The following is a 227,561-nucleotide window of genomic DNA, read 5'->3' on the forward strand; positions in this document are numbered from 1 at the left end:
CTGATGAGTCACGGGGTCAATAAATTGGCATTGACAATGTGCACGCTGTTGAGTTCTCAAGGACCAGACGCACTCCCCACTCGACCCCGAAAGAGGTTCCGCCAGAGAGGCTTTTGGCTTTCGTTGCCCGGGGAAGAACCGTGGTGGACAAGATCTCCGGGTCTGTGACCAGGTGACCGTCTCGGCCGTTCCGTTCTCCGCCTCAGCGGCAACGAGTGATTACTTTACGCAGAGGTGAACGGCAGCACCAACCCGGGCCACATCCCGGGCGTGTCGGCTCTGCGAGGCCCGGAAACACGCGGATCGCGCGGTGCGGGCAGTGCCGACCCGCGCCGAGAACGACGGAAGGCACGGTGCGAACCCGCACCGTGCCTCCCGAACGAACCGAACCGGCCCGAACCGGACCGAACCGGACCGACCTACTCGGCCGCAGCCAACTGTCCGCACGCACCGTCGATCTCCTTGCCGCGGGTGTCGCGGAGGGTCGTCGGGATGCCGGCGGCGTTGAGTCGGCGGACGAACTCGTCCTGCACGTGCACCTCGGACGAGGTCCAGACCGAGCCGGGCGTCGGGTTGAGCGGGATCGGGTTCACGTGCACCCACCCCTTGCCGCGCTTGTTCAGCTTCTCGGCGAGCAGGTCGGCACGCCACGCGTGGTCGTTCATGTCCTTGATGAGCGCGTACTCGATCGAGACACGTCGGCCCGTCTTGACGAAGTAGTTGTGGGCGGCGTCGATCGCCTCGTCCGCCTTCCACTTCGAGTTCACCGGGATGAGCTCGTCGCGGAGTTCGTCGTCGGGCGCGTGCAGGGAGAGCGCGAAGGTGACGGGGATGTCCTCGTCGGCGAGCTTGTTGATCGCGGGAACGAGCCCCACGGTCGACACGGTGATGCCGCGGGCGCTCATGCCGAGGCCGTTCGGTTGCGGCGCGACCATGATCCGGACGGCGTCCATCACGCGCTTGTAGTTCGCGAGCGGCTCCCCCATGCCCATGAACACGATGTTCGTCACGCGCTCGGCGTCGACGCGGTCCTTCCCGCCCTTGCGGGGATCACCGCCGAGCTCCCCCGCGGCGATGGCGGCGTTTGCACGGACGATCTGCTCGATGATCTCGGCCGTGGACATGTTCCGGGTCAGCCCGGCCTGCCCGGTCGCGCAGAACGGGCAGTTCATCCCGCACCCCGCCTGGGACGAGACGCAGAGCGTGATGCGCCCCGGGTACCGCATGAGCACCGACTCGACCAGCGCCCCGTCGTGGAGCTTCCAGAGGAACTTGATCGTGTCGCCCTTGTCGGTCGCCAGACGACGGGTCTCGGTGAGGAGGGGCGGGAGCATGCCCGCCACGAGTTCCTCACGCTGGGCGGCCGGCAGGTCGGTCATCTGCGCCGGGTCGGACGTGTAGTGCGTGAAGTAGTGGGTCGAGAGCTGCTTGGCGCGGAACTTCGGCAGCCCCAGCTCGACGACCTTCGCCTCGCGCTCGGCGACCGTCATGTCGGCGAGGTGCACGGGCGGCTTGCCACGCTTCGGGGACGCGAACTGCAGCAGCGGCCGGCCGTCGGTCCCGGTGGCCTGCGTCCAGCCCTCGGTGCGCGGACGCACCTGCGGACGAGCAGAGCGCTGCTCTTCGAAGGGGGTGCGGGTCTCGGAGGCCATCACTCCAGTTTACGGGACGACGACGCCCCGCGGGTGCCGGTCAGCTGCCGGCGGGGAGCACCCGGGCGAAGTGGTGCGCCGCCGAGTACATCGGCACGATGTCGACGACCGCGCCGGGGTGCGGCGCCTGGAGGACCAGTCCGTCGCCGAGGAAGATGCCGACGTGGTCCTCGTTGTCGTACACGACGAGGTCGCCGGGCTGCGCCTCGGACTCCGGGATCGTCGTCGCGGCGGCGTCCTGCGTCGGGACGTAGTGCACGAGCGGGATCCCGACGGCCGCGTACGCGACCATCGTCAAGCCGGAGCAGTCGATGCCCTCGTGGCTCGCGCCGCCCTCGACGTACGGGTCGCCCATGTACTGCAGGGCGGTGGAGACCACGGTCGCCCGGTCGCCACCGGCGGAGAGGATCTTCGAGATCGCGTCCTCCGCCTGCTGGGTGCTGACGCCGAACTTCGTCACGATCGTCGGGTAGGACACCACGGTCGTGGTCGTCGTCATGCCGTCGGTCGACACCACGGGGACCTCGACGTCCCGGGCGACGGTGTAGGTCTGCGTGTGCTGCGAGGTGGTCGTCCCGTGGTGCGCGTCGGTCGACGGGGTCGCGGCGTTCGCCGGGACCGCGAGCGTCAGGCTCGAGGTGATGGCCAGTGCGGGCGCGAGGAGCACCGCTGCGCGCTTCGCGTTGGCAGCCCGGCGGACGTGCCGCGGGTCGACCGCCCGTTCGGCGCGGAGCGCTGCGGACCGGGACAGCACGGCCGCTCCGGCGACGGCCGTCGAGGCGACCGGGCTGGTGTTCGACAGGGACACGCTGCGCGCCGGCTTCTCGTGCTCCACGAAGGTCGAGCGGGCCACGGCGGGGCCGAACGCGGAACGACGTCCGCGGGGACGGCGCAGTTCGACGGCTTCGGTGGTGGCCGCGCCGTCGGGGGCTGCGGGCAGTGCGTGGCGTCCCATGGTTCCTTCCGGGTCGGACGAGCCGGCCCGAGCAGATGACGAGGCGACTCGGGAAGATAACGTATTGGTCACGAACCTGGGCCCCGCTGGGCACTCGCCGCGGGTTCCTGCAGTTCGTCACAGGCTCGGGCGTTCCTCGCAGCCCGTTCAGAACCGGCCCGCACCGCTCCGGACGCGGCTCAGGCGGGGGTGGGCCGCACGACGGCGGCGATCTGCGCCTCCCGAGCCCGTGCCAGGTCGTCGAGGCGGGCCGCCAGGGCGCGCACCGACTCGTCGACCGGCGCGTCCCCCGAGATGTCCCCCGGGAGCGGCGCCCCGGCGGTGACCGCGAGCGGGAGGACGCCCGCCCAGACCGCGTGGTCCTCGGCGTCGTCGACAGCCTCGCCGACGCCGGCGGCGCGGATCTTCACGCTCGCGTGCTCGAGGGGCAGCTGGAGGACCTGGGTGGCACGGACCTCCTTGGCGGTCATCTCGCGGACCTCGTCGCGGCGTCCGGGCATGAGGTGGTCGGCGACCTGCCGGAGCGCCTCGGTCCGCAGGTCGTCCGGCACCACGGCGGCGTTGCCGACGACCACGGCGCTGCGGTAGTTCGCGGAGCTGTCGAAGGTCGAGCGTGCGAACACCAGGCCGTCGACGTGGGTCACCGTGGCGCTGACGGGGACTCCCGCGGCGCCCGCGTCGAGGAAGAGACCGCCGCCGGTCGAGCCGTGCAGGAGCAGGACGGGGCCGGCGCCGAGGTCGCCGACGCCGCAGAGGAACGGCAGGACGAGCGGGTGACCGTCGCGGACGAAGCCGACGTGCGCGACGATCGCCTCGGCGAGGATCGCGTCGAGGTCGGCGGGGTCGTGGGACTGGCGGTCGCGGAGGCGGCGGACGGCAAGCGACGGGACGGCGGGGTCGGCGGGGTCGGACGGGAGGCTCGTGGTGCGCATGCGGGCAACGCTAGGGTCAGGACCGGTCCGGTTCGTGGACCAGATCGGGTGTGCTCAGGTGGACCAGTTCGGGAAGACCGCCGGGGTCGTCGCGCGCGTCCGGGCGATGGTGCAGGACGGGACGCTGGTGGCCGGGGACGCAGTGCCGTCGACCCGCGTCCTCGCGGCCGAGCTGGGGGTGGCGCGGGGGACGGTGGTCGCGGCGTACGAGCAACTCGACGGCGAGGGGTGGATCCGGACGCGGCAGGGTGCGGTGGCGCGGGTGGCGGCGGGGGTCGGTGCGGGCCACTGGCCCACCGAGCACGCTGCGCGCGACGCGACGGGGCGCACGGACGGGCACGCGGACGGCGCGGCGGGTACCGGCGCGGACCTCCTCGACGCCCGCCCCGGGATCCCCGCGGTGATGGCGATCGCCGCCCGCGACTGGCGGGCCGCCTGGCGCGCCGCTGCGGACGCCCCACTCCGCAACGCACTGTCCGACCCGGCCGGCCTCCCGGAGCTCCGCGCGCAGATCGCTGCCCAGCTCGGCCTCGCTCGCGGGTTCGCCCCGGAGATCGGCCGGGTCGTGGTCACCGCCGGCACGGCCGAGGCGCTCTCGCTCGTCACCGAGGGACTCCGGAACCGCCTGGGTCGGGCGCCGGTCGTCGCCGTCGAGGATCCCGGCTACCGCTCCGGACGTCGGGCGATGACGAGCGCCGGAGCCACCCTCGTGGGTGTCCCGGTGGACGGCGACGGGATCGACGTGGACGTCCTCGGCCGCATCGGCCCGGTGGACGCGGTCGTCGTCACGCCGACGCACCAGTACCCGCTCGGCTCGGTGATGCCGGTGGCACGACGGCTCCGCCTGCTCGACTGGGCGACGCGCACCGGGGCGGTCGTGGTCGAGGACGACTACGACTCGGAGTTCCGGCACCGCGGATCCCCCGTCCCGGCGCTGGCGGCACTCGACGCGACGGGCGTCGTGGTGCACGTCGGCGGGTTCTCGAAGACCCTCGATCCACGGCTGCGCTGCAGCTACGTGGTCCTGCCACCGGGGCCGGTGCACGAGGCCGTCGCCGCCTCGCGGCTCGCTCGCGGACCCGTGGTGGCGGAGCCCGTGCAGGTCGCGCTCGCGCACCTCCTCCGCACGGGCGCCCTCCGCCGTCACCTCGGCCGCGTGCGCCGGGACTACACGCACCGGCGCGAGCGGGTCGCGACGCGCGTCGCAGCGGTCGCGGGCCTGGAGGCGCGTGCCCTGGACGGCGGGCTGCACGCGGTCCTGACGTGGTCGGGTCGGGCGGCGGGGCGCGACGTGGTCGCCCGGATGGCGCGGTCCGGTGTGCTGGTGAGCGCGGTGGAGGAGTACGAGGTGTCGCCGGGGAGCGCACCGGCGGGGATCGTCCTGGGTTACGGCGCGCTGACGCTGCCGCAGCTCGATCGCGCACTCGACGTCCTGCTCGAGGTCCTGCGGGTCAGGGGCGACTGAGCCGCAGGTGGCTCCGCACCCGGTCCTGCACGGCGCTGGCGTCCGGGTGGTCCCAGAGCGCGAAGTGGGTGCCGCCGGGCAGGACGAGGAGCTCCGCTCCCGGGACCTCGTCCGCCGCGCGGACGCTGTTGGACGGCGCGACGTCGACGTCCGCGTCACCGTGCAGCAGCAGTGTCGGGGCACGGACGGCTCCGAGGTCGAGGTCGGTGACCGCGCCGAGGTTCCGGACGTCCGCCTCCCACCCGGCACGGTGGGGGCCCGCGGTGTTGCCGGTGCGGGCGAGGTCGAGCAGGAACGAGCGACGCTCCGGGTCGCGCAGGATCCCGCGGACGTGGTCGCGGAGCCGTCGACCGCGCAGGGAGCTCACGCCCGAGACCGCGAGGCGCACGACGACGCCGGGCACCAGTCGCGCGGCGGCCCGGGCGAGCGCGGCGCCGAGGAGGGTGCCGCCGACCAGGCGCTCCGGTGCGGAGACCTCCGGGGGCGTCCAGGGACCGGTCAGTCCGGCCGCCACGACGAGGGAGTGCACCCGATCGGGATGGCGGACGGCGAACCGGTAGGCGGCAGGGGCTCCGCCCGACCACGCGAGCACCGCCACGCGGTCGATGCCGAGCGCGTCGAGGACCTCGGCGTACCGATCGGCCTCGTCGTCGAGCGAGTCGTGGCCCGGTCGGACCCGGGTGCCGAGGTACCCGGGTCGTGAGAGCGTGACGACACGGAAGTCGGCGGACGGCAGGAACCGCGCCATGATCTCGGCGACGTCGATCCCGCCGGGGGTGCCGTGCACGACGAGGACGGGAGCGCCCGCGCCGCGGACGGCGAACTCGGTGTCGTCGGTGACGACGGGACGCGTCTCTGGTGGCATCACCCGACGATATCCGCGGCGGCGATGAGTCGTCTCCGACCGCGGAGGGTGTCCCCCGGGTACTCGCCGTACATCGAGAAGTACGACCCCGAGAAGCGCCCCATGTGCCGGAAGCCGCAGGAGTGCGCGACGGTGGCCACGGAGGTCTCGCGGGGGTCCGCGAGCTGCAGGCCGAGGCGGGCCTTCTCGAGGCGCAGGTCGCGGAGGTACGCCATCGGGGTGCTGCCCTCGCGCCGTTGGAACCCCTCCTGCAGGGTCCGGACGCTGACCTCGGCCGCGGCGGCGATGTCGGTGGCGGCGATGGTCCGGTCGAAGTGCGCGTACATGAACGCCTTCGCACGTTCGACCGTCCCGGCGGGCGCAGCGGTCCCCCGGCGGTCGGCATCGGAGCGGAAGGCGCCGAGCACCGCCTCGGCGAGCCGCAGGTCGAGCGCGGCCCGGTCGGCGTCGACCACGGCGACGTCGAGCAGCGGACGGGCGACCTCGCGCAGCACGGCCTGCAGCGGCGCGAGGCGTTCGGCGGACACGGTCACGGGGAAGGCGAGGGGCACGGGGGCGGCGTCGGTGCCCACGACCGCGACGGCCTCGAGGAAGTCCGCGTCGAAGTGCACGAGGTGCTTCGTCCCTGCCGGTGCCGAGACGTGGAAGGGGCGTCCGGCCGGGTACATCACGGGCACGCCGGCGCGGAGGAGCACGTCGTCGTCCACCACGATGCCGCCCTCGACCGACCACGCCAGCAGGTACTGCCGTTCGGGTGCGAGGAAGCCGGACCGTGCGGCGGACACCGACGACGTCCGGAGGCTCAGGCGGCTGTCCCCGGTGGCGCGGTAGCGGAAGCCGAACGGCGACGAGGAGGGGGCGAAGGCCATGTCGTGACCGTCGTACACGCCGCGGTAGAACTCGAGTGCTTCATCGGGGTCGGTGCCGCTCTGGAGGACTTCCCGGACGGAGGTCTGACGGACCTCCGCGGTCGAGGACTCCGCCGGCGGCCGGTCCGCCGCGGGGATCACCGTCGCTCCGGACCACCAGGCGATCGCTCCCCGACGAGGTCGGCGAGCGACGGCTCGGACTCGACGGGGACCGCCCAACCGCGGCGTGTTGCCCGTCGGAGGTGTCGGTACGTGGTCACCCGCACCGGCTGGACGTCGGCGTTCGACTCGTAGCTGCTCAGTTCCTGGCTGCTCATGGCGTGCTCCCTGCTCGCGAGCCCGGCTCCGCCTCGGCCTCGTGGATGCCGACGTCCAGAACGGCCTCAGGGTCAAGGAGGTGCCATCGGAGCGTCGGGAGGACGCGGATCGATGCCGTCTTCTCCAGCGACGGTACGCGCGTGCCGGACAGCCCACGTGGACCGGACACCCAGCCCGCGCTATCCGGACGGACCACTGTCGGCACGGACTGGATTGTTCGCATACAATGCAAACATGTTGATCACCGTCGACCCCGGCGCGCGGGCATCGCTCGCGGACCAGGTGGCCGCCCAGATCCGGCACGCGATCGCCCGCGGCGAGTTCCGGAACGGCGAGCGGCTGCCGTCCGCGCGCGAACTCGCGGCCGCCGTCGACGTCAACATGCACACGGTGCTGCGGGCCTACGCCCAGCTGCAGGACGACGGGCTCATCGAGCTGCGCCGGGGCCGCGGTGCCACGGTGCTGCGGTCGGGCAACGCGTCGTTCGACCGGCTGCGGTCGCTGGTGGTGGAGCTCCGGGAGCAGGCGGAGACCCTCGGGGTCCCGCTCGACGACCTGTACGCGATGATCAAGGGGGCACGATGACGACTCGGACGATGGGGACCGGCGCACGACTGGCCGTGGTGGGACCGAGCGCGGCGGTGGCCGTCGCGCTGGTCGTCACGGCACTCGTGCTCGGACCCGCGCTGCCGGCACGGGTGGCGACGCACTTCGGCGCGGACGGTGTCGCCGACGCCTGGGGGTCGCCGTGGCCGTTCTTCTGGGGGTCGCTCGTGGTGGCCCTGATCGCCGCCGGACTCGCGGTGGTGGCGCTCGGACGCAGCGACCGCCGGACGTGGGCGACCCTGCTGCTGGTGGCGAACCTCCTGAGCGGGTCCGTCGCGACCGCGTGGATCGCCGAGGCGATCGTGAACCGCGTCGACGACCCGACGTTCCCGGTGTGGTGGGCCGTCCTCACGCTCGCGGTCGGTGTCGCCGTGGCGGTGCCGCCGACGATCGCGCTCGTCCGGACGGCAGCGCCGGTCCCAGCGCACGACGTCCCTCCGTTGGACGTCCCGACGGACGCCCGGGTCGCCTGGCGTGCACGGGTCGGCAGCCCCTGGTTCGCGGGGCTCGGCGTGGTCCTCGTCGTCGGCGGCGTCGTCGCGGCCTGGGCCACCGCGTCGGCGTCCGCGTCCGCCGGCATCGGCGCGGCCGCGGTGTCGGGCGGGCTGCTCGTCCTCGCCGGGATCGCGGTGGCGGTGCTCGCGCGGGTCGAGTGCACGGTCGATCGACGCGGCCTCCGGCTGACCTCGACGTGGACGCGGATCCCCCTCGTGCGGGTCCCGCTCGACCGCATCGAGTCGTGCGGGTGGGAGCAGGTGTCGCCCGGGCAGTGGGGCGGGTGGGGCTACCGGATCTCCGGCCGGGGTGTGGCGTACGTGGTCCGTTCGGGGCCGGGGCTCGTCGTCCGGCTCCGGGGCGGCGGAGCGCGGGTGGTCACGGTCGCCGATGCCGAGCGCGGTGCGGCGGCGCTCGGCGCGCTGCTCCGGGCACGCGGGCACGCCTGACCCCCGGGCGCGTGCGCTCTTCGTGAGCAGGAATGGTCGGGTCGGTCGAGCGGACCCGACCATTTCTGCTCACCATCGAGCGGACGGGGGCGCCCGGGGGCGCGGGCGCGGCGCAGCGCGGCGCGGCGCTACAGGCTCGTCATGCCGCCGTCGACGCGGAAGAGCGCGCCGGTGGCGTAGGACGACTCGTCGCTCGCGAGGTACACCATGATCCCGGTGACGTCGTCCGGGGTCCCGGCTCGGCCGAGCGGCGTCCGCGACACGATCGCCGCGCGGGACTCGGGGTCGCCCGAGATCGCCTGGACGAGCGCCGTCTCGGTGTAGCCCGGCACGACGGTGTTGGCGCGGATGCCGTCACGGGCGTAGGCCATCGCGGTCGCCCGGACGAGCGCGTGGACGCCGCCCTTCGTGGACGAGTAGGCGGCGAAGTCGGCACCCTCGCCGTTCAGGCCGGTCGGCGACCCCGTCACGATGACGGACCCGCCACCACCGGCCGCGAGCATCGCCCGGACGGCGTGCTTCACGGTGAGGAAGGTGCCCGTCAGGTTCACCGCGAGCGTACGGTTCCAGGTCTCGAGCGAGACGTCGGCGACCTTGGCGTCGTGGCCGAAGAGCTGCACGCCTGCGTTGGCGACGACGACGTCCGGCACGGCGCCGCGGGCGACCAGGGCCTCGAAGCCGGCCGCGACGCTCGACTCGTCCGCGATGTCCACGGTGAGCGCGATCGCCGAGTCGGCAGTGGCAGCCGTGGACGCAGATGCAGCAGCAGCAGTGGCAGCCGCGGCGTCCCGGTCCGCGTACACGACCCGCGCCCCCTCGGCCACGAACCGGTCCGCGATGGCCCGCCCGATCCCCGATCCGGCCCCGGTCACCAGGGCGGTCTTCCCGGTCAGTCGTCCGGCCATGCGTGTGCTCCGTCCTCGGGGCGGCAGTGCCCCCGTCCTCGGAGCGACGTCGCTCCTGGACACATCATTGCGCAACCGGTTGACCGACTGGTAGCAAAGGGACATGACCGACGACGGTGCGTGGGCGGACTCGACCGCCGAGGACGTGCTCGTTGTCGGACCGTGGCGTGTGACCCTCCGCGGCACCGAGCTCGCCGACGTCCGCCACGACGGGGTGGCGGTGCTGCGCGGCATCCGGTTCGTCACCCGCGACCAGGACTGGCGCACCGCGGACGACACCGTCACCCGCCGGACGACCGACGCCGCCGAGGCCGAAGCCGAGGCCGACGCCGACGCGACCGGCGAACACCGGCACGCGCGGGCCCGGGCCCGCGCCCGCATCGAGGTGACGAGCGCCTTCGACGGCGCCGAGGTCCTCCGCACCACCCTCGACCTCACGATCGACGACGACACTCTGCACGTCGATGCGACCGCCACCACGACGGCGCCGTTCCGCCGCAACCGCATCGGCCTGGTCGTCCTGCACCCGCCGACCCTCGCCGGCACCCCGTTCACGGTCCGCCACCCGGCAGCACCCGCCACGGCGCACACGTTCCCGCTGTGGATCGCCCCGCACCAACCCGCGACCGACGTCGCCGGGTACGCCTGGACGACCGGCGCCACGGACTGCACGCTCGACCTCACCGGCGACGTGTTCGAGATGGAGGACCAGCGCAACTGGACCGACGCCTCGTTCAAGACCTACTCGACGCCGCTGGCCGAGCCCTTCCCCGTCGCGCTCGACGCCGGTGCCGTCGTCCACCAGGCACTCACGCTGCGCGCGGTGCGACGACCGGGAGGAGCGCCCTCCCCCGCCCCGGACCTCGCCGCGCTCGACGGGCCGGCCCCGACCTCCGTGGTCACCCCGTCCCCGACCCTCCAGCTGCTGGCTGCCTCCGCCCCGGCCGCTGCGCGCCCGGACGACGCGGCGCTCCCCGGCGGCGTGCCGATCTTGGTCGAGCCCGTCCTCGGCGACCCCGACGTCACCGCGGTGCTCGCCTCCGCCAGGCGGGACGCCCGAGGCGCGCCGCTCGACGTGCGGTTCGTCACCGACGACCCGGCCCTGCTGCGCGCCGCGGTCGACGAAGTCCTGGCGTCCGGGCCGGTGGTGCGCATCGGCGCGTTCGACCCGTCGTCGCACGTGACGACCACGGCGCTGCAGCGGGCGCTCCGAGAGGCAGCGGCCGCGCACGGGGGACTCGACGTCGTGGCGGGGACACGCGCGCACTTCACCGAGCTGAACCGCACGATCGACCTGTTCGGCGACTGGGACGGTCCGCTCACGTTCAGCGTGACGCCGCAGATGCACGACCGCAGTCGTGCCCAGGTGACCGAGTCGATCCCGATGCAGCGCTGGGTGGCGATGAGCGCCTCCAGGCTGGCCGCCGGCAGGCCGCTCCACGTCGGGCCGGTGACGCTGCGTCCGCGGTTCAACGCCGTGGCGACGTCGCCGCGTCGGGCCGTGACCGACGCGTCGGTCGAGGCCGGCTACGGGCCGCAGTCCGTGCCGGACGCGACGGATCCGCAGCAGCACTCCGCCGCCGCCGCCGCGTGGTTCGCTGCGGCCGTGCAGGCGCTCACGGTGCCGGGTGTCGCCTCGATCACCCTCGCCGAGGCGTGGGGACCGAGGGGAACGCCCCGCCGGAAGGGGGTCGGCGGGGCGTTCCGGTCTCGGGGATCGATCAGCGCTTGACGGCGTCGATCTTGAGCATCTTGGCGATGACGCTGTCGAGCTCGCTGTCGTCGAAGACCTGCTTCCAGTCCTCCTTGATGAGCTTCTCGCGGCCGTAGCCCATCGCGATGTGGCAGGCGTCCGAGAACGGGTTCGAGCCGCGCAGGCCGTTGGTCAGGGCGATCCAGGTGTGGCCGTAGAGCATGGCGCGGGCGGCCTCGCGGGGCACGCCGACACCGGTGACGGTCTCCTCGAGGGCGTCGTTGAGGAAGTCGCCGATCATGCAGGCGATGGTCTCGACGAGCGTCGGCTCGAGGACGGCGAGCTGCTTCACCGTGACCCAGTGCACCTGGATGACGGGCGCGTACATGGTCGTGATGACCGCCTCGGCGACGGCCTTGGCGGCGTCACCCTCGTCGCCGAGCGACTCCGACGCGTCGAAGGCTGCGATGACCTCCTGCGGAGCGGCGATGCCACCGAAGGTGTCGTCCCACTCCTCCTTGGTGGTGCGCTCGAGGAACACCGACGGGTGGCACGGGTGCGCCACGGCGTAGTGGATGTCCTCGCGCTTGGCGAGCAGCCCGGCGTAGGCGGCGGCCGGGTCGAGGGTCAGGATGCTGGCACCCGACTTCATGACGGGGACGAGCTGCTCGGAGATGCTGCCGAGCAGGACGTCCGGCACGGCGAGGATCACGACGTCGGCGACCTTGGCGGCCTCGACGCTGTCGGTGAGCGACCGGCCGAGGGCCTCGATGCGCTCCTGCCCGGCGGGCGAGGCCTCGCTGTAGAGCGTCGTGTACTCGCTCTTGGCGAAGTTGTTCGAGACGCGGGTGCCCATCTTGCCGCCGGCACCGATCACGGCGACGGTGACGTCGGCCGTACCGGATCCGGCAGCGACGGTGTGGGGGGTGGTGACGGTGTCGGTCATGATTCCTTGCTCCTGATGTACTCGATGGTGTGTTCGGTCCACGCCGCTTCGATGCGGGTGGTGGTCTGTGCCGGGTCGCCCGTGCTGCCGAGGGTCTCGTCCTGCCAGGGCAGCCAGAACTCGATCACGCGGTTGATGCCCCGTGCGTCGGGGTCGATCGCGGCGCGGACGGCGTCGTAGTCGAGGAGACCGGTGCCGGTGCGGACGCCGGTGTACTGGAACCCGACCCAGCCCGGTGAGCGGGTGAACCCGGAGTCCTTGACGTGCCAGTTGCGGGTGTACGGGGCGGCCGCGGTGACCACGTCGGCAGGGTGCTCCAGCCGCGCGACGGTGTTCGCCGGGTCGAGGCAGATCCCGAGGTGGTCGGAGCCGACGGCCCGGACGACGGCGACGAGGTCCTCGGTGGCGACGACCTCGTAGGTCTCGAGCGCGAGCGTCACCCCGGCTGCCTCGTACGCGGGGAGCGCCCGGCGCAGTCGACGTTCGGTCTCGAGGGCGTCGGGCTGGTCGTCGCCGCTCGTCCACATGCTCCGCACGAGGGTCGCGCCGAGCGCCTGCGCGACGTGGAGGTACCGCGCGAGGTGCTCCGGGGCCGTGCCACGGGTGCCGACCTCGAGCGCGAGCCCGAGCTCGTCGGCCAGTGCCCGGATCGCGGCCAGTCGGTCGTCCGAGGCGGTGTCGAGCGGCAGGTGATCGCAGATCTGGAAGAGGTCGACACCGTCGTGCGCCGCTGCGTCCCGCATCGCGTCGTCGAGCGACATCGGGTCCGGCACGCGGTCGGACATCCGCCAGAAGTAGGCGTAGGTGGAGAGGCCGAGCAGGGAGGTCATGCGGTCGCCCCCAGCTGCGCGGCTTCGTCGAGGATGGTCCGGATGGCGGCGGGGTCGTGGGCGAACCGTCCGAGGAACAGGCCGCCGATGCGCCCCCGCCCACGAGTGAGCAGGCCCGGTCCGGCGCTGCCGCCGTAGATCGCGACGGAGCCGGCGAGCTCCGGCTTGGAGGCGAGGTACTCCTCGATCCCGGAGAGGACCGCGACGATGTGCTCGTCGGGCGCGGGCGCCGGGGCGCCGATCGCCCACACGGGCTCGTACGCCGCGATGACCGGCCCGGCGAGACCGTCCGCGGTCGCGGTCGCCAGGAACCGGTCGAGCTGCGCGGTCACGTCCGCCACGGCGGTCTGACTGGAGGCGCGGGTGGTCTCCCCCACGCAGATCAGGGGCCGCAGGTGGTTGCGGAAGGCGGCGTGCACCTTCCCGGCGATCTCCTCGTCCGTCTCGTGGAACAGGGAGCGCCGCTCCGCGTGCGCGATCTCGACGAGCGCGACGCCGATCTCGCGCAGCTCCGCACCGGACACCTCGCCGGTGAAGGCGCCGGTGTCCGCCCAGGCCAGGTCCTGCGCGCCGAGCGTCACGGGGGCGTCCCCGATCACCTCGCGCACCGGGACGAGCGCGGGGAACGTCGGGATGACGAAGAGCTCGACGGCGCCGGACCGCACCGCGGGGTGGGTCCGGGCGATGTCGGCCACGGCGGCTGCCCACTCGAGCGTCCGGGCGTGGGAGAAGTACATCTTCAGCGACACCCCGATCGTGAGCGGGGCGGCTGCCGTGGACGCGGGCATCAGGCGTCGGTCCCGACCGGGGCCGACCCGTCGTACTGGCAGATCGCCGCGACCTTCGACGCGCTCGCGGACGAGCGGTCGAACTCGTAGCCGAGCCACTCCTTCGCCATGCGCCGGGCGACCTCGACGCCGACGACGCGCTGGCCCATGCAGAGGACCTGGGCGTCGTTCGACAGGATCGAGCGCTCGACGCTGAACGAGTCGTGCGCGGTGACGGCCCGGATGCCGGGGACCTTGTTCGCGGCGATCGCGACGCCGAGTCCGGTGCCGCAGATCAGGATCGCCCGGTCCGCGTCACCGTTCGCGACCATGCGTGCTGCGTCGACGGCGACGTGCGGGTAGGCGGTGTGCCCGTCCGCGTCGACGCCCACGTCGGTGACGCTGACCACGCGCGGGTCCGTGGCGAGGTCGGCCTTGATGATCTCCTTGTAGTCGAACCCGGCGTCGTCGGAGCCGACGACGATGCGGAACTGCTGCTCGGTCATGGGGTCTTCCTTACTTCTCGGAGAGCGTCGCGAGGACCGCGGCGGTGATGAGGGCGAACGAGATCGCACCGGCGTCGGGGGTGCCGACCGCGTCCTCGCCGTGGGTCCGGGCGCGGCCCATCCGCGGCAGCAGGTCGGCGGTGGCGTCGGCCGCGGTCGTGGCGGCGGCGGACGCGGCGGACCAGGCGGTGACCAGGTCGTCGCCGGCCGCGGTGCGGGCGGTGAGGACCTCGTCGAACGGGACGAGCGCGTCGACCATGGTCTTGTCGCCCGGGACGGCCCCGAACGCGAGGACGGCCTCGGCGGCCGCGTGCACGGCGTCGGCGACGGTGGTGGCCGTCGGGCGCGAGGTGTCCCCGAGGACGCGACCCAGTGCCTCCAGGGCCGCGCCCCAGATCGCTCCTGATGTGCCGCCGGCCTTGTCGGACCAGGCGTCACCGGCGATCGCGAGGACCGATCCGGCACCGGCGCCGCGTGCTGCGGCGTCCTGCGCCGCCGCGTCCGCCGCGGTGGAGCCGCGCTGCATGCCGATCCCGTGGTCGCCGTCGCCGGCGACGGCGTCGATGCGGCCGAGTTCGTCGGCGTGGGCGTCGATCGTCGCGCGCACGGCCGTGATCGCCGTCGCGATGCGGGTGGCGGACACCCGGGACTCGTCGGTGCCGACGGTCACGGGGACGACCACGCCGGCCTCGAGGACGTCGGAGGACACGGGCTCCTGCGGGACGGCACCGCCCTTGCGGTAGGCGGGGCTGTCGGCCGGGGCGGCCCAGAGCTCCTCGAGCTCGTCGTCGAGCCAGAAGAGCGTCAGCGAGACGCCGGCCATGTCGAAGCTCGTGACGAGTTCGCCGACCTCGGGCTCGACGACGACTGCGCCGGCCGCGGTCAGTCGGCGCTGCACGGCGTCGAACACGACGAAGAGCTCCTCGTACTTGACGGAACCGAGGCCGTTGAGGATCGGGACGACGCGTGCTCCGTCGGCTGCGACACCGGACGGCAGCTCGGTGAGCAGCTTGTCGACGAGCAGGTCCGCCAGTCCGGACGCGGTGGGGACGTCGGCTTCGTCGATGCCGCGTTCGCCGTGGATGCCCATGCCGATCGCCATGCGACCCTCGGGCACGGTGAACAGGGGTTCGTCCGCGCCGGGCAGCGAGCAGCCGGAGAACGCGACGCCGAAGCTGCGGGTGCGGTCGTTCGCCCGCTCGGCGATCGTCGTGACGGTGTCGAGGTCGTCGCCACGCTCGGCGGCGGCTCCGGCGACCTTGAACACGCAGAGGTCGCCCGCGATCCCGCGGCGCTTGTGGGCCTCGGCACTCGGGGCACTCGCGACGTCGTCGGTCACGCGGACCGTGCGGACGTCGATGCCGGCCGCGGTGAGTGCCCGGGCAGCTGCGTCGAAGTTGAGGACGTCGCCGGCGTAGTTGCCGTAGCTCAGCAGCACCCCGCCGCCGTGCTCGGAGGCCGTCGCGACCGCCGTGACCTGCTGCGCGCTCGGGCTGGCGAACAGGTTGCCCATCGCCGCACCGGCTGCCAGGCCGTGCCCGACGAGTCCGCCGAACGCCGGGTAGTGCCCGGACCCGCCGCCGATCACGAGCGCGACCGTGCCGACCGGCGACGTGGTCGAGCGGGCGACCCCGCCGTGGACCTTCCGCACCCGGGAGCGGTTCGCGGCGACGAAGCCGTCCACCATCTCGTCCGCGAAGTCCGCGGGGTCGTTGAACAGGCGGGTCATGCGTGGGACTCCTGGGTCGTGGTCGTCGCGGCCTGCGCGGCAGCGTCGGCGTCTCGTCGCTCGTTCCGCTTCGTGGTCCGGCCGAGGACGAACATCAGGACGCTCGACAGCACCATGAAGAACCCGACGATGAACATCGGCACCTGGTACCCGCCGGTCCACTCGCTGACGGCGCCGGTGATGTACGGCGCGGCGAACCCGCCGAGGTTGCCGACGGTGTTGATGAGCGCGACGCCCGCGGCCGCTGCGGCACCGGTGAGGAACTGCGTCGGGACGGTCCAGAAGTTCGGCAGCGCGGCGAAGATCGAGCACGCGGTGATCGCGATGACGGCGACCGTGGCGGCCGGGCTGTTCATGTAGAGGGCCACCGGGATGCTCAGACCACCGACGAGGGCGGGGACCGCGATGTGCCACACCCGGACGCCGCGTCGGAACGCGTCACGCGACCAGAAGTAGAGGACGACGGCGGCGGGCACGTACGGGATCGCCGTGATGAGCCCCTTCTGGAACAGGTCGAACGTGGTGCCGAACTGCTCCTGGAAGCCGTCGATGATGGTCGGCAGGAAGAAGCTCAGGGCGTACAGGCCGTAGATGAAGCCGAAGTACACCGCGGCGAGCATCCAGACGCGACCGGAGCCGAACGCCGCTCGGAGGCCGCCCTTGCCGTGCGCGTTCCCCTCCTTCTGGCTGTTCTCCTTCGCGAGGGCGCCCTCGAGCCAGAGTTTCTCGTCCTCGTCGAGCCACTTCGCCTGCGACGGCTTGTCCTTCAGCACGAAGAGGCACAGGATGCCGACGATGATCGCGGGGATCGACACGCAGAGGAACATGAAGCGCCAGCCCGCGAGGCCGCCGAGCAGTCCCTCGTGGGTCATCAGCCAGCCGGCGAGGGGCGAACCGATCACGCTGGTGAGCGGCTGCGCCAGGTAGAAGAGCGCGAGCATCTTGCCGCGGTGCCGGGCGGGGACCCAGGTCGACAGGAACAGGATCGCGCCGGGGAAGAACCCGGCCTCGGCGATGCCGAGCAGGAAGCGCAGGCCGACGAGCTGCGGGTAGTTCTGCACCCACGTGAAGAGCAGCGAGACGATGCCCCACGTGATCATGATGCGGGCGAGCCAGACGCGGGCGCCGAACTTGTGCAGCGCCAGGTTGGACGGCACCTCGAGCACGAGGTAGCCGATGAAGAACACGCCCGAGGCGAACCCGAACTGCGCGGCGGTCAGGCCGAGGTCGGCCTCCATGCCGTTCGGGGCCGCGAAGGAGATCGCGGTGCGGTCGAGGAAGTTGATGAAGAACATCAGCGCCACGAAGGGCACGATGCGGATCGCGATCTTGCGGATGGCCGTCTTCTCGACGACCGAGGTGGGGATGCCTCGCGTGGCGGGGATGTCCACGATGACTCCTGCTCGGGTGGGGTGGTGCTCCGGTCGGCTGCTGCGCCGGGGACGGAGGTGACGCATCGGTGCGCACGGACCAGTGTGCGCGGTCACTCCAAACTTGTCAACCGGTTGACCATTCCATGCCGCCGCGGTTCGGCAGGGAGTCCCACCGCAACCGGTTGACCGACCGGTACGCTCACTGCATGCCCGCGTTCAGCCCGGACGACCCGCTCAACATCCGCCTCGAACTCGAGTCGGTGCCGACGGGCTCCCCCGCCTCCGAGGTCGCCCGACAGCTCGTCTCCCTGCTGACCGCCGGCGACCTGGCACCCGGCTCGCGGCTGCCCTCGGAGCGGGTGCTGGCCGAACGGCTCGGGGTCGGTCGGTCCGCCGTGCGAGAGGCCCTCGCGGCGCTCGAGATCCTCGGCATCGTGCAGATCCGCCCGGGTTCCGGCACGTACCTGCAGGGCGGGACCTCGGACCTGCTGCCGACGACCTTGTCGTGGGGACTCATGCTCGCGTCGAACCGGACCCGGGAGCTGCTCGAGGTCCGGTCGTCGCTCGAACGCACCGCGGCGATCCTCGCCGCCCAGCGTGCGACGCCGGCGCAGCTCGACGAGCTCCAGACCTACATCGACCGGCAGCACCAGGCGCTCGACGACCCGGACGCCTTCATCGACGCCGACGTCCGGTTCCACGTGCTGCTCGCCCGCTCCGCCGGGAACGACGTGCTCGCCGACCTGCTGCAGAGCCTCCGCTCGATGCTCAGCGTGTGGGTCGGCCGTCGTGTCCGGACCCGCCAGGCCACCGAGGCCGCGTACGAGGAACACCGTGCGATCCTCGAGGCGCTCCGGGCCGGGGACGTGCTCGCGGTGCAGCGGGCGATGGACGACCACATGGCCACGGCGAGCGCCCGCATCGAGCACGCCGGCCCCGCCGACTGACGGGCGGGGCGCGGGGCCCGGGCGCTTCGTGAGCAGAAATGGTCGGGTCGGGGACAGCGTCCCGACATCTTCTGCTCACGATCGGGCGGCCAGGAGGCGCGGTGCGGCCCCGCCACGCACGGTGCGACGTTGCCGGGGTGGCAACACCGCTTGGGGTCCGGCCGGTCCGTGCGGTGGAGTGTGCGCATGCACACGCACGACGACAGCACCGCCAGCGAGTCCGGTTCCGCACGCAGCTGGTGGGAGGCCCGCTACGCCGAGCACGACGGGATCTGGTCGGGGCGGGTGAACGCGGTGCTCGCCGACGTCGCGTCGTCGCTGCCCGCGGGACGCGCGCTCGACCTGGGCTGTGGCGAGGGCGGCGACGTCGTCTGGCTCGCCCGGCAGGGGTGGGCGACCACCGGCGTGGACCTGTCGGTGACGGCGGTCACCCGCGGTTCCCGGGCTGCCGTCACCGCCGGGGTCGAGGAGCGGACGGCGTTCGTCGCGGCGGACCTCGGCTCGTGGGACACCGCGGCGCGGTTCGACCTCGTCACGGCGTCGTTCCTGCAGTCGTGGCCGGTCGAGATCCCGCGTGGGGCGATCCTGCGGCGGGCGGCCGGGTTCGTGGCGTCCGGCGGGCACCTGCTCGTGACGGCGCACGCCGCGCCCCCGCACGGGGACCTGCCCGAGGAGATGCGGGCGTACCGCTTCCCGACGCCGGCGGAGGACCTCGCGGCGCTGGGGCTCGACGACGGGTGGGAGGTCGTCGCCGCCGAGCTCCGACCGCGCACCGCGGTGACGCCCGAGGGAGCGCCGCACGAGGTGCTCGACAGCGTGGTGCTGGTCCGCCGCCGCCCCCTCAGCGAGGCCGGGGCAGGGGCAGCGGCACCGAGGCCGTGAACGCCCGGACCACCCGGTCGACGACGTCCGTCGCCGGAGCGTCCCACACGGCCTGGTTGAAGATCTCCACCTCGACGTCCCCGGAGTACCCGGCGGCGCTCACGGCAGCGGTGACCGGCCCGAAGTCGATGTGCCCGTCCCCCATCACGCCCCGGGAGAGCAGCGGGTCGGCGGCGATCGGGGTGAGCCAGTCGCACACCTGGTAGCTCGCGATCCGCCCGGCGGCGCCCGCGCGGGCCACCGAGGCCGCGAGTGCCGGGTCCCACCACACGTGGAACGTGTCCACGACCACGCCGACGGCAGCGGCCGGGAAGGGCGCCGCGAGGTCGAGGGCCTGCGCGAGGGTCGACACGACGGCCCGGTCGGCGGCGTACATCGGGTGCAGGGGCTCGACGGCGAGCTGGACGCCGGCGTCGAGGGCGTGCGGAACGAGGTCGGCGAGGGCGTCGGCCACGCGGTCCCGGGCGTCGATCAGGTCGCGGGACCCCTCGGGCAGTCCTCCGGCGACGAGCACGAGCACCGGCGCGGACCCGGGCGCGCCGGCCTCGGCCAACGCCGCGGTCTCGTCGATCGCCCGGCGGTTGTCGTCGAGTGCCCGCAGCCGTTCGGTGCCGGCCGGGAGGGTGAAGAAGCCGCCGCGGCAGTGCGAGGACACCCGGAGGCCGGAGTCGGCGACCATCCGCACGGCCTCGGACAGCCCGACCTCGGCGACGGGCTCCCGCCACGTTCCGATCGCCTGGACGCCGGCGGCGCGGACGGTGTCGAGGGCGTCCCGGAGCGAGGCGTACTTGATCGTCGCCTGGTTGATCGAGAGCCGCGGATGCGGGGGTGCGGAGCCCGGGGCGGCCCCGGTCCGCGTGGCGCGGACGACGGGGGTGCTCACGCGACCGCCCCGGAGAGCGGGCGGTCGGCGGGGGTCGAGCCGCGCCTCCTGGCCGTCACGGGCACACCGGACACGGTGAGCAGGTCGTGCCACCGCGACGCCGCGAGCGACGGATCCTCGAGCGCGCCGCAGGCGTTCGCGAGCCGGACGGTCTCGGACAGGTGCGGCAGGGAGCGGCCGGCGTGCTGACCGCCGACCATGGCGAAGGCGCCCTGGTGGCCGTTCAGCCAGGCGAGGAAGGCGATGCCGGTCTTGTAGTGCCAGGTCGGGGCGCTGAAGACGTGGCGGGACAGGGCCTCGGTGGGGCCGAGCAGCGCGCGGAAGGCGGTCTCGTCGGGGAGGGCCCGGACGGCGGCGGAGGCGATCGGCGCCACGGCGGCGAACGCACCGAGCAGGGCGTCGGAGTGCGTCCGATCGGTCCCGGCGATGAGGTCGACGTAGTGGAAGTCGTCGCCGGTGAACATCCGGACGCCGGCGGGCAGCTGGGAGCGGAGGGCGACCTCGGCCCGGGCGTCGAGCAGGCTCATCTTGATGCCGGCGACCTTCGACCCGGCGTCGCCCATGATGTCGAGCACGGTGTCGGGGCCGTGCTGACCGCCGAAGTAGCCGGCGAGGGCGGGGTCGAACGCCTCCCCCAGCCAGTGCAGGACGACGGGGGCGCTCGCGCGCTCGATGACCCTGCGGTAGACGCGGCGGTAGACGGCGGCCGGTGCGTCACTGCGGTGCGCCAGGCGCGCCAGGTGCCGGCTCGCCATGAGCACGACCCCCGCGCCGGCGTCCTCGGCGTGGTGGAGCTGGGCGACGTAGGCGTCGACGACCTGCTGCTCGGTGGCGACCTGGTCCGGGAGGTCGTCGGTGTTCACACCGACGACGATGCGGCCGCCGACGGACTGCGCCTCGCGGGCGCTGCGGGTGATGAGCTCGCGCGTGGCGGCCGGGTCGAGCCCCATGTTCCGCTGCGCGGTGTCCATCGCGTCCGCGACGCCGAGGCCCCACGACCAGAGGTGGTGCCGGAAGGCGAGGGTGGCGTCCCAGTCGAGGTCCGCCGGTGCACCCGGCGTGTTGTCGGCGGCGGTGCGCGGGACGACGTGGGCGGCGGCGTACACGACGCGCTCGGTGAGCGGGGCGGTCGGCTTCGCGGTGGCCGCCACGGCCGGCTCGCGCAGGTCGACCCGGCTGGTCGTGCCGTCGGGCGCAAGGAGGGTCAGGGTGGTCATGCGCGTGCTCCGACGGGCGCGGCGTTGTCGGCGCGGTCGGCGCTGGCGCCCTGGAGGCGCGGCTCGGCCCCGGTGGGCAGGGTCAGCTCGGGCAGGTCGATGCGTCGTCCTTCGGCGCTCGAGCGCAGACCAGCCTCCGCGAGCGCCACGCCGCGGGCACCGGACAGCAGGTCGTAGGGATGCGGGCGGCCGGCGACCAGGTCCTGCAGGAAGTCCTCCCACTGGGCGCGGAACCCGTTGCCGAACACCTCGTTGTCGGGGACCTCGAGCCACTGCGCCCTGTAGTCGCGATCGTCCCGCAGGTCGGGGTTCCACACCGGCTTCGGCGTCGCCGTCCGGGGCTGGATCCGGCAGCCGAACAGTCCCGCGACGGCGCTGCCGTCGGTGCCGTCGACCTGGAACTCGACGAGCTCGTCACGGTCGACCCGGACCGCCCAACTCGAGTTGATCTGCGCCGTGATGCCGCCGGCGAGGTCGAACACGCCGTAGGCCGCGTCGTCCGCGGTCGCCGCGTATCCGGTCCCCTGCTCGTCGGTTCGCTCGTCGATGTGCGTGACCGCGCGGGCGTACACCGACTCCACGCGGCCGAACAGCTGCTCGAGGACGTAGTTCCAGTGCGGGAACATGTCGACGACGATGCCGCCGCCGTCCTCGCGGCGGTAGTTCCAGCTCGGCCGCTGCGCGGTCTGCCAGTCCCCCTCGAACACCCAGTAGCCGAACTCGCCGCGGACGGAGAGGATCCGGCCGAAGAACCCGGAGTCGATGAGCCGGCGGAGCTTCCGGAGGCCGGGCAGGTAGAGCTTGTCGTGGACGACGCCGTTCGGCACGCCGGCGTCGGCGGCGAGGCGGGCGAGCTCGAGCGCCTCGTCGGAGGTCTCCGCCGTGGGCTTCTCGGTGTAGACGGCCTTGCCGGCGGCGATCGCCTTCCGCAGGGCGTCGGCGCGGGCGCTCGTCACGGCGAAGTCGGCGAAGACGTCCCAGCGGGGATCGGCGAGGGCGGCGTCGAGGTCGGTCGTCCAGTGCTCGAGGCCGTGCCGGGTGGCGATCTCCTCGAGCTTCGCGGCGTTCCGGCCGACGAGGATCGGTTCGACCTGCAGCCTCGTGCCGTCCGGGAGCGGGAGCCCGCCGTCGTCGCGGATGGCCAGGATCGACCGCACGAGGTGCTGGCGGTAGCCCATGCGTCCGGTGACGCCGTTCATGATGATGCCGATGGTGCGCGTGGTCAACGCGTGCTCCCTTGCTCGCTGTGGCCCGCTCGCCACCGTGGTGGAAAGCGCTTGCCGGAACCGTACACCACGGCCCGTGCCGACCGCACGCGCGTGTTCGGGTGTGTGCGTTCGGGGCGGGGCGTGCGGGGGCCCGGGGCGTGCGGGGCGTGCGGGGGCCCGGGGCGCGGGCCCGGGGCGTGCGCACCCCGCGCCACTTCGTGAGCAGGAATGGTCGGGTCGCGCCACGGCACCCGACCGTTTCTGCTCACGATCCGGGCGACGGGGACGGGCGCGCGCCCGGGGCGCCCGGGGCCGGCGCGCCCGGGCGCGGCGCGCCCGGGCCGGGCCCGCTAGCGCGCCGTGCTCGCGCGCAGCACGACCTCGCCGTCGATGGCGCCGTCCGCCTCGAGCCCGAGGGCCCGCCGCACCGCCCGCTCCCCGATCTCCTCGAGGGGCAAGCGCACCGTGCTCAGCGCCGGCACGACGTCGGCGAGCATCCGCACGTCGTCGAACCCCGCGACCCCGACGTCCACCCCCGGGACGAGCCCGCGCTCCCGGATCGCCGCGACCGCCCCCACCGCCATGAGGTCCGTGACCGCGAACACGCACCGCGGCAACGCCCCCGAGCCCGCCGCAGCCCGGTCGAGCAGCGACACCATCGCCCGGTACCCGCCATCCCGCGTGAACTCCGACGGCACCACGGCGTCGTCGGGCACCCGGATCCCGTGGGCGGCGAGGCCCGCGACGAAGCCCTCGTAGCGCGCGTGCGCGGTGGCGAGCGACGGATCCCCGGCGAGCACCGCGAACGAGTCGTGCCCCTGTTCCACCAGGGCGCCGGCGAGCGCCGCAGCACCGCTGAGGTTCCGGATCACGAGTGGTTGCACTCCCGACACGCCTGCCACGGCGCCGTCGAGGTCGGACACGAGCGCCGACACCCCCGCGCCGGCCGCGACGAGTCCGGAGACGGCCGACGCCAGCTCGGCGCCACCACCGAGGCGACGGCTCACCGCGAGCACCACGGCCCGCGGCCGGAGCCCCGCGACGACGCCGAGGACGGCCGCCTCGCGCGACGGGTCCCCTCCCGTCGACGTGATCGTGACGACGAGCCCGGCGTCGTCGGCGGCGCGGATGGCCCCGGCGGCGATGGCCGCGAAGTACGGATCGGCGATGTCGCCCACGACGAGCGCGAGCGTCGTGGTGGTCCCGCGGGCGACCGCCTGGGCCTGCACGTTGGCGGTGTACCGGAGCTCCTGGGCCGCAGCGTGGACGCGGTCGACCGACTCCTGCCGGACCTTCCGCACGCTGCCGTTGAGCGCGCGCGACGCGGTCGCGAGCGAGACGCCTGCCCGCGCAGCCACGTCGGCCAGGGTGACCGAGCTCCGTTCGGGCATGTCGCGCCTCCAGTCCGTCGGCTCCGCGCTGTGTGGCGAGGGCTGTCTGTGGCGAGGATAGCGATTTCCCGCCCGCCGGGGCGCAGCCGCGGCAACGGATCGAGCCGTCACGTCACAATGTCCAAACATTTTGCAGGAAAGCGCTTGCCAGAATCACTTGGCGTCGTGTAGACCTTGTCTCCTCGGCCGAGACACCCCGAACGCTCGCCCACGGCAGACGCCAGTGGTCCCGAACGAAAGCAGTGACGATGAAGTCATCCAAGAAGATGCTCGCGCTCGCCGGCGGCATCGCCGCACTGGCGCTCCTGAGCGGCTGCGCCTCCGGCAGCGGTTCCGGCGACGGCGGCAAGGTCGACCAGCTGACCTTCTGGCTCTCCACGTCGACGGCGCAGGAGAAGGGCTACCAGGACCTCGCGACCGACTACGAGAAGAAGACCGGCGTCACGGTCAAGATCGTGAACCTGCCGTACGACGGGCTGCAGACGAAGCTCCGCGAGTCGGCGCAGGCGAACTCGCTGCCCGACGTCGTGCGAGCCGCGGGCATCGACCCGATCTGGACCGGCAAGACCGTCGACCTGGCCTCGATCGTGGACGACGACGCGAACAAGATCGACAAGGACATCATCGCGAAGGACGACGACGGCAAGGTCACCTCGATCCCGTCCGACGTCACCGCGGCGGGCCTGTTCGTGAACAAGTCGCTGTTCGACAAGGCCGGCATCGCCTACCCGACGGACCCCGCGAAGGCCTGGACCTGGGACGAGTTCCTGCAGGCCGCCGACCAGGTGAAGGCGAAGACCGGCGCGAAGTACGACCTGGTGTTCGACTCCTCGCCGTCCCGCCTGCGCGCCTACATGTTCACCAAGGGCACCGACTTCATGCAGCAGGAGAAGGACGGCTCCTTCCCGACCGACTCGAAGACCGTCTCGGCGCTGCAGGACTTCGCCGACATGAACGACGACTCCACGATGCCGAAGTCGGTGTGGACGAGCGGGCAGGACCCGAACGCCCTGTTCAAGAGCGGCCAGGTCGTCGCCTACTTCTCGGGCGTCTGGCAGTCGTCGGACTTCGCGTCGAACATCACCGACTTCGACTGGGCCAGCGCCGCGACCCCGGCCGACCCGACGCACGCCACCGAGATCAACTACGGCGGCAACATCGTCGGCTTCGAGAACTCGGACGCCCGCGGGACCGCGGCGAAGAAGTTCATCGACTACATGTACGAGCCGACGAACTACGCCAAGCTCGTGACGACGAACGGCTTCCTGCCGGTGGAGTCCGGGCTGGACATCAGCTACCCGTTCGAGTCGCAGGCCGCCAAGGACTCCTTCGCGCTCTACCAGAAGGAGATCGACGCGGCGGACCCGATCTCGAGCTCCTACGCCAAGGAGAGCGCGAAGTGGGCGGTCGAGGGCAAGGAACTCGGCACCGACCCCACCACCGCCGAGGTCGGCAAGCTCATCAACGGGCAGCAGTCGGCCAAGAAGACCCTCGAGACGATCACGAAGTACTACGAAGAGCACGTCGGATGACGGATCGGGGTCGGGTGCACGCACCCGACCCCGGCGTCTTTCCCCCAGCAACACCGCGACGAACGAAGAGGATCATCGTGAGCATCCCCACCGCAGCCGGCGACGTGCAGACCGCCGTGCCCACCCCGGTGCCGCCCCGCCGGCCCGGAGCCGCGAAGACGACGAAGCGCCGCCGCTCCGGCGTCAGCAAGCCCGTCCTCGCCCCGATCCTCTTCGTCAGCGTCAACGCGGTGCTGTTCGTCGTGTTCTTCGTGTGGCCCGCGGTCATCGGCCTCGGCTACTCGTTCACCGACTACAACGGTGTCGTCGCCCCGAAGTTCATCGGGCTCGAGAACTACTTCGAGCTGTTCGCCGACGACACCTTCTACGCGGCACTCCTCCGGACGTTCCTCTACGCGATCGTGGCGGTGCCGCTCGGCTTCGTGCTCTCCCTGTCGATGGCGCTCATGCTCACGAGCCCTGCGGCGAAGGGCCGGAGCGTCGCCCGCATCGTCTTCTTCGTGCCGTGGCTCATCTCGCCGATCGTCACCGGCGTCATCTGGCGGTGGATGTTCGGCGAGAACTTCGGGCTCGCGAACTTCGTCATCGAGTCCTTCGGCGGCAAGGCCGTCCCGTGGCAGTCGAACGCGGACCTGTCGCTACTCGTCGTGGTGTTCGCCACCGCGTGGGCCGGAGCCGCCTTCAACATGCTGCTGTTCGTGGCCGCGATCCGGAACGTGCCGCAGTCCTACTACGAGGCGGCGTCCCTCGACGGCGCCGGCGCCTGGCACCAGTTCCGCTACATCACGCTGCCGAGCATCGCACCGACGTCGTTCATCGTGGTCCTGCTGTCGTCGCTCGGCGCCTTCAAGGAGTTCGCGACGATCCAGGCACTCAACGGCGGCGGTCCCGGCACCGACAACAACCTGCTCGTGCAGTACATCTACACGAACGGGTTCCAGAACGCCCACATCGGCTACGCGAGCGCGGCGTCGATGGTCCTCATGCTCATCCTCATGGCCATCGCGCTCATCCAGCTGGCCGTGAACCGTCGGACGGAGGCCCGCCGATGACCGCCACCCTGCCCAGCGCCTCCGGCGCACCCGCGACCGACGTCACGTCGGGGACCACCAGGAACAAGAACACGACCAGGACCAAGCGCCTCGACGGCCCGCCCCGCCCCAGGGCCATCGCCGCCACCGCCCTGCTCTGGGTCTTCATCATCGCGTTCGGCTTCCCCGTGCTCTGGTTCGTCCTCAGCGCGTTCAAGCCCGGCGGCGAGCTGTTCTCCTACCCGCTCACCCTGTTCCCGAAGACGTGGTCGATCAGCGGCTTCACGGAGGCCTGGGCGAGCTACGACTTCGCCCGCTACTTCGGCAACACCGTCATCGTCGCACTGGTCACCACCGTCCTCACCGTGCTGGCGAGCGCGGCGACGGGGTACGCGCTGGCGAAGTACGACAACAGGTGGCTCAAGGTCTTCTTCGTCTGCATCCTCGCGACGACGATGCTCCCGACCGAGGTCATCCTCGCGCCGACGTTCATCGTGATCCGCGACCTCGGCATGTACGACTCACTCGCCGGCATCATCGTGCCGTCGGTCATCACCGCGACCGGCATCTTCATGTTCCGGCAGTTCTTCCTCACCGTGCCGGACGACCTCGTCGAGGCCGCCCGCATCGACGGCGCGAGCGAGTTCGGCATCTTCTGGCGGATCATGCTGCCGATCTCCCGCCCGATCATGCTGACGCTCGCGATCTTCTCGTTCCAGTGGCGGTGGAACGACTACATCTGGCCGCTGCTCGTCCTCAACGACCCGCACCAGTTCACGATCCAGATCGCGCTGCAGAGCATCGTCGGCGCGGAGAACGTCAACTGGACGGTCCTGCTCGGCGCGTCGGTGATCTCGATCATCCCGCTCGTCCTCATCTACCTGGTCTTCCAGAAGTACGTGAACGGCGCGGACCTCAACGCGGGCCTCAAGGACTGATGGGCTTCCTCGACCTCGCCGGCACCGCGGCCGACGCCGACGCGGCCCGGCTCCGGCAGGCCACCGACGCCCCGGAGACGCTGCAGCACCGCGAACTCATGGCGCGCGCCCTCACCCTGGTCGGGGCGTGGGTCCGGAACGAGCGGACGGGAGGCGCGGCTCGCCCCACCGACGACGACCTCGCCACCGCGCACGGCTGGGTCCGGCACCTCGCCACCAGGCAGTCCCACGGCGGCACGTTCGTCGGCGGCGACAACGTGCTCTCCCCACCCGACTCCGCGTTCACGGTGAACGACGTGTGCGACGCCCTCGAGCTCCTCGCGCCGTACCGTGCGACCGTGCCGGCGGCCGCGGCGCTGGCCGACGACCTCGACGAGATCGTGCACCGCGCGACCCCGGCCTTGCTGACGGGTGGCGTGCACACCCCGAACCACCGGTGGGAGATCGCGGCCGCACTCGCCCGCGTCCACCGGCTCCACCCGGACCCGGCCCTCGTCGAGCGGATCGACGAGTGGCTCGCCGAGGGTCCGGACATCGACGCCGACGGCCTGTGGTCCGAGCGCAGCCCGAACTACGCCGCGGCGGTCTCGTGCCCGTCCTTCCTCGTGCTGGCGTCGGTGCTGGGGCGGCCCGAGCTGCTCGACCCGGTGCGCCGCTCGCTCGACGCGACGCTCGCGCTGCTCCTGCCCGACGACACCGTCGAGACCGTGCAGTCCCGACGGCAGGACCAGTCGCAGCCGTTCGGGATCGGACCGTTCGCGCCCCTGCTCTGGCACGTCGCGGTGCTCGACGGCCGAGCCGACCTCGCCGCCGTCGCCGCCCGGGCAGCGGTCGCCGACACCTGGCAGCCCGGCGCGGTGGCCGCACGGGCGATGACCGACCCGGTGCTCGAGCGGCCGCTGCCGGCGGGCGCACCGCTCCCCCGGGGCACCTCGACGTTCCGGGCGGCACGGCTCGTCCACGTCCGCGAGACCGACCGCGACGTCGTGCTCTTCGCCGGCTCGGACGTCCCGGCGGCAGGACACGTCCGCTCCGGGCTCGCGAACAGCCCGACGTTCCTGCGGGTCGTCGCCGGCGCCGTCGTCCTCACCGACGTCCGGCTCTCGCGGGAGTTCTTCGGCCTCGGCCCGTTCCGCCCGACGAGGCTCGAGGACCTCGGCGCCGGCCGGTTCCGGCTGACCGAACGCGTGTCGGCCGGCTACCACCAGCCGCTCGCACCCGAGTACCGGCTGGCCGACGGTGACTACGCACTCGCCGACGAGGGGCGGTTCTCGGCGTCGATGGCGTTCGGCAGCCGGACCGCCGACGAGGTGGCGCTCACGACGACGGTCGACGTCGCACTGACGGCCGACGCGGTCACGCTCGACATCGAGACCGCCGGGGCCGACGTCCCGTGGTCGCTCCAGCTGACGTTCCGCGACGGGGGTACGTTCTCCGGTGTGAGCACCGATGCCGCCACCGCCGAACGCGTCCTCGTCACCGGGACCGCTTCGTACCGCGTCGGCACCGACACCGTGACGTTCGGGCCGGGCAACGGCTCCGGCCCCGGGCAACCCGCGTTCTACGCGCCCGGCCAGGACTACGCGTTCCTCGGCGGGACGGACCGGCCGACGGGCTCGCACGTCCACGTCACCGGACGCGCGCCGGGCCGGACCCGTGTCGTGATCGGGACCCCGTCGGTGGGGTCGTGACCACGGAGCGACCGGCGGCCGGAGACCCGAGCCGCACCGCGCCTCCCGGCATCGTCCTCGTCGGCGCGCGCGGCTACGGCCTGCACCACCGGGCGACCATCGACCGGCTCGTCGGCCTCGGGGCCTGCACGCTGACGGCCGTGGTCGACCCGACCCTCGACGCCGACGAGGACGGCGGGGTGCCCGTCGTCCTCGACGTCGCCGCAGCCCGCGCGACCGGCCCGGTCGACGTCGTCGTGGTCGCGGCCCCGATCGCCGCGCACCTCCCCCTCGCCCTGGCCGCCCTCGAGAGCGGCGCCGACGTCCTCCTCGAGAAGCCCCCGGTCACGACCCGCGCGGACCTGGCGAGCCTGCTCGACGCCGAACGACGCAGCGGGCGCGTGGTCCAGGTGGGGTTCCAGAGCCTCGGGTCGCACGCGCTGCCCGCACTCCGTGACGGGTCGCTCGTCGGGACCGTCCGGTCCGCCGCGGCCGTCGGCACCTGGACGCGCGACCAGGCGTACTGGGACCGCTCCGCCTGGGCCGGCCGCCGCCGGGTGGACGGGGTCGACGTCCTCGACGGGGTCATCACGAACCCGCTCGCCCACGCCGTGGCGACCGCCCTCGCGCTCGTCGGCTGCCGTCGAGCCGACGAGGTGGCGCGCGTCGAGGTCGAGCTGTACCGGGCGAACGCGATCGAGGGCGACGACACCTCGGCCGTCCGGGTCACGACGACCGCCGGACGCGAGGCGACCGCGGCGCTCACCCTGTGCGGGCCGACCGAGGTCCTCCCGAGCGTGCGGGTCCGCGGCACGACCGGGAGCGCGGTCCTCGGGTACACGACCGACGAGGTCACGATCGACGGGGTGACCCACGGCCTCGGGCGCACCGACCTGCTCGAGAACCTGCTCGCCCACCGGTCCCGCGGCGACGCGCTGCTCGTGCCGCTCGTGTCGACCGGCGCGTTCGTCGAGGTGCTCGAAGCCGTGCGGGCGACCGAACCGGTGCAGATCGACCACCCGTGGGTGACGTGGGACGGCGAGGGGCCCGCGCGTCGGCCGCTCGTCACGGACGTCGAGGCGGTCGTCGACCGCGCGGCGGACCAGGGCGCACTGTTCTCCGAGGTCGGCGCACCCTGGGCGCACGCGGACCGCGACGAGGTGCTCGACGAGCTCGTCGTCGACGGCGTCGCGGTCGCATCGGTCCTCGACGGCGCGGGGACGATCCCGACGTCGTCGCCCCGCCCGTACCTGCACCCGGTGCGGACCCTCGGCGGCACGGTCGTGAGCGCCCACCACCCGCCGGACCACGACTGGCACTGCGGCGTCGGGTTCGCGATCCCCGACCTCGACGGCGTGAACTGCTGGGGCGGACGGACGTACGTCCACGGCGAGGGCTACGTCTGGCGCGACGACCACGGGAGCGCAACGGTCGTGCACGCCGAGCACCACGGCCCCTCCCTGCGGCAGGAGGTCGTCTGGCGCGGTCCCGACGGCCACGTCACCCTGCACGAGGACCGGGCCCTCGCCTGGCGGGCGGTCGACACCGGGTGGGAGCTCACGTGGTCGTCGTCGTTCCGCGTGCCAGGGGACGCGGTCGTCCGGCTCGGCGGCCCGGGCAGCAACGGTCGGGTCGGGGCCGGGTACGGCGGCTTCACCTGGCGCTTCCCGCCGTGCGCCGACATCGCGGTCCGGACGGCGACGGCCAGCGGCGAGGACGCGGTGCACGGGTCGGTCGCGCCGTGGGTCGAGTGGTCGGCCGTGTTCGAGGGCGTCGGCGCCACGATCCGGTTCGAGGCCCTCGACCACGACGACCCGTGGTTCGTCCGTGCCGCCGAGTACCCCGCGGTCGGCTCGGCGCTCGCCTGGCGCACCCCGACGCTCGTGCACCCGGGGGTGCCCCTCGTCCGGTCGTTCCGGGCGACGGTCTCGGACGGCCCGGTCGAGCACGGCGCGATCCGGCACGGCCCGGGCGAGCACGGCCTGGACCGGTCCGCCAATACGCTGGTGGGATGAGCACCGAGGACTGGGAAGCCCGCGTCGCCGAACTCTGGGCCGACGACACCATCGACGACCAGGAGCGCATCAACCGCATGCGGGTCCTCGCCGACGCCGCACCCCACCCGGCGCTGGGCGCGTTCGAGCTCGGCGGGGCGAACGACTCCGGCGGCCACGAAGCCGAGGCCGACGTCCACTACACGGCCGCGACGGCAGCCGGGCTCGACACCGTGGACCCGACGAGGGCGGCGCGGATGGTCGTCCAGCACGCCTCGACGCTCCGCAACCTCGGCCGGGTCGACGAGGCGATCACGATGCTCCGCGACGCCCCCGAGCACCCGGCGACCGGCGCAGCGCCGAAGGTGTTCCTCGCACTCGCGCTGCACAGTGCCGGTCGCCACGACGAGGCGCTCCGGGTCGCGATCGAGGCGGTGGAGCCGACGCTCCCCCGGTACCACCGGTCGGTCCGGGCCTACGCGGCAGCCCTCACCGACGCCTGACCGCGACCACCCGTCAGGGTGCCAGCGGCAGCGCGTCGCTCGTCGTGCGGAGCGACTCCTGACGGATCTCGAGCTGCGTGACGGCGAGCGCGGCGAGGTCGTGCAGGTTCGCGAGGTCCGCCCCGGTCGTCTGGCGCGGCTTCGTGTCGAGCACCGCGAGCGTGCCGATCGGGGTGCCGTCGTGCTTCACCAGCGGGACGCTGACGTAGAACCGGATGCCGAGCGGGCCGGTGACGAGCGGGCTGTGCTGCATCTCGGGGTGCGTCTGGCCGTCCGGGATCACGACGGGCACCGGCACCGGGGCGAACCCGTTGCGGAAGTTGATGTGGCGCGCCGCGTCGTCGACACCGGGAGCGATGTACGACTGCGACCAGGCACGGTCCTCGTCGAGGACCTCGACCAGCGCGATCGGGGCGTCGAACAGTCTCGCGGCCATCGCCGTCGTGCGCTGCAGCGCCTGTTCGGGCAGGCTGTCGAGCGTCGCCGGGCGGGCACGGTCGGCGTCGCCTGCCGGCTGGGCCGCGGACGTCGTCTCGACGACGTGGTCGGCGGCGGTGGTCTCCGCGATGACGACGTCGCGGAGCATGGTCACGAGATCGGCACCGGCCGGGCGCGCTGCCGGGTCCTGCGCGGTCATCGCCCGGAGCAGGACCTTCCAGTGCTCAGGCAGCGGCTCGGGCAGCACCGGGTCGCGGGACAACCGCGCGACGGCGGACTCGACGAGCGACCCCGGGAACTCCCGACGGCGGGTGAAGCACTGCAGCAGCACGAGTCCGAGCGAGTAGACGTCGCTCGGCGGACCGACCTCGCCGCCCCGCGCCTGCTCGGGGCTGAGGTAGGCGGCGGTCCCGGTGGTCACGCCGTCGGCCGTCAGCCGCTCGACACCGGCGGCGAGCGCGATGCCGAAGTCGGTCAGCCGGGCGCGTGCACGGTCGGAGTCGTTGCCGTAGTCGACGAGCAGGATGTTCGACGGCTTGATGTCGCGGTGCACGACGCCGTGGCTGTGGATGTAGTGCAGCGCCTCGGCCATGTCGTAGCCGATCTCGGCGATGTGGCGGGAGGCGAGCGGGCCGACGGAGAGCCGGTCCTCGAGGTCCTGCCCGGCGACCAGCGCCATCACGAGGTACCGCTGGCGGGTGCCGTCGTGGCCGGTGACGACGCCGGTGTCGAGCAGGCTCACGAGGTTGTGGTGCTCGAGGGACGCCAGGACGCCGAGCTCGGCCTCCTGCCGCGCGACGTCGACGGTGCCGGCGTGGAACACCTTCACGGCGACGGGCCGGTGGAGGCTCTCGTCGACCCCGCGGTACACGACGGACATGCCGCCCTGGCCGATGGCGTGTTCGAGCCGGTACCGCCCGTCGAGCAGTGGGGCCGTGGACGCGGTGTCCTCGGTCGGACTCATCTGACCCTCGTTCTCGGTTCCGGCAGGCAACGATGCATCTTCGCATCCCGGCGGGGATCGTGTTCCGTCGACGCGCTCAGCGGCCCGTCGCCACCGTGCTCACCCGCAGGTCGTCGAAGGTGCTCGTGAAGCCCGCACCGCCGAGCGAGATCAGCCCGATCCGCGGCTCCGCCCCGAGGTCCGCCGTCCACGTCCCGCCCCGCACGAAGTGCCGTCCGTCGACACTGGTGTACGCGGTGTAGCGGTGCTCCCCGGCCACGAACCGGTGCACGATCCGCAGCGTGGTGGTGTCCCCGACCGGCCCGACGACCATGTTCCCGTAGGTCGGGGCACCGGCCGGTTGCCCGGAGACCTGCTTGCCGAACTCCGTCTGCCGGGTGTCGAAGATCGAGTTCGAGGTCAGGCGCACGGAGTCGCTGTCGCTCCCGTACACGATGAGCCCGCCCTGCACGTAGTTCACGCCGTCGCCGGTCGCCGGGGTGTCGACCGCGACGGTGGTCTCGGCCACCCAGTCGCCCCGGGGAGCCGGTTCGGACAGGACCGAGGCGAGCGGTGTCTGCGGCGGGTGGATGTCGGCGTCCTGCGTCCGCCACCGGAAGGCGCCCCCGGCGACCGTCCACGTGGATGCATCGGGCTCACGGGTCCAGCGGAGCGCCGGCGGCAGGGTCGTCCCGTCGAAGTCGGTGGACAGCGCACGGATCGTCCGACCGGGCACGTCGACCGGTGCGGCGGTGGCGCGGTACGTCGCCCGTTGACCGGGCTGCGCCACCGGCCCCGGTTGCACGCCGTCCGAGGGGCCGGCTCCGCCGCGGACCACGGGCCAGCCGTGCACCCAGTCGAGCGGGTCGATGAGCACGGGCCGCTTCGTGTAGGTGCCCTGGCCCGCGTAGTACGGGTCGTCCCGGTCGACGGCGTGGTAGACGATCCAGTCCTGCCCGGCGAGGTCGGTGACGACCGTGTTGTGCCCGGTGCCGACCCAGCGGTTGCCGTTCTGGGCGAGCAGGGGCGTGCCGCCCACCCGGGTGCTCGTGATCCGCACGCCGTCCTGGTCGGTGAACGGGCCGAGCGGGCTGCGCGACCGGGCGACGAACACGCCGTACCCGGTCAGGGCGCCGTTGCAGCAGTTCGTGGCGGACCCCATGAAGTACCACCAGCCGTCGTGCCGCATCAGGTAGGTGCCCTCGTAGCGGTTGTCGATCGCGATCTGCCGCTCGGTCGAGGGGATCGACCGCAGGCCGTCGGTGCTCAGCCGGCGGACGTTCACCCCGCCGAAGTAGCTGCCGAAGTACAGGTACGTGCTGCCGCGGTCGGTGATGACCTCGGGGTCGAACTCCCACCGCTGCCCGGCGCCGTTCGGTGCCGCCTGCGGTGCCACCACGGGTCCGCCGGAGTCCGTCCACGGTCCGGTCGGGCCCGGGCTCGTCGCGACGCCGACGGCCGATCCGCCGCCGGTCGGTGCCGTGCCGCTCGGGGTGTCGGACGCCGCGTAGTAGAGGTACCAGGTGCCCGGGCGCCCGTGCGTCCCGGCTCGGTACACGACGTCCGGCGCCCAGATGCCGTTCGCGTCGCCCACCCAGGCCGGCTTCGTGGGGAAGGCGTCGTCGACGTACGTCCAGTGCGTCAGGTCGGTGGACCGGTACGTCGGGACCCCGTGCTGCACGAGTGACCCGTCCGGGTTCTGTTCCGTCGCCGTGAGGGCGTCGGTCGTGCAGTAGAGGTACCAGTTCCGGTCGCGTCCCACCCCGCGCACGACGGTCGGGTCGGCGCAGCTCGCCGCGGTCTGGCCGTCCGGCAGGGCGAGCGTCATCGGGTTCTGGTGGGTCGGCGCGGCACCGCCCCGTGCGGACGTGGTCTCCGCGGCGACGGCGGGCGCACCGCTGGCACCGACCTGGAGGAACGTGGTCGCGAGTCCCGCGACCGTCGCGATCGCGAGGACTGCTCTGAGTGACCGGCGCACGGTGGACCTGCTCTCGTCGTCGAGGAGCGTGCGGACGAGCGTGAGCGTACGCTCACGCCCACCGGCCCGTCCGACGAAGGAGTCGCGAGATGCCCGCACGGTTCGTGTACTGGATCAACGCCTCGCTCGACGGCTTCGTCGAGACCGAGGCCGGTGAGCACAGCGGCGTCGAGGGACCGGAGTGGATCCGGATCGACGAGGCCGTGCACCGCGAGTTCAACCGCCGCGCCCGGGCGATGACGCTGTCCGTCGAGGGCCGCATCGTCCACGACATGATGGACCCGTTCTGGCCCGACGCCCGCACCGACGAGTCTCTGCCCGCGTACATGCGCGAGTACGGCGAGATCTGGACCGAGCAGCCGAAGGTCCTCGTCTCCCGGTCGCGGACGGCGGCGGACCACAACACGCGGATCATCGGCCGCGACGAGGACGCGATCGACGAGCTCGCCCGCATCCGCGCCGAGTCCGAGGGCGACGTCGGTGTCGGCGGTCCGAGCATCGCGACGCAGCTGCTCGACGCCGGGCTCCTCGACGAGCTGATGGTCTTCACGCACCCCGCCGTCCTCGGGCGTGGGCGTCCGCTGTTCGACCCGCCGCCGTCGGGTGCGCGACCGCCGTTGGTCCTCGACCTGCTCGAGCAGCAGCGGTGGGACAACGGGGTGACGCTGCACCGGTACGACCTCCGGCGCTGATCAGCCGGCGGACGGTGCCGTCCCGACGATGACCAGCCGCCACGCGCTCGACCGGTCGCTGTCGAAGCCGTTGAACGCGACGGAGTCGACGTCCGTGCTCGCGAGCCGCGTCAGGCGGATCGGGTTCGGGCTGTCCCGGCAGGCCACGGGGTCGACGGTGAAGTCGCCGGATCCGCCCCGGGACTCGATGCGGACGATCCCCCGCATGTGCCCGTTGCCGAAGCACGAGAACTCGAGGTGGTCGATCGCCTTCGCGGCCGGGAAGCGCAGCGTGACGCCGGTCCCGACCTCGGACGGGTCCTCGTCGCCGGGTTGGATGTCCGCGGTCAGCACGCCGAGGACGTCCGGGTCGGTCTCCGTCGCCGCCTCCTGTGCGCTCCGCCAGTCGGCGAGCGCCTCCTCGTCGACCGTCGGCGTCGCCGTGCAGCCGGCCAGCAGGAGCAGGACGGCGAGCGGCGGGACGAGGAGGTGGGGACAGTGCACGGTGCGAGCCTACGGAACTGAAGGCGCGGCGCCAGCTGGCACCGCGCCTCCCGTCCGGGGGATGGTGGCGTCAGACGTCGCGTCGGCGTGCGACCACGAGTGCGAGTGCGCCCACCACGGCCACCTCGGCCGCGAGCACGCCGAAGCCGCCCCAGCCGTTCAGGACGATGCCCTCCTGCGGCGCGGCGTCGCCGGCCGAGTAGGTGAACAGCTGCATCCCGGCCTGGTCGGGCAGGAACTTCGTGACGTCGAGGAGCCACTGCGCCTGCAGCACGCTCGCGATGAGCGACAGCACGATCGGGACGACGAGCAGGAGCCCGAGGGTGATCGCGATCCCGCCGGCGCTCGACCGGACGAGGAGTCCGATGCCGTACGCGAGCAGGGCGAGGAGCGTGACGTACACCGAGGCGCCGAGCAGCGGCATGAACACCGACGGATCGGCGAGGTCGGCGTGCACGCCCTTGCCCGCCTGCAGGGCTGCCGAGGCGAACACCCCGATCCAGATCGACACCGCGCTGACGACGAAGGTGGTGACCGCGAGGACCGAGGCCTTCGCGAGGATCACACCCGTCCGACGGGGGTCGGCGGCGAAGGTCGAGCGGACCTGGCCGGTGCCGTACTCCCCCGTGATGATGAGCACGCCGAGCACCGCGACGACGAGTGCCGTCAGGGAGACGCTCGCGGTGTTGATCGTGACGAGGGTGCCGTTCGCGGAGTCCTGGGCGACGGGCGTGCCGACGTCGAGGGCGTTGCCGATGAGGACCGCCATGGCGATCGTGACCACGACGAGGATCGCCAGGCACCAGATCGTGGAGCGGATGCTGCGGAACTTGATCCACTCGCTGCGGACGAGCCGGCCGAAGCCGAGCCCGATCGTGGGCGGCAGATTCGTGGGCGGCAGGGTCGTGGCGGTCATCGGGTGCCCTCCGATCGGTACTCGACGTCGTCGCGGGTGAGCGCCATGTAGGCCTCTTCCAGGCTGGCGCCCACGGGTGTGAGCTCGTGCAGCGGGACGCCGACCTGTGCGGCGATGTTCCCGACCGTGGTGGCGTCCGGGCCGACCACCATGAAGGTGCCGTCCTCGCGCGGGGTCACGGACGCGTTCGGGCCGATCGCCTGGAACAGCTGGTCGGGAGCCGGCGTCCGGACGACGACGCGGCTGCCGCCGGTTCCGCCGCCCGCGGCGACGAACTCCTGGATGGGGGCGTCGGCGAGGACCCGGCCGCGGCCGAGGACGACGACGCGGTCGGCCGTCTGCGCCATCTCGCTCATGAGGTGGCTGGACAGGAACACGGTGCGACCGTCGGCGGCCATGCGGCGGGCGAGCTGCCGCACCCAGAGCACGCCGTCCGGGTCGAGGCCGTTGACCGGCTCGTCGAGGATGAGGGTCTTCGGGTCGCCGAGCAGTGCCGCGGCGATGCCGAGTCGCTGCCCCATACCGAGCGAGAACCCGCCGACGCGCTTCTTCGCGACGGAGTCGAGGCCGGTCATGTCGATGACCTCGTGCACGCGGGACTTCGGGATCCCGTGGGTCGCCGCGAGCGAGAGGAGGTGGTTGTAGGCGCTGCGGCCCTGGTGGACGGCCTTGGCCTCGAGGAGCGCCCCGACCTGCCGGAGCGGGTCGCGGAAGGACGTGTACGGCTGCCCGTTCACGGTCGCCCGCCCGGCCGTGGGGCGGTCGAGCCCCATGATCATGCGCATCGTGGTGGACTTCCCGGCGCCGTTCGGCCCGAGGAAGCCGGTCACGCTGCCCGGCCGCACGACGAACGAGACGTCGTCGACGGCGGTCTTCGGACCGTACTGTTTGGTGAGGTGCTCGACTTCGATCACGGCGGCCACGCTACGGGGACCTGGGAGTCGGCCGCGTCCACCCTGAGGGGGAGATGGGGTGGACCGCTCGGGGGACCCCCGACGAGTGCGGAGCGTGCCGCGCGTCGAGGCAGCCGCCGCCGGACCGGATTCGGGCCGACGTGGCACCGTGGAGGCATGCCGTCGCCGCAGTCGCTGACCGAGGCCGACCGGCGCATCGTTGCCGGGTGGGCGGCCGACTGCCCCGAGCGCGTCCTCCCGCTGTTCGAGCGTGAAGCCCCGACCGACGGCCGTGCCCGCGACGCGATCGAGCGGGCGCGGGCGTTCTCCCGCGGGGAGCTCGACGCCGCCGGGCAGATCCGTCGGCGCTTCGAGGCGGGCCGGGCCGCGAACGCCGTGACCCCGGCAGCTGCCGTCGCGGCGGCGCGTGCCGCAGCACAGGCGTCCGGCGTGGCGCACATGGGGGCACACGCACTGGGCGCTGCCGCGTACGCGGCGCGGGCTGCGGGACTGGCCGAGCCGTGCCTCCAGGACGCCGCGGCCCGCGAACGGGACCGACAGCTCGCGCTCGCGGGCGACGAGGTGCGCGACGCCCTCCGCCGCTTGCCGGCAATCGGGACGGACACCTCGGGGCCGCTCGGTCCAGGACTCCTCGCGCGGGGCGACCTCGGCGAGCACGTGCGGGCGCTGCAGCAGGCGATCGCCGGGGCTACCCTGACGCCGTGAGCGACGCACTGGACGACGGGCCGTTCTTCCACGGGACCAAGGCGGACCTGCACGTCGGCGACCTGCTGACCGCCGGGTTCCGCTCGAACTACCGGCCCGAGGTCGTGATGAACCACGTGTACTTCACCGCGCTCCGTGACGGCGCCGGGCTCGCGGCCGAGCTCGCGGCGGGCGACGGGATCCCCCGCGTGTACGAGGTCGAGCCGACCGGCGTCTTCGAGGACGACCCGAACGTGACGGACAAGAAGTTCCCGGGCAACCCGACGCGCTCCTACCGCAGCACGGCGCCGCTCCGGATCACCGGCGAGGTGACGGGCTGGCCGCGGTTGACGCCGGAGGCACTCCAGGCGTGGCGCGATCGGCTGGCGGCGCTGCGCGCGGACGAGCGGGGCGAGATCATCAACTGACTGCCGCGCCCGGCCGGCCGGCGCCCCGGACGGGATTTCGCGCTGCGCGACAGTTCACGGGAGCGCGACCGCGTGAAGTGTCGGTCAGCGCGAAAACCCGCGCCCGCCCGGCGGAGGCCGTCAGCGCGACCGCGCCCGGTACTCCCCCGGCGGCCCGCCGCACGCCCGGGCGAAGTGCGCGTAGAAGCTCGACTGCGACCCGAACCCCGCCGCGTGCGCGATCTCCGACGTCGTCATCGAGGTCGTCGCGAGCAACCGCTGTGCCTCGGCCACCCGGCACCGGGTGAGGTACTCGAGGATGGTCGTCCCGACGTCCTGCCGGAACACCGACATCGCGTAGTGCGGGTGCAGGTGCGCCGCCGCGGCCACGTCGGCCACCTCGATCGGCTCACGGAACCGGTCGACCACGAACCGCACCATGTCGATCACCCGGTGCATGGCGTCCGCGGTGCCGTGACCGCCGCCCGGGCGGAGGTCGACGGCGTCCCGGTGGTGCCGCAGCAGCCGTCGGACGAGCGCCTGGGCCTCGAGGTTCGCGATGGTCTCGGCGCCCTCGTCCGCGAAGTCCCGCTGCCACGAGCCGAGCATCGACTCGACGTCACGACCGGCGGCCTCGGTCGGCACGACGACCGGCCGGTTGAGGAGCATCGCGCCGAGGTCGTGGTCGGGCAGCCCCCACGCGAGCACCTCGCCGAGCGGGATGTGCACCCACCGGAACTCCCCCGTCCCCGTCCCGTCGCCGACGAGCTGGTGCGGGGTCCAGCCCCAGAAGAGCGCGATCTCGCCGGCGTGCACGCTGACCGGGGCGCCGCCGAAGCGGTAGTCGAGGTGCCCGTCGAGCACGAGGTTGATCTCGAGGTCGTCGTGCCGGTGGGACGACGGCATGAGCGGCGCCGGGCCACGGTGGCTCCAGTACGCCGCTTCCATCGTCTCCACGTCGAGCACACCGCGAGCCTACGACAGCGACCCGCGGGCCCGACAGCGACCCCCGGGACCGACAGCGACCGGAGCGCGCCCATCCGAGGATCCTGGAACCCCGCCGTCCGAAGCCGGAGGCCCGCACCCGCCCCCGCTTCCTACCGTCGTGGCATGACCAAGATCACCATCATCGGCGCAGGCGGCTTCGTCTTCCCGTTCCGCCTCATCGGCGACCTCGTCTCCTTCCCCGCACTGCAGGGCGCGACGCTGCACCTCATGGACCTCGACGCGGGCAGGGTCGCCCGCACCGCGAGCGCTGCCCGCGAGCTCGTCGCCCACCACGGCCTCGGCACCGAGGTCCTCGAGACCACCGACCGCCGCGAGGCCCTCGCCGGCGCAGACGTCGTCATCATCACGTTCCAGGTCGGCGGCGTGGAGTCGTACAAGTGGGACGTGGAGATCCCCCGGAAGTACGGCATCGACCAGGCCGTCGGCGACACCGTGGGACCCGGCGGCGTGTTCCGCTTCCTGCGCTCCGTGCGCGCCTACGAGGACATCGCCCGCGACGCGCTCGAGCTCTGCCCGGACGCCCAGTTCATCAACTACGCGAACCCGATGGCGATGGCCACGGCGTTCCTCAACGCGAAGGGCCTGCGCACGGTCGGCCTCTGCCACAGCGTGCAGGGCACCACGCGCATGCTCGCCCGGACCCTCGACGTGCCGTACGACGAGGTCGAGTACGTCAGCGCCGGCATCAACCACCAAGCCTGGATCCTCGAGTTCAAGCGGCGGAACGGCGAGGACCTGTACCCGCGCCTCCGCGAGGTGATGACCGCGAGGCACCGGCGCGGCGTCGCGGCGGCCGACCTGCACGACGACGACGGCGACCACAGCGAGGCGGCTGCGGCGGCGAGCAACTACGAGGGCGGCAACGAGCAGGTCCGCACGCAGCTGATGCGGTCGTTCGGCTACTTCGAGACCGAGTCGAGCCACCACGCGAGCGAGTACGTGCCGTACTTCCGCAAGGACCCGGAGACGGTGCTCGAGTACATCCCGGAGCGCTGGGACTACTACGAGATCTGCCTCGCCCACGACGAGCAGGGCGACGTCGACCAGCAGCTCGAGAAGCTCAAGGCCGACCTGTCCCCGTCGGTCGAGTACGGCGCGAGCATCGTCAACGCGATCGTCACCGGCGTCCCCGCGGTGGTCTACGGCAACGTCCCGAACCGCACCGGCGTGATCGCCAACCTGCCGTCGGACGCCTGCGTCGAGGTCGCCTGCCTGGCCGACGGCAACGGGGTCACCCCGATCTCGTTCGGCGAACTCCCCCCGCAGCTCGCGGCGATCAACCGGACGAACACGAACGTGCAGACGCTGGCCGTCCGCGCGGCGCTGACCGGCAGCGTCGAGCACGTCCACCACGCGGTCGCGCTCGACCCCCTCACCGCGGCGCACCTCACGCTCGACCGGATCGCCGAGATGACCGACGAGCTGCTGCACGCGCACGCCGCGCTGCTCCCGGAGTCGCTGCGTCCGGCGACCGCGGCACCGGCCGAGCAGGGTGCCGTCCAGGAGGCGCGACCCGCCCTCGTCTGACCGCCCCGTCCGCCGACGGGGCCGGGTCCACCGCGCGACCCGGCCCCGTCACGGACGCACCCGGACCCCGGGACGTGCACCGCGCCTCCTGGACCACCACGGCACCACGACCTCGAAGGAGAGGACCATGCCGACCCGACCACCCACCCAGCTGGCCCGACGCGGGTTCCTCGCGCTGGCCGGCATCTCGATGGCCGGCGCACTCGCAGCCTGCGCCGGCCAGGGCACCGCTGCCCACGGCGGCACGAAGCACATCCGCCTGTCGACCTGGAACATCCCGACGGACATCACGAGCTACCAGCAGATCGCCGACGAGTTCGTCGCGGCGCACCCCGGCACCAGCGTCGCCGTCGAGGTCACCACGGGCCAGTTCCACCAGTGGTTCATCACCCGGCTCGCCGCGGACCTCGCGCCGGACGTCATCCGGATCACCCCGCAGCAGATCGGCCGGTACGCCGCGAACGGCAGCCTCGTCGACATCTCCGGCTCGATTCCGAAGGACTACCAGCAGGACTACAGCACGCCGTTCTGGGCGATCGGTGCCCGGGACGACGGTGTGTACGGCGTCTTCCAGCACACCGACAACTTCATCACCTACTACAACCGCGAGGTCATGGACCGGATCGGGGTCACTCCGCCGGAGAGCCTCGCGGACGCGTGGACGTGGGACGAGTTCCTCGACGTCGCGAAGGAGGTCAAGCCGGTCACCGGCAAGTACGCGTTCGGGTACGGCTGGTCCGCGCCGGAGACCGCCTACCGGTGGCTGCCGTTCGTCTACCAGAACGGGGGTGCGTTCCTCGGCGAGGACGGTGCCACCCCCTCGATGGACACCCCCGAGGCGATCGACGCCCTGGCGTTCGGACGCAAGTGGTACGCCGACGGCCTCGCCACCACCGGCAACCTGTCGAAGAGCGGCGGCGGGGACGTCTCCCGCAACCTGTTCCTGACCGGGCAGATCGGCATGATGCTCAACAACCCGGAGTCGATCGTGCAGCTCGACACCGACATGCGGGACAACTGGGGCACGGCGCCGATGATCCGGAACGTGGGTGAGGCGAGTGACCTGGGCGGCAACGCCCTCGCCGTCACGAAGTCGAGCAAGCACCCCGAGCTCGCGGCCGAGCTCGTCGCGATGATCACCTCGCGGCCGAAGATGCAGCAGTTCTGCCACGACGGCAACTGGCTGCCGGCCCGCGAGTCCCTCGACGCGGCGGACATCGGGTACGCCGCGAACTCGGACACCATGCAGCGGTTCATCGACCAGGGGTCGACCATCCCGCTGTCGATGGTGAAGGCCGAGAGCGGGCAGTACTTCTCGTCGCTCAACGCGGTGTTCGCCGACTACCTCGACCTGTGCCTGCTCGGGCAGCTCAGCCCGAAGGAGACCTCGAGCCAGATGATGGAGGCGATGCGCAGTGTCACTGCGAACTGAGACCGCGCCGGTCCGGACCACGGCGTCGACCGCACCGCCCACCGGTGGGCTCCCCGCCGGTGGTGCCGCACGACGACGCCAGGGCCGGTTCGTCCCCTGGGTGTTCGTCGGCCCCGCCGCACTCCTGTTCCTCGGCTTCTCGCTCATCCCGATCGTGACCGCGATCGCCCTGAGCTTCCAGGACTCGAGCACCTCGCTCGGCGACGGCACCTGGGTCGGTGGGAAGAACTTCGTCGACATGGGCTCCGACCCGCTGATCGGGACGGCGCTGCGGAACACGCTCGTCTTCACGGTCGGGACCGTCCCGACCGCGATGGCGATCGGCCTCGCCCTGGCGGTGGCGCTGAACCGACCGCTGCCCGGGCGTTCGGTGTTCCGTGCGCTCTTCTTCGTGCCGATGGTCGCCGCCGGCGTCGTGGTCGGCGTCATCATGTCGTGGATCTTCAACGGCGACTACGGCGTCGTGAACAACCTGCTCGAGGCGCTCGGTCTCGGCCGCGTGCCCTGGCTGACCGCGCCCGGCTGGGCGATGGCGACCCTGGTGATCGTCGTCGTGTGGACCCGGATCGGGTTCTGCATGGTGATCTACCTCGGTGCGCTGCAGTCCGTGCCCGCCGAGCTCAAGGAGGCAGCCGCGATCGACGGCGCCTCGCGGTGGGTGCGGTTCCGGACGATCACGTGGCCGCTCCTGCGACCGACGACGTCGATCCTGCTCATCCTCAACGTGGTGTTCTCGCTGCAGGCGTTCGACGTCATCTACGTGATGACCGGCGGCGGCCCCGGCTTCTCCACCACGGTGCTCATCCAGTACGTGTTCCGGTCCGCGTTCATCGACGCGCGGATGGGGTACGCCGCGGCGCTCGGGCTGGTGCTCGTCGCGATCCTGCTCGTGTTCACGCTGCTCCGGCAGCGGGCCAACAAGAAGGCTGAGGAGGCCATCTGATGGCACTGTCCGTTGCGGGGTCGACCCACGCCTCCCGTCCGACCGCCGCGCGGCGGAAGCCGCGCCCGGGTCGCTGGGTGCTCGTCGCCGGACTCACCGCGCTGGCGATCCTGATGGTCTTCCCGCTGTACTGGATGGTCGTCTCCGCGCTCACCCCTGGCGGCCAGTCGCAGAGCGGCACGTTCTCGCTCTTCCCGACCCGGCCCACCTTCGAGAACTACACGCAGGTGTTCAGCACGCAGCCGGTCTGGCGGTGGCTCGGGAACTCCGCGCTCATCACCAGTGTCGGCACCGCGCTGAGCGTCGTCGTCTCGCTGATGGCCGGGTACGCCCTGGCGAAGTTCCGGTTCGTCGGGCGGGGGCTGCTCTACTCGGCGTTCCTCGTCACGATCATGATCCCGATCCAGGTCACCCTCGTGCCGAGCTTCCTCGTCGTCGCGAAGATCGGGCTCGTCGACTCCCCCTGGGCGGTCATCCTGCCGACGGTCTTCGACGTGGTCGGGATCTTCATCGCCCGGCAGTTCATGCTCGGGGTGCCGGACGCCCTGATGGAGGCCGCGCGGCTCGACGGCGCCGGCGAGTTCCAGACCTTCTTCCGGGTCGTGCTGCCGACCTGCGGCCCCCTCGTCGGGGTGCTCGTGATCCTCGGGTTCATGACGCGGTGGAACGACTTCCTCTGGCCGCTCGTCGTGCTGCAGGGCAACGAGAACCTCACCGTGCCGGTCGCGCTGTCGACGCTGACGAACAACCCGGCGTTCAGTTCGCCGTGGGGCGCCGTGATGGCGATCGCCACCGTGACGGTGCTGCCGCTGCTCGTGGTGTTCCTGGCGTTCCAGCGGCAGTTCGTGCAGGGCATCGCCTCGACCGGCATCAAGTAGGCCGCGGGCGCGCGAGCGTACCCGGTCGGGACGGCAGCACGGTCAGACCGCGGCGCGGAGCACGGCCCCCACCACGCGAGCGGGCTCGGGCAGCCGCTCGTTCGTGGCCGACGCCCGGAAGGAGTCGAGAGCGAGCGCGGCGAACCGCCGCGCGGCACCGAGTCGCTCGGCCGGGTCGTCCCCGCCCAGCCCCCGCGCCGCGAGCAGCACGAGGAGCAGGTCGTCGACGACGAAGTCCGGCCGCAACCGTCCCGCGGCCTTGGCTCGCAACGACAGGCCCGCCATCGCGTGCAGGAGCTCGGCGCGGTGCCGGGCGAGCCGGTCGGACACCTGGCCCGCGGCGACGAGCGCATCGACGAAGCCCTGGTTGCGGGCGTTCAACTCGACGGTCCGTTCGACGACGGAACGCAGGCCCCGCCAGGGGTCCGGGTGCGCGGCACCCTCGAGGACGATGTTCCGGCAGAGCTCGAGCTCGTCGTCGAACGCGGCGTCGACGAGGTGCTGCCGGGTCGGGAACCGCCGGTAGAGCGTCGCCGGCCCGACCCCCGCGTGCCGGGCCACGTCGCGCATCGTCACGTCGAGGCCCCGCGCGCCGAACAGCTCGCGCGCGGCCTGCAGAACGCGGTCGCGGTTCTCGCGTGCGTCGGATCGGAGGTGAGACGTCTCGTCGGTCATCGCTCCCACTTTAGCCAAGTGGACGCGGGCGTCCGTTAGCGTCGCGAGCATGCACGCAGTCGCCATCCAGTCCTTCGGCCCGCCGGACGGCCTCGTCCCCACCGAGCTCCCGGAACCCGTCGCCGCACCCGGCCAGGTCCTCGTCGACGTCGAGGCGATCGGTGTCGGCGGCGTGGACGCCGTCATCCGGCGCGGGACCATCGCGCGCCCCGGACTCGAGCCCGGGTACGTCCCGGGCAGCGAGGTCGCCGGGCGCGTCGTCGCCGTCGGGGACGATCGGGACGCCGGCTGGCTCGGCCGTCGGGTCTGGGCGTTCACGGGCGTCGGTGGCGCGTACGCCGAGCGTGTCGTCGCCGAGACCGGGGACCTCACACCGCTCGACGACGGGTTCGACGCCGTGGACGCCGTCGCCGTGGGGTCGGCCGCCCCGGTCGCCCGGTTCGCGCTGGCGCACGCGCACCTCGCCCCGGCCGAACGGGTGCTGGTACGCGGAGCCGCCGGCAGCATCGGGATCGCCGCCGTCGAGCTCGCCGCACAGGCCGGTGCCGCGGCGGTCGCGGTGACGACGGGTTCGGCCGAGCGAGGCGACCGTCTGCGCGGGTTCGGCGCCACCCACGTGCTCGACCGACAGGGCGCGGGCGACGGGCCGGAGTCCTACGACGTGGTCATCGACGTCGTCGGCGGCCCCGCGATGCCCGCGTTCATCGACCGCCTGGCACCGAACGGTCGGCTGGTCCTCGTCGGCGCCGTGGCCGGCATGCCCCCGGCGGACTTCGGCGCGCACCTGCTCCGCGGCTTCCAGCAGTCGCGGTCGGTCGCGACCTTCAGTCTCGACTCCGTGCCGCGCGACGCCCTGGCGTCGGCGCGGACGGAGCTCTTCCGCGCGGCCGCCGCGGGGACCCTGTCCCCGGTCATCGACGCGGTGCTGCCGCTCGCAGACGCTGCGGAAGCGCACCGCCGCATGGACGACGGCGAGGTCTTCGGACGGATCGTCCTGACGCCCTGATCCCGGTCATGGAAAGACGGGAGGCGCGGTGCCAGCTGGCACCGCGCCTCCCGTCCGTCACCTGGTGACGTCAGCCGCGGATCACGGAGATCTCGTCGGCCTGCGGACCCTTCTTGCCGGGGCCGACCACGTAGCGGACGTGGTCGGTGTCCTCGAGCGAACGCAGGCCCGTCGACGCGACGATGCTGGAGAAGTGGGCGAACAGGTCGTCGGACCCGTCGTCCGGGGTGATGAAGCCGAACCCCTTGTTGTTGTCGAACCACTTGACGGTTCCGGTGGGCATCAGAGCCACCCCTCTCAGTGGATGCGCAGTTGCGCGACCATCGGGCAGGCGAACGGGTCACGAGCGGCGAGCCCGACCCGGTTGAGGTACCGGACGACGATGCCGTACGAGCGCAGCAGGGTGGTCTCGGTGTAGGGCACGTCGAGCGTGTCGCAGTGGTCGCGGACGAGCAGACGGGCCTGCTTCAGCGCCGGACGCGGCATCGACGGGAACAGGTGGTGCTCCACCTGGTAGTTCAGGCCGCCCATGAGGAACGAGACCCACCAGCCACCGCGGATGTTGCGGGAGGTGCGGACCTGGCGCGAGAAGAAGTCGACCTTGGCGTCGTGCGCGATGGTCGGCATGCCCTTGTGGTTCGGGGCGAACGAGGCGCCCATCATCACACCGAAGACGGCGAGCTGGACCCCGAGGAACGCGCACGCCATGCCGAAGGGCAGGAACCAGAACACGATCGTCAGGTAGATGCCGAAGCGGGCGACGAGCAGGCCGGCCTCGAGCCAGCGGTGCTTCACGTCGGCCTTCGTGCCGTTGCCCGTGACGATGCTCATCACGGCGTAGCGGTGCAGGTTCAGGCCCTCGAGCGTGAGGAGGGGGAAGAACAGCCAGCCCTGGAAGCGCATGAACGTCGTCATGAGCGGGCCCTTCACGGACGCGGCGTCCTCCGGCAGGAAGCGGATGCCGTCCGGCGCGATGTCCGGGTCCTTGCCGACCGTGTTCGGGTTGCCGTGGTGGCGGGTGTGCTTGTTCATCCACCACGAGTAGCTGAGGCCGACCATGAACGTGCCGAGCCAGCGGCCGGCGTGGTCGTTCCACTTCTGCGAGGCGAAGACCTGGCGGTGCGCGGCCTCGTGCGAGAGGAACGCGAACTGCGTGAAGAGGACGCCGAGGGCTCCGGCGACGATGAGCTGGAACCACGAGTCGCCGAGGAACGCGAACGCGACCCAGGCGAGGGCGAGGGTGCCGATGAGGGTTCCGAACAGGGACCAGTAGAAACCGGTGCGGCGGCGCAGGAGGCCGTTGTCCTTCACCTGCGCCAGCAGCGCGGAGTAGGTCGAGGTGCCCTTGCGGGGACCTGTTGCGGGACGGGTGCGGGTGTAACCCGGTGCGAGCGGAGTGGTGGTCATGAGGACCGCCTTCCGGTACGGATCGGTCCTTCAACCAATGCGAGTGAGTTCACGCGTTTGCGCTTGGCGCGACACTAGGGGCGGAACATGCGTGTTCGCCTGGGAGTCCGGTTTGCGTCGGTCCGTCTGCCACGATCTTCCGTCGGTCCGTCTGCCACGATCGACGCATGCCTCTCGACGGACGTCCCCTCGAACGCCTCGGCTTCCTCACCATCGGGTCGTTCGACCCGGCACGGCCCCGACTCGGTCACGAGGAGACCCTCCGGGTCATCGAGCGCGCCGAGGCCCTGGGCTTCGACAGCGCGTGGTTGCGGCACCGGCACGTGCAGCACGGCATCTCCTCCCCCGTCGCACTGATGGCAGCCGCCTCACAGCGGACCTCCCGGATCGCGCTCGGGACCGCCGTCACACCGATCGGCGCCGAGAACCCGTTCCGGCTCGCCGAGGACCTGGCGACGGTCGACGTGCTCCTCGGCGGTCGTCTCCACCCCGGTTTCTCCTCCGGCACCCCGATGCACTACGACCTCTACCGGGACGCGCTGTACCCGGACACCGCCGAGCAGGAGGACTTCGGCGACGCGCGACTCCTGCGCTTCCGTGACCTCGTCCGGGGCGAGCCGGTCGTCGAGGTCGCCGAGCAGCGCGGCATCGAGGAGTTCGCCACGACCGTGCAGCCGCAGAGCCCCGGCCTCGCCGACCGGCTCTGGTACGGCACGGGCAGCACGCGGTCAGCGGTGTGGGCGGCGCAGAACGGCTTCCACCTGCTCACCTCGAGCGTGACGCGGAGCGAGATCGGCACGGACTTCGCGACGAACCAGCGCGCGCAGATCGAGGCGTACCTGGAGGCGCACCCGTCGCCGGCGACCGCCCGTGTCTCGCAGGGTCTCGTCGTGATCCCCACCGACACCGCGACACCGGAACAGGAGGCCCGGTACCGCGCCTACGTCGAGGGTCGGGCGGGTCGCGTCGGGGTGCCGATGGGGCCGGGGAAGCTGCTCTTCGCCGCCGACCTGGTCGGGACGTCGGCCGAGATCGCTGATCGGCTGCGTGCGGACGCCGGGTACCAGGTGGCCACGGAGGTCGCCTTCGCGCTGCCGTTCTCGTTCGAGACGGAGGACTACGCGCAGATCATCACGGACATGGCGGAGCGGGTCGGGCCGGCGCTGGGGTGGGCGCCGGTGGCTGGGGCGCCGCACGGTCGCTGACGCCGCCACTCGCTGGCCTGCGGTCACCCGTTGATGATCTCCGTCGCGATCCGCGCGGCGTCGTCGATCGGGATCGCGAAGCCGATGCCGATGTTCCCGGAGCGGTACCCGAGGGTCGCGATCGAGCTGTTCACGCCGATGACGCGGCCGTCGAGGTCGACGAGTGGCCCGCCGGAGTTGCCCGGGTTGATGGAGGCGTCGGTCTGCAGGAGCGGCTGCGTCGACCGTTGCGAGGTGCGGTCGAGTGCACTCACGATGCCGGACGTGACGGTGCCGTTGAGTCCGAGCGGCGATCCGACGGCGATGACCTGCTGGCCGATGCGGAGGTCGTCACTGACGCCGAGCTCGACCGCCGGGACGGCGAGGCCCTGGGCCTCGACGACGGCGATGTCGCTGTCCTCGTCGCCGCCGAGGACCCGGCCGGGGACCGCGCTGCCGTCGGGCAGCACGAGGGACACACGCTCGGCGCCGTCGACCACGTGGTGGTTCGTCATGACGTGACCGGCATCGTCGATCACGAACCCCGATCCCGACCCTGAGGTCGTCCGCACCTGGACCACGCTGCGGAGCATCCGCTGCGCAGCGGCCTCGGCATCGCCCTGCGTCGAGGTCGCGGACGGCGCCTGCTGCGTCTGTCGCAGCACGGTCGGCGCGCTGGTCGCGTCCGGGGCGACGAGGAGGGCGCCGGTGGTCCCGGCGGCTCCGCCGAGCGCGATCGCGGCGACGAGGATCCCGGCGGACCGCCACCGTCGCTGCGGGCGCAGCTCGCCGGATCCGGTCGCGTCGGTGGGGGCCGGCTGCGGCTCCGGGATGGCGGGAAAGGAGGACGGGAGGCGCGGTGCGGGGGTGCGGCGCGCCTCCCGTCCGTCCTGTGGCACGTCGGGTGACCCGGCGACCCAGGTCTGCGGCCCGCGGGGCCGTCCGATGCCGTCTGGCTGGTTGGTCATGGCCTGTCCTTGTCGGTCAGATGATGCGGGAGGACCAGCGGAGGGAGAACGCGCCGGCGACGACGGCGAGGAGCAGGCCGAGCAGCGCCAGGTACGGCGTGATGTCGACGGGTTCGACGTGCCAACCGATGGAGGATCCGATGTCCTGGTAGACGGTGCGGAGCTCGTCGGTGCTCTCGGCGCGGTAGAACCGACCGTCGGTGTCGTCGGCGAGTTGCCGGAGCGTGGTCTCGTCGACGGGCACCGACTGCTGTCCACCCCAGAGGTCGGCGACGCCGTCGGCGGTGCCGTAAGCGATGGTGGAGACGGGCAGTCCGGCCTCGCGGGCGGCCTGTGCTGCTGCGGAGGGGTCCCGGCCGGCGGTGTTCGCACCGTCGGAGAGCAGCACGAGTCGTGCGGGGACGCGCTCGGTCTCGTCGCCGGCGGACGGGGTCGGCGACGGTCCTGCAGCCGCTCCGTCGGCACTGATCCGGTCGACCTCGTCGACGGCCTCGAGCACGGCTTCGCCGATCGCGGTCCCACCGCCTCCGTCGTCCATCGCGGCGATCGCGTCGCGGACCGCTTCGTGGTCTTCGGTCGCCGGTGCGATCACCTCGGCACCGCCGGCGAAGCTGATCGCGCCGACGTTGAAGGTCTCGGGCATCTCGGCGACGAACTGCTCGGCGGCGGACTTCGCTGCCTCGAGGCGGTTCGGTCGTACGTCGTCGGCCTGCATCGACCCCGAGGTGTCGATCGCGACGATGACGGTCGCGCGTTCGTAGGGGACGCGGATGTCGACCTGGGGTTGCGCGGCGGCGACGCCGAGGCTCCCCAGCCCGAGCAGGACGAGCGCGGCGGGCAGGTGCCGACGCCAGCGAGGGCGCTTCGGCACGAGCCTGTCGAGCATCGGCAGGGTGGCGAACCGGACGGCGTAGCGCTGGCGGCGGCGTTGCACGAGGACGTACGCGATCGCGAGCGCGGCGACCGGGATCAGTGCGAGCAGCAACCACGGGGTGGTGAAGGTCATCGGGTCCTCCGGGCTGGTCGGGTGGGGGTGCGGTGCCGACGGTGGACGAAGCGGGTGAGGACCCGGGCGAGGTCGTCGTCGGTGCGGAGCACGAGGTGGTCGGCGCCGGCGCTGCGGACGGCCGCCGCGGTCGCCTCCCGGTGCGCGGCGGCGCCTGCGGCGTACGCGTCGCGGATGCGGCGATCGGAGGTGGAGACCTCGCGCTGGGCGCCGGATTCGGGATCCGTGAGCAGCACGTCACCGACGTCCGGGAGTTCGAGTTCCCTCGGGTCGACGGTCTCGACGACGATGACGTCGTGCCGGGCGGCGAGCTTCCGGAGCGGTCCTTCCCAGCCGAACGGCCCGGACGGCTCCCCCGTGGGGTCGAGGAGGTCGGAGACGATCACGCGGAGGCCACGTCGGGGCGCCTGTGCGGCGAGCCGGGTGAGCGCCGCGGCGAGGTCGGTGGCGGAGACGCCGTCGCGGTCGTGGTCCGGGGCGCGGAGCATCCGCCGCGCGGCGATCCGTCCGGGGCCGGGAGCCTGCCACCGGACCCCGTCCCGTCCGACGAGGCCGACGCCGACCCGGTCGCCGCCGCCCCGCGTGAGCAGTCCGACGGCCGCGGCGACCCAGGTGGCGACGTCGGCCTTCTCGCGGGTCGTGGTGCCGAAGGCCATGCTGGGGGTCCGGTCGACGAGGACCCAGGTCTCGAGCGCGTGCTCGGCTCGGGTGAGCCAGACGTAGGGCTCACCGGCGCGGGCGCTGGCGTTCCAGTCGATCCGGCGGACGTCGTGGCCCGGCTGGTACCGGACGAGTTCCTCGGCGTCGCTGCCGGTGCCGACCGTGAGGCCCGGGTGGTCGCCCTGGAACGCACCGTCGATGCGCCGTCGGACGGTGAGGTCGAGGCGCCGGAACGCGAGCTCCTCGGTCATCGGCGGCCGCCGTCGTCGGACCGCGCCGCCGCGCGGTCGGTGGCGGGAGCGGCCGCGGCGGGGGGCTGCGCAGCTGGGGGGTACTGCGTTCCGTCACCCGCCGCGACCGCGTTCGGGTCCCCGGCTGTCGCGACGCGGGGCTGCGGCACGACCTGCAGCACGGTGTCGACCGCGGTCCGGGGGTCGACACCGTCGGCGACGGCGTCGAAGGTGAGGACGAGACGGTGCGCGAGGACGTCCGAGGCGACGTCCGCGACGTCGCCGGGGAGGACGTAGTCGCGCCCGCGCAGGAGTGCGAGCGCCCGCGCGGCGGCGACGAGTCCGAGTGATCCACGAGCGCTGACGCCGTACTCGAGCACGCCGTCGAGCGTGTGGATCCCGTACCGGTGCGGGTGCCGCGTGGCCATCACCAGCTGCACCGCGTACAGCGCGACGGCGTGGTGCACGAAGACCTGCTCCGCCTCCACCTGCAGCCGGCGGACCTCGTCGATCGTCAGGATCTGCTGCGCGACGGGCCGCACGGCGCTCATCCGCTGCACGATGGTGAGTTCCTCGAGTTCGTCGGCGTGGTCCACGTCGACCTTGAGCAGGAACCGGTCGCGCTGCGCCTCCGGGAGCTGGTAGACGCCGTCGTTCTCGATCGGGTTCTGCGTCGCGAGCACCAGGAACGGATCGGGCAGCCGGTGCGTCTGCCCGCCGATCGAGACCTGCTGTTCCGCCATCGCCTCGAGGAGCGCCGACTGCACCTTCGCCGGGGCACGGTTGATCTCGTCGGCGAGGACCAGGTTCGCGAAGACGGGACCCCGTTCGACGTCGAACGTCTCGGTGGACGGTCGCCAGACCCGGGTGCCGACGATGTCCGACGGCATCAGGTCCGGGGTGAACTGCAGGCGGACGAAGTCCCCACCGACGACGGTCGCGAGGGTGCGGACGGCCAGGGTCTTCGCGACACCCGGCACGCCCTCGAGCAGGACGTGGCCGCGGGCGAGCAGGCCGATCATCATGCGCTCGACCATCGCGTCCTGTCCGACGATGACGTGCTTCACCTCGAAGAGCGCGCGTTCGAGGACGGCTGTCGCGGACGGGAACGGTGCTGCATGTGCTGCGTCGGTCATGGGGTGTCCTCCTGTCGTTCGGGTGTCCCCACTCCAGCTCGGAGGGGCGAAAACGACGGGAAGCCGGAGCGAAACCCGACCGAAAAGGGTGTTCCGGCAGTCCCTGTTGCCACGCAGCACGCGCGGTTAGGTTCTCTCCATGCGGGTGCTGCTGGTGGAGGACGAGGCCGGACTGGTCAGTGCACTCCGTGTCGCCCTCCAGCGGGAGGGCTACGCCGTCGACACCGCGCTGCGGCTGGCCGACGCTCGCGAGAAGCTCGCGGTGACCGAGTACGACATCGTCCTGCTCGACGTCAACCTGCCCGACGGCACCGGGTTCGACCTCGCCGACGACATCCGCTCCGGCCGGCTCGTCGCCGGTCCGTCCTCCCCGTCCGGTCACGAGCCCGGAGGCCCGACCGACGTCACCGACGTCGGCCCGCGCATCCTCATGCTCACCGCACGCGGACAGCTCCGGGACCGGGTGCGAGGCCTCGACCTCGGCGCCGACGACTACCTGGTCAAGCCCTTCGCGCTCGTCGAGCTGACGGCGCGGATGCGCGCGCTCACCCGCCGCGCCGGCGAGGCGGCGTCGTCGGTGCTCGTCGACGGCCCCGTCGTCCTCGACACCGCCCGGCAACTCGCCCGACGCGGCGACCGCGAACTCGCGCTCACGCTGAAGGAGTTCGGCGTCCTGCGCTACCTGCTGGGTCGGATCGGGTACGTCGTCCCCGCCGAGGAACTCCTCGAGCACGTCTGGGACGAGAACGCCGACCCGTTCACGCAGACCGTCCGGGTGACCGTCGGGACGCTCCGCCGGAAGCTCACCGTCGACGACGAAGACCCGGCGATCGAGACCGTCGTCGGCCGCGGCTACCGGCTGCGCGACCTCACGCCTCCGGTCGAGCACGAGGTCCTGGGGTCGCCGGCGGTCGGCTCAGCGTCGTGACCGCGCTCGATCGTGCGCGTCGCGAGTTCGGCGGCCGACGCTTCCTCCGACTCCCGACCTGGGCGCGCACCATCCGGATGCGGCTCACCCTGACCTACAGCGCGGTCCTCTTCGGCATCACGGCCGCAGCACTCGCCGCGGTCTACGTCGCGCTCTCGAGCACGGTCAGCGCCGCGCCCCTCAACCCGGTGACGATCAAGAAGTTCTACAAGACCGCCGACGGCACGATCGTCTACAAGCCCGGCGAGCAGTTCCAGGTCGCCGACCTCGAGACGGTGCAGCGGGCGGTCAACTACGCGTCGCTGCAGTCGCTGCAGACGTACTCGATCGTCGCCCTGGTCGTGATGTTCGCGCTGAGCCTCGTGATCGGGTGGTGGGTCGCGGGGCGAGCGCTCCGCCCGGTGGACGCCATCGCCAAGGCGACGCAGGAGATCACCGCGACGGACCTGTCCCGACGCATCGACGCATCGGGCCCTCCGGACGAACTGCACACGCTCGCGGACACCATCGACGGCATGCTCGATCGGCTCGACAGTGCGTTCCGCGCGGAACGGATGCTCGTCGAGGACGTCTCGCACGAGCTCCGCAACCCGGTGGCGGTCGTGCAGTCGAACGTCGAGGCCGTCCTCGCCGACGACGATGCGACGCCGGAGGAACGCCGCGCCGCTGCGACGGTGGTGCTGCAGTCGACGCACCGGATGACCCGACTGCTCGAGGACCTCCTCGCCACCGCGCGCGCACGCTCCGAGGCGTTCACCGACCGGGACGTCGACGTCGCCGAGCTCGCACGGGCCGTGGCCTCCGAGTACCGCGTACTGGCGGACCGACGTGACCTCGCCGTGCACGAGCGCATCAACGGTGGCCCCGTCGTCTTCGCCGACCCGGATGCGCTCGCCCGGGCACTCGGCAACCTGTTGTCGAACGCCGTCCGGCTCGCGCCGACCGGTTCGACCATCACCATCGGCGTCGGGAGCAACCGCGGCTGGGCCTGGATCGCGGTGCGTGACGAGGGACCCGGCATCGCCGAGGACGAACGTGCCCGCGTGTTCGACCGGTTCTTCCGGAGTGCCGACGAGACGCATCGTTCGACGGGGACCGGGCTCGGGCTGTCGATCGCACGACAGATCGTCGAGAGCCACGAGGGCCGTCTGCGGCTGACCAGTCGCGCCGGTACCGGGTCGACGTTCACGATCTGGCTACCGGAGCGGGCGCTGCCCGGTGCACCCGCACGGTCGGAGGAGCCACCGACCGGCGACCCGGTCTCGTGATCTCCGACGTGGTCAGGGACGGCTCCCCGCCCGACGACGCGCACGGAGGTCCGACGGCAGCACGAGCACGAGCGTCGCGACGAGTGCGATCGCGAGCATGACCGAGCCGCCGGTGTAGGCGTCCGACACCCGGCCGGAGAGACTCGCTGCACCGGCACCGACCGCGGTGAGGACCGCGACGCCGAGCGTGGAACCCAGCTGGTGTGCCGTGTTGACCAGGCCGGAGGCAGCGCCGGCGTCCTCGGCCGGTGCGCCCGCGATCCCGGCTGCGGTCAGCGGCCCGAAGCAGAGTCCCTGCCCGATGCCGAAGAGCACGAGCGGGCCGGCGAACCCGGCGAGGTAGCCGACGTCCGGAGTGATCCGACCGAGCCAGAGCACCGCGACGAGGACGACGGCGATCCCGACCGCGACCAGGACCGCGTTGCCGAACCTGCGGGTGAGGCGGGGGACGAACAGCGAGACGGCGAACTGCAGGAGCGTCATCGGGAGGAACGCGACGCCGGCCTGGAGCGCGGTCCAGCCGTACACACCCTGCAGGAACTGCGTCGTGAAGAAGAAGAACGCGATACCGGTCCCGGCGAACAGCAGTCGGGCGATCGCCGCACCGGATCGGCCGGCGTCGGCGAAGAGGCGGAGCGGCATGATCGGGTGGACCGCGCGCCACTCATCGAGCACGAACACCGCGAGGACGACCACGCCGACGACGATCGGCACGAGGGTCGCCGTCGCTCCCCACCCGCGGTCGCCGCCGTTCACGATGCCGTACACGAGTGCGCCCATGCCCAGGGTGGACGTGATCGCGCCGAGCAGGTCGAAGCGTCCGCGCGTCGGCGCGACCTGCGGGAGGTACCGGACGGCGAGGACGATCATCACCACGGCGATCGGGACGTTGATGAAGAACCCGGCACGCCACGAGACCAACCCGGCGAGCGCTCCCCCGACCACCATGCCCAGGCTCGCGCCCACTCCGGCGGTGGTGCCGTAGAGCGAGACGGCTCGGGTCCGCTCCGGTCCGGCCGGGAACGTCGAGGTGATGAGCGACAGCGACGACGGCGCGACGACCGCCGCGCCGATGCCCTGGAACGCCCGGGCGGCGATGATCCACGCCTCGTTCTGCGCCGTCCCGACGAGCAACGACGCGAGCCCGAACAGCGCGAGTCCGACGACGAACACCCGCTGGCGTCCGAGGAGGTCGCCGGCCCGGGCACCGAGCAGCAGCAGGCCGCCGAAGACGAGCGTGTACGCGTTCTGCACCCACGAGAGCGCCGTCGGCGACAGGTCCATCCCGCGTTGGATCTCGGGCAGCCCGGTGAAGATGATCGAGTTGTCGAGGACGATCATGAAGTAGCTGACGAGGACGATGGCGAGGACGACTGTCCGGTGCACCACGCGTGGGGACGCGGGTCGTGCTGTCGCGGTGGGTGCGGTGTCGGGGGCGGCGGTCATGGACGACAGTCCATCGCGCTGCGCCGTCGGGCGGCAGTGACGGGCTTTCCCTGTACCAGCGGTCCCTCCTTCCCACCGTCGCAGGCGCGTAGCGTGGTGGGATGGACCAGCACCACGGCCCCGCGAGTGACGGCTCCCGGCACAGCACCGAGATCAGCGACTTCCTGCAGAGTCGGCGTGCCCGGATCACCCCGGAGCGCGCAGGCATCATCGGTGGCGGCCGTCGACGTGTGCCCGGGCTCCGACGTGAAGAGCTGGCGATGCTCGCCGGGGTCAGCTCCGACTACTACGCGAAGATGGAGCGTGGCCACCTGGCCGGGGTCTCCGCCGAGGTCCTCGACGCCCTGGCCCGCGCACTGCAGCTCGACGAGGCCGAGACCGACCACCTGCTCGACCTCGCCCGTGGGGACTCCCCCGTCCCGGTGCGACGACGCACGCCGAAGTCGACCGACCACGTCGTCCGCCCGAGCCTGCAGCGCTTCCTCGACACGATCACCGGCACGCCGACCATCGTCCAGGATCGCCGCACCGACGTCGTCGCGACGAACGCACTCGGCCGCGCGCTGCTCTCCCCGCTCCTCGACGACCCCGCGAACCAGGGCAACAACGCCCGCTTCACGTTCCTGAACCCGGCGTCGCGGAACTTCTACGTCGACTGGGAGCAGGGCGCTTCGAGCCTCGTCGCCTCGATGCGCAGCCACGCCGGCAAGAACCCGCACGATCGTGACCTGACGGACCTCATCGGCGAGCTCGTCACGCGCAGCGACGACTTCCGCCGCCGCTGGGCCGCGCACGACGTCCACTTCCACCGATCCGGCACGAAGCGACTGCACCATCCCGAGGTCGGCGACGTCGAGGTGGCCTTCGAAGCGATGCAGCTGCCGGACAGCCCGGGATGGACGATGTATGGGTACACGACCGTGCCCGGATCACCCAGCGATGAGCGCGTCCGGCTGCTCGGGAGCATCGCCGCGAGCGAGAGCGCCGCTGCGGCCGGCGCGACGACGGACACGACCGGGACGGTGTGAACACCGCTCGCCGGTTCGTCCCCGACGGCATCGGGACCGTCACGCCTCCCCCTCCGGACGGCTGCGACCCGTCACCGGTCCGGACCTCGTCGTGACGCGTCACGAGCAGGTGCCACGCCGAGCGCGCCCCGCGACGTGCCGGCCCGGGGCTCGTGGGAGGATCGCACCGTGACGACGGAGACCGACGGCCCCGAGCGGCGCCCGCACGGAACGGGGCGCCTGCCGACGATGCGCGACGTGGCCGAGCACGTCGGGATGTCCCGGCAGCTCGTGTCGCTCGTGCTCCGGGGAGCGCCGGGGCCGAGTGCCGAGTCCCGCGAACGGATCCTCGCCGCGGCCGCCGAGCTCGGGTACCGGCCGCACACCTCCGCTCGCCTCCTCCGCGAGGGACGGACCCGGCTCATCGGCGCCGTGTTCAGCATGCGGAACCCCTTCCAGGTCCGGTTCGTGGAGCGGCTCTTCGCCCGCGCCGCCGAGCAGGGGTTCGGCGTCGCGCTCGGCCCCGCGGGTGCGGACCGCTCGACGGACGAGGTCGTGGCCGACCTGCTCGGCGAGCGTGTCGAGGCGCTCGTCGTGTTCAACCCGGACCCCGGCACGACCGCGCTCGAGGACGCGAGCCGCCTGGTGCCCGTCGTCCTGCTCGGCGAGTGGACGGACGCGCCGTACGCCGACAACGTGCACGTCGACGAGGCCGGCGGACTCCGCGCGGCCGTCGAGCACCTGGTCGGCCTCGGCCACCGCCGGATCGCCTACGTCGGCGGCGAGGACGGACTGGTCGGCCGTGACCGCGCCACCGCCTACCTCGGCGCGATGGCGGCCTGCGGCCTCGACGACGAGGTCGACGTCGTCCCGTCCGGCTTCAGCGAGGAGGGCGGTGCCGCGGCCGCCCGCTCGCTCGTCGCGCGCGAGTCGTTGCCGACCGCCGTCGTCTGCTGCGGCGACCAGTGCGCCACCGGGCTCCTCGCCGTGTTCGCCCAGCAGGGCGTCGAGGTCCCCGGCCGGGTGTCGGTGGTCGGGTTCGACGACAGCTACCTCGCGTCGCTCAGCTACCACCGGCTGACCTCGGTGCACCAGGACGTCGAAGCGACCGTGGACGCGGCGCTCTCGGCCGTCGTGGACCGGACCGACGGCGACGGCGGCGCGCGCCGCCGCGTCGCGACGCCCACCGGGTTCGTGGTGCGCGAGTCGACGGGTCCTGCCGCGAGCGCCTGACGGACGGGAGGCGCGGTGCGGGCCCGCACCGCGCCTCCCGTCCCTGACGAGGTCCCGCTGGACTCAGCGCACGCTGCGGATGGGCAGGACCACGGCCGCGCCGACGAGCGCGACGATCCCGGCGACCCACAGCAGCACCTCGTAGTTGTCGCCGGCGCCGACCCCGAGGAGCAGTGCCCCGAGGCCGGGTGCGATCGACTGCGGGAGCGAGTTCGCGATGTTCATCACACCGAGGTCCTTGCCGGGCTTGTCCGGTTCGGGCAGGACGTCGACGACCAGCGCGCTGTCGACGGCGACGTAGATGCCGTAGGCGAAGCCCATGACGACCTCGGCGGCGTAGAAGTGCGCGATGTCGTTCGCGAAGACGAGGACGACGAGGCCGACCCCGAACAGCACCGTGGAGCCCGCGACGAACACCTTCCGGCGCCGCAGCCGGTCCGACGCCCAGCCGGAGAACACCGTCCCCACGAGCAGCGCGATCGTGTAGAGCAGCACGCCGAGTGCGATAGCCGACGTCGCCCGCGCCGTGGTGAGTCCGATGTGGTCCTCCATGTAGAACAGGCGGAACGTCGTGAACAGGAACGTCGCGAGCGTGATGAGGAAGCGGGACCACCAGGCCATGCCGTAGTCGGGGTGCTTGATCGGATTCGTCCAGAACGTCCGCAGGATGGTCAGCCACGAGAACGGCTTCGGACGGGTCTCTGGGAGGCGGTCAGGCGTGACGAAGACGTACACGACGACGCAGAGCACCCCGAGGACACCGGGCAGGATGAACAGCAGCGGCAGGTTCTGCACGAGCAGCACCGCCGCGTACGTGCCCGCCAGGATCGCGACGTTCTGGGCGAAGCCGATGACGCTCGCGGCACGGCCGCGCTGCAGCTCGGGGACGTTGTCCGCCCAGCTCGCCATCATCGCCGAGAACGCGGCGTTCGACCCGAGCTGACAGATGAGCCACGCGACGGTCAGCGCGCCGACGTTCGGGGAGAACGCGACCATCGTGAGGCCGCCGAGCAGCACCAGGATGCCCGCGAGCAGCCACGGCCGGCGGCGACCCCAGCGCGTGCGCGTCCGGTCGCTGAGCGCGCCGAACAGCGGGTTGCCGATGATCGCGCCGAGGGAGCCGAGCGGGAGCGCGACGCCGATGACGGACGCCGGATCGGCGGGGTCGAGCGCCTGCGCCTTGAGCTGCATGCTCACGAAGACCGGCGACAGGATCGCCACGTAGATGCCGAACTGGGCGAGTCCGAGCGCGGTCAGGTACCAGGCGCTGACGTTCTGGGTCGGGGTGGCGGTGGTGAACGGGTGGGACGGCAGCCGTGTCGACATGCGACTCCTCCTTGGGTCGTGTCCACGTCGTCCGGTCGGAACCCGATCATCGGTGATCGGGTTTGGCTCGTGCTAACCTGACGACGACGGCGATGTTATCTCGTGCCAAACGAGATTGCCACCACTCGTCGGAGATCCACGGCAACGCGAGCACTGGAGCACGATGATCCCCACGGTCCTGCCAGAACCCGACCTCTTCACCACCGGCTCGGGCGAGCCCGTCCTGCGATGGGGCATCGTCGGCCCCGGGTGGATCGCGGGCGAGTTCGCCACCGCGATCCGGTCCCACACCGCGCAGCGCCTGGTCGCGGTGGCCTCGCGCTCGCTCGACCGCGCGACCGCGTTCGCCACCGAGCACGGGATCGAGACCGCCCTCGGCAGCGTCGACGAGCTGCTCGCACGCCCCGACGTCGACGTCGTGTACATCGCGACGCCGCAGAGCGACCACGCCTCGACGGCGCTCGCAGCGATCGCCGCCGGCAAGCACGTCCTCGTCGAGAAGCCGTTCACCGTCACGGCCGCCGAGGCTCGCCAGGTCGCCGACGCCGCCCGCGCCGCCGGGGTCCTCGCGATGGAGGGGATGTGGAGCCGGTACCTCCCCCAGGCGTCCGTCCTCCGCACCCTGCTCGCCGACGGTGCCCTGGGCGAGGTCCGCAGCGTCCTCGCCGACCACGGCCAGGCGATCCCCTTCGGCCCGGACCACCGGCTGTTCCGTCCCGAGCTCGGCGGCGGCGCCCTGCTCGACCTCGGCATCTACGCGGTGCAGTTCGCGTCCACGGTGCTCGGCGCTCCGACGCGGGTCACGGCGCGCGGGGCGATGACCGAGTCCGGCGTCGACGCCTCCGGCTCCCTCGTGCTGGAGTACGCGGACCAGGCGCAGGCGCTGCTCCACACGACCATCGCCGCCCGGACGCCCACGACCGCGTCGATCGCCGGAACCGCCGGCACCATCGACTTCGCCGGACCCTTCTACAACCCCACGACCTTGACCATCTCGGCCGCCGCACACGGCTCGCCCGTGCAGCACTGGGAGGACCCGACACCGCTCCGGGGCTTCGCCGCCCTGGCGTGGGAGGCCACCGCGCTGGCACGCTTCGTCGGCGAGGGTCGTACGGAGTCCCCGCTGCACGCCCTCGACGAGACGATCTCGATCCTCGAGACCATCGACACCGCCCGCGCGCAGATCGCCGCGGGCTGAGCAGGAGACGACGATGTCCGACCTCATCACCACCCTCGAACAGCAGGAGCGCGAGCTCGTGCTCGACACGTTCACCCACGACGACGCCTGGGAGCTCGGCCTGGTCCTCCGCGGGATCGCCGCCGACGCCGGACACGGCGTCGGCATCGACATCCGGCGCCCGGGACTCCGACTCTTCCGCGCGGCACTGCCCGGGATCACCCCCGACCAGGACGTCTGGATCGACCGGAAGGCCGCCGTGGTGCTCCGGATGGAGGCCTCGAGCGCGCTGGTCGACGCCCGACTGTCCGCTGCCGGGGTCGACCCCGCCGCGATCGGCTGGCTCGGCTCGGACTACGCCGTGACCGGTGGCTCGTTCCCGATCCGGGTCCGCGGCGTCGGGGTCGTCGCGGCCGCGACCGCCTCCGGCCTGTCCTCGATGGAGGACCACGAACTCGTCGTCGCCGGGATCCGGGCGTTCCTCGAGGGGCGCCGGTGACGGCACTGCGCGTCGCGGTGATCGGATCGGGCATGATCGCGGCCGCACACGTCCGGGCTGCTCGGGACGCCGGAGCGGTCGTCGTCGGCCTGCTCGGGTCGTCGGCAGCGCGGTCGCGGGCGGTCGCCGAGCAGTGGGGCGTGCCGACCGGGTACGCGTCGCTCGACGACCTGGTCGCCGACGGCCCCGACGTCGTGCACGTGTGCACGCCGAACGACACCCACGTCGACTACGCCGTCACGCTGACCGCTGCCGGGCTGCACACGGTCGTCGAGAAGCCCGTCGCGACCACCCTGCCCGAGGCGCGTCGACTCGCCGATGCCGTCCGCGTCGCCGGCACCGTGAGCACGGTCCCGTACGTGTACCGCTACCACCCGATGGTCCGCGAGCTCCGCGCCCGGATCGCCGCCGGGACGCTCGGCCGCGTGCTCACCGTGCACGGGTCGTACCTGCAGGACTGGATGGTCGCACCCACGGCGTCGACCTGGCGGGTCGACCCGGCCCGGGGCGGCGCTTCGCGGGCGTTCGCGGACATCGGAACGCACTGGACGGACCTGGCCGAGTTCGTCACCGGGACCCGGTTCGCGGAGCTCACGGCCCGCACCTCGATCGCCTACGCCGAACGTCCGGACCCGTCCACGGCCGGCGCGTCGTTCGGCGGACCGGACGGCACCGCCGCGGCCACCGTCCCCGTCCGCACCGAGGACACCGCCGTCGTCAGCTTCGCCGGCGCCGACGGCTCGCTCGCCAACGCCGTGGTGTCGCAGGTCGCCGCCGGCCGGAAGAACCGCCTGTGGATCGAGGTCGACGGCACGACCGGCTCCGGGGTGTTCGACCAGGAGCGGCCCGAGTCGGTGTGGTTCGGCGGCGAGGACGGCTCCACGACCGTGCACCGTGCCGAGGGGTCCGTCTCCGCCGACCAGGCACGCCTCAACCGGACACCGGCCGGGCACCCGCAGGGGTGGACGGACGCGTTCGCCGCGTTCTGCGCCGACACCTACGCGGCCGTCCGCGGCGAGACCCCCGAGGGACTGCCGACGGTCGAGGACGGCGTCCGCTCGCTCGAGGTCGTCGACGCCGTGCTGCGCAGCGCCACGACCGGCCGGTGGACCGGCATCAGCACCGGAACGGAGACACGATGACGACCACGACCAACCCGGTCACCCTGTTCACCGGACAGTGGGCCGACCTGCCCTTCGAGGAGGTCGCACGCCTCGCCGCCGAGTGGGGGTACGACGGCCTCGAGATCGCCGCCTCGGGTGACCACCTCGACCTCGCGCGCGCCGACGAGGACGACGCCTACCTGCGCTCGCGCCTGGAGGTCCTCGACCGGCACGGCTTGGGCGTCTGGGCGATCTCGAACCACCTCGCCGGGCAGGCCGTGTGCGACGACCCGATCGACTTCCGCCACCAGGCCATCGTCCGCCCGGCGATCTGGGGCGACGGCGACGGCGAGGGCGTCCGGCAGCGCGCGGCCGCCGACATGCAGCGCGCGGCCCGGGTCGCCCGGAAGATGGGCGTGGACACCGTCGTCGGGTTCACCGGGTCGAGCATCTGGCAGTACGTCGCGATGTTCCCGCCGGTCGGCCAGGACGTCATCGACGCCGGCTACCAGGACTTCGCAGACCGGTGGAACCCGATCCTCGACGTCTTCGACGGCGAGGGCGTCCGGTTCGCCCACGAGGTCCACCCGTCCGAGATCGCCTACGACCACTGGACGAGCGTCCGCGCCCTCGAGGCCATCGACCACCGCGACGCGTTCGGCTTCAACTGGGACCCGTCGCACATGGCGTGGCAGGGCATCGACACCGTCGGGTTCATCACCGACTTCGCGGACCGCATCCACCACGTCGACTGCAAGGACACCCGGATCCGTCCGGCGTCCGGCCGCCAGGGCATCCTCGGGTCGCACCTGCCCTGGGGCGACCCACGCCGCGGCTGGGACTTCGTCTCGACCGGACACGGCGACGTCCCGTGGGAGGACGCCTTCCGCGCCCTGCGGCACATCGGGTACACCGGGCCGATCTCGATCGAGTGGGAGGACGCCGGCATGGACCGCCTGCACGGCGCCGCCGAAGCGGTCGGGCACATCCGGTCGCTGCTCTGGCCGCAGCCGGAGGCCGCGTTCGACGCCGCCTTCAGCAACCAGTAGCGGTGGCCGTCACCGAGTGACGGACGGGAGGCGCGGTGCCAGCTGGCACCGCGCCTCCCGTCATGTGGTCACGCCGGGAGCGGGACGAAGTCGAACTCCTGGAACGACGCGACCTCGTCCGCCCAGCGGGTGGCGACGAACCCCTGGTGCGCCGGGTGGGCGTCGTACGCCGCGTAGGCGTCCTGGTCGGCGAACGCCATCGAGAACTGGAAGCGGAAGTCGCTCTGCTCCGACACCTGCCGCGACACCGTGAAGTCGCGCACGCCGGGGATCGCCGGCAGGGTGGCTCGCGCCGCGGCGAGGAACGCGACCTCGCCGGCGGATTCGGGCTCGTGGACGAGCGTGAAGCAGACGGTGTGGACGATCACGCGGCATCTCCGATGGGGTAGTCGACGAAGGCGAAGGCGGACCCGTCGGGAGCCCACCCGTTGACGTTGAGGGTGCCCTGTCCGCCGTCGAGCTCGACGACGGTCTCGGCTGCCTGCCAGACCTCGGGGACCCAGGTGCTGACGGGTCCGGCACCGGTGACGAGGCGCAGCCGGACCCGCTTGTCCGCCGGGTGTCCCTCGGTGCCGGGTGGGAAGGACAGGTAGACGGCGGCGTCGTCGGTCGGCGCCGGGTGCGGGAACCAGTTGACGTGCTCGTCGACGGTGAGCTGCTCGATGCCGGAGCCGTCCGGCCGGACCCGAGCGATCTGCGCGTGGCCGAAGGCTTCCGTGTTGAACAGGATCCACTTGCCGTCCGGCGTCCACTCCGGGCCGTCCGCGGCAGCGGGCTCGGTCGTCACCGCCCGGTCGGCGCTGCCGTCGGCGGCCATCACCCGGATCGTCCCCGACGACCAGACGGCGTCACCGGACGGATCGAGGTGGACGTACGCGAGTTCGGAACCGTCGGGACTGACGCCGTGCAGGAAGTGCAGCCCGCCGTCGTCCGCGGTGACCCGGGTCGCTGCGCCGCCGGTGAGCGGTGCGCTCCAGATGTGGAAGTCGTTCGCGCTGACGTGCACGGTGACACCGTCGGGATCGAGCATGTGGTCGTTGTTGAGCGGCGGGACGCCGGGGATGCCCACCGCGGTCGGGTCGGTGGAGCCGTCGGCCGGCATCGTCCACAGCACCCCGTCGGCGTTCAGGACGAGCCGGCCGTCGGCGGTCCAGTTCGGCGCCTCGTACAGGCGCTCGGCGGACTCGTGCACGGTGGTCACACTGCGGTCGGCCCGGTTCCAGATCCGGATCCGGCAGCGCTGGCCGGGGGCGAGGAGGCGGCCGGGTTGGGTGGCTTCGGCGTCGTTGCGCATGGTTCCCTGCTGTCGAAAGAGGATTGGCTCGTGCTAATCCTAGAGCATGCGCCCCTCGTACTCGTCGTCCGTGATGTGTTCGAGCCAGGTGGTGCTCGTCGCCGGGTCGTCGCCGCGCTCCACCATGGCGATGTGCTCCATGAAGACACCGGGTGCCGCTGCGTGCCAGTGCTCCTCGCCGGGCGGCGTGTACAGGGTCTGGCCCGGGTGGACCTCGACGATCCCGCCGGTGCGGGTACCGAACCGGCCGATCCCCTGCGTCACCCGCAGGTACTGACCCTTCTCGTGCGAGTGCCACGCGGTCCGGCCCCCCGGGGCGAAACGGACCATGGCGACCGTCATGTGCTGCCCGTCCTCGTGCGGGGTGGCGATCGGGTCAAGCCACACGTCGCCGGCGAAGCGCTCAGGCGGGTTCTTGCTGGTCGGGACCTCGGGTTCGATGTGCACGGTGCTCCTCCTGGTTGCTGTCGTCGGTGCGGGGTCAGGGGCGGTCGGGTCGACGGGTGCCGCGCTGACGAACGCGGTCGAGGTCGTCGACGACGCGCTGCGGCTCCTGGTCGAGCGGCAGGTTGACCGCGTCACCGGCACCGTCGACCGAGTCGCGGTCGTCCGCCGGCAGCGCGGCGAACACGGGGCCGAGGTCCTGCTGTTCCGGCCCTCGATCGGCCACGAGTTCGAACGTCCGGTGCTCGGCGTCCGGAGTGGTGAGGCTCTCGACGAGGACCCGAGCGATCTGCCGCCGGGCGATGACACCGTCGGCCGGGGTGCCGGTCTGGTGCGTGTCGCCCTGACGCGGGGCGATGCGGAGTTGATCGTCGTCGTTGTGGTCGAACCACCCCGGACGGACGATCGTGTACTCGTTCCCGCTGGCGCGCACGAGCCGTTCGCCGCGGCGCTTCCACTCGGAGCTGTCCCGGAGCGCCGTGACGCCGATCGTGGTCATCAGTGCGATCCGCACACGACGGCCCAGCAGGGCGTCGAGGACGTTCTTGACGGCCCCGTAGTTGACCGCTTCGGCGTTCCCGTTGTCGCCGTGCGTGAAGACGACGGCGTCGATGTCCCCGACGGCGTCCTGCAGGCTGGCCGGGTCGGTCAGGTCGCCGATGACGACCTCGGCGCCGCGGGCGAGTCCCTGGGCCTTGTACGAGGTCCGGGCGAGCGCGCGGGTCCGGTGTCCTGCGGCCACGGCGGTCGCGACGACGTGACGGCCGACGCTGCCGGTCGCGCCGACGACGAGGACGGTGAGGTGCTGGTCGGTCATGGTGGTGCCTTTCAGGAGAGGCCGGCGGCACTGAGCCACCGGTCGACGTCGGACCCGGTGCCGCCGTCGCGGACGTCTTCGCCGCGGACAGCCAGGCCGTCGCCGACACGGGCGCCCGTGCGGAGGTCACGGTAGAAGGAATCGGTGTTCCCGAGTCCACTCACCGCGTAGGAGACGAACGGACGGAGCGACTTGTCGGACAGGTCGACCGCCTCGGCGAACGTCGCCATGATCATCGGCGGCTGCACGTTCCAGATCGGGCTGCCGAGCAGGACCGTGTCGTACTCGGCGAGGTCCGGCAGGTCACCGGCGATCCGCGGGCGGGCGTCGCTGTTCTGCTCCTCGACGTTCCGACGCACGGTGTCGTCGTAGCGGTCCGAGTACGGTTCGGCCGCCTCGATGCGGAACACGTCGCAGTCGATGCGGTCGCGGATCAGGTCGGCCAGGACCTCGGTGTTCCCGGTGTCGAGGGTGCGTCGACCACCGTTCCAGTAGTTCTCGCCGGCGCGCGAGAAGTACGCCAGCAGGATGCGGCGGTCGCGGTCGGTCGGTGGCACGGAGCTCCTCGGAGTGGTCGACGGGGCGGGGTCGGGACTGCAGGCGGCGAGGCTCGCTGCTGCTGCGACGGCCACGGCCGCAGCGCCGGCGCCGCGGATCAGTGCGCGACGCGTGAAGACGGGACGGGTCACGGCAGTGGTCCTTCCGGTGTCCGGACGGGAGGCGCGGTGCGGGCTGGCCCCGTCCTCCCTCGCAGGCTCGGTCGGCGCGCCCCGCGCAACGCTTCGCGTCGCCGCTGAGCGGGGCGCGCCAGTCCGTCAGGGGGTTCAGCCCAGGCGACGGGCGCTGAGCCAGCGCACCATCTCCGGGTCTTGGTGGTCGAAGAACTGCGACTCGCCGGTGTGCAGCGCCGCGATCTGGGCCATCTGCGCCTCGGTGAGTTCGAAGTCGAACACGTCGATGTTCTGGGCCATGCGGTCCGGGTTGACGGACTTCGGGATCGCGACGACCCCGCGCTGTGTGAGCCAGCGGAGGACGACCTGCGCGACGGACTTGCCGTGGTCCTTGCCGATGCCCTCGAGGACCTCGTTCGTGAAGAGGCCGTTCTTGCCCTCGGCGAAGGGGCCCCACGACTCGATCTGCACGCCCTCGCCGCGCATGAGCTCCTGGTAGTCGGTGTTCTGCTTGAACGGGTGCGTCTCGATCTGGTTCACCGCGGGGACGACCTCGTTGTTGATGATGAGGTCGAGCAGCTGGTCGGGGGCGAAGTTCGAGACGCCGATCGCACGGGCCTTGCCGGCCTTGTTCGCCTGCTCCATCGCGCGCCACTGCCCGTAGTAGTCGCCGAACGGCTGGTGGATCAGGTACAGGTCGACGTGGTCGAGGCCGAGCTTCCGGAGCGAGTCGTCGAGGGCACGCGCCGTGTTCTCCTCGGCGGGAGCGTCCTGGATCCAGAGCTTCGTGGTGACGAAGAGCTCGTCCCGCGGGATGCCGCTCTTCGCGATCGCGGCGCCGACGGCCTCTTCGTTGCCGTACGCCGCTGCGGTGTCGAGGAGACGGTAGCCGGCGTCCAGGGCAGCGCTGACGGCCGCCTCGGTCGCGTCGTTGTCGACCTGGTACACGCCGAAGCCGAGGATCGGCATCTCGATGCCGTTGTTGAGGGTCACTGTCTGCATGCACCCATCACACGCCGCTTCGCCTGCGCGTGGGAGTGACGGGTTATCCGTGTACCAGCAGTCACTCCTCCGCTGTCCGGCCCGGTCGTACCGTGGCTGGCATGGACAACCAGGCAGAGGTCAGCGAGTTCCTCCGGACCCGCCGCGCCCGGATCACCCCGGAGCAGGCGGGGATCATCGGAGGTGGTCGTCGCCGCGTTCCGGGGCTGCGTCGTGACGAGGTCGCGATGCTCGCCGGGATGAGCGTCGACTACTTCGCGAAGATGGAGCGCGGCCACCTCGCCGGGGTCTCCGCGGAGGTACTGGACGCACTCGCCCGCGCGCTCCAGCTCGACGAAGCCGAGACGGAACACCTGCTCGACCTCGCCCGGGGAGCTGCCCCCGCACCGATCCGGCGCCGAACGCGCGCAACCGACAGCAACACGGTGCGTCCGAGCCTGCAACGCTTCCTCGACACCGTCACCGGGACGCCGACCTGGGTGCGGAACCGGCAGATGGACATCATCGCCACCAACCCGCTGGCGCGAGCCCTGTTCGCCCCGCTCTTCGACAGCCCGTCCGGCCGTGGCAACAACGCACGCTTCACGTTCTTCGATCCCGCGGCCCGCGCCTTCTACCCCGACTGGGAAGCGGGCGCCAGCAGCATCGTGGCGACGCTGCGTTCCGATGCCGGTCGGAGTCCGCACGACAAGGAGCTCACCGGCCTCATCGGTGAGCTCGTCACCCGATCCGACGACTTCCGCATCCGGTGGGCGACGCACGACGTCCGGTACCACCGAACCGGGACGAAGCGCATCCACCACCCGGAGGTCGGCGACCTCGAGTTCGCCTACGAGGCCTTCGACCTGCCCGACAGCCCCGGCTGGAGCATGTACGCGTGCACGGCCGCCGTCGGCTCCCCCACCGAGGAGCGCCTGTCGATCCTCGGCAGTCTCGCGGCGAGTTCCCCCGCCGCCACGTCCGCGCTTCCTCGCTCCGGCGACCAGGACTGACCCGAAAGGCACCCCATGTCGGAATCCGCCAACCGCGTCGCCGTCATCACCGGCGCTTCCTCCGGCATCGGCGAAGCGACCGCCCGAGCGCTGCACGCCGACGGCTACGAGGTCGCGCTCCTTGCTCGTCGTCAGGACCGGATCGACGCCCTCGCGTCCGAACTGGGCGAGGGCGCGATCGCGATCGTCGCCGACGTGACGGACCGCGACAGCCTCGTCGCTGCCGCAGCCCGCGTGCAGGACGAACTGGGTGGTGCGTCGGTGCTGGTGAACAACGCCGGGATCATGCTCCTCGGCCCGTTCTCCTCCGACCAGCGGGACGACTACCGTCGCATGATCGAGAGCAACCTGCTCGGAGCGATCACCGCGACCGAGGTCTTCCTCGACCAGATCACCAGCGGCGGCGGTGACATCGTCAACATCTCCTCCGTCGCCGGCCGCACGGCCCGAGCAGGCAACGGCGTGTACGCCGCCACCAAGTGGGGCATGAACGGGTGGTCCGAGTCCCTGCGCCAGGAGCTCCTGCCCGCCGTCCGGGTCACCCTGATCGAGCCGGGCGTCGTCGCGACCGAGCTCCCGACCCACATCACGCACGAGGCGACGAACGCGTCCGTCAACCAGATGTACGACCAGGCGACCGTCACCGCGGAGGACGTCGCCGAGGTCATCGCGTTCGCGCTGTCCCGCCCCCGGCACCTCGCGCTGAACGAGATCCTCCTCCGCCCCTCCACGCAGGTCTGACCCACACCGGCTCGATCGGGCGACGCCCGACGACGAAAGGAACCACATGCAGTACGCACGACTCGGCAACTCCGGCCTCCGCGTCAGCCGCATCGCACTCGGGTGCATGAGCTTCGGCGACCCCGCCAGCGGACACCTCCAGTGGTCGCTCCCCCAGGACGACGCGTTGCCGTACTTCCGGCAGGCACTCGACCACGGCATCACCTTCTGGGACACCGCGAACGTCTACTCGTACGGCGACTCCGAGCGGATCGTCGGCGAGGCCTTGCGCCGCTTCACCAAGCGCGACGAGATCGTGCTGGCGACCAAGGCCTACTTCTCCGACACCCCCGGCAGCGCGCCCGGCCTGAACGTCGCAGGGTTGTCCCGCAAGGCGATCATGCAGCAGATCGACGCCTCGCTCGCCCGCCTCGGGACCGACTACGTCGACCTCTACCAGATCCACCGGTTCGACCCGGAGACGCCCGTCGAGGAGACGATGGAAGCCCTGCACGACGTCGTCAAGGCCGGCAAGGTCCGGTACCTCGGCGCATCCGCGATGTGGGCGTGGCAGTTCGCGAAGATGCAGCACGCAGCCGACCTGCACGGGTGGACGCGGTTCGTGTCGATGCAGGACCAGTACTCCCTGCTCTACCGCGAGGAGGAGCGGGAGATGTTCGGCCTGCTCGCCGACCAGGGCGTCGGGAGCATCCCCTACAGCCCGCTCGCGAAGGGCCGGGTCGCACGCCCCGCCGGGGAAGGCACGAAGCGCTCGTCGGACGACCCCGTCGGGAACACCTTCTTCGCCGACACCGAACGGGACCGGCCGGTCATCGACGCGGTACAGCGCATCGCATCGGACCGCGGGGTCCCGATGGCGCAGATCGCGATGGCCTGGGTGCTGAAGAACCCCGTCGTCACCGCACCGATCATCGGCGCCACCAAGCCGCACCACCTCGACGACGCCGCCGCCGCGGTCGACATCGAGCTCACCGCCGACGAGATCAACGCGCTCGACGAGCACTACACCGTCCGCGACGCCGGCGGGTTCTGAACGAACGCGGTTCCGCACCACCACCAAGGAGAACGACATGGAGTACACACGCCTCGGCAACTCCGGACTGACGATCAGCCGCATCGCCCTCGGGTGCATGAGCTTCGGCGACGGATCGCGTGGGGTCGGCTGGGCGCTGGACGCCGACGCAGCGGAGCCGCTGTTCCGGCAGGCGCTCGACCTCGGGATCACCTTCTGGGACACCGCGAACGTGTACGGGCTCGGCAGCTCGGAGCGGATCGTCGGCGAGGCGATCCGGAAGTACACCCGCCGCGAATCGATCGTGCTCGCGACGAAGCTGTTCAACCGGATGGGCGACGGACCCGGTGAGTCGGGATCGTCCCGCCGTGCCGTGATGGAGCAGATCGACGCGTCCCTGACACGGCTCGGCACCGACTACGTCGACCTGTACCAGGTGCACCGCTTCGACCCGAACACGCCGATCGAGGAGACGATGGAGGCGCTCCACGACGTCGTCAAGGCGGGCAAGGTGCGCTACATCGGTGCGTCGAGCATGTGGGCGTGGCAGTTCGCCAAGATGCAGGCGGCCGCCCGAGCGAACGGGTGGACCCCGTTCGTGTCGATGCAGGACCAGTACTCGCTCATCATGCGCGAGGAGGAGCGGGAGATGTTCCCGCTCCTCGCCGACGAAGGGGTCTCGAGCATCCCGTGGAGTCCGCTCGCCGCTGGTGTCACCGCACGTCCGTGGGGTCGGAAGAGCACGACGCGTGGAAGCGCGAACCCGGACACCGACCCGAAGGGACGCCCGCTGTGGCTCCCGGAGGACCGGTCGGTCGTCGACGCGGTGGAGCGGATCGCCCAGGCGCGTGGTGTCTCGATGGCGCAGATCGCGCTCGCCTGGGTCCTGCGGAACCCGGTCGTCGCGGCACCGATCGTCGGTGCGACGAAGGAACACCACCTGGCCGACGCCGTGGCGGCGCTCGACGTGGTGCTCTCCGACGACGAGGCCGCCGCCCTCGAGGCAGGGTACGTACAGCGAGAGCCGACGTACTTCTCCTGACCGACGGTGCCGGGCCGAACACACCGCCCGCAACGAGAGAGAGGCTCACAGCCGACTGGCTGTGAGCCTCTCTCCATCCGGTCGGGCTGACAGGATTTGAACCTGCGACCCCTTGACCCCCAGTCAAGTGCGCTACCAAGCTGCGCCACAGCCCGCGAGCCCCGAGGGACCCACGTCGCCCGCGTCCGACCGGAGCGCGGAGCAACCCGACCAGCATAGCGGACGCCGGACCCCTCCCGCGCCACGCGGTGTCGTCCCGCGCGAGTCGTCCAGCGCGTCGCGGCTCCACACGACACCCGTCGGATTCCCAGGGTCCTCGCCGCCCGGCTCGTAGGGTGGCCCGATGCGTTCCGGTCCCACCTCCCGTGTCCTCCTCGCACTCGCGGCAGCCGGCCTGCTGCTCGGAGCCGCCGGGTGCACCGGGTCACAGACCGAGACACCCCGGCCGACCCTCGCGAAGGCGACGGCGGAGTCCGTGTCGGTCGCGGCCCAGTCCGACGCCGCCGAGCGGTCCGTCCGGACGAGCCGCGCGCTGTTCGCGTCCGCTCCCGGAGCCGTCGTCGCGCCCGCCGACGACGCCGACGCCGTGCGGTCCGCGGCGAGCGCCGCCGAGGCGGCCCACGTCCCGGTCCTCCTCGTCGGCAAGGACGAGTCGACGGCACGGCACGAGTCGCCGGGCAAGGACGGGTCGCCGGCGAAGGACGGGTCGCCGGCGGCGCACGAACTCGAGCGCCTCGGCGCCCGGTGGTACCAGGCCGACGGCGACGTCGCGATCGACACCGACGTCCCCGAGCAGGACGCGCCGGACGGCGGGGACGCGCCGGAGCCGAGCCGCGCCTCCAGGCAGGCCACCGTCGTCGTGGCGGACGCGACCGCCGACGCCGCAGCCGTGGCGACCGCGAAGGCGGCGGGTGCCCGCGTCGTGACGATGCCGGACGGTGTGACGGACCCCGCGGCCGCGCCGGACGTCGTGACCGCACTGCACGAGCGGAGCGACCACCCGACGGTGCTGGTGGGGGCGGCGTTCGCCGACCTGCCGGACCCGGAGTGGACCGTCCGCGCCGCCGAGAACGGGTGGCAGCTGCCCGACGGCGGTCAGCGGCCGTTCGACGGACACCGGTACGTGGCGCTCTACGGTGCGCCGGGAGCGCCCGCGCTCGGCGTCCTCGGCGAGCAGGACCCGACGGCGACGGTGCAGCGCGCGAAGTCCGTCGCGGCGTCCTACAAGGGGCTCGGCGACGTGCCGATCACGCCCGCGATGGAGGTCATCGCGACCGTCGCCGCCGGGGACGCCGGCGCGGACGGGGACTACTCGACCGAGCTGCCCGTGTCGACGCTCGAGCCCTACGTCGATGCTGCGCACGACGCCGGGATGCCCGTGATCCTCGACCTCCAACCGGGGCGCGCGGACTTCCTGTCGCAGGCGAAGCGGTACGAGTCCCTGCTGTCGAAGCCGGGCGTGTGGCTGGCGCTCGACCCCGAGTGGCGGCTCGGGCACGACCAGGTCCCGCTGAAACAGATCGGCAGTGTGAAGGCGTCCGAGGTGAACGAGGTGTCCTCGTGGCTCGCGGACCTCGTGAAGGCGAAGGGTCTGCCGCCGAAGGCGTTCGTGCTCCACCAGTTCCGGCTGTCGATGATCCAGGACCGCGCGTCGCTCGAGCAGCACCCGGAGCTCGACATGCTCGTGCACGTCGACGGGCAGGGGTCGCAGCCGGACAAGCAGGCGACGTGGAAGGCGCTGCACGTCGGGGCGCCCGAGGGCATCCACTGGGGATGGAAGAACTTCTACGACGAGGACCAGCCGATGCTGACGCCGCAGCAGACCATGGCGGACGTGGCGCCGACACCGTCGCTGATCACGTACCAGTAGCGGATCGCCTCGGCCAGTTCTCCACAGACTGGAGGCGCGACCCACGTTTCGTCGGTCGGTGCTGACAGCATGGGGTCATGTCTGTAGCCCCACCACCTGCTCCGCCGTCCGCCGCGATCGCTGCGGAGGCGCAGGAGGCGCTGCACGCCCTGACCGGGCGGCCCGACGCGGTGTTCCACCCCGGGCAGCTCGAGGCGATCTCGGCGCTGGTGGAGCACCGGCAGCGCGCCCTCGTGGTGCAGCGCACCGGGTGGGGGAAGTCCGCCGTGTACTTCCTCGCGACCCTGCTGCTCCGGCGACGCGGGGGCGGCCCGACCGTGCTCGTGTCGCCGCTGCTCGCACTCATGCGCGACCAGGTCGCCGCGGCTGCCCGGGCCGGGGTGCGTGCGGTGTCGATCAACTCGGCGAACGCGCACGAGTGGGGTGAGACGCAGGCGGCGCTCGCCCGCGACGAGGTGGACGTCCTGCTCGTCTCCCCCGAGCGGCTCAACAACCCGAGGTTCCGCGACGAACAGCTGCCGACGCTCATCGCCCGCATGGGCATGCTCGTCGTCGACGAGGCGCACTGCATCTCCGACTGGGGGCACGACTTCCGGCCGGACTACCGCCGGCTGGCCGAGCTCATCCGGTCGCTCCCCCACGGCGTGCCCGTCCTCGCCACCACCGCGACGGCGAACGAGCGCGTGGTCGAGGACGTCGCCGAGCAGCTGACCGCCGGCCCCGACGACCCCGTGTTCACGATCCGCGGGTCCCTCGCGCGGGCCTCGCTGCGGCTCGGCGTGCTGTCGCTCCCCGATGCCCGACAGCGGCTCGGCTGGTTGCTCGCGCACCTCGGCGACCTGCCGGGCAGCGGCATCATCTACACGCTCACCGTCTCGGCGGCCGAGGACATCGCCCGGCTCCTGCGCGACAACGGGTACGCGGTCCGCGCCTACACCGGGCGCACCGACACCGACGAGCGCGAGCAGCTCGAGCAGCAGCTCAAGGGCAACGAGCTGAAGGCCCTCGTCGCGACGAGTGCGCTCGGGATGGGGTTCGACAAGCCGGACCTGGGCTTCGTCGTCCACGTCGGGGCGCCGTCCTCCCCCGTGGCGTACTACCAGCAGATCGGTCGCGCCGGTCGCGCCACCGACAACGCCGACGTGCTCCTGCTGCCCGGGCGTGAAGACCAAGAGATCTGGCAGTACTTCGCGAGCGCCTCGATGCCGACCGAGTCCCGGGCGTCCGCGGTGCTGCACGCGCTGTCCCGTGACTCCGCGATGTCGACGGTCGCCCTCGAGGGACTGGTCGACATCAAGCGCTCCACCCTCGAACTCCTGCTCAAGGTGCTCGACGTCGACGGCGCCGTCCAGCGCGTCGCCGGCGGGTGGGTCGCCACCGGGCAGCCGTGGGAGTACGACGCACCCCGCTACGAGCGGGTCGCCGCAGCCCGCGCTGCCGAGGCCGCCTCGATGCTCGACTACGAGTCCACGTCGCAGTGCCGCATGCAGCTCCTGCAGCAGGACCTCGACGACCCGTCCGCCGAACCGTGCGGTCGCTGCGACAACTGCACCGACGCCTGGTACCCGACGTCGGTGTCGTCGTCGGACGCCTCGGGTGCCGCCGCGGCGCTCGACAAGGTCGGGGTCGAGATCGCCCCGCGCGCCCAGTGGCCGTCGGGCATGTCGTCGCTCGGCGTCCCCGTGCGCGGCAAGATCGGCGCCGACGAGCTCGTCCAGCCCGGACGCGCCGTTGCCCGGCTCACCGACCTCGGGTGGGGTGGGCCGCTCCGTGCCCTCTTCGCACCGGGGGTCCCTGATGCCCCGATCTCGCGGGAGCTCGTCGACGGGTGCGTCCGTGCACTCAAGGACTGGCCGTGGGAGACCCGTCCGACCGGGGTCGTCGCGATGTCGTCGCGGTCACGGCCCGAACTCGTCGGGTCGCTCGCGCAGGCACTGTCCTCGGTCGGGCGGTTGCAGTTCCTGGGCACCCTCGGTCGGAACGGTGGGACGCCGCGCGGCGACGGTGCGACGAACAGCGCCTACCGGTTGTCGGGGGTGTGGGACACGTTCGTGGTCGATCCGGCGCTCGGGGCCGCGCTGCAGTCGCACGAGGGGCCGGTGCTGCTCGTGGACGACCTCGTCGACAGCCGGTGGACGATGACCGTGGCGGGGCGCGAACTGCGGCGGGCGGGGGCGTCCTCCGTGTTGCCGTTCGCGTTGGCCACGGTCGCCTGAGCCGGTCGTCAGCCGTTCGGGTTGCTCAGCCCGTCGGCCACCCACTGCAGGAAGACCACGACGGCCGCGTCGACCAGGAGCGTCCCGCCGGCCACGAACGACCCGGCCGCTGCGACGACGACCACCGCCGGACGCGGCCCGGGCACCCGGAACAGGGCCACCACCGTGGCGAGGAGCGCGGCGAGCGAGACGACCCCCGTCACCACCCACCACGGTGGGAACCCCTCGGTGAACACGCGCGCCAGGCCGACCGCGTGTGCGACGCCGGCGATCAGTGCGACGGCCCCGGGCGCAGCCAGCCACCAGCTGCTCGCGCCGCCGATCGTGCGGTCGCCGGACGAACGTGCTGTCATGTCGGACCTCCCCCGGACGCCCCGATGGGCGCCGCCCCGGCGGTCATCGTCGCACACCGGAGGCGCGGTGCGGGCCGGCACCGCGCCTCCAGTCCGCCGGGGTGCGGTTCAGGCGCCGATCGCGTCCAGCTCGGCGAGCGCGTCGGACGGCAGGGCGAAGCCCGCCGACGCGACGTTGTCGCGCAGGTGCGCGACGGACGAGGTCCCCGGGATGAGGAGCATGTTCGGCGAGCGCTGGAGCAGCCACGACAGCGCCACGGTCAGCCGCGACACTCCGAGCCGCTCCGCGACGGCGTCGAGTGCACCGGACTGCAGCGGCGAGAAGCCGCCGAGCGGGAAGTACGGCACGTAGGCGATGCCCTGCGCGGCCGTGCTGTCGACCATCGCGTCGTCCTCGCGGCGGGCGACGTTGTAGAAGTTCTGCACGCAGACGACGGGGGCGATCGACTGCGCCTCGGCGAGCTGTTCGGCGTTCACGGTCGACAGGCCGAGGTGCTTGATGAGGCCCTGCTGCCGGAGTTCGGCGAGGGCTTCGAACTGCGGCGCGAGGCTGCCCGGCTCCGGGGCGTCGAACCCGCCGACGCGGAGGTTCACCACGTCGAGCTGCCCGAGCCCGAGGTTGCGCAGGTTGTCGTGCACCTGTTCGACGAGCTCGTGCGGCTCGCGGGCGTGCGGCCAACCGCCCTCCGCGTCACGCCGGGCACCGACCTTCGTCACGATGTGCAGGCCGTCGGCGTACGGGTGGAGGGCCTCGCGGATGACCTCGTTCGTGACGTGCGGGCCGTAGAAGTCGGCCGTGTCGATGTGGGTGATCCCGAGCTCGACGACGGTGCGGAGGACGCGGATCGCCTCGTCGCGGTCGGTGGGCGGCCCGAAGACGCCGGGGCCCGCGAGCTGCATGGCACCGTACCCGACGCGGGTGAGGTCGAGGTCGTCGGCGAGGCGGAAGGAACCGCCGGGGAGTGTGGTGTCGGTCATGTCCACCACGATGCTCCCGGTCCGCCGGGACGGACAGGTCCCCGTCGACCCTGGGACCACGGGGACCAGGATCGGACCGCGCCGGGTCCGTAGCATCGAGGGGTGAGCGACAACACCCTCGGCGAGTACCTCCGGGCGAGGCGTGCGCTCGTGCGCCCGGAGGACGCCGGGCTGCGCGTCACCGGCGTCCGACGCACGCCGGGGCTGCGCCGCGAGGAGGTGGCGACGCTCGCCGGGATCAGCGCGGACTACTACCTCCGTCTCGAACAGGGGCGTGACCGGAACCCGTCGGGGCAGGTGCTCGACGCGATCGCACGGGTGTTCGGCCTCGACGCCACGGCGACCGCGTACCTGCGGGGTCTGGCCAGCGCATCCGGGTCGGGTGCCGCTGCGCCCGACCGGGCCAGGGGATCCCGGGGAGGCCGGAGCGACCGGGTCCCGACCGGGACGCTGCAGTTGCTCGACGTCGTCGGGTTGCCCGCCTTCGTCGAGAACCGTGCGTTCGACGTGCTCGCCGCGAACCGGCTCGCGTCCGCGTTGGCGCCGGGGATGCGTGCCGGCGAGAACCGACTGCGCACGATGTTCCTCGGCCACACCGAGCAGGGGCGCTACCCGGACTGGGAGCAGCAGATGGGCGGCATGGTGGCCGCCTTCCGGTCCTCCATCGGGACCCGTGTGGACGATCCGGCGATCACCTCGCTCGTCGGCGAACTGTCGCTCGGCAGCGAGGACTTCCGTCGGCTGTGGGCACGGCACGACGTCCGGCCGCTCGCCGGGGGCACCGTGCGGATGTGGCACCCGGAGGTGGGCGAGCTCGAGCTCCGGCGGGAGAAGCTCGGCATCGGCGGGACGGACGGGCAGCTGCTCGTGCTGCACCACGCCGAACCGGGGTCGCCCTCGGCGGGGGCGTTGGCGCTGCTCGGGAGCCTGGCCGCGGGGGCTGCGGGCGGCGCAGGCGGCGCGAGCGGCGCGGGCGGAGCGGGCGGCGCGGCGGGCCGACTCGGAACGACATCGTCGACGTCGTACGACCTCGACTGAGTCGCTCCCCCGCGCGTGCAACGGTGCGCGTCCGCAACGAGCGACAAGACCGGTGTCGAACGACGTCGACGATGTCGCATCGGCTCGGCACCAGCCAGCGCCATCACCGTGCGCCGCCGCCCCCTCAGCCCGCCGCAGGCCCCGAGCGTCGCGCCGGCTTCGGGAACGCGGCCCGCATGTGGTCGGTCGTCAGCACGTCCCCCATGCCGATCATCAGCAGCGAGAACACGATCTGCTCGATGACCATCCAGAACGGGTAGAGCCCCGGGATCGCCGCGACCACGAGCGTCACGACCGGGAAGATCCGGCTGAACAACCGCAGCCGCTGGTACGCCCAGTAGTACCCGAGCTGCGCCCGCCACGCGAACACGTAGAGCGTCAGCGTGATGAGCAGGACGACGGTCGCACGGAACCACACCGCCCACGGGACCGTCTGCCCGGCGTTCGTCAGGAGGATCGCCACGACGATCGCAGTCAGGCCGACCACGGTCTCGGCGACGAGCAGCCACCGGATCCACCGGAAGGAGCGGACGGTCTCGGGGTGGTCGAGCATGTCCTCGCGGATGACGTAGTCCGCCTGGCGGCCGCCGGCCAGCCGGTCGAGGTGCAGACGGCACCACAGGCGGTCGGCGAGGGCACCGAGCCCGGCGTTCTGCTGCGTCACCCTCCCATGGTGCCGTATCCGGCGGCGCGAACCGGCGGCGCACCACCCTGCCGTGTCCCGCGGCACGAACCGGCACCGCACCACCCTGCCGTGTCCGGCGGCGCGAACCGGCACCGCGCCTCCAGACCGGCGACGCCTCAGTCGGTCGGCAGGAGCGCGGCTCCCCCGAGGACCGCACCGGAGTCGGGGTCCAGCAGGACGAGCGAGCGCACCGGGTCCGGGATGCCGCGGGGTGACTCGAGGTCGAAGGTGATCGTCCCCACGTCCGACGGGATCGTGCCGAGGTCGTCGTCGTCCTCGTGCCCCGTCCAGAGCCCGGGCCGCGCGCCGACGACCGTGCCCTCGGAGAGCACCACCCGGACGCCTGGCAGCTCCGTGTCCGAGGACGCCACCCGGAGGTCCGTGATCCTGACGAGCAGGTGCTCCCCGGCGCGCGCGATCCGGACGTGACCCGAGGCGGACCGGTCGTCTGCCGAGGCGATCCCGTCGATCGGGGCGATCGGGACGAGGTCGCCGGCCACCGGCGGGACGCGCCGCCACCACGGGTCGATGGGCGATCCGTCGGCATGGTCATCCGTGGCGGGCTCGGGGACCGGGGCGCCGAGCGTGTTCGACGGGGACACGAGCGTGCCGCCCTGCAGACCCTGTTCGGCGAGCGGGGTCGTCGTCGCGACCGGCTCCGCAGCGTCGATGCCCCGCTCGGTCTGGATGGCGCGCCAGGCGATCAGGACCGCGACGAGGGCGAGCAGAGCGACCGCTGCGAACAGCCATCGTCGACTCGCCCTCGTCATGTCGGATCTCCTGATCGACCTCAGCGCTTGCGGCGCTCGCGCACCCGCATGTTGACGTTGATCGGCGTGCCCGAGAAGCCCCAGACCTCGCGCAGTCGACGCGTGATGAAGCGTCGGTACTGCGGGTCGAGGAAGCCCGTCGTGAACAGCACGAACGTCGGCGGCTGGCTCGACGCCTGGGTCCCGAACAGGATGCGGGGCTGCTTGCCACCACGGACCGGGTGCGGGTGCTCCTGCACGAGCTCGGCGATGAAGGCGTTGACCTTGCCCGTCGGGATGCGGGTGTCCCACGAGTCGAGCGCGGTCTCGAGCGCCGGTACGAGCTTCTCGAGGTGGCGACCGGTGCGTGCGGAGATGTTGACGCGCGGGGCCCACGCCACGTGCGCGAGGTCCTGCTCGATCTCGCGCTCGAGGTAGCGGCGGCGGTCGTCGTCGAGCAGGTCCCACTTGTTGTAGGCCAGCACCAGCGCGCGACCGGACTCGAGGACGAGGTCGATGATGCGGAGGTCCTGCACGGAGATCGGCTCGGTGACGTCGAGGACGACCACGGCGACCTCGGCCTTCTCGAGCGCCGCGGTCGTGCGGAGCGAGGCGTAGAAGTCGGCCCCCTGCTGCAGGTGAACGCGCTTGCGGATGCCGGCGGTGTCGACGAAGCGCCAGACACGGCCGCCGAGCTCGATCTGCTCGTCCACCGGGTCGCGGGTCGTCCCCGACAGCTCGTTGACGACGACGCGCTCTTCGCCGGCGGCCTTGTTCAGGAGCGAGCTCTTGCCGACGTTCGGACGGCCGAGGATCGCGACGCGACGGGGTCCGCCGACCTCCTGCTTGGCGACGGCCGAGGTGTCGGGGAGCGTCTTGATGATGAGGTCGAGGAGGTCGGCGACGCCACGACCGTGCAGCGCCGACACCGGGTACGGCTGCCCCAGACCGAGGTTCCAGAGCTCGTAGGCGTCGAGGTCGCGCCGGTCGTCGTCCGACTTGTTCGCGACGACGATGACCGGACGGTCGGTGCCGCGGAGCATCTTCACGACGTGCTCGTCGGTGGCGGTGATGCCGACCGTGACGTCCACGACGAAGAGCACCGCGTCGGCGAGGTCGATCGCGACCTCGGCCTGGGCGGCGACGGAGGCGTTGATGCCCTTGGCGTCGGGCTCCCACCCGCCGGTGTCGACGAGGGTGAAGCGCTTGTCGTTCCACTCCGCCTTGTAGGCGACGCGGTCACGCGTGACACCGGGGGTGTCCTGCACGACGGCTTCGCGGCGACCGAGGATGCGGTTCACCAGCTGCGACTTGCCGACGTTCGGTCGCCCGACGATCGCGAGCACCGGGTAGGCCGGCAGGTACGTGATGCCGTCCTCGCCGAGCTGCCCGGCTTCGAGCAGGGCGACGTCCTCTTCGTCGAGCTCGTAGTCCTCGAGCCCGGCGCGGAGCGCGTTCGCCCGCTGCTCGGCCTCGGCTTCGTCGAGCCCGGCGATCCGCTCGCCGAGGGCGTCGTCGTACTCGGGGAAGTCGTCGTGTTCTGGGTTGTCCAGCTGCGCCATGTGGGTGTCCTTGCCGGCGACCCTTCGGCCGCGTGTTGTCAGTGCGTGGCCGCGCGTGGCCCTGGTGGTCAGTGCCCGGTCGCGCGGGCCAGGTCGACGACCGCTTGCACGGTCTGGTCGAAGTCGAGGTCGGTGGAGTCGAGCGTCGTGACGCCGTCGGCGGCGTTCATGAAGTCGACGACCTTCGCGTCCGCCGCGTCGCGACGAGCGAGTGCGGCGGAGGTCTCGGCGGCCGACTGGGTGGTGACCTCAGCCGAGCGCCGAGCCATTCTAACGGACTCGTCGGCCGTGAGGAGGATCCGGACTTCGGCGTCGGGCGCGACGACCGTGGTGATGTCACGCCCCTCGGTGATGATGCCCCGGCCCTCGGCCTTGCGCATCACGTTCCGGAAGAGCTGCACGAGCCGCTGCCGGACCTCGGGCAGCTTCGCGATGTGGGCGACCGCGGCGGTGACCTCGGGCGTGCGGATCGCGTCGGTGACGTCGGTGCCGTTCACCTGGACGAAGTAGGCGTCCGGGTCGGTGCCGATCTCGTAGTCGAAGGTGTCCCAGCTCGCCAGGACCGCGGCGGCGTCGTCGAGGTCGACCTGCTGCTGCAGGGCGTGCCAGGCGAGCGCACGGTAGGCGGCACCGGTGTCCTGGTAGCCGAAGCCGAGCGCGCGCGCCGCGGCACGGGACACGCTCGACTTGCCGCTGCCCGCGGGACCGTCGACCGCGATCACGAACTTCGCGACGAAGGCGCCGTCCGGCAGTCCGGCCGGCAGGGGGTCGCGCGTCGAACCGGGCTCGCCGCCGCCCTGCCCGTCGAGACCGCCACCCGCACCGCCGGCGCCGCCGATCGGGCCGGGCTGGTCGCCGGGCGTGGGCAGCCCCGTGTCGGGTCCGTCGGGTCCACCGGTCACGCCGGAGTCGTCGTTGTTCAGGCCCATGCTGCTGCGATCCTCCATCCGCGACCCTCGAGTTCGTCGACGAGTCGCTGTTCCTGCTCGGGCACGACCGACACCTCGACGATGCCGATCTGCGCGCCCGGTGAGTGCTCGAGGCGCATGTCCTCGAGGTTGATGCCGATCTCCCCGATGAACGTGAGGAGGGCGGCGATCTGGCCCGGGGTGTCGTCGACGAGGACGACCACCTGGGCGAAGCGCTTCGTGGTGCCGTGCTTGCCCGGCAGCCGTTCGACGCCGCGGTTGCCCGCGGCGATGGTCTCGGCGAGGGCGCGGGGCGAACCGGGGGCGGTCGGGTCGTCGAGTGCGGCGAGCACCCGGTCGAGGTCGTCGCGGAGGTCCGCGAGCACCGGCCGGATGCGCGACGCGTTCGCACCGATGATCTGCACCCACAACCCCGGGTCGCTCGCGGCGATGCGGGTCACGTCGCGGACGCCGCCGCCCGCGAGGCCGAGCGAGCCGTCGGGGGCGTCCCGCAGCCGGGAGGCCATCAGCGTGGACACCAGCTGCGGTGCGTGCGAGACGTACGCCACCGCGAGGTCGTGCGACTCCGGTTCCATCGGGACCACGGTCGCGCCGACGTCGAGCGCCAGGTCTTCCACCACGGCGGCACGCTGGTACGTGATGTCGTCGTGCCCGGCGATCACCCACGGCTGTCCGAGGAAGAGATCGGCGCGCGCGGCGGTCGGCCCGCTGCGTTCGCGGCCCGCCATGGGGTGCGAGCCGATGTAGCGCGAGATGTCGGCGCCGGCTGCCCGGAGCGAGGCGAGCGGCCCCGACTTCACGCTCGCCACGTCGGTCACCACGGCATCGGGGAACGCCGCGAGCTCACGCTCGACGACCGCCGCCACGACGTCCGGGGGAACCGCCACGACCACGAGTTCCGGACGGTCACCGGGAGCCGGTCGACGCCCGGCGCCGTAGTCGACGGCGAGCGCCAGGGCTGCGGGCGAGACGTCGTCGAGGACGACCTCGACACGCTTCTCACGCAGTGCCAGGCCGATGGACGCGCCGAGCAGGCCCGCACCGACGATCCGCACGGGTCCCCGGAGCCGCCGGTCGATGGCCGGTTCGGCGAGCGGGGTGGTGGCGTCGGTCACCCCGCAAGCCTACCGATCGTCAGTCCGAGGACTCTTCGCCGTCCGAGGCCTGGGGAGAACCCTTCGCCTCACGGGCGATGCGGAGGAGCGAACCGAGCTCGACCGTCGACAGCTCCCGGGTCTTGCCGATCGGCAGGGACCCGAGGTGCAGCGGCCCGAACGACCGCCGGACCAGTTCGAGGACGGGGTGGTCGACCTCGTCGAGCATGCGGCGCACGATCCGGTTGCGACCGGAGTGCAGCGTGATCTCGACGAGCGACTCCCCACGCGAGGACTCGAGCAGGCGGACCTTGTCGGCCGCGATCGGACCGTCCTCGAGCTCCACACCGTCGAGCAACCGCTGCACCGTCGCGGGGTTCACGTTGCCGCGCACCTTCGCGATGTACGTCTTCGTCACCCCGAACGACGGGTGCGCCAGGACGTGCGCGAGGTCCCCGTCGTTCGTCAGCACGAGCAGCCCGGACGTCTCGGTGTCGAGCCGCCCGACGTTGAACAGGCGCTCCTCGTACCGGTCGACGTACTCGGAGAGGTCACGACGTCCACGCTCGTCCTGCAGGCTCGAGACCATGCCGGTCGGCTTGTTGAGCAGCACGTAGCGGCGCGAGCTGTCGATCTGCACCGGGACGCCGTCCACCGCGATCTGGTCGGTCTCGGGATCGACACGCCGGCCGAGCGCGTCGACGACCTCGCCGTTGACCGTCACGCGGCCCTCGACGATCAGGTTCTCCGCGACGCGGCGAGATGCCACGCCCGCAGCGGCGATCACCTTCTGCAGGCGCTCCCCCTCTGCCTGGAGGCGCGGCGCGGCCCCGGCGGTCGCCGTCCCGTCCGCCGCGTCCCAGTCCGGGATGATCGGGCGCTCGGGCGTGCCCTCGAGCGGCTGGCCCTGCTGGTCGCGGGCGCCCTCGGGCTGCGGGGTGGTGCGGCGGTCGGTGCCGCGCGGGCCGGTGTTCCGGGGCCGGTCGCCGTTGCGCGCCGTGGTGGTGCCGCCGACGTAGCGTCGGCCGTTGTGCCACACCGTGCTGGGTCGGCCGTCGGGGGCACGGCGGTCCTCGCGGGCTGGGTCGCGGCGGCGGTCGTCGTCGCGTCGGGGAGCGTCACGACGGTCGTCACGCCGATCGTCACGGCCGCGGTACCCACCGGACGCCGGACGCTCGTCACGACCCCGGTACCCGCCGCGGTCGTCGTCACGGCGGTTGAACCCGCCGCGGTCGCTGCCGCGGCGGTCGTCCTCGCGGCCGACGAACCGACCCCGGTCTCCCCCGCGGTCGTCGCGACCCCGGTACCCGCCGCCGGACGCCGGACGCTCGTCACGCCCGCGGTGCCCGCCGCGGTCGTCGTCACGGCGCGGGGCATCACGGCGGTCGTCACGGCCCCGGTACCCACCACCGGACGCCGGACGCTCGTCACGGCCGCGGTACCCGCCGCGGTCATCGTCACGGCGCGGGGCATCACGGCGGTCGTCACGACCCCGGTACCCACCACCGGACGACGGACGCTCGTCACGCCCGCGGTACCCACCACCGGAGGCCGGACGCTCGTCGCGCCCGCGGTAGCCACCGCGGTCATCGTCACGGCGCGGAGCATCACGGCGGTCGTCACGACCCCGGTACCCACCACCGGACGACGGACGCTCGTCACGGCCGCGGTATCCACCACCGGACGACGGACGCTCGTCACGGCCGCGGTACCCGCCGCCAGTCGACGGACGGTCGTCACGCCCGCGGTAGCCACCGCGGTCGTCGTCACGCCGGCCGGACCCCGCACGGTCGTCACGACCCCGGTACCCGCCACCGGAGGACGGACGCTCGTCACGGCCCCGGTACCCACCGGAAGCAGGACGGTCTTCGCGCCCGCGGTACCCACCGCGCTCGTCGCGACCAGCGCCCTCAGACCGGCCACCCGCACGGCCGGAGCCGGCGGTGCGGTCTCGTGACGCGCCTCCAGGCCCACCCGCGCCGTCCCGACGACCCGCGCCGTCCCGGCGACCCGCGCCGCCTCGTGGGCCGCCTCGTCGTTCTTCCTCATACGCGGCCATCGGGGATCCCTTCGTTCTGCTCGAAGCCGCCGGCACCGTCGTCCAGGAGGGGCGAGATGAGCGGCAGCTCGTCGAGCGAGTTGATGCCGAGCTGCTGCAGGAGCAGGTCGGACGTGACGTAGTTGATGGCGCCGGTCTCGGCGTCGGTGAACGACTCCTCGATGAGGCCGCGCGCGACGAGCGTGCGGACGACGCCGTCGACGTTGACGGCGCGGATCGAGGCGATCTGCGACCGGGTGATCGGCTGCTTGTACGCGACGACCGCGAGGGTCTCGAGCGCGGCCTGCGACAGGCGGGAGGGGCGTTCGGCCTCGACGAACTGCTCGACGACGTCGTCGAGGTCCTGCCGGACGTAGAAGCGCCAGCCGCCGCCGACCTCGCGGAGTTCGAACCCGCGGCGGATCGTGCCGTCGACCCCGTCGAAGTCTGCCACGAGACGCTCGATTGCCTGCCTGACCACGGGGACGGGAGCCCCCACGGCCGCGCCGAGGGACACGAGCGACTGGGGTTCGTCGGCGATCATGAGGATCGCCTCGAGCTGTCGGTCGACGGGGATCTCCGGCCGGGCGGCACGCTCGTGCGCCTCGTGGATCTCGCGCTCGATCGCGCGGGCGTCGGCCATCTCGTCGGCGCCGCCGGGTTCGGCACTGGACGTGTCGTGCACGTCATCCGTCATAGTCGGCTCCCAGGTTGGCGAGGCTCTCGTCGGACCAGTCCTCGGCGGTCCAGCGCAGCGTCAGCTCCCCGAGCGGTTCGAACTGTTCGAACGAGATGGATGCGTTCCGGTACAGCTCCAGGATCGCGAGGAAGCGAGCCACCACGATACCCGTCTCCGAGACGCCGGCGATCAGTTCGCGGAACGAGACGTCCTCGTCGGCACGCGTGCGGAGGATCGAGACGACGATCGCGGCCTGCTCCCGGATGCTGACGAGCGGGGCGTGCAGGTGGTCGAGTCCGACCGTCGGGAGCTCCCGCGGGGCGAACGCCAGGGTCGCCAGCGCGGCGAAGTCCTGCACCGACAGGGTCCAGACGAGCTCGGGGGTCCGGGCGCGGAACCGCTCCTCGAGCCGGACGCTCCGCACGTGGCGTCGGGACTCGGTCAGCCAGCGGGAGCCGAACCAGTCGGCGGCCTGCTTGAACGCCCGGTACTGCAGCAGTCGGGCGAACAGGAGGTCGCGGGCCTCGAGCAGGGCGACGTCCTCGGCGTCGACGAGCTCGCCCTGCGGCAGGAGTCCGGCGATCTTGAGGTCGAGCAGCGTGGCGGCGACGACGAGGAACTCGCTGGCCTCGTCGAGTTCGTCCTGGGACTCGGCCTGGCGCACGTACTCGATGAACTCGCCCGTCACGGCGCCGAGCGAGACCTCGGTGATGTCGAGCTCGTGCTTCGTGATGAGCGAGAGGAGCAGGTCGAACGGGCCGTCGAAGTTGCGGAGCCGGACCCGGAAGCCGGCCGCGGTCTGCGTGCCGGCGGGTGCCGGCTGTCCGGCCGGTCCGGCGGGGGCCGGCTGCCCGGCCGGTCCGGGTGCCGGCTGTCCGGGTGCCGGCTGTCCGGCCGGTCCGGGGGCCGGCTGTCCGGCAGGTCCGGGGTCAGGCGACGGCGCCACGCTCGACGAGCTCCCTGGCGAGCTGCCGGTACGCGTGTGCGGCCGCGTGGTCCGGCGCGGTCTGCGTGATCGGCCGCGCCGAGACCGTGGCGTCCGGGAACTTCACGGTCCGGCCGATGACGGTGTCGAGCACGCGGTCGTCGAAGGTGTCCACGACGCGCTCCATGACCTCGCGCGAGTGCAGCGTGCGCGAGTCGTACATCGTCGCGAGGATCCCGTCGAGTTGCAGCGCCGGGTTGAGGCGGTCGCGCACCTTGTCGATCGTCTCGATGAGCAGCGCCACACCACGCAGGGCGAAGAACTCGCACTCGAGCGGGATGAGGACGCCGTGCGCGGCCGTCAGGGCGTTCACGGTCAGCAGCCCGAGCGACGGCTGGCAGTCGACGAGGATCACGTCGTAGTCGTTCGCGACCTTCCGGAGCACGCTCGCGAGGATCTGCTCGCGCGCGACCTCGTTCACGAGGTGCACCTCGGCCGCGGAGAGGTCGATGTTCGCGGGGATCACGTCGAGGTAGGGCGTGTTCGTCGGCTGGATGACCTGGTTCGGGTCCTTGATCGACCCCATCAGCAGGTCGTAGACGGTGGGGATGTCGTGGGTCCGCACGCCGAGGCCGGCCGACAGCGCGCCCTGCGGGTCGAAGTCCACCGCGAGGACCTTGCGCCCGTACTCCGCCAGCGCCGCGCCGAGGTTGATCGACGTCGTGGTCTTGCCGACGCCGCCCTTCTGGTTGCACAGCGCGATGATGCGAGCGGGACCGTGGCCGTCGAGCTCCTCGGGCACCGCGAACTGCCGGACGGGCCGTCCGGTCGGACCGTAGGTGGTCTCGCCGGTTCCGGGGGTGGTCGTCGGGTTCGTGCTCACCCCGTCATCGTACCGGCGACTGGCCGCCGGGCCGGGCCGCACCGCCGGGCCGGGCCGCACCGCCGCAGGTCGGGGCCAGGAGGCGCGACTCACGCTGGGCGCAGCGCCACCCGCATGCTGTCCACGCGTTCCGCGATGACGGCGTCCGCCGTCCAGCGCTGCTGCAGGCGCCCCACGAGCTCCTGTACCTGCGTCTGGTCGAGTCCGGGGTGGAGCGCCAGCCCCACCGTCAGTTCCGCACCGGCGAACCGTCCGAGCGGGTCCCCCGGGGCCAGCTCGACCCGCGCCACCGCACGTTCCCCCACGACGGAGTCGGCGAAGGCCCGGGCCACTTCCGGGTCCTCGAAGCAGGGCGTCCACGGCAGGTCCTGCCCGATCGCCCACACCGCGGGGCGACGGAGCACGAACTCGGTCGGCGCCGTCGGGTCGAGGACCACGAGCTGGGTCTCCTCGCTCGCCGCGGCCATGGCCACGCGGCGGGAGTCCGCGGGAACCGGTCGGGCGTCCGGATCCCAGGAGCGCATCGCCTCGACGGAGGTGAAGGCGGGCATGACGCTGCGACCGTCCGGCCCGGCGACCGTCACGATGGAGAGCTCCTGCGTCTTGTCGACGAGCTTGCCGGCGTCGGTGTGCCCGATGTCTCCGGCCTCGGCGATGAGCGGGATGAGCAGCCGTGCGGTGCGGAGCGCGTCGACGACCACCCGCTGCGACCCCCCGTCCGGCAGCGCCGTGATCGCAGCGACGACGGCCGGGTCGGCCAGACCGTCGTCGTCGTCGAACGTCGTGTCGTGCTGGTCGAACGTGCGACCGGCCCAGGCGAAGCCCGCGGAGTCCGCCGCCCCACCGGGGGTGTGCGCGTCGTCCGGGTGCCCGTCGCCCGCGGGCCCGTCGGGTCCGGTGCCGCGACCGTTCGAGATGCCCGCCACGCGCCTACTCCGAGGCGATGTCGAGCGCGGCCGGGAGCGTGAACGCCCCCGAGTAGAGCGCCTTGCCGATGATCGCGCCCTCGAGCCCGTGCGGCACGAGCGCCCGCAGTGCACGGAGGTCGTCGAGCGTCGAGATCCCGCCGGAGGCCACGACGGGCTGGTCGGTGCGGTCGCAGACCTCGCGGAGGAGGTCGACGTTCGGGCCCTGCAGGGTGCCGTCCTTCGTCACGTCGGTCACGACGTACCGGGCGCAGCCGGCTTCCTCGAGGCGGTCGAGGACCTCCCACAGGTCGCCGGCGTCCTCCGTCCAACCCCGACTGGCGAGCGTCGTGCCGCGCACGTCGAGCCCGACGGCGATCTGCTCGCCGTACGTCCGGATCACGCGGGCCGCCCACTCCGGGTCCTCGAGCGCGGCGGTGCCGAGGTTCACGCGTGCGGCACCGGTCGCGAGGGCTGCCTCGAGCGAGGCGTCGTCGCGGATGCCGCCGGAGAGCTCGACGGCGACGCCCTCGACCTCGCGGATGGCGTGCGCGATGACCTTGCGGTTGTCACCGCGGCCGAACGCCGCGTCGAGGTCGACGAGGTGGATCCACTCGGCACCCTGGTCACGCCACGTCCGGGCCGCCGTCACCGGGTCGCCGTAGGAGGTCTCGCTGCCGGCCTCGCCCTGGGTGAGGCGCACCGCCTGGCCGTCGACGACGTCCACGGCGGGCAGCAGGACGAGGGGCGGGGTGGTGGAGAGCTCGGTCATGGTCCTGTCTTCGTTGCGGGGGTCGTCGGGCGTCGTCATTCGCGACGTGTCGCCGCGGGTCTCAGAGCGACTGCACCCAGTTGCGGAGCAGTCGGATGCCCGGCTCGCCGGACTTCTCGGGGTGGAACTGGGTGGCGGTGAGCGGACCGTTCTCGACCGCGGCGACGAACCGCTGCCCGTGCTCGGCCCAGGTCAGGCGCGGTGCGCGGAACGGCCCGTACGCCTCGAGCGGGAAGTCGGTCACGCCGTACGAGTGCACGAAGTAGAAGCGCTCGTCGTGCAGGCCCTCGAACAACACCGAGTCCGCAGGAGCGTCGACCGTGTTCCACCCCATGTGGGGCAGGACGTCGGCCTGGATCTGCTCGACCGTGCCCGGCCACTGACCGAGCCCCTCGACGTCGGCACCGCGCTCGATGCCGCGCGAGAAGAGCACCTGCATGCCGACGCAGATCCCGAGGACCGGACGGCCGCCGGCGAGACGGTGGTCGACGATCTCGCCGCCCCGGACGCCCTCGAGCTGCTCGACCACGGCTCCGAACGCCCCGACGCCGGGGACCAGCAGCCCGTCGGCCCGGAGCGCCGCCTGCTTGTCCGACGTCAGGGTGACGTCGGCGCCGGCGCGTTCGAGGGCCTTGGCGGCGGAGTGGACGTTGCCCGACCCGTAGTCGAGGACGACGACGTTCGGCTTCGCCCCGGCGGTCACAGCGTGCCCTTGGTGGACGGGATGCCGTCCACGCGGGGGTCGAGTTCGACCGCCGTGCGCATCGCCCGGGCGAACGCCTTGAACTCGGCTTCGGCGATGTGGTGCGGGTCGCGGCCCTCGAGCACGCGGACGTGCACCGTGATGCCGGCGTTGAAGGTGATCGCCTCGAACACGTGGCGGACCATCGAGCCGGTGAAGTGGCCGCCGATCCGGTGGAACTCGAAGCCCGCGGGCTCGCCGGAGTGCACGAGGAACGGCCGGCCGGAGACGTCGACCACGGCCTGGGCGAGCGCTTCGTCGAGCGGAACGAGGGCGTCCCCGTACCGACCGATGCCGCCACGGTCGCCGAGGGCCTGCTTGAGCGCCTGGCCGAGCACGATGCCGGTGTCCTCAACGGTGTGGTGGACGTCGATGTGGGTGTCGCCGGTCGACCGCACGCGGAGGTCGATGAGCGAGTGCTTGCTGAACGCCGTCAGCATGTGGTCGAAGAACGGCACGCTCGTCGAGATGTCGGACGTGCCGGTGCCGTCGAGGTCGAGTTCGAGCTCGATGCTCGACTCGCTCGTGCTCCGGCTGATCGTGGCGGTGCGCGCGGTCATGCTGCAACCCTAACCGGCGGCTGATCGGCGGCGACGCGGCGCATGGCGTCGAGGAACACGGTGGTCTCCTCTTCCGTGCCGGCGCTCACCCGCAGGTGGTTCGGGATGCCGAGGTCGCGCACGATGACGTCCTGCTCGAGCAGCGCTTCGAACGCGGCGTGCGGGTCGGCGACGCCGCCGAACAGGACGAAGTTCGACCACGTCTCGTACGTGCGGTAGCCCATCGCCCGGAGTTCGGTCACCATGCGGTCGCGCTGCTGCGTGATGTCGTCGACCATCGCGAGCATCGCGGGGGCGTGCCGGAGCGCCGCCACCGCTGCCGCCTGGGTCAGGGCGGAGAGGTGGTACGGCAGCCGGACGAGTCGGATCGCGTCGATGACGGCCGGGTGGGCGGCCATGTAGCCCACGCGGGCACCGGCGAACGCGAACGCCTTGCTCATCGTGCGGGACACGATGAGACGCTCCCGCCCGGGCAGCAGGGTGACGGCGCTCGGGGCGTCGGCAGGCATGAACTCGGCGTAGGCCTCGTCGACCATCACGATGCCGTCGGTCGCGGCGTAGGCGGCCTCGATGGTCTCGATCGGGAGCGGCGTACCCGTGGGGTTGTTCGGCCCGCAGAGGAACACGATGTCCGGCTGGTGCTCACGGATGGCGGCCACTACCGTCTCGGGCGCGATGCGGAACTCGTCGTCGCGCTGCGCCGGGATCCAGGTCGTGCCGGTGCCCGACGCGAGGATCGAGTGCATCGAGTAGGTCGGGGGGAACCCGAGCACGGTGCGACCCGGCCCACCGAAGGCCTGGAGCAGCTGCTGCAGCACCTCGTTCGAGCCGTTGGCCGCCCAGATCTGCTCCGGACCGAGCGCCTGCCCCGGCGCGAGGTCGCGCTGGAGGTAGTCCGCGAGGGACTGCCGCAGCTCGGTGAACTCACGGTCGGGGTAGCGGTTCACGGTCGTCAGCGCCTGGCGGATCGACGACACGATGTCCTCGGCGACGTCGGCCGGCACCGGATGCGTGTTCTCGTTGACGTTGAGCTGCACGCGCACGTGCTTCTGCGGGGCGCCGTACGGGCTCTGCCCGCGCAGGTCGTCTCGGATCGGGAGGTCTTCGAGCGTGAATGCCACCGATCCATCGTAGGCCGCTCGAACGGCATGGTGACCGGCCGTCCGGACGGTGCTAGTGCGCGGCGGTGTACTGCGCCGGGATCGAGATCTCCTGCCCGGCCTGCAGCCCGGAGCCGTCGAGCGCGTTCAGGCTGACGACGTCCTGCACGAAGTCGCGCGGGTCGGCGTTCGGGGCGGTCTCTTCCGCCAGCTGCCAGAGCGTCTCGCCCGGCTGGATGGTCACGGTCTCGAAGTGGGCGTGCGACTCGGTGTTGCCGGCCGATGCCTGTCCGCCGTTCAGCACGGCGAGTGCCACACCGATCAGCAGCGGGATCGCGGCGAGCGTCGTCAGGACGACCCGGCCGCGACGCGTGAGGCGCAGGCGCGTACGCACGGCGGGCGCGGTGCGCTGGATGTCAGCGATGGCGATGGTGCTCATGTCGTTCTTGCCTTCCCGTTCGGGTGAACCGAAGTCCTGTACCGAACATAGTTTCGAATGACGAGCCGCACAAGTCCTGCGCGGAGATTTCTGGGGGGTTTTCTGCCGACACGCTCGAACAGGTGTTTGTCCGGCGATGACCGGTCGGATACTGTTTCGATCGACTGGGACAAGTCAAGCGGGCACCACCGACATTCCCGCGGGCACGGTCCCGGCACCGACGAAGGGCGAGACGACGTGGCGGACGAACTGCGGGGCCAGAAGCCGCTGACGGCGAAGCAGCAGGCGATCCTCGACGCGATCCGTGCGTCGATCGCCAGCCGGGGCTACCCGCCGAGCATGCGTGAGATCGGTGACGCCGCGGGCTTGTCCTCGCTGTCGAGCGTCTCGCACCAGCTCGGCCAGCTCGAGCTCGGCGGGTGGATCCGCCGCGACCCGAACCGCCCCCGCGCGCTCGAGGTCCTCGTCGACGAGCCGACCCCCGACGTCGAGGGCCCGGACGTCGACGCGACGACGCTCGTCCCGCTCGTCGGTCGGATCGCCGCCGGTGTGCCGATCACGGCCGAGCAGCACGTCGACGAGATCGTGCCGCTCCCCCGGCAGCTCGTCGGCACGGGTGACCTCTTCATGCTCAAGGTCGTGGGCGAGTCGATGATCGACGCCGCGATCTGCGACGGCGACTGGGTGGTCGTCCGGTCGCAGCAGACGGCCGAGAACGGTGACATCGTCGCCGCCATGCTCGACGAGGAAGCGACCGTCAAGGTCTTCCGCCAGCGGGACGGCCACACGTGGCTGCTCCCCCGCAACACCGCGTTCGAGCCGATCCTCGGCGACGCGGCCACCGTGCTCGGCAAGGTCGTGGCGGTCCTCCGCTCGATCTGACGGCGCAGGCGCCGCGTGCCTCTGCGCCGGGCACAACCAAAGCCGGTTCGAACCACACGATCACGTGGTTCGAACCGGCTTTCGTTGTGCGGCGCCGAACGGAACCGCGCAGCCGCGGTGGGTGCGGGGCGGGCGTTCGCCGCGCCTCCTGGACCGCACGCCGCGCGTCAGCGCAGGGCGCGCCTCAGGACGCGACGGGCGCGACCACGAACGGGTCGAGCTCCGCGACCTGCCGCTGGAACACGCGCACCCGCAGGCGCGTGCCGTCCTCGACGTAGTCGACGGTCTCGACCGCACCCGCGTCGTGCAGCGACGACACCAGGTCACCGCGGTCGTACGGGACAACGACGGTGAGCTCGACGTCGGGTTCGGGGAGGCGGGCCTCGATGACGTCGAGGAGGTCCTGGATGCCCTCGCCCGTGCGCGCCGAGACGAACACCGCGTCCGGCACGAGGCCGACCAGCACGAGCCGCTGCGACTCGTCGATGAGGTCGGCCTTGTTGAAGGCGACGATCTCGGGGATCTCGCGGGCGCCGACGTCGCCGATGACCTCGCGCACGGTCGCCAGCTGGGCGGCCGGGTCGGGGTGCGAGCCGTCGACCACGTGCACGATGACGTCGGCCTCGCCGACCTCTTCGAGGGTGGAGCGGAATGCCTCGACGAGCTGGTGCGGCAGGTTGCGCACGAAGCCGACGGTGTCGACGAAGGTGAACTCGCGGCCCTTCGCGCTCTCGGTCCGGCGGACCGTGGCGTCCAGCGTCGCGAAGAGCTGGTTCTGGACGAGCACGCCGGCGCTCGTCAGTCGGTTCAGAAGCGAGGACTTGCCCGCGTTGGTGTAGCCGGCGATCGCGACGCTCGGGACGTCGTTGCGGTGTCGGTCGGCCCGCTTCGCCTCGCGCGCGGGGCGGAACCCGGCGATCTGGCGACGGAGCTTCGACATCCGGGTGTGGATGCGACGACGGTCGAGCTCGATCTTCGTCTCACCGGGACCACGCGAACCCATGCCCGCACCGCCGGACACCTGACCACCGGCCTGGCGGGACATCGACTCACCCCACCCGCGGAGTCGCGGCAGGAGGTACTCGAGCTGGGCGAGTTCGACCTGCGCCTTGCCCTCGCGGCTCTTGGCGTGCTGGCTGAAGATGTCGAGGATCACGGCCGTCCGGTCGATCACCTTGACCTTCACCACGTCCTCGAGCGCGCGGCGCTGGGACGGGGCGAGTTCGGTGTCGGCGATGACCGTGTCGGCGCCGGTGGCCTTGACGACCATCGCGAGCTCTTCCGCCTTGCCCTTGCCGAGGTACGTGGAGGGGTCGGGGTTCGGCCGGCGCTGCAGGAGCCCGTCGAGCACCACGGCACCCGCGGTCTCGGCGAGGGCGGCGAGCTCGCGCAGGGAGTTCTCGGCGTCCGAGGCGTCGCCGTGCGGGTACACCCCGATCAGGACGACCTGCTCGAGCCGGAGCTGCCGGTACTCGACCTCGGTGACGTCCTCGAGCTCGGTGGAGAGGCCGCCGACGCGGCGGAGGGCAGCCCGGTCTTCGCGGTCGTACTGGTCGCCGTCGCCCGTCCAGGCGTGGTCGTCGACCGATCGGGTCTGGATCGCCTGCGCGGGGGCGAAGATCGAAGAGCTCGCGCGGGAGTCGGCGTTGCGCAGGACCCGCTCGACGACACCAGCAGCGCTGTCGTCGGTGGTCTCTGCGTCTCGGTTCGTGGTGTCCGTCATCTTCTCCACAGGGTACCGCTCGGGGCCTCGGGACACACGGGGTTGCCGGTACGGTTCATCCATGGCGAACGACCACTACTTCTCCGCGAACCCGTCGTCGGACACCCGCGAACGCCAGATCCACGTCACCCTCGCCGGTCGCCCGCTCACGCTGACCACCGCCGCGGGGGTCTTCAGCCCGGACGGGCTCGACCGTGGCACGCGGGTGCTGCTCGGCTCGGTGCCGCCGCCCGCGCACGAGGGGGCACTGCTCGACGTCGGCTGCGGCTGGGGTCCGATCGCCATCACCATGGCCCTCGACTCCCCCGCCGCCCAGGTGTGGGGCGTCGACGTGAACGAACGGGTGCTCGGTCTCGCCCGTGCGAACGCTGCTGCTGCGGGGGCCGACAACGTCACCGTCGCACTGCCGGACGAGGTACCGGCCGACCTGCGGTTCCGGACGATCTGGTCGAACCCGCCGGTCCGGGTGGGCAAGGACGAGCTGCACCAGATCCTGCTGACGTGGCTGCCCCGGCTCGAGGTCGGTGGGGACGCGTGGTTGGTCGTGTCGAAGGACCTCGGGGGCGATTCGCTGCAGCGGTGGTTGCGGGAGTCGCTCGACGCGGGGTTCCACGTGTCGCGGGCGTCGACGGACAAGGGGTTCCGAGTGCTGCGGGTGCACCGCGCGGCCGAGTAGGCGGCGCGTGCGCGCGTGCCGCGTGCCGTCGCCGCGCGGGGCGCGCGGCTGGCGCCGTCGCGCGGCTGGCGCCGTCGCGCGGGGCGCGCGGTCCGAGTGGAACCACGATTCCGACATCGAACCAGCGCACGCGGGCAGTTCGATGTCGGGAACGTGGTTCGACACGTCACGCGACCGGCCAGCGCGGCCAGCGGGCCGCAGCCAGCCAGCGCGGCCAGCGCGCCGCAGTCGGCCAGCGCGACCAGCCCGCCCGTCCGCACCACGGCAGTGGTCAGGAGGCGCGACCCACGTGACGAGCGTCGGCCGCCGAACCGCGCCTCCTGGCCGCAGCCCAGCCCGGCTCAGACCGTCAGGTCACCCGAGAAGACGAGTTCCGCCGGCCCGGACAACGCGACGTGCTCGCCGTCCTCCGCCGCGAAGATGCGAACCGTGACGACCCCACCCGGCACGCGCACGCGCCACGTGTCCGGCGCCCCGTTGCCCGCCCAGTACCGCGTCGCGAGGGCCGCGGCGACGGCCCCGGTACCGCACGACAGGGTCTCGCCGCTGCCGCGCTCGTGGACGCGCATCGTGATCTGACCGACGCCGTCCTGCACGAGCGGGTCGCCCGGCAGCACGAACTCGACGTTCGCTCCGGCCGCGGGGACCGGATCGAGCACCGGCACGTACGTGAGGTCGACCTCGGCGAGTTCGTCCTCGGTCGCGACGGCGACCACCACGTGGGGGTTGCCGACGTCGATGCCGAGCCCGGGGCGTGCACCGTCGAGGTTCTTCGCCCGCACGAGCACGTCGTCCGCGCCGCCGCCCTCGATCCCGAGCCCCCAGCGCCCGAGGTCGGCGGAGAAGCCGTTGGTCGTCCGCTGGATGTCGACGAGTCCCTTGCGGCTGCCGACCGTCAGGGTCTCGCCGGGGGTGAGGTCGACGAGCCCGGACTCCGTGAGGTAGCGCGCGAACACGCGGATGCCGTTCCCGCACATCTCGGCGACCGTGCCGTCGGCGTTGTGGTAGTCCATGAACCAGGTCGCCGCGGGGTCCTCGGCGACGAGCGCCTGCCCTTCCGGCAGCGCCTCGGACCGGACCGCCCGGATGACGCCGTCGCCGCCGACACCGAACCGGCGATCGGCGATGGCGCGGATCCGCTCGGGGGTCAGGTCGACCGATGCGTCGGGGTCGGCGAACAGGACGAAGTCGTTGCCGGTCCCCTGGCCCTTGGTGAAGTGCAGCTCGGTCACGGGACGATCCTACGGGCAGCCGCTGTCAGCGCAGCCCGGTCCGCGCCGGTGACGTCGAGGAGTTCCGCGTCGGCGTACCGCCGGAACCACGACACCTGCCGGCGGGCGTACTTGCGCGTCGCGATGCCCGTCGCCTCCACCGCCTGGTCGACGGTCGCGTCCCCGCGGAGTACCTCGAGCGCCTGCGAGTACCCGATCGCCGCCCGCGCGGTCCGCCCCGACTCGAGGCCCTGCTCGCGCAGCCCACGGACCTCCTCCACGAGACCGGCGTCGAACATGCGCGCCGCGCGCTCGTGCAGCGCGGCGACGAGCTGCGCTCGTTCGCGGTGCAGGTGCAGGATCCGAGCGGGTCGCCAGGCGCGGGGCGCGGACGGGAGGCTCGGCGTGACCACCTCGGATCGGCTCGCGATCTCGAGTGCACGGATCAACCTCCGCGGGTTGCGTGCGTCGATGGTCGCCGCGGCCGCCGGGTCCAGACCGCGGAGTCGTTCCAGCAGGATGCCCGGCCCGAGTTCCTCGTGCTCGCGCTCGAGGTGGGCGCGGAGCTCGGGGTCGGTCCCGGGGAACGCGAGGTCGAAGAGCACGGCCGAGACGTACAGCCCGCTGCCGCCGACGAGCAGGGCGACGTTCCCGCGGCCGTGGATGGCGTCTATCTCCGCCCGCGCATCACGCTGGTAGGCGGCGACACTGGCCTCGTCCGTGACGTCGAGCACGTCGAGCTGGTGGTGCGGGATGCCCCGGCGCTCCTCGACGCCGAGCTTCGCGGTGCCGATGTCCATGCCCCGGTAGAGCTGCATGGCGTCGGCGTTGACGATCTCGGCGGGGCGGCCTGCGGCGCGGAGGCGTTCGGCGATCGCGATCGCGAGGTCGGACTTGCCGGTGCCGGTCGCCCCGACGACGGCGATCAGGTCGCCGCCGGGGTCGGGGTCGGCGCGCACGGGGCCCACGGGCTCCTCGCCGACGCGCTCCTCGTCAGCGGCCGACACGGAGGCTGGGCAGACCGAGCGACACCGGCCGCGGGCCGTCGGTGGCCCCGGCGGAGGCCGGCGTCGGGACGCCACAGCTCTCCGCCTGGGCACGGTCCCACGCGTCGCCCGCGCGGGTCCGGCGGATCCGCAACGGTGCGTCCCCGTCGGCGATCAGGAAGTGCGGGGCCGAGCGGGTGACCTCGACGGTGACGACGTCCCCGGGGCGCGGCACGTCCGATCCGCCCGGCACCGAGAAGTGCACGAGTCGGGAGTCCTCGGCGCGGCCCGACAGCCGGTGCGTGGCGTCGTCCTTCTTGCCCTCACCGGTGGCGACGAGGACCTGGACCGTACGCCCGACCTGCTTCGCGTTCTCCTCTGCCGTGATGTGTTCCTGCAGGGCGACGAGGCGCTCGTACCGCTCCTGCACGACCTGCTTCGGCAGCTGCTCGTCCATCGTCGCCGCGGGCGTCCCCGGCCGGATCGAGTACTGGAACGTGAACGCCGAGGCGAACCGCGACTGCTCCACGACGCGCAGGGTGTCCTCGAAGTCCGCGTCGGTCTCGCCGGGGAAGCCGACGATGATGTCCGTCGAGATCGCCGCGTGCGGGATCTTCGCCCGGACGCGGTCGAGGATGCCGAGGAACCGTTCGCTCCGGTAGCTGCGACGCATCGCCTTGAGGACGCGGTCCGACCCGGACTGGAGCGGCATGTGCAGCTGGGGCATCACGTTCGGCGTCTCCGCCATCGCGTCGATGACGTCGTCCGTGAAGGCGGCGGGGTGCGGGCTGGTGAACCGGACCCGCTCGAGGCCCTCGATCTGGCCGGCGGCACGGAGCAGCTTGCCGAACGCCTGGCGGTCCCCGAACTCGACGCCGTACGAGTTGACGTTCTGCCCGAGCAGGGTGACCTCGATCGCGCCGTCGTCGACGAGTGCCTGGATCTCGGCGAGCACGTCACCCGGGCGGCGGTCCTTCTCCTTGCCCCGCAGCGACGGCACGATGCAGAACGTGCAGGTGTTGTTGCAGCCGACCGAGATCGACACCCAGCCACTGTGCGTCGAGTCGCGCTTGGTCGGGAGGGTCGACGGGAAGACGTCGAGCGACTCGAGGATCTCGATCTGCGCTTCGTCGTTGTGGCGGGCACGCTCGAGCAGCGTCGGCAGCGACCCCATGTTGTGCGTCCCGAAGACGACGTCCACCCACGGTGCCTTCTCGAGGATGACCTTCTTGTCCTTCTGCGCCAGGCACCCGCCGACCGCGATCTGCATGCCGGGGTGCTCGCGCTTGATGCCCGCGAGCTGCCCGAGGTTGCCGTACAGACGGTTGTCGGCGTTCTCGCGCACGGCGCACGTGTTGATGACGACGACGTCCGCCTGCTCGCCGTCGGCGGCGACGTACCCGGCGGCCTGGAGCGACCCGCTCAGCCGCTCGGAGTCGTGCACGTTCATCTGGCACCCGTAGGTGCGGACTTGGTAGGTGCGGGGGCGCGCTGCGACGGTGGCCATGGTCGTCCCAGTGTAAAACCGTCGCGACGCTACTCGAAGCGGACGGAGCCGCGAGGTCCCGCCGGCGGACGCCCACCGCCGTCGAGCGCACGCTCGACCGCGATCCGCACGATGCCGCCGTTGTAGCCCTTGCGCATCAGGAAGCCCGAGAGCCGTCGTTCCGCCGTCGCTCGGTCGAGCCCGCGGAGCTGCCCGGCACGCTTCTGCGCGAGGTCGATCGCCCGGACGAACTCGTCGTCCTCGTCGTCGGCGGCTGCCTCGAGCGCCGCGTCGATCGCGACCTGGTCGATGCCGCGGCGCCGCAGTTCGGCGACGACGCCCTGGCGCCCCAGACCCTTGCGGTCGTGCAGGCGGTCGACGAGGTCGGTCGCGAGCGCCACGTCGTCCACGAGTCCGACGCGGGTGAGCCGCTCGATCTCGTGCTCGACGACGTCCGGGTCGAGCTCGTTCTTGGTCAGCATCGTGCGCAGCTCGGACTCGCTGACGCCCTTGCGACCGAGCGCCCGCATGCTGAGCCGCTCGGCGTCGGCACGCTGTTCGTCGATCCGCCGTGGGGCGTCCGCGGGGTCGAGTTCGGCACCGCCGTCGATCGCGAACACGGACGCCGTCGTGGCGTCTGCCGTCCGGTCGTCGTCGTAGCCGTCCTGCTCGGCACGGGCGCTGCGGCCGCTGCCGTCCCCGACGACGGGCGAGAGCCACTCCGCCTGTGCCCGAGCGCCCTGGATCGGCAGCGGGACCGGCGCGTCGGCGTCGGCTCCGCCGCCATCAGCCACGGCATCCGTGTCGCCCGCCGTGTCCGGCCCAGCCGCGGATCGGCGACGAGACCGCGCACCGCGCGCACCGAACAGGTCGGTGACCGGTGCGAGGTCCTCGTCGCCGTCGTGGTCGGTCGTCACGCGCCCTTGCGCTCCGCGATCTTCGGCGCGATCGACTCGACGGGAGCCTCGACCGCGTCAGCCGACGCACCGCCGACACCGAGCTTGGCGAGGATCTTCCCCTCGATCTCAGCAGCGATCTCGGGGTTCTGGATCAGGAACGACCGCGAGTTCTCCTTGCCCTGCCCGAGCTGGTCGCCGTCGTAGGTGTACCAGGCACCGGACTTCTTGACGATGCCGTGGTCGACGCCGAAGTCCAGCAACGAGCCCTCGCGCGAGATGCCCGTGCCGTACAGGATGTCGAACTCGGCCTGCTTGAAGGGCGGGGCCATCTTGTTCTTGACGACCTTGACGCGGGTGCGGTTGCCGACCGCGTCGGTACCGCTCTTGAGCGTCTCGATGCGACGGATGTCGAGGCGGACCGACGCGTAGAACTTGAGCGCCTTACCGCCGGCGGTGGTCTCGGGGCTGCCGAAGAACACACCGATCTTCTCGCGCAGCTGGTTGATGAAGATCATCGTGGTCTGCGTCTGGTTCAGGCCACCGGCGAGCTTGCGGAGTGCCTGCGACATGAGGCGGGCCTGCAGACCGACGTGCGAGTCACCCATCTCGCCCTCGATCTCGGCGCGGGGCACGAGCGCCGCGACGGAGTCGATGACGACGAGGTCGATGGAGCCGGAACGGACGAGCATGTCGGCGATCTCGAGCGCCTGCTCACCGGTGTCCGGCTGGGAGACGAGCAGCGCGTCGATGTCGACGCCGAGCTTCTTCGCGTACTCGGGGTCGAGCGCGTGTTCCGCGTCGATGAAGGCCGCGATGCCGCCGGCGCGCTGGGCGTTGGCGATGGCGTGCAGCGTCAGGGTCGTCTTACCCGACGACTCCGGGCCGTAGATCTCGATGATGCGGCCACGCGGGAGCCCGCCGATGCCGAGCGCGACGTCGAGGGCGACCGAACCGGTCGGGATGGTGGCGACGGGGGCGCGCTCGTCCGAGCCGAGGCGCATGACCGTGCCCTTGCCGAACTGACGGTCGATCTGGGCGAGAGCGGTCTCGAGGGCCTTCTCGCGGTCCTGGGGTGAGGGCATGGTGTGCTTCCTTCGTGCTCGGTGTCGGCCGCCTGTAGGCTGTCGCGTCCACCCGGCCGGTGGTGCAGGGCCGGTGCTTCAGCGACAAGGCTTCGGGCTGTTCCCGTTGACTCGAACCTAGGGCGGGCCACCGACATCACTGCCGACGACCGCGCGATCTGTGGACGAACTCTCCGGACAGCGCCGCTGTGGAGGAAGCTACCACCGATCGAACACCCGTTCGAGCAACACGCCGAACAGAGTTTCGGACGGAGACCGCGCGTCAGTCCCGCGGTTCCGCCAGCCCCTTGCCGTGCCGCTTCTCGAGCGGGACGTCCTGCGACTCGCACAGCGCCTCCCACACGCGGCGCGCATCGATGCCCGCGTCGAGCGCCTCGGCCGCCGAGCGTCCGCCGAGTTCCTCGAGCACCACGTCACGACTGACGACGGCACCGTAGGCATCGCCGAACACCTGGTCGACGGCCCGCCAGAACTCACTCACACGCATCATCCCAGCGTAACCGCGCCGCCCCGCCGCCAGAGCACGGCCCCGGAACGCCGAACGCCCCCGCTGGCGGACCAGCGGGGGCGTTCGGGAAGCGGTGGCGTCAGCGCACCGCGAGGTCGTTGTCGAACTCGGCGACGAGGTCGTCCGGGAGCGTGTCGGGCACCGGGGTGAGCCCCTCGACCACCGCGAGACGGTCGCCGACCTCACGCATGATGGTCGAGATGGGGGTGTCCAGCGCGTCCGCGACGGACGCGAGGATCTCCGAGCTGGCTTCCTTCTGCCCACGCTCGACCTCGCTGAGGTACCCGAGAGCCACGCTGGCCTTGGACGCGACCTGACGGAGGGTCCGGCCCTTCTGCAAGCGGAAGTCCCGCAGAACGTCGCCGATCTCCTGACGAACGAGAACCATGAGAACTCCTCCTCTCTGTCGTCTCCGCGCCCGCTCGGTCCGGATGGCCGAGTTCGGGTTCAGCAACAGTAGCGTTGCCGGTTGCAGCATGCTAACCACGCCGGCTGCTCTACTGCTGGAGATTGCGTGAGATGTAACCCAGTGGAAACGGGACCTATTCCCGGGCCCGGATCGTGGACGACATCCGTGCCAGGAGTTCGGAGACGGTCGCCCAGCGGATTGCATCGCGGTCGCCGTCGAGGTGCAACTCGTACGCCTGGGCACCGTCGGCGTCCGCGATGCCGACGAAGACCGTCCCCACCGGCTGGCCGTCCTGCGGGTCGGGTCCGGCGACACCGGTCGTGCTGATGCCCCAGGTCGCGGGTGCTCCGTCGACCGCGAGTGCTGCTCGCACGCCCGAGGCCATCTGCCGAGCCACCTCGGGGTCGACGGCACCGTTGGACGCGAGCAGCGCCGACGAGACGCCGAGCACGGTGTGCTTCACGGGCGTCGCGTAGGCCACGACTCCCCCGCGCACCACGGCGCTGGCACCCGGCACGCCGACGAGGGTCGCGACGACGAGTCCACCGGTGAGCGACTCCGCCACGGCGACGGTGTCGCCCCGTTCGGTCAGGCGCGCGACGAGGTCGCGAGCGGCCGTCCGGACGTCGGGTCCGGTGTCGTGTCCTGGAGGCGCGGTGCCGGTGGCGTCGTCGGCCGCCGTCACGCGGTGGTCCGGTTGTGCTTCCACGCCTGGTACAGGTAGTCGATCCCGCTCAGGATGGTCGCCAGGAAGGCCGCGGTCATCAGGATGCCGTTCACCCAGTGCGCCCAGTCCCCCACGAGGTTCCACCACGGGAAGAGCGCGGCGGTCAACGCGACGGCCTGCAGCACGGTCTTGATCTTGCCGCCCCGGCTCGCCGGGATCACCCGGTCCGAGAGCACCGCGAACCGGAAGACCGTGATGCCGATCTCGCGCACCATGATCAGCACGGTCACGTACCAGGGGAGCTCCCCGAGGATCGACAGCGCGACGAGCGCACCGCCGATGAGGACCTTGTCCGCGATCGGGTCGACGAGCTTCCCGAAGTCCGTGACGAGGTTCTGCCGGCGGGCGATGATGCCGTCGGCGCTGTCCGTGACGATGGCGACCACGAACACGACGGCCGCCCAGATGCGCAGCGGCCCGTCGGTGCCGGCGTCCGTCAGGAGCAGCACGAAGAACAGCGGCGCCATGAGGATGCGCACGACCGTGATGATGTTCGCGACGTTGCCCGTCGACGCCGGGCCGGGGCCCTTGCGCAGGAGTCGTCCGCGCCACGGGAAGCGTGCGCCGTGCGTGGTCTCCGTGCTGTCCGAGGCGGTCATCGCACTCACTCCCTGCCCGTCAGTCCCCACGCGTCCTCATCGGGCTCGTCGTCTGCTTCATCGTACCCGCGCGTCATGTCCGCAACCGGGTCGGCACTGTAGCGGTCGCCGTCGTCGGTCGGGGCCGACGCCGGCGCCGGCGCCGCGGGAGCCGGACCGGCAGCGGGGGCGGCCGGGGCAGCACCCGCTGGTGGCTCCTCGCCCCGGAGCTTCGCGAGCACGGCCGGCAGCTGGTCGGTCGTCACGAGGACGTCGCGCGCCTTCGAGCCCTCGGACGGCCCCACGATGTCGCGGGACTCCATGAGGTCCATCAGACGGCCGGCCTTGGCGAACCCGACACGGAGCTTGCGCTGGAGCATCGAGGTCGACCCGAACTGCGTCGACACGACCTGCTCGACCGCCGCGAGCAGCAGCTCGAGGTCGTCGCCGATGTCCGCGTCGATCTCCTTGCGCTCGACCACGGCCTGGACGTCCTGGCGGTACTCCGGACGGGCCTGGCGGGTGACGTGCTGGACGACCTCGGCGACCTCGCTCTCCTGCACCCAGGCACCCTGGACGCGGAGCGACTTCGACGACCCCATCGGCAGGAAGAGCGCGTCGCCCTGCCCGATGAGCTTGTCGGCGCCCGGCTGGTCGAGGATGACCCGGGAGTCGGTGACGCTGGTCACCGCGAAGGCGATCCGCGACGGCACGTTCGCCTTGATGAGCCCGGTGATGACGTCGACCGACGGACGCTGCGTCGCGAGCACCAGGTGGATACCGGCGGCACGGGCGAGCTGGGTGATGCGGACGATCGACTCCTCGACGTCACGCGGCGCGACGAGCATGAGGTCGGCGAGCTCGTCGACGACGACGAGCAGGTACGGGTACGGCTTGAGCTTCCGCTCGCTGCCGGCCGGAAGGACGATCTCGTTGTTCGCGATCGCCTTGTTGAAGTCGTCGACGTGCCGGAACCCGAACGACGCGAGGTCGTCGTACCGCATGTCCATCTCCTTCACGACCCACTGCAGCGCCTCGGCCGCCTTCTTCGGGTTCGTGATGATGGGCGTGATGAGGTGCGGGACGCCGGCGTAGATCGAGAGCTCGACGCGCTTCGGGTCGACGAGGACCATGCGGACCTCGGACGGCTTGGCGCGCATGAGCAGCGACGTGATCATCGAGTTGATGAACACCGACTTGCCGGACCCGGTGGAGCCGGCGACGAGCAGGTGCGGCATCTTCGCGAGGTTGGCCACGACGAAGCCGCCCTCGACGTCCTTGCCGACGCCGATCGTCATCGGGTGCTTGGACTTGCGAGCGGCGTTCGAGCGCAGGACGTCACCGAGGGAGACGGTCTCGCGGTCGGTGTTCGGGATCTCGACGCCGATCGCGCTCTTGCCCGGGATCGGCGACAGGATGCGGACCTCGTTCGAGGCGACCGCGTACGACAGGTTCTTCGACAGGGCGGTGACGCGCTCGACCTTCACGCCGGGGCCGAGCTCGATCTCGTACCGGGTCACCGTCGGCCCACGGGAGAACCCGGTGACCTTCGCGTCCACCTTGAACTCGGTGAGGACGCTCGTGATGGCGGCGACGATGTCGTCGTTCGCCTGGCTGCGTGCGACCGACGGCGTGCCGGAGCTCAGCGTCGTGGCGGCCGGCAGCCGGTAGGGCGCGGCCGGGTCTTCATCGGGGCCGGCCACCGGGGGCAGGCCGTCCGTGTCGTCGGCGGCGTCGACCGCGAGGTCCTCGGCCGGGAGCGACGGCGACACCACCGGCGACACCGAGGCGTCCGGGCGGACGACCTCGGCCGGCGCGGGGCGTTCCGGCACCGGGGTCCCGAAGTCACGCAGGGCCTGTTCGGCGATCTGCAGGTCCTGTTCGACCGAGTCGTTGAGGTTGACCGAACCGGGCTCGGCCGGCGTGTGGTCGACCAGACCGGCGGCGGCACCGGCGTTCGGGCCGGGTGCCGGCGCGGCTGCGGCGGCCGGGGGCACGGCCGACGTCGCACCGCTGATCACGGGGCTGTCGTACGCGGGGTCCTCTTCGCGACCGGACTTGTTCCGGCGCCACCACGGGATGGTCCCGCCCTCGGCGTCGGACTCGGCGGCCTTGTCGTCCTCGAAGCCGAGGTCGTCGAACAGCTGGAACTCGGTGTCGCCCTTCGCGCCGCGCTTCTTCGTCGGCTTGGTCCGTGCGGCGGGCGCCTCGGCGACGGGCTCGTCCGTCTCCGTCGCGGGGGCCGGCGCGCCGAACAGGTACGCGTAGAGCTCGTGCAGGCGCCGACCGATCTTGTTCGGCGGCGTCTTGGTGATGATGAAGAGCGAGAGCACGAGCAGCAGCACTGCGACCGGCACCGCGACCCACTCGGTGGCGACCGCGACGAGCCAGGCGATCACGACCCAGCCGATGACACCGCCGGCGGTCGCCAGCGCGGGCATGCCGTCCGAGGCGCTCGGCTGCCCGCCGAACACGTGGCAGAGCGCCGCGATGGACACGAGCAACAGGCCGAGACCGATCCCGATCCGGGTGTTGTCGTGCACGGACGCCGGGTGCCGGAAGAGCCACCCGGCGAAGACGACCATGATGACGGGCAACGCGAAGGCCAGCCGGCCGAAGAGCCCGCCGAACGTGTACGCGTCGAGCGCCACCGAGACGGCGTTCGACGGGTTGAGCCACTCGACCACCGCGCCGGCGACCGCCAGCACGAAGAGCAGGAACGGGAACCCGTCGCGCCGCTGGTCCTTCTCGAGCGTCTCCGTGCCGAGCAGGCGGAAGACCGCGCCGACGCCGTGCGCCATCGCGAGCCAGAACGTCACGAGGGGGTTCTGTTCGCGGAAGACCGGGGTCGGTGCGGCCTGCGGCAGCTTCTTCGTCGTGGCCTGGGTGCGCGACGAGCCACGCGTCCCGCTTCCACGGGACGACGAGGACGCGCGCGAGCGCGTGGTCGACTTGGTGCCTCCGGCCATGGGCAGAACCCTAATCCCCCCTCAGGACAAACCGAGCGCGGCCCGCCGCAGCATCCGCGACGGATGCCACGGCGGGCGCGGTGTCAGTACCGGATCGCGTCGATGACCTTCACCCGGACCGCGAGCACCGCGGGCAGGAAGCCGGCGAGCGCGCCGACGAACACGGCCGACCCGACGCCGATGAGCGCCGCCTCGAGCGGGAACGGCGCCCCACCGACCTCGACCCCGCTCGTGATCAGTCCGCGCACGGTGTCGTTCCCGAGGACCGCGGCGCCGACCATCACGCCGATGCCGCCGGCCACCGCGGTGCCGAGGACGTTCTCGAGCAGGACTGCCACGAAGATCCGCCCCGCCGAGGCGCCGACGCCACGACGGATGCCGATCTCACGGATGCGCTGGCGGACGCTCACGAGCGACACGTTGAGCAGGCCGAGGCCTCCGAGCACGAGGACGAGCACCGCGACGCCAGCGATGACGTAGCGCATCGCGCCGAGCGGGTCGCCGTCCACCGAGCCCGCGGCGTCCATGCGGCCGGCGTCCACCGACACGTCGCCACCGACCGCACGCTCCGCGTCGCTGGCGATCCGGTTCGCGAGCGCCTTCGCACCGTGCTCGGGGATCCAGACCTCGAACGTCCGCTGGTTGCCGTCGTCCGCACCGGGCGTGACGCTCGCCGTCGCGACGGAGTTCGCCAGCTGGTAGAACATCGGGTCGGTGTCGTACTCCGACGACACGTACTGCCCGATGACGACCGCGGTGACGCCGGGGGTGCCCGGCATCCGGACGGTGGGGTGCGTGACCACGTCCGCGCCACCGAGCCGGTCGAGGAACGCCTGGTTGACGACGATCGCCGGTGCCAGGCGGTCCCGGTCGGACTCGGAGAACCAGTCCCCCGCGGCGATCCGCAGCCGGTGGATCTCGGCCCACGGCGGGTCGACCGTCATGCCCTGGACCTCGGCGACACCGTCCGGGAACTGGATGCGACGGGACGTGTACGACGCCTCGGTCGCGTACTGCACGTCGTACCGGTCCGCGGCCGCGCGGAGTTCCCGGTCGACCGCGTCCGCCGTGGCCGCCGCGGCCACACCGGTGCCGTCGCCGGAGCCGGGCGTCCCGGTGATGCTGTAGGTCGCGGGACGTCCGCCGTACTGCTCGTTGAACGCCGCCGTCACGCGCTCCGCGAGCGACCCGAACCCGACGACGACGGCGAGCGAGGCCACCGCGATCGTGACGCCGACGAGGCTGAGCACGACCCGGCCACGGTGGACCCGGAGTTCCTGCCAGGACTCGACCAGCGTGCCGACGACGGTCGTCACGACCCGGTTCACGGCGTCACCCCGACGACCTCGGCGGCGATCCCGGCGACGGACACGTCCGTGGGGTCGACGACCAGGCCGTGGTCGATGCGGTGGACGACGTCCGCTCGTGCGGCGACGGCGGCGTCGTGGGTGATCGTCACGAGCGCCGCCCCGGTCTCGCCGGCGACGGTCTCGAGGAGCTCCATCACGACACGACCCGTGTCGACGTCGAGTGCACCCGTCGGTTCGTCCGCGAGGATCAGGCGCGGTGCACGCACGAGGGCACGTGCGATCGCGACGCGCTGCTGCTCACCACCCGAGAGGCGGTGCGGCTGCGTGTCGGCGCGGTCCGCGAGTCCGACCCGGTCGAGCATCTCGAGCGCGAGCCGACTCCTGGCCCAGAAGGCGCGTCCGGTCGCGTAGAGCAGGGGGACCTCGACGTTCTCGAGCGCGGTGCGCCCCTGCAGGAGGTTGAACTGCTGGAACACGAACCCGACGTCCTCCCCGCGGATCCGGTCCCGCCGGAGCGACCCGGCACGACCGACGTCGACACCGCCGAACTCGTGGACGCCGTCGGTCGGGGTGTCGAGCAACCCGAGCACGTTGAGCAGGGTGGACTTGCCCGACCCCGAGCGCCCGACGATCGCGACCCGGCTACCCGCGTCGACGTCGAGGTCGACGCCACGCAGGATCTCGAGCTCGGACCCGTCCGGGAGCTCGACCGACTTGCGCAGCCCGCGCACTCGGACGAGGGACGCTGCCCGCGCGCTCATCCGACCACCACGGAGCCGTCGTCGGCGAACTCGTCGCCCTCGACCTGCTCATTGCCCGGGACGAACTGCAGGACGGTGTCGCCCTCCGACAGCCCCGACCGGACCTCGACGCTCTCCCCGTCGTTGAGGCCGAGCGCGACGGTCTTCTCGGCACGCTTGCCGTCCTCGCCCACGACCGTGACGACGCCCTTCTGCGCCGTGCCCTGCACCGCGGTCGTCGGGAGCGTCAGGACGCCCTCCGCCTTCCCCGCGGGGACCGCGACCGTGACCTCGAGTCCGGGGAACACGGTGACCCCGCTCGGCACGTCGCACGCGAGTTCCGTGCCCCCGGCCGAGGCATCACCGGAGCCGTCGTCGCCGGCGTCGCCGTCGTCCGCGGAGGACGCCGCAGCACTCGTCAGTGTGAGGTGGGTGCAGGTGAACGGCGCCGGGCCGTCGGTGACCGTGACAGTCGCCTCGGACGGACGCGAGGTGAGGCGGTAGAGCTGGGCGGCGTCGAGGGTCGCGGTCGCCCGGTAGGCCTCCGGTGCCACGCGTGCCACGGTGTCGCCGATGGCCACGGGCTGCTTCGTGACGAGGTCGAGTCCGGACACGGTGCCGGACGCCGGCGCGACGACGGTCGAGAAGGTCACGGTCGGGGGCAGCGGTTCGCCGTCGTCGGTCGTCCCCGTCGACGGGGTCTCGACCCGGACGTCGATCACCGGGGCGCCCTGCTCGACGTGCGCGCCGTTGCCGGCGAACACCTTGTTCACCGTGCCCTCGACCGAGGAGCGGACGGCCGTGGCGGCCACCGACCGGATCGTGCCGGTCGCCTCGACGTCGTTCACGATGTCGCCGGTCGCGACCGTGACGGTCGGGTCCTCGATCGCGCCGGTCGGGACGGTCTCCTCGCCCTCGGGCTGGGCTGCGAAGAACGCGAGGCGGACGAGGGACACCGCGATGGCGGCGAACACGAGGAACTTGAGGCCGGGCCACACCCAGCGACGCAGGACAGTCACCCCGGAACACTATTGTCTGACATACCGACAGAAGATCATCCTGTGGGATGAAACCGGTCAGCCGACAGGCCGGAACGTGCCAGGAGGCGCGGTGCACGTCCGTCAGGAACGTGCACCGCGCCTCCTGGACACGGCCACTGCGACCACCGCGACGTGCGCGGTGGTCGCGACGAGCACTACGCCTCGATGACCACCGGCACGATCATCGGACGACGACGGTGCTTCGTGTTCACCCACCGACCCACGGTCCGGCGGACGACCTGCCCGAAGGCGTGCCCGTCGCGCGTGCCGTTCGCGGCCGCCTCGGCGAGCGCCTTCGCGATCTGCGGACGGACGTCGTCGAAGACCGAGTCGTCCTCGGCGAAGCCGCGCGACTGGATCTCCGGGCCGACGACGCACTGGCCAGTGGTGAAGTCCACCGCGGCGAAGATCGAGATGAAGCCCTCTTCCGCGAGGACCCGGCGGTCCTTGAGGTCGGCGTCGGTGATCTCGCCCACGGTCGACCCGTCGACGTAGACGTACCCGATGTCGAGCTGGCCGGCGACCCGGACCTCGCCGTCCTTCAGGTCGACGACGATGCCGTCCTGGCCGAGGATGACGTTCCGCGGCGGCACACCGGTCTGGATCGCGAGGTCCGCGCTGGCGTACAGGTGGCGGTGCTCGCCGTGCACGGGCAGCACGTTCTTCGGCCGGAGGATGTTGTAGCAGTAGAGCAGTTCGCCGGCCGACGCGTGTCCGGAGACGTGCACCTTGGCGTTGCCCTTGTGCACGACCTTCGCGCCGAGCTTGGTGAGCCCGTCGATGACGCGGTACACGGCGTTCTCGTTGCCCGGGATCAGCGACGAGGCGAGGATGACGGTGTCGCCCTCGCCGATCTCGATCTGGTGCTCGAGGTTGGCCATGCGCGCGAGCACGGCCATCGGCTCGCCCTGCGACCCGGTCGACATGTAGACGATCTGGTCGTCGGGGACGTTCTTCGCCTTCTTCGTGTCGATGAGCACGTTCTCGGGCACCCGGAGGTAGCCGAGGTCGGCGGCGATCGTCATGTTGCGGATCATCGAGCGGCCCATGAACGCGACCTTGCGGTTCGCGGCGGCGGCGGCGTCGAGGACCTGCTGCACGCGGTGCACGTGCGACGAGAAGCTCGCCACGACGACCTTCTTGCGGGCGCGCGTGATGATGTTCTCGAGCACGGGTCCGATGTCGCGCTCGGGCGCGGTGAAGCCCGGCACGTCGGCGTTGGTCGAGTCCGGCAGGAACAGGTCGACGCCCTGCTCCCCCAGGCGTGCGAAGGCACGGAGGTCGGTGATGCGGTCGTCCAGCGGGAGCTGGTCCATCTTGAAGTCGCCCGTGTGCAGGACACGACCGGCGGGGGTCGTGATCGCGACGGCGAGGGCGTCCGGGATGGAGTGGTTGACGGCCACGAACTCGAGGTGGAACGGGCCGAGCTGCTCGGTCTGGTCCTCGGCCACGACGAGCGTGTACGGCTTGATCCGGTGTTCCTTGAGCTTCGCCTCGACGAGGGCCAGGGTCAGCGTGGAGCCGATCAGCGGGATGTCGTCGCGGAGCTTCAGCAGGTACGGGACGGCGCCGATGTGGTCCTCGTGGCCGTGCGTGAGCACGACACCGAGGACGTCGTCGAGGCGGTCCCGGATCGGCGCGAAGTCCGGCAGGATCAGGTCGACCCCGGGCTGGTGCTCCTCGGGGAAGAGCACGCCGGCGTCGACGATGAGCAGCTTGCCCTCGTACTCGTACACGGTCATGTTGCGACCGATCTCGCCGAGTCCCCCGACGGGGATGACGCGGAGGGTGCCGGCTTCGAGCGGCTGCGGTTCGGAGATCTGTGTGGGCATTCGGTCCTACGGATTCGGGCGACGCGCGTCCTGCGCGCCGCGTGTTCGCTAGCGGGTGGTGCCTGGCACCTTCGGAAGAGCACCGCCGGCCGCTGCGTTGCGGTCGGGGCGGAAGTTGGAGAAGTCGGCGCCCGGGATGTCCCGGACGGCTTCGAGCGAGGTCTCGATGGCGTACGCCTCGGAGTCCTCGGGGCCGACGAGCGGCAACCGGACGCGCGGGCTGCCGATGCGGCCGAGCCCGTGCAGGATGTACTTCGCCGCCACGGTACCCGGCACGTGCGTCATCACGGCACGGACGAGGGGTTCGACGCGCTTGTGCTCGGCGGTCGCGGTGGCCAGGTCGCCCCGGTTCACGGCGTCGACGATGGTGCGGTACGGCGTCGACGTGATGTTCGCCGTGACGCCGATGAGCCCCGTCGCACCGATCGACAGGTGCGGGAGCACGTTCGTGTCGTCGCCCGAGAAGTACATGAGGTCGGTGTTGTTGAGCACCCGGGACACCTCGGCGAAGTCGCCCTTGGCGTCCTTCACCGCGAGGATGTTCGGGTGGTGCGAGGCCCGCACGATCGTCTCGTAGGTGATCGGGATGCCCGTGCGACCGGGGATGTCGTACAGGATCACCGGCAGGTCGGTCGCGTCGGCGATCATCCGGAAGTGGGTGAGCACACCGGACTGCGTCGGCTTGTTGTAGTACGGCGTGACGATCATCACACCGTCGGCGCCGGCCTTCTCGCTCTGCTTGTAGAGGTGGATCGCGTGCGCGGTCTCGTTCGACCCGCCACCGGTGATGATCTTCGCGCGCCCGGCGGCGACGGACTTGCCGACCTCGACCAGCCGGAGCTTCTCGGGGTCGGTCAGCGTGCTCGTCTCACCGGTCGTGCCGGTGACCACGATGCCGTCGGCGCCGGCGGTGATGCAGTCGTCGATGTGCTGCTCGACGCCGGGCCAGTCGACCTCGCCGTCGGCCGTGAACGGGGTCACGAGGGCGACGAGGACCTGACCGAAGGGATTCTCACGCGGGGACACGGGCACCAGCGTACCGGGGATGGGCGCGAGGGCTGCCGTCCGCGTGGACGGTGCGGCCCCGGAGGCGCGGCTCGACCCCGCCCCGCACGCTGCGGCCGCGCGGCGCGTGGCCGGCCGGCGCTGGCGCGGCGCGGCCGCCGCGTCCGCACAACGAAAGTCACGGGGAACCGCGGAACGGCGCGGCGCGACGTGTCTTTGGTTGTGCGGCGCCCGCCGCGCCGCCCGGCGCTACGCGCGCCGGCGCCACTCGAGGAAGCGGTAGCGCGTCCCGTCGACGCGCGACTCCTGCCACGGTCCCTCGTCGACGAGCGACCACCCGGCCACCCCGGCGAGCGTCGGCGCCACGGTGTCCCCCGGCACCTCGACGTCGATCACCGTCTCGGAGACCCGGTCGGCGAAGGGCACCCCCGCCGCGTACACCTGCCCGCCGCCCATGATCCACACCGGCTCGTCGGTGTCCAGCGCGGTCGCCAGGTCGTGCACGACCTCGGCCCCGTCGGCCGTCCACGAGGCGTCTCGCGTCAGCACGACGTTCCGCCGCCCGGGCAGCGGCCGGAAGCGCTCCGGCAGCGACTCCCACGTGCGACGCCCCATCACCACGGTCGCGTCGCCGGTGACCTGCCGGAAGTGCGCGAGGTCCTCCGGCACGTGCCACGGCATCCCGCCGTCGGCCCCGATCACGTCGTTCGTCGACCGCGCCCAGACCATCCCGACACCACGGACGGGTTCGGTCCACGAGGACGACATCAGACGGCGACCGCGGCTGTGATCGCCGGGTGGTGGTGGTAGCCGACGACCGTGAAGTCCTCGTACTCGTAGTCGTCGATCGAGTCGCGCGGCGCGAGCTCGAGCGTGGGGAGCGCGTACGCGGTCCGGGACAGCTGCTCCTCCACCTGCTCGACGTGGTTGTCGTAGACGTGGCAGTCGCCGCCGGTCCACACGAACTCGCCGACCTCGAGCCCGGTCTGCGCCGCGATCATGTGGGTGAGCAGCGCGTACGAGGCGATGTTGAACGGGACGCCGAGGAACATGTCCGCGCTCCGCTGGTAGAGCTGGCACGAGAGCTTGCCGTCGTTGACGTAGAACTGGAAGAACGCGTGGCACGGGGCGAGCGCCATCTCGGGGATGTCGGCGACGTTCCACGCCGAGACGATCAGGCGGCGGCTGTCCGGGTTCGTCGTGATCTGCTCGATGACCTGGGCGATCTGGTCGACGTGCTCCCCCGACGGCGTCGGCCACGAACGCCACTGCACGCCGTACACCGGGCCGAGGTCGCCGTCCTCGTCCGCCCACTCGTTCCAGATGCGGACGCCGTGCTCCTGCAGCCAGCGGGCGTTGCCGTCGCCGCGCAGGAACCAGAGCAGCTCGTAGGCGACGGACTTGAAGTGCACCCGCTTCGTCGTGACGAGCGGGAAGCCCTTCGACAGGTCGTACCGGAGCTGTGCGCCGAACAGGCTGCGGGTCCCCGTTCCGGTGCGGTCCCCCTTCGGCGTCCCTTCGGTGAGGACACGCCGCAGCAGGTCCTCGTAGGGGGTCGCGACGGTGGGGTCGGGCTGCACGGTCTCGCTGTCGGTCACGACCACGAGCCTACGACGAGCCGGAGACATCCACGGGCAGTTGAGTAGCGTGAGCGACATGACGACAGCGCCGCTCTCGATCCTGCTCGCCGGTGCGTCCGGCTTCATCGGTACGCCCCTCGTCCACGCCCTGCGCGAGGCCGGGCACCACGTCACCACCCTCGTCCGACGCGAGCCGCGCACGGCGAGCGAGTTCCGCTGGTCCCCGGGCACCCGGAAGCTCGACCCGGCGATCCTCGACGGCGCCGACGTCGTGATCAACCTCGCCGGCGCGAACATCGGCAAGCTCCCCTGGACCGAGACCTACAAGCAGGAGATCCTGCAGTCGCGGGTGTCCGCCACCGAGACCCTCGTCGAGGCCATGCGGCACGCGACGAACCCGCCGCCGCTGTTCCTCTCGGGGTCGGCCTCGGGGGTGTACGGCGACCGCCCGGCCGACGTCCTGCAGGACGACGCGGCCGCCGGCACCGGCTTCCTGGCCGAGGTCTGCACCGCGTGGGAGGCCGCCGCGAACGCCGCTCCCGAGGGCGTCCGCGTCGTGACGCTCCGCACCGGCATCGTCGTCGGGAAGGGCGGCGGCGCGCTCGCACCGCTCGTCCCGCTCACGAAGACCGGGCTCGGCGGCCGCCTCGGCACCGGTGGGCAGCACTGGCCGTGGATCGCCCTCGAGGACGAGGTGGGCGCGATCGTGCACCTCGCGACGAGCCCCGACGCCTCGGACGTCGTCGGGCCGGTGAACCTCGCCGGCCCCGAGGCCGCCGTCGCCGACCGCATCACCAAGCGCGTCGCCGAGGACCTGCACCGGCCCTACCTCTTCCGGATCCCGGAGTTCGCGCTCCGGCTGCTCCTGCAGCAGGCGGCCGACGAGATGCTCCTGTCGAGCCAGCAGATGGTGCCGACGAAGCTGCTCGAGTCCGGCTACGCGTTCCGGTACCAGCGCGCCGAGGACGCGGTCGACGCCGCGTTCTGACGCGACCGGCTGCGGGCCCGGAGGCGCGGTGCGGGCCTGCACCGCGCCTCCTGTCAGGACACGCGTGCCCTGGTGAGCGCTTCGCGCATCGCGGCCCGCGCCCGCTTGCGGTCACCCGCGGCGTCGTAGACGACGCCGAGTCGGTACCACCCGCGCCAGTCCGCCGGGTCGGACTCGACGGCGGCCCGGTACTCGGGGAAGAGCTCGTCGGCGGCCTCGCGCGTGGGACGCCCCGAGGGACGGACCGGGACGACGTCCGCGGGAGCGCCGCCCTCCTGCTCGAGCCGGGCGCCGAGCCGGGTGATGCGCAGGCCGAAGCGGAACTCGAGCACGAGCAGCAGCGCACCGATCGCCGCGACGACGAAGAGCGCGACGCCGATGCCGATGCCGATCGGGATGCCCGTCGCGATGAACGCCACGGCACGCTGTCCGACGAGCACGATGTACAGCGCCAGCAGCACCGCCATGAGCGCCGCGCCCCAGAAGGGCGAACGGAGGGACCGGGTCAGGCGCACGACGGTCAGCCGATGCCGAGGACGCTGCCGAGGCCGACCGTGAGACCGCGCATCGACCCCACGGCGGACAGCGCCGCACGGATGCCGGCCACGTAGGCGACGTCGTCGTTCGTGTCGTGACGGATGGTCAGGGTCTCGCCGGGGCCGCTCAACACCACGTCCTGCACGGCCGTGACGCCCGGCAGACGGAGCGAGTGGATCGGGACGCTCGCGACCTGCTGCCCCCGCGCGCGCTGGTCGACGTGGGGCGCGTCGACCGGACCGACCTCGCGCCGGGCGTCGGCGATGAGCTCGGCCGTGCGGACCGCGGTGCCCGACGGGGAGTCGATCTTGCCGGCGTGGTGCGTCTCGACGATCTCGACCGAGGGGAACCAGGGCGCGGCGATCGTCGCCAGGTGCGTGCCGAGCACGGACCCGATCGAGAAGTTCGGGACCACGAAGACGCCCTGCTCCGGACGCGACTCCAGCCCCGCGCGGAGTGTCGCGAGTCGGTCGCCGGACCACCCGGACGTCCCGACGAGCACGTTCGCGCCGCTCACGAGGGCGTTGTCGACGATCGCGGGGCTGAGCGCCGGGACGGTCACGTCCACCACGATCGCCGCGCCGCCGAACACGTCGGGACCGGCCTCGTGCACGCCGTCCTTCGAGGACAGGCTCGCGACGAGCTCGAAGTCGGGCAGTTCCTCGACCACGGCGGCCACGAGGCCCCCGAGACGACCGGTGGCGCCGACGACGGCGACGGGAGTGACCATGTCCACCATCCTAGGATCGACGCATGACGCTCGAGGTCAGGACCGTGCCGGCAGACATCCCCGAGGTCGACGCCCTGCTCGACGCGTACCTCGACGAGCGCGAGGCCACGTTCCCGAGCGTGCAGGGGTCGTACTCGCGGAAGCGCACCCCGGCGGCCGAGTTCACGCCGCCGGTCGGCACCTTCGTCGTCGCGTACGACGGAGGTCGCGCGGTCGGGTGCGGCGGCCTCCGTCGGCTCCCCGACGACGGCGACGACGTCCGGTTCGAGGTGAAGCACGTCTTCGTGACCCCGGAGGGACGTGGACGCGGCGTGGCGACGGCGGTCATGGACGCGCTCGAGGCGAGCGGTGTCGAGCTCGGCGCGACGGCGATCGTGCTGGACACGAACGACTCCCTCGTCGCCGCCGGTGCGATGTACCGCGGTCGGGGCTACGAGCGGGTACCCGCGTTCAACGACAACCCGAACGCGACCGCCTGGTACCGCAAGCCGGTGCGCTGAGGCGATCCGCGCCTCCGCTCCGAACGGCAGGGCATGGTCCTGCTCCTCCGTGCCCTCGACTCCCCGACCCGCCTGCCGTTCCTCTCGATCTCGCTCGTCCGGGTCGCGCTCGGGCTGTTCTTCGCCGCGTCCGGGTGGAACAAGACCGTGACCGCTCCGGGTCGCGCGGCGATGGCGGAGACGATCCGCTCGATCGGCGCGCCGGTGCCCGACGTCACGGCCGCCGCGGTCGCCGGCTGCGAGCTCGTCTTCGGCGTGCTGCTCGCCGTCGGCCTCGTGACGCGGGCGGCTGCGGCCGTCCTCGGCGTGATCAGCACGGTCGCGCTCACGACCGTGGCGGTCCACCAGCTCGGGCCGGCGGACGCAGTGACCTGGTTCAGCGACCTGCTGTACCTGCCCGAGGTGCTGTACCTGCTCCTCGCGGTGGTGCTGGTCGCGCTCGGCGGTGGGCCGTTCGGGCTGGACCGGGTGCTCCGAGCGCGGGTCGCCGCACTCCGGGTGCGCAGGGCCCGTCAGACGGGCTGACCGACCGGCAGGCCCGTCCTGAGCTCGACGGGCAGGTGCGCCAGGTCGTTGAGCGCGACGACCTCGGCCGGCTTGGCCGAGCGGATCCGGATGATCGTCAACGCCGTGTGCGCCACGTTCGTCCCCATCCAGCGCCACTCGGGTGCCTGGAACGCCTCGCGCACGAACCAGCCGATGACGGCGTTGTGCGTGATGAGGAGGTCGTGCCGGTCTTCGCGGGCAGGGGTGAACCACTCCGCCACCGCATCGCCCATCTGGGCCTGCCCGGCGACGATCTCCTCTTCCGTGATGCCGCCGTACCACCCCTGGTAGGCGTGCGGCATGTCCGGCGTCGGACCCGACGGGATGCAGTCGAAGAGCAGGGTCGACGGCTCGGGCTCGATCGCCGGGAGCCGCTGCGACAGGAACGACGCGGTCTCGCTCGGCGCTTCGAGCGGCGAGTGGTAGACGCCGTCGAACGGCACGCCCCCGAGACGGTCCGCGACGAGCATCGCCTGCCGCTTGCCGCGCTCGGACAGCTTGCCGTCCCGCAGCCCGTGTTCGGCGTCCTGGTGTTCGCCGTGCCGGACGAGGTAGAGGTAGTGCGACATGTCGGTGCTCAACCGCCGATCCCGATCGCGGCCGCGAGCTCGTCCTGTTGCACCGCCCCGACCACCGAGGTGATCGTGGGCCGGGTCAGGAGGTCGCGGGCCAGGTCGAGGACGTCGTCGGTGGTGACCCGGTCCACGCGCTCGAGGGCGGTGGCCAGGTCGGTGAACTCCCCCGTGCCGAGCTCGGACCGGCCGAGTCGGGTCATCCGGGCGTCGGAGTCCTCGAGCGAGAGCGTGAGCGCCCCCTCGATCTGCCCCTTCGCGCGGCGGAGCTCGTCGCTGGTGATCCCGTCGTCGACCATCCGGCGGAACTCCGCGTCGACGATCTCGACGACCCCGGCGACGTTGTCGGGGGCGCACCCGGCGTAGACGCCGAAGGCACCGTTGTCGAGGTACGCGGGCGCGAAGGAGCTCACCGCGTAGGCGAGTCCGCGGCGCTCGCGCACCTCTTGGAAGAGTCGGGAGCTCATGCCGCCGCCGAGCACGGCGTTGAGCACGCTGAGGACCGGCCGCCGTTCGTCGCGGAGGTCGAGGCCCTGCGACCCGCGGAGCATCGAGACCTGTTCGGTCGGACGGTGCACGACCGAGAGCTTGGGGATCGCCGGGTCCGCCACCGGCTGCGGCGTGCGCCGTGCCAGCGGAGCAGCGTTCGGGGCGCCCTGGAACACGGCCTCGACGAGCTCGCAGAAGCGGTCGTGGTCGATCGCCCCGGCGGCGGTGACGACGATGCCGTTCGGCGCGTAGTGCTCGCGGTAGTGGGCGAGGACCTCGTCCCGCTGCACGGCACGGATGCTCTCCGGCGTGCCGCCGATCGGCCGGCCGAGGGCGTGCCCGTCGAAGGCCGCGGCGAAGAACGCCTCGCCGGCGACGTCGGCCGGGTCGTCCGCCGCCATCGCCAGCTCTTCGAGGATGACCCCGCGCTCGATGTCGAACGCCGCGTCGTCGAGGACGGAGCCGGTGACCATGTCCCCGATGACCGAGACGGCCATCGGGACGTCGGCGTCACGGACCCGTGCGTAGTAGCACGTGTACTCCTTGGCGGTGGCGGCGTTGTGCTCGCCACCGACGGAGTCGAACGAGATCGCGATGTCGAGGGCCGACCGGGTCCGGGTGCCCTTGAACAACAGGTGTTCGAGGAAGTGCGTCGAGCCGTACTGGCCGTCGCGTTCGTCGCGGGAGCCGACCCCGACCCAGAAGCCGAGGCTCGTCGAACTCGCTCCGGGCATGGCCTCGGTCAGGACCCGCACGCCGGACGGGAGGACGGTTCGGCGGACGAAGGCGCCCCCGGACGTCAGGAACGACGTGTCCGGGGCCTCGAGCGGCAACGGCACTGGGTGGTTCATCGCAGACGAGCCTACTGACCCCGGAGCGCCCGTCGCCCAGTTTCCACAGCCGCTCACGGTGTCACTCGAAGTGGGGTACAGATAAGGAGGATAGAAAGACTCGTCTGTCTGTCCTCCTTGTGGTACAGTTCTCGTACCGGATCGGAAGCCCCCCTATATTCCGATCCGGTGGCTCGGGACATCAGTCCTCACGCGGCACGAGTCCCCCCGCTCCGCCGCGGAGCCGATGAGCCCAAGGAGAGCCACGCTGTGACGGTCGATTCCCCCCAACCGACCGTCCAGCGTCTCCCTGGCCCGAGCACGAACCTCGCGTCGCCGGACGGGTCGAGCGTCCCCCCGGCTCCCCGTTCCGGCGGCGCGAAGGTCCGGATCCTCGAGACCGCCACGCGGCTCTTCTACGAAGAGGGCATCCACGGCGTCGGCGTCGACCGTCTCATCTCCGAGGCGAGCGTCACGAAGGCGACGTTCTACAAGCACTACGGGTCGAAGGACAACCTGATCCTGGCCTACATCCGGACGCAGCACGAACGCGTGCAGCAGCGGATGGAACAGCTCATCGCCGATGCCGGCTCGCCCGAGGCAGCCGTCCGGGCCTGGGTCACGGCCCTCGCCGACGAGGTCAACGACCCCGAGTTCCGCGGCTGCGCGTTCCTCAACGCCGCCGCCGAGTACCACGACCCTCGCGACCCCGTGCGCGAGGTCGTCGCGATGCACCGCGACTGGTACACCGAGCGACTGGCCGACCTGCTGCAGGAGTCCGGCCACACCCTGCCGGGCGACGGTGCGGACGAGCTCATGCTCGCACGCGACGGCGCCATGTCCGGCGCGTACGCCGGTGACGCGATCGCGGCGACGGCGGCCCTCGGACGCGTCGTCGAGCGCGTGCTCGCCGCCTGACGACGCACGTCGCGTCGACGAACGCGACCGTCTGTCGGCCTGGAGGCACGGGTCGGCCCCGCACCGCGCCTCCCGTCCGCCGGTGGGCACCGAGCGACATCCGAGCACGCGGGTGTTGGCTGGGGACATGGCCAACGACCCCAACTGGAACCTCCCCGAGGTCCCGACCTTCACCCTGACCAGCCCCGACTTCACCGACGGCGGCGTGCTCCCGACGTCCGCCCGCGGCACCGACGCCGGCGGCGAGGACCGCTCCCCCGCGCTCGAGTGGTCCGGCGCTCCGGAGGGCACGCAGAGCTTCGTGTTCACGGTGTACGACCCCGATGCCCCGACGGGGTCCGGGTTCTGGCACTGGAGCCTCACGGACGTCCCGGCGTCGGCGACCTCGCTGCCGGCCGGTGCCGGGACCGACGACGCGCTGCTCCCCGCCGAGGCGCTGCGCCGCCGCAACGAGTTCGGCACGGACACGTTCCTCGGCGCGGCACCGCCCGCCGGGCACGGGCCGCACCGGTACTTCTTCACGCTGAGCGCGCTCGACGTGCCCGTCCTCGAAGCGCCCGCGGACGCGACGCCCGCGGTGGTCGGCTTCGTGCTCCGCGAGCACCTGCTCGGCCGCGCGCAGCTCGTCGGCACCCAGGAGACCCCCGCCGCGTAGTCCCGCAACGGCGAACGGCCGCCGCCCCGGAAGGGACGGCGGCCGTTCGTGCGTCAGGACGCGGGAGGGATCAGCCCTCGGCCGGGGCCTCGGCGTGGGACTCGTGTCCCTTGCCGCCCTCGGTGTCCACCTCGTCGGCGACGACCGGCGCGAGCGACAGCTTGCCGCGGTCGTCCACCTTGGTGACCTCGACCAGGATCTTCTGGCCGACGCCGAGGACGTCCTCGACGTTCTCCACACGCTTGCCACCGGCGAGCTTGCGCACCTCGGAGACGTGGAGCAGACCGTCGCGGCCCGGGAGCAGCGACACGAACGCACCGAACGTGGCGATCTTGACGACCGTGCCGAGGAACTGGTCCCCGATCTCCGGGTTCGTCGGGTTCGCGATCGCGTTGACCTGGGCGCGAGCGGCCTCGGCCGACGGACCGTCGACGGCGCCGATGTACACGGTGCCGTCGTCCTCGATCGAGATGTCGGCGCCGGTCTCGTCCTGGATGCCGTTGATCGTCTTGCCCTTCGGGCCGATCAGCTCGCCGATCTTGTCGACGGGGATCTGCACCGAGATGACACGAGGAGCGGTGTCCGCCATCTCGTCGGGGGCGTCGATCGCCTCGTTCAGCACGCCGAGGATGGCCGAGCGGGCCTCCTTGGCCTGCTTGAGCGCGGCGTCGAGGACGGACGAGGGGATGCCGTCGAGCTTCGTGTCCAGCTGGATGGCCGTGACGAAGTCCGAGGTGCCGGCGACCTTGAAGTCCATGTCGCCGAGCGCGTCCTCGGCACCGAGGATGTCGGTCAGCGCCGCGTAGCGGGTCTGGCCGTCGACGGTGTCGGAGACGAGGCCCATCGCGATGCCCGCGACCGGGGCCTTGAGGGGCACACCGGCGTTGAGGAGCGACAGGGTCGAGGCGCAGACGGAACCCATCGACGTCGAACCGTTGGAGCCGAGGGCCTCGGACACCTGACGGATGGCGTAGGGGAACTCCTCGCGCGACGGCAGCACCGGCACGAGGGCGCGCTCGGCGAGGAAGCCGTGCCCGATCTCGCGACGCTTCGGCGAACCGACACGACCGGTCTCACCCGTCGAGTACGGCGGGAAGTTGTAGTGGTGCAGGTAGCGCTTCTTCGTGACGGGCGACAGCGAGTCGATCTGCTGCTCCATCTTGAGCATGTTCAGCGTGGTGACGCCCAGGATCTGGGTCTCGCCGCGCTGGAAGATCGCCGAACCGTGGACGCGCGGGATCACGGCGACCTCGGCGTCGAGCGGACGGATGTCGGCGAGGCCGCGACCGTCCATGCGGACCTGCTCGGTCAGGATCCGGCCGCGGACGACCTTCTTCGTGACCGACTTGTAGGCACCGCTGACCTGGCCGTTGGCGCTCTCGGGGAGCTCGCCGGCCGTCACCTTGGCGGCGATGGCCTCCTTGACACGGGCCTTCAGGGCGTCGTCGGCGTCCTGACGCTCGAGCTTGCCGGCGATCTTGTAGACGTCGCCGAGCTCGGACAGCGCGATGGCCTCGACCGCGTCGTAGACCTCGGGGGCGTACGGCGGGAAGACCGGGTAGTCCTGGATCTCCTTGGCCGACTGGGCGGCCATCTTCGCCTGCGCCTCGACGAGCTGCTTGAGGAACGGCTTCGCCGCCTCGAGCCCCTGCGCGACGACGGCCTCGTCGGGCTTGGTCGCGCCGCCCTGGATGAGGTCCCAGCTGTGCTCGGTGGCCTCGGCCTCGACCATCATGATGGCGACGTCCTCGTTGCCGGCCTCGTCCGTGACGACACGGCCAGCGACGGTGAGGTCGAAGACGGCCTCGGCGAGCTGCGACGCCTTCGGGAACGCGACCCACTGGTCACCGATGAGCGCGAGGCGCACACCGGCGATCGGGCCGGAGAAGGGCAGACCGGAGATCTGCGTCGACGCGGACGCGGCGTTGATCGCGAGCGCGTCGTAGAACTCGTCCGGAGCGATGCTCAGGACGGTGATGACGATCTGGACCTCGTTGCGGAGGCCGTCGACGAACGACGGGCGCAGCGGCCGGTCGATGAGGCGGCAGACGAGGATCGCCTCGGTGCTGGGACGGCCTTCACGACGGAAGAACGAACCGGGGATCTTGCCGGCGGCGTACGAGCGCTCCTCGACGTCGACGGTCAGCGGGAAGAAGTCGAATCCTTCACGCGGGTGCTTGCCGGCGCTGGTGGCCGAGAGGAGCATGGTGTCCTCGTCGAGGTACGCGGCGACCGCGCCCTGCGCCTGCTGTGCGAGCCGACCGGTCTCGAACCGGACGGTGCGCTTGCCGTACTTGCCGTTGTCGAGAACGGCCTCGGCGAACTTGATCTCGGGACCCTCCAAAAGGGTGCCTCCTTGATGTGTTCGGCAGGCTGGGGCCACGGCACCCGATGGTGCGTGCGCGCCGAAGGGATCGGGACGCATGTCTGGCCAGCAGTAGAAGCACTCGGGAAACCGTCCGGCCCGCGAGCCACCACCGATGACCAGCTCCGTGCCCGGCCTGCGCAGTGTTTGTCGTAACGCCCGGGGAAACGGTCCCTGGACGTGATGGACTTTACCAGTCCTCAGGGATTCGGCGGCGAGGCTCACGGCGAACCGGAGTGTCCTCGCTAGCCTGCTGCCATGCGCCTCACCCCCTCCCGGGGCTGGTTCGTCGCGGCCGCAGTGGTCGTCGGCGCGCTCGTCGCCCCCGTCGTCACCGCTGTCCCGGCGAACGCGACGGAGTACCCGAGCTGGCAGGACGTCGAGCACGCGAAGGGCAACGAGCAGACCAAGAAGGCCGAGGTCGCCAGGGTCCAGGCGGCGCTGGAGTCCGCCCAGCAGGCCGCAGCCGTGAAGTCGCAGGCGGCGCTCGTGGCGTCCCAGCGTGCGGACGCGGCCGAGTCGGCACTGGCATCGGCCACCCAGGCCGCCACGAGCCTCCAGACCCAGGCGGACCAGGCGGCGAAGACCGCGGACCGCGCCCAACAGCGCGCCGGCCAGCTCGCCGCGAACCTCTACCGCGACGGCAGCTCGAGCCAGATGACCACGCGCATCGCGACGGCGAAGGACCCCTCCCAGCTGCTGTACCAGCTCGGCGCGCTCGACCAGCTGTCGTCGACGTGGGCCGGCGTGATGGACGACGCCTCGGTCGCCGCGAGGACCGCGTCCTCGCTGCACGACCAGGCCACCCGTGCCGAGGACGAGCGCGCCGACCTGGCCGATGCCGCCGAGACGAAGGCGAGCGCGGCGAAGGACGCCGAGGCCGCCGCCGACGCCGCGGTCGACGACACGCAGCAGCACAGCGACGAGCTCTACGCCCAGCTGGCGTCGCTCAAGGACACCACCGCGAAGACCGAGCAGCGCTACCAGCTCGGCGTGCAGGTCGCGGCGCAGAAGGCCGAACAGCAGCGGAAGCGCGAGGAGGCGGCCGCGGCAGCAGCAGCCGACGCGGCACCGAGCCCGGCCGTCCCGTCGACGAGCGGCGGCGGTTCGTCCTACCCGAGCACGGGCGGCGTCGTGGTCGACCCGGCGGGTGCCCAGGCCTACGCCCGCAGCGCCATCGGGTCGTACGGGTGGGGGTCGGACCAGTTCTCGTGCCTGGTGTCCCTGTGGACGCAGGAGTCCGGCTGGCGTGCGAACGCCCTGAACGTCTCGAGCGGGGCGTACGGCATCCCCCAGTCGCTCCCGGCGGAGAAGATGTCCGTCGCCGGCGCGGACTGGCGGACGAACGCGGCGACCCAGATCAACTGGGGCCTCGCCTACATCCACGACGCCTACGGCTCGCCGTGCGGGGCGTGGAACCACGAGATGAGCGTCAACCCGCACTGGTACTGATCAGCCGTCGTCGGCGGGCCAGCCCCCGATCCGGACGACGGTGCCGTCCGCAGCGACCAGGCGTGCCGCGCGACCGCTCCGCCGGAGCATCTCGGTGGCACCGTGTCCGCGGACGACCGCGGCGGTCGTCATCGTGTTCGCGGTGACGCACGACGGCGCGACGACGGTCACCGAGCGCCAGACCGGTTCGGCGGGCAGTCCCCACCGCGGGTCGAGGATGTGGTGCCGGGCGTGGCCGTCCTGCTCCCACCGGCGCTTCCGGGTGCTCGAGGTCGCGACGGACCAGCCGGAGGCGATCCGCACGTGGTCGGCGGGGTCGTCGTCGAGGTCCTGCACCCGGACCTGCCAGCCGCCGGACGGGTCGGGCCCGGCGGTCGCGACGTCCCCGCCGAGCGAGACGAGCGCGCCGATGCCGAGGCGGGCGGTGATGCTCGCCGCGGCCATGTCGGCAGCGGCGGCCTTGGCGGTGGCACCGAGGTCGAGCGTGACGCCCTCGGGCACGCGCAGGAAGGTGCCGGACAGCAGGACCCGCTGCCACGCCGGGCGGCCGTCGAGCGCTCGGGCCACGGCCTCGGGCGTCGGCACGGGTGGGGCGTCGGCGAACGCGGCGTCGTAGCCCAGCGACGCCATGCGGGCGCCGAGGGTCGGGTCGACGTCGCCGTCGGAGGCACGTGCGGCGTCGAGCGCCTGGTGCACGAGTGCGGCGAGGAGGGGGGAGACCTCGGCGCCCCGCACCAGGTCGGCTGCGCGGGCGACGAGCTCGGAGTCGCTGCGGAAGCGGCTGCACGCCGCGTCGACGGCGGCGGTGACCTCGACGACGCACGCCCGTGCGGCGGCGAGGTGGCGGCGGTCACGGTGGTCGAGGACGACGCGGGCGGTGGTGGTCCAGAGGTCCCACTCGGCTGCGGCACGCACGGTCACGATCCCGTCGTGGTCGCGTCCGAGGAGCCGGAGCCACCGGTCGTGCCCTCGCTCACGCCCTGGTCGGACGAGGTCCCGGTGTCGGACGAGGTCCCGGTGTCGGTCGAGGTCCCGGCGTCGGACGAGGTCCCGGCGTCACTCGTCGACGAGTCGGCCGAGCCCGTCGTGGCCTGCTCGTGCCCGAACCACACCCCGGCCCCGGTCAGCGCCGCGACCACGAGCCCGCCCACGCTGACGAGCGCACTCGTCGTCCAGCCGGGTCGCCGGCCGTTGCCCCTGGTGTCCATCGGTCCTCCTCGTCGTCACGATCGGTCGTCACGACGAGGTTCCCGAGCCCACCGGTGAGCGGGCCGGGCAGGGGCTGCACCCCCGCCCGACGACCCCTGTGGCCGGCCTAAGAGCGCACGGCCGAGTGGCCGAGCCCACCGAGCAGGGACGCGAAGTCCGCCGTCGCGGGGAGCGCGTCGGCTTCCTGCGGGGTCCGACGGGAGGCGCGGATCGCCCAGGCCAGGTCCTCGCCGGCCCGGCGGATGCGACCGTCCAGTGCGGCCGAGTCGCCCTCGCTCCCCCAGTCGTCGGTGGCGGCGAACACACCGGTGGGGACCACCGCGGCGCGGAGGTACGCGAACACCGGACGCAGCGCGTGCTCGATCGCGAGCGAGTGCCGTGCGGTGCCGCCGGTGGCTCCGAGCAGGACCGGCATGTCGGCGAGCGAGTCCTTGTCGAGCACGTCGAGGAACGACTTCGCCAGACCGCTCACGCCGGCGGTGAAGATCGGCGTGACGAACACCACGGCGTCGGCCTCGACGACCGTCGCCATCGCGGCGGACAGCGCCGGTGCGGCGAACCCGGTGAGCATCGCGTCGGTGATCTCGTGCGCCAGCGGACGCAGGTCGACGTGCAGGACGTGCGCCGCGCCTCCTGGCAGGCCGGACGGGCTCGGTGCGGCGAGCGCCGCGATCGTGGCCTCGCCCAGGCGGTCGGCGAGCAGGCGGGTGGAGCTGGGCTCGGAGAGCCCGGCGGAGACGACGGCGATGGTGGTCATGGTGAGTCCCGACTTTCGATGCGTTTGCATGAACATCGTACCCAACCGCACGTCCCCCGTAACCATTCCCGGGGGAACGGAGAACGCCCCGGTCCTCGTGTGAGGGCCGGGGCGTTCGGTCAAGCCGTGGGTCGGTCGACTAGCGACGCAGGCCGAGACGCTCGATGAGCGCACGGTAGCGGGCGATGTCGACGTCGGAGAGGTAACCGAGGAGACGGCGACGCTGACCGACCATGAGCAGCAGACCACGACGCGAGTGGTGGTCGTGCTTGTGCTCCTTGAGGTGCTCGTTCAGGTCGTTGATACGACGCGTCAGAACGGCGACCTGGACCTCGGGGGAACCGGTGTCGCCCGGGTGGGTCGCGTACTCTTCGATGATCTCCTGCTTGACCTTCGCGTCAAGTGCCATGCGTAGATCCCCTTTCAGTCCGTTGCGCGGTGCCCGTGCCTGATGCACGAGCGCTCTTTGTCCGCGGCCGTTCGACGGCAACCGCGCAAGACTACCAGATCGCTAGACGGTCCTGGCGCGCAGGCGACGCCGACGCGGTGCCGGCAAGAGACTGCGGACGAGGCCGACGAGCGTCGCGCCGAGCAGACCGCCGAGGCCGTTCGACAGGACGTCGCGCGGATCGGCCACGCGGTAGGGCAGGTAGGTCGCCTGCGCGAACTCGATGCCGGTGGAGAGCACGACCGCGACGACCGCACCGAGGATCCACCACCGGCGCGGCAGCCACAGCGCGGCGAGCATCCCCACGGGCACGAACATCGCGATGTTGGCGAGGAACTCCACGCGGTCGTAGCTGAACCACGTGCCGTGCGGGAGCTGCTGCACCCAGGCGATCGCGTGCAGGACGAGGGAGTTCTGCGCCGCCGAGAAGACCTGCGGGGTCAGCGTCATCCGCCAGATCACCCAGGCGTACGCCGCGGTCAGGGCGAGGAGGAGGAGCTTCCGGAACATCCGGCCAGTCTGGGACACGGTCCTGGCAAGAAGCGGCGGCGACGCTGGGTGAACGCCCGGCGGGACGGGCCGGGCCTGGGCACGCCGGGGTCGCACCTGCGAGCATGGGCGCATGCCGAGTCTCGAGGGAACCCGTGCACGCCGCAGCCCCGGCCGTCGTCAGTGGACGTGGATCGGGCTCGCCGCGGTCGTCGTCGCCGCGCTCGTCGTGACGCTCGTGCTGGTGCTCCCCCGCGGCACCGAGCCCACCGGCAGGCAGGTCGCCGAGCGGAAGACGGCGTCCGAGGCGTTCCCCGGCGGCCTCGCGGAGCAGCCCGAGGCCGAGAACCAGCCCGGCAAGCGGGAGTCCGAGGCCCGTGCCGACGGCGACGACACCACGGCCCGGAAGATCGCCGTCATCGCGGACGAGCCGATCGCCACCTGGCTGACGAATACCTCGGTGTCCGAGACGCGCCAGACCATCCGGGACGTCGTCCGCAGCGCCGAGCGGCAGCGGAAGACGCCGGTGTTCGTCCTCTACAACGTCCCGGACCGCGACTGCGGCAGCTACTCCAAGGGCGGGACCGCCGCGGACGAGTACCTGCCGTGGGTCCGGTCGGCGGTGCGCGCCATGGCGGGTTCCCGGGCCGTCGTGCTCGTCGAGCCGGACGCCATCGCCCAGATCCAGGTGTGCAAGCGCCTCGAGCAGGACCGCCTGCCCCTGATCCGCAAGGCCGTCGACGAGCTCAGCGGCCACGGCCTCACCGTGTACCTCGACGGCGGGAACGAGAACCGCGTGCCGACGGCGACGATGGCGAACTGGCTGCGCGAGGCCGGGGTCGACCGGGTGCAGGGCTTCTTCACGAACGTCTCGAACTTCTACCGGGTCGACCAGGAACGCGCCTACGCCGACCGGCTCGCGGACGCGATCGGCGGCGACCCGCACTTCGTCATCGACGTCTCGCGCAACGGTCAGGGCTGGCGCGGGACCTGGTGCAACCCGGACGGCGCCGGCCTCGGCCAGGCCCCGCACGTCACCCGCGGCTCCACCCGGCTCGACGCGCTGCTGTGGGTGAAGACGCCGGGGCTGAGCGACGGCACCTGCAACGGCGGGCCGGCCGCCGGACAGTGGTGGGAGTCGTACGCCCTCGGGCTCGTGGAGAACCGCAAGCAGGACTGACCGCGGTGTCGGTGCCCGGTGGTTGCATGACGCCATGACCCCGACCGACCGCATCCGATCCGTCGTCCCGCCCTACCTGCTCCGCGCCGTCGCCGACGCCCAGGGCTTCCCACGCGCGGCCTCGGCGGCACGGACGGCGCTGGCGTCGCTCGACACCGTCCAGCGTCCGAAGCACGAGCACCGGGTCCGTCCGCAGGGCGTGAGCGGCGCGGTCGACCGGTCGCCGCAGCGGACCATCTCCGACGCGCACGGCAGCACCACGCTCCCGGGCACCCCGGTCCGGCGCGAGGGCGACCCGGCCTCCGGCGACCCCGCGGTGGACGAGGCGTACACGGGCCTCGGCGACACCCACGCCTTCTGGCTCGAGGTGTTCGGCCGGGTGTCGATCGACGGCGCAGGCCTCCCCCTCGACGCCACGGTGCACTACGGGCAGGACTACGACAACGCCTACTGGGACGGCAGCCGGATGGTGTTCGGCGACGGCGACGGCGAGGTCTTCAACCGCTTCACGATCGCGGTCGACGTCATCGGCCACGAACTCGCGCACGGCGTGACCCAGTACACCGCCGACCTCACGTACGAGGGGCAGTCCGGGGCGCTGAACGAGTCGATCAGCGACGTCTTCGGCTCGCTCGTCGCCCAGTACGCCCGCCGCCAGAGCGCCGACCAGGCGTCGTGGCTCATCGGCGAGGGGCTCTTCACCCCGGCCGTGCACGGCGTCGCACTGCGGTCGATGCAGGCCCCCGGCACCGCCTACGACGACCCGGCGCTCGGCAAGGACCCGCAGCCCGCGACGATGGCCGGGTACGTCGACACCACCGAGGACTCCGGCGGCGTGCACACGAACTCCGGCATCCCGAACCACGCCTTCTACCTGGCGGCCACTGCGATCGGCGGCAACGCGTGGGAAGGCGCCGGAGCCGTCTGGTGGGACGCCCTCACGTCCGACGCCGTCACCGCCTCGATCGACTTCGCCGGGTTCGCCACCGTCACCGTCGACGCCGCCCGCACGCGCTTCGGGGACGGGTCGGCGCAGCACACCGCGGTGCAGGACGCCTGGCGCACGGTCGGCGTGCTCGACTGAGCCGGGCTGCCGGCGTACCGTCGGGGGCATGCACATCGACGTCCGCCGCAGTGGGGGCATCGCCGGTACCACCAGGGGTTGGCGCGTCGACACCGATGCCTGCGACGACCCGGGCGGGTGGTCGGCGCTCGTCGGTGCCCTGCCCCGCGACGCCCCGAGTGCCCCTGCGCCGGGTGTCCGCGACGACTTCACGTGGACGATCACCGTCGAACGGACGACGGTCACGATCCCCGGCACCCGCCTCGACGGCCCGTGGGCGGCACTGGTGACGCGCGTGCGGGCCGAGGGCACCCCGACCTGACGGACGTGCGCCGCGCCTCCCGTGCGCCCGCGCGTGCGCCCGCGCGCTCGCGCGTGCGCCCGCGCGCTCGTGCGCTCGTGCGGCGCTTCGTGAGCAGAAACGGTCGGGTCGCCCGCGCGCACCCGACCATTCCTGCTCACGAAGTGACGCGCGCCGCGCTCACGACGTGACGCGCGCGGCGCTCAGGCGACGTCGACGACGGTCAGGCGGCGCGTCGGGCGCGTCATGGCGACGTACACGGCGGCAGCCGCGCGCGCCGCGTCCGCACCGACCCGCTCCGGGTCGACCAGCAGCACGCCGTCGAACTCGAGGCCCTTCGCATCGGCGCCCGTGAGCACCGTGACGGACCCCGGCCGGGGCGACCCGAGCGACCGGACGTCCACCTCGGTCCGGGCCAACCGCTCGCGGACCGCGTCCACGTCGGCCTCGGGCACGATGACGCCGATCGTGCCGGCGCCGATGTGCTCCCGCTCGCTGCCGACGATCGCGGCGACCGTGTCGAGCACCTCGGCCCGGCTGGACGTGACGCGCACCACGGGGTCGCCGTCGCGCACGGCCTCGGTCCGGGTCACCGCGAGGCCGGCGGCGTCCGCGAAGGCCCCGGCGGCCTCGACGATCGAGCGCGGCGTGCGGTAGTTCACCGTGAGTTCCTCGACGCGGTGCTCGATCGGCACCTGGGGCGCGCGGCCCCGACGACGGCGGGCGAGGGCGCCGACGACGTCGTCCCACGTGCGGGCGGCCCCGGGCGAGGACCCCTGCGCCATGTCGCCCACGATCGTGAACGAGCGGAGCGGGTTCCGGCGGGCGAGCACCCGCCACTGCATCGGGGAGAGCTCCTGCGCCTCGTCGACGACGATGTGGCCGTAGGTCCACTCGCGGTCCTCGGCGGCGCGCTCGGCGGTGGAGCGGGGGTCGCCGCCCTCGGCGAAGGAGCCGGCGACCTGCTCGGCGGTGACGATGCCCTCGACGCCCATGTTCTCGATGGCCTGGCGGGCGTTCTCGATGTCGCGGTTGCGGCTGGCCTTCGCCGCGCGCTTTGCGGCACCGCCGGTCGGGTCGAACGGGCCGAGGAGCTCGGCGGCCTCGTCGAGGAGCGGGACGTCCTCGACCGTGAACGCGGCTCCCCGCTCCCGCAGCAGCAGGGCCCGGCGCTCCGGGGTCCAGTGGGGGGTGAGCGAGGCGAGCCAGTTCGGCCGCGCGTACAGGTCCTCGAGGAGCTTCTCCGGCGGCAGCGGCAGCCACGCGGTGTTGAGGAGCACGCGGGCGTCGTACGACGACCGGATGTCCTCGCGCAGGACCTTCTCGTCCGCCTCGTCGACGGTGGTCCCGCGCTGGCGGAGCTGCTCGGCGAGCAACCGCGTCATGGCGTCGAGCGCGGTCTTGTTGAACGTGACGCGGGCGGCGTTGTGGGGCTTCCCGCGGTCCTGCGCACGCTTCATTGCGTCGGCGACGAGCTCGGGCGGCACGACGAGCCGCTCCCCCTCGACGTCGAGCGTGACCGACTCGGTCGGGACGACCTGGCGGGACCGCACCGCGCGACGGAGCAGCTGCGCCATCTCGGCCGAGCCCTTCACCGCGGCGACGTCGCGCTGGTCGTGCTTCGTCGCGTGCACGCCCGGGTAGAGCGAGCCGAGCGAGGCCATCACCACGCCGGTCTCGCCGAGCGACGGGAGCACCTGCTCGATGTAGGTCAGGAACGCCGGCGACGGGCCGACCATGAGCACGCCGGACCCCCGGAGCCGCTCGCGGTACGAGTACAGCAGGTACGCCGCACGGTGCAGGGCCACGGCGGTCTTGCCCGTACCGGGGCCGCCCTGGACGATGAGCACGCCCTCGAGCGGGGAGCGGATGATCCGGTCCTGCTCGCCCTGGATCGTCGCGACGATGTCGGTCATCCGGCCGGTGCGCTCGGCGGTGACCGCGGCGAGGAGCGCGCCCTCGCCCTGCAGGTGCGTGCGCTCGTCGTCGTAGAGCGTGGCGTCGAAGACCTCGTCCTCGATGCCGACGACGCTCCGGCCGTCGAGGGTCAGGTGCCGGCGGGCGCGCATGCCCATCGGGTGCGCGGCGGTCGCCTGGTAGAAGGCGCTGGCACCGGGGACGCGCCAGTCGAGCAGGAGCGGGCGGTGGTCGCGGTCCCGCAGGCCGACACGGCCGATGTAACGGAACGAGTCCTCGTCGCTGTCCGGCTCGGACACCTCGAGCCGCCCGAAGACCAGGCGGTCGCCGACGCGCTCGAGCGTCGCGATGGTGTCCTCGTAGAGCCGGGCGTACGCGTCGCGTTCACTGCGGCTCTGGTGGTTCCCGCCGACCGCTTGACGGCGGGTTTCGGCGAGACGCTGCTCGGCCTCGGCGGTCAGCTCGTCGAGACGGCCGAACAGGCCGTCCACGTAGCCGCGCTCGCGGTCGATCTCGGTCGGTTCTGACACACACAACCCTTCGGGACAGGGGAACTCAGTGTAGTCCCCCCATCCCGAAGTGAGGCTTCCTACATCTCTTCGTGCGTGTCCGGGTCGCCGTCCCAGAGGCGTCCGCGCTCGAGGCCGGAGATCGCCGCGACCTCGGCGTCGGTCAGCTCGAAGCCGAAGACGTCGAGGTTCTCACGCTGCCGGGCCGCGTCGCCGGACTTCGGCACCGGGACGGCACCGATCTGGACGTGCCAGCGGAGCACGACCTGCCCGGGGGTGACCCCGTGCGCGGCGGCGGCGTCGACGATCGGCTGCTCCGTGAGGAGTTCCGACCGCTTCGCCAGGGGGCTCCAGCTCTCGGTCACGATGCCGAGCTCCTGGTGCACCTTCCGCAGTTCGCCCTGCGGGAAGTACGGGTGCAGCTCGACCTGGTTCACGGCCGGGGCGACACCCGTGGCGTCCACGATGCGACGCAGGTGCTCCGGGGTGAAGTTCGAGACGCCGATCGAGCGGACCTTGCCGCTGTCGCGGAGGTCGACGAAGGCCTTCCACGTGTCGACGAACTTGTCCACCGACGGGTTCGGCCAGTGGATCAGGTACAGGTCGACCGAGTCGAGGCCCAGGTTGCCGAGGGTCTCGTCGATCGAGCGGTGCGCCTCGTCGTAGCCGTGGTGGCGGCCGGGGAGCTTCGACGTGACGACGAGGTCCTCGCGCGCCACCTCGGACTCGCGGACGGCCTTGCCGACGGCGTCCTCGTTGCCGTAGTTGAGCGCGGTGTCGAGCAGCCGGTAGCCGCCCGCGATCGCCGTCCCGACGGCCGCGGCGCCCTCGTCGCCGTTCAGCCCGTAGGTGCCGAGGCCGAGCTCCGGGAACCGGTGTCCGTCGTTCAGCTCGATGGTCGGTGCGCCGACCTGCATCAGCGGACCCCGAGCAGGTCGATGACGAAGATCAGGGTCTTGCCGGACAGGAAGTGGCCGCCGCCGGCGGGGCCGTAGGCGAGCTCCGGCGGGACGACGAGCTTGCGGCGCCCGCCGACCTTCATGCCGGGGATGCCCTCCTGCCAGCCGCGCACCAGGGCGGCGAGCGGGAAGTCGATCGGCTCGCCGCGGTTCCACGAGCTGTCGAACTCCTCGCCGGTCTCGTACTCGACGCCGGCGTAGTGCACCTTGACGGTCGACCCGGCGGAGGCCACGTCGCCGGAGCCCTCGACGATGTCGGTGATGACGAGCTCGGTGGGGGCGGGGCCCTCGGGGGCGTCGAACTCGGGCTTGCTGTTCAGGTCAGTCATGCCCGCCAGTCAACCAGAGAGCGCGGACACGGCCCCGCACGTCCACGGACGGCGCCGCAGCCCCCAGAATGGTTCCACCGTGACATCATCCACACCGACCGGCGAGCGCCGACGCCGTCTCCTCGCCGACCTCACCCCGCTCCGCCGCTCCCCCGCGTTCGCCCGGCTCTGGCTCGGCACCGCCATCGCCGGCATCGGCACGCAGATGACCACCGTCGCCGTCGGCCTCGAGGTCTACGACATCACCGGCTCGACCTTCGCGGTCGCCCTCGTCGGCGTGATCGCGCTCCTGCCGATGATCGTCGCCGGCCTCTACGGCGGCATGCTCGCCGACGCGTTCGACCGGCGCACCGTCGCACTCGTGTCCGCCGTGATCGCCTGGGCCGCCGTGGCCCTGATCGCCACGCACGCCTGGCTCGGACTGCACAGCGTCGCCCTGCTCTACGTCCTCGCCACGGTCAACGCCGTCGCCGCGACCGTGAGCAACGCGTCCCGCTCCGCGATCGTGCCCCGGCTCGTGGGCACGGACCTGCTGCCGGCGGCGAGCGCCCTCGGCGGCATCGCCTCGGGGTTCCAGGTCACGGTGGGTCCCGCGGTCGCGGGCGTGCTCATCGCGGCCGTCGGCTTCGCCCCGACGTACACGATCGACGTGGTCCTGTTCACGTTCGCGTTCCTCGGGGTGTTCACCCTGCCGCGGATGGCCGCCGACCGGGACGCGCTCCGTCCGGGGCTCAGCTCGCTCGTCGAGGGGGCGCGGTTCCTCCGACGGTCGCGGAACATCACCATGACGTTCGTGCTCGACATCGTCGCGATGACGTTCGGGCAGCCCCGCGTGCTCTTCCCCGCGATCGGTGCGCTCGTGATCGGCGGCGGGTCGATCACCGTCGGCACCCTCACCGCGGCGTACGCGATCGGAGCCCTGCTCTCGAGCGTCTTCTCCGGTCCGCTCGGACACGTCCGCCGCCAGGGCGAGGCGGTCGGCTGGGCGATCACCGCCTACGGTGGCGCCATCGCGGCGTTCGGCGTGGTCATCGCCTGCGCCCACGCGCTCGGCGGCCGCGAGGGCGACGCGTTCAGCACCGGCATCCTGCCCGCGCTCGGCCTCGCGGCACTCTTCCTCGCGGCGGCCGGCGGCGCGGACAACGTCAGCTCGGTGTTCCGGAACACGATCCTGCAGGCCGCTTCCCCGGACGGCATGCGCGGACGCCTGCAGGGCATCTTCATCGTCGTCGTCACCGGTGGACCGCGGCTGGGCGACCTCTACGCGGGGCTGGTGGTCGCCGCCGGCATCGCGTACCCGCCGATCATCGGCGGCGTGCTGATCATCGGCCTGGTCGCGCTGCTCCTCCGTGCGGTGCCGTCCTTCCGCCGGTACGACGCACGGCACCCGCACGCGAACTGACGAGCGGAGCGGCCGCCGGACGCGACCGTCGACCGGACGGGAGGCGCGGTGCGGGCCGCCACCGCGCCTCCTGGCCCGCAGGTGTCGGGTACCGTACAACGCATGCCGGACAGCGCATCGCGCGACCTCCAGCGGACGGGAGTCCGCGCCGTGGTCCGGCGCACCTACCACTCGGTCATCCGGCACCGCGTCGTCGACGCGGCGGCGTCGCTGACGTTCTTCGCGCTGCTCACGGTGTTCCCGACGACGCTGACCGTGGTGTCGGCCCTGTCGATCGTGGACCGGCAGGGCGACAGCCTCGAGGACATCATCGGGATCCTCGGGTTCATCGTCCGCCCCGAGACGGCCTCGCACCTCGAGGGTCCGCTCCGGCAGCTCCTCACCCTGGACAACCCGTGGCTCGGCTTCGCGATCGGCGTCGTGCTGACGCTGTGGTCGCTCTCCGGGTACGCGACGGCGTTCGGCCGGGCGATGAACACCGCCTACGAGGTCGAGGAGGGGCGTCGCATCTGGAAGTTCCGCAGCATGATGCTCCTCGTCACGCTGCTCGTGATGGCCGGCGGTGCGATCGCGATCGTGATCCTGCTCGGCACCCCGACGATCTCCGCCGCGGTCATCCGCTCCTTCGGGTGGGCGCCGTGGATCGACGACCTCTGGAACGTGGTGAAGTGGCCGATCCTCGCCGCCGACCTCGTCGTGATGGTCGCGGTGCTGTACTACGCGACGCCGAACGTGAAGACGCCGCAGCTGCGGTGGGTGTCCGCCGGTGCCGGGTTCGCCATCGTGACGTGGGCACTGGCGACGCTCGGGTTCTCGCTCTACGTCGAGACGATCGGCGGCGGCAACAAGGCCTACGGGTGGCTCGGTGGCGCGATCCTGCTGCTCGTGTACCTGTACATCTCGAACTTCGTGCTCGTGGTGGGCGGTGAGCTCGACTCCGAGGTGATCCGGATGCGCCAGCTCCTCGCCGGGATCGAGGCCGACGAGTCCATCCGGCTGCCGCTGCGGGACGTCACGCGGAACTTCACGCTCGCCCGGTGGCGGGACGCCGACATCGCCGCCGCACACCACGTCCGGACGATCGCGGCGCAGCGGGCGGCCGAGGACGACGCCGATCCTGCCCAGGCCGAAGCAGCAGAACACCTGCGGGACCTGTCCCGGCAGGTGCGGGTCGGCGAGCCGCCGATGCCGTAGGCGCCCCGCGTCAGCGCTCGCGCGCCGCGACCCCGCCGCGCGTCAGCGCTCGCGCGCCGCCCGGTCGAGCATCTCCTCGGTGACGACCGGGATCGCCCCCGTCGCCATCTCGATGCCCGACAGCCGCGCCGGGCTCAGGACGCGCTGGACCTGGTCCTCCTCCATGAGCCCCGCCGCGGTCACGAGCGTCGAGATGGGCGTCGAAGTCGTCAACGCCGTGTGCGCGATCGACGCCGCGGCCGCGTACCCGATGTACGGCGTGAGCGCAGTGACGACGCCGACGTTCGTGTCGACCTGTGCTGCGAGCTTCGCCTCGTTCGCCTCGATCCCGGCCACGCAGTTCACCCGGAGCGTCGCGCACCCGCTCGCCATCCACTGCAGCGACTGCAGGATCGAGTGGGCGATGATCGGCTCGAACGCGTTGAGCTGCAGCTGCCCGCCCTCGGCCGCCATCGTGACCGTGGTGTCCGCCCCCACGACCGCGAACGCGATCTGGTTCACGACCTCGGGGATGACCGGGTTCACCTTGCCGGGCATGATCGAGGACCCCGCCTGCCGCGCCGGGAGCGTGATCTCCCCCAGGCCGGCCTGCGGACCCGAGGCCAGCAGCCGCAGGTCGTTGCAGATCTTCGAGAGCTTCGCCGCGCTCCGCTTCACGGTGCCGGACAGGGTCATGAACGCGCCGGCGTCGCTCGTCGCCTCGATGAGGTCCGGTGCCGTCACGATGTCGAGCCCGGACGCGACCTGCAGCTGGCGGCGGACCTCGTCGCGGTACTGGGGGTCGGCCGTGATGCCGGTGCCGATCGCCGTCGCGCCGAGGTTCGTCTCGGCGAGCAGCGGCATGACCGTCTTGAGCAGGAGGACGTCCTCCTGGATGGTGTGCGAGAAGCCGGTGAACTCCTGCCCGAGGGTCATCGGCACCGCGTCCTGCAGCTGCGTGCGTCCGATCTTCAGCACGTCCTGGAAGGCGTGCCCGCGCTCCGCGAAGGCGTCGGACAGCGCCTCGAGCTGCGACACGAGCCGCCGCACGCCGAGGATCATCGCGAGCTTGATGCTCGTCGGGTACGTGTCGTTCGTCGACTGGCTGCGGTTGACGTGGTCGATCGGGTGCAGGTACCCGTAGTCGCCCTTCTCGCGGCCGAGGAGCTCGAGGGCACGGTTCGCGAGCACCTCGTTCGTGTTCATGTTCGTCGAGGTACCGGCACCGCCCTGCACGATGTCGACGACGAACTGGTCCCGGAGCGAGCCGTCGCGGACCTCCTGCGCGGCACGGTCGATGGCGTCGGCACGCTCGGCGTCGAGCACCCCGATCGCCTTGTTCGCCCGGGCGGCCGCCTGCTTGACGGTCGCGAGGGCCTCGATGAGGTCCGGGTAGACCGCGATCGGCACCGAGGTGATGGGGAAGTTCTCGAGGGCGCGGAGGGTGTTGATGCCCCAGTACGCGTCCGCTGGGACGTCACGCGACCCCAGGGAGTCGGTCTCGGTACGGGTCTGTGCTGCTTCGTTGCCGGTCACGCCCACGAGGGTAGCCCGTCCGGCCGGTCGGGGCCGGGCCCCGGCCCGGGCGGGCGCGTCGCGACGTGCGCGGACGTCGCGGGTGGCGCCGTGGACGCGCGCGGTGACGGCCTGGAGGCGCGGTGCGGGTCGGCACCGTGCCTCCAGGCCGTCAGGGGGTCGCGCCCAGGGCGCGCACGCCGGTCGGCGCGGGATGCGTCAGTGGAACTGCGGGACGATGAGGTAGATGCCGTAGAGGACGGCCGCGCCGCAGACGACGAAGCAGGCGACGGACAGCGTCCGGAACCAGCGCACGGCGGTCGTGACGTTCGACGGGTGCGGGAACCCGACCGTCGCCGGACCGATCGTGCCGTCGTCCTTCACGGTGAACTTGCCGGCGCGGGTGTCGGCGGCGCTCCAGAAGCGGAGGCCGATCGAGTACACGGTGACCACGAAGCACGCGCCGACGAGCGACACGATCGCCACGGTGAGGAAGGCGAACCAGTCGATGCCCATCAGCGTCGTCCTCCCTTGCGGCCGGCCATGCGGCGCAGGGTGCGCTCGCGGCTCAGCTCGGCTCGACGCGCGGCGACGGTCTCGGCGCGCTTCTTCCGCTGCAGGTCACGCAGCTCCTTGCGGGTGAACACCGCGTTGGCTGCGACGTCCACCTCGATCGCCGCGGCCTGCTCGTGCGGCTTGCGGAGCGACCACAGGTAGAGCCCGAGGATCACCGCGGCGCCGACGACCGCGTCGATGACGAGGCCCGTGACGCCGAGGCGGGCGATGCCGGACGCGACCGCGCCGACGGCAGCGGCGGCCGGGAGGGTGATGAACCAGGCGATCACGATCTTGCCGGCGGTGGACCACTGGATCTTCGACCCGCGGCGGCCCAGACCGGCGCCGATGATCGATCCGGAGGACACCTGCGTGGTGGACAGCGCGAAGCCGAGGTGGCTCGAGGCGAGGATCGTCGCCGCGGTCGAGGCCTCGGCCGCGAAGCCCTGCGTCGCGCGGATCTCGGTGATGCCGGACCCGAGCGTGCGGATGATGCGCCACCCGCCGGTGTACGTGCCGAGGGCGATCGCCAGGGCGCAGGCGATGACGACCCAGAACTGGACGCCCTGCTCGGACGACTGCGCACCCGAGGCGATGAGGGTCAGCGTGATGACGCCCATCGTCTTCTGCGCGTCGTTCGTGCCGTGCGCGAGCGACACCATCGAGCTCGTGAAGACCTGGCCGATGCGGAAGCCGCCGCGCTCGTTCGGGAAGACCGGGCGCCGGGTGATCCGGTACGCGATCCGCGTGGACAGGAACGAGACCAGCGCGGCGATCACCGGCGAGAGGAACGCGGGGATGATCACCACCGTCAGCAGGGCCGCGTAGTTGACGGCGTTGAACCCCGCACCGACGATCGCGGCACCGATGAGCCCGCCGAACAGCGCGTGCGAGGACGACGACGGCAGGCCGCGCAGCCACGTGATCATGTTCCAGACGACCGCCCCGATGAGCCCGGCGAAGATCATCTCCGGGCTGATCGCCACGCCTCCGGGCCCCTCGTTGATGAGGCCGTGCGAGATCGACGTCGCCACCGCGGTGCTGAGGAACGCACCGACGAGGTTGAGCACCGCGGCGACCGTGACGGCCACCTTGGGCTTCATCGCACCGGTGGCGATCGGGGTCGCCATCGCGTTGGCGGTGTCGTGAAAACCGTTTGTGAAGTCGAAGAAGAGGGCCAACGCGATGACCAGGACGACTATGAGTGTGATGTCCACCGCGGGCAAGTGTCCCAGGCTGGACGCCGCCTGGCAAACCCTGTCGGACACCTGCTGTTCATGTCGCCTTCGGACTCGTTCAGATCCGGAACCATTCCGATGGGAGAATGGACGGCATGGACACCGTCGAGCTCCTCATCCTGTTGGTCGGATCGCTCGCGGTGACGGGGTTCGCTCGGGCGAAGGGACTGCCGGCGCCACTGCTCGTGACGGCCGTCGCCCTGGCCGCGTCGTTCCTGCCCGGCCTCCCGCCGATCGAGATCGACTCCGAGGTCATCCTGACGATCATCCTGCCGCCGCTGCTCTACTCGGCGGCGCTCGACGTGTCGTGGCAGAGCTTCCGGCAGTCGATCAAGCAGATCCGTCGACTCGGCATCTTCCTCGTGATCATCACGGCACTGGCCGTCGGCCTCGCGGCGTACATCATCATCCCCGACATGGACTGGCCCGCGGCGATCCTGCTCGGCGCGATCGTCGCCCCGCCGGACGCGGTGTCGGCCGCCGCGATCGGCCGGAAGCTCGGGCTCCCCCGCCGCGTGATGACGGTGCTGTCCGGCGAGAGCCTCATCAACGACGCCGCGTCCCTGACGCTCGTGCGCGTGTTCACCCTGATCGCGGCGGGTACCTCGCTCACGATCTGGCAGGACCTCGGGATCTTCGGCCTCGCGATCGGCGTCGGGCTGGCGGTCGGCATCGTCCTCGGCGTCGCGGTGCACTGGATCCGGATGCGGATCAACGACCCGGTGGTCGAGACGATCATGAGCATCCTGCTGCCGTTCGTCGCGTACATCCTCGCCGAGGACCTCTCCGGCTCCGGGGTGATCGCGGTGGTGACCGCCGGCCTCTACATCGGCTACAACTCGCCGAAGGAGGGCTACGCGACCCGGCTGCAGGAGCGCCCGCTCTGGACGAGCATCGACGTCATCCTCGAGGGGTTCGTCTTCGCCCTCATCGGCCTCCAGCTCAACACCGTCGTGCAGGACCTCGTCGAGAGCGAGCGCAGCCTCGGGCAGACCCTGACCGCCGCGGCCGTGGTGCTCGTGGTGGTGATCCTCGTGCGGCCGCTCTTCGTGTTCGAGTCCTACGTGCGCAACCGCTTCAACGGCAGGTGGTTCCGACCCCTGCGCATCCGGCTCTCCCGCGGCCATCCGTCCCTGCGGTGGATGCGCGGCTCGGCGGAACCGAAGCTCAACTGGCGCGAGCTCACCGTCATCTCGTGGACGGGCATGCGGGGCGTGGTGACCCTCGCCGCCGCCGTGTCGGTCGTGGCGAACCCGGTCGACATCAAGGCCCAGGACACCATCTTCATCATCGCGTTCATCGTGACGGTGGGGACCCTCCTGCTCCAGGGACTCACCCTGCCCTTCGTGATCCGGTCGCTCAAGGTGCAGGACCCGGCCGAGGGCGAGGAGGACGTCCGCAGCGAGATGCGCCTCAACCAGCGCACGACCGAGGCCGCGATCGAGCTGCTCGAGAAGCGACGTCCGGACTGGTCGAAGCAGTACGGCGACGAGGCCGTCGACGCCGTGGTGAACCGGCTCAAGGCCCGGCTCGAGCGCCAGGCGGAGACGTTCCGCCGCGACGCCGAGGAAGAGGAGGACGAGGAGCGCAACGCCCCGGTCCGCCTGCGGGGTGCGCAGATCCAGGACATCCGGCGGGAACTGCTCGACCGTCGTCGCGAGATCGTGCTCGAGGAACGCGAGAAGGGCAACCTCGACGAGGAGGTCATGCGCCGCGTGCTCGTGACCCTCGACGCCGAGGAACTCGCGATGGACTCGGCGCAGGCGTCGCGCAGCCGGTCCTGACCGCGACCAGGATCCCGGGCGTATCCTGGCGGCCCGACCCAGAACAGGAGCGCATCGCCGAGTGAGCACGCCGCGGAACGACGTCCCCAGGAACAACGACCTCCCGGATCGTGACGGGGGGCCGCGGCAGTCATCCGCTCCCAAGCAGCGCACGACACGTCCGTCCACCCGCGGTGGTTCGAAGCCCCGACGCGGTGCCCCGGTCGCCGGCACCCGGCCGACCCGAACCGGCTCCGGTGGTTCCGGTCGCGTCCGGCAGGCACCCGTCCCGGAACCGCAGCGCATCAGCGGCTACCGGCGCTGGTTCGGGACGCTGCACCCGTCGCTCCAGTTGATCGGCCTGCAGCTCTGGATGCCGCTGTTCTTCATCGTCGGCTTCTGCCTGTGCTACGTCTTCGCGTTCCACGCCCCGCACCCGCACGACGTCCCCGTGGCCCTCGTCGGCAGCGACCCGACCCTGGTGGCCGCGATGCAGAAGGCGCTGCCGGGCGAGTACCTCTTCCACACCTACGACTCCCTCGCGCAGGCGAAGCGCGACGTACTCGCCGGCACCATGGCCGTGGCGTACGACCCCTCGACGAACGAGGTCTTCAAGGCCACCGCACACCAGTTCCAGGTCGCCTCGCTCGTGCCCGTGACGCTGAGCACCGTCCTGACCGGCATCGGGGTCGCTGCCCCCACCGTGACCGAACTGGCTCCGCTGCCCGCCTGGGACGAGTACGGCACCGTCGCCATGTACGTCATGCTCGCCTGGTGCATCGGCGGCTACATGGTCGCGATGTTCATCGGCATCATGGGCGGCCCGCTCCGGCACCGCACCCGCATGGCCGTCATCGTCGTCGGTGGCCTGGTCATCTCGCTCATCACGAACACCCTCGCCGGGCCCGTGGTCGGCGCCATCCACGGACACTGGATCGAGCTCGTCCTCATCGCCTGGGGCTGGATCGTCGCGATCGGCCTCGCCGTCAACGGGCTGAGCTACTTCGTCGGCCGGTTCATCGCCGCGCCGGCCATGATCTGCTTCGTCTTCCTGTCGATGCCGTCGTCCGGCGGCGCCTACCCGAAGTGGTTCATGCCGGAGCCGTTCGCGTGGCTCAACAACGTCGTCGTCGGCTCGAGCATGGTCGACATGATCAAGCACCAGATCTACGGCGTCGGCCCGTCGTACTCGCGCGGCCTCATCACGATGGCCTGCTACGCCGGCGCCGGACTCGTCCTCATGTACTTCGGCAAGCAGTGGTGGGAGCGCCGACGCATCCGTGCCATCGTCACCGGCCGCACGACGATGTTCCAGGACGCCCAGACCGCGAACCGCGAGTTCCTCGGCAAGCAGCGCGACGCCGAGCTCGAGCGCCACGGGCTCACCTCGACCGAGACCGGCACGCTGAGCGTCCTCCACGACGACGACTGGGAGGACGAACGCGTCGGCGGCGACGTCTTCATGGGCGGTCGCGACGGCCTCGAGACCGAGACCACGCCCACGGGTCGCATCCCCGTCGTCCGTGGGGACCGCACCGGTCCGGTGCAGCGTCCAGGAGGCGCGGCGACCGGCCCCCGCACCCGTCCCGTCCCACGGGCGGACGGGTCCAGGGCACCGGGTCGCGCCGACGCCACGGGCCGCCCCGCCGACGGCGCCGGTGAGCGCCCGCACGGTCGGCACGCGGACCGCTGAGCCCGGGCTGCGCGCGCAGCCCCGCGCGCGTCGCTCGTGCGTGTGCGGCGCCCGTGCGTGTGCGGTGCCCGTGCGTGTGCATGTTCCGACATCGCACGCGTCGATCGACGGGCACGATGTCGAACGGTGCACACGCATCCGATGCACGTGCACACTTCGACACTGTGCCAGTCGATCGACTCGCGTCATGTCGCACGGTACACGCGCATCGACACGACCGACGCCCGGACCGCGTCCGCACGGCGCGTATCCTGGGGGCATGAACCCGCGCATCGCCTGGCACCGCGTCCTCGTCACCGTCGTCGTCGTGTTCCTCGTGCTGACGGTCGGGTTCTACGCGGCGAGTGTGCTGCTCGCCCCCGCCGACGGCCGCAACGTCGCCGGGCTGTTCGTCGGCTGGGCGATGTTCGCGATGATCGGCGCGATCGTGTTCGGCATCATCGACTTCTTCGTGCGCCCGCTCGGCGGACGGAGCGGTGACGCCGAGGTCATCGCCGCGGCCGAGGAAGCCCGCACCGGCAGCACCCGCACGCAGACCCCCACCCGGTAGGACGACGCGCTCGGACGGCGACGGGTCAGGGTCCGGACGGCGCAGCGACCCCGGTGCCGGTGTAGCCCGACACCGTGGCATCGTCCTCGGCGAACGTGAACCGCGCCCGCACCGATCCCCCGCCGAGCACGCCCGGCAACCAGTACTTCGCGTCGTCCCACATCGCGTCGAACGGCACGGCGTCGACCGGTATCCAGCGGGGTTCGAGTTCGTCGCTGCCCGACGGGCTGCCCTGCCAGCGGCGGCAGACGAAGACGTCCGAGACCTGGGACCAGGACGGGCGGTACGGGAACCGGTAGTCCAACGTGCCCCGCGCCTCCAGGTCCGCCGCGTCGATCCGCAGGCCGACCTCTTCCGCGACCTCGCGCACCGCCGTCTCGACGGCGGACTCCCCCGGTTCCCGCTTGCCGCCGGGTCCGACGAGCCGGCCGGTCCCGAGGCCGCGTCGCTTCTCCCCGAGGAGCACCTCGGGGCCCTGCTCGCCGTCGCGCACGAGGTAGACGACGACCACCGCTGGGTGCTGGGACTTGCTCGGGTCGCGTGGGGTCACGCGTCCAGTCTGGCCGAAGTTCTGGCGTAGGCTTTTTCCATGGCGGGCACGCTGCGGGGGCACCATGGCTGAGCCGGGCAGGACCGGGCGCAGCCTCGAAGTGCTGCGCGCCGAGGCAGCCGAGGAGATCTCGATGATCGTCGAGCACCGCAGCCGCCAGGGCGAGGACCCGTGGGAGTTCATGCCGACGCTCCCCACCGTGGACGAGCAGGTCGTGCTCATCCTCCGCGCCGACGCGGTCGAGCTGGACGCCGCGATCGGGCAGCGGAGCGCGCAGTGGTCGATGCACCCCGCCTCCGGGCAGGGCACCCGCCTCGGCGAGGAGTACCACCGGCTCCGCCGCATCGCGCTGCAGCACCCCGAGCTGACGCCGGCGGTGTGGAAGCTCATGGGCGCGCTCCCCGAAGCCGGCTAGGTCGTTCCCGGCCGGGCTGCGGTTGGATGGCCCCATGACCGAAACCGTGCTCGCCGTCCTGAACCAGCCCTCCCGCGACCGCGCGCCGCACGACCCCGCGGCGGACGCGTTCACGTGGGCGAAGCCCCTCGAGGAGCACGTCCAGGTGCAGGACCTCGGCATCATCCGCGGCGACGGGGTCTTCGAGACCGTCACCGTGATCGACGGGCACCCGCAGGCGCTCGAGGCACACCTGGCCCGCTTCGGCCGCTCGGCCGCGATGCTCGACCTGCCCGCACCCGACACCGACGCCTGGCGCCGGGCGATCGAGGCGGTGTGCGCCCGGCTCGACCCGGTCCGCGAGGCCTTCGTCAAGACCGTCCTCACCCGCGGCGTCGAGGGCTCGGACCGCCCGACGGGGTGGGTCTACGCGGCACCGTCCGGCGACTCGACCGCCGCACGCACCGAGGGCATCTCCGTCGTCACGCTCGACCGCGGCTACCGACACGACGTCGAGCGGACGTCCCCGTGGCTGCTGCAGGGCGCGAAGACGCTGTCGTACGCGGTGAACATGGCAGCGCTCCGCGAGGCCGGCCGACGCGGAGCGGACGACGCCGTGTTCGTGTCGACGGACGGCTACGTGCTCGAGGGCACACGCGCGAACCTCGTCCTGTCCGTCGGCGGGCAGCTCGTGACGCCGCGCACCGACATCGGGATCCTCGCCGGGACGACGCAGGCGGACGTGTTCCGCTTCGCCGAGGAAGCGGGCATCGAGACCGCCTACGAGCTCGTCACGCTGGACGACTTCCACGCGGCGGACGCGGCCTGGCTCGTCTCGAGCGTGCGCCAGGCGGCGCCGATCCGGTCGGTGAACGGTGTCGCGCGGGCGATCGACGCGGAACTCACGACGCGCATCAACGACTTCCTGCTGGCGCGCGAGGTCTGAGACCCGCCTGCGGGCGGCGGACTGGAGGCGCGGTGCGGGCCCGCACCGCGCCTCCGGTCCGGAACCTGGTCGCTACCAGCGCGGCGTGGTGACGCCCGTGCCGTCGGCCCACTCGAAGACGGACTCGCCCTCGATCCAGACGCGCGTCGCGCGGCTGGTCGCGTCGAGCGGGTCGCCGTCCCACAGGACGAGGTCGGCGTCGTAGCCCTCGGCGAGGCGGCCGACGCGGTCCCCGAACCCGAGGAAGTCGGCGGGGTTCGTCGTGAGCGCCTCGAGCGCGGTCTGGCGGGGCAACCCCTCCTTCACCGCCGCGGTGGCCTGGTCCACGAGCATGCCGATCGGGACGACCGGGGCGTCGGTCGTGATCGCCACGCGGACCCCGGCCGCCGCGATCGCCGCGAGGTTCGGGATGCCGCGGTCACGGAGCTCGACCTTCGAGCGGCTCGTGAAGAGCGGGCCGTAGATGACGGGGATGTCCTTCTCGGCGAGGACGTGCGCGATCTTGTGCGCCTCGGTGCCGTGGTTCACGACCAGGCGGTACCCGAACTCCTCGGACAGCCGGATCGCGGTGGCGATGTCGTCGTGGCGGTGCGTGTGCTGGTCCCACGCGAGCTCGCCGTCGAGGACGCGGACGAGCGCCTCCTTCGTGAGGTCGCGGGCGAACGGCTCGCCCTTCGCGGCGGCGGCGTCGCGGGCGGCACGGTAGTTCTGGGCCTCGACGAAGGCGTCGCGGATGATCTTCGCGACGCCGAGACGGGTGGACGGGGTCTGTCCCTTGCCGCCGTACACGCGCTTCGGGTTCTCGCCCAGCGCGCTCTTGATGCTCACCGTGTCGGAGATGAGCTGCTCGTCGATCGTGCGGCCGCCCCAGGTCTTGATCGCGACGGTCTGGCCGCCGATCGGGTTGCCGGACCCGGGCTTGACGACGATCGAGGTGATGCCACCCGCGAGGGCGTCGCGGAAGCCCTCGTCGTCGATGTCGATCGCGTCGATCGCGCGAACCCCGGCCATGTTCGGGCCGGTCATCTCGTTCGTGTCGTTGCCCGCCTCGCCGTTCGCCTCCTCGTGGATGCCGACGTGCCCGTGCGACTCGACGAAGCCCGGGACGAGCCACGCACCCGCGGCGTCGACGACCGGCAGCCCGGCCGGGGGCGAGACGTCCGGGCCGATCGCGGTGATGCGACCGTCCTCGACCACGACGGCGCCGCCGTCGAACTCGGGGGCGGTGACGGGGACCACGTGTGCGTTCGTCACGACGAAGGAGTTGCTCATGCCACCACGGTACCGACGGGGGCGGACACCGCGGCCGTGCACACGACATGCAGATTCCTCGCGGCGGTGGCCGGGGCCGCTCTAGCGTCGAGTCGTCGGCCGGTCGTCCCGTCGTCCCGTCGTCCCGTCTCATCTCGTCTCGTCCACCGTGGAGGAACCGATGCCCCGCACCGAGCACCCCTGGCCGTCCCACACCACCGTCACGCTGCCCTGGCGCAGCAGCGTGCGCGGCCCGCGGCACGACCGCGAGACGACGTCGGTGGTGGCGTCGGTCCCGCCGAGCATCGCCCGGCTCCCCTGGTCCCCGGACGCCGACACCGCAGCGCTGCTCGACCGCGCCGCCGCCGCGCTCGTGCACCTCGACGAGCATCACGGCGACCGGCTCGCCGTGCTCGGTCGCGTGCTCGACCGGACCGAGGCCGTCGCGACCTCCCGCATCGAGGACGAGCACGCCACGCTCGACGACCTCGCGCGGGCCGTCGTCGGCGTCCGGGCGAACCGCAGCGCGACGGCGATGGTCCGGGCCGGCGGGGCGATCGAGACGCTCGTGTCCTCCGCGGCGTCCGGCACGATCACGGAACGGGCGCTGCTCGCGGCCCACCACCGGCTCCTGCGCGACGACCCGGTCGACGGCCGGTACGCCGGACGCTGGCGGGACGTGCAGAACTGGATCGGCGGCGGCGCCACGCCCCGGCTCGCGCGTCACGTCCCGCCGCCGGCAGCGCTCGTGCCCGAGCTCATGGACGACCTGTTCGCGTTCCTCCACCGCGACGACCTGCACCCGATCGCGCAGGCGGCCATCGCGCACGCGCAGTTCGAGTCGATCCACCCGTTCACCGACGGCAACGGACGGATCGGCCGCGCGCTCGTCGCCGCCGTGCTCCGGCGTCGTGGCCTCGCTCGGATCGTCACGGTGCCGGTCGCGACCGCCCTGGTCGCCGAGCGGGACCGGTACTTCTGGCACCTCGACCGGTACCGTCGTGGTGTCGTCGACGAGTGGGTCCGTGACCTCGCGATCGCGATCGGCACGGTGTGCGACGAAGCCACGGTCACGGCGCTGCTCCTCGACGAGGCCGCGGTTCCCCGCGGGTCGCGGTGGTGGCCGACCCGGGCGCACGACGCCGTAGCCCGGACCCTCCTCGACGATCCCGTCGTCACCGAGGACCACCTCGAGCAGCTGCTCGACGACGACGCCCGCTCGATCGACACCGTGACCGACGACCTCTGCCGCGCCGAGCTGCTGCGGCCGGTGACCGAGCGGCGCCGTCGCCGAGCGTGGCTCGCGGTGGCCGTCGCCGACGAGGTGACGGCCTTCACCGACCGCGTCCACGACGCCGTCACACACCGGGCGAATAGGGTGGGGTGGTGAGCACCGAGCACGCCCAGGCCACCCCGCCCACCGCCGCCAAGCGGCCCGTGACGCGGACCCACCACGGCATCGACTTCGTCGACGACTACGAGTGGCTGCGCGACAAGGAGTCGCCGGACACCCTGGCCTACCTCGAAGCCGAGAACCGCCACACCGAGCAGGCGACGGCGCACCTCGACGGACTGCGCGACCGGATCTTCGCCGAGGTGAAGAACCGCGTGCAGGAGACCGACCTCTCGGTGCCCGTCCGCATGGGCGACTGGTGGTACTTCACGCGCACGGCCGAGGGCAGCCAGTACGGCGTGCACTGCCGTGCGCCGATCAGCGGCCCGGACGACTGGACCCCGCCGGCGGTGACCGAGGGCGAAGCGACGCTCCCCGGCGAGCAGGTCGTCCTCGACGGCAACGCGCTCGCGGACGGGCACGACTTCTTCTCGCTGGGTTCCTACGACATCAGCGACGACGGCACACGGCTCGTCTACGGCATCGACGTCGAGGGCGACGAGCGGTACACCCTGCACGTGCGGGACCTCACGACCGGCACCGACCTCGGCGACGAGATCCCGAACACCGGGTCCGGGGCGACGTTCGACCCGTCCGGGCGCTTCGTGTTCTACCCGACCGTCGACGACTCCTGGCGGCCCGACCGCATCTGGCGGCACACCGTGGGCAGCCCGGCGGCCGACGACGTCGTCGTGTTCGAGGAGCCGGACGACCGCTACTGGGTCGGCGTCGGGGTCACCCGGTCGTCGCAGTACATCGTGATCGAGCTCGGGTCGAAGATCACCTCCGAGGCGCTCGTCCTCGACGCGGCCGACCCCACCGGCGAGTTCCAGGTCGTGTGGCCCCGGCGCGAGGGCGTCGAGTACGAGATCGAGCACGCGATCGTGGGCGGCAGCGACCGGTTCCTCGTCCTGCACAACGACAGTGCCGAGAACTTCGAGCTCGTCGACGTCCCCGCGGACGACCCCACGTCGGAGCGTGACCGGCGGGTCGTCGTCGCCCACCACGCCGAGCGTCGGATCGAGGCGGTGGACGCCTTCGCCGGACACCTCGCGCTCGAGTACCGGTCCGAGGCGCTCCCCCGCGTCGCGATCATCCCGATCGAGGGCGACGGCTACGGCGACGCGCACGAGGTCCCCTTCGACGAGGCACTGTTCTCGGCCGGGCTCGGTGGCAACCCGGAGTGGGACCAGCCGACGCTCCGGATCGGGTTCACGTCGTTCGTCACCCCGTCCGAGGTGAGCGACCTCGACCTCGCGACGGGCGAGGTCACGGTCCTGAAGCGTCAGCCCGTGCTCGGCGGCTACGACCCGGCCGACTACGTCCAGGAGCGCGACTGGGCCACCGCCGACGACGGCACCCGCGTGCCGATCTCCCTCGTGTGGCGCCGTGACGCGGTCGACACCGACCGTCCGGCACCGCTGCACCTCTACGGCTACGGCTCGTACGAGCACTCGATCGACCCCGGGTTCAGCGTCATGCGCCTGTCGATGCTCGACCGCGGCGTCGTGTTCGCCGTCGCCCACGTGCGCGGTGGCGGCGAGATGGGTCGGCACTGGTACGAGAACGGCAAGACCCTCACGAAGAAGAACACCTTCTCCGACTTCGTCGCGGTCGCCACGCACCTGATCGACACCGGACGCACCACCGCCGACCGGCTCGTCGCCGAGGGCGGCAGCGCGGGCGGGCTCCTGATGGGCGCTGTGGCGAACCTCGCCCCGGAACGGTTCGCCGGGATCCTCGCGGCGGTGCCCTTCGTCGACGCGTTGACGAGCATCCTCGACCCCGACCTGCCGCTGACGGTCATCGAGTGGGACGAGTGGGGCGACCCGCTGCACGACCCCGAGGTCTACCGGTACATGAGCGAGTACTCGCCCTACGAGAACGTCCGCGACGACGTGCAGTACCCGAAGATCCTCGCCGTGACGTCCATCAACGACACCCGTGTGCTGTACGTCGAGCCCGCGAAGTGGACCGCGAAGCTGCGGGAGGTCGGCGCTCCGGTGCTGCTCAAGACCGAGATGGCAGCGGGGCACGGCGGGGTCAGCGGCCGGTACGCCTCGTGGAAGGAGCGGGCGTTCGAGCTCGCCTGGCTCCTCGACGTCCTGGGGCTGGCGGACGAGGCGCCCGCCGCGTGACGACTTCGTGAGCAGGAATGGTCGGGTTGCCCATCGGCACCCGACCATTTCTGCTCACCAAGCGAGCGCGCGCCGCGTTACACGCGGTTGAGCGCGTGCACCGCCTCGTCGTAGGACTCCTCGGCGAGGCGCACCCGGTCACCCGCGAGCACCCCGTACCCGAACGTGCCCTCGCCGCCGCGCTCGGCGATCGCCGCGTTCGTGCGCAGCGTGTCGAGCGCGTGCAGGGAGCGCACCCGCTCGGTGAGGACGTCGGCCGCCGTCCCGATCCGCTTCCACAGTGCGTGCGGGAACGCGTCGTCGCCGAGCACGTCCATCGTCAGGCGCGCGCGCATCGTCGCCTGCCAGGCGGCCTCGGTCGTGGCGCGGTCGGCGGCCTCACGCGCAGCGGCGGTGTCCGAGGTGTCGTCGGCGACCGCGGCGCGCACGAGTTCGCGGACCTCCGGCTTCACCTGGGCGACGACGTCCTGCGCGACCTTCTTCGGCGACCGGAGGGCCCACGCGGTCGGTGCGGGTCGCTCGACCGCGTCGTCGAGGGCGTCGAGGAGCTCGAGGAACGGCTCGCCGTGCAGGAACGCCACGACGTCCCGGACCGACTGGTCGCGACGTTCGCGGGTGGCCGCCAGGATCCGCTCACGCGTCATCGCGTCGACGAGCTCGTCCTGCGCCGGGGTCGACGCGCGCGGCAGCCGGTCGATGAGGTACTCCGCCAACGCAGCGCGCGCGGTGACGGCGGCGAGTCCGTCCGCCCCCGCAGCAGCGCGGTCGACGGCGTCGCCGGCGGCGAACGCGGGACGGTACGCGCCGAGGATCGCGGCGATCTCGAGGGCGGTCTCGGCCGCCTGCCGGAGGTCGGTGGCGTCGCCGGAGCGGAGCCGCGCCTCCTGGGCGAGGAGCGCGGCGCGGAGCTTCCGCAGCCGCTTCACCAGCACGCGTGCAGTCGTTCCCTTGTCCGGCTTGTCCTCGGCCTGGAGGCGCGGTGCCGGTGCTCCTGCCAGCCCACGTGCCAGCTTGGACGAGACGGCGGCGGGGCCGGCGCCGACGGCGGCGAAGCGCCCGTCCAGCGACGCGAAGAGCTCGTGGGCGACCTGCGGGTCGACGCCGCCGACGATCTCGACCTCGACCTCGCGCCAGGTGCGCGGGGTCTCGGGGGCGTCGTCGTCGAGCCGCGTCGCGCGGACCTGGTCGTCGGCGAGCTCGGCGATCTGGTCGCCGTCCTCGTCGAGCAGCCGCGTCACCGTGCGGGTCGTCGTGATCCGGACCACCGGGTGGAGGCCCCGGCCACGGCGCTCGGTGAAGAGTGCGGCGAGGACCTCGTCGGGGACGGTGTCGGCGTCGTCGGTGAGCGGGAAGTGCTGCTCGTGCCGGACGGTGTCGGACGAGGCGCGCTTGATGTGCCAGCCGGCGTCGGGGCCACCGGTCCGTCGGCGCACCGTCACGCGGGCGGCCACGAGGTCGTACCGCTCGGTGTCCCAGTACGTCGCGTCGAGGTCGAACGGTTCCTGGTGCTCGGTGCGGATGATGCCGCCGATGCCGACGAGGTCCGGCAGGGCACCGCCCTCGGGCAGGTCGTAGGTTCGCTCGATCTCGAGGTGCGTGTCGCTCACGCGGTCCTGTCTACCAGGGCTTCCCCGTGTTCCCCGAACCGGCGGGGTTAGCCTGAGCACATGAGCGAGACGATCACCCGCGACGCGTTCGTGCCGGAGGCCGGCGCCGTCACGATGTTCACGACCAGCTGGTGTGGCTACTGCGCGCGCCTGAAGAACCAGATGTCCAAGGCGGGGGTCCCCTACCGCGAGGTCGACATCGAGCAGACGCCCGGCACGGCCGAACTCGTCGCCGAGGTCAACGGCGGCAACCAGACCGTGCCGACGCTGGTGTTCCCCGACGGCAGCACGGCGACGAACCCCTCGCTCGCCGAGGTCCAGTCGCGCATCTGACGCCGCGGAGCCCCGCACAACCGAAGTCCGTCCGAACCGCGCGATCGCGTGGTTCGGACGGACTTCCGTTGTGCGAGAGACATGCGCGCCACGCGCCGCACGCGCCGCACGCGCCGGCCCTAGCCGCGCTCCAGCGCCTCGGTCAGCAGCGCCGCCATCGCGTCGAGCTGGATGTCGCCGGAGTCGACGATCTCCTCGTCCGAGCCGTCGAGCGCGCGGGCGGCCAGGGACGCCTTCGAGTCGATGAGCTCGGCGATCTTGGTGTCGATCGTCTGGGCGGCGATGATGCGCCACGCCGTGACGGGCTCCTCCTGCCCGATGCGGTGCACGCGGTCGATCGCCTGGGTCTGCTCGGCGCTCGTCCACGACAGCTCGGCGAGCACGACGTTCGACGACACCTGCAGGTTGAGGCCGACACCCGCCGCGGTGAGCGAGCAGACGATCACGGCGACGTCGGGGTCGTTCACGAACGAGTCGATCTCGGCCGTGCGCTGCGCCGGCGTCTGGTCGCCCCGGACCGTCGCGGTGCGGAGGTGTCGACGTGCGAACACCTCTTCCGCCTGGTCCATGACGTCGAGGTGCTTCGCGAAGAACACGACCTTGCCGACGTTCGAGGCGAGCTGCGCCGCGTAGTCCGCCGCGAGCTGTGCCTTGGCCCGACCGATGCGCCGCACCATCGAGAACACGTTCTCCCCGGTCGGCGAGGCGTCCTGGTCCTCGAGCTCCCAGCGCGCGACCTGGCGGACGAGCTTGTGGTCGATGCCGACGACCGGGTCCTGCCCGGTGCGGGCGTCGAGCGCCTGGTGGTACCGCTTGACGAGCTTCGCGGTGAGCTCGCGCTCGGCGTCGCGGATCGAGCGGCCGACCTCGTCGTCGAGTTCGACGGGGATGTCGGCGATCCGACGTGCCGGGATGTCCGCGGCGACGTCGACCTTGCGGCGGCGGACGATGCCCTGGTCGATGACGGCCTTGCGGGCCTCGACGAAGAACCCGGGGTCGGCCGGCGTCAGGCCGATCTCCTCGAGCTCGTTCATGAGCTTGGCGCGCGGCTTCTTGTCGTCGATCCAGCCGAGGTACTCCCAGATGGTGCGGAAGTCCTCGACCGAGTTGATCAGTGGCGTGCCGGTGAGGGCCATCAGCAGCGGCGACGCGGTGCGCGACCGGATCGCCTCGGCGAGCTGCAGCACGAACTTCGAGCGCTGCGAGTCCTTGTTCTTGATGAAGTGCGCCTCGTCGACGACCATGCCCTTGAACCCGAAGTTCCCGAGCCAGCCGGCGTGCCGGTCGAGGATCTCGTAGTTCACGATGACGATGTCGGCGAACCCGTCGAGGTCGTCCCCGTCGCCGTGGATGACCGTGGCGGTGCGGTTCGGGACCCAGCGGGCGGCCTCGCGCTTCCAGTTCGTCTTGACGACGTTCGGCACGACGACCAGCAGCGGGAAGGCGTTCGCGGCCTCGGCGGCGAGGAGCGACTGCGCGGTCTTGCCGAGGCCGGGCTCGTCGGCGAGCAGGAACGTGCGGTGGCCCTGCGCCGCGGCGGCGATGAGCTCCGCCTGGTGCTTCATGAGCGTGGTGCCCGACCGCGAGTGCAGCGTCGTGGGCTCCGGCAGCGGCATCGTCGCCGCTCCCCCGCCCGCGCCGTACTCGAACGACTTGAAGAGCGGGCCGAACAGCTCCCAGTTCGCCAGGCGACGCGGGTGCGCGACGGGCTGGTCGGCGAGCGCGAAGTCCGGCGGCAGGAACGGGTTCGCGAGCTGTCGCTGCACGACCGCCTGCGGCACGACGGCACGCACCGGACTCTCCACCGTCGGCGAGGGCTCCGCCGCGATGACGAGTTCCTCGGGCTGCAGCTCCATGCCGCCCGCGATCATCATGTCGCGCTTCACGGTGCGGGTCGTCTCGCTGACCGACGCCTCTTCCGTGAGGAGCTGGATCACGCTGGTGTCCCGCGCCGCGGTCTTCGCGAGGATCGTCGCGACGCCGTCGAGCCGCTTGAGCTGCTCGGCGCGCTGCGAGTCGGTGAGTTCGGTGTCCGCCTTGACCCGTGCGCGTTCCTCGCGCATGAGCAGGGCGACCGCCTGGAACTTCGAACGGTTCGACGCCTTGAGCGGTCCACGCTGCGCCGCCGCCTCGACCTCGCGCACGGCGCGGGCGAGCACGGGGATGACGCCGTCGTTGTCGAGCGGCCTGGTGCGACGCGACGCGGTCCGCGTCCCGCCGGCTGCTCGCCGGGTGCCTGATCGAGCCAACGCTCCTCCTGTTCCGCCCGTTCGTGCGGGCGAGCCGCCCCGCGGGGCGGAAGTCCTGAACCGGCGCCTGGCACGGCTCCGGTGTTCCGGGGGCCACCGTGGCCCACCGCTTCGCCGGTCCCCGTCCGGGGGACGTGGAGTCCCGCGGACCGTTCCCATCGCGGCCACCGGGTGGGGCCGGATGCGACGGTCCGCGCCGAGATCCGGCGCCGTCACACGCACGTGATGCCCCCTCGGAGCGATCACGGACCCGGTTCCCACGTCGGTCAAGTGACCGACTGCTGCGTCCGGAATCGACGCGGCACGCGGGAACGCGGTGCGTGCGCGCTCAGTTTACTCCCCGACCACCGACGGAGGCGACTCGACGACGCCCGCGCGAGTCGCGCCTCCTGGGATCCGCCTGCTGTCGGGTCCAGGAGGCGCGGTGCGGACCCGTCCCGCGACCGGCGTCGCGCAGGTGGTCGCGTCAGGCCTGTGGTGCGGAGCGCGGGCGGAGGAGGCCGTCGGACGGGACGATCGGCGTCGCCTCCGCGAGGGCCGCCTGCGTCGCCGCCAGCAGCTGCTCCGCCGTGTGGATGCCGTTCGCGGAACCGGTCGTGGCCTGGCCGCCGGCGTGCGCGAGCAGTTGCGCGCCGATCGCCGGGCCGATCCGGTCCGACTGGTCGGGGTTGCGCGCGATCCAGTCGCGCGCGACGGCGTCGGCGAGGCGTTCGGCGGCCGCCCCGCGCTCCGCGTCGCCGCGCGACCGGTGCCACAGCCCCGTGACGACGAGGTGCGCCACCACGGCACCGATGTCGCGCACCGGGTAGCCCCAGCCCGCCGTGTCGATGTCGAGCAGGCCGGAGATGCGCCACGGCTCGTCCTCGTCGACGAAGACCTGCTCGAGGTGCAGGTCGCCGTGCACGACCTGCTTCGTCGCGGTCGCCCAGCCGATCGAGCGTCGTCCGATGGCGTCGTAGAGCGCGTCGATCTCCTCGGCGTCCTGCGGCAGCGCGGCGACGAGGGTGCGGCGGTGCCAGTCGGCGTGGTCCATCGCGTCGGCGCGGGCCTGCTGCGTCATCGGGACCGTCGCGATCCGCCCGGTGAGCGCGGCGAGGGAGGCCACGAAGCGCGGGTCGTCCGCGATCTCGAGGATGCGGCTGCCGGCGGGGACCCCGCGGATGCGTTCGAGGACGAGCAGACCGTCCCCACGGCTCGAGAGCACCCGCGGCACCGGCAGTCCGGCGGCGACGAACTGCTCGTGCGACTTCTCGATCGGGGCCACCCGGTGCGGACGCACGACCTTGAGGAAGAGGGTCCCCTCGGCGGCGTCGACCCGCACCACGGCACGCTTGCCCGGTCGGTACGCCGCGACCGTGAGGGTCGGGTCGGTGACCGGCATGCCGAGCGTCGTGAGGAGCTCGGCGACGGCGTCGCGGTACGTCACCTGGGGCAGCACCGGCAGCCCGGGGTCGTTCGGGTACGCCCACACCGAGACCGGCTCACCCGTCGCGGGGTCGGTGACGATCGCGCTGTTCTGGTCGTGGGTCCCGCCGGTGTCGACGTAGGTCAGGACCGTGGCGCGCTGGCCGTTGCGGTCCACGGTGTCGACCTCGTAGCCGTACAGGTAGCCGTTGCCCGAGGGTTCGACCGAGTGCGCGCGTGCAGCCACCACGGAGGTTCCGGAGCCGGCGAAGGCCTGCGGGATGACGCGCTCATGGTTGGGCCACACGAGACCAGTCAACCGGACGGGGCGGGATTCGTCGCGTTCGTGCACGGCTCGGCGCGCGCACCGTGGCTACCGTGGTCGTCGTGAACCCGGTCGCGCGTCTCCGCAGCTCCAGTCGCACGCCGTTCCTGCAGGTCGTCAAGACCGCGGTCGCGGTGGTCGCCGCCGTGCTGCTGTGCCGGGTGCTCATCGACGGGCCGTTCCCGACCTTCGCCGCGATCGCCGCACTGCTCGTGGTGCAGCCGAGCATCAACCAGTCGTTCGTGAAGGGACTCGAACGCAGTGCCGGGGTCGTCCTCGGCGTCGTGCTCGCCACCGGGTTCCACCTGCTGCTCGGCGACACCGTGTGGGTCGTGCTGCTGGTCATCGTGCTCGCCATCCTCATCGCGTGGGCCCTGCGGCTCACCCCGACCTCGGCGACGCAGGTCGGCATCAGCGGCATGCTCGTGCTCACCGCGGGCGTCGTCACGCCGAACTACTCGGCCGACCGGATCCTCGAGACCGTCCTCGGAGCGATCGTCGCCCTGATCGTGAACGCGCTCATCGTGCCGCCGGTGCTGCTCGGCCCGGCGCACCTCGCGGTCGCACGGCTCGCCCGGGACACCGCCGCCGCGTTCGAGCGGGTCGCGATCGGGCTCACCGAGGGGTGGGACCAGGACCGCTGGCACGAGGCGCTCCTGCAGGCCCGGGCGCTCCGGCAGCAGCACGCCCGCGCCGAGGCGTCGCTCACCGCGGCCCGGGAGTCCCTCACGATGAACCCGCGCGGCGGCCGGCACCGGACCGTCCTCGACGAGGACATCGTCGTGGCCGAACACCTGCGTGTGCTCGTCACCCGGGTCACCGGCATGACCCGGGCGATCCAGGACAACACGGCGCCCGACCTCCGGGCCGACCCCGTCGTCGGGAGCATCGCCACCGAGGTCGCCCGGATCGCGGCCGACGTCCGGGCGCTCAGTGCCCGGGTCGCCGCGAAGGAGGTGCCCGTGTCGACCGCCGCGTCCCCTCGGCCCCGGTGGTCGGTGCCGACGTCGCCGCAGCACGACGAGGACGTCGCGGAGCCGGCACTCACGGCGCCGCTCGAGGTGATCCGGCCGAACTCGCGGCACTGGATCCTGATCGGGGCGCTGCTCGAGGACATCCGGCGCGTGCGCGAGGAGCTGCTCGGCGAGGACGACTGACGCTGCCCGTGGGCGGGCGCGTGCGCGTGCGGGCTCGTGGCGCGTGCGGGCTCGTGGCGCGTCAGCGCGCGGCGGAGGCCGCCTCGGCCGCCGAGTGCACGATGTCGTCCCAGATCGTCGCCGTCGGCACGGTCGAGTCGCTCGAGACGACCTCGACGCTCGCGAACCGGCTGATCTCGGCCACGACGGCATCGGCCCCCGCGGCACGAGCAGCGACGCTCGCGATGTCCGGGACCGCCGCCCGGAGCTCGGCGACCACACGGTCGCGGCTGTCGTCCTCCATGTCGCCGAGCACGCCGATGCCCTTCCAAGCGGCGTCGAGCTCGGCACGCAGACGGACGAGGGCCGGGTGTTCCGGCATGTCGTTCATGGTGCCCCCACTGCGGATGTGACGTCGGGTACGCCGCTTCCGGTGCGCGAGCATAGCAACGAAGCAAGCAGTCCTCACGTCCCACGAACGGGGGACAGACCGTTCTACCTGTCCGGCCGCCGTGACTGTGACGAGATTCAGCGAGTTCAGCCGTGGGATCTCCCGCATGTACAGGTTCGATGCCACGATGGGGTCGAGGAGGTCGCTATGCGCCTGTTGGTGGTCGAGGACGATGACGAGATGCGCGCGCTCATGGAACGTGGGCTCGCGGCAGAGGGGTACCGCGTCACCGCGGTCGAGAACGGGGTCGAGGCGCTGATCGCGCTCGGCGACCAGGCGTTCGACCTGGCCGTCGTGGACGTCATGATGCCCGGCATGTCCGGCTTCGAGCTCGCCCGCCGCATCCGCGAGCGCGAGGACCCGGTCCGGATCCTCCTCGTGACCGCGCGGGACGCCGTGGACGACCGCGTGTTCGGCCTCGACGCCGGCGCCGACGACTACCTCACGAAGCCGTTCGCCTTCGCCGAGCTCACCGCTCGCCTCCGTGCCCTCGGCCGTCGCGAGTCCGCCGGCGCCCCGCGCACCATCGAGGTGGGCGACGTCGCGATCGACTCCGAGGCCCGTCGCATCCTGATCAAGGGCCAGCGGGTCGCCGTGAGCCCCACCGAGTTCGCGCTCCTCCGGCTGCTCGCACGGTCGGTGGGCACCGTGGTCGACCGCCCGAAGATCCTCGAAGAGGTCTGGGACGGCTCGCAGCACGTCGACCCGAACGTCGTCGAGCAGTACATCTCGTACCTCCGCAAGAAGCTGACCTCGCACGAGGCGACGGTCGCGATCTCCACCGTGCGCGGCCGCGGCTACCGGCTCGATCTGCTCGGAGCGTGACCGGTTCCGGGCGTGGCCTGATCCGTCCGCTGCGGAACCTGTCGCTCCGCGCCCGGATCACCATCGGGTCCACGGCGATCGCGGCGGTGGTCATCGTGCTGCTCGTGCTCGTCATGCGGTTCCAGGTCGTCAGCGTCGTCGCGAGTGCCACGCGCACCCTGCTCGACGCGGACGCCGACCCGTACGTGGCCACGCTCGAGGTCGACAGCGATCCCGACCTGTCCCCGCCGGGCAACGCGCAGCTCGTGGCCGTGGTCTCGCCGTCCGGTGACATCGCCCTGTCGACCATGCCGCCCCGCGTCGAGCGCGCGCTCGGCAGCCTCACCGAGACGAAGGCCGGGACGTCCCTCATCCGGGTCGCCGGTTCGGAGTACCGCGTCGTCGTCGAGCACCCCGTCAACCAGGCGGGTCGGTGGACGGTCGTGGCGGCCCGCAACTCGCAGGCCGAGGCGATCGTCGTCGACGACCTGACCTCGACGCTGTCGCTCACCGGGCTCGCGATCCTGGTCGCGTTCGGCGTCGCCTCGTGGGTGCTCGCGACCGCCGCCCTGCGCCCGGTGAACCGGATGCGCCGCGAGGCCGAGCGCCTCTCCGTCGCCCCCGAACGCGCCGAACTGCCGGTCGGTCCGGCCCAGGACGAACTCGCCTCGCTGGCGACGACCCTCAACGCCTTCCTCGCCCGCACACGCCAGGCCACCGAACGCGAGCGCCAGATGGTCTCGGACGCGAGCCACGAACTCCGCACACCCCTCGCGATCCTGACGACCCAGCTCGACCTGGCGTCCCTCGACGGGGACGACGCGGCCGCCCTCGCCGCCCACATCGAGCGCGCGAAGCTCAGCGTCGCGCGGCTGTCCCGCCTGGCGAACGACCTGCTCGCGCTGTCCCGCATCGAGGAGTCCGAGCGCCGCGAACAGGACGGTGCCGAACAGCAGCCCACGGGCTGGTCGGACCTCGGCGACGAGGTCATGAGTGCCGTCGACCGCGTCCGGCTCATCGCGTCCGCCAAGGACATCACCGTCGACTTCGACCTGGAGTCCCCGGTCGCCGTCGGGGGTTCCGGCCCGGGCATCGGCGGCGGCACCGTGGAACCGCGGTACCGGCTCGACACCGGTGGCATGGCGCAGCTCGTCACGAACATCGCCGGCAACGCGGTGTCGGCACTCCCCCGCGGCGGCGGCGTCTTCGTCTCGTGGCGCAGTGCCGGCGGCGAGGGGATCCTGCAGATCACGGACGACGGCCCCGGCGTGCCGGAGTCGTTCATCCCCGTCGCCTTCGACCGGTTCACCCGCCCCGACGAGGCCCGGAAGTCCCGCCCGAACCCCGACCCCGCGACCGGCACGATCCCCCTGCCGGGTGGTTCCGGACTCGGGCTCGCGATCGTGCGGGCCGTGGCGGAGCGGGCGGGCGGGACGGCGTCGCTCCGGAACGTGCGGTCCGGCGGGCTCGAGGTCACGATCCGCATCCCCGAGGTGCGGTAGCCGGTCGTCACTGGAAGTCCCTCGACCGGGTGCGGACCGACAGGGACAGGTGTTCGATCCGGTCGGCCACCAGGTTCACGACCCCGTCCGGCGACCGCTCGAGGATCCCCCGCACGATCACGGCCGGCGCCTCGCGCGCGACCCGTCGGTACCGCCCCCACACCCCGACGCTGCAGATCACGTTCACCAACCCGGTCTCGTCCTCGACGTTCATGAACGTGATGCCGGACGCCGTCGCCGGACGCTGCCGGTGCGTCACGATCCCCCCGACCTCGACCCGCCGTCCGGTCTCGGCCGTCGCGGTGTCCTGGACGCTGAGCACCCCGCGGGCCACGAGGCCGTCACGGACGTGCCGCACGGGATGGTCGTCCGTCGTCATCCCCGTCGACCACATGTCCGCGATGAGGACGTCACCGCTGGTCATCTGCCCGAACAGCGGCGGCTGCACCGTCACCTGGGTGTCGGGCAGCTGGTCGGGACGCTCGGCCGCGGCCTGTGCTGCCGACCACATCCCACCGCGCCGGTCGACCCCGATCGACGCGAAGGCGTCGGCGGCGGCGAGCGCCTCGAGCTGCGCCGTGGTCAGGCCGACACGGCGAGCGAGGCCGGACATGTCGGTGAAGGGACCGTGGGCATCCCGCTCGGCGACGATCTTCTCGGCGCTCTTCCGGCCGAGCGAGGAGACCTCGGCCAATCCGAGACGGACAGCGAAGGCGCCGTCCCGCCGGTGCCGCGCCGTGTCGTCGGGCGTGGCCTTGTCGAACGGCAGCACCGGGGGCTGTTCCTCGGCCAGGCAGTCGTCGTGACCCGTCGCGTGGACGTGCGCCGCGCCTCCTGGACCACCGTCGGCGTCGTCGTCGTCGGCGGCGTCGTCGTGCAGCGGCTCCAACGTGGCGTCCACGCCGGAGCGCAGGATGTCCGGTCGCAGGACGGTGACCCCGTGCCGTCGGGCGTCGGCCACCAGGGTCTGGGGTGAGTAGAACCCCATCGGCTGCGCACGGAGCAGCGCGGCGAGGAAGGCGCCGGGGTAGTGCAGCCGCATCCACGCGCTCGCGTAGACGATGAGCGCGAAGCTGATGGAGTGGCTCTCCGCGAAGCCGAAGTTCGCGAACGCCTGGATCTTGGCGTAGATGGCGTCGGCGTCCTCGCCGTGGATGTCGTTCGCGGCCATCCCGGCGTAGAGCTTCTCGCGGAGCCGGTCGATCTTCTCGTGCCCGCGCTTCGACCCCATCGCACGCCGGAGCAGGTCGGCGTCGTCCCCCGAGCACCCGCCCACCGCGATCGCCATCTGCATGAGTTGTTCCTGGAAGAGCGGGACGCCGAGGGTCCGCTCGAGCACGGGTTCGAGCGACGGGTGGATGTACGTGATCGGCTCTTCGCCCGTGCGCCGCCGGATGTACGGGTGGACCGCGCCGCCCTGGATCGGCCCGGGGCGCACCAGGGCGACCTCGATCACGAGGTCGTAGAAGCGTCGCGGCAGCAGTCGGGGCAGCGTCCCCATCTGCGCTCGGGACTCCACCTGGAACACCCCGATGGTGTCCGCGCGGCACAGCTGGTCGTAGACGCCCTGTTCCTCCTTCGGGATGGAGTGCATGTCCCACCGCTCCCCGCAGTGCTCGTCGGCGAGGTCGAACGAGTACTGCAGCGCGGCGAGCATGCCGAGCCCGAGCATGTCGAACTTCACGAGCCCCATGTAGGCGCAGTCGTCCTTGTCCCATTGCAGCACCGTCCGGCCGTCCATGCGGGCGTGCTCGATCGGCACGACCTCGCCCACGGGCCGGTCCGTGAGGACCATGCCGCCGGAGTGGATGCCGAGGTGCCGGGGGAACCCGAGCACCTGCTGCGCCATGTCGACCACGGTGTCGGGGATGTCGTGGTCTTGGCTCTCGGTCACCGAGCCCCAGCGTTCGACCTGCTTCGACCAGGCGTCCTGCTGCCCGGGGCTGTGGCCGAGCGCCTTCGCCATGTCCCGCACGGCGCCCTTCGGCCGGTAGGTGATGACGTTCGCGACCTGTGCGGCGTTGAACCGGCCGTACTTCTCGTAGACGTACTGGATGACCTCTTCACGCCGGTCGGAGTCGAAGTCGACGTCGATGTCGGGTTCCTCGTCGCGCATGGCCGACAGGAAGCGTTCGAACGGCAGCCCGTAGCGGATCGAGTCGACCGCGGTGATCTCGAGCAGGTAGCAGACCGCCGAGTTCGCCGCCGAGCCGCGGCCCTGGCAGAGGATGCCGCGTTCACGGGCGTACTGCACCATGTCCCGCACGATGAGGAAGTAGCCGGGGAAGTCCTTGTCCTCGATCACCGAGAGTTCGCGTTCGATGCGCTCGCGCTTCTGCGGGTCGACACCGTCGGCACTGCCGGGGTAGAACCGGCGGGCGCCGCGCCAGGTGAGCTCCCGCAGCCAGGACATCGTGGTGTGCCCGTCGGGGACGTCGATGTCGGGCAACCCGGGCTTGACCGTCTTCAGCCGGAACCCGAGCTCGTCGGCGAGTTCGACGCTGTGCTCGATCGCTCCGGGGTAGCGGGCGAACCGCCGGGTCATCTCGGCCCCCGAGCGGAGGTGGGCCGTCGGTGCGGCCGGCAGCCAGCCGTCGATCTCGTCGAGACTGCGGCGGGCCCGGACCGCGGCGAGCGCCGTCGCCACCGGGAAGCGGTCCGGGGTGGCGTAGTGCACGTTGCCCGTGGCCACCGTGGGCAGCGCGTGCTTCGCGGCGAGCGCGGCCAGGGCGTCGTTCCGCGCGGTGTCCATCGGGTCGCCGTGGTCGGTGAGCTCGACGACGACCCCCGCCGTGCCGAACCGGTCGAGCAGGGCGCGCAGGGCGTCCTCGGCCGCGGACTCGCCCCCGCGCTCGAGCGCCTGCCGGACGGCCCCCTTGCGGCACCCGGTCAGGACGCGCCAGTGCCCGTCCGATCGTGCTGCGAGGTCGTCGAGGTCGTACCGGGGTCGTCCCTTCTCGGCGCCGGCGGCCAGGTGCGCCCGGGTGACGGCACCGGCGAGCCGGTGGTACCCGTCCTGCCCGTCCGCCAGCAGGAGCAGGTGCGTGCCCTCGGGGTCGGGTACGCCGTTCTGCGGTTCGGTCAGCCCGAGGGACAGCTCGGTGCCGTACACCGTGGCGACGGTCGGGTATGCCTCGGCCACCTCGGCCATGCGCGCGGCACCGTAGAAGCCGTCGTGGTCGGTGAGGGCGAGCCCGTGCAGGTGCAACCGAGCGGCCTCTTCGAAGAGCTGTTCCGGGCCGCTCGCGCCGTCGAGGAAGCTGAACGTCGAGTGCGCGTGCAGCTCGGCGTACGGCACGACCGGCACGTTCGTGTCGTCGGCCACCGGCGGGGTCGTCGGCGCGTAGGGCTCGCGCTTGCGGGACCACGCGGGGCTGTCCCCGCCGTCGCCGTCGTGCGTGCTGCCGGGGCTCCGCTTGTCGGACAGCGCACGTTCGAACTGGGACCACGGGATCGGCGGGTTGCTGTACCCCATCAGTGTTCCCCCGTCCGGGCGGTCACGTCGCCACCGCCTCGGCCCACCACCGGTGGTCGGCGAGCACGAGGTACCACGCACGTCCGTCGGCGTCGACGAGCTGCAGCCGGTGGAGTCGGCGTCCGCCGGCCTCCCACCAGCGCACGACGAGCGGCCACGGTCCGGCCCACGCGGTCACGGCGTCGAACCGGCCACCACGCTCCCCCTCGGCACGGAACCGTTCCGGGACCCCGGTGAGGACGCCGCGGTCGTCGACGTCGACGGTGCCGCCGTCGCCGGTGACGACGTCCACCGGGCGCGGACGGTCGAGCACGGTCGCCGGCGGCGGACCGGGAAGCTTGCCGGGCCACGGGCGGTCGCGGACGGTCGCCAGCGCACGCTCGCCACCGGCGGGAGCGTCGCCCCACGGCACGAGCACCACGCGTTCGGCCAGGGTGCGCCCGCCGCCGATCCGTGGCGTGACCACCCCGTCGTGCCCGACCAGTCCCTGCACGCGGGCGAGACCGTGGTGCACGCGTTCGTCCGGTCCGGTCCCCCAGAGCCCGCGTTCGTGGTTCGCCATGTCGTCGACCGCGACGGGCTCGAGCACCACCTGGACGACCGGCGCCTCGAGCCCGGTCGGGTCCACCCCGCCGGCGAGCTGCCAGCGCACCCGGTCCACCACGTCGGCGGCGTCGAACCACCGCGGGTGCACCCACGTGCGCTCGAGCAGGATGTCCCGCTCGTCGACGATGCCGACCCGGATCGTGGTGGCGACGAGTCCGGCTGCCCGGAGGCGTGCGGCGAAGTCGTCGGCGGAGCGACGGAACGCGAACGCGATCTGGTCGGCGCGGTCGAGCGGAGGTTCGAACGACGCCTCGACCCGGAGTTCGGGCGGGACCGCGCGCGCCGCGACCTCTCGCGGGTCACGACCGCCGGCGAGCCGGTGCAGGAACACCCCGGCGAGTCCGAACCGGTCGCGCACCTGTTCGTCGGCCAGCGCGGCGAACTCGCCGAGGGTCTGGATGCCGAGGCGCCCGAGCAGCATCGCGAGGTCGGCGTCGCCGAGCACGCCGAGCGGCAGCCCGGCCAGGAACGGCGCCGAGCCGTCGACGGGCACGATCCGCACCCGCTCCCCCGGACGCGCCGGGCGAGCCCGTGCGGCCTGTTCGGCGGCGAACGGGGTGTCCGCGACGCCGGCGCGCACCCCGGGAGCACCGTGGTCGGCAGCGATGCCGGCGAGGGTCGCCGCGGCGGCTCGTTCTCCGCCGTAGTACCGGGCCGGCCCGCGGGACCGCAGCGCGAGGGTGCCCGGGCGGAGCACCTCGACACCGGGGACCGCCGCCTCGACCGCGCGGATGACCGGTTCGAACGCCCGGTGGTCGAGCGCGTCGTCGTAGGGCTGCACGACGAGCTCGGGGCAGCGCGCCTGTGCCTCGCGCACGCGGAGCCCACGGACCACGCCGTGCTGCCGGGCACTGGCGGAACTGGCGTACACCTGGCCCTTCACCACGAGGGCGAACGGGTGGTCCGGCGGCGACCCGGCAGCGCGAGCGGCCGCGATCACCGGCCAGTCCGGGCACCACAGCACGATCGTCCGGGTCGGCGGGGGCTCGGGCAGCGCCCCACCGCGGGCGAGTGCGTCGGCTCGGATCGACCGCGCATCGGGCACGCCCGCCGCACCCGCGCCGGCCCCGGGCCCGCGTCCGGCGAGGGCACCGGTGACCCGGGACCCGGTCGTCCGGGTCCGGCCGCCGCCCCGGGGGCTCACGACGCCACCGCCACGGGACGCAGCACGGGTGTCGTCCGGCCGGGGCCGGACGCCGCAGCGGTGGGGACGGCGGCCCGGACCGTGCCGTCCGCCGCGGGCAGCAGCAGGTCGGCGTCCACCGGTCGCCCCGCTCCGGCACGACCGGACGCCGACACCGTGACCCGTCGTTCCGTCAGGAAGCCGTGCCCGTCCCCGATGCCGCTCCACTCGGACCGGGTCACCCGCAGCGAGACGTCGGCCCCGGGCCAGGACCCGAGCGCGACGAGCGCCCCACCACGCTGACGCAGCCGTGCCGACAGCCGGGACACGTCGCCGGGCACCACCCGACCGAGCGGACGGGTGAGGACGATCTGGGCGACGTCCGCCAGCGCGGCCGTCACGGTGAGCCACTGGTCGCCCGGGTCCGGCACGAGCACGAGCCGTTCGAGGTCGATGCCGGCCGCGGCCGCGGCCTCGACCCCGAAGGACGGCACCCCCACCACCGCGCACCAGGCACCGGCGGCCGAGGCTGCCTGCAGCATCGTCATCGCGAGGAGCACCGACTCGTGCACCGAGTAGGACCCGCCCACGCGGATCGCACCACCCGGCAGGAGCGGTGCGAGCGCCTCGGCCGTGGGCAGCCCCTCGGTGTCGACCCGGGTGGACTCCATCTCGGCCACACGCGACCGCAGCGAGGTGATCCGTTCGAGTGCGGCGCGGGCGTCACCGAGGTGGTCGACCCGCCGCACCGGCCGGGCAGGACCGGGCCGCCCGGTCGGCTCTGGGTGAGCCCCGGGCGATCGGAGTGCCGCCGCCGTCTGCATGCCCTCATATTCGAACATGTGTTCGATGATGTCAATCGGGTCCGACATCCTGTGGACAGTTGCTTCGAACACGCGTTCGACACGCCGTGTGAGCGGTGGATCAGCGCCCTGTGGAGGAGTGCTCCGGCAGCGCCGCCCGACGATCCGCCGTCACCAGCGGGCGACGGCCGCCACACCGGCGAGCACCGAGCGCGTCTTCGTCTCGACCTCGTCCGCCTCGTCCGCGGCGACCGACGACCACGTCACCGCGCCGCCGGCACCGAACGACCGCGACCGCACCGTGCCCCGGTCGTCGATGACCGTCACCAGTGTGCGGATCACCACCGACAGGTCGACCGCGCCGCTGGCCGAGAAGTACCCGATCGCACCTGAGTACAGCCCGCGAGGCCCGTCCTCGAGCCGATCCGCGATCCCCATGGCACTGATCTTCGGCGCGCCGGTCATCGACCCCGGCGGGAACGCGGCGTGCACCACGGCTGCCCGCGACGTCCCCTCGGGCAGGACCGCACCGATCGTCGACACCATCTGGTGCACGCTCGCGTAGGTCTCGACGTCGCAGAGCCGGTCGACGTGCACCGACCCCGGTACCGCCGTCCGGAGCAGGTCGTTCCGGAGCAGGTCGACGATCATGACGTTCTCGGCACGGTCCTTCGCGCTCACGGCGAGTCCGGCACGGACCGCTTCGTCCTCCACAGGGTCGTCGGAGCGCCGTCGGGTCCCCTTGATCGGCTCCGCGGACACCGTCCCGGACGCATCGATCCGCAGGAACCGCTCAGGAGACCGGCTCGCCACGCGCAGCGGGCCGAGCCGTAGGTACGCACCGAACGGGACGGGGTCCGCCGCGCGCAGCCGCAGGTACTCGGTCAGGTGGGGGTCCGTGGCGGGGCCCCGCCGCGCCTCCTGGACCGGCGGCACCGCGAAGGCGGTCGTGAGGCACACCTGGAACGCGTTGCCCGCACGGATCTCCGCGCGGCACGCGTCCACCGCCGTCTCGTAGGCGGCGCGCGTGACGCGCCCGGTCGCCGGAGCGGGGCCCGGGAGGAACGGGGCCACGTCGTCGACGTCGACCCGCGTGACCGGGGCGGTCACCGTCTCCAGCCATGCGCGGTTCCGCGCGCTGGCCTCGGGTTCCGCATCGCTCGCCAGGGCGAGTGCCCAGGCGTCACCGGCGGCGTCGACGACCACCGCGCGGTCGACGAACCGCAGGTCCGCGTCCGCGTGCCCCTCGGCCGTCCGGTCGACGCCGCCCGACTCGCGCCCGAGCTCGTAGCCGAGGAACCCGACCCAGCCGAGCGCGAAGCCGCAGCCCGCGACCGGTTCCGGCAGCACCGGGGTGCGCGCGAGCAACTCGGTGAGGACCGCGAAGGCGGGTCGGTCCGATCCCTCGGCGGTCGCGACGTCCCCGAACCACGATCGGGACGCCGGGGTCGTCTCGACGAACGCCCGTCGCGTCTCGTGCCGGAACCGCGCTGCGAACGGGCCGTCCGTCAGCGCGAGGACCGACCACCGGGCACGGGCGCGCGCGGTCGGGGGCGAACCGGCCGGCAGCGAGGAGTCGAGCCAGACCACGTCGGCGCCGGACGCGGCGGCGAGGGCGCCGAGGTCGGGAGTCGACGGCAGCCGCCGGACCTCGATCCGGGCGGACGCGGGTGCTGCCGTCAGACCGCCGCGATCGTCCACGAGGCCGCCGACGAGGACCCGGGCTCGAGCACGACGAGACCCGCGTCGGACCCGGCGTTGAAGGCGTCCGGCGCACAGGTCATCGGCTCGACCGCGAGACCCGCACGGTGGTACTCCGGCACGACGTGGTCGGCGGTGTGCACCTGCGCCCACCCGCACTCCGGGCCGAACGAGGCACGGACACCGCGGCCGTCGGCGGCGGTGAGGACGATCGTCGCGCTGCCGTCGGCGTCGCGGTCGAACCCGGTGAAGGCGTGGTCGATGAACCGGTCGCCGATGCGCGTCGCGGAGCGCAGGTCGAACTCGTCGTGCACCGGCGCGAGGCCCGTCGGGACGAGGCGGTCCTCGGTGACCTCGAGCACCTCGGCCGCCGGCAGCGTCAGGGTCCAGTCGTCGACACGACCCTCGCCGGCGACGAGGTACGGGTGCGGACCGGTCCCCCACGGAGCCGCGTCGGCACCGGTGTTCGTCCCGGTGACCGTCGTGTGCAGCCCGTCGGCGTCGACGCGGTACTCGACCAGTACCTCGACGCGGAACGGGTACCCGTCCTGGGCGGGCACCGTCGTGGCGAGGACCGCGCGGTCCGGTTCGTGCGCGACGATCCGGAAGTCGGTCCAGGCGACCAGCCCGTGCAGGGCGTGCTGCCGCTTCGGCTCGGTCAGCGCGAGCTCGTGCTCGGTCCCGCCGAACGTGTACTTCCCGTCGACGACCCGGTTCGGCCACGGCGCCAGGACGGCTCCGCGGAAGGCCGGGCGGACCTCGTCGGCGTCGAACGGCGAGACCAGGTCGCGTCCCTCGAACCGGAACGTCCGCAGTGTCGCCCCCACCGAGGCGATCTCGGCCGTGTAGCCGCCGGCGGTGATCGTCAGGGCGGAACCGGACAGGGGTGCGTCGCTGCTCATGCGCTCAGCGTAGTGGGGACGCGGGAGCCGGATCGCCTCGGGCGCGCGTCCCCGGAACGAGAAGACCCCCGCGGTTCCGGAGAACCGCGGGGGTGATGGTGGATCTGAGGGGACTCGAACCCCTGACCCCCTGCATGCCATGCAGGTGCGCTACCAGCTGCGCCACAGACCCGAAGTGTTGGTGTTCCCACCGACTTCAGTGTGCCCCCGTTCCCCGGAGGCACCATAGAAGCGTACACCATGCGAACGCCGGGTGACGAAATCGTCGCCGCCACCCGGGCGCGTCGCACCTACGCGGTGTGGTCCACCGGGAGCTCGAGCGGGATGGTCGGGCAGTCCGACCAGAGACGCTCGAGCGAGTAGTACTGGCGGTCTTCTTCGTGGAAAACGTGCACGACGATGTCGCCGAAGTCGATGAGGACCCAGCGGCCCTCGCTCCGGCCTTCACGACGGAGCGGCTTGGCCCCGGCTTCGAGGAGGCGCTCTTCGATCTCGTCCGCGATGGCGAGCACGTTGCGCTCGTTCCGGCCGGTCGCGAGCAGGAACACGTCGGTGAGCTGCAGCGGCCCGGTCACGTCGAGGGCGACGAGGTCCTCGGCCTGCTTGGCGTCGGCCGCCTGGGCGGCGATCTGCACGAGTTCCACTGCGCGTGAGGAGGCGGTCACGGATTCCTTCCGGTCGGTCGACCTGGCAGGCTGCCGGATCGCTTGATGGGTCACGATCATAAGCCACCCACCGACACACAGCCAGGCCGTGCGCGGTGGGGAGGACTCAGAACGTGTGGGTCGTGACGAGGGCCACGATGATGACGGCTGCAGCGGCGACGCCGACGGCACCGACCGTCACGCCGAGGATGAGCGGCGTGCGCGACTCCTTCGGCTTGGCCGCCGCGAGGACGACCTGCCGCGTGGAGGTGTGGCTCGACACCGCACGGCTGGCACGGACCGGGCTGGCGTCCGTGTCGGGCTGTTCGTCGTGCTGCTCGAGCAGTCGGTCGACCTCGGCACCGTCGATCGGCCGGTGCGATCCGGTCGAGGACAGCGACGCCGGCAGGTCGATCGAGCCGGTGAGGATGACCTCGCCCGTGGCGTTCAGCGCGCCCGTCGGGTCGGCGAGGGCCGAGTTCGGCAGGATGATCGCGTTCGTGTTGGTCACGGCGACGCGGCGGGTGCCGGTCTCCTCGTCGTGGACCTCGGCGTCGTTCGAGTCGTGCGCCTGCTGCGACCAGTGGCCGACGGGCGGCTCGAACGCGGTCGTGAGGGGCTTCGGCTCGGCCGGACGCTGGAACGAGGCCGGCACGCGGGGGGCATCGGCGTCGCCATCGGTGTCACCGGCGGACGACGGCGCGCCACTCGACGTGGGTGCCGAGGCGGCACGCGCGGGTTGGGCGGCGTTCTGGACCGGGACCTCGTTCGTGTCGTCCTCGTCCAGCGAGAGCGGGAACACCGCCGGCGTGGAGGACTGGATCGGGGTCCGCTGCGCCGTGGCGGGGACGTCCGGGGTGCCCAGCGTGTTCGGAGCGTCCGGCGCGTCCGGCGTGTCCGAGTCGGCTTCGGTGTCCGACGGCTCGGTGGCCTCGGGCGGGGCCCAGGTCGAACGGTGGCGACGCGGCTCTTCGCTGTGTGCGGCGGCTTCCTCGAGGGGCTCGATCGCGTCGGGCGATCCGTCCGCCTCGGTCGCCTGTGCCACGGCCGCCTGGTCGAGCACGACCGTCTCGGCCGAGGGCTCGGAGTCGACGGAGGACTCCTGCGCGAGCGGCTCGGGCTCGGCGGCGGCCGACGTGCCCGTCGCGTCCGTCGTGCCAGGGCGCTCCGGTCCACCGTGCAGCGCGTCGACCGAGCCGAGGACGTCCTCGACGGTGCGGTCGGACGACTGCGGGGTCGGGTTCTGCAGCGGGACGGGCTGGATCGCCTGTCCCTCGGCCGCACGCAGCTGACGGATCTGCCGACGGGTGAGTCCGCCCGAGCCGGGGACGATCTCGGTCGCCGAGGCCGGGGGCATCGACGGCACACCGGAGCCGCCGGACGAGGCCGACGACGGCACGGCGGACTGTGCGGGTGCGCCGGGGGCGGGAGCGACGTGGCTGCCGGGACGGTGGCGCACTTCCGGCTGCTCGGCCGGGGCGGCGACGGTCGGGGGCGGCGTCACGGGCTGCGCACCGCCCGCGGCGGCACGCTCCCGCTCGCGCGCCTGGCGCCGCGACAGGGGCGGCTGCGCGTCGGACGAACTCATGCAACGCTCCGATACAGATGGTGCTTGGAGATGTACTGGACGACACCGTCGGGGACCAAGTACCACACGGGGAAACCACGTCTCACCCGGTCGCGGCAGTCGGTCGACGATATTGCCAGCGCGGGAACTTCGAGCAAGCTTACGTCTCGTTCGGGCAGACCCGTGATGCTCAAGGCGTGTCCCGGACGTGTCACAGCGACGAAGTGCGCGAGGTCCCAGAGGCCATCATGGTCCTTCCAGTCGACAATCTGCTGGACGGCGTCTGCGCCGGAGATGAAGACCAGCTGCGCGTCGGGTCGCTGCTCGTGCAGGTCCTTCAGCGTGTCGACCGTGTAGGTCGGGCCCGGGCGGTCGATGTCCACGCGGCTCACGGTGAACATCGGGTTCGACGCCGTGGCGACGACGGTCATGAGGTAGCGGTGTTCGGCGTCGGTCACACCGGACTTCATGTACGGCTGCCCCGTGGGGACGAAGACCACTTCGTCGAGGTCGAACGCGCGCGCCACCTCGGACGCTGCCACGAGGTGGCCGTTGTGGATCGGGTCGAACGTGCCACCCATCACGCCGATGCGAGGCCGCCCCGTGCTCTCGAGCATGGAGTCGCGGGTCAGTGCTCGGCGCGACCGAACTCGTCGACACCCGTCTCGTGGGTGCGCGTGGCCTCGAACTTGTGCGAGTGGCGGTAGGCCACGTCGCGGAAGCTCCAGGTCACGAACCCGAGGAACGCGAAGAAGAGGGCACCGACGAGCGGGAACACGTACGCGGGGACCCCCGAGGCGTGCTCAGCGGCTTCTGCGAGGAAGGTCATTGATCCGATGCTCCGTTCGGTCGGGGGAATTCGCCGTTCAGTCTAGCCGCGGATCTGTCCCTGCCCGCGCACGATCCACTTGGTGCTCGTCAGCTCGGGCAGCCCCATCGGCCCACGAGCGTGCAGTTTCTGCGTCGAGATCCCCACCTCGGCACCGAACCCGAACTCCCCGCCGTCGGTGAACCGCGTCGAGGCGTTCGCCATCACGACCGCGGAGTCGACCTCGGCCAGGAAGCGCTCGGCCGTGTCGACGTCGTTCGTGACGATCGACTCGGTGTGGTGCGTCGACCAGCGCGCGATGTGCGCCATCGCCGCATCGACGTCGGGCACCACCCGGACGGACAGGTCGAGGTCCATCGACTCGGTCGCCCAGTCGTCGTCCGTCGCCCGGAGCACACCGGGCACGAGCACCCGCGTGGCGTCGTCACCGCGGAGCGTGACGCCGGCGGCCCGCAGCCGGTCGGCCAGCGCGGGCAGGAGCCGGTCGGCCGCCCGCTCGTGCACGAGGAGCGTCTCGAGCGCGTTGCACACGCTGGGCCGCTGCACCTTGCTGTTCAGGACGATGTCGATCGACCGGTCGAGCGGTGCCGACTCGTCGAGGAAGACGTGGACGACCCCGGCACCCGTCTCGATCACGGGCACCTGCGACTCGGTCACGACGGTCTGGATCAGTGAGGCGCTGCCCCGCGGGATGAGCACGTCGACGAGCCCGCGTGCCCGCATCAGGTCGGTCGCGCCGGCACGCCCGAACTCGTCGATCGTCTGCACGAGTTCGCGCGGCAGCCCCGCCGAGGCGACGGCGTCCTGGATCCGGGCGACGAGGACCGCGTTGGTGCGCTGCGCCGCCGAGCCGCCCCGGAGCACGACCGCGTTGCCGCTCTTCAGCGCGAGGCTGGCGATGTCGACCGTGACGTTCGGCCGCGCTTCGTAGATCGCGCCGACGACCCCGAACGGCACCCGCACCTGGGAGAGCTGCAGCCCGTTCGGCAACCGCGACCCGCGGACGTGCTGCCCGACCGGGTCGGTGAGGCCGACGACGTGTTCGACCGCGGCGGCGAGGGCGTCGATGCGGACGGGATCGAGCCGCAGCCGGTCGAGGAGCCCGGACGAGAGCCCGCTCTCCTCGCCCGCCAAGAGGTCCTCGTGGTTGGCCGCGACGATCTCGTCCGTCGCCTGTCGCACGCCCGCCGCGATCGCGAGGAGCGCCGCGTCCTTCACCGCGGTCGTCGCCGTGGCGAGGACCGACGCCGCGTCGCGCGCAGCGACGAGCTTGTCGGTCAGGGTCGGGGCGGATGCGGTCAGCGACATGGCTCGATTCTAGGCGCGGGGGTCCGCCACATGACGGCGGTCCGGCTCACCTGTGGAGGGCCCTGGAGGCGCGGCTCCTGTGGAGGAGTCAGCACACGCCCGCAGCGCCCTCGCCCCTCGGTCCGCGCGCCCCGCGAGCGGGCACGACACGCCGCAGGCGTGCCGCCGAGGTCGCGGAATCCGTCGCTCGGAGGCGCCGAGCGTGACGAACAATGCCCCCTCGGCGGACGTGAGCGGCGCGTCGAAGCCGACCCGCGCCTCCCGAACCGAACCGAACCGAACCGAACCGTACCGGAACCGACCCCCGTCAGCCCCGCGCCGCCGCCTCGAACCAGGTCCCGACCTGCTCCCCCGCCAACGCCCGCTCCACGAGCGCCGTCGCCGTCACGAGCACCGCCGTGCCGGCCTCGGCCGCGAGCCGGGCGGCAGCGACCTTCGTCCCCGCTCCCCCGGTCCCCACGCCCGCGGCACCGATCGACCCGAACGTGACCCCGGCGAGCTCGTCGCCGAACGGCACGTGCGTGATCGGCTCCGCACCGGGCTGCTCCGGGGGCCGCGTGTAGAGCGACTCCACGTCGGACAGCAGCACGAGCGCATCGGCCCCGAGCAGCCGGGCCACGAGCGCCGCGAGCCGGTCGTTGTCCCCGAAGCGGATCTCGTGCGTCGCCACGGTGTCGTTCTCGTTCACGATCGGCAGCACCCGCAGCGCGAGCAGCCGGTCGATTGCCCGCTGCGCGTTCACCCGGTGCGTCGGGTTCTGCAGGTCCCCCGCGGTCAGGAGGATCTGCGCCGCGACGACCGCGTGCCGGTCGAGTTCCTTCTGGTACCGGAACATCAGGACGTTCTGCCCGGTCGCGGCGGCGGCTTGCTGGGTGGCGAGGTCGTCGGGGCGACCCTCGAGCCCGAGGAACGGGAACCCGGTGGCGATGGCACCGGAGGACACGAGGACGACCTCGGTCCCCCGGGCGTGCGCTGCCGCGATGGCGTCGACGAGCGGAGCGATCTGCCCGGTGTTGTCACCGCTGACCGACGACGACCCGACCTTGACCACGATCCGCTTGGCACGCGGGATGTCCTCGCGCCGGGTGACGGGTCCGAGGTCGGTGCGTGCGGTCGTGTCGGTCATGCCGTGGTCAGTCCCTGTCGTCCCGGTCGGCTTCGGCGGGAGACAGGTCTCCGTCCTCCGCCCACAGCCCGGCGATGCGCTCCTGCTCGAGCTCGGCACGCGCCGCGGCCTTGGCGTCCATGCGCTCGAAGTACTCCTCGCGACGCTCGTTGCGGGTCGGACGCGAGGTCGCGCCGATCCGGGCGTCGGTCCCGCGGGCGCTCGTGATGAGCTCCGCGGTCGAGGTGAGCGTGGGCTCCCAGTCGAAGATCGTGCCGCCGTCGCCACCGATGACGACGGTGGACCCGGCGACGGCTCCGGCCTTGAACAGGCCGTCCTCGACGCCGAGCTTCGCCAGGCGGTCGGCGAGGTAGCCGATCGCCTCTTCGTTCGTGAAGTCGGTCTGCTGGACCCAGCGCTCCGGCTTCGCACCGCGGATGCGGTAGAAGCGGTGTTCCTCGCCGCCTTCGGCGCGGATGGTGAAGGGCTTGTCGTCGACCGCCTTGGGGCGGAGGACGATGCGCTCGGCCACCGGCTCGGCGGCACGGGAGGCGCGGGCTTGCTCCACGACGTCGGCCAGCGCGAACGTCAGCTCGCGCAGGCCCTTGCGGGACGCGGTCGAGATCGGGAAGACGCGGTAGCCACGGCCCTCGAGCTCGTCGCGCACGAAGGCGGCGAGTTCTTCGGCCTCGGGCACGTCGACCTTGTTGAGCGCGATCATCTGCGGGCGCTCGAGCAGCGGCACCTGGCCCTCGGGGACCGGGTAGCGCTCGAGCTCGCCGAGGATGACGTCGAGGTCGCTGATCGGGTCACGGCCGGGGTCGAGCGTGGCGCAGTCGATCACGTGCAGGAGTGCCTCGCAGCGCTCGACGTGACGGAGGAACTCGAGGCCGAGGCCCTTGCCCTCCGACGCGCCCTCGATCAGACCGGGGACGTCGGCGACGGTGAAGCGGGTGGACCCGGACTCGACGACGCCGAGGTTCGGCGTGAGGGTCGTGAACGGGTAGTCGGCGATCTTCGGCTTCGCGGCGGAGATCGCGGCGATGAGCGAGGACTTGCCGGCGCTCGGGAACCCGACGAGGGCGACGTCGGCGATGGTCTTCAGCTCGAGGCTGACGTCACCGGCCCAGCCCTCGGTGCCGAGCAGCGCGAACCCGGGGGCCTTGCGCTTCGTGGTCGAGAGCGCGGCGTTGCCGAGACCGCCCTGACCGCCGGGGGCGATGACGACGCGCATGCCCGGCTCGGTCATGTCCGCGAGGACGTCGCCGTTCTCGTCGTACACGACGGTGCCGATCGGCAGCGGGAGCTCGAGCGTCTCACCGCTGATGCCGCTCCGCATGTCGCCCATGCCGGGCTGCCCGTTCTTGGAGGAACGGTGCGGCGAGCGGTGGTAGCCGAGCAGGGTCGTCACCTGGGGGTCGGCGACGAGGACGATGTCGCCACCGTCACCGCCGTTGCCGCCGTCCGGGCCGGCCAGCGGCTTGAACTTCTCACGGCGGACCGACACGCAGCCGTTGCCGCCGTTCCCCGCGGTGAGGTGCAGGGTCACGCGGTCGACGAAGGTCGCCATGGGTCCACTCCTTGGTGTTGCAACGAAAGAACGGGAGGGGCGGGCACGTGGCCCGCCCCTCCCGCAGAGTCAGATCGTCGAACTGCTTACGCGTTGACGATGTTGACGACCTTGCGGCCGCCCTTGGTGCCGAACTCGACCGCACCGGCCGAGAGGGCGAACAGCGTGTCGTCGCCACCGCGGCCGACGTTGGCGCCCGGGTGGAAGTGGGTACCGCGCTGGCGGAGGATGATCTCACCGGCGTTGACGACCTCGCCCCCGAAGCGCTTCACGCCGAGGCGCTGTGCGTTCGAGTCACGACCGTTGCGAGTGGAGCTCGCACCCTTCTTGTGTGCCATCTTCTACTCCCGCCTTACGCGATCGAGGTGATCTTGACGCGGGTGAGCTCAGCGCGGAAACCCTGACGCTTCTTGTACCCGGTCTTGTTCTTGAACTTCTGGATGACGACCTTCGGACCGCGGAGGTCCTCGAGCACCTCGGCGGTGACCGTCACGTTGGCGAGCTCGGAAGCCGCCGACGTGATCTTGTCACCGTCCACGAGGAGCACCGGGGCGAGGTCGATGTTGCCCTTGTCGTCGGCCTTGGCACGGTCGATCGTGATGATCGTGCCGACCTCGACCTTCTCCTGACGGCCGCCGGCGCGCACTACTGCGTAAACCACGTGGAAATCCTTACGTAACTCTGCTTGAGGGAAGTCTCGGGTGCCCACTTCTGCACGAGCGGTTCCCGGAGGGCCGGGCCCGATCGGCGACGCAGGCAGAACGGCCCGCTGACACCAGGGATCGAGAATACTCGATGCCCCCAGGTCCGGTCAAACGGCGACACACGTACGATTGCCGTGTGACCGTGATGATCGACCCGCCGACGTGGCCCGCACACGACACTCTGTGGTCGCACCTCGTCAGTGACACATCATACGACGAGCTGCACGAGTTCGCTGGACGCGTCGGTATCCCACGTCGTGCGTTCGACCACGACCACTACGACGTGCCGCTGTCGCGCTACGAGGAACTCGTCGCCGCGGGGGCCACGGCGGTCACGGGGCGCGAGCTGGTGCTGCGCCTGATCGGCAGCGGGCTGCGGGTCGCCCAGCGGGACAAGCACACGTTCTGAGCGCGCGGCCGCCCACGCACGGTGCGAGGTCCCGTGCTGGGTGCGGCGGTCGTTCCCTCGCGCCCTGCCCGGCACCTCGCACGCGGCACGGCGCGGTGACGCGCGGCGGTCCAGGAGGCGCGGCGCACCCCCGCCCCGCCGGGCACCTCCCACGGCGCGCGGCCGACTCCCGGGCGTGGCGTGGCGGTGCGGCGCGGTGCCGTCGCGTGTGGCGAGCCCGAACGACATCGCCGAGGTCGGACGACGTCGGGGACGTCGCACCCCCTCGGGCGCAACGGACGGTGCACGCAACCTGCGACAAGGTCGACGTCGGACGACATCGACGATGTCGCACCACGTCGGTGCGCGGCGCGCGGCACACGGCACGCGGCACACGGCCACGAGCCGCACGCGGCCGCTCAGCGGCTCAGCGCGGTGCCGGACCACCCCACGGGTTCGACGGGGGCTGCGGCGGCGCGTACGGCGGCACCTGGGCCCCCTGCGCCCCCGGCTGGCCCGCCTGACCCTGCTGTGACGACGGCTGCACGGTCGCCGGCGGCACCGCGTCGGCCGGTCGGACCGACCCGGGCGTGCCGGGTGCTCCGGGCGCACGACGTCCGCCCCGGGGCCGCCCGAGCCAGAGCCACGCCGCGGTCGACGTCGCGATGAGCATCAGGGTGAACGGCACACCGGACTGCAGCGGGCGGGTGACGACGTCGATGAGGAGCTGGGCGCCTCCCGAGCGGACGGCGCTGAACGTGCCCGTGAAGACCCCGACGAGCGCCAGGGCGATCGTCCCAGCGGCCCCGGCGAGCACGGCGCGGAGGAGCACCGTCGGCAGCGGGCTCCGTCGGTCGACGGGCGTGAGGAACGCCAGCGCGAGGAAGGCCCCGGCGTAGAACGGGAACGGCGTGGCGAACACCCCGGACACGAACCCGCCGACCAGGCTGCCGCCCGCGCCGTAGCTCGCGAACGGGTGCACCACGAACGAGGCGCCGAGCAGGCCGACGAGCCCCGAGACGAACTCGACGAGGACGATCGACACGACGGCGATGAGCGCGCCGGCCGTGTTCGTGACCGACGCTCCCGGAGCGAAGGCCCGACGCGGATCCGCCGGCGTCCGCGGTGGGCGCGGAGCCGGCGCGGACCCGCCGTACTGCGGCCCGCGGTACGGGCCGCCCTGCGGCGCACCGTACGGGACGCCGGACTGCTGCGGCCCGCCGTACGGGGCACCGGACTGCTGCGGTCCCCCGTACGCTCCGCCCGGCTGCTGCGGGGCACCGGCGGGCGGCGCGGGCTGGGACCAGCCCGCGCCGTAGTACCCACGATCGTGCTGCGACCGCTGCGGATCGCCGGGGTTCGACATCGTCAGTTCCCCAGGATCACGGCGCCGTCGTCGGTGTCGTCACCCTCGGCCGTCGCCGGTGCGCTGATGCTCGGGGACGAGACGCGACGGGACCGCGAACGGCCCTGCCCCGGCTGCTTGGGCTCCGGGAGCGCCTGCAGCACGGAGTCGAGCAGGGACTCGGCGTCCCCGCTGACCTGGCGCGGCTCGCGCTTCGTGGCGGCGATCGGGATGTCGAGGATCGCGACCGAGGTCTCGGCCGGGGTCACCGGGGCGCTCGAGCTCACCCGACGGCGGGTCGGCGCCTTGGCCGGCACGTCCTCGACGACGGGGGCAGCAGCGACCGGAGCGGCCTCAGCCGGAGCGGCAGCAGCCGACGTGCCCTGCTCGGGCTCGGACGGTGCATCGGGCGTCGAGGACGAGCCGGACGCGGTGTCCGCCGTCGTCTCGGGCGCACCGGCACCGCGGCCACCACGGCGACGTCGGCGCTTCGAGCCCGATGACTGCTCGCCGTGCTCGGACTGCGACGCGCCGGTGTCCGGACCGGACTCCGCGGCGGGAGCCTCCGGAGCCGATGCCGCCGATGTTGCCGATGCCGCCGAACCCGCCGACACTGCCGAGGACGCCGAAGCCGGCGTCGCAGCCCCGTCGTGCTCCTCGTGCGGGATGGTCGATGCGGCGATCCGGGACAGCGCGCTCTTCACGTCGTCCGTGATCTGGTGCGCGTGCGACGAGCCGTTGCCGGACCCGCCGTTGCCGCCGCCGTTCGACCCGTTCCCACCGTTCCCACCGTTCGAACCGTTCGAACCGTTCGAACCGTTGGACCCGCCGTTGCCGGCCCCACCGCGGCTCTTGCGACGGCTCTTCGACGGCCCCGGGTCGGCGTTGTTGTCGTTGACCTTGGCGTTGACCTCGTCGAGGGACTCGCGGAGCCCCACGCCGATCTTCTTGCGGGTCATCTGCACGAGGCCGAGCGAGGTGACCTCGGCGACCTGGTGCTTCGTCCGGTCACGGCTGAGGCACTCGACGAGTCGACGCAGCACGAGGTCGCGGTTCGACTCGAGCACCATGTCGATGAAGTCGACGACGATGATGCCGCCGATGTCCCGCAGGCGGAGCTGACGGACGATCTCCTCGGCCGCTTCGAGGTTGTTCTTCGTGACGGTCTCCTCGAGGTTGCCGCCGGACCCGACGAACTTCCCCGTGTTGACGTCGACGACCGTCATGGCCTCGGTGCGGTCGATCACGAGCGAACCGCCGGAGGGCAGCCAGACCTTGCGGTCGAGGGCCTTCTCGATCTGCTCGTTGAGGCGGTACTCCTCGAAGGAGTCCGGGCCGTCGTAGATCTCGACGCGGTCCTTGAGGTCCGGCGCGACCGCGGTGAGGTACTCGTCGATCGTCTCGCGCGCCGCGGAGCCGTCGATGATGAGCTTGGTGAAGTCCTCGTTGAAGACGTCGCGGACGATCTTCACGAGCAGGTCCGGCTCCGAGTGGAGCATGACCGGCGCCTGGCCGTTCGCGACCTTCTTCTGGATCGCCTCCCACTGGCTGGTGAGGCGCTGCACGTCGCGGGTGAGCTGCTCCTCGGTCGCGCCCTCGGCGGCGGTGCGGACGATGACGCCCGCGTGCTCCGGGAGGACCTCCTTGAGGATCTTCTTGAGGCGCGCACGCTCGGTGTCCGGCAGCTTGCGCGAGATGCCGTTCATCGAGCCGTTCGGCACGTACACGAGGTAGCGACCCGGCAGCGAGACCTGGCTCGTCAGACGGGCACCCTTGTGCCCGACCGGGTCCTTCGTGACCTGCACGAGGACCTTGTCGCCCGGCTTGAGCGCGGCTTCGATCCGACGCCCGTGGTTGCCGGTGTCGACCGAGTTCCAGTCGACCTCGCCCGCGTACAGCACGGCGTTGCGGCCGCGACCGATGTCGACGAACGCCGCCTCCATCGAGGGCAGGACGTTCTGCACCTTGCCGAGGTACACGTTGCCGATGAGCGACACGTTGTGCGACTTCGTCACGTAGTGCTCGGCGAGGACACCGTCCTCGAGCACGCCGATCTCGATCTTCGAGGCACTCGACCGGACGATCATCTGCCGGTCGACGCTCTCGCGGCGGGCGAGGAACTCGTCCTCGGTGACGACCTGGCGACGACGACCGGCATCGCGCCCGTCGCGGCGGCGCTGCTTCTTCGCCTCGAGCCGCGTCGAGCCCTTCACCTTCTGCGGCTCGGTGATGTACTCGACCTCGCGACGGCGGGGCTCCTGGTGGTCCCGCGGCTCACGCGGCTCGCGCGGCTCACGGCCTTCGCGGTCGGCGCTCGTGCCGCGGCGACGCGACCGACGGCGTCCGCCGCCCTGCTCGTCGTCGTCGTCCTCGTCGTGACGGGGCGCGCGCTCGGGCAGGTCCGGCAGGACCGGGGCGTGGAAGATCAGGCTCAGCGTGCTCGTCGCCTTGGGGACGAACGGCTCGTCGACGGGCTCCGCCGGACTGGAGGCGCTGCTCGCGTCCGCCTCGACCGTCGCGGCCGGTGCGGCTGCGGTCTCGGTGTCGTCACCGGCCGTGATGACCGGCAGGTCGCCCGTGAGGGTGCTCACGTCGTGCGGCTCGTCGCCGCCGGCGGTCGCCTCGACGGCGACCGACACGGTGGGCGCCTCCGGCGCTCCCCCGGCGTCCGGCGCTGCGTCCGTCACCGCGAGCGTCTCCGCGCCGGCGTCGGACGTGCCGTCCACCGGAGACCCGGTCACCTGCTCGACGGGACCCGTCTGCGCGGCGTCACCCCGTGCCTCCTGGCCGGCCGACCGGGCGCGCCGACCGCCGAACAGGCGGCCTCGACGCTTCGGTGCGACTTCTTCGTTGTTCGTGTTGTCGTTGTTCTGCTCCACCATGGACCTGGTGCACTCCTTGACCCCGCTCGCATCCTGTCCGGACGGCGGGAATTCTGTAGTTGTAGCGGGTGGCGACCACGCCCCCGCGTTCGCTGTCTTGTGACCGTCGCGTCGCGCGCGTCCCGGTCACGGTGCGCTCTCACCGCACCTGATCGTCCGGGCTGGGCCCGGAAAGCTTTCGTCGTCGTGCGGATGGCCGCACGACCTCCAGGGATTATCGCATGCCGCACCGGGAAAGGACCGGATCGAGCATGCGATGATGACGCCGTGAGCACGCCAGCACCTGCCGTCCGCCGTCCGATCGCCATGGGCGTCTTCCTCCTGATCACCGGTGCCGTCGGTCTCTACGGGGCGTTCCGACTGGTCATCGACGAGTTCGAGAAGTACGCGCACCCCCAGGCAGTGCTGTCCTGCGACGTCAACCCGTTCATCAACTGCTCCGACGTGATGGCCAGCTGGCAAGGGCACCTGCTCGGGTTCCCGAACCCGCTGCTCGGCGTCATGGGCTTCGTCGCCCCGATCGCCGTCGCGGTCATGCTCCTCGCCGGGTTCCGCAACGGTTCGCGCTGGTTCTGGATCGCGTTCAACGCGGGCGTGTTCCTGGCGTGGGTCTTCGTCACGTGGCTCTTCACCCAGACCGTCTGGTTCATCGGCGCGCTCTGCCCGTGGTGCATGCTCGTGTGGTCGATGACGATCCCGATGTTCTGGGTGTTCACGATCTGGAACGCCGCGCAGGGACGCTTCGGCGCCGGCGCCCAGCGGCTCGGTCGGACCCTGCTGCCCTTCTGCTGGGCCTTCCCGCTGGCGAACTACCTGTTCATCGCCGTGTCGATCCTCATCGTGTTCCCGCGGGTCCTCTCCTCCTTCTGAGCGCCCGCTGAGCGTTGCCGATGACGCGTCATCGAATTCCTGGGTCCTTCCCAGCCAGATCGGCCGATCGGCCCACCGGCACGACCTACGCTCGATGGCGATGAGCGAGAACGAGAGCAAGAAGGCCCGGCGGGAGGCAGCGCGGGAGCGCGCACGCCTCGCCCGCGCGAAGGAGCAGGCGCGTCGACGCCGCAACAAGACCCTGGGGATCAGCGGCATCATCGTCGGCGCGCTCGCGGTCGCCGCGATCGTCGTCGTGGTGGTCGCGAACTCCGTGCAACCCGCCGGCCCCGGGCCGAAGAACATGGCGAGCGACGGTGTGCTCCTGACGGGGTCGAACGGGCAGATCGTCCCCGTCACGACCAAGGCCACGCCGGAGGGCGGGAAGCCGACCCCGACGAAGCAGGACGACTCGGTCGCGAACATCACGGTGTACTCGGACTACATGTGCCCGTACTGCAACCAGTTCGAGACGAGCCAGATGTCCCAGATCCAGCAGTGGGTGAAGGACGGCTCGGCGACGCTCGAGCTGCACCCGTTCAACCTGCTCGACCGCGTGTCACTCGGCTCGAAGTACTCGACCCGTTCGGCCGCCGCCGCAGCCTGCGTCGCGAACTACGACCCGGACGCGTTCCTCGCGTACAACACGTCGCTCTACGAGAACCAGCCGTCCGAGAGCACGCGCGGCCTCACGAACGACAAGCTCGCATCGCTCGCGAAGGCCGCCGGGGCGACGAACGAGAACGTGGCGTCCTGCATCACGGACCAGGAGTTCGCCGGGTGGGTGGCCGACGCGACGAACCGGGTGCTCAACGACCCGATCCCGAACTCGTCGCTCGACAAGGTCACCGGCACCCCCACCGTGATCGTCAACGGCAAGCAGTACAACGGTTCCCTCACCGACACGGACGCCTTCGCGGCGTTCGTGGAGCAGAACGGCGGGAAGGCGTAGTACCGGCCGCTCCGGACGACGACGGCCCCCGCTTCCGATCGGAAGCGGGGGCCGTCGTCGTCCAGCGTGCTACTTCGACGCGGCGTCGATCTCGGTGATGACGTCGGTCAGCGTGGCGATCTTCTTGCCGTTCACGAGGACGGTCGGCGTGCCGAAGCCCTGCGTGCCCTGCAGTGCCGGATCGGCCAGCACGGCGTTCGTGGACTTCGTCACCCACCCGCGGAAGCGCTCGCTCGACAGGCACTCGGAGACGTTCGACCCGGTCGCGCCGCCGGCCGTGACGAGCTTCGCGATCTCGGCGTTCGTCAGGCCCTTCGTGCCCTCCTCCGGCTGGTTGTCGAAGAACTGCGTCTGGACGTCGAGGAACTTGTCCGGCGCGTAGTTCGCGACGCACATCGCGGCGTTCGCGGCACGGCTGGCGTACCGCGAGTTCTGGTAGCTGCGGTCGAGGATCGACACGGGCTGGATCGCGAGGGTCGCGTCGCCGGACTTCACCTTGTCGAGGATCTGGTCGGCGTAGGCGGCCTCGAACTGCTTGCAGACCGGGCAGGCCCAGTCGACGTACTCGGTGACCTGCACCTTCCCGTCGGCGGCCGCGGTGGGCACCGGGGACGGGGTGGCCTTCGCCGACACCGCGCCGGAGGTCACGGGTGTGACCGTGCCGTCGCTGCCGGTGAACTGGATCGCACCGGTCGCCATGTTCTTCGGCCCGGCCGCGGACACGGCGGGCTGGTTGTTCACGTTCACCACCACGATCGCGACGATCGCGGCGACGGCGATGATCCCGAGGCCGATGCCGCCCTGCAGGAACCAGCGGTTGCGGCGCTTGCGGCGCTTCTCGGCCTCGGCGCGCTGCCGGGCGACGTCACGGGCGTGCTGGCGACGCTCGTTCTTCGTGGGACGGTCGTTGTTCGTCACGCGTCGGTCCTCCGGACTCAGGCGAACCAGAGCGCGAGCTCGCGCGCCGACGACTCGGGGCTGTCGGAGCCGTGCACGAGGTTCTGCTGCACCTTGAGGCCCCAGTCGCGGCCGAGGTCACCGCGGATCGTCCCGGGCGCGGCCGAGGTCGGGTCGGTGGTGCCGGCGAGCGACCGGAAGCCGGCGATGACGCCGTTGCCGGCGACGCGCACGGCGACGACCGGGCCGGACTGCATGAACTCGACGAGGGGCTCGAAGAACGGCTTGCCCTGGTGCTCCTCGTAGTGGGCGTCGAGCAGGTCACGGGGCGCCGTCACCATCTTCAGGTCGACGATCTCGTAGCCCTTGGCCTCGATCCGGCGGAGGATCTCACCGGTGAGCTGGCGGGCGACGCCGTCGGGCTTGACGAGGACGAGGGTCTCTTCGAGATCGGACACGCGGAACTCCTGGTGTTTCGTGGTCGAACGGGGTGGTCAGTCCTCGCCGAGGGCCGCGCGTCTCGCGGCGTTCTGACGGTCGAGCTGACCGCCCTTGACGAAGCAGAAGACCCACAGCGCCAGGAACACCACGGCCACGGCGAACATGAACGGTTCGATGAGCCCGGTGGCGAGGATGGCCGCCTGCAGCAGCCACCCGAACCCTACACCGGCGCGGTTGCCGGTCAGGCGAGAGGCCAGCGCCAGCACGATCATCGAGCCGATGCCACCGCCGAACGCGACCGCCGGCGGGAGCGTCCCCTTGCCGAACACGACGAGCATCGGGAAGAAGAACATGATCGCCTCGAGCACGAGGGTGATCGACAGCAGGCTCTCCCGTGCACCGCGATCGCGTCGCGGCCGACGGGTGCGCGGTGCGCGTGGGGTCCTGGAGGCGCGGCCCGCGTCCGTCACTTCGTCCCGCCTTCGGCGTGGACCAGGTCCATGACCCGACCCACCATCACGATCGAGCCCGCGACGAGCACCATGGCGTCGTCCGCCTCCGCGTCGTCCGCGAGGTCACGGGCTTCCTGGAGGGCGGCCTCGAGCGACGGCTCGACGACGACCCGGTCCTCGCCGACCTCGTCGACGACGACCCGGGCGAACTCGTCCGCGTCGAGGGCGCGCTCCCCTGGCGGCTGGGTCACGACGAAGGTCGCGACGGTGTCCTTGAGCGCGCGGACGAAGCCGCGGGCGTCCTTGTCGCCGAGGATGCCGACGACGCCGACCACGTGCTCGGACGGGAACGCCACGGGGAGCGCCTCGGCGAGCGCGCGTGCGCCGTGCGGGTTGTGCGCCGCGTCGACCACCACGGTCGGACCCGTGGCGATCGGCTGGAGCCGGCCGGGGCTGGTCGCACCGGCGAGTCCCTCGGACAGGACGTCCTCGTCGAGGGCCTGCGAACCGCGGCCGAGGAAGGCCTCGACGGCGGCGATCGCGACGGCGGCGTTGTGCGCCTGGTGCCGGCCGAAGAGCGGCAGGAACAGGTCGTCGTAGCGTCCGGCGACGCCCTGCACGGTGATGAGCTGGCCGCCGACGGCCGGCGTCACGTCGACGAGCCGGAAGCCGTCCCCCTCGACCGCGAGGGTCGACTCGGTGAGCTCGGCCGCGCGCTGCAGCTCGGCGAGCGCCTCGGGCGTCTGTGCGCTCGAGACGATCGACGACGAGGGCTTGATGATGCCGGACTTCGTGCGGGCGATCTCGGCGACGGTCCCGCCGAGCTGCTTGGCGTGGTCGATCGCGATCGGCGTGAACACCTGCACCTGGCTCTGCACGACGTTGGTGGAGTCCCACTCGCCGCCCATGCCGACCTCGATCACGGCGACGTCGACCGGAGCCTCGGCGAAGCACGCCAGGGCGAGGACGGTCAGCGCCTCGAAGAAGGTCAGCGGGAGCTCGCCCTTGTCGGTGAGCTCCTGGTCGGTCATCTCGAGGATCGGGGCGATGTCGTCCCAGTTCTCCACGAAGCGGTCGGCGGCGATCGGGGTGCCGTCGATGACGATGCGCTCCCGGATCGACACCAGGTGCGGGCTCGTCATGAGGCCGGTCCGGAGGCCGTGTGCCCGGACGATGCTCTCGGCCATGCGCGCGGTCGAGGTCTTGCCGTTCGTGCCGGTCAGGTGGAGCACGGGGTACGACAGGTGCGGGTCGCCGAGGAGCTCGACGGCACGCCGGGTCGCGGACAGCCGGTGTTCGGGCGACTGCTCACCGATCCGGGCGTACAGGGCCGCCTCGACGCGCTTGACCTCGTCGTCGTCCGCACCGTAGGGCACGGCGTCGGCGGGGTCCGTCGCACCGGCGGGGCCGACGGGGATCTCGATGCCGTCCTCGGACGGCTCTTCGGGGTACTCGCTCATGCGCGTGACACCTCCACGGTCACCTTCGCACCGTCACCGACGTCGGTGGTGGTGGCGTCTGCCCCGAGGGGCACGATCTCGACGCTCGTCGACAGGGTCTCCCCCGCGATGAGCTGCTGGTGGGTGCGGACCGCCGCGTCGGCGACCTCGTCCGCCCCGAGGGTGAGGACGATGCGGTCGCTGACGTCGAGGTCGGCGTCACGGCGGGCCTGCTGGACGGCGCGGACGACGTCGCGGGCGAGCCCCTCGGCCTCGAGCTCCGGCGTCGTCACGGTGTCGAGCACCGCGAAGCCGCCGCCGTCGAGGAACGCCACCGCCACGGAGTCGTCGGCGACGGTGAGGTCGAGCGTGTACTCGCCCTCGACGAGGTCGACGCCGCCGACGGTCACGCCGGACTCGGTCGTGGTCCAGTCGCCCCTCTTGGCGGCCGGGATGACCTGCTGGACCTGCTTGCCGATGCGGGGTCCGGCGGCACGGGCGTTCACGGTGAGCTTCCGCTCGATGCCGTACCGACCGAGCGACGACTCCTCCTGCTGCTCGAGCACGACCTGCTTGACGTTGAGCTCGTCGCGGAGGATGTCCACGAAGGGCTCGACGGCCGCCGGGTCGGGCACCACGAGCGTCAGGGTGGCGAGGGGCAGGCGGACGCGCTTGCCGGTGGCCTTGCGGAGCGCGAGCCCCTTCGAGGCGACGTCCCGCACGCGGTCCATGGCGTCGACGAGCGCCTGGTCGGCCGGGAACTCCTCGGCGTCGGGGAAGTCCTCGAGGTGGACGCTGCGGCCGCCGGTCAGTCCCCGCCAGACCGCGTCGGTCACGAGCGGGGCGAGGGGTGCGGCGACGCGGGTGAGCGTCTCGAGCACGGTGTACAGCGTGTCGAACGCGGCACGGGCCTCGGGCGAGGACTCGGCGCCGAGCCAGAACTTGTCGCGCGACCGGCGCACGTACCAGTTCGTCAGCACGTCGGCGAAGTCGCGGACGGCCTGGGCGGCGAGCGGAGTGTCGAGCGCGTCGAGGTGCTGCTGCACGTCCGACACGAGCACCCGGGTCTTCGCGAGCAGGTAGCGGTCGAGCACATCGGTGCTCGACGTGCTCCGCGACGCCTGGTACCCGGACTCCCCCGACGCGTTCGCGTAGAGGGTGAAGAAGTAGTACGTCGACCAGAGCGGGAGCAGGAACTCGCGGACGCCCTGGCGGATGCCCTCTTCCGTGACGACGAGGTTCCCGCCGCGGATGACCGACGACGACATCAGGAACCAGCGCATCGCGTCGGCACCGTCGCGGTCGAACACCTCGGAGACGTCCGGGTAGTTCCGGAGCGACTTCGACATCTTCTGGCCGTCGGAGCCGAGCACGATGCCGTGGCTGATGACGTTCTTGTACGCCGGCCGGTCGAACAGCGCGGTGGACAGCACGTGCATGACGTAGAACCAGCCGCGGGTCTGCCCGATGTACTCGACGATGAAGTCGGCCGGGTTGTGCGACTCGAACCACTCGCGGTTCTCGAACGGGTAGTGCACCTGGGCGTACGGCATCGACCCGGAGTCGAACCAGACGTCGAACACGTCGGTGATCCGGCGCATCGTCGACTTCCCGGTGGGGTCGTCCGGGTTGGGGCGCGTCAGGTCGTCGATGAACGGGCGGTGCAGGTCGACCTCGCCGTCGGCGTTCACCGGCAGTCGACCGAAGTCACGCTCGATCTCCTCGAGCGAGCCGTACACGTCGGTGCGCGGGTGCTCGGGGTCGTCGGACTGCCACACCGGGATCGGCGTGCCGAAGTACCGGTTGCGGGACACCGACCAGTCGATGGCGTTCCCGACCCACTTGCCGAACTGGCCGTCCTTGACGTTGTCCGGCACCCAGTTGATGTCCTGGTTGAGCTCGCCCATGCGGTCGCGGAACTCGGTCACGCGGACGAACCAGCTCGACACGGCCTTGTAGATGAGGGGCTTCCGGCAGCGCCAGCAGTGCGGGTAGCTGTGCTCGTAGGACGCTTGGCGGAGCAGCCGCCCGGCGTCGCGGACGGCCTTCGTGAGGGGCTTGTTCGCGTCCGACCAGAGCATCCCGGCGACCTCGCCGAACTGCGACGTGAAGACACCGCCCTCGTCGAGCGACAGCACCACGGGGATCCCCGCGGCGGCGCAGACCACCTGGTCGTCGGCACCGTAGGCCGGGGCCTGGTGCACGATGCCGGTGCCCTCGCCCGTCTCGACGTAGTCGGCGACGAGGATCTTCCAGGCGTTCTCCATGCCCTCGGTCTCCGCGAGGAAGTCGAAGAGGCGCTCGTACTCGACGCCGTCGAGCTCCGCACCCGTCAGGGTGCGGACGACCGCGGCAGCGGCGTCCTCGGCCGTCTCGTAGCCGAGCTCCTTCGCGTGGGCGGCCACGGTGTCCGACGCCAGCAGGTAGTGGACGGAACCGGCGGTGCCACCGTCAGCCGCGCCTCCTGGACCGGCGGGCAGCACCACGTACGAAACCGCAGGCCCGACGGCCAGCGCGGCGTTCGTGGGCAGGGTCCAGGGGGTCGTCGTCCAGGCGAGCGCACGCACGCCGGCCAGCCCGAGCGACTCGGCGCGCGCACCCCGCAGCGGGAACGACACCGTGACCGACTGGTCCTGGCGCATCTTGTAGACGTCGTCGTCCATGCGCAGCTCGTGGTTCGACAGCGGCGTCTGGTCGTTCCAGCAGTACGGCAGGACCCGGAAGCCCTCGTACGCGAGCCCCTTGTCCCAGAGCTGCTTCCACGCCCACAGCACGCTCTCCATGAACGTCACGTCGAGGGTCTTGTAGTCGTTCTCGAAGTCGACCCAGCGCGCCTGGCGGGTGACGTACTGCTGCCACTCGTCGGTGTACTGCAGGACGGACTTCTTGGCGGCGGCGTTGAAGACGTCGACGCCCATCTCGTCGATCTCGTGCTTCTCGGTGATGCCGAGCTGGCGCATCGCCTCGAGCTCGGCGGGCAGGCCGTGCGTGTCCCAGCCGAAGCGACGGTGCACCTGCTTGCCGCGCATGGTCTGGTAGCGCGGGAAGACGTCCTTCGCGTACCCGGTCAGGAGGTGGCCGTAGTGCGGCAGGCCGTTGGCGAACGGCGGGCCGTCGTAGAACGTCCACTCGTCGCAGCCCTCGCGCTGGTCGATCGACGCCTGGAACGTGCCGTCGCCCTTCCAGAAGGCGAGGATCCCCTGCTCGACGGCGGGGAAGGACGGCGACGGGACGACGCCGTCTGCGTCGGAATCAAGTGGGTAGCGCACCGCGGGGCTCCTGTGGGTTGCCGGTTCTCAGGACCACGAGGACGGAGCAGGCTCCGCGGTACCACCTCGCTTGCCGCTCCGGGTGACCCGGGGCGACCGCTCGTTGCCGGGGGCGTGCGCGGCCCGGTCCGCCCGGTTCTACTGCCGGCGGTCGATGGTGCTGACGGCCGGGTTCTTCCGGAGGCTCCCCGGTGATGGCCGGATCGACGCCTGTGCACGAGTTTAGCGGACGGGAGCAACCGCGCGGGTGGCGTGCTCCGGACTGACCCGTCGCGATCGCTGCGGGAAGGTGAACAGGGCCGCGACGGCGGGCTGTCGCTCACGCAGCCAGGACGTCACGACGACGAGCACCATCATGGCGACCACCGCGATCGTGGCGGCCGTCCACGGCGAGAGCCCCGCGCCGACGAGTCCGCCCACGATGTGCTGGAAGACCACGACGTGCATGACGTATACGACGATCGAGTGCTCGCCGAGCCATTCGAGCACCCGGATCCGGGGCAGCACGGCGAAGACGGCGAGTTGCGCGACCGAGAGTGCCAACATCGTCGGAACCGTCGCGATGCTCTCCGAGATCGACCGCCCCGGAACGCCCGCCACGAACAGCACGGCGATGAACGCCACGAGGCCACTGCATGCGAGCCCCGCGGTGCGGAAGGTCGCCACCGATCCGATCGACCACCGCTCCGACCGGGCGATCGCGATCCCGACGAAGTAGCACGCCGCGAAGCCGTAGCGGATCGCGACCGGCGTCCCGAAGTCCGTGAACAGGTGTCGAGGCCCGTCGACCGCGCCGAGCAGCATCGCGACGACGACCGCGACCACCGCGACCGGGGTCGCAGGGAGTCGGCGAACGAGGACGGCGAGCCCACTGACGCCGGCGAGCACCACCAGGAACCAGAAGGCGCTCTGTGCCGGGTCGGGGCTCTGGTCCAGGGCGTTCTCGCCCCCGAGGGTCGTGTCGAACACGACCGACAGACCGAACCAGATCACGAGCGGCCAGACCACACCGCGCAGGCGGGTGGTGACGAAGCGTCCGGGACGGTGTTCGAGGGCCCCGGCGGAGAGGAGACCGGCCAGCAGGAACATCACGGGCATGTTCATGAGCTCGAGCAACCAGAGCACCTTCTCCGCCGCGGGACTCGACGTGCCCGTCAGGGTGATCGCGAAGGCGAACGAGTGCATCACGAGCACCGAGGTGACGGTCGCCCCCTTGGCGAGGTCGATCCAGAGTAGACGTGGAGAGGTCATGCAACCAGCATAACAGATATCAGTATATCGATTCGTGCTCGGTGGCACGTGTGCCCCGGGACGGGAGCATGCTGGAGCGATGCCCTCGTCAGATGCTGCCCCCGCGCAGCAGGAGCGTCCCGATTCCCTGCTCACCGTCGTCATCGCGTTCGGCGCGAACCTGCTCGTCGCGATCGCCAAGACGATCGCCTCCCTGATCTCCGGATCGGCGTCCATGGTCGCCGAGGCCGCACACTCGTGGGCCGACACCGGCAACGAGATCTTCCTGCTCGTCGCCGAACGACGTGGCTCGAGGAAGCGCGACACCGCGCACCCGCTCGGCTACGGCCGTGAGACGTACATCTGGTCGATGTTCGCCGCGTTCGGCCTCTTCACCGCCGGCGCCATCGTCTCGATCTACCACGGCATCACCGAGCTCGGGGACACCGGGCCGGCCGAGGACGTGCTGCTGAACTACATCGTCCTCGGGCTGTCGTTCTGCCTCGAGGGCACGAGCTTCCTGCAGGCGTACCGGCAGGCGCACGGCGCGGCGACGAAGCGGCGGGTGCCGGTGCTCCGGCACGTCCTGCAGTCGTCGAACCCGACCCTCCGTGCCGTCTTCGCCGAGGACGCCGCGGCGCTCATCGGCCTCGTGGTCGCGTTCCTCGGGGTGTTCCTCCACCAGGTCACCGGCCTCGCGGTCTTCGACGCCATCGGCTCGATCGCGATCGGCATCCTGCTCGGGGTCGTCGCGATCGTCCTGATCGACCGCAACCGCCGGTTCCTGCTCGGGGAGAGCACGTCACCGGAGCTGGAGAACGCGGTGCTCGTCGAGCTGCTCGGGCGGTCGCAGATCGAGCGCGTCACCTACCTGCACCTCGAGTTCGTCGGGCCCTCGCGGGTCTACCTCGTCGCCGCGGTCGACCTGACCGGCAACGAGAACGAGGAGCACGTGGCGGTGCGGTTGCGCGACGTCGAGAAGTCCCTCGAGGAGAGCCAGTACATCGAGGAGGCCGTGCTCACCCTGAGCTACCCCGGCGACGAGTCGCTCGTGCCGACGGGCGACGACGTGCCGGAGGTGGTGCGGGACGGGACGGCCGAGGACGTCGCCGCGGGCGGGGCCGGTACGCTCCGGACCGACTGAGCCGCACGCGGCTGCTGCACGGTCGGGTCAGCCGCGGTCGGCGGGCACCAGGGTGGCGGTGTCCCCGCGCCGCTCGATCACCAGGCCGTCCCGCACGACCCACACCCGCAGCGCGTCGAGCCGGAACTCCTCGAACCGCTCCGGGTGCTCCCGCAGCAGGGCCCGCAGGTCGTCGTCCATCGGGAACCGCGGGTCGATCCCGGCGACGAGCACGCCGTAGTCCCCGTGCGTCACCCCCTGGGTCGCGCCACGGCGGCCGATGAACACCGCGAACGACTGCTGCGCCGACCCCGACACGAGGACGCGGACGTCGTCCGGCACCCCGCGTTCCTCGAGGACCCCCTCGAGCCGGGCGAACCCGGTGGTGCGCGTCTCGGCGACGGTCCGCACCACGACGACCGCGGGGACGATCGTCACGACGACCGCGAGGAGCGCCACCACGGTCGTGAGCGGCGGCCGCAGCCGGGCGAGCCGGGTGTACCCGACCGCGGCGAGCGCGATGATCCAGGGCATCCACGCCTGGTAGTAGTGCGGCAGTGCGACGTTGGCCGTCGAGTAGAAGACGACGAGGATCCCGAGCGCGATCCCGAGGAGCGCGACGAGCCGGTCCGGGCGGATCGCGAACGCCGCGGCCGTGCCGATCAGCAGCACGACGACCGTCGGCCACCCGACCCCCTCGACGACCCGCACGAAGTTCGTCCACCACGGCGCGATCATGTACGTCTTCCCGAGGACCGAGATGATGTGCCCGCGGGTGTCGTGCTTGCCCTGGAACTCGATCATGAAGGTGATCGCCCGGACCCCGCCGACGGGCACGTACGCGACGACGAACACCACGGCGAACGCCGCGGCGGCCGCGACGCCCCCGGTCAGCAGCCCGGACCAGCGCCGGAACAGCAGCGGGACCGCGACCAGCGCGAGCACGAGGACGGTGGTGGTGACCTTCGACGTGACCGACAACGCCAGCAGGGCACCGGCGAGCGCCATCCACCACCAGCCGTCCCAGGCCGTGGTCCGGTCGGCGGGGCGTCGGGGTCGGGTCGCCCACTGCCAGGCCGCGGCGAGCGCCGCCACGGCGAAGAAGGTCATCAGCGGTTCGAGGAGGGCGAGCCGGTCGATCCGTGCGGCCGTGCCGGACGCGACGTCCGCCCACGTCGGCGAGTCGGCACGCGGCGTGAGCCACCAGAGCCCGGCGGCGAGCACGGCGCCCCAGTACCCGATCGGACGCCGGAGCCAGGCGAACAGGACGATGCCGGTGCCGAACGAGGCCGTCGCGGCGACGAGACGGGGCCCGAGCACGCCTTCGCCGAACACGAGCTGCGCGACGCCGAACAGGTACTTGCCGGTCGGCGGGTGCTGCAGGTTCGAGGTGAGCACCCCGTGCACGTAGTCCCACCCGGCCCGCGTGTAGGTGAACTCGTCGACGTAGGTGCTCTGTCGGCCGATGTGCCAGTACGCGACGAACACCCCCGCGAGGGCGACCACGGCGAAGACCGCGGTTCGTGTCCATCGCGCGCGGGTCATGGGGAGAGAGCCTATTGGGCCGGACCTCAGTGGGAGTCGAGACCCGCTGCGACCGGGGTGAGCGCCGCCCCGACGTACTCGACGAGCGGTCGGCGCCCGACCCCGTCCGAGACCCAGACGCCGAAGGCCGCTGCGGCCGCCCCGAGCATGGCGCCGGACACCGTCTGGGGCCAGAGCGCCGCCGGGTGCTCCCCCGTCCGGCGGGCGACGAAGGCCGCGACCGCCGCGTGCTGGGCCGTCACCCGTGCCGCGACGCTCGCCACGAGCTCAGCACCGATGCCCATCACCTCGGCCTGTGCGATCGCCCAGGGGACCCGGTCGGGGTCGTGGGCGCGGGCGGTGGCGAGCAGCGCGGCCTCGACGGCCCGCACCGCGGACTCCTCGGTCGAGGCGGCGAGGCACGCCGGGAGCGTCGCGACCGCGGCGTCGAGGTCGAGCCAGAGCACGTCGGACTTCGCCGTGAAGTAGTTGAAGAACGTCGCGCGGCTGACCCCGGCCCGTGCGGCGATCTGGTCGACCGTGGTCCGGCCGTAGCCCTGTTCGAGGAACAGCTCGGCCGCGGCGTCGGCGAGCACCTCGGCGCTCGAGCGTCGGGGGCGGCCACCGCGGCGCATCGGTTCGTCCATGGGCCCCAGTAAACCGCTAGACTCGTCCAGCCATGATCTTGGACTCAGTACAGAAAACCACCGCAGTGGTCGCCGGCGCCGCCGCACTCCTCCTCGTGCTCGCCGGCTGCACCGGTGGCGGCACCGCGACGTCGAACAGCACACCGGTCGACGGCGGCACGCTCACGTACGCCTCGGGCGACGCCGAACCCACCTGCCTCGACCCGCACGTCGGCGGCAACTACCCGCAGGCGCTCCTGTCCACCCAGTACATCGAGGAGCTCACCGCGCTCGACGACGGCAAGCCCGTCCCCGCGCTGGCGAAGTCCTGGACGACGAGCGACGACGGCAGGACGCTCACCTTCACGCTCCGCGACGACGTGACCTTCACCGACGGCACGCCCTTCGACGCCGCCGCGGTCGTGGCGAACATCGAGCACGTGCAGGACCCGGCGACCGCGTCGAGCACGGGGTACCTCGCGCTGCAGTCGATCACGAAGGCGACGGCCACCGACGACCACACGGTCACCCTGACGCTGAGCCGGCCGGACAGCGCGCTGCTCGAGTCGTTCTCGCAGCCGTGGGTCGGCATGGAGTCCCCGAAGGCGCTGGAGCGCTCGCAGGCGGTGAACTGCGAGTCGCCGGTCGGCACCGGCCCGTTCGAGGTCACCGGCTGGAAGCACGGCGACCGGGTGACGCTCCGCAAGAACGCCGACTACACGCCGCTCCGCGGCAGCACGGAGCCCCGCCTCGACGGCATCACGTGGCGCTTCCTGCCCGACTCGACCTCGCGGTACGCGGCACTGCAGTCCGGCCAGGTCGACGTCATCGACAACGCCCAGCCCGACCAGCTCAAGGCGGCGTCGTCGAAGGGGTCCATCCGCGACCTCGACGCTCCGCGCCCCGGTGCGTCGAACCGCCTCGAGCTGAACTCCGGCCACGGGGTCTTCCGCGACGAGGCCGTCCGCAAGGCCTTCATCGCCGGCGCCGAGATCGACCCCGGCATCCGGTCGCTCTTCCTCGGGACGGCGAAGCGCTCGTACTCGGTGCTCTCCAGCGTCGAGCCGTACGGGTACTCCGACAAGAGCCTGTTCGAGTACTCACCGACGACGGCGAAGCGGCTCCTCGACGACGCCGGCTGGAAGGTGGGCAGCGACGGCATCCGCGAGAAGGACGGCGAGCAGCTGACCGTCACGTTCCCGGTGTCGACGAACCAGTCCGTCCCCGCCGAGCGCAGCCTGTTCCAGCAGATCCAGGCCTCCGAGAAGGCCGTCGGCTTCAAGGTCGTGCTGCAGGAGCTCGACCTCTCCAGCTGGTACGCGGCCCTCGCGGCGAACGAGTACGACGTCGTCAGCGCGCCGTACACGAAGGTGGGCGCGGACGTCCTCCGCATCCTGTACGACTCCGCCAGCATCACGCCGGCACCGTCCGGGTACTTCGCGAACCTCGCCCAGCTCGACGACCCGGAGCTCGACGACCTGCTCCAGCGGGCAGCGCAGACCTCGGACACGTCCGAGCGCGGCGACCTCTACGAGCAGGCGCAGGAGATCATCCTGTCCAGCGGCACCGTCCTCCCGCTCTACGACCAGCAGAACCACTTCCTGCTGCGGTCGAGCGTGCACGGTGTGCAGACCACCGCGGTGTCGACACCGTGGTTCGGCACGGCCTGGATCGACCGCTGATCGCGACCTCGCGATCGTCGGACGGGAGGCACGGATTGCGTCCCGGACGTCGAAGCACGCCCGCCGCGTGGTCGGCGTGGACCCTGTGGGGACTGCGCCGCCTGGCCGGCGGCATCGGGGTGCTCTGGGCGGTCGCCACGATCGTGTTCGTCGCGATCCGGCTCATCCCGGGCGACCCGGCGCTCGCGATCCTCGGCGGACCGGGCTCCCAGGCCTCGGCCGAGGCGGTCGCGCAGGTCCGGCAGGAGTACGGCCTCGACCGGCCGGTGCTCGTGCAGTACGCGGTGTTCCTCGGGCGTCTGGCGACGGGACACCTCGGTGACTCGTACGCGTTCCGGACGCCGGTGTCGACGCTCCTCGGGCAGCAGCTCCCGGTCACGCTGACCCTGGCCGTTCTCGGGCTCGTCGTCGCCTGGGTGCTCGCGATCGTCGCCGCGTGGTGGTCGACGCAGCGCGGTCGGTTCGCCGCGGGACTCACGAGCGCCCTGAGCGTCACCGCGAGCGTCACCCCGCACTTCTGGCTCGGCAGCGTCCTCATCGTGGTGTTCGCCAGCGCCCTCGGCTGGGTGCCGGCGGTCAGCGACGGCTCGGCCCGGGGCTGGGTGCTGCCGGTCGTCACGGTGGCCCTGCCGGTCGCCGGGTACCTCGCCGAGACCGTCCGGGACGGCGTGGTCGACGCCCAGCGGTCGGCCTTCGCACTCGCGGCCCGCAGTCGTGGCGAGACCCGCGCGGGACTGTTCGGCCGGCACCTGCTCCGGCACGCCGCACTCCCGGGGATCGCCCTGTCCGCCTGGGCGTTCGGTTCGCTCGTGTCCGGTGCGGTCGTCGTCGAGTCGGTGTTCGCGCTCCCGGGCATCGGGCGCGCACTCGTGACCGCGGTGACGCAGCGGGACATGCCGCTCGTCGCGGGCATCGCGCTGGTGTCGGCCGCCGCGTACGTGGTCGTGCTCGCCGTCGCGGACCTCGTCGAGCGTGTCGTGGACCCGCGTGCCGGCGGGACGGCCGGGGCGGGGCCGACCCGGCGTCGCGCCCCGCACGTCACCCGGCACGGGGCGGGCGCACGGTGAGCGGGATCGCCGAACCGCGCCTCCAGGCCGGTGCCCAGGGTGACGCGTCCGCCGGACGGTCCGAGCGAGTCCGTGGGGGGACGCTCGGCCCGGCCGGATGGACCGCTGCCGCCGTCGTGGCGCTGGCCGTGGTCGCGGCGGTGTGGCCGTCGCTGCTCGGCGGTGGCGACCCGCTCGCCGTGCACCCGGCGCAGGCGCTCCAGGCGCCGTCGTGGTCGAGTCCGTTCGGCACCGACGAGTCCGGGCGGGACGTCCTCGCCCGGGTCGTCGCCGGCACGCGGGCGTCGCTCGTGGTCGGTGTGGTCGCGACGCTCGTCGGCGGCGGGGTCGGGGTCGTGCTCGGCGTGGTCGCGGGACTCGGCGGACGCGTCGTCGACGGGGTCGTCGGCCGACTGACCGAGGTCGCGTTCGCGCTCCCCCTGCTCCTCGTGGCGCTCGTCGTCATCGCGGTGACCGGCCCCGGGCCCGTCCCGGCGATGCTCGCGGTCGGGTTCGCCACGGCGCCCGGGTACGCCCGGATCGTCCGCGGGCTCGTGCTCCGGGCGCGCCGCTCGCAGGTGGTCGAGACCGCCGTGCTGATGGGCCGCTCCCCCGCCGTGATCACCGTGCGGCACGTGCTCCCCGCGGCGCTCTGGCCGGTCGTGGCGGTCGGGACGCTCGGCGTCGGGCAGGCGATCGTGTGGGCCTCGGCGCTGAGCTACCTCGGCGTCGGCACCCCGCCGCCCGCGCCCGAGTGGGGCGCGATGCTGGCCGACGGTCGCACGTACCTGCTGACGGCCCCGTGGATGAGCACCTTCCCCGGCCTCGCGATCGTGGTCCTGGCGACCGCGGTGACCGTGCTCGGCCGGGCGATCCGACGAACAGGAGCGATCCGATGACCGTGCTCGACGTGCAGGGGCTGACCGTCAGCATCGGCGGGGCAGTGGTCGTGCAGGACGTCGCGCTGCACGTCGATGCCGGCGAGTGCGTCGCGCTCGTCGGCGCCTCCGGCTCCGGCAAGACCGTCACCGCGCGGGCGGCGCTCGGCCTGTCGGCGCCCGGTTCCTCGGTCCGGGTCGACCGGCTGACCGTGGCCGGGCTCGACGTCCGGGCGTTCTCGGACCGCAGGTGGCGGAGCGTGCGCGGCTCGCGGGTCGGCTACGTCGGCCAGGAGGCCCTGGGCGCCCTGGACCCGCTGCGTCCCGTCGGGCGAGAGGTCTCGGACACCCTCCGGCTGCACACGGACATGACGGCGGCGCAGCGCGTGGGGGCCGTGCGGGACGCCCTCACCGCGGTCGGCCTCGACCCGACGCTCGCCACGGACGGTCGGCTCGCGGGCACCCTGTCCGGAGGGATGCGCCAGCGCGCCCTCATCGCCGCGGCCACGGTCGGGTCGCCGGCGCTCGTGGTCGCCGACGAACCGACGACGGCGCTCGACGCCGGGGTCGCGGTCACCGTGATGGAGCAGCTGCGTGCGGCCCAGTCGCGCGGCGCCGGGCTGCTCGTCATCACGCACGACCTCGGGCTCGTCGCGGGGTGGGCGGACCGGGTGGTCGTCGTGCACGAGGGTCGCGTGGTGGAGCAGGGGCCGGTGGCGTCGGTGTTCGCGGCGCCGAAGCACGAGGCGACGCGGGCGCTGGTGCGGGCGGCGGGTGCGGGTGCGGGGGCCGGTGGGTCTGCAGTGTGCGAGGTGCCGGACACGGTGCGGGGGTCGGAGCCCCGCACGGAGCGCGGAACCTCGCACGGTGCGGGCGTGGTGCTCGCCGCCGAAGGGCTCGCGCGGGCGTTCGACGGCGTCCCCGCCGTGCGCGACGTGTCGTTCGGGCTCGAGCGCGGGCGCGTCCTCGGGGTGATCGGCGCGTCGGGGTCCGGCAAGACCACGCTCGCGAGGATGCTCCTCGGCCTCGAACTCCCCGACGCCGGCACCGTCACGCTCGACTCGTCGCCGTGGGTGCCGCTCGACGAACGCACCCGCCGGCCCCTGCGGCACCGGGTGTCCGCGGTGGTGCAGGACCCCGGGGCGACGTTCGACGAACGGTGGAACGTGGAGCGGGTCCTCGCGGACGCGTTCACCGGCGGCGCCGAGCGGACCGCCCGTGGTGCGCTCGGTGCCCGCATCGACGTGGCGCTCGACCAGGTGGGGCTCGACCCGGCACTCCGCCGGCGCTCGCCGCTGACGCTGTCCGGCGGGCAACGGCAGCGCCTGGCGATCGCCCGCGCACTCGCGACGTCGCCCGAGGTGATCGTGCTCGACGAACCGGTCACGGCACTCGACGCCACGGTGCAGGACGCGGTGCTGACGCTCCTCGAGGGACTCCGGGACAGCACGGGGGTGGCGATGGTCTTCGTGTCGCACGATCTCCGGGCCGTCCGGCGTATGGCCGACGACGTGCTGGTCGTGCACGAGGGCCGGGTCGTCGAGCACGGTCCCGCCGCGACGGTGTTCGACCGCCCGACGCACGCCGTGACCGCGCGCTTGCTGCGGGCCGCCGAGCGGCTCGCCGCGGGCCCGCGGCCGGCGGCCGGCGCCGCGTAGCGCGCGCCGCGGGCGCGGCCGCGCCCGCGCGGCGCGCGCCGCGCCTGAGGTCGCCGAGACTCGGCCCGGCGGACACTTTCGCGGGCCGGAGGCCCGAGGAACGTCCGGCCAGCCGAGTCTCGGCGCAGGGCCGCGCCGCGCACCGCGCCCGGACGAGCGGAGGCACGGCGCGACGTCCGAGGCGGACGCGCACCGTGCCTCCAGGCAGCCGACGGCTACGAGCCCGTGGGCTCCTTCGAACCGTCACCGGACGACGGCACGTCGCCCGAGATGATCGGGATCTCGCTCGTCGAGAAGTCCTTCGCCCAGTCGGACTGCGCCAACTCGGACTCCGGGTCGTTGTAGTCCTTGATGACGCCGGCGATCTCGTCCTCGTGCGCCACCGTGGGGCCGGACCCCATCAGCGGCGTCGCGGCCGTCTCCTTGGTGAAGTAGACGGCGACGAGCCCGATCAGGGCGGCCAGCATCAGGTAGAACGCCGGGATGTCCTCGGCCCAGCCGTAGCCGGCGTCCTTCGCGGCGTTGATGAGCGCCGAGGTGGCGAGCGGGGTCGTCCCACCGAAGAGCGACACGGACACGTTGAACGCGATGGCGAGCGCGCCGTAGCGGATGATCGTCGGGAACAGCGCCGGCAGGGTCGACGGCATGGTCGAGGTGAACGTCACGAGCACCACGCCCAGGATCAGGAGTCCCGCGAAGACCCCCACGCCGGTACCGGTCTGCACCAGCTTGAGCGCCGGCCACGACAGCAGGATGAACCCGACGCAGCCCGCGGCGAGCACCGGACGTCGGCCGAACTTGTCGGACAGGCGACCACCGAACGTGATGACGACCATCATGAGGATCATCACGATCACGATGAGGATCAGGCCGAACGTGGCGTTCTGGCCGAGGTTCTGCTCGAGGTACGTCGGCATGTACGACAGGAGCATGTAGTCGGTCACGTTGAACACGAGGACCAGACCGATGCAGATGATCAGCGAGCGCCAGTTCTCGGCGAAGAGCTTGAGGAACGGGGTCTTCTGCCCCTCGCGCTCGGCGGCCTGCTCCTGCTGCTTCTGGAACGCCGGGGTCTCCTCCAGCTTGAGGCGCAGGTAGAGACCGATCAGGCCGAGCGGACCGGCGATGATGAACGGGATGCGCCAACCCCAGCTGAGCAGGGCGTCCTCGGAGAGGCCGAACTGCAGGCCCGTCACGATCGATGCGCCGAGCACGTAGCCGGCGAGGGTGCCGAACTCGAGCCACGAGCCCATGAACCCGCGGCGCTTGTCCGGCGAGTACTCGGCGATGAACGTCGCCGCGCCGCCGTACTCACCACCGGTCGAGAAGCCCTGCACGAACCGCGCCACCAGCAGCAGCACGGGCGCCCAGAAGCCGATCGAGTTGTAGCTCGGGATCAGGCCGATCATGAGCGTGCCCGCGGCCATCAGGATCATCGTGAGGGCGAGGACCTTCTGCCGGCCGATCCGGTCGCCGATCGGGCCGAAGACCGCACCGCCGATGGGGCGCACGATGAACGCTGCGGCGAAGAAGCCGAAGGTCGCGACGATGTTCGCGGCGGGGTCGCCCTCGGGGAGGAACACCTTCGAGATCGTCACCGTGAGGTAGGCGAAGATGCCGAAGTCGAACCACTCCATGGCGTTGCCGAGCGCGGCGGCCGCGACGGCACGCTTGAGCAGCGACTCCTCGACGACGGTGACGTCGTCCTCGGTCAGCTTGCGGCGTGCGCGCTTCGCGGCGCCCTTGGTGCGCAGGGGGCGGTCGCCCCGTGCGTTTCCTGCTTCGTTCGGTGCCAAGTGAGTTCCTCCGGTAGTGCTGTGTCTTGCCTTCGGGCGCCCGGCGGACGGCGACGCTGCAGTCCCTGCGAACCCCGCGTCCGCCGGACAAACTCCGACAGACTATCAGCTGCCCGGCGTGTCTGCCGGATCCGTGTGCTATTGGCCACCGGAGGGTCGGTGCGAGCCGCTACGATCGTGGGACTGCGCAGCACGCGCACACACTCAGGCACCTCATCACGGACTCGGTGCCGCACACAGCGGTCGCAGCACCGCACCGAACGGAAGGCCCGCCATGTCGAAGCCCATGCCCGAGAAGCCCACGGTGGACGGACTCGAAGACGTCTGGGGCCCGGTCTGGGAGCAGGACGGCACCTACCGGTTCGACCGCGACGCCGCCGGCGACCGCAGCAACGTCTACTCGATCGACACCCCGCCGCCGACCGCCTCCGGTTCGCTCCACATCGGGCACGTGTTCTCGTACACGCACACCGACCTCAAGGCCCGGTACGAGCGCATGCGTGGCAAGCACGTCTTCTACCCGATGGGCTGGGACGACAACGGTCTCCCCACCGAGCGCCGTGTGCAGAACTACTACGGCGTCCGCTGCGACCCGCAGCTCCCCTACGACGCCACCTTCGTGCCGCCGTTCGAGGGCGGGGACAACAAGTCGTCGAAGGCGGCCGACCAGATCCCGGTGTCGCGCCGCAACTTCATCGAGCTGTGCGAGCGCCTGACCGTGCAGGACGAGCAGCAGTTCGAGCACCTGTTCCGCACGCTCGGGCTCTCCGTGGACTGGACGCAGTCGTACCGGACGATCGACGACACCTCGCGGGCGAGCGCCCAGCGTGCATTCCTCCGCAACCTCGAGCGTGGTGAGGCCTACCAGGCCGACGCCCCGACGCTCTGGGACGTCACGTTCCGCACGGCCGTGGCCCAGGCCGAGCTCGAGGACAAGGAGATGCCGGGCGCGTACCACGGCATCGCCTTCCACCGCACGGACGGCGGCGACGACGTCGTCATCCAGACCACCCGCCCCGAGCTGCTCCCCGCGTGCGTCGCCCTCGTCGCGCACCCGGACGACGAGCGCTTCCAGGACCTCTTCGGCACGACGGTCCGCTCCCCCCTGTTCGACGTCGAGGTCCCGGTGCTCGCGCACCACCTCGCGCAGCAGGACAAGGGCGCCGGCATCGCGATGGTCTGCACCTTCGGCGACACCACCGACGTCGTGTGGTGGCGCGAGCTGCAGCTGCCGAACCGCGCGATCATCGGGTTCGACGGCCGCGTCCGCTCCGACGAGCCGGCCTGGATCGAGTCCGACGGCGGCAAGGCGCTCTACGCCGAGATGGCCGGCAAGACCGTGTTCTCGGCGAAGAAGGTCGTCGTGGACGCCCTGACCGAGTCCGGCGAGCTGATCGGCGACGTGAAGACGATCAACCACCCCGTGAAGTTCTTCGAGAAGGGCGACAAGCCGCTCGAGATCGTCTCGACCCGCCAGTGGTACATCGTGAACGGTGCCCGCGACGAGCAGCTCAAGGCGACCCTCCGGCAGCGCGGCGACGAGATCGCGTTCCACCCGGACTTCATGCGCGTCCGGTACGACAACTGGGTCGGCGGCCTCTCCGGCGACTGGCTCATCTCGCGCCAGCGCTTCTTCGGCGTGCCGCTGCCGGTCTGGTACCCGCTCGACGCCGACGGCAACCCGGTCTTCGACCAGCCGATCGTCCCGACCGAGGCACAACTCCCCGTCGACCCGGCGTCCGAGCCGGCCCCGGGCTACACCGAGGACCAGCGCGGTGTCGCCGGCGGGTTCCAGGGCGAGCTCGACGTGATGGACACCTGGGCCACCTCGTCGCTCACCCCGCAGCTCGCGGGCAAGTGGGAGACCGACCCGGCGCTCTACGACCTCGTCTACCCGTACGACGTCCGCCCGCAGGCGCAGGACATCATCCGCACGTGGCTGTTCACGACGGTGCTCCGCAGCCAGCTCGAAGCGGACACCGTGCCGTGGAAGCACGCGAGCATCTCCGGCTTCATCGTGGACCCCGACCGCAAGAAGATGTCGAAGTCGAAGGGCAACGTCGTCACGCCGCTGTCGATCCTCGAGCAGCACGGCGCCGACGCGGTCCGCTACTGGGCGGCCTCGTCGAAGCTCGGCACCGACGCGGCGTTCGACCCGCAGAACCCGAAGCAGATCAAGGTCGGTCGTCGTCTGGCGATCAAGGTCCTCAACGCCGCGAAGTTCGTCTACGGCTTCCCGCTGCCCGAGGGCGCCACGAGCGTCACCGAGCCGCTCGACGTCGACGTGCTCGCCGAGCTCGGATCGGTCATCGACCAGGCCACCACGGCGTTCGACGCGTTCGACCATGCCCGTGCCCTCGAGGTGATCGAGCGCTTCTTCTGGACCTTCTGCGACGACTACCTCGAGCTCGTCAAGGAGCGCGCGTACGGCACCGCCTCGGACGCGACGCACGAGACCCAGGCGAGCGCGGTCCTCGCGCTCCGCGCCGCGATCGACGCGCTGCTGCGCCTGCTGGCACCGTTCCTCCCGTTCGCGACGGAGGAAGTGTGGGCCTGGACCCACGAGACCAGCGTGCACCGCGCCTCCTGGCCGACCGTGGCCGAGCTGCCCACGCAGGCCGAGCCGACGGGGCTCCTCGGGGCGGTGGGCCAGGCGCTCATCGGCATCCGCGGGGCGAAGACGGCCGCCAAGGCGTCCCAGAAGACGCCCGTGACGCGCGCCGTCGTGCAGGCTCCGGCCGAGACGCGGGCGCTCATCGAGCGCGCGGCGGTCGACCTGGCGGCCGTCGGCCGCATCGAGAACCTGTCGTTCGAGGACGGCGCGGAGCTGGCCGTCACCGAGATCGAGCTGGCGGAACAGCAGGCGTAACGTCGGTCGTCCGGGCCGGGTCGCGTGTGCGATCCGGCCCGGCCACCACCGGACTGGAGGCACGGATGCAGTTGGGCAGACGCTGGAACGTGGGTGCCGAGGCACCCGGGCAACTCCCCGAGGCGATGGTCGTCGCCGTGCGGGGCGTCGAGGACGAGCTCGCGTCGGAGTCGGTCGACACGGCGGGGTGGGGCTGGACCCTGACCTTCCTCGAGGGCAAGCCGATGGTCGCGCTCGACGACGGCACCTCGATCCACCTCGACGACGCCGGGCGCGCCCAGGTCACGAACCCCGACGACGCCCCCGAGGAGGACTGAGGGCGCCGCGCACGCGCGCCGTGCATCGCTTGGTGAGCAGAAATGGTCGGGTCCCGCTGGGGAACCCGACCATTTCCGCTCACGATGCGAGCACGCGCGCTACTTCGCGAGCCACCCCAGGAGCACCTCGTTCACCTCGGCGGTGTGCGTGGTGAGCAGGCCGTGCGGGGCGCCCTCGATCTCGACGTACTCCGCCGCGGGCAGTGCCTTGGTGAAGCGTCGGCCGGTGGCGTCGATCGGCAGGATGTTGTCCGCCGTGCCGTGCACGATGAGCGCCGGGACGGTGACCTTCGGGATGTCCTGACGGAAGTCGGTCGGCCACGTCAACGGTGCTGCGGCGGACGCGATCGCACCCGACCCGGCAGCGACGTTCCACGCGTTCCGGACGGCCTCCTCCGAGATGCGGGAGCCGAGGTTGTCCGACAGGTTGAAGAAGTCCTGGTAGAAGTTCGTGAAGTACGCGTACCGGTCCTTCTTCACGTCGGCGGCGATGCCCTCGAAGAACGACATCGGGCCGGCGCCGTCGGGGTTGTCGTCGGTGATCGCCAGGAAGGGCTCGAGCGAGGCCAGGAACGCGACCTTCGCGATCCGGTCCTCGCCGTGGCGGCCGATGTACCGGGCGATCTCGCCGGTGCCCATCGAGAAGCCGACGAGGATCACCTCGTGCAGGTCGAGGGTCGTCAGGACCGTGTGCAGGTCGTCGGCGAAGGTGTCGTAGTCGTACCCGGTCGACGGCTGCGAGGACTGCCCGAAGCCACGGCGGTCGTACGTGATCACGCGGTAGCCGGCGTCGAGCAGGGCCGGGACCTGGCCCTCCCACGAGTTGCCGTCGAGCGGGAAGCCGTGGATCAGCACGATCGGCTGGCCGGTTCCCTTGTCCTCGTAGTGGAGTTCGATGTCGACGCTGTTCTCGGTCCCGACGGTGATGGCACCCATGGTCGTTCCTTCCCTGAACCTCGCGGAGAACGGTCGTTCTCCGTCGATGTGGCTTACACTAGAGAACGGTCGTTCCCGGCGCAAGTCGAGAACGGTGAACACGCAGCGAACGGGGTACGCCATGGCAACCAGCACGCTCCCGACCGTCGACCCCGACGTCCGGGCACACATCGTCGACGTCGCCGACCAGCTCTTCTACGCGCGCGGCATCCAGTCCGTCGGCATGGACGAGATCCGCACCGGCGCCGGGGTGTCGCTCAAGAAGCTCTACGCCGCGTTCCCCGGCAAGGAGCAGCTGATCGCCGCGGTCCTCGCCGGACGCCACGACGTCTGGGAACACGGGGTCCACGGCGCAGTCGACGCCGCCACCACCCCGCGTGACAAGCTGCTCGCGGTCTACGACTTCCTCGAGTCGTGGTTCGGCGACGACACCTTCCGCGGCTGCGGGTTCATCAACGCGTTCGGCGAGCTCGGGGCGACCTCCCCCGCCGTCGCCGAGATCGCCCGCGCCCACAAGGACTCGTTCCAGCGCTTCGTGCAGGGCCTCGCGGCCTCGGTCGTCCGCGACCCCGCCACCGCCGAGGAACTCGCCGCCCAGCTCGCCCTCCTCGCCGAGGGGGCGCAGACCACGGCCGCCATCGCCGGCTCGACGACGCCGGCGCGGCACGCGCGGCGGGCAGCCGAGACCCTCATCGACGCGGCGACGCGCGCCTGAGACGCGACCGACCGTCGGACAGGAGGCGCGGGTCGGGTCCGCACCGCGCCTCCCGTCCGACAGCGTCACCGGTCCGTAGGGTGGAGCGATGGCAACCCCGTTCGATGGACCGAGCACGCTTCCCTACGCCCTCCCGCCGTTCCGCGAGGTACGGCTCGAGCACTACCGCCCCGCGTTCGACGCCGGCATGGCCGAGCAGCGCACCGAGGTCGAGGCGATCGCCGCCTCCCCCGACGAACCCACCTTCGAGAACACGCTCGTGGCGCTCGAGCGCACCGGGCAGCTGCTCGCCCGCGTGAGCCACGTGTTCTTCACGCTGTCGTCGGCGGACTCGACGCCGGAGCTGCACGACCTCGAGGCCGAGGTCTCCCCGCTGCTCGCTGCACACCGCGACGCGATCACGCTCGACGGACGCCTGTACGCACGGGTGGCGGCGGTCCGTGATTCGCTCGACGACCGGGCCGACCTCACCGACGAGGACCGTCGGCTGGTCGAGCGGACGCACACCGAGATGACCCTCGCGGGCGCCGGGCTCGACGACGCCGGCAAGGAACGGCTCACCGCGATCAACCAGGAGCTCTCGACGCTCACGACGACCTTCGAGCGGAACCTGCTCGAAGACACGAACGACCTCGCCGTGCACGTGTCGGATGCTTCGGAACTGTCCGGCCTCGACGACGGCGCGAAGTCCGCCGCCGCCGCAGCCGCTGCCGACCGGGGGCTCGACGGCTGGCTCATCACACTGCCGCTCTACACCGGGCATCCGTGGCTGTCGTCGCTGGCCGACCGCGGGCTGCGTCGGCGGATCATGGAGGCGTCGCTCTCCCGTGGCCGTCGGGGCAACGAACACGACAACCGCGACGTCCTCCTGCGCATCGTCCGACTCCGGGCCGAGCGCGCCGAACTCCTCGGCTTCCCGAACCACGCCGCGGTCGTCACGGCCGACGAGACCGCGGGCACGCCCGAAGCCGTCGACGGTCTGCTGTCGTCACTCGTCGGCGCGGCCGCTCGCAACGCCGACGACGAACGGGACGTCCGCGCCCGGGTGCTCGGTCACGAGGTCGAGTCGTGGGACTGGGCGTACGCGACCGAGCTCCTGCGCGGTGAGCAGTTCGCGGCGGACAGCTCGGCGCTCCGCCCCTACTTCGAGGCCGACCGGGTGCTGCACGACGGTGTCTTCCACGCTGCCGGCGAGCTCTACGGCCTGACCTTCACCGAGCGCCCCGACCTGCACGGGTACAACGACGAGGTGCGGGTGTTCGAGGTGCGCGGCGCCTCGGGTGAGGAGGTCGGGCTCTACCTGCTCGACCTCTACACGCGGGACGGCAAGCGCGGCGGCGCGTGGATGAACCCCGTCGTGGAGCAGTCCGCGCTGCTCGGCACGCTGCCCGTCGTCGTGAACAACCTCAACGTCGCGAAGCCGGCCGCCGGATCGCCGACGCTCCTGATCCAGGACGAGGTCGAGACGCTCTTCCACGAGTTCGGGCACGCGTTGCACGGCCTCATCGCCCGCACCACCTACCCCCGCTTCTCGGGCACGAACGTGGAGCGGGACTTCGTCGAGTTCCCGTCGCAGGTGAACGAGATGTGGGTGTCGTGGCCGTCCGTCCTGGCGAACTACGCCAAGCACCACGAGACCGGGGCGCCGCTGCCGCCGGAGCTCGTCCTGGGGCTCAGCGACTCCGCCGGCTTCAACGAGGGGTTCGCGACGACGGAGTACCTCGCCGCGGCGCTGCTCGACCAGGCGTGGCACCGGCTCTCCGCTGCCTCGGCGGCTTCCGTGACCTCGGTCGAGGACTTCGAGCGGGCGGCTCTGGAATCCGCGGGCATCGCGGTCGAGGCCGTCCCGCCGAGGTACTCGTCGACGTACTTCGCGCACACGTTCTCGGGCGGGTACGACGCCGGGTACTACGGGTACATCTGGTCCGAGGTGCTCGATGCCGACACCGTGGAGTGGTTCCGCTCGAACGGTGGACTCTCGCGCGCAGCGGGTGAGCGGTTCGCGTCGAAGTTGCTCGGGGTCGGTGGGGCGAAGGACCCGCTCGAGGCGTACCGGGACTTCCGCGGGCGCGATGCCGAGGTGGGGCCGCTGTTGCGGCGCCGCGGGCTGGAGTAGGGGCGCGGGGCGCGCCGCGCGCCGCGCGGCGGCGCTGCCCCGCGCTGCGGCGCAAGCTGCCGGCGCACAATCAAAGTCACCCCGAACCGCGCGCATGCGCGGCTCAGGGTGACTTGCGTTGTGCGCCGCGCGCCGACGCGCAGCGTCGAACCACGTTTCCGACGTCGAACCGCCACCGACGGCCGGTTCGACGTCGGAAACGTGGTTCGACGTGTGCCCGGCCCGCCCCGCCGCCGCGCGAGCCGCCAGCTGGCGCGCGGCGCGCAAGCGCGCGAAGCGCAGCAGGGCGCGCAAGCGCGCGAAGCGCAGCCGGGCGCGCAAGCGCGCGAAGCGCAGCCGGGCGCGCAAGCGCGCGCCGCGCGCCCTGCGCTACGCGGACTTCTCGACGCGCTTCGCCCTCGGCCGCGGGACGATCGTCGGCGCAGCGTTCTCGAGCACCGACTCGCGGGTGATCACGACACGTGCGACATCGTCGTCCGACGGCACGTCGAACATCACCGGCCCGAGCACCTCTTCGAGGATCGCCCGGAGCCCACGAGCACCCGTCTGCCGCAGTACCGCGAGGTCCGCGATCGCCTCGAGCGCACCCCGATCGAACTCGAGCTCCACCCCGTCGATCTGGAACATCCGCTGGTACTGCTTCACGAGCGCGTTCTTCGGCTCGGTCAGGATCTGCATGAGCGCCGACTGGTCGAGCTGCGACACCGTGGTCACGACGGGGAGACGCCCGATGAACTCCGGGATGAGCCCGAACTTGTGCAGGTCTTCCGGCAGGACGTCGGCATAGAGGTCCTGCTGGTCGAGCGGGCTGTGCAAGGGTGCACCGAAGCCGATGCCCCGCTTGCCGACGCGCGACGAGACGATGTCCTCGAGCCCGGCGAACGCACCGGCCACGATGAACAGCACGTTCGTCGTGTCGATCTGGATGAACTCCTGGTGCGGGTGCTTCCGACCGCCCTGCGGCGGGACGGAGGCGACCGTGCCCTCGAGGATCTTGAGCAGCGCCTGCTGCACGCCTTCACCCGAAACGTCGCGCGTGATCGACGGGTTCTCGGCCTTGCGGGCGATCTTGTCGACCTCGTCGATGTAGATGATGCCGGTCTCGGCACGCTTCACGTCGTAGTCGGCTGCCTGGATGAGCTTGAGCAGGATGTTCTCGACGTCTTCGCCGACGTACCCGGCCTCGGTCAGGGCAGTGGCGTCCGCGACGGCGAAGGGCACGTTGAGTCGCTTCGCGAGGGTCTGGGCGAGGTAGGTCTTGCCGCAGCCGGTCGGCCCGATGAGCAGGATGTTCGACTTCGCGATCTCGATGTCGTCGCGGTCTTCCGCTGCGGTGATCTGCCCCTGCGCGCGGATGCGCTTGTAGTGGTTGTAGACCGCCACTGCGAGGGAGCGCTTCGCCGGGTCCTGCCCGATGACGTACTCCTGCAGGAAGTCGAAGATCTCGCGCGGCTTGGGGAGCTCGAAGTCACCGCTGGCGGTGTCCTCGCCGGCTTCGGCCAGTCGCTCTTCGATGATCTCGTTGCACAACTCGACGCACTCGTCGCAGATGTACACCCCGGGACCGGCGATCAGCTGCTGGACCTGCTTCTGGCTCTTGCCGCAGAAGGAGCACTTGAGCAGGTCAGCGCTCTCTCCGATGCGTGCCATGTCGGTGCCCTCCTTGGTAGACCGATGCAGGTCGACGACCTGCCCGACTCGTACCGAGCCTAATCGCAACCGGTGACACCGACCGCGACGCCGAGCCGGTTTCGCCCGGCGCGTTCGCCCAGGGCGTTCGATCCTGCTACCGTGTCCACGACTTCTCTACAAGTTGTAGAAGCCGCAGTCGCGGGTCGGAGAACCCGCAGTCCCGGAAGGAACCCCATGTCCAAGCGCCTCGCCGTCGTCGGCACCGCGACCCTCGGCGTCACCGCTGCGATCGTCCTCGGCACCGCGGGTGTCGCCAGCGCCCACGTCTCGGCGACGGCCACCTCGACCGCGGCGAACTCGTACACGACGGCCACCTTCTCGGTCCCGCACGGCTGCGACGGCTCCCCCACGACGAAGATCGAGTTCCAGGTGCCGGACTCCGTCATCGAGGTCACGCCGACCGTCAACCCGAACTGGACCATCACGAAGGCCACGGCGCCGTACACGAGCCCGTCGGCCTCCGCGGACGACGAGTCCGCCGAGGACGCGGGCGAACGCGTCACGAGCGTCACCTACACGGCGAAGACCCCGCTCCCCGCCGACGAGCGCGACACCTTCGCGCTGTCCTTCTCCCTGCCGGACGGCAAGCCCGGCGACCTCGTCGAGTTCCCCGTCCTGCAGACCTGCGAGAAGGGCTCGGTCGAGTGGAACCAGGAGCAGAAGGCCGGAGAAGCCGAGCCCGAGCACCCCGCGCCCTCGATCACGCTGACCGCCGCCGAGGCCACCGACGACGACGGTGACCCCGTCGCCGCCACCCCCACGGCCGCAGCGGCAGCGGAGTCCACGCCCGCCGACCCCGACCTCGTCGGACGCTTCCTCGGCCTCGGCGGCCTGGTGCTCGGCGCAGCCGCCCTGGTCGTCGCCGTCGCCGGCACCCGCCGTCGGAGCGCCTCCAAGTGACGGAGCGCGACACCTCGACGAGGCGCGTCACGTCGACGGACCGCGTCACGTCGACGGAGCGGTCACCGCGCCTCCGGCGGGCCTGGAGGCGCGGTGCCGGTGTCGCCGCCACCCTCGCCATCGCAGGCGGTGCGGTCCTCGGCCTGGCCGGCCCCGCCAGCGCGCACAACTACATGATCGCCTCGACCCCGAAGGTCGACGGCACGCTGACCGCGCTGCCGAAGGCCTTCGAGATCACGACGAACGACAAGCTGCTCGACATCGACGACACGAACTCGGGCTTCGCCTACCGGATCGTCGGCCCCGACGGGAAGTACTACGAGGACGGCTGCCTCGACGTGGACGGCCCCTCGATGACCACGAAGGCGGCACTCGGCGCCTCGGGGAAGTACACCGTCGAGTGGCAGATCGTCTCCGCCGACGGGCACACCGTGTCCGACGAGTACCGCTTCACGTGGGACGCCCCCGCCGGGTTCACCCCGTCGAAGGGCTCGTCCACCCCGCCCGTCTGCGCCACGGCCGGCAGTGCGGCGAGTGCCAGTGCCGACACCACGGGCACCGCCTCGGGCGACACCGAGTCCCCGACGTCCGACGCCCTCTGGATCGGTGCCGGCGGCGTCGTGCTCGTCGGGCTCGTCGTCGCGCTCCTGCTGCTGCTGCGTCGCCGTCCCGCCCCCGCGTCCGACGACGACCCCACCGACGACTGACGGCGCCACGGCACCACCGCACGACGAAGGCCCCGCACCGATCGGTGCGGGGCCTTCGTCGTGCGGGTCGCCGGGACTACTTGACGAGCGCCGGCAGGTTCTTGCGGCTCGTGAGGACCTGGTCGATCAGGCCGTACTCGAGCGCCTCTTCGGCGGACATGATCTTGTCGCGCTCGATGTCGTTGTTGACCTGCTCCGGCGTGCGGTTCGAGTGCTTCGACAGGGTCTCCTCGAGCCAGGTGCGCATGCGGAGGATCTCCGCTGCCTGGATCTCGATGTCGGAGGCCTGACCGCCGCCCTGCTGGACCGCCGGCTGGTGGATGAGCACGCGGGCGTTCGGGAGCGCCAGACGCTTGCCGGGGGTACCGGCAGCGAGGAGCACCGACGCCGCCGAGGCAGCCTGACCGAGGCAGACCGTCTGGATCTGCGGACGGATGTACTGCATCGTGTCGTAGATCGCCGTCATCGCGGTGAACGAGCCACCGGGCGAGTTGATGTACATCACGATGTCGCGGTCGGGGTCCATCGACTCGAGCACGAGCAGCTGGGCCATGACGTCGTCGGCCGACGCGTCGTCGACCTGGACGCCGAGGAACACGATGCGGTCCTCGAACAGCTTCGCGTACGGGTCCTGCCGCTTGTAGCCGTAGGCCGTGCGCTCTTCGAAGCTCGGCAGGATGTACCGATCAGTGGGGGCCGGGACGTTCTGCGCGCCACCGAGCATGGGGAGATGCATTCTCGTTTCCTTTTCTTCGGTGGGTGGGGTCAGGACTGGGCGTCGGGCTCGGCCGCGTCGGTGGGGGTCTCGCCGTCGCCGACGGTGCCACCACCGCCGATGACCTCGGTCGACGATGCACGGAGGTGGTCGACGAAGCCGTACTCGAGGGCTTCCTGCGCCGTGAACCAGTTGTCGCGGTCGTTGTCCTTGAGGATCTGCTCGATCGACTTGCCGGTCTGCTCAGCCGTGAGCTCGGCCATCCGCTGCTTCATGTCGAGGATGACCTTCGCCTGCGTCTGGATGTCGGCGGCCGTGCCACCGAACCCACCCGACGGCTGGTGCAGGAGCACACGCGCGTTCGGGGTGATGTAGCGCTTGCCCGGGGTGCCCGACGAGAGCAGGAACTGCCCCATCGAGGCGGCGAGGCCGATGCCCACCGTGACGATGTCGTTCGGCACGAACTGCATCGTGTCGTAGATCGCCATACCGGCGGTGATCGAGCCACCGGGCGAGTTGATGTAGAGGTAGATGTCCTTCTCAGGGTCCTCGGCGGCGAGCATCAGCAGCTTGGCTGCGATCTCGTTCGAGTTGTCGTCGCGGACCTCGGAGCCGAGCCACACGATCCGGTCTCTCAGAAGGCGGTCAAAAACACTGGGGTTCAGTGTCGCTTCGGCCATGGAAAAGCTCCCGTTCAGTTGTCGCTTGTTGTCGAACTTATCGGGTGCAACGCACCACTTCTCGTCTGTTCGCTGTCGGCAATGCGGTGGTGCCGAAATACGGGACGGGAGGCGCGGTGCCAGCTGGCACCGCGCCTCCCGTCCGTCGTGCTGGTGGCGTCGAGATCGTTACTCGGCGTCCTCCGCAGGCGTCTGCGCGACCCCCGCCGTGAAGGCGGAGAGGTCGACGTCGTCACCGTTGGTGTCCTTGACGGTCACCTTGGAGAGGACGGTCGCGACGGCCTTGGAGCGCGCGACCTCGCCGACCATGCCCGGGATCTGCCCGTTCTGGTCGATGACCTTGATGAACTCGCCCGGCTCCATGCCGTACTGCGCAGCGGCCTGGATGAGGTACTGCGTGAGCTCTTCCTGCGAGACCTGGATCTCTTCCTTCTCGGCGATCGAGTCGAGGAGGATCTGCGAGCGGAAGGCCTTCTCGCTGGACTCGGAGACCTCCTTGCGGTGCTCGTCGTCCTCGAGGCGGTTCTCCTGCTCGAGGTGACGGTGCACCTCGTCCTCGATGAGCTGCTCCGAGATCGGGATGTTGACGTCCTCGATGAGCTTCTCGACGAGCTTGTCGCGAGCCGCGGCGCCCTGACCGAAGGTCTTGGACTTCGCGATCTGCTCCTTGAGGTCCGCCTTGAGCTCGTCGATCGTGTCGAACTGGCTGGCGATCTGCGCGAACTCGTCGTCGGCCTCGGGGAGCTCGCGCTCCTTGACGGCGGTGACGGTCACGGCGATCTGGGCGATCTCGCCTTCGCGGTCGCCACCGACGAGCTTCGACTCGAAGGTGGTGGACTCGCCGGCGGTGAGGGACTCGAGCGCCTCGTCGATGCCCTCGAGCAGGTCGCCGGAGCCGATCTCGTAGGAGACGCCGGTGGCCGAGTCGACCTCGTCGTCGCCGATGGTGGCGGTGAGGTCGATCTGGGCGAAGTCACCCGTCGTCGCCGGGCGGTCGACCGTGACGAGCGTGCCGAAGCGGGTGCGCAGGTTCTGCAGCTCCTCTTCGATCTCGTCGTCCGAGACCTCGACCGCGTCGACGGTGAGCTCGTACTTGTCGTACTCCGGCAGGTCGAACTCGGGACGGACGTCCACCTCGAAGGTGAGGACGAGGTCGCCCGTGAAGTCCTTGACGTTCGGGAGCTCGGCGACGTCGGCCTCGGCACGACCGAGGATGCGCAGCTCCTGCTCCTCCACCGCCTGGCGGTAGAAGTTGTCGATGGCGTCGCCGACGGCGTGGTTCAGGACCTCGCCGCGGCCGACGCGCTGGTCGACGATCGCCGGCGGGACCTTGCCCTTGCGGAAGCCGGGGATGTTGATCTGCTCGGCGATGTGCTTGTACGCGTGGTCGATGCTCGGCTTGAGATCTTCCGGCGTCACGTTCACGGTGAGCTTGACGCGGGTGTCGCTCACCTTGTCGACGGTGCTGGTGGCCAAGGGATGTTCTCCTGTTGGTTGACGTTCGTGTGGTCCTGGTCGGGGCGACAGGATTTGAACCTGCGACCTCCCGCTCCCAAAGCGGGCGCTCTACCAAGCTGAGCTACGCCCCGTTTGACTGGGCCAGGGGTGTCCGCGCACGCCGGTGGGGCGCATGCGACGCCGATGAGTCTAGCGGTCCCCGGGCGCGCGGTTCCCGGCAGGTTCGGAGCCGTCTTCGGCGTCGTCCTGCGCGCGTCGTCGCAGGCCCGTCCGCCATCGCACGCCGACGACGACCTGCACGCCGAGCGCGGCCACCGCGAGCAGGATGCCGGCGACGATGCGCCACGCGTGCAGGAGCGCGTGCGCGGGCTGGGTCTGCGGGTCCCCGAACAGCTCCGGCCGCAACGAGAGGACGATCGCCGCGAGGACGACCAGCACGTAGGAGAGCACGCGCGAGCGCTTGATCCTCCGGGCATCCCGGTCGGTCGGCGGGAGCACGACCCGGGACGACACGGTACGTGGTGACATGTCGGTGCTCGTTCGTCCGCTACGATGGTCGGGCTGCGCCTGGTGCGCAGGCGCGGGGATGTAGCTCAATGGTAGAGCCCCAGTCTTCCAAACTGGCCACGCGGGTTCGATTCCCGTCATCCCCTCCACTCCTCGCTCTCGGCCCTTCCAGGCCGTCGATCGGTGTGCGGTGAACCGAATGCAAGGAAGTGTTTGCAACGAACTGTTTGCAAACATCTCTTTGCGGTGTACGGTCGAGCCATGACCGACGAGACCCGCATCCTCGACGTCGCCGCCCTCAAGGCGCTGGCGCACCCGCTCCGGGCGCGCCTGCTCGACCTGCTCTCCCAGAACGGCCCCTCGACCGCGACGTCGCTCGGCGCGAAGCTGGGCGAGTCGAGCGGCTCGACGAGCTACCACCTCCGGCAGCTCGAGCGCCACGGGTTCGTCCACGAGCTCCCCGACCGCGGCAACGCCCGCGAGCGCTGGTGGGAACGCACCGCCGGTCGGATCAGCATCGGCAGCCCCGACGAGGGCCCGGCCTCCCCCGCGCAGCAGACGGCGACGCAGCTCGCGAGCCTCGCCGTGATGGACGCCGAGAACGACCTGGTGCGCGAGTGGACCACCCGTGACCCCGACACCGTCCCGGCCGACTGGCGTGGCGTCTCGGGGTCGTCGACCTACGTCGCGCTCACTCCCGACGAGTACGGCGCGATGTGGCGGGAGTTCGAGGCCGTCATCGAGCGGTACCGCGCCATCCGGGGGCAGGCGGCCGATCTGCCCGAGGGCGTCCGTCGTGTGTTCGCCCAGGTCCGCAGCGTCCCGATCATCGACGAGGAGCCGACACCGTGACCACCTACCAGCCCCGCACGCTCCCGGTCCCGCCGATCTCGCCGGTCGAGGTCCTGACCAACCGGCTCGGCACCGCGCTCGTCCGCTGGAGCCTCCGGCACGCCGAACGCCGTGCCCTCCGAGCCGTCACGGCCCGCGAACGCGCCCTCCGTCGCGCGCTCGGTGAGCAGGCCCCGGCGATCACGAGCACGACGACCGACCTGATCGCGGCCGAGCTCCGTCGGCGCTGGTGACCCGCCCGGCACAGTTCCCCGCCGGATCTCGGGACTGCTAGCGAACGCCCACCGGCTCCTCTTCGACTTCCTGCCGCAGCATCCGGTAATGCCGCTCCCACCCGGGCGTACCTCGGCCGGCGGCGTGCAGCGCCGTCCGGACGGCCCCGAGCGCCCGATCGAGCGCACGGAACTCGTCGTCGGCGACGACCCCGATCGAGAAGGTGAGGGTGCCGGTCGCGAGGTCGGCGGTCAGATCCTGATCGTGGACGTCCTCGAGATCGAACAATGCGTCGGCAATGAGGTCGAAGTCCGTCGAGAGCTCGGCCCGGACGTCGTCCGATGCTCCGAGCAGTGCTGCGCACTCGACGCGTACGAGGTAGTTCGTCATGACGTTCTCCTGTCCCAGCAGTCTGTTCGCGCGAGCCGATACTTCAGATGCACAACGTACCAGGGGTTCGACGGCGTCATGTGGACCGTGTGCAGGTGCACACCACACGGGCAGTAGGCCTTGTAGTACTTCCGCGCCTTCACGAAGCGCCACCCGCGCGCTTCGGCGGTGCGCATCACGTGCTCGATCTCCTTCTTGGGATGTCGTGGGCGTTCGACCATCGGCACCTCCCCTCCACTGCCTGCGACGATAGGGAGCGACGGGGAGGTGCCGAAGGTCGGCGGGAGACGTTGTGGAACTGGTCCGAGACAGCCCACGCTGTGGAGGAGTGTCAGGGACCTGCGAGCTCGAGGGTGATCGCCGGCGCGTCGCCCAGCTCGACACCCGCGCGACGACGTTCCGCGGCCCGGAGGGGCACGAGGTACCCGCCGTCCTTCGGGAAGAGCGAGGTCGTCCAGGTCACCGACCCGATCGTGACGCGGGCGGGGATCACGCCCCAGCCGTAGGTGAGCATCGGAGCGAGGTCGTGGATCAGCTCGGCGGCGTCCGGAGGCACGACGGCGTAGAAGAACGGCGCCGGACCGCGCCACTCGATGACCTCGCCGGTGAACTGGAGCTCCACGTCGCGATCGTACGGCGCACCGCACGCGGACGGGCGGGTTCTGCCGCGTTCGTGACCGTTCCGGTTCACGATTCCCGGGTTCCGCGAACCAGAACGGTCAACGCGCACGCGCGAATCCTGCTCCAGCGACGGGAGGCGAGGGACGGGACGGACGCGCCCCGCGCCTCCTGGACCCTGCCGAGGAGACGCGGGGCGCGAGCCGCCGCACCGGACGCGACGTCAGTGGTACGTCGCGGCCTGCCCGTAGAGCACCTGCGTCATCGACGACACGTACGACGAGACGTCACCGTCCGGCAGGTTGTACGTCATGAAGACGCCGTACCCGTCGGCCTTCGTGCGCTGTGCGAGCGACACCGCGGTGGACTGCGCCGTGTTCTGGATGTCGACCGCGGCGGCGGACAGCTTCGCCTTCCCGAGGCCCGGGATCGACGGCGCCGAGTAGGTGCCGTAGTACGGGTTCCAGGCGTAGTCGAGCTTCGAGCCGATGGTGCTGCTCGACGACGAGAGCGACGAGGACGCCGGGCCGATGTCGTAGAACGAGATGAGCTTGCCGGGCATCTGGGCACGGAGCGCGGTGATGAGCCAGCCGATCGACTGCTGGTTCGGCTGCGGCGTGCCGTTCGTGCCGTAGTCGGAGTACTCGTCGTCGAGGTCGACCCCGTCGAGGCCGTACTTCGTGACCGTGGCGGTGACCTGGGACGCGAAGTCCGCGGCGGCTGCCTGGGTCGGGAAGTTGGCGATCCCGGCGCCCTGGTGGTTGCCGAGGATCGACAGCGAGACCTTGATGCCCTTGGCCTGCAGCGGCTTGATCTGCGTCGCCGCGGCGTCGAGCGTCGCCTGCACCTTGTCGTTGTTGTACAGGACGGCCTTCGAGCCGTTCCAGTTGATGTTCGCGGCGAAGATGATCGCCACGTCGAACGCGTTCGCCCCGTTCGCCAGCTGGTAACGGCCGACGTTCGCGAGCTGGTCGTTGTTGACCTCCACGTACGCAATGCTCGTGGGCCCGGACTTCGTCGCGCTGGTCGCAGACGCGGTCGCTCGCGCCGGGTCAGCCGACGCTGCGGACGGCACGAGTGGTGCCGCCACCATCGCGGCGATGGCCGCCACGATCCCGAACGTCATCCTCTTCTTCATCACATTCCTCCTTGAATGGGTCGGTCGTTCAGTTGTGTGGGAAGCGGAAGGTGCGGACCTCGTAGGCGTCGACGGCGAACGAGGACGCGTCGACGGTCCCGGCCGAGGCCAGTGGCTCCTCGAGCAAGGTGACCTCCGCCCCCGGACCGAACGGCGCGTCGACCACGATCCCGCCGGTCCCCCGCTGCCCGGACGGCTCGTACACCCGCACGACCAGGTCGCCGGACCGGTCGTCGGCGAGCTTGACGCTCGACACCACGACGTCCCCGGAGACCTGCACGAGCGGGTCGAACCCGTGCCCACCGGTGGTCACCCGTGCAGCGGCGTTCATGACCACGCCGGCCGCCGTCGCCCCGAGCTGGTCGGTGCCGATGACGATCCCGTACCGGTGCGTCTGCACGCCCTGGTCGGTCTCGGGGTCGGGGAACCGCGGTGCCCGCAGCAGTGAGAGCCGCACGGTGGTGGTCACGTGCCCGTCGACGGCGTCGCGCGTGGTGTCGAACCCGTGGATCGAGTCGTTCACGAGGGCGACGCCGAAGCCCGGCTCGGACACGAGCACGTAGCGGTGCATCGAGGTCTCGAACTTCGCGGCCTCCCACGAGGTGTTCGTGTGCGTCACCCGCTTCTGCGCCCCGAACTGCGTCTCGGCGACGGTGTGCTCGGCGCGGACGTCGAGCGGGAACGCGACCTTGAGGAACTTCTCGGTCTCGTGCCAGTCGGTCGTCTGGTCGAACTCCAGCGTGCGGGAGTCCGGCGCGAGCACGAGCTCCTGCCGGACCGTCGAGTCGCCGAACGCCCGCTCGACGACGACGCGCGCGACGCCGTCCGCGTCGACCGAACCGTGCAGCCCGGTGACCGACACGAGGTCCTCGACCCGGTTCCGGTAGTAGCGGTCGACGTCCCACGCGTCCCACATGTTCGGGAAGTCCTGGTGCAGCTGCAGCAGGTTCGCCGCCTGTCCGGGAGTGATCGACTCACGCCCGGTCGCCCGGTCGACGGCGCTCGTCACGAGCCCCTGCGCGTCGACGACGACCCGGACGAGGTCGTTGGCGAGCACGTACCCGCCGTCCTCCTCGGTCAGTGCCACGGCGGTCGGCTCCGGCACGTCGGTCGCCAGGACCGCGCCCTGCGCGGGTGCGCCGGCCTGGAGGAACGGGGCCGGGTTCACGACGACGGCCGCGTCCCCGGTACCGGCGAGCGCCGACAGCGCCTGGTCGATGATCGCGGTCAGGGCGCGGTCCGTCTCGGCGTACTTCGCGACCGCTTCACGGTGCACCCACGCGATCGAGGTCCCCGGCAGGATGTCGTGGAACTGCTGGAGCAGGACCTGCTGCCAGAGCGCGTCGAGCTCGTCGTACGGGTACTCGAACTCGGTCCGGGATGCGGCGGTCGTGGCCCAGAGCTCGGCCTCGATGAGGAGCTGCTCGGAACGGCGGTTGCCCTGCTTCGTGCCGTGCTGGCTGGTCAGGGTCGCACGGTGCAGCTCGAGGTAGAGCTCCCCCACCCACACCGGCGGGTCGGGCAGCTCGGACTTCGCCCGGTCGAAGAACGTGTCCGGGTGCTCCCAGCGGACCTTCGCACTCCCCTCGAGGTCGGCAAGGCGCTTCGCCGTGCCGGTCATCTCGCGGGTCGTGCCACCGCCGCCGTCGCCCCAGCCGACCGGCGCGATCGACCCCGAGGCGAGCCGGTTCTCGCGGAACTGCCGGGAGGCCTTCGCGACCTCGCTGCCGGACAACCGCGAGTTGTAGGTGTCCATCGACGGGAAGTGCGAGAACACCCGCGAGCCGTCGATGCCCTCCCAGAGGAAGGTGTGGTGCGGGAACTTGTTGACCTGGTTCCACGAGATCTTCTGCGTGAAGAACCACTCGAAGCCCGCGCGACGCATGAGCTGCGGCAGCGCCGGGGAGTACCCGAAGCTGTCCGGCAGCCAGACCCCCTTCGGCCGGATCCCGAACTCGCGCTCGAAGAACCGCTGCCCCTGCGAGAACTGACGGACGATGCTCTCGCCCGTCGGCATCACGGTGTCGGATTCCACCCACATGCCGCCGATCGGCAGGAAGCGTCCGGCCGCCACGGCGGCCTTGACCCGGGCGTAGACCTCGGGCCGGTGCTCCTTGATCCACGCGTACTGCTGCGCACTCGACATGCCGTACAGGAAGTCGTCGGTCTGGTCGATGAGCTCGGTCATCGTCGAGGTGGTGCGGGCGACCTTCCGGATCGTCTCGCGGACCGGCCAGAGCCAGGCGGAGTCGATGTGCGCGTGCCCGACGGCGGAGATCGTGTGGGCGGAGACCTCGGCGGGCGCGGCGAGGACGTCCGCGAGGGCCGCCCGGGCCTCGGGGGCGGTCGCGGCGATGTGCTGCAGGTCGAGCCGGTCGAGGGCATCGTCGAGCGCCTGCAGGATCCGCATCCGCCGCGGCCCCTCCGGGAGCTCGGCCTGCAGTTCGAGCAGGACGTCGATGTCGAGCGCGAGTTCGTGCACCTCGGACTCGAAGACGGCGAGGTCCATCCGGCGACTCGTGTAGAGGCGCGTCGACGACGAGGTCTGGACGTCGCCCTCCTGCGTCGGGAGGAAGGGGTGGTAGTCGAGCAGGACGGGGTTCGACGCCGCCTCGACGAAGAGCTCGACGGTCTCGCCGCCGACGGCCTCCTCCGCGACGAGCACCCACTGGTTCCGGGGGTTGATCGACTTCACGGGCGTGCCGTCCGCGCGGTAGACGAGTCCCTCGCACTGGAACCCCGGCATGTTCTTGTCGAAGCCGAGGTCGACGACGGCCTCCACACGGCGGCCGGCCCACTCGTCCGGCACGGTCCCGGTCAGCCGGAACCACGTCGTCCCCCACGCGGCACCCCACGTCGTCCCCACCTCGTACGGCGTGAAGTCGAGCGCGAGCCCGGCCGCGGGCGCGATCGGCTCCCCCGGCAGCTCGTGCCACGCGGTCTCGAGCGGCGTCGCGGTGGCGTGCACCGCCGGCAGGATGCGTTCGTCGAGGACGCGTCGCGCCCGGCCGGTGGTGAGCGGGATGTCGTCGTGCATGGAGACCTTCCTGTCGTGCGGTGGTGCTGGACGTGCGGGGTGTGCGGGGCGTGTGGGGTGTGCGGCTCAGGCCATCGTGGCCGGGTGGGCCACCGACAGGAGCTCGGTGGCGGTGTCCTCGGGGACGTCGACGCACCGGGTGATGCCCCGGGCGGCGAGCAGCGCGTGGTCGTCGACCCGCGAACGCAGGACCACCTGGGGACCGCGTCCGTCCGGGGCGGCCTCGGCGAGGTCGAGCCAGGCGGCGGCGAACCGGCCTCCCGGCGCGCAGTCGGCCCGGAGCCCGCCACGTGCGGTGCCGTCCGCGAGCACGTCGTCCAGCACGAGGGCGGTGGCCGGCGGCCCGGACACGGCACCGGTCGTGTCGGCCCGGCCGCGGGTGCCGTGCTCGCGGGCGAGGGCGGCGAAGGCCTCCCCCGCCGGCTTCAGCCGACCGTCGTTCGTGAAGAGGCCGAGGTCGTACTCGAGCTCCGGGAAGTCCGCGAGCGACCGCGAGACGTCGTGCGAGCACCACCACGTGACGCCGAGCACGTGCTGCGCGTCGAGCACGTGCCGGATCGTCTGCTCGGTGAACGCGGCGGCGTCGGCGGGGTCGACCACGTTCGTCGGCGCACCCACCTCCTGCAGCCAGTTCGGGCGCTCCGGGTCGCGGTTCCACGCGCTCGCGAGCTGCAGCAGGTACTCGCCGTGGCGGACCGAGCCGGCCCCGAGTGCGCCGTGCAGGGTCGCCGAGCCGTTGAACACCCACGAGTGCGTGACGGTCGCGTCGCCGTGGTCGGCCGCGTGTTCGGGGCCGAACGGCTGGGCGTCGTCGTACCAGGCCGCGTCGTACTGCGCGACGGTGACCAGGGGCCGTGGACGCGACCCGGTGCCGGGGCGGGCGGGCGGTGCCGAGCCGAGCCGCGCCTCCAGGCCGACCGGACTCGACAGCCCGGCCCGCGCTGCCGCGACCATCGCTGCCGCCCACGCGTGCCCCTGCTCCGCCGTGATGTCGTGCGGCGTCGGGTGCGGCGCGTGCGCGAACTGGTTCACCTCGTTGCCGATGGTGATCCCGAGCAGGTTCGGCTTGTCGGCGACGGACGCGGCGAGCGCCTCGACGTAGGCCGCCGTCGACGCGACCACGTCCGGGTCGGTGAACATGTTCCGGCGGTGCCAGCTCTCGAGCCACGAGGGCACGAAGTCGAAGCTCGACAGGTGCCCCTGCAGCGCGTCGACGTTGACGTCGAGCCCGAACGAGCCCGCGATGTCGACGACCGTCGCGACGTCCCGGAGCGCCGACTGCCGGATGAGCGTCCGGTTCGGCTGCACGACCGGCCAGAGCGGGAAGATCCGCACGTGGTCCGCGCCGAGCGACGCGATCTGCTCCATGTCCCGCGCCGTGTCCGACGGCGAGAAGTCGAGCCACGAGTGGAACCAGCCGACCGAAGGGGTGTGGTTGACGCCGAAGCGCATCAGCCCTTCACCCCGCCCTCTTCGACGCCCTTGAAGAAGAACCGCTGCAGGATCGCGAAGATCACCGCGATCGGGATGAACGCGATCATCGTGCCGGCCGCGATCATGCGCTGGTCGGTCGCGAACGTGCCCTGCAGGTACTGCAGCCCGACGGTCAGCGTCAGCTTGTCCGGCGACTGCAGCACGATGAGCGGCCAGAGGAAGTCGTCCCACGCGCCGATGAACGAGAAGATCGCGATGACGGCGATGGTCCCCTGCACGGCGGGCAGCGAGATGTACCGGAGCCGCTGCAGGGCGTTCGCGCCGTCCATCACGGCTGCCTGGTCGATCTCCTCGGGGATCTGCCGGAACGCGTTGAACATGAGCAGGACGTTGAGCGCCGCGATCATGCCGGGCAGGGCGACGCCGACGAGGGAGTCGGCGAGGCCGAGGTCCTTCACGGTGACGAACTGGGAGATGATCGTCGCCTCGCCGGGGAGCACCAGGGTGGCCAGGAAGAGCCCGAGCACGGCCTTGCGGAAGCGCCACTGCAGCCGGGCGAGCGCGAAGCCCGCGAGCGTCGCGAACACGATGTTGCCGAGCACGTCGATCGCGGCGACGACGAGGGAGTTGCCGATGTACCCGAACACGGGGATCGCCTCGCCCACCCGCAGGTAGTTGCCGAAGGTCGGCTGCGTGGGGATGAAGGACGGGTTCGCCGTGTAGATGTCCTCCCCCGTGCCCTTGAGCGAGGTCGACAGCTGCCAGAGGAACGGCCCGATCGTGATGAAGAGCACCACGACGAGCAGGACGTAGCGGAGCACCTTCTCGCGGGTGGACATGACGCCCCACGCGGCGCGGCGCCGCGTGCGCCCGTTGCGTCCGTTGCGTCCGTTGCGTCCGTTCGGTCGGGAGGCGCGGCTCCCGTCGGTCGCGCCGGTCACGTCCGGCGCGGGTGCGGCCGCGCCGGCGGCGCCCCCGAGGACGGGTTCGGTGGTCGAGGTCGTGTTGGTCACTTGTCCGCCTTGCTGTTCATCCGGGCGAGGGCGAGCATCGGGATGAGCGTCACGACGAAGAGCAGGAGGCTCAGGGCGGACGCGTAGCCGAGGTTGCCGGTGAAGCCGCGGGCGTACTGCTGGATGAGCATGACGAGCGAGTTGTCCTGCCCGCCCGGTCCGCCGGTGCCGTTGGTGAGGATGTAGAGCTCGCTGAACACCCGGAGCGCGCTCACGCACACGAGGATGCCGACGAGGGTCATGGTCCCCCGGACGCCGGGCATGGTCACGGACCAGAACCGGCGGACGGAGCCGGCGCCGTCGAGGGCCGCGGCTTCGTGCAGGTCCTTGCCGACGTTCCCGAGGGCCGCCAGGAAGATGATCATGTAGTACCCGAGGCCCTTCCAGACCGTCAGGCTGATCGCGCTGAAGACGAGCAGCCACCGGTCGGTGAGGAACGGGATGGAGCTCTGCACGATCCCGAGGGACTGCGCCATCTCGTTGATGACCCCGCGGTCGTCGAGGATCCAGTTCCAGATGAGCCCGACGACGACGGCGCTGGCGATCACCGGCGTGTAGTACGCGGTCCGGAAGAACGCGATGCCGGGGAGCTTCCGCTCGACGAGCACCGCCATGAGCAGCGGGAGCACCGTCAGCAGCGGCAGGCACACCGCCATGTAGATGACGCTGTTGAGGAGCGCCTCCCACACCTGCGGGTCGGCGAGCAGCGTCTCGAAGTTCTCGAGGCCCACCCACTGGCTCACGCCCCCGAGCGGGCTGGCGTTCGTGAACGACAGCCGGACGGTGTTGATCGACGGCCAGAGACTGAACGCGAGCAACCAGACGAGTGCCGGCAGGACGAGCAGCCAGGGCGTGAACCAGCGGTTGGCGCGCATCAGCTGTTCGCCAGCAGGCTGTTCATCTTGGTCTGTGCGGTCTGCAGCGCCTTTTCGGGCGTCGTGCCGCCCTTCATCGCCAGCGCGATCTGCTGGTCGAGGAAGTCGGTCATCGCCGAGTTCGCCTCGACCGGGTTGAGGTTCTTCGCCGTCTTCAGGGCGTCGTTGGCGAGCACGCGGGCCTTGGCCTCGACGGTGCCGTCGTCCTTCGAGAAGTACGGGTCGGACTGCGACGAGGTGGTCGACGGGAAGATGTTGACCAGGTGCGCGAAGGCCTCCTGGTTCTTCGCGTTCGTCATGAAGGCGGCGAGCGCCTCGGCCGTGGCGATGTGCTTGCTCTTCGCACTGACGCTGAGGCCCTGCACGTAGAGCGGCGGGTTGTCGAGGGCCGACGACACGACGATGTTGCCCTTGAGCGAGGGGTTGTTCTTCTCGAAGTCGCTGATCGCGGTTGCGCCACCGGTGGTCCAGGCGACCTTGCCCTGCGTGAACAGGGTGGAGTTGCCGAGGTAGTCGGTGTTCAGGACGGACGAGGGCATCAGGCCCTCCTTGTAGGCCTTCGCGTACTTCGCGATGAGGTCGGCCGCCTTCGACGAGTTCGCGAAGGTGAACTTCGTGCCCTGGTCGTTGATGATCTTGACGCCGGCGAGCGAGAAGTCCGACAGGCCGGGCTTGCGGCTCATCAGGTAGTCGTCCGGGCACTTCTGGTGCATGGTCTCGGCCTGCGCGAAGAGCTCGTCCGTCGTCTTCGGCGGGTTCGCCGGGTCGAGGCCGCACTGCTCGAACATCGTCTTGTTCCAGTAGTCGACGTCGGTGTTGAGGTACCACGGGTAGCCGAAGGTGCCGTCGACGCCCTTGTAGTTGTAGGCGGCGAGCGCACCCTCGACGTAGGTGCTCGAGAGCTTCGAGTCGTCCTTCGCGACGTCCTGCAGGAAGCCGCGCTTGGCGAGGGGCAGGGCGATGTCCGGCGGCAGGTTGATCACGTCGGGCAGGGAGTTCGACGACGCCTGGCTGAGGACCTTGTCGGCGTAGCCGTCGCCGGGCTGGTCGACGAGCTTCACCTTCGCGTCCGGGTACTTCGCCTCGAAGTCCTTGATCACGCCGTTGAGGTAGTCCGTGTAGGTCGGGGTCAGCGCCCAGGTCTGCAGGGTGATGGATCCGTCGACCTTGCCGCTCCCGCCGCCGCTGCCCGCGCTGCTGCCGCTCGAGCACGCGGTCAGCACGAGGGCCGTGACGGCCGCTCCGGCGAGGATCGCGAGGGCGCGTCCCGTCGTCCTGCGTGTGGTGTTCTTCATCGCTCGTGACTCCTTCGTCGTGGTGCGCGTCGTGCTGAACCGGTTCAGTCCCCGTCACCGATCCGTGTGAATGGAGCGATGATTTCCGACTAAAGCGTTATAGTCAACCCCGTGGCCCAGAACCGTCGCACGACGATCGCCGACATCGCCGCACGAGCCGGCGTGTCCATCAGCGCCGTCTCGTTCGCGCTCAACGACCGCCCCGGCGTGTCCGACGAGACCCGCGCGCGGGTGCAGGCCATCGCCCGCGAACTCGACTGGCAGCCGCACACCGCTGCACGGGCCCTGGGCGGTGCGAAGGCCGGGTCGATCGGCTTCGTGCTGAACCGGCCGGCCCGGACGCTCGGCACCGAGTCGTTCTTCGGCGACCTCATCTCGGGGATCCAGCTCGGGCTCGCCGGCAGTCACGTCGGCATGAACCTCCTCGTTGCGCGGGACGCCGCCGAGGAGCTCCAGACCTACCGGGACTGGTGGCGCGGACACCGGGTCGACGGCGTGATCGTGATCGACCCCCGCCGCGACGACGACCGGATCACGCTGCTTACCGAGCTCGGGATGCCCACCGTCGTCGTCGGGTCGCACCCCTCGGCCGAGCCCGCGGCACCGACGGTCTGGATCGACGACTCCGACGCGACCGACACCGTGCTGCGGTACCTGCACGCGCTCGGGCACCGGCGGATCGCGCACGTCGCCGGACGACCGGAGTTCGAGCACACGGCGATGCGGATCGACCGCCTCCGCGAGTTCACCGCGGCCGAGGGGCTCGAGGACGCCGTGTCGATCCCGACCGACTACTCCGCCGAGGCCGGGGCGAGCGCGACCAGGTCCCTGCTCTCGCAGAGCGTCCGCCCCACCGCGATCGTGTACGACAACGACGTGCTCGCGGTCGCCGGACTGGGCGTGGCGAGCGAGATGGGCGTGCGCGTGCCGGGTGACGTCTCGATCGTGTCGTTCGACGACTCGGCGATGGTCCGGCTCGTGCGGCCGTCGATCACCTCGCTCACGCGTGACACGGTCGAGCTCGGGCAGCGGGCAGCGACGCTCCTGCGCGAGCAGATCGACGCCGGCTCGCCGCTGCCGTCGCGCCCGGGGCCGTCGCTGACGCTCAGCGTGCGCGAGTCGACCGGCCGCGTGCGCCCCTAACCCCTCCGCCCCGCCGGCCCCGTCGACACGCCGATCTCGGGCGCCGCGTGCGCACGGGCAGCGCGGCCGACTTGACGCCGGTTCGAACACACGTTCGAATACTCTCGTGGGACGGCGTCGCGAGAACCGGTGGCAGCCCCCGGAACACCCGGAGGTCGAGCGTCCGCGCGCCTACTCCCTCTCCGAGGACGCCCGCGGTCCGGACGTCTGCCACGCCGTCACCCCCGTGCCGGTCTGGGCGTGGATCCAGTTCCCCACGTTCCACGTCCGCGTGAAGGCCTTCGCGAAGAGCTGGACCCGCGACGCCGTCCTCGTCGAGTGGGCGCAGTTCGGGCAGCAGGCGAACGCGTGGGTGTGGCGGTCCGCGGTGAAGCACCGCACCCTGCGTGCCGACGCGGCGCGGCGCAGTCCGCAGAACGCACCACGTTGACTTCCCCCGACATCGCGAGGATCGTTTACGGAACACCGGTACAGCAAGTAACTCACTGATCGAGACATTCGGTCCGAGTGCTGACGCTGGGAGGAGGCACCATGAAGAAGAGCGAGGTGCCGTCCTGGGTCGCCCACGTGCTCACCCCGCCCGAGGTCATCGCGGCCTACGTCGAACGACGGGTCAACGACCCGGCGTTGCTGACGGGTGAACACACGGAACCCACGTACGCGGACTTCCTGCGCGACGAGTAGACGGTCTTTCCGGAGGCGCGGCACACGTTC

214 protein-coding genes and 4 tRNA genes are annotated in these 227,561 nt (G+C 71.8%); 81 read left to right on the top strand and 137 right to left on the bottom strand.

The window, feature by feature from the left end; genetic code table 11:
* Positions 1 to 419: 419 nt before the first annotated feature.
* The 3 genes from rlmN to BM028_RS00015 form a co-directional block, all read right to left on the bottom strand.
* A complete protein-coding gene (rlmN, locus tag BM028_RS00005) occupies positions 420 to 1,652 on the bottom strand; it encodes a dual-specificity RNA methyltransferase RlmN (protein WP_070416448.1) in 1,233 nt (410 codons plus the stop codon).
* A gap of 40 nt (positions 1,653 to 1,692) precedes the next feature.
* On the bottom strand, positions 1,693 to 2,607 hold the full coding sequence (locus BM028_RS00010; protein WP_092383800.1) for a C40 family peptidase: 915 nt from the start codon (positions 2,605 to 2,607) through the stop codon (positions 1,693 to 1,695).
* Positions 2,608 to 2,786: 179 nt separating this feature from the next.
* Positions 2,787 to 3,539, bottom strand: coding sequence for a pyridoxamine 5'-phosphate oxidase family protein (locus BM028_RS00015; protein ID WP_092383803.1), 753 nt, complete (start codon positions 3,537 to 3,539; stop codon positions 2,787 to 2,789).
* A gap of 58 nt (positions 3,540 to 3,597) precedes the next feature.
* On the opposite strand from BM028_RS00015, the gene pdxR reads away from it, so the two are divergent.
* On the top strand, positions 3,598 to 5,004 hold the full coding sequence (gene pdxR / locus BM028_RS00020; protein WP_175495945.1) for a MocR-like pyridoxine biosynthesis transcription factor PdxR: 1,407 nt from the start codon (positions 3,598 to 3,600) through the stop codon (positions 5,002 to 5,004).
* On the opposite strand, the gene BM028_RS00025 is transcribed toward pdxR, so the two are convergent.
* The 3 genes from BM028_RS00025 to BM028_RS00035 form a co-directional block, all read right to left on the bottom strand.
* Positions 4,991 to 5,869 carry an alpha/beta fold hydrolase gene (locus BM028_RS00025; RefSeq protein WP_092383809.1) on the bottom strand — a complete coding sequence of 293 codons (879 nt, stop codon included), beginning with the start codon at positions 5,867 to 5,869 and terminating at the stop codon, positions 4,991 to 4,993. The genes pdxR and BM028_RS00025 overlap by 14 nt on opposite strands.
* Positions 5,869 to 6,738: a helix-turn-helix domain-containing protein gene (locus BM028_RS00030; RefSeq protein WP_139219716.1), complete on the bottom strand. Its 870-nt coding sequence runs from the start codon at positions 6,736 to 6,738 to the stop codon at positions 5,869 to 5,871. The genes BM028_RS00025 and BM028_RS00030 overlap by 1 nt, the downstream gene beginning before the upstream one ends.
* Positions 6,739 to 6,875: 137 nt before the next feature.
* A complete protein-coding gene (locus BM028_RS00035) occupies positions 6,876 to 7,055 on the bottom strand; it encodes a hypothetical protein (RefSeq protein WP_070416453.1) in 180 nt (59 codons plus the stop codon).
* Positions 7,056 to 7,290: 235 nt separating this feature from the next.
* Here BM028_RS00035 and BM028_RS00040 point away from each other — a divergent pair, with 235 nt between their 5' ends.
* The gene (locus BM028_RS00040; RefSeq protein WP_070416454.1) at positions 7,291 to 7,641 is read left to right on the top strand and encodes a GntR family transcriptional regulator; all 351 of its coding nucleotides are present in this window, start codon (positions 7,291 to 7,293) and stop codon (positions 7,639 to 7,641) included.
* Positions 7,638 to 8,606, top strand: coding sequence for a DUF1648 domain-containing protein (locus BM028_RS00045; protein WP_092383815.1), 969 nt, complete (start codon positions 7,638 to 7,640; stop codon positions 8,604 to 8,606). The genes BM028_RS00040 and BM028_RS00045 overlap by 4 nt, the downstream gene beginning before the upstream one ends.
* A gap of 128 nt (positions 8,607 to 8,734) precedes the next feature.
* Here the strand turns inward: BM028_RS00045 and BM028_RS00050 are convergent, their stop codons facing one another.
* Positions 8,735 to 9,511 (bottom strand): SDR family NAD(P)-dependent oxidoreductase, encoded by a 777-nt coding sequence (locus BM028_RS00050; protein WP_092383818.1) that lies wholly within the window; start codon positions 9,509 to 9,511, stop codon positions 8,735 to 8,737.
* Between the two features lie 103 nt (positions 9,512 to 9,614).
* On the opposite strand from BM028_RS00050, the gene BM028_RS00055 reads away from it, so the two are divergent.
* Positions 9,615 to 11,243 carry a D-apionate lactonase family protein gene (locus tag BM028_RS00055; protein WP_092383821.1) on the top strand — a complete coding sequence of 543 codons (1,629 nt, stop codon included), beginning with the start codon at positions 9,615 to 9,617 and terminating at the stop codon, positions 11,241 to 11,243.
* Here the strand turns inward: BM028_RS00055 and BM028_RS00060 are convergent.
* The 6 genes from BM028_RS00060 to BM028_RS00085 are packed head-to-tail and all read right to left on the bottom strand — an operon-like array spanning position 11,233 to position 17,373.
* Complete coding sequence (locus tag BM028_RS00060; RefSeq protein WP_092383824.1) at positions 11,233 to 12,150, bottom strand: phosphogluconate dehydrogenase C-terminal domain-containing protein; 918 nt, start codon at positions 12,148 to 12,150, stop codon at positions 11,233 to 11,235. The two genes, BM028_RS00055 and BM028_RS00060, sit on opposite strands and share 11 nt — an antisense overlap.
* Positions 12,147 to 12,980, bottom strand: coding sequence for a sugar phosphate isomerase/epimerase family protein (locus tag BM028_RS00065; RefSeq protein WP_092383827.1), 834 nt, complete (start codon positions 12,978 to 12,980; stop codon positions 12,147 to 12,149). The genes BM028_RS00060 and BM028_RS00065 overlap by 4 nt, the downstream gene beginning before the upstream one ends.
* The gene (locus BM028_RS00070) at positions 12,977 to 13,768 is read right to left on the bottom strand and encodes a triose-phosphate isomerase family protein (RefSeq protein WP_092383830.1); all 792 of its coding nucleotides are present in this window, start codon (positions 13,766 to 13,768) and stop codon (positions 12,977 to 12,979) included. The genes BM028_RS00065 and BM028_RS00070 overlap by 4 nt, the downstream gene beginning before the upstream one ends.
* Positions 13,768 to 14,253, bottom strand: a complete 486-nt coding sequence (locus BM028_RS00075) for a ribose-5-phosphate isomerase (RefSeq protein ID WP_092383833.1) — start codon at positions 14,251 to 14,253, stop codon at positions 13,768 to 13,770. The genes BM028_RS00070 and BM028_RS00075 overlap by 1 nt, the downstream gene beginning before the upstream one ends.
* A 10-nt stretch (positions 14,254 to 14,263) precedes the next feature.
* On the bottom strand, positions 14,264 to 15,982 hold the full coding sequence (locus tag BM028_RS00080) for a dihydroxyacetone kinase family protein (RefSeq protein WP_092383836.1): 1,719 nt from the start codon (positions 15,980 to 15,982) through the stop codon (positions 14,264 to 14,266).
* Positions 15,979 to 17,373 carry an MFS transporter gene (locus BM028_RS00085; protein WP_071295475.1) on the bottom strand — a complete coding sequence of 465 codons (1,395 nt, stop codon included), beginning with the start codon at positions 17,371 to 17,373 and terminating at the stop codon, positions 15,979 to 15,981. The genes BM028_RS00080 and BM028_RS00085 overlap by 4 nt, the downstream gene beginning before the upstream one ends.
* Positions 17,374 to 17,561: 188 nt before the next feature.
* Here BM028_RS00085 and BM028_RS00090 point away from each other — a divergent pair, with 188 nt between their 5' ends.
* Both BM028_RS00090 and BM028_RS00095 read left to right on the top strand, forming a co-directional pair.
* Positions 17,562 to 18,302: a FadR/GntR family transcriptional regulator gene (locus tag BM028_RS00090; protein ID WP_070416464.1), complete on the top strand. Its 741-nt coding sequence runs from the start codon at positions 17,562 to 17,564 to the stop codon at positions 18,300 to 18,302.
* A 186-nt stretch (positions 18,303 to 18,488) separates the two neighbouring features.
* Positions 18,489 to 19,184: a class I SAM-dependent methyltransferase gene (locus tag BM028_RS00095; RefSeq protein WP_092383839.1), complete on the top strand. Its 696-nt coding sequence runs from the start codon at positions 18,489 to 18,491 to the stop codon at positions 19,182 to 19,184.
* On the opposite strand, the gene BM028_RS00100 is transcribed toward BM028_RS00095, so the two are convergent.
* The 4 genes from BM028_RS00100 to BM028_RS00115 form a co-directional block, all read right to left on the bottom strand.
* Positions 19,144 to 20,067, bottom strand: coding sequence for a sugar phosphate isomerase/epimerase family protein (locus BM028_RS00100; protein ID WP_092383842.1), 924 nt, complete (start codon positions 20,065 to 20,067; stop codon positions 19,144 to 19,146). The genes BM028_RS00095 and BM028_RS00100 overlap by 41 nt on opposite strands.
* Entirely contained in the window at positions 20,064 to 21,284 is a 1,221-nt protein-coding gene (locus BM028_RS00105) for a DUF993 family protein (protein WP_092383844.1), read from the bottom strand. The genes BM028_RS00100 and BM028_RS00105 overlap by 4 nt, the downstream gene beginning before the upstream one ends.
* The gene (locus tag BM028_RS00110) at positions 21,281 to 22,483 is read right to left on the bottom strand and encodes a Gfo/Idh/MocA family protein (protein ID WP_092384832.1); all 1,203 of its coding nucleotides are present in this window, start codon (positions 22,481 to 22,483) and stop codon (positions 21,281 to 21,283) included. Before BM028_RS00110 ends, BM028_RS00105 begins: the two co-directional genes overlap by 4 nt.
* Positions 22,484 to 22,842: 359 nt before the next feature.
* Positions 22,843 to 23,883 carry a LacI family DNA-binding transcriptional regulator gene (locus tag BM028_RS00115; protein ID WP_070416467.1) on the bottom strand — a complete coding sequence of 347 codons (1,041 nt, stop codon included), beginning with the start codon at positions 23,881 to 23,883 and terminating at the stop codon, positions 22,843 to 22,845.
* Between the two features lie 248 nt (positions 23,884 to 24,131).
* Between BM028_RS00115 and BM028_RS00120 the strand changes: the two genes are divergently transcribed.
* The 6 genes from BM028_RS00120 (at position 24,132) to BM028_RS00145 (ending at position 31,551) form a co-directional block, all read left to right on the top strand.
* Positions 24,132 to 25,415 carry an extracellular solute-binding protein gene (locus tag BM028_RS00120; protein WP_071295471.1) on the top strand — a complete coding sequence of 428 codons (1,284 nt, stop codon included), beginning with the start codon at positions 24,132 to 24,134 and terminating at the stop codon, positions 25,413 to 25,415.
* A gap of 77 nt (positions 25,416 to 25,492) precedes the next feature.
* Complete coding sequence (locus BM028_RS00125; RefSeq protein ID WP_217647206.1) at positions 25,493 to 26,467, top strand: carbohydrate ABC transporter permease; 975 nt, start codon at positions 25,493 to 25,495, stop codon at positions 26,465 to 26,467.
* Entirely contained in the window at positions 26,464 to 27,384 is a 921-nt protein-coding gene (locus BM028_RS00130; protein ID WP_254789336.1) for a carbohydrate ABC transporter permease, read from the top strand. The genes BM028_RS00125 and BM028_RS00130 overlap by 4 nt, the downstream gene beginning before the upstream one ends.
* A complete protein-coding gene (locus tag BM028_RS00135; protein WP_092383846.1) occupies positions 27,384 to 29,075 on the top strand; it encodes a hypothetical protein in 1,692 nt (563 codons plus the stop codon). Before BM028_RS00130 ends, BM028_RS00135 begins: the two co-directional genes overlap by 1 nt.
* Positions 29,072 to 31,069 carry a DUF6807 family protein gene (locus tag BM028_RS00140; protein WP_092383848.1) on the top strand — a complete coding sequence of 666 codons (1,998 nt, stop codon included), beginning with the start codon at positions 29,072 to 29,074 and terminating at the stop codon, positions 31,067 to 31,069. The genes BM028_RS00135 and BM028_RS00140 overlap by 4 nt, the downstream gene beginning before the upstream one ends.
* Complete coding sequence (locus BM028_RS00145; protein ID WP_092383850.1) at positions 31,066 to 31,551, top strand: tetratricopeptide repeat protein; 486 nt, start codon at positions 31,066 to 31,068, stop codon at positions 31,549 to 31,551. Before BM028_RS00140 ends, BM028_RS00145 begins: the two co-directional genes overlap by 4 nt.
* 13 nt (positions 31,552 to 31,564) lie before the next feature.
* On the opposite strand, the gene BM028_RS00150 is transcribed toward BM028_RS00145, so the two are convergent.
* Together BM028_RS00150 and BM028_RS00155 are read right to left on the bottom strand one after the other, a co-directional pair.
* A complete protein-coding gene (locus tag BM028_RS00150) occupies positions 31,565 to 32,953 on the bottom strand; it encodes a serine/threonine-protein kinase (protein ID WP_092383852.1) in 1,389 nt (462 codons plus the stop codon).
* Between the two features lie 76 nt (positions 32,954 to 33,029).
* Positions 33,030 to 34,910: a family 43 glycosylhydrolase gene (locus tag BM028_RS00155; RefSeq protein WP_092383854.1), complete on the bottom strand. Its 1,881-nt coding sequence runs from the start codon at positions 34,908 to 34,910 to the stop codon at positions 33,030 to 33,032.
* Between the two features lie 89 nt (positions 34,911 to 34,999).
* Between BM028_RS00155 and BM028_RS00160 the strand changes: the two genes are divergently transcribed.
* Positions 35,000 to 35,602 carry a dihydrofolate reductase family protein gene (locus BM028_RS00160; protein ID WP_092383856.1) on the top strand — a complete coding sequence of 201 codons (603 nt, stop codon included), beginning with the start codon at positions 35,000 to 35,002 and terminating at the stop codon, positions 35,600 to 35,602.
* On the opposite strand, the gene BM028_RS00165 is transcribed toward BM028_RS00160, so the two are convergent.
* The 3 genes from BM028_RS00165 to BM028_RS00175 all read right to left on the bottom strand — a co-directional run bounded on the left by BM028_RS00165 (position 35,603) and on the right by BM028_RS00175 (position 37,915).
* Positions 35,603 to 36,085, bottom strand: coding sequence for a hypothetical protein (locus tag BM028_RS00165; protein ID WP_092383858.1), 483 nt, complete (start codon positions 36,083 to 36,085; stop codon positions 35,603 to 35,605).
* Positions 36,086 to 36,155: 70 nt separating this feature from the next.
* Positions 36,156 to 37,001 carry an ABC transporter permease gene (locus tag BM028_RS00170; protein ID WP_092383860.1) on the bottom strand — a complete coding sequence of 282 codons (846 nt, stop codon included), beginning with the start codon at positions 36,999 to 37,001 and terminating at the stop codon, positions 36,156 to 36,158.
* Positions 36,998 to 37,915 carry an ABC transporter ATP-binding protein gene (locus tag BM028_RS00175; RefSeq protein WP_071303698.1) on the bottom strand — a complete coding sequence of 306 codons (918 nt, stop codon included), beginning with the start codon at positions 37,913 to 37,915 and terminating at the stop codon, positions 36,998 to 37,000. Before BM028_RS00175 ends, BM028_RS00170 begins: the two co-directional genes overlap by 4 nt.
* A gap of 156 nt (positions 37,916 to 38,071) precedes the next feature.
* Between BM028_RS00175 and BM028_RS00180 the strand changes: the two genes are divergently transcribed.
* Positions 38,072 to 38,620 (top strand): putative immunity protein, encoded by a 549-nt coding sequence (locus BM028_RS00180; protein WP_092383862.1) that lies wholly within the window; start codon positions 38,072 to 38,074, stop codon positions 38,618 to 38,620.
* Positions 38,617 to 39,027 carry an NAD(+)--rifampin ADP-ribosyltransferase gene (gene arr / locus BM028_RS00185; protein WP_092383864.1) on the top strand — a complete coding sequence of 137 codons (411 nt, stop codon included), beginning with the start codon at positions 38,617 to 38,619 and terminating at the stop codon, positions 39,025 to 39,027. Before BM028_RS00180 ends, arr begins: the two co-directional genes overlap by 4 nt.
* A gap of 120 nt (positions 39,028 to 39,147) precedes the next feature.
* On the opposite strand, the gene BM028_RS00190 is transcribed toward arr, so the two are convergent.
* Positions 39,148 to 39,972 carry a helix-turn-helix domain-containing protein gene (locus tag BM028_RS00190; protein WP_092383866.1) on the bottom strand — a complete coding sequence of 275 codons (825 nt, stop codon included), beginning with the start codon at positions 39,970 to 39,972 and terminating at the stop codon, positions 39,148 to 39,150.
* Between the two features lie 144 nt (positions 39,973 to 40,116).
* Here BM028_RS00190 and melA point away from each other — a divergent pair, with 144 nt between their 5' ends.
* The 4 genes from melA (at position 40,117) to BM028_RS00210 (ending at position 44,794) form a co-directional block, all read left to right on the top strand.
* Positions 40,117 to 41,541, top strand: coding sequence for an alpha-galactosidase (gene melA / locus BM028_RS00195; RefSeq protein ID WP_092383868.1), 1,425 nt, complete (start codon positions 40,117 to 40,119; stop codon positions 41,539 to 41,541).
* Positions 41,542 to 41,668: 127 nt separating this feature from the next.
* Positions 41,669 to 42,973: an ABC transporter substrate-binding protein gene (locus BM028_RS00200; protein WP_254789337.1), complete on the top strand. Its 1,305-nt coding sequence runs from the start codon at positions 41,669 to 41,671 to the stop codon at positions 42,971 to 42,973.
* Positions 42,957 to 43,916: a carbohydrate ABC transporter permease gene (locus BM028_RS00205; protein ID WP_092383870.1), complete on the top strand. Its 960-nt coding sequence runs from the start codon at positions 42,957 to 42,959 to the stop codon at positions 43,914 to 43,916. Before BM028_RS00200 ends, BM028_RS00205 begins: the two co-directional genes overlap by 17 nt.
* Positions 43,916 to 44,794, top strand: a complete 879-nt coding sequence (locus BM028_RS00210) for a carbohydrate ABC transporter permease (protein WP_254789338.1) — start codon at positions 43,916 to 43,918, stop codon at positions 44,792 to 44,794. The genes BM028_RS00205 and BM028_RS00210 overlap by 1 nt, the downstream gene beginning before the upstream one ends.
* A 42-nt stretch (positions 44,795 to 44,836) precedes the next feature.
* Here BM028_RS00210 and BM028_RS00215 read toward each other — a convergent pair whose 3' ends face one another.
* Complete coding sequence (locus BM028_RS00215; protein ID WP_092383872.1) at positions 44,837 to 45,469, bottom strand: TetR/AcrR family transcriptional regulator; 633 nt, start codon at positions 45,467 to 45,469, stop codon at positions 44,837 to 44,839.
* Positions 45,470 to 45,518: 49 nt separating this feature from the next.
* On the opposite strand from BM028_RS00215, the gene BM028_RS00220 reads away from it, so the two are divergent.
* Positions 45,519 to 46,475, top strand: coding sequence for a zinc-binding dehydrogenase (locus BM028_RS00220; protein WP_092383874.1), 957 nt, complete (start codon positions 45,519 to 45,521; stop codon positions 46,473 to 46,475).
* A gap of 70 nt (positions 46,476 to 46,545) precedes the next feature.
* Here BM028_RS00220 and BM028_RS00225 read toward each other — a convergent pair whose 3' ends face one another.
* Positions 46,546 to 46,758: a cold-shock protein gene (locus tag BM028_RS00225; RefSeq protein WP_070419121.1), complete on the bottom strand. Its 213-nt coding sequence runs from the start codon at positions 46,756 to 46,758 to the stop codon at positions 46,546 to 46,548.
* A 14-nt stretch (positions 46,759 to 46,772) separates the two neighbouring features.
* Positions 46,773 to 47,882: a fatty acid desaturase family protein gene (locus BM028_RS00230; protein WP_070416482.1), complete on the bottom strand. Its 1,110-nt coding sequence runs from the start codon at positions 47,880 to 47,882 to the stop codon at positions 46,773 to 46,775.
* 167 nt (positions 47,883 to 48,049) lie between these two features.
* Between BM028_RS00230 and BM028_RS00235 the strand changes: the two genes are divergently transcribed.
* Positions 48,050 to 49,087, top strand: coding sequence for an LLM class flavin-dependent oxidoreductase (locus tag BM028_RS00235; protein ID WP_092383876.1), 1,038 nt, complete (start codon positions 48,050 to 48,052; stop codon positions 49,085 to 49,087).
* Positions 49,088 to 49,110: 23 nt separating this feature from the next.
* Here the strand turns inward: BM028_RS00235 and BM028_RS00240 are convergent, their stop codons facing one another.
* Genes BM028_RS00240 through BM028_RS00255 form a run of 4 tightly spaced genes read right to left on the bottom strand, consistent with a single transcriptional unit; the run spans position 49,111 to position 53,066 of the window.
* A complete protein-coding gene (locus BM028_RS00240; RefSeq protein ID WP_092383878.1) occupies positions 49,111 to 50,034 on the bottom strand; it encodes a S1C family serine protease in 924 nt (307 codons plus the stop codon).
* Positions 50,035 to 50,050: 16 nt separating this feature from the next.
* Positions 50,051 to 51,040, bottom strand: a complete 990-nt coding sequence (locus BM028_RS00245) for a VWA domain-containing protein (protein ID WP_092383880.1) — start codon at positions 51,038 to 51,040, stop codon at positions 50,051 to 50,053.
* Complete coding sequence (locus tag BM028_RS00250; RefSeq protein ID WP_092383882.1) at positions 51,037 to 51,951, bottom strand: DUF58 domain-containing protein; 915 nt, start codon at positions 51,949 to 51,951, stop codon at positions 51,037 to 51,039. The genes BM028_RS00245 and BM028_RS00250 overlap by 4 nt, the downstream gene beginning before the upstream one ends.
* Complete coding sequence (locus tag BM028_RS00255; protein ID WP_092383884.1) at positions 51,948 to 53,066, bottom strand: AAA family ATPase; 1,119 nt, start codon at positions 53,064 to 53,066, stop codon at positions 51,948 to 51,950. Before BM028_RS00255 ends, BM028_RS00250 begins: the two co-directional genes overlap by 4 nt.
* 139 nt (positions 53,067 to 53,205) lie before the next feature.
* Here BM028_RS00255 and BM028_RS00260 point away from each other — a divergent pair, with 139 nt between their 5' ends.
* Both BM028_RS00260 and BM028_RS00265 read left to right on the top strand, forming a co-directional pair.
* A complete protein-coding gene (locus tag BM028_RS00260; RefSeq protein ID WP_092383886.1) occupies positions 53,206 to 53,994 on the top strand; it encodes a response regulator transcription factor in 789 nt (262 codons plus the stop codon).
* On the top strand, positions 53,991 to 55,262 hold the full coding sequence (locus BM028_RS00265; protein WP_217647207.1) for a sensor histidine kinase: 1,272 nt from the start codon (positions 53,991 to 53,993) through the stop codon (positions 55,260 to 55,262). Before BM028_RS00260 ends, BM028_RS00265 begins: the two co-directional genes overlap by 4 nt.
* A gap of 12 nt (positions 55,263 to 55,274) precedes the next feature.
* On the opposite strand, the gene BM028_RS00270 is transcribed toward BM028_RS00265, so the two are convergent.
* Positions 55,275 to 56,648, bottom strand: a complete 1,374-nt coding sequence (locus tag BM028_RS00270; protein ID WP_254789339.1) for an MFS transporter — start codon at positions 56,646 to 56,648, stop codon at positions 55,275 to 55,277.
* Between the two features lie 161 nt (positions 56,649 to 56,809).
* Between BM028_RS00270 and BM028_RS18670 the strand changes: the two genes are divergently transcribed.
* Positions 56,810 to 57,736, top strand: a complete 927-nt coding sequence (locus BM028_RS18670) for a helix-turn-helix domain-containing protein (RefSeq protein WP_217647208.1) — start codon at positions 56,810 to 56,812, stop codon at positions 57,734 to 57,736.
* 168 nt (positions 57,737 to 57,904) lie between these two features.
* Complete coding sequence (locus tag BM028_RS00285) at positions 57,905 to 58,948, top strand: LacI family DNA-binding transcriptional regulator (RefSeq protein ID WP_217647209.1); 1,044 nt, start codon at positions 57,905 to 57,907, stop codon at positions 58,946 to 58,948.
* Between the two features lie 63 nt (positions 58,949 to 59,011).
* Here BM028_RS00285 and BM028_RS00290 read toward each other — a convergent pair whose 3' ends face one another.
* Positions 59,012 to 60,274, bottom strand: a complete 1,263-nt coding sequence (locus BM028_RS00290) for an MFS transporter (protein ID WP_092383892.1) — start codon at positions 60,272 to 60,274, stop codon at positions 59,012 to 59,014.
* Between the two features lie 163 nt (positions 60,275 to 60,437).
* Here BM028_RS00290 and BM028_RS00295 point away from each other — a divergent pair, with 163 nt between their 5' ends.
* The 4 genes from BM028_RS00295 to BM028_RS00310 are packed head-to-tail and all read left to right on the top strand — an operon-like array spanning position 60,438 to position 64,102.
* Positions 60,438 to 61,472: a Gfo/Idh/MocA family protein gene (locus tag BM028_RS00295; RefSeq protein WP_092383894.1), complete on the top strand. Its 1,035-nt coding sequence runs from the start codon at positions 60,438 to 60,440 to the stop codon at positions 61,470 to 61,472.
* Positions 61,473 to 61,485: 13 nt separating this feature from the next.
* Positions 61,486 to 61,950, top strand: a complete 465-nt coding sequence (locus BM028_RS00300) for a heme-degrading domain-containing protein (protein WP_092383896.1) — start codon at positions 61,486 to 61,488, stop codon at positions 61,948 to 61,950.
* Positions 61,947 to 63,092 (top strand): Gfo/Idh/MocA family protein, encoded by a 1,146-nt coding sequence (locus tag BM028_RS00305; RefSeq protein ID WP_254789340.1) that lies wholly within the window; start codon positions 61,947 to 61,949, stop codon positions 63,090 to 63,092. Before BM028_RS00300 ends, BM028_RS00305 begins: the two co-directional genes overlap by 4 nt.
* Positions 63,089 to 64,102, top strand: a complete 1,014-nt coding sequence (locus tag BM028_RS00310; protein WP_092383898.1) for a sugar phosphate isomerase/epimerase family protein — start codon at positions 63,089 to 63,091, stop codon at positions 64,100 to 64,102. The genes BM028_RS00305 and BM028_RS00310 overlap by 4 nt, the downstream gene beginning before the upstream one ends.
* A 68-nt stretch (positions 64,103 to 64,170) precedes the next feature.
* Here the strand turns inward: BM028_RS00310 and BM028_RS00315 are convergent, their stop codons facing one another.
* From BM028_RS00315 to BM028_RS00340, 6 genes are all read right to left on the bottom strand, one after another.
* Positions 64,171 to 64,470 (bottom strand): Dabb family protein, encoded by a 300-nt coding sequence (locus tag BM028_RS00315; RefSeq protein WP_092383900.1) that lies wholly within the window; start codon positions 64,468 to 64,470, stop codon positions 64,171 to 64,173.
* A complete protein-coding gene (locus BM028_RS00320) occupies positions 64,467 to 65,396 on the bottom strand; it encodes a TolB family protein (RefSeq protein ID WP_092383902.1) in 930 nt (309 codons plus the stop codon). The genes BM028_RS00315 and BM028_RS00320 overlap by 4 nt, the downstream gene beginning before the upstream one ends.
* Before the next feature lie 39 nt (positions 65,397 to 65,435).
* A complete protein-coding gene (locus tag BM028_RS00325) occupies positions 65,436 to 65,843 on the bottom strand; it encodes a (R)-mandelonitrile lyase (RefSeq protein WP_092383904.1) in 408 nt (135 codons plus the stop codon).
* 34 nt (positions 65,844 to 65,877) lie between these two features.
* Positions 65,878 to 66,657 (bottom strand): SDR family oxidoreductase, encoded by a 780-nt coding sequence (locus BM028_RS00330; RefSeq protein ID WP_092383906.1) that lies wholly within the window; start codon positions 66,655 to 66,657, stop codon positions 65,878 to 65,880.
* Positions 66,658 to 66,668: 11 nt separating this feature from the next.
* Positions 66,669 to 67,346, bottom strand: coding sequence for a flavodoxin (locus tag BM028_RS00335; RefSeq protein ID WP_092383908.1), 678 nt, complete (start codon positions 67,344 to 67,346; stop codon positions 66,669 to 66,671).
* 135 nt (positions 67,347 to 67,481) lie between these two features.
* Entirely contained in the window at positions 67,482 to 68,330 is an 849-nt protein-coding gene (locus BM028_RS00340) for an aldo/keto reductase (protein WP_092383910.1), read from the bottom strand.
* 101 nt (positions 68,331 to 68,431) lie between these two features.
* Between BM028_RS00340 and BM028_RS00345 the strand changes: the two genes are divergently transcribed.
* The 4 genes from BM028_RS00345 to BM028_RS00360 are packed head-to-tail and all read left to right on the top strand — an operon-like array spanning position 68,432 to position 72,117.
* Entirely contained in the window at positions 68,432 to 69,322 is an 891-nt protein-coding gene (locus BM028_RS00345) for a helix-turn-helix transcriptional regulator (RefSeq protein WP_092383912.1), read from the top strand.
* A gap of 15 nt (positions 69,323 to 69,337) precedes the next feature.
* Positions 69,338 to 70,063, top strand: a complete 726-nt coding sequence (locus BM028_RS00350; RefSeq protein ID WP_092383914.1) for an SDR family oxidoreductase — start codon at positions 69,338 to 69,340, stop codon at positions 70,061 to 70,063.
* Between the two features lie 46 nt (positions 70,064 to 70,109).
* Positions 70,110 to 71,096 carry an aldo/keto reductase gene (locus BM028_RS00355; RefSeq protein ID WP_092383916.1) on the top strand — a complete coding sequence of 329 codons (987 nt, stop codon included), beginning with the start codon at positions 70,110 to 70,112 and terminating at the stop codon, positions 71,094 to 71,096.
* 37 nt (positions 71,097 to 71,133) lie between these two features.
* Positions 71,134 to 72,117 carry an aldo/keto reductase gene (locus BM028_RS00360; protein WP_092383918.1) on the top strand — a complete coding sequence of 328 codons (984 nt, stop codon included), beginning with the start codon at positions 71,134 to 71,136 and terminating at the stop codon, positions 72,115 to 72,117.
* Positions 72,118 to 72,198: 81 nt separating this feature from the next.
* Here BM028_RS00360 and BM028_RS00365 read toward each other — a convergent pair.
* Positions 72,199 to 72,272: transfer RNA gene (locus BM028_RS00365), tRNA-Pro, on the bottom strand.
* Between the two features lie 188 nt (positions 72,273 to 72,460).
* On the opposite strand from BM028_RS00365, the gene BM028_RS00370 reads away from it, so the two are divergent.
* Positions 72,461 to 73,987, top strand: a complete 1,527-nt coding sequence (locus BM028_RS00370; RefSeq protein WP_092383920.1) for a hypothetical protein — start codon at positions 72,461 to 72,463, stop codon at positions 73,985 to 73,987.
* A gap of 77 nt (positions 73,988 to 74,064) precedes the next feature.
* Positions 74,065 to 76,203, top strand: a complete 2,139-nt coding sequence (locus BM028_RS00375; protein ID WP_217647210.1) for a RecQ family ATP-dependent DNA helicase — start codon at positions 74,065 to 74,067, stop codon at positions 76,201 to 76,203.
* 8 nt (positions 76,204 to 76,211) lie between these two features.
* Here the strand turns inward: BM028_RS00375 and BM028_RS00380 are convergent, their stop codons facing one another.
* A complete protein-coding gene (locus BM028_RS00380; protein WP_092383924.1) occupies positions 76,212 to 76,556 on the bottom strand; it encodes an MAPEG family protein in 345 nt (114 codons plus the stop codon).
* A 108-nt stretch (positions 76,557 to 76,664) separates the two neighbouring features.
* Complete coding sequence (locus BM028_RS00385; RefSeq protein ID WP_092383926.1) at positions 76,665 to 77,534, bottom strand: oxidoreductase; 870 nt, start codon at positions 77,532 to 77,534, stop codon at positions 76,665 to 76,667.
* A gap of 102 nt (positions 77,535 to 77,636) precedes the next feature.
* Between BM028_RS00385 and BM028_RS00390 the strand changes: the two genes are divergently transcribed.
* On the top strand, positions 77,637 to 78,572 hold the full coding sequence (locus BM028_RS00390) for a helix-turn-helix domain-containing protein (protein WP_092383928.1): 936 nt from the start codon (positions 77,637 to 77,639) through the stop codon (positions 78,570 to 78,572).
* A 124-nt stretch (positions 78,573 to 78,696) separates the two neighbouring features.
* On the opposite strand, the gene BM028_RS00395 is transcribed toward BM028_RS00390, so the two are convergent.
* From BM028_RS00395 to BM028_RS18705, 6 genes are all read right to left on the bottom strand, one after another.
* The gene (locus BM028_RS00395) at positions 78,697 to 79,236 is read right to left on the bottom strand and encodes a hypothetical protein (RefSeq protein ID WP_092383930.1); all 540 of its coding nucleotides are present in this window, start codon (positions 79,234 to 79,236) and stop codon (positions 78,697 to 78,699) included.
* Positions 79,237 to 79,373: 137 nt separating this feature from the next.
* On the bottom strand, positions 79,374 to 80,027 hold the full coding sequence (locus tag BM028_RS00400) for a hypothetical protein (protein ID WP_092383932.1): 654 nt from the start codon (positions 80,025 to 80,027) through the stop codon (positions 79,374 to 79,376).
* A gap of 20 nt (positions 80,028 to 80,047) precedes the next feature.
* Complete coding sequence (gene der / locus BM028_RS00405) at positions 80,048 to 81,568, bottom strand: ribosome biogenesis GTPase Der (protein ID WP_071295441.1); 1,521 nt, start codon at positions 81,566 to 81,568, stop codon at positions 80,048 to 80,050.
* Between the two features lie 68 nt (positions 81,569 to 81,636).
* Positions 81,637 to 82,320, bottom strand: coding sequence for a (d)CMP kinase (gene cmk, locus BM028_RS00410; protein WP_267484435.1), 684 nt, complete (start codon positions 82,318 to 82,320; stop codon positions 81,637 to 81,639).
* Positions 82,321 to 82,487: 167 nt separating this feature from the next.
* The gene (locus tag BM028_RS00415) at positions 82,488 to 83,612 is read right to left on the bottom strand and encodes a prephenate dehydrogenase (protein WP_175495946.1); all 1,125 of its coding nucleotides are present in this window, start codon (positions 83,610 to 83,612) and stop codon (positions 82,488 to 82,490) included.
* Between the two features lie 19 nt (positions 83,613 to 83,631).
* Positions 83,632 to 84,387 (bottom strand): pseudouridine synthase, encoded by a 756-nt coding sequence (locus BM028_RS18705; protein WP_070419123.1) that lies wholly within the window; start codon positions 84,385 to 84,387, stop codon positions 83,632 to 83,634.
* 234 nt (positions 84,388 to 84,621) lie between these two features.
* Between BM028_RS18705 and BM028_RS18710 the strand changes: the two genes are divergently transcribed.
* Positions 84,622 to 85,548: a ribonuclease E domain-containing protein gene (locus BM028_RS18710; protein WP_139219717.1), complete on the top strand. Its 927-nt coding sequence runs from the start codon at positions 84,622 to 84,624 to the stop codon at positions 85,546 to 85,548.
* A gap of 88 nt (positions 85,549 to 85,636) precedes the next feature.
* On the opposite strand, the gene scpB is transcribed toward BM028_RS18710, so the two are convergent.
* The 9 genes from scpB to BM028_RS00465 all read right to left on the bottom strand — a co-directional run bounded on the left by scpB (position 85,637) and on the right by BM028_RS00465 (position 92,634).
* Positions 85,637 to 86,326 (bottom strand): SMC-Scp complex subunit ScpB, encoded by a 690-nt coding sequence (gene scpB, locus BM028_RS00425; RefSeq protein WP_254789341.1) that lies wholly within the window; start codon positions 86,324 to 86,326, stop codon positions 85,637 to 85,639.
* A complete protein-coding gene (locus BM028_RS00430) occupies positions 86,316 to 87,254 on the bottom strand; it encodes a segregation and condensation protein A (protein ID WP_092383936.1) in 939 nt (312 codons plus the stop codon). Before BM028_RS00430 ends, scpB begins: the two co-directional genes overlap by 11 nt.
* Positions 87,238 to 88,116 carry a ParA family protein gene (locus BM028_RS00435; protein ID WP_070416496.1) on the bottom strand — a complete coding sequence of 293 codons (879 nt, stop codon included), beginning with the start codon at positions 88,114 to 88,116 and terminating at the stop codon, positions 87,238 to 87,240. The genes BM028_RS00430 and BM028_RS00435 overlap by 17 nt, the downstream gene beginning before the upstream one ends.
* 89 nt (positions 88,117 to 88,205) lie before the next feature.
* On the bottom strand, positions 88,206 to 89,042 hold the full coding sequence (locus tag BM028_RS00440) for an SseB family protein (protein ID WP_092383938.1): 837 nt from the start codon (positions 89,040 to 89,042) through the stop codon (positions 88,206 to 88,208).
* A 4-nt stretch (positions 89,043 to 89,046) separates the two neighbouring features.
* Positions 89,047 to 89,793 carry a bifunctional 1-(5-phosphoribosyl)-5-((5-phosphoribosylamino)methylideneamino)imidazole-4-carboxamide isomerase/phosphoribosylanthranilate isomerase PriA gene (priA, locus tag BM028_RS00445; protein WP_092383940.1) on the bottom strand — a complete coding sequence of 249 codons (747 nt, stop codon included), beginning with the start codon at positions 89,791 to 89,793 and terminating at the stop codon, positions 89,047 to 89,049.
* Between the two features lie 61 nt (positions 89,794 to 89,854).
* Positions 89,855 to 90,496, bottom strand: a complete 642-nt coding sequence (gene hisH / locus BM028_RS00450) for an imidazole glycerol phosphate synthase subunit HisH (protein WP_070416498.1) — start codon at positions 90,494 to 90,496, stop codon at positions 89,855 to 89,857.
* A complete protein-coding gene (gene hisB, locus BM028_RS00455; RefSeq protein ID WP_092383942.1) occupies positions 90,493 to 91,095 on the bottom strand; it encodes an imidazoleglycerol-phosphate dehydratase HisB in 603 nt (200 codons plus the stop codon). The genes hisH and hisB overlap by 4 nt, the downstream gene beginning before the upstream one ends.
* Entirely contained in the window at positions 91,092 to 92,216 is a 1,125-nt protein-coding gene (locus BM028_RS00460; protein ID WP_092383944.1) for a histidinol-phosphate transaminase, read from the bottom strand. Before BM028_RS00460 ends, hisB begins: the two co-directional genes overlap by 4 nt.
* 52 nt (positions 92,217 to 92,268) lie before the next feature.
* Positions 92,269 to 92,634, bottom strand: a complete 366-nt coding sequence (locus BM028_RS00465; RefSeq protein ID WP_070416501.1) for a LysM peptidoglycan-binding domain-containing protein — start codon at positions 92,632 to 92,634, stop codon at positions 92,269 to 92,271.
* A 237-nt stretch (positions 92,635 to 92,871) separates the two neighbouring features.
* Between BM028_RS00465 and lexA the strand changes: the two genes are divergently transcribed.
* Positions 92,872 to 93,516 carry a transcriptional repressor LexA gene (gene lexA, locus BM028_RS00470; protein WP_070416502.1) on the top strand — a complete coding sequence of 215 codons (645 nt, stop codon included), beginning with the start codon at positions 92,872 to 92,874 and terminating at the stop codon, positions 93,514 to 93,516.
* A gap of 184 nt (positions 93,517 to 93,700) precedes the next feature.
* Here lexA and hflX read toward each other — a convergent pair whose 3' ends face one another.
* Positions 93,701 to 95,239, bottom strand: a complete 1,539-nt coding sequence (hflX, locus tag BM028_RS00475) for a GTPase HflX (protein ID WP_070419127.1) — start codon at positions 95,237 to 95,239, stop codon at positions 93,701 to 93,703.
* 61 nt (positions 95,240 to 95,300) lie between these two features.
* Here hflX and BM028_RS00480 point away from each other — a divergent pair, with 61 nt between their 5' ends.
* Positions 95,301 to 95,915, top strand: coding sequence for a class I SAM-dependent methyltransferase (locus BM028_RS00480; RefSeq protein ID WP_092383946.1), 615 nt, complete (start codon positions 95,301 to 95,303; stop codon positions 95,913 to 95,915).
* Between the two features lie 341 nt (positions 95,916 to 96,256).
* On the opposite strand, the gene dapF is transcribed toward BM028_RS00480, so the two are convergent.
* From dapF to BM028_RS00565, 17 genes are all read right to left on the bottom strand, one after another.
* A complete protein-coding gene (gene dapF / locus BM028_RS00485) occupies positions 96,257 to 97,147 on the bottom strand; it encodes a diaminopimelate epimerase (RefSeq protein ID WP_070416504.1) in 891 nt (296 codons plus the stop codon).
* A complete protein-coding gene (miaA, locus tag BM028_RS00490) occupies positions 97,144 to 98,085 on the bottom strand; it encodes a tRNA (adenosine(37)-N6)-dimethylallyltransferase MiaA (protein WP_092384848.1) in 942 nt (313 codons plus the stop codon). The genes dapF and miaA overlap by 4 nt, the downstream gene beginning before the upstream one ends.
* A 34-nt stretch (positions 98,086 to 98,119) precedes the next feature.
* The gene (gene miaB, locus BM028_RS00495; protein WP_092383948.1) at positions 98,120 to 99,619 is read right to left on the bottom strand and encodes a tRNA (N6-isopentenyl adenosine(37)-C2)-methylthiotransferase MiaB; all 1,500 of its coding nucleotides are present in this window, start codon (positions 99,617 to 99,619) and stop codon (positions 98,120 to 98,122) included.
* Between the two features lie 29 nt (positions 99,620 to 99,648).
* A complete protein-coding gene (locus BM028_RS00500; RefSeq protein WP_092383950.1) occupies positions 99,649 to 100,515 on the bottom strand; it encodes a regulatory protein RecX in 867 nt (288 codons plus the stop codon).
* Complete coding sequence (gene recA / locus BM028_RS00505; protein WP_092383952.1) at positions 100,512 to 101,579, bottom strand: recombinase RecA; 1,068 nt, start codon at positions 101,577 to 101,579, stop codon at positions 100,512 to 100,514. The genes BM028_RS00500 and recA overlap by 4 nt, the downstream gene beginning before the upstream one ends.
* 262 nt (positions 101,580 to 101,841) lie before the next feature.
* On the bottom strand, positions 101,842 to 102,066 hold the full coding sequence (locus BM028_RS00510) for a DUF3046 domain-containing protein (protein ID WP_022907383.1): 225 nt from the start codon (positions 102,064 to 102,066) through the stop codon (positions 101,842 to 101,844).
* Positions 102,067 to 102,166: 100 nt separating this feature from the next.
* Positions 102,167 to 102,475 (bottom strand): helix-turn-helix domain-containing protein, encoded by a 309-nt coding sequence (locus BM028_RS00515; RefSeq protein ID WP_058742950.1) that lies wholly within the window; start codon positions 102,473 to 102,475, stop codon positions 102,167 to 102,169.
* 154 nt (positions 102,476 to 102,629) lie between these two features.
* Positions 102,630 to 103,205, bottom strand: coding sequence for a CinA family protein (locus BM028_RS00520; RefSeq protein WP_302847533.1), 576 nt, complete (start codon positions 103,203 to 103,205; stop codon positions 102,630 to 102,632).
* Positions 103,178 to 103,831 carry a CDP-diacylglycerol--glycerol-3-phosphate 3-phosphatidyltransferase gene (pgsA, locus tag BM028_RS00525; RefSeq protein ID WP_083294987.1) on the bottom strand — a complete coding sequence of 218 codons (654 nt, stop codon included), beginning with the start codon at positions 103,829 to 103,831 and terminating at the stop codon, positions 103,178 to 103,180. The genes BM028_RS00520 and pgsA overlap by 28 nt, the downstream gene beginning before the upstream one ends.
* Positions 103,828 to 106,770: an FtsK/SpoIIIE family DNA translocase gene (locus tag BM028_RS00530; protein ID WP_092383956.1), complete on the bottom strand. Its 2,943-nt coding sequence runs from the start codon at positions 106,768 to 106,770 to the stop codon at positions 103,828 to 103,830. Before BM028_RS00530 ends, pgsA begins: the two co-directional genes overlap by 4 nt.
* Before the next feature lie 83 nt (positions 106,771 to 106,853).
* Positions 106,854 to 108,098 (bottom strand): ABC transporter permease, encoded by a 1,245-nt coding sequence (locus tag BM028_RS00535; RefSeq protein ID WP_092383958.1) that lies wholly within the window; start codon positions 108,096 to 108,098, stop codon positions 106,854 to 106,856.
* Positions 108,095 to 108,841, bottom strand: a complete 747-nt coding sequence (locus BM028_RS00540; protein ID WP_092383960.1) for an ABC transporter ATP-binding protein — start codon at positions 108,839 to 108,841, stop codon at positions 108,095 to 108,097. The genes BM028_RS00535 and BM028_RS00540 overlap by 4 nt, the downstream gene beginning before the upstream one ends.
* Positions 108,838 to 109,839: a permuted SH3 domain-containing protein gene (locus BM028_RS00545; protein WP_092383962.1), complete on the bottom strand. Its 1,002-nt coding sequence runs from the start codon at positions 109,837 to 109,839 to the stop codon at positions 108,838 to 108,840. The genes BM028_RS00540 and BM028_RS00545 overlap by 4 nt, the downstream gene beginning before the upstream one ends.
* 176 nt (positions 109,840 to 110,015) lie before the next feature.
* A complete protein-coding gene (locus tag BM028_RS00550) occupies positions 110,016 to 111,692 on the bottom strand; it encodes a ribonuclease J (RefSeq protein ID WP_070416509.1) in 1,677 nt (558 codons plus the stop codon).
* Positions 111,693 to 111,740: 48 nt separating this feature from the next.
* Positions 111,741 to 112,718: a 4-hydroxy-tetrahydrodipicolinate synthase gene (gene dapA, locus BM028_RS00555; RefSeq protein WP_071295500.1), complete on the bottom strand. Its 978-nt coding sequence runs from the start codon at positions 112,716 to 112,718 to the stop codon at positions 111,741 to 111,743.
* Between the two features lie 228 nt (positions 112,719 to 112,946).
* Positions 112,947 to 113,465 (bottom strand): dihydrofolate reductase, encoded by a 519-nt coding sequence (locus BM028_RS00560; protein ID WP_092383964.1) that lies wholly within the window; start codon positions 113,463 to 113,465, stop codon positions 112,947 to 112,949.
* Complete coding sequence (locus BM028_RS00565) at positions 113,465 to 114,295, bottom strand: thymidylate synthase (protein ID WP_092384850.1); 831 nt, start codon at positions 114,293 to 114,295, stop codon at positions 113,465 to 113,467. The genes BM028_RS00560 and BM028_RS00565 overlap by 1 nt, the downstream gene beginning before the upstream one ends.
* Positions 114,296 to 114,353: 58 nt before the next feature.
* On the opposite strand from BM028_RS00565, the gene BM028_RS00570 reads away from it, so the two are divergent.
* A complete protein-coding gene (locus tag BM028_RS00570) occupies positions 114,354 to 115,265 on the top strand; it encodes a TIGR01777 family oxidoreductase (RefSeq protein ID WP_175473607.1) in 912 nt (303 codons plus the stop codon).
* Positions 115,266 to 115,318: 53 nt separating this feature from the next.
* Here BM028_RS00570 and BM028_RS00575 read toward each other — a convergent pair whose 3' ends face one another.
* Both BM028_RS00575 and BM028_RS00580 read right to left on the bottom strand, forming a co-directional pair.
* Positions 115,319 to 115,780 (bottom strand): tetratricopeptide repeat protein, encoded by a 462-nt coding sequence (locus tag BM028_RS00575; protein WP_402717719.1) that lies wholly within the window; start codon positions 115,778 to 115,780, stop codon positions 115,319 to 115,321.
* 5 nt (positions 115,781 to 115,785) lie between these two features.
* The gene (locus BM028_RS00580; RefSeq protein ID WP_254789342.1) at positions 115,786 to 116,532 is read right to left on the bottom strand and encodes a 4-hydroxy-tetrahydrodipicolinate reductase; all 747 of its coding nucleotides are present in this window, start codon (positions 116,530 to 116,532) and stop codon (positions 115,786 to 115,788) included.
* Between the two features lie 23 nt (positions 116,533 to 116,555).
* Here BM028_RS00580 and BM028_RS00585 point away from each other — a divergent pair, with 23 nt between their 5' ends.
* Together BM028_RS00585 and BM028_RS00590 are read left to right on the top strand one after the other, a co-directional pair.
* Positions 116,556 to 117,032, top strand: coding sequence for a GNAT family N-acetyltransferase (locus BM028_RS00585; protein ID WP_092383968.1), 477 nt, complete (start codon positions 116,556 to 116,558; stop codon positions 117,030 to 117,032).
* 33 nt (positions 117,033 to 117,065) lie between these two features.
* The gene (locus BM028_RS00590) at positions 117,066 to 117,557 is read left to right on the top strand and encodes a DoxX family protein (protein WP_092383970.1); all 492 of its coding nucleotides are present in this window, start codon (positions 117,066 to 117,068) and stop codon (positions 117,555 to 117,557) included.
* On the opposite strand, the gene BM028_RS00595 is transcribed toward BM028_RS00590, so the two are convergent.
* Positions 117,545 to 118,147: a histidine phosphatase family protein gene (locus BM028_RS00595; RefSeq protein WP_070419134.1), complete on the bottom strand. Its 603-nt coding sequence runs from the start codon at positions 118,145 to 118,147 to the stop codon at positions 117,545 to 117,547. The genes BM028_RS00590 and BM028_RS00595 overlap by 13 nt on opposite strands.
* A gap of 8 nt (positions 118,148 to 118,155) precedes the next feature.
* The gene (locus BM028_RS00600; RefSeq protein WP_070416515.1) at positions 118,156 to 119,490 is read right to left on the bottom strand and encodes a M16 family metallopeptidase; all 1,335 of its coding nucleotides are present in this window, start codon (positions 119,488 to 119,490) and stop codon (positions 118,156 to 118,158) included.
* A 249-nt stretch (positions 119,491 to 119,739) separates the two neighbouring features.
* Here BM028_RS00600 and BM028_RS00605 point away from each other — a divergent pair, with 249 nt between their 5' ends.
* On the top strand, positions 119,740 to 120,387 hold the full coding sequence (locus tag BM028_RS00605) for a TetR/AcrR family transcriptional regulator (protein WP_071301677.1): 648 nt from the start codon (positions 119,740 to 119,742) through the stop codon (positions 120,385 to 120,387).
* A gap of 127 nt (positions 120,388 to 120,514) precedes the next feature.
* Complete coding sequence (locus BM028_RS00610; protein ID WP_092383972.1) at positions 120,515 to 121,042, top strand: YbhB/YbcL family Raf kinase inhibitor-like protein; 528 nt, start codon at positions 120,515 to 120,517, stop codon at positions 121,040 to 121,042.
* A 70-nt stretch (positions 121,043 to 121,112) separates the two neighbouring features.
* Here BM028_RS00610 and BM028_RS00615 read toward each other — a convergent pair whose 3' ends face one another.
* Positions 121,113 to 123,386: a polyribonucleotide nucleotidyltransferase gene (locus tag BM028_RS00615; RefSeq protein WP_071295422.1), complete on the bottom strand. Its 2,274-nt coding sequence runs from the start codon at positions 123,384 to 123,386 to the stop codon at positions 121,113 to 121,115.
* Positions 123,387 to 123,665: 279 nt separating this feature from the next.
* Here BM028_RS00615 and BM028_RS00620 point away from each other — a divergent pair, with 279 nt between their 5' ends.
* Positions 123,666 to 124,859, top strand: a complete 1,194-nt coding sequence (locus BM028_RS00620; RefSeq protein ID WP_071301679.1) for a coiled-coil domain-containing protein — start codon at positions 123,666 to 123,668, stop codon at positions 124,857 to 124,859.
* On the opposite strand, the gene BM028_RS00625 is transcribed toward BM028_RS00620, so the two are convergent.
* From BM028_RS00625 to BM028_RS00645, 5 genes are all read right to left on the bottom strand, one after another.
* Positions 124,860 to 125,780 carry an FAD:protein FMN transferase gene (locus tag BM028_RS00625; RefSeq protein ID WP_217647211.1) on the bottom strand — a complete coding sequence of 307 codons (921 nt, stop codon included), beginning with the start codon at positions 125,778 to 125,780 and terminating at the stop codon, positions 124,860 to 124,862.
* On the bottom strand, positions 125,777 to 126,067 hold the full coding sequence (locus BM028_RS18375) for a hypothetical protein (RefSeq protein ID WP_092383976.1): 291 nt from the start codon (positions 126,065 to 126,067) through the stop codon (positions 125,777 to 125,779). The genes BM028_RS00625 and BM028_RS18375 overlap by 4 nt, the downstream gene beginning before the upstream one ends.
* A 107-nt stretch (positions 126,068 to 126,174) precedes the next feature.
* On the bottom strand, positions 126,175 to 126,825 hold the full coding sequence (locus tag BM028_RS00635; RefSeq protein WP_092383978.1) for a CE1759 family FMN reductase: 651 nt from the start codon (positions 126,823 to 126,825) through the stop codon (positions 126,175 to 126,177).
* A 139-nt stretch (positions 126,826 to 126,964) separates the two neighbouring features.
* The gene (gene rpsO / locus BM028_RS00640) at positions 126,965 to 127,234 is read right to left on the bottom strand and encodes a 30S ribosomal protein S15 (RefSeq protein WP_070416523.1); all 270 of its coding nucleotides are present in this window, start codon (positions 127,232 to 127,234) and stop codon (positions 126,965 to 126,967) included.
* Between the two features lie 102 nt (positions 127,235 to 127,336).
* Entirely contained in the window at positions 127,337 to 127,783 is a 447-nt protein-coding gene (locus BM028_RS00645; RefSeq protein WP_175473608.1) for a VanZ family protein, read from the bottom strand.
* Between the two features lie 112 nt (positions 127,784 to 127,895).
* On the opposite strand from BM028_RS00645, the gene BM028_RS00650 reads away from it, so the two are divergent.
* From BM028_RS00650 to BM028_RS00660, 3 genes are read left to right on the top strand one after another with little or no spacing between them, the layout of a single operon-like run.
* Positions 127,896 to 128,942, top strand: a complete 1,047-nt coding sequence (locus tag BM028_RS00650) for a glycoside hydrolase family 6 protein (RefSeq protein WP_092383980.1) — start codon at positions 127,896 to 127,898, stop codon at positions 128,940 to 128,942.
* Between the two features lie 34 nt (positions 128,943 to 128,976).
* Positions 128,977 to 130,026 carry a M4 family metallopeptidase gene (locus BM028_RS00655; protein ID WP_092383982.1) on the top strand — a complete coding sequence of 350 codons (1,050 nt, stop codon included), beginning with the start codon at positions 128,977 to 128,979 and terminating at the stop codon, positions 130,024 to 130,026.
* 28 nt (positions 130,027 to 130,054) lie between these two features.
* A complete protein-coding gene (locus tag BM028_RS00660) occupies positions 130,055 to 130,327 on the top strand; it encodes a protealysin inhibitor emfourin (RefSeq protein WP_092383984.1) in 273 nt (90 codons plus the stop codon).
* A 182-nt stretch (positions 130,328 to 130,509) separates the two neighbouring features.
* Here the strand turns inward: BM028_RS00660 and BM028_RS00665 are convergent, their stop codons facing one another.
* Genes BM028_RS00665 through BM028_RS00675 form a run of 3 tightly spaced genes read right to left on the bottom strand, consistent with a single transcriptional unit; the run spans position 130,510 to position 134,020 of the window.
* The gene (locus BM028_RS00665) at positions 130,510 to 132,753 is read right to left on the bottom strand and encodes a HelD family protein (RefSeq protein ID WP_175473609.1); all 2,244 of its coding nucleotides are present in this window, start codon (positions 132,751 to 132,753) and stop codon (positions 130,510 to 130,512) included.
* A gap of 59 nt (positions 132,754 to 132,812) precedes the next feature.
* Positions 132,813 to 133,649, bottom strand: a complete 837-nt coding sequence (locus BM028_RS00670; protein WP_070416527.1) for an aldo/keto reductase — start codon at positions 133,647 to 133,649, stop codon at positions 132,813 to 132,815.
* On the bottom strand, positions 133,649 to 134,020 hold the full coding sequence (locus BM028_RS00675) for an FKBP-type peptidyl-prolyl cis-trans isomerase (protein WP_092094011.1): 372 nt from the start codon (positions 134,018 to 134,020) through the stop codon (positions 133,649 to 133,651). The genes BM028_RS00670 and BM028_RS00675 overlap by 1 nt, the downstream gene beginning before the upstream one ends.
* A 79-nt stretch (positions 134,021 to 134,099) precedes the next feature.
* Between BM028_RS00675 and BM028_RS00680 the strand changes: the two genes are divergently transcribed.
* A complete protein-coding gene (locus BM028_RS00680) occupies positions 134,100 to 135,422 on the top strand; it encodes an MFS transporter (protein WP_083403314.1) in 1,323 nt (440 codons plus the stop codon).
* A gap of 102 nt (positions 135,423 to 135,524) precedes the next feature.
* Complete coding sequence (locus BM028_RS00685; RefSeq protein WP_071301686.1) at positions 135,525 to 136,616, top strand: YihY/virulence factor BrkB family protein; 1,092 nt, start codon at positions 135,525 to 135,527, stop codon at positions 136,614 to 136,616.
* 42 nt (positions 136,617 to 136,658) lie between these two features.
* Here the strand turns inward: BM028_RS00685 and BM028_RS00690 are convergent, their stop codons facing one another.
* The 3 genes from BM028_RS00690 to BM028_RS00700 form a co-directional block, all read right to left on the bottom strand.
* Entirely contained in the window at positions 136,659 to 138,131 is a 1,473-nt protein-coding gene (locus BM028_RS00690; protein WP_092384854.1) for an aspartate ammonia-lyase, read from the bottom strand.
* Positions 138,132 to 138,329: 198 nt separating this feature from the next.
* A complete protein-coding gene (locus BM028_RS00695) occupies positions 138,330 to 138,626 on the bottom strand; it encodes a hypothetical protein (protein WP_071301687.1) in 297 nt (98 codons plus the stop codon).
* Complete coding sequence (locus BM028_RS00700) at positions 138,626 to 139,882, bottom strand: inorganic phosphate transporter (protein WP_083294992.1); 1,257 nt, start codon at positions 139,880 to 139,882, stop codon at positions 138,626 to 138,628. Before BM028_RS00700 ends, BM028_RS00695 begins: the two co-directional genes overlap by 1 nt.
* A gap of 116 nt (positions 139,883 to 139,998) precedes the next feature.
* On the opposite strand from BM028_RS00700, the gene BM028_RS00705 reads away from it, so the two are divergent.
* From BM028_RS00705 to BM028_RS00715, 3 genes are all read left to right on the top strand, one after another.
* Positions 139,999 to 141,687, top strand: coding sequence for a cation:proton antiporter (locus BM028_RS00705; protein ID WP_071295413.1), 1,689 nt, complete (start codon positions 139,999 to 140,001; stop codon positions 141,685 to 141,687).
* Between the two features lie 61 nt (positions 141,688 to 141,748).
* A complete protein-coding gene (locus BM028_RS00710; protein ID WP_092383986.1) occupies positions 141,749 to 143,359 on the top strand; it encodes an ABC transporter permease in 1,611 nt (536 codons plus the stop codon).
* Positions 143,360 to 143,618: 259 nt separating this feature from the next.
* Entirely contained in the window at positions 143,619 to 143,909 is a 291-nt protein-coding gene (locus BM028_RS00715; protein ID WP_071295411.1) for a hypothetical protein, read from the top strand.
* A 25-nt stretch (positions 143,910 to 143,934) separates the two neighbouring features.
* Here BM028_RS00715 and BM028_RS00720 read toward each other — a convergent pair whose 3' ends face one another.
* Positions 143,935 to 144,459: an 8-oxo-dGTP diphosphatase gene (locus BM028_RS00720; protein WP_175475779.1), complete on the bottom strand. Its 525-nt coding sequence runs from the start codon at positions 144,457 to 144,459 to the stop codon at positions 143,935 to 143,937.
* A 64-nt stretch (positions 144,460 to 144,523) separates the two neighbouring features.
* On the opposite strand from BM028_RS00720, the gene BM028_RS00725 reads away from it, so the two are divergent.
* On the top strand, positions 144,524 to 144,874 hold the full coding sequence (locus BM028_RS00725) for a tryptophan synthase subunit alpha (protein ID WP_070416534.1): 351 nt from the start codon (positions 144,524 to 144,526) through the stop codon (positions 144,872 to 144,874).
* A gap of 34 nt (positions 144,875 to 144,908) precedes the next feature.
* Positions 144,909 to 145,799: an aminodeoxychorismate lyase gene (locus tag BM028_RS00730; protein ID WP_092383988.1), complete on the top strand. Its 891-nt coding sequence runs from the start codon at positions 144,909 to 144,911 to the stop codon at positions 145,797 to 145,799.
* 72 nt (positions 145,800 to 145,871) lie between these two features.
* Here BM028_RS00730 and BM028_RS00735 read toward each other — a convergent pair whose 3' ends face one another.
* Positions 145,872 to 147,071 carry an amidohydrolase gene (locus tag BM028_RS00735; protein WP_092383990.1) on the bottom strand — a complete coding sequence of 400 codons (1,200 nt, stop codon included), beginning with the start codon at positions 147,069 to 147,071 and terminating at the stop codon, positions 145,872 to 145,874.
* Between the two features lie 160 nt (positions 147,072 to 147,231).
* On the opposite strand from BM028_RS00735, the gene BM028_RS00740 reads away from it, so the two are divergent.
* Together BM028_RS00740 and BM028_RS00745 are read left to right on the top strand one after the other, a co-directional pair.
* Positions 147,232 to 148,440 carry a Fic family protein gene (locus BM028_RS00740; RefSeq protein WP_092383992.1) on the top strand — a complete coding sequence of 403 codons (1,209 nt, stop codon included), beginning with the start codon at positions 147,232 to 147,234 and terminating at the stop codon, positions 148,438 to 148,440.
* Positions 148,437 to 150,581, top strand: coding sequence for a S9 family peptidase (locus BM028_RS00745; RefSeq protein ID WP_092384858.1), 2,145 nt, complete (start codon positions 148,437 to 148,439; stop codon positions 150,579 to 150,581). Before BM028_RS00740 ends, BM028_RS00745 begins: the two co-directional genes overlap by 4 nt.
* A gap of 77 nt (positions 150,582 to 150,658) precedes the next feature.
* Here BM028_RS00745 and BM028_RS00750 read toward each other — a convergent pair whose 3' ends face one another.
* Entirely contained in the window at positions 150,659 to 152,188 is a 1,530-nt protein-coding gene (locus BM028_RS00750) for a CYTH domain-containing protein (RefSeq protein WP_071301692.1), read from the bottom strand.
* Between the two features lie 60 nt (positions 152,189 to 152,248).
* Here BM028_RS00750 and BM028_RS18380 point away from each other — a divergent pair, with 60 nt between their 5' ends.
* The gene (locus BM028_RS18380) at positions 152,249 to 152,521 is read left to right on the top strand and encodes a mycoredoxin (RefSeq protein WP_070416538.1); all 273 of its coding nucleotides are present in this window, start codon (positions 152,249 to 152,251) and stop codon (positions 152,519 to 152,521) included.
* Between the two features lie 119 nt (positions 152,522 to 152,640).
* Here the strand turns inward: BM028_RS18380 and BM028_RS00755 are convergent, their stop codons facing one another.
* Together BM028_RS00755 and BM028_RS00760 are read right to left on the bottom strand one after the other, a co-directional pair.
* Positions 152,641 to 154,770, bottom strand: coding sequence for a DEAD/DEAH box helicase (locus tag BM028_RS00755; protein ID WP_070416539.1), 2,130 nt, complete (start codon positions 154,768 to 154,770; stop codon positions 152,641 to 152,643).
* Between the two features lie 466 nt (positions 154,771 to 155,236).
* Complete coding sequence (locus BM028_RS00760; RefSeq protein ID WP_071295406.1) at positions 155,237 to 156,481, bottom strand: aminoglycoside phosphotransferase family protein; 1,245 nt, start codon at positions 156,479 to 156,481, stop codon at positions 155,237 to 155,239.
* An 80-nt stretch (positions 156,482 to 156,561) separates the two neighbouring features.
* Between BM028_RS00760 and BM028_RS00765 the strand changes: the two genes are divergently transcribed.
* Positions 156,562 to 157,656, top strand: coding sequence for an FUSC family protein (locus BM028_RS00765; RefSeq protein WP_092384860.1), 1,095 nt, complete (start codon positions 156,562 to 156,564; stop codon positions 157,654 to 157,656).
* Between the two features lie 61 nt (positions 157,657 to 157,717).
* Here BM028_RS00765 and BM028_RS00770 read toward each other — a convergent pair whose 3' ends face one another.
* Positions 157,718 to 158,017: a hypothetical protein gene (locus tag BM028_RS00770; protein ID WP_139199160.1), complete on the bottom strand. Its 300-nt coding sequence runs from the start codon at positions 158,015 to 158,017 to the stop codon at positions 157,718 to 157,720.
* Between the two features lie 216 nt (positions 158,018 to 158,233).
* Between BM028_RS00770 and BM028_RS00775 the strand changes: the two genes are divergently transcribed.
* Together BM028_RS00775 and BM028_RS00780 are read left to right on the top strand one after the other, a co-directional pair.
* The gene (locus BM028_RS00775; RefSeq protein WP_070416542.1) at positions 158,234 to 158,911 is read left to right on the top strand and encodes a response regulator transcription factor; all 678 of its coding nucleotides are present in this window, start codon (positions 158,234 to 158,236) and stop codon (positions 158,909 to 158,911) included.
* Positions 158,908 to 160,392, top strand: a complete 1,485-nt coding sequence (locus BM028_RS00780) for a sensor histidine kinase (protein WP_092383996.1) — start codon at positions 158,908 to 158,910, stop codon at positions 160,390 to 160,392. The genes BM028_RS00775 and BM028_RS00780 overlap by 4 nt, the downstream gene beginning before the upstream one ends.
* Positions 160,393 to 160,399: 7 nt before the next feature.
* On the opposite strand, the gene BM028_RS00785 is transcribed toward BM028_RS00780, so the two are convergent.
* The 15 genes from BM028_RS00785 to rplU all read right to left on the bottom strand — a co-directional run bounded on the left by BM028_RS00785 (position 160,400) and on the right by rplU (position 176,686).
* Positions 160,400 to 163,867 (bottom strand): error-prone DNA polymerase, encoded by a 3,468-nt coding sequence (locus tag BM028_RS00785; protein WP_092383998.1) that lies wholly within the window; start codon positions 163,865 to 163,867, stop codon positions 160,400 to 160,402.
* A 22-nt stretch (positions 163,868 to 163,889) separates the two neighbouring features.
* A complete protein-coding gene (locus BM028_RS00790) occupies positions 163,890 to 165,500 on the bottom strand; it encodes a DNA polymerase Y family protein (protein WP_175495990.1) in 1,611 nt (536 codons plus the stop codon).
* Positions 165,501 to 165,613: 113 nt separating this feature from the next.
* Complete coding sequence (locus tag BM028_RS00795) at positions 165,614 to 166,438, bottom strand: flagellar hook assembly protein FlgD (RefSeq protein ID WP_175473611.1); 825 nt, start codon at positions 166,436 to 166,438, stop codon at positions 165,614 to 165,616.
* A gap of 132 nt (positions 166,439 to 166,570) precedes the next feature.
* Positions 166,571 to 168,100, bottom strand: coding sequence for an anthranilate synthase component I family protein (locus BM028_RS00800; protein ID WP_175495947.1), 1,530 nt, complete (start codon positions 168,098 to 168,100; stop codon positions 166,571 to 166,573).
* The gene (locus BM028_RS00805) at positions 168,079 to 169,002 is read right to left on the bottom strand and encodes an aldose 1-epimerase family protein (RefSeq protein WP_092384002.1); all 924 of its coding nucleotides are present in this window, start codon (positions 169,000 to 169,002) and stop codon (positions 168,079 to 168,081) included. Before BM028_RS00805 ends, BM028_RS00800 begins: the two co-directional genes overlap by 22 nt.
* A 96-nt stretch (positions 169,003 to 169,098) precedes the next feature.
* A tRNA-Ala gene (locus BM028_RS00810) sits at positions 169,099 to 169,174 on the bottom strand.
* Between the two features lie 118 nt (positions 169,175 to 169,292).
* Positions 169,293 to 169,667 carry a ribosome silencing factor gene (gene rsfS, locus BM028_RS00815; RefSeq protein WP_070416546.1) on the bottom strand — a complete coding sequence of 125 codons (375 nt, stop codon included), beginning with the start codon at positions 169,665 to 169,667 and terminating at the stop codon, positions 169,293 to 169,295.
* Between the two features lie 106 nt (positions 169,668 to 169,773).
* The gene (locus tag BM028_RS00820; protein WP_092384004.1) at positions 169,774 to 171,234 is read right to left on the bottom strand and encodes a hypothetical protein; all 1,461 of its coding nucleotides are present in this window, start codon (positions 171,232 to 171,234) and stop codon (positions 169,774 to 169,776) included.
* The gene (gene nadD, locus BM028_RS00825; protein WP_022907294.1) at positions 171,231 to 171,830 is read right to left on the bottom strand and encodes a nicotinate-nucleotide adenylyltransferase; all 600 of its coding nucleotides are present in this window, start codon (positions 171,828 to 171,830) and stop codon (positions 171,231 to 171,233) included. The genes BM028_RS00820 and nadD overlap by 4 nt, the downstream gene beginning before the upstream one ends.
* Before the next feature lie 11 nt (positions 171,831 to 171,841).
* Entirely contained in the window at positions 171,842 to 172,042 is a 201-nt protein-coding gene (locus tag BM028_RS00830; protein ID WP_070416548.1) for a hypothetical protein, read from the bottom strand.
* Positions 172,043 to 172,084: 42 nt separating this feature from the next.
* Positions 172,085 to 173,350, bottom strand: coding sequence for a glutamate-5-semialdehyde dehydrogenase (locus BM028_RS00835; protein ID WP_070416549.1), 1,266 nt, complete (start codon positions 173,348 to 173,350; stop codon positions 172,085 to 172,087).
* A gap of 307 nt (positions 173,351 to 173,657) precedes the next feature.
* Positions 173,658 to 174,476, bottom strand: coding sequence for a glutamate 5-kinase (proB, locus tag BM028_RS00840; protein ID WP_254789344.1), 819 nt, complete (start codon positions 174,474 to 174,476; stop codon positions 173,658 to 173,660).
* A 7-nt stretch (positions 174,477 to 174,483) separates the two neighbouring features.
* Positions 174,484 to 176,025, bottom strand: coding sequence for a GTPase ObgE (obgE, locus tag BM028_RS00845; RefSeq protein ID WP_070416550.1), 1,542 nt, complete (start codon positions 176,023 to 176,025; stop codon positions 174,484 to 174,486).
* Between the two features lie 86 nt (positions 176,026 to 176,111).
* Positions 176,112 to 176,363 carry a 50S ribosomal protein L27 gene (gene rpmA / locus BM028_RS00850; protein WP_070416551.1) on the bottom strand — a complete coding sequence of 84 codons (252 nt, stop codon included), beginning with the start codon at positions 176,361 to 176,363 and terminating at the stop codon, positions 176,112 to 176,114.
* Positions 176,364 to 176,377: 14 nt separating this feature from the next.
* Complete coding sequence (rplU, locus tag BM028_RS00855) at positions 176,378 to 176,686, bottom strand: 50S ribosomal protein L21 (RefSeq protein ID WP_022905369.1); 309 nt, start codon at positions 176,684 to 176,686, stop codon at positions 176,378 to 176,380.
* Positions 176,687 to 176,874: 188 nt separating this feature from the next.
* On the opposite strand from rplU, the gene BM028_RS00860 reads away from it, so the two are divergent.
* The gene (locus tag BM028_RS00860) at positions 176,875 to 177,138 is read left to right on the top strand and encodes a DUF4031 domain-containing protein (RefSeq protein WP_229085138.1); all 264 of its coding nucleotides are present in this window, start codon (positions 176,875 to 176,877) and stop codon (positions 177,136 to 177,138) included.
* A 406-nt stretch (positions 177,139 to 177,544) separates the two neighbouring features.
* On the opposite strand, the gene BM028_RS00865 is transcribed toward BM028_RS00860, so the two are convergent.
* Positions 177,545 to 178,483 (bottom strand): hypothetical protein, encoded by a 939-nt coding sequence (locus tag BM028_RS00865; RefSeq protein ID WP_092384006.1) that lies wholly within the window; start codon positions 178,481 to 178,483, stop codon positions 177,545 to 177,547.
* 2 nt (positions 178,484 to 178,485) lie between these two features.
* On the bottom strand, positions 178,486 to 181,344 hold the full coding sequence (locus tag BM028_RS00870; RefSeq protein WP_092384008.1) for an Rne/Rng family ribonuclease: 2,859 nt from the start codon (positions 181,342 to 181,344) through the stop codon (positions 178,486 to 178,488).
* Positions 181,345 to 181,611: 267 nt separating this feature from the next.
* On the opposite strand from BM028_RS00870, the gene BM028_RS00875 reads away from it, so the two are divergent.
* Together BM028_RS00875 and BM028_RS00880 are read left to right on the top strand one after the other, a co-directional pair.
* Positions 181,612 to 182,214, top strand: coding sequence for a vitamin K epoxide reductase family protein (locus BM028_RS00875; protein ID WP_229085097.1), 603 nt, complete (start codon positions 181,612 to 181,614; stop codon positions 182,212 to 182,214).
* Positions 182,215 to 182,314: 100 nt separating this feature from the next.
* A complete protein-coding gene (locus BM028_RS00880) occupies positions 182,315 to 183,166 on the top strand; it encodes a DsbA family protein (protein WP_175473612.1) in 852 nt (283 codons plus the stop codon).
* A gap of 69 nt (positions 183,167 to 183,235) precedes the next feature.
* Here the strand turns inward: BM028_RS00880 and BM028_RS00885 are convergent, their stop codons facing one another.
* The 6 genes from BM028_RS00885 to BM028_RS00910 all read right to left on the bottom strand — a co-directional run bounded on the left by BM028_RS00885 (position 183,236) and on the right by BM028_RS00910 (position 190,915).
* A complete protein-coding gene (locus tag BM028_RS00885; RefSeq protein ID WP_092384010.1) occupies positions 183,236 to 184,084 on the bottom strand; it encodes a DsbA family protein in 849 nt (282 codons plus the stop codon).
* Between the two features lie 17 nt (positions 184,085 to 184,101).
* On the bottom strand, positions 184,102 to 184,521 hold the full coding sequence (ndk, locus tag BM028_RS00890; protein WP_070416558.1) for a nucleoside-diphosphate kinase: 420 nt from the start codon (positions 184,519 to 184,521) through the stop codon (positions 184,102 to 184,104).
* 36 nt (positions 184,522 to 184,557) lie between these two features.
* On the bottom strand, positions 184,558 to 184,974 hold the full coding sequence (locus tag BM028_RS00895) for a DUF4233 domain-containing protein (protein WP_092384012.1): 417 nt from the start codon (positions 184,972 to 184,974) through the stop codon (positions 184,558 to 184,560).
* Positions 184,971 to 186,416, bottom strand: coding sequence for a bifunctional folylpolyglutamate synthase/dihydrofolate synthase (locus BM028_RS00900; protein ID WP_092384014.1), 1,446 nt, complete (start codon positions 186,414 to 186,416; stop codon positions 184,971 to 184,973). The genes BM028_RS00895 and BM028_RS00900 overlap by 4 nt, the downstream gene beginning before the upstream one ends.
* Positions 186,413 to 189,664 carry an isoleucine--tRNA ligase gene (ileS, locus tag BM028_RS00905; protein WP_092384016.1) on the bottom strand — a complete coding sequence of 1,084 codons (3,252 nt, stop codon included), beginning with the start codon at positions 189,662 to 189,664 and terminating at the stop codon, positions 186,413 to 186,415. Before ileS ends, BM028_RS00900 begins: the two co-directional genes overlap by 4 nt.
* Before the next feature lie 222 nt (positions 189,665 to 189,886).
* Positions 189,887 to 190,915 (bottom strand): acyltransferase family protein, encoded by a 1,029-nt coding sequence (locus tag BM028_RS00910; protein WP_092384018.1) that lies wholly within the window; start codon positions 190,913 to 190,915, stop codon positions 189,887 to 189,889.
* Positions 190,916 to 190,994: 79 nt separating this feature from the next.
* Between BM028_RS00910 and BM028_RS00915 the strand changes: the two genes are divergently transcribed.
* Positions 190,995 to 192,038 carry a cation diffusion facilitator family transporter gene (locus BM028_RS00915; protein ID WP_070416561.1) on the top strand — a complete coding sequence of 348 codons (1,044 nt, stop codon included), beginning with the start codon at positions 190,995 to 190,997 and terminating at the stop codon, positions 192,036 to 192,038.
* Positions 192,039 to 192,065: 27 nt separating this feature from the next.
* Here the strand turns inward: BM028_RS00915 and BM028_RS00920 are convergent, their stop codons facing one another.
* Positions 192,066 to 193,562 carry a hypothetical protein gene (locus tag BM028_RS00920; RefSeq protein ID WP_139199162.1) on the bottom strand — a complete coding sequence of 499 codons (1,497 nt, stop codon included), beginning with the start codon at positions 193,560 to 193,562 and terminating at the stop codon, positions 192,066 to 192,068.
* A 26-nt stretch (positions 193,563 to 193,588) separates the two neighbouring features.
* Positions 193,589 to 194,188, bottom strand: a complete 600-nt coding sequence (locus BM028_RS18385; protein WP_070416563.1) for a TetR/AcrR family transcriptional regulator — start codon at positions 194,186 to 194,188, stop codon at positions 193,589 to 193,591.
* A 32-nt stretch (positions 194,189 to 194,220) separates the two neighbouring features.
* Here BM028_RS18385 and BM028_RS00930 point away from each other — a divergent pair, with 32 nt between their 5' ends.
* The 4 genes from BM028_RS00930 to BM028_RS00945 are packed head-to-tail and all read left to right on the top strand — an operon-like array spanning position 194,221 to position 199,431.
* Positions 194,221 to 195,849, top strand: a complete 1,629-nt coding sequence (locus tag BM028_RS00930; protein WP_092384020.1) for an ABC transporter substrate-binding protein — start codon at positions 194,221 to 194,223, stop codon at positions 195,847 to 195,849.
* A 35-nt stretch (positions 195,850 to 195,884) separates the two neighbouring features.
* Complete coding sequence (locus BM028_RS00935; protein WP_254789345.1) at positions 195,885 to 196,916, top strand: ABC transporter permease; 1,032 nt, start codon at positions 195,885 to 195,887, stop codon at positions 196,914 to 196,916.
* Positions 196,913 to 197,794 (top strand): ABC transporter permease, encoded by an 882-nt coding sequence (locus BM028_RS00940; protein WP_092384022.1) that lies wholly within the window; start codon positions 196,913 to 196,915, stop codon positions 197,792 to 197,794. The genes BM028_RS00935 and BM028_RS00940 overlap by 4 nt, the downstream gene beginning before the upstream one ends.
* Entirely contained in the window at positions 197,791 to 199,431 is a 1,641-nt protein-coding gene (locus BM028_RS00945; RefSeq protein ID WP_092384024.1) for an ATP-binding cassette domain-containing protein, read from the top strand. The genes BM028_RS00940 and BM028_RS00945 overlap by 4 nt, the downstream gene beginning before the upstream one ends.
* Before the next feature lie 215 nt (positions 199,432 to 199,646).
* Here BM028_RS00945 and proP read toward each other — a convergent pair whose 3' ends face one another.
* A complete protein-coding gene (gene proP / locus BM028_RS00950) occupies positions 199,647 to 201,227 on the bottom strand; it encodes a glycine betaine/L-proline transporter ProP (protein WP_254789346.1) in 1,581 nt (526 codons plus the stop codon).
* Positions 201,228 to 201,501: 274 nt separating this feature from the next.
* Between proP and valS the strand changes: the two genes are divergently transcribed.
* Positions 201,502 to 204,096 carry a valine--tRNA ligase gene (gene valS / locus BM028_RS00955; RefSeq protein ID WP_254789347.1) on the top strand — a complete coding sequence of 865 codons (2,595 nt, stop codon included), beginning with the start codon at positions 201,502 to 201,504 and terminating at the stop codon, positions 204,094 to 204,096.
* Between the two features lie 65 nt (positions 204,097 to 204,161).
* Positions 204,162 to 204,413, top strand: coding sequence for a hypothetical protein (locus BM028_RS00960; RefSeq protein ID WP_070416567.1), 252 nt, complete (start codon positions 204,162 to 204,164; stop codon positions 204,411 to 204,413).
* Positions 204,414 to 204,512: 99 nt separating this feature from the next.
* Here BM028_RS00960 and BM028_RS00965 read toward each other — a convergent pair whose 3' ends face one another.
* Positions 204,513 to 205,349, bottom strand: a complete 837-nt coding sequence (locus BM028_RS00965) for an alpha/beta fold hydrolase (RefSeq protein WP_092384026.1) — start codon at positions 205,347 to 205,349, stop codon at positions 204,513 to 204,515.
* A gap of 121 nt (positions 205,350 to 205,470) precedes the next feature.
* On the opposite strand from BM028_RS00965, the gene BM028_RS00970 reads away from it, so the two are divergent.
* Both BM028_RS00970 and BM028_RS00975 read left to right on the top strand, forming a co-directional pair.
* Positions 205,471 to 206,064, top strand: coding sequence for a TetR/AcrR family transcriptional regulator (locus BM028_RS00970; RefSeq protein ID WP_092384028.1), 594 nt, complete (start codon positions 205,471 to 205,473; stop codon positions 206,062 to 206,064).
* 88 nt (positions 206,065 to 206,152) lie between these two features.
* Positions 206,153 to 208,180, top strand: a complete 2,028-nt coding sequence (locus BM028_RS00975; RefSeq protein WP_092384030.1) for a M3 family metallopeptidase — start codon at positions 206,153 to 206,155, stop codon at positions 208,178 to 208,180.
* Positions 208,181 to 208,549: 369 nt separating this feature from the next.
* Here BM028_RS00975 and clpX read toward each other — a convergent pair whose 3' ends face one another.
* The gene (gene clpX / locus BM028_RS00980; protein WP_022907244.1) at positions 208,550 to 209,830 is read right to left on the bottom strand and encodes an ATP-dependent Clp protease ATP-binding subunit ClpX; all 1,281 of its coding nucleotides are present in this window, start codon (positions 209,828 to 209,830) and stop codon (positions 208,550 to 208,552) included.
* Positions 209,831 to 210,046: 216 nt separating this feature from the next.
* On the opposite strand from clpX, the gene BM028_RS00985 reads away from it, so the two are divergent.
* Positions 210,047 to 210,772, top strand: coding sequence for a YcnI family copper-binding membrane protein (locus BM028_RS00985; protein ID WP_092384032.1), 726 nt, complete (start codon positions 210,047 to 210,049; stop codon positions 210,770 to 210,772).
* Positions 210,769 to 211,479: a copper resistance CopC family protein gene (locus BM028_RS00990; RefSeq protein ID WP_092384034.1), complete on the top strand. Its 711-nt coding sequence runs from the start codon at positions 210,769 to 210,771 to the stop codon at positions 211,477 to 211,479. Before BM028_RS00985 ends, BM028_RS00990 begins: the two co-directional genes overlap by 4 nt.
* A 76-nt stretch (positions 211,480 to 211,555) precedes the next feature.
* On the opposite strand, the gene BM028_RS00995 is transcribed toward BM028_RS00990, so the two are convergent.
* From BM028_RS00995 to BM028_RS01015, 5 genes are all read right to left on the bottom strand, one after another.
* On the bottom strand, positions 211,556 to 212,215 hold the full coding sequence (locus tag BM028_RS00995; RefSeq protein ID WP_070416572.1) for an ATP-dependent Clp protease proteolytic subunit: 660 nt from the start codon (positions 212,213 to 212,215) through the stop codon (positions 211,556 to 211,558).
* A 29-nt stretch (positions 212,216 to 212,244) separates the two neighbouring features.
* Complete coding sequence (locus BM028_RS01000) at positions 212,245 to 212,874, bottom strand: ATP-dependent Clp protease proteolytic subunit (RefSeq protein WP_070416573.1); 630 nt, start codon at positions 212,872 to 212,874, stop codon at positions 212,245 to 212,247.
* Between the two features lie 168 nt (positions 212,875 to 213,042).
* Positions 213,043 to 214,350 carry a trigger factor gene (gene tig, locus BM028_RS01005; protein WP_070416574.1) on the bottom strand — a complete coding sequence of 436 codons (1,308 nt, stop codon included), beginning with the start codon at positions 214,348 to 214,350 and terminating at the stop codon, positions 213,043 to 213,045.
* A gap of 36 nt (positions 214,351 to 214,386) precedes the next feature.
* A tRNA-Pro gene (locus BM028_RS01010) sits at positions 214,387 to 214,463 on the bottom strand.
* A gap of 58 nt (positions 214,464 to 214,521) precedes the next feature.
* Positions 214,522 to 214,860, bottom strand: a complete 339-nt coding sequence (locus BM028_RS01015; protein ID WP_139219718.1) for a hypothetical protein — start codon at positions 214,858 to 214,860, stop codon at positions 214,522 to 214,524.
* Positions 214,861 to 214,914: 54 nt separating this feature from the next.
* Between BM028_RS01015 and BM028_RS01020 the strand changes: the two genes are divergently transcribed.
* The 3 genes from BM028_RS01020 (at position 214,915) to BM028_RS01030 (ending at position 215,924) form a co-directional block, all read left to right on the top strand.
* A tRNA-Gly gene (locus tag BM028_RS01020) sits at positions 214,915 to 214,988 on the top strand.
* Positions 214,989 to 215,100: 112 nt separating this feature from the next.
* Entirely contained in the window at positions 215,101 to 215,691 is a 591-nt protein-coding gene (locus BM028_RS01025; RefSeq protein WP_071295888.1) for an ArsR/SmtB family transcription factor, read from the top strand.
* Positions 215,688 to 215,924, top strand: coding sequence for a hypothetical protein (locus BM028_RS01030; protein WP_092384038.1), 237 nt, complete (start codon positions 215,688 to 215,690; stop codon positions 215,922 to 215,924). The genes BM028_RS01025 and BM028_RS01030 overlap by 4 nt, the downstream gene beginning before the upstream one ends.
* 37 nt (positions 215,925 to 215,961) lie before the next feature.
* Here the strand turns inward: BM028_RS01030 and BM028_RS01035 are convergent, their stop codons facing one another.
* The 8 genes from BM028_RS01035 to BM028_RS01070 all read right to left on the bottom strand — a co-directional run bounded on the left by BM028_RS01035 (position 215,962) and on the right by BM028_RS01070 (position 225,704).
* Positions 215,962 to 216,294, bottom strand: coding sequence for a hypothetical protein (locus BM028_RS01035; RefSeq protein ID WP_092384040.1), 333 nt, complete (start codon positions 216,292 to 216,294; stop codon positions 215,962 to 215,964).
* 331 nt (positions 216,295 to 216,625) lie between these two features.
* Positions 216,626 to 216,916 (bottom strand): DUF1905 domain-containing protein, encoded by a 291-nt coding sequence (locus BM028_RS01040; RefSeq protein ID WP_092384042.1) that lies wholly within the window; start codon positions 216,914 to 216,916, stop codon positions 216,626 to 216,628.
* Between the two features lie 219 nt (positions 216,917 to 217,135).
* The gene (locus BM028_RS01045; RefSeq protein ID WP_070416581.1) at positions 217,136 to 218,050 is read right to left on the bottom strand and encodes an endo-beta-N-acetylglucosaminidase H; all 915 of its coding nucleotides are present in this window, start codon (positions 218,048 to 218,050) and stop codon (positions 217,136 to 217,138) included.
* A gap of 28 nt (positions 218,051 to 218,078) precedes the next feature.
* Positions 218,079 to 221,087 (bottom strand): alpha-mannosidase, encoded by a 3,009-nt coding sequence (locus tag BM028_RS01050; protein WP_071301716.1) that lies wholly within the window; start codon positions 221,085 to 221,087, stop codon positions 218,079 to 218,081.
* Between the two features lie 66 nt (positions 221,088 to 221,153).
* Positions 221,154 to 222,539 carry a glycoside hydrolase 5 family protein gene (locus tag BM028_RS01055; RefSeq protein ID WP_071301717.1) on the bottom strand — a complete coding sequence of 462 codons (1,386 nt, stop codon included), beginning with the start codon at positions 222,537 to 222,539 and terminating at the stop codon, positions 221,154 to 221,156.
* Positions 222,539 to 223,534 carry a carbohydrate ABC transporter permease gene (locus BM028_RS01060; protein ID WP_217647212.1) on the bottom strand — a complete coding sequence of 332 codons (996 nt, stop codon included), beginning with the start codon at positions 223,532 to 223,534 and terminating at the stop codon, positions 222,539 to 222,541. The genes BM028_RS01055 and BM028_RS01060 overlap by 1 nt, the downstream gene beginning before the upstream one ends.
* The gene (locus BM028_RS01065) at positions 223,531 to 224,409 is read right to left on the bottom strand and encodes a carbohydrate ABC transporter permease (RefSeq protein ID WP_071295894.1); all 879 of its coding nucleotides are present in this window, start codon (positions 224,407 to 224,409) and stop codon (positions 223,531 to 223,533) included. The genes BM028_RS01060 and BM028_RS01065 overlap by 4 nt, the downstream gene beginning before the upstream one ends.
* On the bottom strand, positions 224,409 to 225,704 hold the full coding sequence (locus tag BM028_RS01070; RefSeq protein WP_092384044.1) for an ABC transporter substrate-binding protein: 1,296 nt from the start codon (positions 225,702 to 225,704) through the stop codon (positions 224,409 to 224,411). Before BM028_RS01070 ends, BM028_RS01065 begins: the two co-directional genes overlap by 1 nt.
* A 111-nt stretch (positions 225,705 to 225,815) precedes the next feature.
* Between BM028_RS01070 and BM028_RS01075 the strand changes: the two genes are divergently transcribed.
* The 3 genes from BM028_RS01075 to BM028_RS18390 all read left to right on the top strand — a co-directional run bounded on the left by BM028_RS01075 (position 225,816) and on the right by BM028_RS18390 (position 227,531).
* A complete protein-coding gene (locus BM028_RS01075; protein WP_092384046.1) occupies positions 225,816 to 226,847 on the top strand; it encodes a LacI family DNA-binding transcriptional regulator in 1,032 nt (343 codons plus the stop codon).
* 106 nt (positions 226,848 to 226,953) lie between these two features.
* Entirely contained in the window at positions 226,954 to 227,277 is a 324-nt protein-coding gene (locus BM028_RS01080; RefSeq protein ID WP_070416587.1) for a hypothetical protein, read from the top strand.
* Between the two features lie 101 nt (positions 227,278 to 227,378).
* Complete coding sequence (locus BM028_RS18390; protein ID WP_156794738.1) at positions 227,379 to 227,531, top strand: hypothetical protein; 153 nt, start codon at positions 227,379 to 227,381, stop codon at positions 227,529 to 227,531.
* Positions 227,532 to 227,561 lie beyond the last annotated feature (30 nt).

The sequence above is a fragment of the Curtobacterium sp. YR515 genome, assembly GCF_900113095.1.
Lineage (GTDB): Bacteria > Actinomycetota > Actinomycetes > Actinomycetales > Microbacteriaceae > Curtobacterium.

Bases quoted from the DNA above. Each gene is read 5' to 3' on its own strand.
- rpmA (WP_070416551.1), bottom strand. From the start codon at position 176,363: ATGGCACACAAGAAGGGTGCGAGCTCCACTCGCAACGGTCGTGACTCG.
- BM028_RS00215 (WP_092383872.1), bottom strand. From the start codon at position 45,469: ATGACCGACGAGACGTCTCACCTCCGATCCGACGCACGCGAGAACCGC.
- BM028_RS00230 (WP_070416482.1), bottom strand. From the start codon at position 47,882: ATGACCACCACTCCGCTCGCACCGGGTTACACCCGCACCCGTCCCGCA.
- BM028_RS00515 (WP_058742950.1), bottom strand. From the start codon at position 102,475: ATGGTTCTCGTTCGTCAGGAGATCGGCGACGTTCTGCGGGACTTCCGC.
- BM028_RS00930 (WP_092384020.1), top strand. From the start codon at position 194,221: ATGATCTTGGACTCAGTACAGAAAACCACCGCAGTGGTCGCCGGCGCC.
- BM028_RS18385 (WP_070416563.1), bottom strand. From the start codon at position 194,188: ATGGACGAACCGATGCGCCGCGGTGGCCGCCCCCGACGCTCGAGCGCC.
- rpsO (WP_070416523.1), bottom strand. From the start codon at position 127,234: ATGGCACTTGACGCGAAGGTCAAGCAGGAGATCATCGAAGAGTACGCG.
- BM028_RS00150 (WP_092383852.1), bottom strand. From the start codon at position 32,953: ATGAGTCCGACCGAGGACACCGCGTCCACGGCCCCACTGCTCGACGGG.
- BM028_RS00015 (WP_092383803.1), bottom strand. From the start codon at position 3,539: ATGCGCACCACGAGCCTCCCGTCCGACCCCGCCGACCCCGCCGTCCCG.
- BM028_RS00095 (WP_092383839.1), top strand. From the start codon at position 18,489: ATGCACACGCACGACGACAGCACCGCCAGCGAGTCCGGTTCCGCACGC.
- BM028_RS00145 (WP_092383850.1), top strand. From the start codon at position 31,066: ATGAGCACCGAGGACTGGGAAGCCCGCGTCGCCGAACTCTGGGCCGAC.
- BM028_RS00975 (WP_092384030.1), top strand. From the start codon at position 206,153: ATGGCAACCCCGTTCGATGGACCGAGCACGCTTCCCTACGCCCTCCCG.
- BM028_RS00655 (WP_092383982.1), top strand. From the start codon at position 128,977: ATGACCCCGACCGACCGCATCCGATCCGTCGTCCCGCCCTACCTGCTC.
- BM028_RS00805 (WP_092384002.1), bottom strand. From the start codon at position 169,002: ATGAGCAGCGACGCACCCCTGTCCGGTTCCGCCCTGACGATCACCGCC.
- BM028_RS00635 (WP_092383978.1), bottom strand. From the start codon at position 126,825: ATGACCACCATCGCCGTCGTCTCCGCCGGGCTCTCCGAGCCCAGCTCC.
- BM028_RS00580 (WP_254789342.1), bottom strand. From the start codon at position 116,532: ATGGTCACTCCCGTCGCCGTCGTCGGCGCCACCGGTCGTCTCGGGGGC.
- BM028_RS00225 (WP_070419121.1), bottom strand. From the start codon at position 46,758: ATGCCCACCGGAACCGTCAAGTGGTTCGACAACAACAAGGGGTTCGGC.
- BM028_RS00090 (WP_070416464.1), top strand. From the start codon at position 17,562: ATGCCCGCGTTCAGCCCGGACGACCCGCTCAACATCCGCCTCGAACTC.
- BM028_RS00775 (WP_070416542.1), top strand. From the start codon at position 158,234: ATGCGCCTGTTGGTGGTCGAGGACGATGACGAGATGCGCGCGCTCATG.
- BM028_RS00645 (WP_175473608.1), bottom strand. From the start codon at position 127,783: ATGTTCCGGAAGCTCCTCCTCCTCGCCCTGACCGCGGCGTACGCCTGG.
- BM028_RS01070 (WP_092384044.1), bottom strand. From the start codon at position 225,704: ATGAAGAACACCACACGCAGGACGACGGGACGCGCCCTCGCGATCCTC.
- BM028_RS18670 (WP_217647208.1), top strand. From the start codon at position 56,810: ATGGACCAGCACCACGGCCCCGCGAGTGACGGCTCCCGGCACAGCACC.
- clpX (WP_022907244.1), bottom strand. From the start codon at position 209,830: ATGGCACGCATCGGAGAGAGCGCTGACCTGCTCAAGTGCTCCTTCTGC.
- BM028_RS00180 (WP_092383862.1), top strand. From the start codon at position 38,072: ATGCCGTCGCCGCAGTCGCTGACCGAGGCCGACCGGCGCATCGTTGCC.
- obgE (WP_070416550.1), bottom strand. From the start codon at position 176,025: ATGGCGACCTTCGTCGACCGCGTGACCCTGCACCTCACCGCGGGGAAC.
- BM028_RS00785 (WP_092383998.1), bottom strand. From the start codon at position 163,867: ATGGGGTACAGCAACCCGCCGATCCCGTGGTCCCAGTTCGAACGTGCG.
- BM028_RS01035 (WP_092384040.1), bottom strand. From the start codon at position 216,294: ATGACGAACTACCTCGTACGCGTCGAGTGCGCAGCACTGCTCGGAGCA.
- hflX (WP_070419127.1), bottom strand. From the start codon at position 95,239: ATGACGGACACCACGAACCGAGACGCAGAGACCACCGACGACAGCGCT.
- BM028_RS00310 (WP_092383898.1), top strand. From the start codon at position 63,089: ATGACGACCACGACCAACCCGGTCACCCTGTTCACCGGACAGTGGGCC.
- recA (WP_092383952.1), bottom strand. From the start codon at position 101,579: ATGCCCTCACCCCAGGACCGCGAGAAGGCCCTCGAGACCGCTCTCGCC.
- BM028_RS01055 (WP_071301717.1), bottom strand. From the start codon at position 222,539: ATGCGCTTCGGCGTCAACCACACCCCTTCGGTCGGCTGGTTCCACTCG.
- nadD (WP_022907294.1), bottom strand. From the start codon at position 171,830: ATGCTCGAGAGCACGGGGCGGCCTCGCATCGGCGTGATGGGTGGCACG.
- BM028_RS00960 (WP_070416567.1), top strand. From the start codon at position 204,162: ATGCAGTTGGGCAGACGCTGGAACGTGGGTGCCGAGGCACCCGGGCAA.
- BM028_RS00945 (WP_092384024.1), top strand. From the start codon at position 197,791: ATGACCGTGCTCGACGTGCAGGGGCTGACCGTCAGCATCGGCGGGGCA.
- BM028_RS00965 (WP_092384026.1), bottom strand. From the start codon at position 205,349: ATGGGTGCCATCACCGTCGGGACCGAGAACAGCGTCGACATCGAACTC.
- BM028_RS00685 (WP_071301686.1), top strand. From the start codon at position 135,525: ATGCCGGACAGCGCATCGCGCGACCTCCAGCGGACGGGAGTCCGCGCC.
- BM028_RS00040 (WP_070416454.1), top strand. From the start codon at position 7,291: ATGTTGATCACCGTCGACCCCGGCGCGCGGGCATCGCTCGCGGACCAG.
- BM028_RS00170 (WP_092383860.1), bottom strand. From the start codon at position 37,001: ATGACCGCCACGACCCTGCCGCCCACGAATCTGCCGCCCACGATCGGG.
- BM028_RS00865 (WP_092384006.1), bottom strand. From the start codon at position 178,483: ATGTCGAACCCCGGCGATCCGCAGCGGTCGCAGCACGATCGTGGGTAC.
- BM028_RS00725 (WP_070416534.1), top strand. From the start codon at position 144,524: ATGGCTGAGCCGGGCAGGACCGGGCGCAGCCTCGAAGTGCTGCGCGCC.
- BM028_RS00160 (WP_092383856.1), top strand. From the start codon at position 35,000: ATGCCCGCACGGTTCGTGTACTGGATCAACGCCTCGCTCGACGGCTTC.
- BM028_RS00610 (WP_092383972.1), top strand. From the start codon at position 120,515: ATGGCCAACGACCCCAACTGGAACCTCCCCGAGGTCCCGACCTTCACC.
- BM028_RS00375 (WP_217647210.1), top strand. From the start codon at position 74,065: ATGTCTGTAGCCCCACCACCTGCTCCGCCGTCCGCCGCGATCGCTGCG.
- BM028_RS00835 (WP_070416549.1), bottom strand. From the start codon at position 173,350: ATGTCGCTGACCGCATCCGCCCCGACCCTGACCGACAAGCTCGTCGCT.
- BM028_RS00300 (WP_092383896.1), top strand. From the start codon at position 61,486: ATGTCCGACCTCATCACCACCCTCGAACAGCAGGAGCGCGAGCTCGTG.
- BM028_RS00550 (WP_070416509.1), bottom strand. From the start codon at position 111,692: ATGCCCACACAGATCTCCGAACCGCAGCCGCTCGAAGCCGGCACCCTC.
- BM028_RS00830 (WP_070416548.1), bottom strand. From the start codon at position 172,042: ATGACCTTCCTCGCAGAAGCCGCTGAGCACGCCTCGGGGGTCCCCGCG.
- BM028_RS00870 (WP_092384008.1), bottom strand. From the start codon at position 181,344: ATGGTGGAGCAGAACAACGACAACACGAACAACGAAGAAGTCGCACCG.
- BM028_RS00735 (WP_092383990.1), bottom strand. From the start codon at position 147,071: ATGAGCAACTCCTTCGTCGTGACGAACGCACACGTGGTCCCCGTCACC.
- BM028_RS00355 (WP_092383916.1), top strand. From the start codon at position 70,110: ATGCAGTACGCACGACTCGGCAACTCCGGCCTCCGCGTCAGCCGCATC.
- BM028_RS18390 (WP_156794738.1), top strand. From the start codon at position 227,379: ATGAAGAAGAGCGAGGTGCCGTCCTGGGTCGCCCACGTGCTCACCCCG.
- BM028_RS00570 (WP_175473607.1), top strand. From the start codon at position 114,354: ATGACGACAGCGCCGCTCTCGATCCTGCTCGCCGGTGCGTCCGGCTTC.
- BM028_RS00320 (WP_092383902.1), bottom strand. From the start codon at position 65,396: ATGCGCAACGACGCCGAAGCCACCCAACCCGGCCGCCTCCTCGCCCCC.
- BM028_RS00340 (WP_092383910.1), bottom strand. From the start codon at position 68,330: ATGCAGACAGTGACCCTCAACAACGGCATCGAGATGCCGATCCTCGGC.
- BM028_RS00560 (WP_092383964.1), bottom strand. From the start codon at position 113,465: ATGTCGTCCTCGTGGACCGAACCCGTCCGTGGTGTCGGGATGGTCTGG.
- BM028_RS00030 (WP_139219716.1), bottom strand. From the start codon at position 6,738: ATGGCCTTCGCCCCCTCCTCGTCGCCGTTCGGCTTCCGCTACCGCGCC.
- BM028_RS01000 (WP_070416573.1), bottom strand. From the start codon at position 212,874: ATGGCCGAAGCGACACTGAACCCCAGTGTTTTTGACCGCCTTCTGAGA.
- BM028_RS00595 (WP_070419134.1), bottom strand. From the start codon at position 118,147: ATGTCGCACTACCTCTACCTCGTCCGGCACGGCGAACACCAGGACGCC.
- BM028_RS00060 (WP_092383824.1), bottom strand. From the start codon at position 12,150: ATGACCGACACCGTCACCACCCCCCACACCGTCGCTGCCGGATCCGGT.
- BM028_RS00730 (WP_092383988.1), top strand. From the start codon at position 144,909: ATGACCGAAACCGTGCTCGCCGTCCTGAACCAGCCCTCCCGCGACCGC.
- BM028_RS00045 (WP_092383815.1), top strand. From the start codon at position 7,638: ATGACGACTCGGACGATGGGGACCGGCGCACGACTGGCCGTGGTGGGA.
- BM028_RS00245 (WP_092383880.1), bottom strand. From the start codon at position 51,040: ATGACCTTCACCACCCCGTGGTTGCTGCTCGCACTGATCCCGGTCGCC.
- BM028_RS00740 (WP_092383992.1), top strand. From the start codon at position 147,232: ATGCCCCGCACCGAGCACCCCTGGCCGTCCCACACCACCGTCACGCTG.
- hisB (WP_092383942.1), bottom strand. From the start codon at position 91,095: ATGACCGCGCGCACCGCCACGATCAGCCGGAGCACGAGCGAGTCGAGC.
- BM028_RS00660 (WP_092383984.1), top strand. From the start codon at position 130,055: ATGCACATCGACGTCCGCCGCAGTGGGGGCATCGCCGGTACCACCAGG.
- valS (WP_254789347.1), top strand. From the start codon at position 201,502: ATGTCGAAGCCCATGCCCGAGAAGCCCACGGTGGACGGACTCGAAGAC.
- BM028_RS00240 (WP_092383878.1), bottom strand. From the start codon at position 50,034: ATGACCAACCAGCCAGACGGCATCGGACGGCCCCGCGGGCCGCAGACC.
- BM028_RS18380 (WP_070416538.1), top strand. From the start codon at position 152,249: ATGAGCGAGACGATCACCCGCGACGCGTTCGTGCCGGAGGCCGGCGCC.
- BM028_RS00600 (WP_070416515.1), bottom strand. From the start codon at position 119,490: ATGAACCACCCAGTGCCGTTGCCGCTCGAGGCCCCGGACACGTCGTTC.
- BM028_RS00065 (WP_092383827.1), bottom strand. From the start codon at position 12,980: ATGACCTCCCTGCTCGGCCTCTCCACCTACGCCTACTTCTGGCGGATG.
- BM028_RS00200 (WP_254789337.1), top strand. From the start codon at position 41,669: ATGCCGACCCGACCACCCACCCAGCTGGCCCGACGCGGGTTCCTCGCG.
- BM028_RS00915 (WP_070416561.1), top strand. From the start codon at position 190,995: ATGCCCTCGTCAGATGCTGCCCCCGCGCAGCAGGAGCGTCCCGATTCC.
- BM028_RS00620 (WP_071301679.1), top strand. From the start codon at position 123,666: ATGCGCCTCACCCCCTCCCGGGGCTGGTTCGTCGCGGCCGCAGTGGTC.
- BM028_RS00115 (WP_070416467.1), bottom strand. From the start codon at position 23,883: ATGCCCGAACGGAGCTCGGTCACCCTGGCCGACGTGGCTGCGCGGGCA.
- BM028_RS00585 (WP_092383968.1), top strand. From the start codon at position 116,556: ATGACGCTCGAGGTCAGGACCGTGCCGGCAGACATCCCCGAGGTCGAC.
- BM028_RS01065 (WP_071295894.1), bottom strand. From the start codon at position 224,409: ATGCGCGCCAACCGCTGGTTCACGCCCTGGCTGCTCGTCCTGCCGGCA.
- BM028_RS00260 (WP_092383886.1), top strand. From the start codon at position 53,206: ATGCGGGTGCTGCTGGTGGAGGACGAGGCCGGACTGGTCAGTGCACTC.
- BM028_RS00080 (WP_092383836.1), bottom strand. From the start codon at position 15,982: ATGACCCGCCTGTTCAACGACCCCGCGGACTTCGCGGACGAGATGGTG.
- BM028_RS00290 (WP_092383892.1), bottom strand. From the start codon at position 60,274: ATGTCGACACGGCTGCCGTCCCACCCGTTCACCACCGCCACCCCGACC.
- BM028_RS00540 (WP_092383960.1), bottom strand. From the start codon at position 108,841: ATGAGCGCGCGGGCAGCGTCCCTCGTCCGAGTGCGCGGGCTGCGCAAG.
- BM028_RS01025 (WP_071295888.1), top strand. From the start codon at position 215,101: ATGACCGACGAGACCCGCATCCTCGACGTCGCCGCCCTCAAGGCGCTG.
- BM028_RS00795 (WP_175473611.1), bottom strand. From the start codon at position 166,438: ATGTTCGAATATGAGGGCATGCAGACGGCGGCGGCACTCCGATCGCCC.
- BM028_RS00055 (WP_092383821.1), top strand. From the start codon at position 9,615: ATGACCGACGACGGTGCGTGGGCGGACTCGACCGCCGAGGACGTGCTC.
- BM028_RS00370 (WP_092383920.1), top strand. From the start codon at position 72,461: ATGCGTTCCGGTCCCACCTCCCGTGTCCTCCTCGCACTCGCGGCAGCC.
- BM028_RS00670 (WP_070416527.1), bottom strand. From the start codon at position 133,649: ATGCAGGTCGGCGCACCGACCATCGAGCTGAACGACGGACACCGGTTC.
- rlmN (WP_070416448.1), bottom strand. From the start codon at position 1,652: ATGGCCTCCGAGACCCGCACCCCCTTCGAAGAGCAGCGCTCTGCTCGT.
- BM028_RS00900 (WP_092384014.1), bottom strand. From the start codon at position 186,416: ATGAGCGAGTACCCCGAAGAGCCGTCCGAGGACGGCATCGAGATCCCC.
- BM028_RS00880 (WP_175473612.1), top strand. From the start codon at position 182,315: ATGAGCGAGAACGAGAGCAAGAAGGCCCGGCGGGAGGCAGCGCGGGAG.
- BM028_RS00860 (WP_229085138.1), top strand. From the start codon at position 176,875: ATGATCGACCCGCCGACGTGGCCCGCACACGACACTCTGTGGTCGCAC.
- BM028_RS01050 (WP_071301716.1), bottom strand. From the start codon at position 221,087: ATGCACGACGACATCCCGCTCACCACCGGCCGGGCGCGACGCGTCCTC.
- BM028_RS00985 (WP_092384032.1), top strand. From the start codon at position 210,047: ATGTCCAAGCGCCTCGCCGTCGTCGGCACCGCGACCCTCGGCGTCACC.
- BM028_RS18375 (WP_092383976.1), bottom strand. From the start codon at position 126,067: ATGGACACCAGGGGCAACGGCCGGCGACCCGGCTGGACGACGAGTGCG.
- BM028_RS00070 (WP_092383830.1), bottom strand. From the start codon at position 13,768: ATGCCCGCGTCCACGGCAGCCGCCCCGCTCACGATCGGGGTGTCGCTG.
- BM028_RS00910 (WP_092384018.1), bottom strand. From the start codon at position 190,915: ATGACCTCTCCACGTCTACTCTGGATCGACCTCGCCAAGGGGGCGACC.
- BM028_RS00590 (WP_092383970.1), top strand. From the start codon at position 117,066: ATGGTCCTGCTCCTCCGTGCCCTCGACTCCCCGACCCGCCTGCCGTTC.
- BM028_RS00120 (WP_071295471.1), top strand. From the start codon at position 24,132: ATGAAGTCATCCAAGAAGATGCTCGCGCTCGCCGGCGGCATCGCCGCA.
- BM028_RS00675 (WP_092094011.1), bottom strand. From the start codon at position 134,020: ATGACTGACCTGAACAGCAAGCCCGAGTTCGACGCCCCCGAGGGCCCC.
- BM028_RS00820 (WP_092384004.1), bottom strand. From the start codon at position 171,234: ATGAGTTCGTCCGACGCGCAGCCGCCCCTGTCGCGGCGCCAGGCGCGC.
- BM028_RS00465 (WP_070416501.1), bottom strand. From the start codon at position 92,634: ATGAGCACCATCGCCATCGCTGACATCCAGCGCACCGCGCCCGCCGTG.
- BM028_RS00025 (WP_092383809.1), bottom strand. From the start codon at position 5,869: ATGCCACCAGAGACGCGTCCCGTCGTCACCGACGACACCGAGTTCGCC.
- der (WP_071295441.1), bottom strand. From the start codon at position 81,568: ATGGCGCAGCTGGACAACCCAGAACACGACGACTTCCCCGAGTACGAC.
- BM028_RS00770 (WP_139199160.1), bottom strand. From the start codon at position 158,017: ATGCCGGAACACCCGGCCCTCGTCCGTCTGCGTGCCGAGCTCGACGCC.
- BM028_RS00345 (WP_092383912.1), top strand. From the start codon at position 68,432: ATGGACAACCAGGCAGAGGTCAGCGAGTTCCTCCGGACCCGCCGCGCC.
- BM028_RS00330 (WP_092383906.1), bottom strand. From the start codon at position 66,657: ATGACCGACCAGCACCTCACCGTCCTCGTCGTCGGCGCGACCGGCAGC.
- BM028_RS00715 (WP_071295411.1), top strand. From the start codon at position 143,619: ATGAACCCGCGCATCGCCTGGCACCGCGTCCTCGTCACCGTCGTCGTC.
- melA (WP_092383868.1), top strand. From the start codon at position 40,117: ATGACCAAGATCACCATCATCGGCGCAGGCGGCTTCGTCTTCCCGTTC.
- BM028_RS00695 (WP_071301687.1), bottom strand. From the start codon at position 138,626: ATGGGCATCGACTGGTTCGCCTTCCTCACCGTGGCGATCGTGTCGCTC.
- BM028_RS00130 (WP_254789336.1), top strand. From the start codon at position 26,464: ATGACCGCCACCCTGCCCAGCGCCTCCGGCGCACCCGCGACCGACGTC.
- BM028_RS00385 (WP_092383926.1), bottom strand. From the start codon at position 77,534: ATGACCGACACCACACTCCCCGGCGGTTCCTTCCGCCTCGCCGACGAC.
- miaB (WP_092383948.1), bottom strand. From the start codon at position 99,619: ATGGCCACCGTCGCAGCGCGCCCCCGCACCTACCAAGTCCGCACCTAC.
- BM028_RS00135 (WP_092383846.1), top strand. From the start codon at position 27,384: ATGGGCTTCCTCGACCTCGCCGGCACCGCGGCCGACGCCGACGCGGCC.
- BM028_RS00480 (WP_092383946.1), top strand. From the start codon at position 95,301: ATGGCGAACGACCACTACTTCTCCGCGAACCCGTCGTCGGACACCCGC.
- BM028_RS00105 (WP_092383844.1), bottom strand. From the start codon at position 21,284: ATGACCACCCTGACCCTCCTTGCGCCCGACGGCACGACCAGCCGGGTC.
- BM028_RS00295 (WP_092383894.1), top strand. From the start codon at position 60,438: ATGATCCCCACGGTCCTGCCAGAACCCGACCTCTTCACCACCGGCTCG.
- BM028_RS00210 (WP_254789338.1), top strand. From the start codon at position 43,916: ATGGCACTGTCCGTTGCGGGGTCGACCCACGCCTCCCGTCCGACCGCC.
- BM028_RS00360 (WP_092383918.1), top strand. From the start codon at position 71,134: ATGGAGTACACACGCCTCGGCAACTCCGGACTGACGATCAGCCGCATC.
- BM028_RS00220 (WP_092383874.1), top strand. From the start codon at position 45,519: ATGCACGCAGTCGCCATCCAGTCCTTCGGCCCGCCGGACGGCCTCGTC.
- BM028_RS00970 (WP_092384028.1), top strand. From the start codon at position 205,471: ATGGCAACCAGCACGCTCCCGACCGTCGACCCCGACGTCCGGGCACAC.
- BM028_RS00050 (WP_092383818.1), bottom strand. From the start codon at position 9,511: ATGGCCGGACGACTGACCGGGAAGACCGCCCTGGTGACCGGGGCCGGA.
- BM028_RS00920 (WP_139199162.1), bottom strand. From the start codon at position 193,562: ATGACCCGCGCGCGATGGACACGAACCGCGGTCTTCGCCGTGGTCGCC.
- BM028_RS00350 (WP_092383914.1), top strand. From the start codon at position 69,338: ATGTCGGAATCCGCCAACCGCGTCGCCGTCATCACCGGCGCTTCCTCC.
- BM028_RS00510 (WP_022907383.1), bottom strand. From the start codon at position 102,066: ATGCGTGTGAGTGAGTTCTGGCGGGCCGTCGACCAGGTGTTCGGCGAT.
- BM028_RS00650 (WP_092383980.1), top strand. From the start codon at position 127,896: ATGCCGAGTCTCGAGGGAACCCGTGCACGCCGCAGCCCCGGCCGTCGT.
- BM028_RS00235 (WP_092383876.1), top strand. From the start codon at position 48,050: ATGCCTCTCGACGGACGTCCCCTCGAACGCCTCGGCTTCCTCACCATC.
- BM028_RS00110 (WP_092384832.1), bottom strand. From the start codon at position 22,483: ATGAACGGCGTCACCGGACGCATGGGCTACCGCCAGCACCTCGTGCGG.
- BM028_RS00400 (WP_092383932.1), bottom strand. From the start codon at position 80,027: ATGACGAGGGCGAGTCGACGATGGCTGTTCGCAGCGGTCGCTCTGCTC.
- BM028_RS00255 (WP_092383884.1), bottom strand. From the start codon at position 53,066: ATGACCGACGCAGCACATGCAGCACCGTTCCCGTCCGCGACAGCCGTC.
- proB (WP_254789344.1), bottom strand. From the start codon at position 174,476: ATGACCGACACGACCGCACGCACCGACCTCGGACCCGTCACCCGGCGC.
- BM028_RS00035 (WP_070416453.1), bottom strand. From the start codon at position 7,055: ATGAGCAGCCAGGAACTGAGCAGCTACGAGTCGAACGCCGACGTCCAG.
- BM028_RS00250 (WP_092383882.1), bottom strand. From the start codon at position 51,951: ATGACCGAGGAGCTCGCGTTCCGGCGCCTCGACCTCACCGTCCGACGG.
- BM028_RS00705 (WP_071295413.1), top strand. From the start codon at position 139,999: ATGGACACCGTCGAGCTCCTCATCCTGTTGGTCGGATCGCTCGCGGTG.
- BM028_RS00995 (WP_070416572.1), bottom strand. From the start codon at position 212,215: ATGCATCTCCCCATGCTCGGTGGCGCGCAGAACGTCCCGGCCCCCACT.
- BM028_RS00075 (WP_092383833.1), bottom strand. From the start codon at position 14,253: ATGACCGAGCAGCAGTTCCGCATCGTCGTCGGCTCCGACGACGCCGGG.
- BM028_RS00010 (WP_092383800.1), bottom strand. From the start codon at position 2,607: ATGGGACGCCACGCACTGCCCGCAGCCCCCGACGGCGCGGCCACCACC.
- BM028_RS00530 (WP_092383956.1), bottom strand. From the start codon at position 106,770: ATGGCCGGAGGCACCAAGTCGACCACGCGCTCGCGCGCGTCCTCGTCG.
- BM028_RS01045 (WP_070416581.1), bottom strand. From the start codon at position 218,050: ATGAAGAAGAGGATGACGTTCGGGATCGTGGCGGCCATCGCCGCGATG.
- priA (WP_092383940.1), bottom strand. From the start codon at position 89,793: ATGACCGAGCTCTCCACCACCCCGCCCCTCGTCCTGCTGCCCGCCGTG.
- BM028_RS01015 (WP_139219718.1), bottom strand. From the start codon at position 214,860: ATGTCACCACGTACCGTGTCGTCCCGGGTCGTGCTCCCGCCGACCGAC.
- BM028_RS00380 (WP_092383924.1), bottom strand. From the start codon at position 76,556: ATGACAGCACGTTCGTCCGGCGACCGCACGATCGGCGGCGCGAGCAGC.
- scpB (WP_254789341.1), bottom strand. From the start codon at position 86,326: ATGACGGATGACGTGCACGACACGTCCAGTGCCGAACCCGGCGGCGCC.